The organism is Rhodococcus sp. NPDC047139 (assembly GCF_040643435.1).
Lineage (GTDB): Bacteria > Actinomycetota > Actinomycetes > Mycobacteriales > Mycobacteriaceae > Rhodococcus.
Genome location: NZ_JBEYUH010000008.1, coordinates 1 through 218361, shown reverse-complemented (window position 1 = coordinate 218361; position 218361 = coordinate 1). Strand labels below are relative to the sequence as shown.

Here is a 218361-nt window from a genome sequence, read left to right as displayed (position 1 = left end):
GCCAGATGGTTACCGAACCGGTCGCAGTCCTCCGCAAACGACATGATCGTCGCAACCTCTCGTTGAGAGTGTTGCGACGATCATGTGAACCCGCCCTCACGGGCGCCGGGGTCCTGTCGTATCCGTAGCGCTGTGCGAGCAGGGCCGCAGTGGAGTCGGTAGTACCGTGAGACCGCTACGGCTCTCCGTGTGAGCAGCCACACCACCCGACATCCGCGGAAAGGCTCAGCCACGTGACCATCGCCGTGACCGGCTCCATCGCCACCGACCACCTCATGCGCTTCCCCGGCAGATTCGCCGACCAGCTGCTCGCCGATCAGCTCGCACACATCTCCCTCAGTTTCCTCGTGGACGATCTCGTCGTCCGACGTGGCGGAGTGGGGGGAAACATCGCGTTCGCCATGGGTGTCCTCGGGGGAGCGCCGGTGCTCGTCGGAGCGGTCGGCGCCGACTTCACCGAGTACCGCACGTGGCTCGAGGACCACGGGGTCGACTGTTCGTCCGTCCACGTGTCGCACAGCGCGCATACCGCCCGGTTCGTCTGCACCACCGATCTGGACATGGCGCAGATCGCTTCCTTCTATCCCGGCGCGATGTCGGAAGCACGGGAGATCTCCCTCGCCGAGGTCGTCCGGAAACACGAGGTCGACCTCGTGCTGGTCGGCGCCAACGACCCCGACGCGATGATCCGCCACACCGCCGAGTGCCGGCGGCTGGGTATCCCGTTCGTGGCCGACCCCTCCCAGCAGCTCGCCCGGCTGGACGGCAAGCAGGCAGAAGAGCTCATCGACGGTGCCGAGTACCTGTTCACCAACGAGTACGAGTGGGGTCTGCTGCAGCAGAAGACCGGCCTGACCGAGGACGAGATCGGGGCGAAGGTCGGCATGCGCATCACGACCCTGGGCGGCAACGGCGCGAAGATCGTCGACTCCGAGGGCAACTGGGTACAGGTCGGTGTCGTGCCCGAACGCGCGAAGGTCGATCCGACGGGTGTCGGCGACGCCTTCCGCGCCGGTTTCCTCCTGGGTCACCGCTCGGGTCTGAGCATCGAACGCGCCGCGCAGCTCGGCTCTCTCGTCGCCGTGCATGTCCTCGAGACCACCGGCACGCAGGAGTGGACCTTCGACCGGACCGACGCGCTCAAGCGTCTGTCGGACGCTTACGGAGCCACCGCAGCCGAGGAGATCGCCGCCGTTCTCTGACCGCATCCGGTCCGTGACACACAACGGCCGCGAGCTCGTCCACATGGATGCTCGCGGCCGTTCGTGCCGTTGGCCGCGGAATCAGATCTCGACGGGGTAGGCCGGCTCCTGGATCTGCGGCACGATCCGCTGCTCGACGAAGATGCCGTGCCAGATCATGAACACCAGCAGCGTCCACAACCGGCGGCTGTGGTCGATCGGACCGGACCGGTGGTCGTCGAGCATCTTCGCGACCGCGGCCTTGTCCAGAAGGTGATCGGTCTGGGATTGCGCGATCACCTCGTGAGCCCAGTCGAACAACTCTGTACCGGCGAGCCAGTGCCGCAGCGGCACGGGGAAGCCGAGCTTCGCCCGGTGCAGCACGTGCGGCGGGACGATTCCCTCGAGTGCCTGCCGCAGTGCGTACTTGGTGGTGTTCTTGGTGATCTTCTGATCCAAGGGCACCTGGGAGGCCACCCGGAAGACCTCGGAATCGAGGAAGGGCACCCGCAGTTCGAGGGAGTTGGCCATCGTCATCTTGTCGGCCTTGACCAGGATGTCGCCGCGCAGCCAGGTGAACAGATCCAGATGCTGCATGCGCGCGACCGGATCCCAGCCGGCCGACTGCGCGTAGATCGGCGCCGTGACGTCCTGGTGGGTCCACTCGGGCCGGAACTCACGCAGCACCGAGCGCAACTGTGCGTCGTTGAAGCTGCGGGCGTTGCCGTAGTAGCGCTGCTCGAGCGTCATCGAACCGCGGTGGAGCAGGCTCTTGCCTCGGGTGCCCTCCGGAATGCGCTCCGACAGCTTCCCTGCGGCTCGTCGCAGAGCGGGCGGAAGGAACTCGAAAGAACGCAGCGAGAGCGGCTCGCGATAGATGGTGTAGCCACCGAACAACTCGTCTGCGCCCTCACCGGAGAGCACGACCTTGACGTGCTTGCGGGCCTCTCGCGCGATGAACCACAGCGGCACGAGCGCGGGGTCGGCCACCGGGTCGTCGAGATACCAGACGATCTCCGGGATCGCCGCGGCGAACTCGCTGGGGGAGACCACCCGCACGATGTGCCGGGCACCGATCGCCGCAGCCGACTCGGCTGCGACGTCGACCTCCGAGTAACCCTCCCGCTCGAAACCTGCGGTGAAGGTGATGAGCTTCGGATTGTGCTGCATCGCGAGTGCCGCGATGGCGGTGGAGTCGATGCCGCCCGAGAGGAACGAGCCGACGGTCACGTCGGCACGCATGTGTTTGGCGACCGAGTCCTCGAGAGCTTCCGCGATCTCGCGATAGCGATCCTGCTCGCGGCCGGCCGCGAAGGGCCGGACCGGGAAGGTTGGGTGGAAGTACCGCGTGATCTCGGGCTCGGCACCCGGGGTGAGACGTGCGTAGCAACCCGACTCCAGGCGGCGGATCTGCCGGTGCAGTGTCTCCGGTTCGGGAACGTACTGCAGCACGGTGTAGTGCTCGACCGCACGAGGATCGAGCTCGGTGCCGATACCGATGAGATCGGCGAGTTCGAGCAGGCTCTTCTTCTCGCTGCCGAAAGCCGTCCCCCCGGTGCCCGTCGCGAGGAACAACGGCTTGATGCCGAACGGGTCGCGGGCGACGAACAGTTCGCGAGTGTGGGTGTCCCAGATCGCGAAGGCGAACATGCCGCGCAGTCGCTGGACCGCGCGCACCCCCCAGTGGTGATAGGCAGCGACGATCGCCTCGCTGTCACCCTCGGTGGCGAAGGAGGTGCCGAACGTCTCGGTGAGCTCCTTACGCAGTTCGAGATAGTTGTAGATCTCCCCGTTGAAGGTCAGCGCGTAGCGGTCCGGCTGCTCCGGAGGGCCCCAGCGCAGCGGCTGGTGCGAGTGCGCGATGTCGATGATCGACAACCGATTGAATCCGAAGACGAGGTCGGCGTCGTGCCAGGTGCCGTGCTCGTCGGGCCCGCGATGGCGCAGGCAGTGCATCGCGGAGTCCACCTTCGCGACGGCGTCGTCGCTGGTGCCGTCAGTGGTCAGAAACCCGAGCAATCCGCACACGCGTGGGGTACCTCATTCCGGTCGAGGGTGTCGCGAACGAACCCCGATGGGTGCCGGCGCGGGACACCGCACCGCGCCCGGCACCGGGAACTACCACTCGGGGTCCGGCGTTGGTTCTACCGAAGTATGCCGCAGACGGTCGAGGCGGGCAGGCGCGCCCGTGCTGTGGACGGCGTACGCGTCCGATTCGCGAAAACGGGACGTCACGGCGGGGGTCTTCGGGTCGAAACGCCCACTCCGCCACTTTCTTCGTGCCCCGGCGGTGGATAGTGGCCGGGTTTGGTCTACGCTGCGTAGTAATTGGGCCGGCCCTCCGGGTGTGCCCTAGTGGAATTGCGGCGATCAGGAAGGCGTGAACGTGGCGCAAGGTCGGATCCTTCGGCGGTTCGGGCTCGCAGCATCACTCGGCATTGCAGCCTTGGTGCTGACCGGGTGCTCGAGCGAAGAAATCCTTCGTTTCGGCTGGCCGGAGGGCATCACTCCTCAGGCCGAGCGTATGCGTGAACTGTGGACGTGGTCGGCTGTCGCCGCCCTCGTCATGGGAATTCTCGTGTGGGGACTCACCTTCTGGGTGGTCATTGCTTACCGGCGCCGGAAGGACGACCCCGAGTTCCCTCGTCAGACGGCCTACAACGTGCCGCTCGAGCTGGCCTACACCGCGGCGCCCTTCGTCGCCGTGTGTGTCCTCTTCTACTTCACGGTCGTGGTCCAGAACTACGTCCTGGAGAAGGAAGACAACCCGAACGTCGTGGTCGACGTGACGGCATTCCAGTGGAACTGGAAGTTCGGCTACCGGACGATCGATCTTCAGGACGGCAGCGAGCCGTACAACGGCATCGACGAGGTCGCCCAGGATTCGGTCGCACTGCAGCCGTTCGATCCGGCGGCTGCCCACGGCGAGGATCACGAGGCCCCGGGCCCGATCCACGGCAAGCCGACCGAAGACCTGTCCTACCTGCGCTACGACAAGATCGAGACGCTCGGCACCAGCGAAGAGATCCCGGTGCTCGTGCTTCCCACCGGTAAGCGCATCGAGTTCTACCTCGCTTCGTCCGACGTCATCCACTCCTTCTGGGTGCCGGAGTTCCTGTTCAAGCGCGACGTGAACCCGAACCCGGTCGAGAACAACGCCGACCCCGTCTTCCAGATCTCCGAGATCGAACGCGAAGGCTCCTTCGTCGGCCGGTGCGCCGAGATGTGCGGCACCTACCACGCGATGATGAACTTCGAGGTCCGCGCCGTCAGCCCGGAGGACTTCGCCCGGTACATCGAGCTCCGTAAGCCGGTCGAGGACGGCGGCGAGGGCCTGTCGAACGCTCGCGCGCTCGAAGCCATCGGCCAGAGCCCGATCGCAACCTCGACGACTCCGTTCAAGACCGACCGCACCGACCGGTCGGCGACCGTCGCCGCAGGCGAGTGACGGCCACCTCCTCCGACAAGGACAAGTGCTGATATGAAGATCGAAGCCAAGCTCTTCGAGGTCGTGACGGTGTTCTTCGTGCTCGTCGCCATCGTGTACGGCACGTTCACCGGACTTTCGGAAAGGGGCATCGAGTGGGCGGGCCTGACGGCCATCGTCCTCTCGGCCGGCCTGACGCTCATCGTCGGAACGTACTTCCGTTTCGTCGCCCGGCGTCTCGACACCCGCCCCGAGGACTACGAGGACGCGGAGATCAGCGACGGCGCAGGCGACCTCGGGTTCTTCAGTGCCGGTAGCTACTGGCCCATCCTGCTCGCCGGTGCGGCTGCCTTCGCCGCCATCTCGCTCGCCTTCTTCCAGCCGTGGTTGATCGTTGTCGCGGTTGCGCTGATCATCGCCGCAGCCGCAGGACTGGTGTTCGAGTACCACATCGGACCCGAGAAGCACTGATCCGACTCTCTCGACGCCAAGGGGCGCCGCACCTTCGGGTGCGGCGCCCCTTGCGTTCTCTCCGGCTCAGGATCCGGCTCGGCGAGTGCCGAGGACGGCGTCCGCGGTCGCCGCGACCGTCCGATCGGGATCGCCGGTCAGCGCGAACAGAGCATCCTCGGCCGCTGCCCCGGGAATCTCCGCGAGAGCCTGCGTGAGACGCAGACGTACGGGGACCGCAGCGGCCTCGTCGAGCACCCGCTGCACGGATCGGACGATGTCGGCGGGTCGAATCGACCGGTCGGCGAGCCGTCCCAGCACCTCGGCGGCCTCGACGTCCGAGCGGCCCTCGACGATCATCTCCAGGAGGACCGGGGCGGCCTCTCCCACACCCCGCGATCCGAGTGCCAGAGCCGAGGTGGTCCGTACGTGCGGGTCGTCGTCGTCCAGTGTCTCGGTCAGAAGTGCGGAGGACTCGGGGAGGTGCAACTCCGCGAGCGCGGCGATCGCCCGTCGCCGTACCGGCGCCTCCGTCGAACGCAGCCCGACGGCCAGTTCCGGCAGCGCTGCCTCCGGGGCCCGTGCGAGCGACCATCGCAGAGCGCCCGCCACGTTGGGATCGTCTTCCGCAAGAACAGCCCGGGCCAGCGCCACGACCGGCAGCGTCGCGGCCTCGTCCTGGGACAGGATCGCCTGCTGGCGACGGGAACCGGAGTCGGATTCGAACGCGCGGAGCAGTGCGACGAGGCGCAGCACGTCGTCCCACCCGCCCGGAGAAGCGGAGCCGACGCCTTCGAGCCGGGCGAGCAACTCGGTCTCGGTGGCGATCCGCTCGCGCGTGTTCCGGATCAGTTGCTGTACCAGCTCTGCCGGGGCGAAGCCCGGTTCCTCCAGTGCGCGTCCGACCTCGGTCAGTGACAGCCCGAGACTCCGGAGACTTTCCACGTGAAAGAGCCGCCGGAGATCGTCGACGTTGTACTCGCGGTAGCCACCGGACGTTCTCCCCGTCGGCGTGACCAGTCCGAGGCGGTCGTAATGACGCAGCATGCGCGTGCTGATACCGGACCGCTGTGCGACCTCACCGATCAGCACCGTCTCACCCCCGCTTCCCGTCCGTGCCCGTGACAGCGACGCGTGTCGCGGTCTCCAGCGAGAGCGCGAATGCGCTGTCGGGATCGACGCGGATCCGCTCGGTGGCCCGGGCATGAGCGCGGACGCGAGGGTCGGGGTCGGCGAGCGCCGCTTCCAGTACCGGAACGGCCGCATCGTCGAGCGCCGCGAGAGCGCGAGCGAGGCTGAGCTGCAGGTCGTGGTCGCCGCGGCCCAGTTCGGCGCCGAGAGCGGCAGCGAGACGCCTTTCCGAGCCTGCTGGGACGAGTGCGACTGCGGCTCGCCACGCGCTGCGGGCAACCTCGTCGTGCTGGTCGTGAACCATGCCCGACACCGCCGGCCAGGCACGCGGGTCGCCGATCTTGGACAACGTGTGCAGGGCCTGGCTGCGAGCCTGCCGGTTGCCGGAGTCGAGTTCTGCGAGCAGCAGCGGAACGGTCAGCTGTGCAGGAAGGCGGCACAGCGACCAGGTCAGCATGTCGCGGACGAAGAAGTCCGGTTCCAACGCGCACCGGTCGACGAGGGTCCGCGCGAACCCGGGGTCGGCTGCGGTGCCGATCTCGAGCGCCGCACGCAGGCGGACGGTCGAGTCGGGGGCGGCCAGGGCGTCGGCCGGGCCGCGGTCCGGTGATTCACGGTGTGTGTTCATGGAAGACACCTCCTTCACCGGCCCATTCGAGCGCTTGTCACAGTGTCAAGGTCAAGTGGCACTTCGACGGTATCCGGTGGGGGAGGGGAGAGTCCGGGAACGACGACCGGGGCCCCGGACCGTGAAGGTCCGGGGCCCCGTCAGGAGACGATGCCGCGTATCAGTGCGACTTGTCGGGCAGCTGTGCTGCGCCGTCGCCGTCGCCGTGGACGCGCTCCTGGTACTCACGGAGCGTGTTCCGCAGCTCGAGCTCTGCTTCGTGGTGCGCGGCCTCGAGAGCAGCCGACTCGTCGGCCGGGTCGGGGCTCCACCAGCTACCGGCGCCCGGCTTGCCCGCGCTGCCGAGACGGTTCATGCGCTTCGGGATCGCCGCACCCTGGTATTCGAGCGGAATCGGGTGGCCATGGTCGTCCACCGGGCCGAGCGGCTGGTGGATCTCGATGTACTCACCGGTCGGCAGGCGACGGACGATGCCCGTCTCGATGCCGTGCTCGAGCACCTGACGGTCGCTGCGCTGCAGACCCAGGCAGAACCGGTACGCGATGTAGTACGCGAGCGGAGGCAGCACCACCAGACCGATACGGCCCATCCACGTCGTCGCGTTGATGGAGATGTCGAACTTGAACGCGATGATGTCGTTGACGCACATGATCGTGGCGACGAGGTAGAACGCCAGGGCCATGAAGCCGAGTCCGGTGCGGACGGGAACGTCGCGCGGACGCTGCAGCAGGTTGTGGTGCGCATCGTCCTTCGTGAACTTCTTCTCGATCCACGGGTAGATCGTGAGGATGACGAACACCAGGCCCATGATCAGCGCGATCCAGAACGGCTGCGGGATCGTGTACCGGTCGAACAGGTACAGCTCCCAGGCCGGCCAGATACGGGCCAGACCGTCCGTCCACATCATGTAGATGTCCGGCTGCGAACCGGCGGAGACCTGTGACGGGTTGTACGGACCGATGTTCCAGACCGGGTTGATCTGCAACAGTCCGGACATCAGAGCCAGCACTGCGAAGGTCATCGCGAAGAACGCGCCCGACTTGACGGCGAAGACCGGGAGGATGCGCACACCCACGACGTTCTGTTCCGTACGGCCGGGGCCGGGGAACTGCGTGTGCTTCTGGTACCAGACCAGCGCGAGGTGCGCGGCGATCAGGGCCAGGATGATGCCGGGGACGAGCAGCACGTGCAGCACGTAGAAGCGCGGGATGATCAGCTCGCCGGGGAAGTCCCCGCCGAAGATCGCCCAGTGCATCCAGGTGCCGATGACCGGGATACTCAGCGTGATGCCCGAGAAGGCCGCGCGAAGACCCGTGCCCGAGAGCAGGTCGTCGGGGAGCGAGTAGCCGAAGAAGCCTTCGAACATCGCGAGGATGAGTAGCAGCGAGCCGATCACCCAGTTCGCCTCACGCGGGCGCCGGAATGCGCCGGTGAAGAACACGCGGAGCAGGTGCACCACGATCGAGGCGGCGAACATCAGTGCTGCCCAGTGGTGGATCTGTCGCACGAACAGACCACCGCGGACCTCGAACGAGATGTTCAGTGTCGTCTCGTAGGCGCGGGACATACCGACGCCGCGGAGCGGCTGGTACACGCCGTCGTAGGTGACGTGGGCCAGCGACGGATCGAAGAAGAGGGTGAGGTAGACACCCGAGATCAACAGGATGATGAAGCTGTAGAGCGCGATCTCACCCAGCAGGAACGACCAGTGGGTGGGGAACACCTTGTTGATCTGGCGACGGATGCCCGCGGACAGGTGGTAGCGAGAATCGAGATTCTCGCCGATCTGTGCGGTGCGGGACGGGGTTGCAGTACTCACGGGCGACGCTCCCAGAATGCCGGGCCGAGTGCCTCGATGAAGTCACCGTTGGCGACCAGGAAGCCCTCTTCGTTCACTGTAATCGGAAGCTGCGGCAGTGCGCGAGCAGCGGGACCGAAAATCGGCTTGCCGTACTCCAGTGCATCGAACTGCGACTGGTGGCACGGGCACAGGATGCGGTGCGTCTGCTGCTCGTAGAGCGAGGTGGGGCAGCCGAGGTGCGTGCAGATCTTCGAGTATGCGAAGTAGTCGCCGTAGTTGAAGCTCTCCTGGCCCTTGCGCTTGACGACGCGCTCGGCGTCCTCGGTGCGCAGACGGATCAGCATGACCGCATTACGGATGCCGCGAAGGCTCTGCAGCAGCGCGTGGTCGTCGCCACGATCGGACTCGCGGAACGGGAAGACCGTCTCCATGCCGCCGGCATCGAGATCCTCCGGACGCACCAGGACGATGTCCTGAGGGCGTCCGGTGTCGCGGCGCAGGTAGATCGTTTCGCCCGGGTAGCGCGGCGTCCAGCCCGACGTCCACAGCGACGACTCGTCACCCTGTGCCCACGGGTTCTTGATCAGACCGCCGAGCGGCATGATCAGACCCAGGCCGAGAGCGCCGCCGCCGAAGATGGCGGTCCGCTTGATCAGCTTGCGGCGGGGGAGCGTCGACGTCTCGAGCGAGTCGGCGAGCTCGGCGGCGATCGTCTTCTTGTCGACCTCGGACGATCCGCCGTCGTGCCGATCCTGGATCGACACCTCTTCGGGGATGAACTTCTTCGTGAACTGCACCGCACCGATGCCGATACCGAGGATGGACAGACCGAGGGTCAGGCCCAGCATCGGGGTGTAGAGGCTGTACCAGTTGTAGTTCGGGTCGCCGATGCCCTGGTACTCCCACGGCCAGAACAGGAAGATCGCGATGAACGCGAGACCCGAGACGCCTGCGAGGGCGAACCAGAAGGCGACATTGCGCTCGGCCCGCTTCTCGGCGCGGGTGCCCTCGACGGGCCACCGATCCTTGCGGAACGCGACGTCGACACCGTCGAGGTTCGTGCCGAGCGTGACCAGATCGTCCCGGCTCATCCGGTCGAGGTCTTCGACCGTGTGCTTGTTCGGCGTTTCGTCGCCATTCATGACCTTGCTCCGATCCACAGCGCAGCGCCGACGACGGCGACAATGCCGACGACCCACATGGTCGGCCCCTCGGCACCGGGACCGAAGCCGCCGAGCCCGTATCCACCCGGGTTCTTCGTCTCACTGACGGACTTGATGTACGCGATGATGTCCTGCTTCTCCTCGACCGTCAGCTGGCGATCGGAGAACTTCGGCATGTTCTGGGGGCCGGTGAGCATCGCGGTGTAGATCTGCTGCTCGTTGGCAGGATCCAGGTTCGGTGCGAACTTGCCGGACGACAGCGCTCCGCCGCGTCCGGTGAAGTTGTGGCACGACGCGCAGTTCTGGCGGAACAGTTCCGAACCGCGGCCGATGTCGTTGCCGCGCAGCGAGGACTGGGAGATCTCGCCGTTCTCGTCGCGGATGACCGTCGGGCCTCCGCCGTTCGCCTGGATGTACGCGCCGAGCGCATCGGTCTGGGCGGCGTCGAACTTCGGGTCCTTGCGCAGCGCCTGGGCCTCGTTGCGCATCATCGGCATGCGGCCCGAGGAGACCTGGAAGTAGACGGCGGCCTCGCCGACGCCGATCAGGCTGGGGCCGCGGTCCTGGACACCCTGCAGGTTGACACCGTGGCAGGTCACGCAGGAGGTCTCGTAGAGCTGCTGGCCCTCGCGGATCAGGGCGCTCTGGTCGTCCTGCGCGGTGGCGACCTGCGGAGAAGGCGTCAGTGCGGAGGCGATGAAGCCGGCACTGAGGAGACCGAGCGCGAGGACCAACGCTCCGGTGACACGCCGGCGCATCTTGCGCTGGCGGCGGGACTTCGCAGCGTCGGCTGCAGAGGATCGACCGGGCATGTCACCCTCGGAGAGAGGTGGGGATGAACTCATCTGTATCCCTTTTTTATGTCGGGACGGACTGGACGTCAGGGGGCTGCCTGGGCGTTCAGCTGGCTAACGGATGAAATAAATCGTGGCAAACAGCGCGATCCAAACGATGTCGACGAAGTGCCAGTAATACGAAACGACGATGGCTGCAGTGGCCTGCGCAGGGGTGAACTTGCTGACCCGTGTGCGGAACAGCAGGAACACGAACGCGACGAGACCGCCGATGACGTGCAGGCCGTGGAAGCCGGTGGTCATGTAGAACACTGAGCCGTACACGCTGCCCGAGATGGTCGTGCCGTCCTTCACCAGGGTGATGTACTCGTAGCCCTGGCCGAGCACGAAGAAGGTGCCCATCGCGAGGGTGATGATGTACCACCGCCGCAGGCCGAAGACGTCGCCGCGTTCGGCAGCGAACACGCCCAGCTGGCAGGTGAAGGAGGAAGCGATCAGCACCGCGGTGATCGGTACCGCCAGCCACAGGTTCAAGTGGGTGGGCGGCGGCGGCCACATGCCCTCCGGGGCCTGTGCCCGTGCCACGAAGTACATGGCAAAGAGCCCTGCGAAAAACATGAGCTCGCTGGACAACCACACGATTGTGCCGACGCTGACCAGATTGGGCCGGTTCAACGAGTGCACGCGCTGTGTGATTGCAGATCCTGAAGTCCCTACTGCGCTCGTCACGCTGGCTAGTATGACCCGTCGTAGTACGTCTTGGGCAATCGGGGCCGAAATCGGCGCGTCCGTGGTGGTCTCGGACTTGGATTTCACCAGGTGGCGTCTGCGGAAGGGCACTCGGGAAGGTGCTCGCGAGAGTGCGCCGCGAGGCATTTCGGGGCCCCGCGGACCCCATGCGATCGTGGTGTCATGAGTACCGGAAAAGGTCTTCGAGGGTGGCTGCGTTCTCTGGGGCGCCGGCGCAGCGAACCGCTCGACGTGAACCGGGCCGATCTGGTCGTGGTGGTCTCGTCCTTCGACGATGCGGAGGCATGTTCCACGGCGCTCGAACGAGCGGCCGAATCCACGCCCTCGTGGCAGGCCGGCGAGGAGGCGGTTCTCCGGCACCACCTGACCCTGCCGGCGGATGCGGTGGACCGGGCCACCGAACTTGCCGGGCAGGACGGCTACGTCGCCGCCGGACCCGCCGGACGCCTCCCGTCGGCTACCGCCGATCACGTCTCCCTGATCCTGCAGCGCGTGCAGATCCTCGACGCGCTGCACTGCGCGCAGGAGAAGTCGCGGATGGCCTCGCTCGCCCAGCGGCTCGGGGGTACGGCGCTGGGATGGGACGCCCTGCAACCGCCGAGTTCCGCTGGCTAAGCTGACCGGTCGGAGGGCACGCCGGTGCCCGGTGAGGAGCGACATGCGGCGAGGGCGGGTGCGATGAACGCGACGCGAAACGCGGACGAGGTGACGCAGAACTGGCCCTCCGTGCTGGGAGTGCTCACGTCCGGGCAGGATCTGTCCGCTTCCGAGGCACGGTGGGCGATGGCGGAGATCTTTTCCGACAACGCCACGCCTGCCCAGATCGCAGCATTCGGTGTCGCACTGAAGATGAAAGGTGAAACTCCCGACGAAGTGCGGGCGCTCGCCGACACGATGCTCGACTACGCCCGTCTGGTGCCGGTCGACGGAGACGTCGTCGACATCGTGGGCACCGGGGGCGACCGGGCGAACACCGTCAACATCTCCACCATGGCTTCGCTCGTCGTGGCCGCTGCGGGTATTCGCGTCGTCAAGCACGGCAACCGTGCCGCCTCGTCGAAAAGCGGAGGCGCCGACGTGCTCGAGGCTCTGGGAGTGCACATCGCTCTCGGACCCGACGAGGTGGCACGTTCGGTTTCCGAGGCGGGAATCGGGTTCTGCTTCGCGCCTGTCTACCACCCGGCCCTGCGCTTCGCGGCCGCCCCGCGCAAACAGATCGGCATCCCGACGGTCTTCAACGTTCTCGGCCCGCTCACGAACCCGGCCCGCCCGAGTGCCGGTCTGATCGGATGTGCCTTCGAACCTCTCGTCGCCACCGTGGCCGGTGTGGTCGCGCAACGCGGCAACTCCGCTCTCGTCGTACGCGGGGACGACGGACTCGACGAACTGACCACCTCGACGACGTCGACGGTCCACATCGTGCGTCACGGTGAAGTGCGGGTCGTGACCCTCGATCCGCGCGACCTCGGTATCGACCGGGTTCCGCTCGAAGCGCTGCGTGGCGGCGACGCCGACGAGAACGCGACGATCGCGCGGGCGGTTCTGGCAGGCGAGAAGGGTCCGGTGCGCGACGCCGTCCTGCTGAACGCGGCCGGGGCGATTGCAGCGTTCCGTGGCGTCGACGGTGTTCTCGAGGACGCACTCGTGGCAGGTCTCGAGACAGCGGCGCAGGCGATCGACAGTGGCGGCGCTGCGGCGGTCCTCGCACGATGGGCGGAGGTCACCACGCGACTCGGTTCCGCGTCCGCAGAATAGATAAGGACACGGGAGACCACTACGGGCCCGCACTGCACAGTGCGGGCCCGTAGTGCGCGGTGCGCAGTACCGTCAGTTCCCGATCGAGAAGCCGGCTTCGACGTCCGCACTCGAGTACGACTGGAACGCGATGTGGGTGACGGTCTTCGTCACGCCTTCGATCTTGTTGATCCCCCGGGTGACGACGTCCGCGATCTTCTCGTGGTCGCGGACCCGGACCACCGCGACAAGATCGACGTCTCCGGCGCAGGAGTACACCGTGTCGACGCCGTCGAGGTCGGCCACCGCCTGTGCGGTCTCAGGGATAAGGTGCGCCTCGGCATCGATCAGGACGATCGCGTTGATCATGGGGTCTCCTTCAACCTTCCTCGGGGATTGCATCAGCCTATGCGGTGGGTCGCGTCCGCGGAGAGGAGCCTGTTGACGGCACGGGCGTCGCGCGCGAGTTCGGCCCACGCGCTCCATCGCCCCGCACCCCGCGCCGGTTCGCACCAGCCGTGGCTCGCACGGACGATACGGACACCCTCGTCGTCCAGCCACCGGGCGACGAGCCCGATCTCCTCCGGGGATGCTCCGCGGAGCGGACCCGGTGACGGGCGCACCGTCTCCGCAGCGGCGACGATCGCCTCCACGACCGGCATCGGACGCACACCGCGTGGCGCAGTCCCGGCGGAGGCGAGCCGGCCGGCGCGGATCACGGCGAAGTCCCACCCGCCTTCGGCTCGTGGGCGCGCGGCGACGAGTTCGTCCACGGCCGCCAGCGCTGCGAGGCGTTGTGTGCGTCGTAGGGCGACCAGCGCAGCCGCGAGCCGGTCGCGCAGGCGGGCGGCGTTCTCGAACAGCTGGTCGCGCACCAGTGCGGCAAGGCGATCGTGCACCGCGTCGACGGCGTCGTGGGCGGTCCCGCGGACGACCGCGCACACGCGCTCGACCTGTGCCGCGTACGCGGAGGCGTCCTGGATGCCGAAGGGTGCCGCCGCACAGCCTCCGACGGCCGTGGGGAGGCAGCGGTCGCCGTGGTGGGCCGTACGGCCGATCTTGCGTGTACACGTCCGCAGCCCGCACATCTCCGCAAGAAGCGCCGCGACGTCGGCGGCGTCGGCGCGCACCGAGAACGGGCCGATCGCGTCGGGGCGGGGAGTGCGGCTCACGGCGAGACGTGGGAACGGCTCGTCGGTGAGGACGATCCACCAGCCGCGCATCGGATATTTCGACCTGCGGTTGTAGGGAGGTGTGTGGGCCGCGATCAGCCGGAGTTCACGCACGCCCGCCTCGAGTCCGTGGGCGCACTCGACGTGGTCGATGCGGGTGGTGAGGGCGACCATCTCACGTAGCCGCGGTCGCGTCTCGGAGCCGGTGAAATAGGTCCGGACGCGTCGGTGCAGATCGACGGCGGTGCCGACGTAGAGCACCTCGTCGGAGGGACCCCGAAACATGTACACGCCGGGTTTGCGGGGAAGGTGCGCTGCGAGTGCGCGTTTGGCACGTTGTTCGGCGGTGACCACCGGGAGGTAGTCGCGTAGCTCGGTGAGGCTGTGTACGCCTTGATTGCCGACTCGCTCGATGAGGGCGTGCAGGACGTCCACCGTGGCACGCGCATCGTCGAGGGCGCGGTGGGTAGGCGTGGTCGAGACGCGGAACAGTTCCGCGAGTGCGGCGAGCTTGACCGACGGTGCCTCGTCCCGTCCGAGTACGCGACGGGCGAGTTTGACGGTGCACAGCACCTGGAAACGTGGCCACGCCAGTTCGCACCGTGCGGCGGCGGCCTTGAGGAATCCGACGTCGAAACCCGCGTTGTGCGCGACGAGCACTGCCCCGGAGGCGAACTCGAGGAAGGCGGGTAGCACCTCCTCTATCTTCGGCGCGGCGTAGACCATCGCGGTGGTGATTCCGGTGAGCTGAACGATGTACGGGGGGATGGGGCGGCCCGGATCGACGAGAGTTGCGAACTCGCCGAGCACCTCACCACCGCGGATCTTCACCGCGCCGATCTCGGTGATGGCGTCCTCGGCTGCTCTTCCACCCGTGGTCTCGAGGTCGACGACGACGAAGGTGGTGTCGCGAAGGGGAGTGTCGAGCTCGTCGAAACCGAGTTGTACGCCGAGGGCGGAGGGTAGCGGCGAGGTCATGCGGCAGAGCCTAGAAAGCTGCACCGACAGCCCTTTCGGCGGCTCCGAACGGTCGGTGGAGAGGAGGATCACACCCCGTTTTTCAGGTCGCGCCGAGGGGTACCGGGGGTGCGAAAACAGACCGATCGGCCTCCGGTGCGCAATCGGGCGAACCGGATCGTTCCGTTCCGAACGGCATCACAGGACGCTACCGCTCTCACCTGGGGACTTCGTGCCGAATACGGGCGAATCGGGCGGCGTCCGCTGCCGTGGCCACCGCGCCGGCGTGCTGATGGGACCGCCCTGTTACCGCGCCGTTATCGGACTGTTGCACAGGCGGGAATCCAGCTGGGCGAATCGGCCCGAACGGGCGAACTGGGCCCTCGACCGGTCGACTTCATCGATGCCGTTTCGTAATCTTTTTGTGACCAAGCGGAGAGTTTTCCGGTCCACTCCCGGGCTGGAGCCGCGCGGTTACCGCCTAATCATTCCTTTCCGACTTCGGGGAGGGTGAGCCGGGGACCCACGTAGTTCTTGGGGTGAATCCCCTCCGCCCGTCGTGGCGAGGGGTAGGGCTGATCTTCCGGCCCGAACCCGTCAGCTAACTCGGTCGGCGGGTGAACGGAAGAAACGGAGAACATCCCCTCGTGGTCTCGAACAACAGCAAGCGCACCGCCCGCCGCGCCCTCGTCGCCGGTGCCATTGCTCTCGGAGCAGTCACCCTCTCGGCCGGCCCGGCGATGGCCGAGCCGATCAACATCCCGGGTGTCGGAACCTTCGACCTTCCTGCCGGTGTGACCGTGCCCCCGGAGGTCGCCCAGCTTCTCCCGCCGGCCCCCGAGAACGTCCCCACGACTCCGGTCGCTTCCTTCGCTGCTCCTTACAGTTCCGTCGGGCAGCGCGCTGCCGACGCCGCGCAGTCGAAGATCGGCGCTCCCTACGTCTACGGTGCCGCCGGACCGAACTCCTTCGACTGCTCCGGCCTCGTCCAGTGGGCCTTCAAGCAGGCCGGGCTCGACGTGCCGCGGACCAGCTACGAGCAGGCGTCCGCCGGTACTCCGGTCGACATCAATGCTCTGGCGCCCGGTGACGTCGTTTCCTTCTACGGTGGCAGCCATACCGGCATCTACATCGGTGGTGGCAACATCGTGCACGCGTCGACCTCGAGCCAGCCGGTCAAGATTGCGCCGCTGAACTCGATGCCCGTCGACGGCGCCCGTCGCTTCTGATCCGACCGCGCATCTGCGGTGAGGGTGGGTCCGGCACATGCCGGACCCACCCTTTCCGCCTTCTTTGAGCACAAACGGCGTCATTGCGCAGGGATACCCGCGAGTAGACACAAACCTATGCGGTTCCGTAACCTGATCGAGACCTTCGGGAAAGGATGCGAGCCCACGTGGTTTCCGACAGGACGAAGCAACTCGTTCGAATGCGGGCCGAGCGACATATCGGCCGACCGGCCGCGGTCGTCGTACTCGTGCTGATGATTCTCGGTTTCACCGTTTCGCCTGTCACGGCGCAACCGCCGGGGGACACTCCCACCGCTCGTCTCGAACATCTCGCCGACCTCTCGCGCCGGAGCGAGCAGGCAACCGAGGCGCTGCACAACGCGGGCGTGGATCTCGAAGCGAAGATCGCAGCCCGGCACGACGCAGAAGCACGCGCCGCCCAAGCCGACGAGGCTCTCCGTGTCGCGCGCGCGGACATCGCCCGCTTCAAGCCGACCGTCGACAAGCTCGCCCTGGCCAATTACCGCGGTGCGCGCACGAACCGGCTCTTCGCGGTCATGGTGAGCGACTCGCCCCAGCAGATGCTCGACCAGATGGTGCTGCTCGACGTCCTCGGCGCGCAGACCTCCCGCGAGGTCGAAGGTTTCCGGGCGGCCACCGCCGCTGCGGCCGAAGCGGCCGTGGCCGCGCAGCACGCCGCCGAGGAGGCACGTGCCGCCTCCGAACGGGCCCAGGTCCTCCGCGACGAACTCCAGCAGCGACAGGCCGAGCTCGAACAGCAGATCGAGGGCGTGCTCGATGCCTTCGAGGCACTGAGCGACGAGGAGAAGGCCGAACTCGCCGGCACCCCCTTCCCGCCGGGCCTCGACGCCGAGAAGATCATGCAGCACCTCGTTCCCGGCAGCAACGGCGCCGCGGTTCGTGCCGCGATGTCCCGCATCGGATCGCCGTACGTCTGGGGGGCGACCGGACCCGGCCAGTTCGACTGTTCGGGACTCATGGTGTGGGCCTACAAGCAGGTCGGTAAGACCCTGCCGCGTTCGAGCCAGGCCCAGGCACAAGGGGGAATTCCGGTCTCCCGCGCAAATCTGCAGCCGGGCGATCTCGTGATCTTCTACGACGACGCCTCCCACGTCGGCATGTACGTGGGCGACGGCAACATGGTGCACGCCTCGACCTTCGGCGTACCCGTGAAGGTCCAGTCGATCGACCGCTTTCCCTTCCACAGCGCTCGGCGGTACTGATCGGGCATTCCGGGACCGCCGCTGCCGAGGTCGCGCCGAGAGGACCCGGCGCGTCGACCTAGACTGACGCGGTGCCCGCGCGTTCGTCTTCCTCCGCCGGTACCCGTCGATGGGAGCGGCTCGGCCTCGCGGGGCTGGTGCTCGCCCTCGCCACGGCAGGGTTTCTGCTGGTCGTCGATCCGGCGGGGACCGGCGGCGTCGATACACAGGTACGCGCCGACCTGCAGATGGTGTTGGACGAGTGGGCCGACGCAGTCCGGACCGGAGACTCGGAGGCCCTCGGGACGCTGATCGACGATTCGTCGCCGGCGCTCCTCGAGGCCGAACGACAGCGGCTTGCCGCGCTCTCCTCGGTTCCCCTCGCCGATTTCGGTTACGAACTCGTACCCGAACCTGCGCTTCCGCTGTCCGGCGAGGCCGTCACTCGGTTCGGTGCCGACGAGGTACGGGCTCACCGGGTGCTCCTCAGGTACGCGGTCGACGGCATCGACGACGTTCCTACCCGCCGGCCGGTGACGATACTGTTCGTCCACCGCCCGCAGGGGTGGCGGATCGCCGACGATGCGCCGGTCCTCGCGGGTGCGGAAAGTGTGACCTGGCGAGGTCCGTGGGACCACGGACCGCTCCACGTCGCCGCGGTGCAGACCGAGGGCGGGCGGTCACTCGTGATCGGGCACCCGGACAACGCAACGTTCGTGGACCGGACGGCACGCGAGTTGCCCTCCGCCGTCGAGTCCGTCGACGAACTGTGGGGCGGCGACTGGCCGCGGCGTGCTCTGATCCTCGTGACCTCGACGCGAGAGGAGTTCACGCACCTCGTGGGCCCGCGACACGACGGCGACGACATCGCGGCAGTTGCAGTCTCCGACGATGTGGACCACGAACGCCGGATCGCCACCGGGCGTCGCATCGTCTTCAATCCGGCAGCAAGCGACCGGCTCGACGACACGACCCTGGCCGTGGTGCTCGCGCACGAGATGGTGCACGTCGCCGCGCGCGCCGACACCGTCGACGGTTCTCCCATGTGGATGCTCGAGGGTTTCGCAGACTACGTCGGTCATCGCACCGCCGCAGGCGATCCCGAGACCAGGGGAAGGACGGACGTGTGGCGGGTCGCGCCGACGCTGTCCGGGCAGGTCGCCTCGGCGGGAGCGCCGGACTCGCTACCGGCGGACGACGACTTCACCGGTGAGCGGTCTGCGCTCGCCTACGAGACGGCCTGGTCGATCGCCGCGTTCACTGCGGACGAGTTCGGGCACGACCGGCTCGTCGCGCTCTACCGTGCACTCGCCACGGGTCCCGTCCCGAGCGCCCGGCTCGACGCGGTGCTCACCGAGTTCCTCGGCGTCGATACCGCCGGTTTCGTGGACCGATGGGGAAGATGGCTGGACGAGCGCGTCCGCGACACCCGTTGACCGACCGCGGTCTCGCAGCTTCTACGGTGGACGCATGGCGCGGACCCTCCTGGTGACCAACGACTTTCCTCCCCGTCCCGGGGGCATCCAGTCCTATCTGCAAGCATTCGCGAATCAGCTGCCCGCCGACGACCTGCTCGTCTACGCGCCGCGCTGGCGTGGCGACAGCCACGTGAAGTTCGACGCACGGGCACCCTACGAGGTCGTTCGCCATCCCACGACGTTGATGCTTCCGACCCCGGACGTGGCGCGACGAGCTGCCCGGCTGCTCGTCGAACACGACTGCGACACCGTCTGGTTCGGGGCCGCCGCCCCCTTGGCGCTGCTGGCGCCGGTGATGCGCCGCGCCGGAGCACAGCGCATCGTGGCCAGCACGCACGGCCACGAGGTCGGGTGGTCGATGCTGCCCGGCGGACGGCAGGCATTGAGGCAGATCGGCGACCACACCGACACCGTCACCTACGTCAGTCGCTACACCCGCGGTCGGTTCGCCTCCGCGTTCGGCCCCGAGGCCGGCCTCGAACACCTGCCGTCCGGCGTCGACCCCGAGGTCTTCCGCCCGGATGCCGGAGCGCGTGCCGAATTACGTGCGCGCTACGGGCTCGGCGACCGCCCCACCGTGTTGTGCCTGTCGCGCCTCGTGCCGCGCAAGGGTCAGGACGTGCTCATCCGCGCGCTGCCGGAGATCCGGCAGCGCATCGACGGGGCCGTACTCGTCGTGGTCGGCGGCGGACCTTACGAGGCGCGACTGCGGGAGCTGGCGCGCCGGACCGGCGTGGAGCAGCACGTCGTGTTCACCGGTACGGTGCCGGCTGCCGAACTCGCCGCGCACCACACCATCGCCGACGTGTTCGCGATGCCGTGCCGCACCCGTGGCGGCGGTCTCGACGTCGAGGGACTCGGCATCGTCTACCTCGAAGCGTCCGCCACCGGCGTGCCGGTGGTGGCCGGACGCTCGGGGGGTGCCCCGGAAACGGTGCAGGACGGCCGGACGGGGTTCGTCGTCGACGGCAGGTCGGTGACAGCTGTTGCCACCGCGGTGTCCGGTGTCCTGGCCGATCCGGATCGTGCCGCCGCGATGGGCGCCGCAGGCCGGGAATGGGTTTCCGACGCCTGGCGGTGGGACGTTCTGGGTGCGAGATTGCGTGGCTATCTCGACGCCGCAACGCCGCCGACGGGGAGCATGGCGCCGTCGGCGGGGTGACCGGACAGCGCCGGCAGACGATATGTGAAGCTGTCCTGCGTGAGCAGCATCCAGGTGGCCGATCAGACCTTCGTAGCCGCGCCCCCCGAGCGCATCGCCGACGAGATCGCGGCGCCCGACAGGTGGCGTGCATGGTGGCCGGATCTCGCACTGACCGTGCGTGAGGACCGTGCAGAGAAGGGCATCCGGTGGACGGTGTCCGGCCCGCTCGAGGGAACGATGGAAGTGTGGATCGAGCCGGTCCTGGACGGCGGGGTGATCCACTACTTCCTGCACTGCGAACCGGTGGGTGTCGCGCCCGAGCGGGTCGCCGGTCTCGACCTCGCCGGAATGAACCGGACGCGGCGTGTCCAGGGAAAAGCGATGACCTTCGAGGTCAAGCAGCGTCTCGAGGCCGGTCGTCCGGCCGGTGAGCCACCACGTCCCTGACAGCCGACTCCCGATACCGTTGTTCCTGCGGTGTGTGATAGACCGTCGGAACGGGACGCACCGGGTGCACGCGAGGGACCGAGAAAGGGAGCCTTCACCACATGGCCGAGAAGACGAAGAGGTCGATCACCATCGACGCGCCGGCCGAGCGTGTCATGGCGGTCATCGCAGATTTCGATGCCTACCCCACGTGGGTGTCGGCGGCGAAGACCGTGGAGGTCGTGGAACTCCGCTCCGATGGACGGGCCGAGCGTGTGCGCTTCGTCCTCGACGCGGGCATCGTCAAGGACACCTACGTCCTGCGGTACAAGTGGGCACCCGACAACCGCGCGGTGAGCTGGGAACTCGAGAGCGGCGAGATCCAGAAGGCCCAGTCCGGCTCGTACATGCTGACCGAGACTCCGGACGGCGGCACGGTCGTCGACTACCAGCTGACGGTCGATCTCACGATCCCGATGATCGGACTGTTCAAGCGCAAGGCGGAGAAGGTCATCACCGACACCGCCCTCAAGGAACTCAAGAAGCAGGTCGAGGGCTGAACGGCAGCAACGACCCGGCCGCCGTGCGATGGTTCCTCGGCAAGGGCGGTGCCGGGAAGACCACGCTGGCTGCGGCCGATGCGCTCAGGACCGCCCGCGCCGGAGAATCCGTGCTCGTCGTATCCATCGACCAGGCACATTCCCTCGGCGACGTTCTCGACCTGCCCCCGGCCCGGAACCGGGCCACGGCCGGTGAGTCCGGTATCGGAACCGTCGAGGAGAACCTCGACATGGTGGAGATCGACTCGCTGCAGTTGCTGCGTTCGCGTTATGCCGTACTCGCATCGATGGCGGCGCTTGCCGGGGCACACGACCACGCCGACAGGTTCGACCTGCCGGAGCCCGACGAACTCACCGGACTGCCGGGAGTCCAGGAACTCCTGGTGCTCTCGGAGGTAGCGCGGCTCGCGGGCACCGGCCGGTGGACCCGCATCATCGTCGATGCCCCGGCTTCGGCCGACGCGTTGCGCACCCTCACCGCGCCCCGCACGGTGGCGGACTATCTCGCACGGATCTGGCCGCAGCACAGCCGGGTCGCAGCAGCGACGGGGCCGGATCCCCGGACACACGTGCTCGTCGCCCTGTTCGACCGGTTGCAGTCCGGCATCGTCGAGGTGCGCGACCTGCTCGACGACCGCCGTCGCAGCGCGGCTGTGCTCGTGGCGACCCCGGACCGCGCCGGTCGCGCCGAGCTCCGCAGAGTGCGGTCGTGGCTCGCCCTCGCGGGCATCGGTGTCGAAGCGGTCGTGATCAACGGGGTCGTCCCTGCGGTGAGTGGCACGGGTGCGGCAGCCCGGCTGCTCGCGGACCAGCGCGCCGCGCAGCAGGCGATCGTCGACGACATCGAATCGAGCGTTACCGACGTCCCCGTGATCGTGTGCGAGCGACGCGCTGCCGAACCGGTAGGGTTGGCAGCTCTGGGGGAGATCGCCGAGGACCTCCACCGGGACGAACCCCTTCCCTCTGGGAGCGGCGATGATCCGGTCCGGGTGCAGCACGAGTCGGGAGCAGGAGTGGACGCGGTGTACGCGATGCGCATGTACCTACCACTCGACGATGCTGCGTCGCTGACGCTCGGCAGGATCGGTGACGATCTGCTCGTCGGCGCCGACGGTATGCGGCGCCGGGTGCGCCTCGCTTCGGGGCTGCGCCGATGCACCGTTTCGGCGGCAGAGTTCGACGGAACCGACCTGGTGGTGCGATTCGTGCCGGATCCGGCGGTGTGGCCGCAGTGAGGGATGATCACGACGCTCTGCTGTCCGAGCTGCTTCTGCTCGCCGACGTGGTGCTCGACCGGGTGGAAGACGCGGTCCAGCAATTCGTCGCTGCGCCCGGCGGTGCCGCGGCGCACTCTTCCGGTGAGAACGAATCCGATCGCGGCGGGGCTGTGGCCGCGAACGGCTGCGCGTGGTGTCCACTCTGTGCCGCAGCTGCGCTGGTGCGTGGTGAGAACCACGAACTGATCACCCGGTTGGCGACGAAGCTGGCTGCGCTGATCGCGCTCCTGCGCGAGTTCCTCTCGCAGTATCTGCCCTCCGCCCGGGACGGCGGCGACCCGCCGGAGCCGTCGCCGGACCCGCCTGCCCGTCAGCGCCCGGCCTTCGTGCCGATCTCCGTCGACGTCCGCACATGACCCTGGGCCACGGGTACGACGCGATGCTCACGGTCGGCATCGATGTCGGTGGCACGAGTATCCGCGCAGCGGCCGTCGACCGGAACGGGTCGGTCGTCGACAGCGTCCGCACGCAGACACCCTCGTCCGCCGTCGCCCTCGAGAACGCCCTGCACCGGCTCGTCGATCACCTCCGGGAACGCAACGAGGTCGCGGCGGTGGGGTTGGCGGTGGCGGGTTTTCTCACCGAGGATCGCACCACTGTCCGGTTCGCGCCTCATCTGCCCTGGTCGGAGGCATCTGTTGCGGAGACGATGACCTCGCGCCTGGGTCTGCAGGTCGTTCTCGAACACGATGCCGATGCGGCGGCCTGGGCCGAGTACCGATTCGGCGCAGCTTCGGGCAGCAGGGTCGCGGTGATGGTGGCACTGGGCACCGGGATCGGCGCCGCTCTGCTTCTCGACGGCCGCATCTATCGGGGTGCGTACGGCGTCGCGCCCGAACTGGGCCACCTGCAAGTCGTGCCCGATGGGCGGCCCTGCGCGTGCGGGAAGCGTGGTTGCTGGGAAAGATACTGCAGCGGAACAGGTCTGGTGGATACGACCGTCGAGATGCTCGCGGCTGCGCCCGGTCGATCCGTTCTCGCCGGTGAGATCGCCTCGGACCCGGGATCGCTGACGGGTCGGCGGATCGCGGGCGCGGCCCACGACGGCGATCCCGTCGCGCTCGCGGCCTTCGAGGACTTCGCTCGGAGGCTAGGGCTGGGCCTCGCGCTCGTCGCCGACGTCTACGACCCAGAACTGGTCGTCATCGGGGGAGGGGTTTCCGGCTCGGCGCCGCTGTTCCTCGACGCAGCGCGCGAGCACTACGCGGCAATGACCACCGGCACCGGGCATCGGCCCCTCGCCCGTGTGCGGGTGGCGCAACTCGGTGATGCTGCCGGACTGGTCGGTGCCGCGGACCTGGCACGCGCTACTGTGCTCGGCACACACTGATCCGAGGGGCGTGAGATTATCGTCACGTCGACATCGAAATCGTGGGGTCGGGCACGGTCGGGATGTGCACGCGACAGGTGCGTCGTCGTAGAGTCGATCGGCGGACGGTGCGCACCGACCCGCACGGGGGGATGATGGGACTTCGGGAAGGATGCCATGTGGTACTGGCTGTTCAAATACGTCCTTCTGGGGCCGTTGCTGTGGCTCATGGGCCGTCCGAAGTTCGAAGGCGGGGAGAACATCCCGACGCACGGACCGGCAATCCTGGCGAGTAACCACCGCGCCGTTCTCGACTCGTTCTATCTTCCGCTGCTCGTGCGCAGGCGGATCACCTTCCTTGCCAAGAGCGAGTACTTCACGGGCACGGGACCCAAGGGCGCCTTCCAGCGCTGGTTCTTCTCGTCGGTGGGGCAGGTGCCCATCGATCGGACCGGTGCCGACGCCGCGCAGGACGCGCTCAACGCCGGTGTCCGGGTGCTGGGTCAGGGCAAGTTGCTGGGGATCTATCCCGAGGGCACACGCTCACCGGACGGACGGCTCTACAAGGGTAAGACCGGCCTGGCGCGACTGGCGCTCGAAACCGGCGTGCCCGTCATCCCCGTCGCCATGATCGGAACCGATCGGATGAATCCGATCGGCTCGAAGATGTGGCGACCGGCCAAGATCACCGTGCGCATCGGCAAGCCCATCGACTTCTCCCGGTTCGAAGGCATGGGCGGTAACAGGTTCGTCGAGCGGACCGTCACGGACGAGGTCATGTACTCACTGATGCAGCTGTCAGGACAGGAGTACGTGGACATCTACGCCGCCACTCTGAAGAACAACGCGGACGCGGCCGAGGATCCCGCCGCGCCCGCACCGCACGGCAGCGTCACCCCGCCGTCCGGAGACGACACCGTCCCACCCCAGGACGGGCCCGTCGCGGACCGTCTGCCCGACACCCGCGCAGGGTGAGCAGGTGCGCTACTTCTACGACTGCGAGTTCATCGAGGACGGTCGCACCATCGAGCTGGTCTCGATCGGTGTGGCCTGTGAGGACGGCCGCGAGTTCTACGCTGTGTCGACGGAGTTCGACGCCTCGCGAGCCGGCGCCTGGGTGCGCCGAAACGTGCTGCCGAAGCTTCCGCCTCCGGCGCACCCGGCATGGCGGTCGCGCTCGAGGATTCGCGACGACCTGCTGAAGTTCTTCGTGCCGCGTCCGGGCATCCGGCCCGAACTGTGGGCGTGGATCGGAGCGTACGACCACGTCGTGCTCGCGCAGTTGTGGGGGACCATGCCCGAGTTTCCGGACGTCCTGCCCCGATACACGCGTGAGCTGCGCCAGTACTGGGAGGATGCGGGCAGCCCTCAGTTGCCGCCTGTTCCGGACGACAATCACGACGCCCTCGCCGACGCCCGGCACAATCTCGCGAAGTTCGAAGCGATCGAGGCCGCTCGCCGCTCACGGTGAGGCACGTTACGGGGTGCTTCGGCCCATTCGGTGGCGACGCCATATCCTGGATATGTGAACTGGACCGTCGATGTGCCGATCGAACGCTTGCCCGAACTTCCTCCGTTGCCCGAGGAGCTGCGTGCCGACCTCGACGCGGCGCTCGCGAAGCCGGCGCTGCAGCAGCCCAGCTGGCCCGAGGAGCAGGCCGCGGCGATGCGCACAGTGCTCGAGAGCGTGCCCCCCATCACCGTGCCCCGCGAGGTCGAGGAGCTGCAGAATCAACTCGCAGCGGTCGCGCGCGGCGAAGCCTTCCTGCTCCAGGGCGGCGACTGTGCAGAGACGTTCGCCGACAACACCGAACCGCACATCAAGGGCAACATCCGCACGTTGCTGCAGATGGCGGTGGTGCTGACCTACGGCGCGTCGACGCCGGTCGTGAAGGTCGCCCGCATCGCGGGTCAGTACGCCAAGCCGCGCTCGTCGGACACCGACGCGCTGGGACTGCCGTCCTACCGCGGCGACATGGTGAACTCCCTGGTCGCCGATCCCACGGTGCGCGCGCACGATCCGTCCCGCCTCGTGCGCGCCTACGCGAACGCGAGCGCCGCGATGAACCTCGTGCGTGCCATCACCGCCGCGGGTGAAGCCGACCTGCACCGTGTCCACGACTGGAACCGGGCCTTCGTCGCTGCCTCGCCGGCCGGTGCGCGCTACGAGGCGCTGGCCTCCGAGATCGATCGTGGTCTGCGGTTCATGGATGCGTGCGGCGTCGTGGACCCGAATCTGCGCACGGCGACGATCTACGCGAGCCACGAGGCCCTTGTCCTCGATTACGAGCGCGCGATGCTGCGCCTCGACAATTCCGGGGACGAACCCCGCCTGTACGACCTGTCGGCCCACTTCCTGTGGATCGGCGATCGCACCCGCCAGCTCGACGGCGCGCACATCGCGTTCGCCGAGCTGCTGTCCAACCCCATCGGCCTGAAGATCGGTCCGTCGACCACCCCCGAGATGGCAGTCGAGTACGTCGAGCGCCTCGATCCGACCAACCGGCCCGGGCGCTTGACCTTGATCTCCCGCATGGGACACGCGAAGGTGCGCGACCTGCTTCCGGGCATCATCGAGCGGGTCGAGGCCTCGGGGCACAAGGTGATCTGGCAGTGCGATCCGATGCACGGCAACACCCACGAGGCCTCCACCGGTTACAAGACCCGTCACTTCGACAGGGTCGTCGATGAGGTGCAGGGCTTCTTCGAGGTGCACCGTGCGCTGGGCACCCATCCGGGTGGTATCCACGTCGAGCTGACCGGTGAGAACGTCACGGAGTGCCTCGGTGGGGCCCAGGACATCTCCGATCTCGACCTGCACGGTCGGTACGAGACCGCATGCGATCCGCGACTGAACACGCAGCAGTCGATCGAACTCGCCTTCCTCGTCGCGGAGATGCTGCGCGGATAGCCGGCCACGAGGAAGCGAACACGACCTGGGCAGTGCCGCCGGGGCACTGCCGCCAGGGCATCGGGTGGTCAGGGCAGTGCGGTCACGGTGACCGTGCTGCCCTGTTCCGCTCTCCGGCCTCCGCCGGGATTCTGGCCGATCACCACGGACCGGTCGGAGTCGGCGACCTGGCGCACCTCGACGTCGAAACCGAGCCGGGTGAGTTCTTCGCGTGCGGACGCCACCGAGCGCCCCAGCATCGACGGCACCTTCACCGCGTTCGATACCAGCAGGGTGACGGTCCCACCGGCATTGACGGTCGTGCCTTCGGCGGGCTCGGTGCCCGACACCCGGCCACCGTCGACCTCGGCGTCGAAGACCTCACGGACCTCGCCGACCGTCAGCCCGGCCTCGTCGAGGATGCGACGCGCCTCGTCGACTGTGCTTCCGGCGAGGTCGGGCAGTGTCACCGGGGGCGATCCCTTGCTCATCACGAGTTTCACCTCGGAGCCGACGGGCAGAACGGTGCCCGGGGCGGGATCGAGTGCCGCGACGCCTCCCTCGGGCACTGTGGTGCTGAATGCGGTGCCTCCTTCGACGGGTTCGAAAGTGCGCCGCCGCAGTTCGTCCTCGACGACCGATCTCTCTCCGGCGCCGGGGATGGACGGGACGGTGGGTGGGCCCAGGGACACGAGCAGCGCGACGGTGCCGCCGTCGGGCACACGTGAGCCTGCGGAAGGGTCGGTGCCCAGGACGGTGTCCACAGGGACGTCGTCGGAGTACTCGCCTCGTATCTCGCTGGACAACCCCGCCGTCTCGATCGCGGAGACCGCCGCCGCCCGGTCGAGTCCCAGCACCGTCGGGACGTCGGTGAGCCGGCCGGCGCCGAGCCACCAGCCTGCGATACCCAAGAAGAGCGCGACCACGATGATCGCGGCGATCCAGGCCGCCGTGGATCGGCGATACCGCCGACGGTCGGCGGCGTAGTCGTGCCGGGGTGCGACCGGTTCGGTATCCGGGCGTGGATGGCTTCGGGTTGCGACCCGCGTCGGGTGGGGATGCGCGACGGGAGCATTCGGGCCGTGGGCGCCCGGGACGGCGGTCTGCACCGTGGTCGGTGCATGGGTGTTCGCAGCCCCGCCGTGGATCACTGCGGTCGGAGGCACGGGGTCGTGGCCGGTCGACGACGAGTCGGGCGTGTGGGACGGGACCACCGGCTCCGGGCCCGCCGGCGTGGCCCGCACGGCGGAGCGTCTCGGCGCCGGCACCCGGTAGCGGGGCAGATCGAGGGTGTCGCAGATTTCGCCGAGTGCGTCCGCCATTACCTGGGCGTCTGCATAGCGCTCGGCCGGTTCGCGCTCGGTGGCCCGGCGAACGAAGGCGTCCAACTCCGGCGGAACCCCGTCGATGGCCGCGCTCGGGTCCGGTACATCCTTCTCGACCCGCTGGTACGCCACCGACAGCGAGGTGTCGCCGGTGAACGGCGGGTGCCCGGTGAGCATCTCGTACATGAGCACACCGGCCGAGTAGACGTCACTGCGCGCGTCCGCACTTCCGACAGTGACCTGCTCGGGCGACAGATAGGCCGCCGTACCGAGAATCACGCTGCGCGAGGTGGTGGTTGCGGCCGCCACCGCCCGGACCAACCCGAAATCGGCGATCTTCACCTCGCCGTTCTCCGAGATGAGAATGTTCTCGGGTTTGACGTCGCGGTGCACCAGACCGGCCCGGTGGGCCACTGCCAGCGCTCCGAGGACCGGGGCGGCCACCGCGGCTGCGGCGTGCGGAGGCATGGGGCCACGTTCGCGCAGCAGCTCGCGCAAGGTTCCACCCTCGACGAGTTCCATCACGAGGAAGACGTGATCCCCGTCCTGCCCCTGGTCGTACACCGCGACCAGCCCGGGATGGGTCAGTCGCGCAACGGAGCGCGCCTCGAACTCGAACCGCGCCAGAAACTGGGGATCGGCCGCGAATTGCGGGTCCATGATCTTCACGGCGACCGGACGGTCGAGGCGCATGTCGGTACCGCGGAAGACGGTGGACATGCCGCCTCGCGCGATCTGTGATTCGATGCGATAACGCCGGTCGAGAACGACGCCGACCAGTCGGTCGCCTCCAGCGGTCACCCGGTCTACCCCCGTGTCTGGTGCGTGGATCATGGGACGTCGCTACCCGGGCCGTGGCGGTATCGACGTGACGAAAGTCCGACTTCGCAACCGCGAACCGTTTCGTCCCCGTCGATCGTAGCCAGATCCGGTGGACGGTAGCCGCGTAGCTACCCCTGCGGTCGCAGCGATAACGTAGTGGAGTGAGTGCAATTCCTTACTGCGACGACGTCCTCGACAGCTCCGTCCCCGTGGTGCAGCTCGTCGATGTGGCGAAGAGCCTCGGCGTCGCGATCACCCGCGTGCACCAGATGCTTCGCGACAGGCAACTGCTGGCCTTCAAGCGCAACCGGGTGCCCGTGGTACCGGAGGCCTTCCTCGACGAGGAGGGAGACATTCTCAAAGGTATCCCCGGTCTGATCGCGGTCCTGCACGACGGTGGCTACGAGGACGACGAGATCCTGCAATGGCTGTTCCACGAGGACGATTCGCTGCCGGGTGGCTCTCCGGTCGCCGCGATGCGGACGCATTCCGCGCGCGAGGTGATGCGGCGAGCGCAGGCACTCGCCTTCTGAGCGTGCGGCGGCGATGGGCCGCCCCTCGTCCGGCCGACCGGGTCAGTGTCGACGAACCGACCCGGTGACGTATTCGGTGAGCATCACCGCGGCCCGCGTCCGGCGCGGCACCGTTGCACGACGGTCGAGGACCCGGAACCCGCTGCGCTCGACCTCCTGGAGGATTCGTCCGTACAGGATGAACGCCGTGCGGATGCCGGGACGGATCCGCGCCGGCAGCAGATGCAGGCCCGGTTCGGCCTTGCGGTACTCGGCCCGGGTCAGCGCGATCGCGTGGGCAAGGGCCCGCCGGACCCTCGGATCCACCACACCTGTGCGCCTGCCCTCCTGCAGCAGATCGAGGTCGACACCGAAGGCCGACCACAGCTCGAGCGGAATGTAGACGCGTCCCCGCTCGAGGTCTTCTCCCACGTCACGAATGAAATTGGTGAGCTGGAACGCCTCACCGAGCGCGGCGGCGGCCGGCGCGGCGGCGGGATCGTCGACGCCGAAGACCGGTAGCAGCTCGAGTCCGATCACCGCGGCGGAGCCGTACATGTACTCGCGCAGTTCCTCCATACTCCGGTAGTGGGGCCGGAACTCGGGCGTGCCCGGCACGTCCATGCGCATGGAACGGATGAACGCGTCGAAGTAGCCGACGGGGATGCGGTACTGCTCGATGGTGTCGGCGAGCGCTGCGGCCACCAGGCCCGTGGCATCGGGCGGACCCGGGTCGCCCGCGAGCGCGGCGCGCAGCCGGGCGTGGGCTTCCTCGACGCCGCGGATCGCGGCGTCGGGGTCGCCGACGGCGGTGACATCGACGATGTCGTCGACGTGCCTGGCGTAGCCGTAGAGCGCGTGAACGGCGCTCCGCCGCTCTGCAGGCAACAATCGCGTGGCGAGATTGTAGGTGCGCCCGTGCTCGGCGGTGAGCTCGGCGCAGTAGGCGTACGCGTCGGCCAGATCTTCAGTCACGGTCGTGCTGCACGACGCCGGCGGATGATGCCGGTCGAGGCCGCAGGCGCAGGCGCAGGGGGTCGTAGGTGACGAGTGCGCGCGCCGCGACGACCGACACGACGACGGCGAGCGCGACATGCGCGATGTTGTACATGCCGATGGAGCCGTCGGGATTGAAGATCAACATCAGCCAGGTCGACAGTGCCACGAGCACCATGAGCACCCGGGGCGACATCGCGAAGGCCGCCGCCACAGCGAGCGGCCAGGAGTAATACCAGGCCAAGGCGGCGGGCGACAGCAGGGTTACGGCGGTCAGTGCGACGACGATGCCGAAGATCGCATCGCGCTCGGTGCGACGGAACCGCCACCAAGCCCACACGAGGATCACCACCAGCGCGATCGCGCACAGCATGCGGGTGATGTCGAGAACCGAGCCGAGGCGCCACGGGGTGATCCACGTGACGGCATGCGCCATCATCGTCGGAAGCGACAACCAGTTGATGATCTTCGATGACCCCGACAGGGCGGTGAGCCAGCCGATACCGACGCCCGCGAGGAGGGAGGCGCCGCCGAAGACCGCGGCGAAGACGAGCAGTCCGAGACCGCACGCCTTGAGGAACAGGCGCACCGGGGCTGCCGGTTCGCGGCCTTCGGCCCGCGCACGATCGCGCTCGTGGACCATCCAGACCCAGACGAGGAAAGGCAATGCCAGACCTGCGGTGGCCTTGATCGCGGCGCCGAGCGAGACCAGCGCAATACCCCCGAGGTGGCGGCCTTCGAGCACCAGCACGATGCCGCCGATCATGAGACCGACCATCAACAGTTCGTTGTGCACGCCCCCGACGAGATGGATGAGCACGAGCGGGTTCAGTACCGCGAGCCACAGCGCGATCGCGGGGTTTCCGCCCATGCGGCGCGCCAGCTTCGGCACGCCCCATGCCATGAGCACGAGGCCCGGCAGCATGGTCAGTCGCCACAGCCACGTCCCCGTCACCACGTTGTCGTCGGTGATCGAGGTGATTCCCGCACCGAGGAGCAGGTGAACAGGGCCGTAGGGGGTGGTGGTGGTCGTCCAGACGTTGCTGACGTTGTCGAGCAGGACGCCGGGATTGGCCACCGGGCCCACCGCGTACGGGTCGAAGCCGTCCCGTAACAGGGCGCCTTGTGCGAGATAGGAGTACGCGTCGCGGCTGAACATCGGGGTGGCGACCAGCAGGGGAGCGGTCCATGCGGGCAGTACCGTCCACAGATCGCGCACCGTCACCAGTCCGGCGAGGGTCGCGCGACCGACGCGCACCCATGCGCCGATCATGAGAAGGACCCCGACCCACAGAATGATGGTCGAGAGCAGCTGGCCGTGACCGAAGCGCAGCCACGACAGGTAGATGTCCTCGAGGAGGGGATCGACCCGGCGGACGCTGCCCGCACCGAAGCTACCGAAGGTCATGAACACCGCGCCGCAGGCGCCGAGGAGTGCGGCGTTGCCGGCCGGGCTCCTCAGGAAGCCCGGTTTCGAAAGCTCACGCGACGGTTCGTCCCTCACCTCCGGCGCGGACGAGTTCTGAGACTCGGCGTCGGGCGAGGCAGGGGACGACATCGGTACGGTTCCTCCCCCGGTGGACGTGTGATGCGCGGCGCGCATGCTGGCGAACGCAGACAGTTTAGTCGAGACGTGGCCAGGTCTGCGCCCGACGTGCCCGCTTACCCGTGAACACCGAGTCGTTCGGCGGCGAGTCGCCCGGACAACAGGACGGTGGGTACCCCGACTCCGGGCACCGTCGCCGAACCCGCGAGCACCACTCCGGGAACGGCCGGATCGAGGTTGCGTCGCCTGAACGGTCCGGTCTGGCGGAAGACGTGAGCACTCGAGAACGGGCTTCCGGCCTGCATGCCACGAGCGTGCCAGGTGGCGGGCGTGTCGATGTGGTCGACGCGGAACTCGTCCATGATCCCGGCGTATCCGCGGCGTTCGAGAACATCGAGCAGTTCTGTGCGATACGGCTGCGTGAGCTCCGGCCACGCGAACGGTGCGCTGTCGAGATTCGGGCACGGAGCCAGCACCGACAACGGTTCGTGCTCGGTGCCCTCACGGGTGAACCGCAGAGCGGGATCGGACAGTGCCGGTCGCGTGATCAGCAGCGAAGGATCGGACATCAAACGGCCGCGCCCACGCCGGCGGGTGATCTCGACGAAGATGCGGTCCCACTCGCCACCGAAGTCGATCACGTGGTGGTGTTGTGCCGACCACCTCCGGGAGACCTCGGTGGGAATCGAACCGTGCAGCACGACGGCAGAGGGCGCGGCGAGTGGGCGCCGGGAACGGCGGCGCGGCAGCAATGCGTCGACCACCGGAGTGTCGGGAGTCAGGACCACCGCATCGCACGGGAAATGCTGCCCGTCGCCGGTACGGACACCGTCGACCCCGCCGCCCGAGATGTCGACGGCGGTCACCTCGCGCCCGAGTTCGAGCCGGCCACCGGCCCCGACGAATGCCGAAGCCATCGCACGTGCGACCGAGCGCATGCCGCCGTCCACGGCGTAGACCCCCAGTGAGGTGTCCATGTGGGCGATGGCCCCGTAGACCGCGAGTGCTCGCGCCGGAGCGACACCGGCATACAGGGCCTGGAAGGTGAAGACACGCCGTAGGCGAGGATCGGTGATCCTACGGTTCACCTGCGCGCCGAGCCTGCCGAACCCGCCGAGGCGGAGCAGCCGCACGAGATCGTGCAGCGCTGCGCGAGAGGAGACGAGATCGAGCGGTGAGTCGAAACTCGCGTTCATGAAGCGGTCGAACTCGGCCTCGAAGATGTCGGCGAGCCACGCGCGCAATCTCTGATAGCGGCGCGCTTCCGCCGGGCCGCAGAGCCGTGAGATCTCGGTGACCATGGCGTCGGGATCGGAATACACGTCGACGGTGGACCCGTCGGCGAACCGTGCGTGGTAGGCGGGGGAGAGCGGCCGGATACGGAGTTCGGGGTCGACGGAGTGCCGATCGGCGCCCACCGCGGCGAGCGCGTCGTCGATCAACTCCGGCATCGTCAGGACGGTGGCTCCGTTGTCCGTCTCGTAGCCCGGGCCGTGATAGGTGCCGACACGACCACCGACGTCGCGGGCCTGTTCGAGGATCGTCACGTCCTTCCCCGCACCGCGCAGATGCAGGGCTGCCGAGAGACCGGCGAGCCCCGCCCCGACCACGACGATCCGGTGGGCGCCGTGAATCGTGCGGACGGCTCTCACGCCACCCGGCGAGTCGCCGCGACTGCCGATTCACGCAGGAGGGTCTTGCCCTCCTCGGTGGCGCCGGACGAGTCGAGAGCCTCGAACGCACTGTCGGTGAGAGTCGTGATGCGCTCCTCGATCCGAGTGACGGCACCGAGATCGATCAGCAGGGAACGCAGGCGCTCGACCTGGGCGTCTGTCAGATCGGTACCGATCGAGCTGCGCAGCAGTTGCGCCGCGGCCGGATCGGTGGCGTCGGCGGTCTCGAGTGCCAGCGCGTACAGGACCGTCCGCTTGCCGGAACGCAGGTCGTCGCCCGAGGGTTTGCCGGTGATCTCCGGGTCGCCGAACACTCCCAGCAGATCGTCGCGCAACTGGAATGCCAGACCGATGTCCGTGCCGAAGCGGCGATAGGCGGTGATCAGGTCGTCGTCGGCACCGGCGAGAACCGCGCCGAGGTGCAACGGACGTTCGATCGTGTACGCAGCGGTCTTGAATCGGTTGACACGCATCGCGGCCTCCACCGACTCGTCTGCGGCCACCTCGTTGGCGATATCGAGATACTGCCCGCCGAGCACCTCGGTGCGCATCGCCGCCCAGACCGGAGCGACGCGCGCGACGGTCGCCGGTGCGAGCCCGGCCCAGTGCAGCATGTCGTCGGCCCACACCAGTGCGAGGTCGCCGAGCAGGATCGCGACCGACTCACCGAACTGTTCCGGCCGGCCGCGCCAGGTGGCCGTCCGGTGTTGTTCGGCGAACTCCACATGCACGGTGGGAAATCCGCGGCGGGTGGTGGAGGCGTCGATGATGTCGTCGTGCACCAGCGCAGCGGCCTGAACGAGTTCGAGGGCGGAGCAGGCCCGGATCACAGCGTCCGCGTCGGGCCCGGCCGGGTCGCCGCCCGCGCCGAGCCAGCCCGTCCAGGCGAATCTCGGGCGGACCCGCTTGCCGCCTCGCAGAACGAAGGCCTCGAGCGTGTCGACTGCTTCCCTGTAACCACCACCGACCGAGTCCACCAGGACGGAGCGTGAGGCGAAGAACTGCCGCAGGGCGCCTTCCACACGGATGGGAAGCTGCTCGGCAAGAGAGTGATCGGCGCCGGTAGACAGGGCAAGACCTCCTGATCGGTGGATGGCGCGCCGCGGAGAGATGCATGGAGTCGAGGCGCCGCACCAGCCTATCCGCAAGCACGAGGCGTCGCCGGTAGCGGCTGTCGGCGGGGCGCCGCCTATGCTGGACCGGTGACAAGCGACTTCGTCAGGGCAACCGAGGACGGCGGGATTTCTCGGACCCCGTCGATCGTGGACCGTCTCGGGTCCGCGCGTTCGGGCCGCATCCCCTTCTCCGTCGAGTTCTCCCCGCCTCGCGATGCCGAGGCCGAGGGCCGGCTGTGGCGCGCCGTACGGACCTTCGAGCGACTGGGCCCGGCTTTCGTTTCCATGACCTACGGCGCCGGGGGATCCACCCGCGACCGCACGGTCCGGGTGACCGGCCGTCTGGCAGAGGAGACCACTCTGCTTCCGGTCGCGCACCTGACCGCCGTCGGGCACAGCATCGACGAGTTGCGTGCAATGGTCGGGGCCTACGCCGATCGCGGGATCACCAACATCCTCGCCCTGCGCGGCGACCCGCCGGGCAATCCGCTCGGTGAATGGGAGAAGCATCCGGAAGGTCTCGAGCACGCCGACGAACTCGTGCGGCTGGTGCGCGAGCTCGGCGACTTCCACGTGGGCGTCGCGTCCTTCCCCGAAGGACATCACCGGTCCCCGGATCTCGACCACGACACGCGCTATCTGGTGCAGAAGCTGCGCGCGGGCGCCGAGTATTCGATCACTCAGATGTTCTTCGACGTCGAGCACTATCTGCGGTTGCGCGACCGGGTCGTGGCCTGCGATGCCGAGCAGGGACTCAAGCCGATCATCCCCGAGATCATGCCCATCACGTCGTTGCGCTCGGCGCGGCGCAGTCTCGAGCTGTCGGGTTCGCAGCTGCCGGCCGCGCTCGAGGAACGTCTGCGGCGTGCGGCCGGGGACGGTCCCGAGGAGGACCGTGCCGCAGTGCGCGAAGTGGGGATCGAGGTTGCCACCGAGATGTGCGAGCGCCTGATCTCCGAGGGTGCACCCTGCCTGCACTTCATCACGCTCAACTTCGCTCGCGCGACCAGCGAGGTGCTCACCCGTCTCGGCTACGAACTGGAAGCCCGCGCGGCGCAGCCGGCCTGATCCGTCCTGTCCCGCTTCGGGTCAGGGCAGGACTCGGGCCTTCCAGAGCGCACGCCCGCTCCGTCGTGCCCGGAAGGACGACGCCGTGAGCGCCCCGAAAGCGAGGATCGACGCCGGATGCGCAGCGGCTTCGAGCACGTCGCCGGTGAGCTGGGAGGGACGGGCCCGGCCGCGGCGGCCTCCTCGCTCGGTGGTTCGCGCGAGGATCCGCGAGAGCATTGCGGCAGCGGCGCCGGCCATTCCCCACCGCCGCGTCCGCCCGTCTCCGAGCACGGCGGCGATCGGGGGCACGAGATAGGACAGGGCGGACAGCCCGACCACTGCGGCCGCCCCGGTGGGAGAGCCGAAGGCCGACCACAACCATCGGGTGTACCCGCCCACCAGGGGCCGAGGTCCGTCGTACATGCGGCACGACGCCATCCGGCCGGCGGCAGCGGCAGTCGTTCTCAGTCCGGCGTGGCGCAACGCCCGGGCGAGATCCAGATCCTCCGTGGGACTCGCTGCGACTGTGGCGTGCCCCCCGACTGCTGTGTAGGAATGCGCATCGAAGACGAGAAACTGCCCGCAGGCGACCGCCATCGACGGCCGGCGGGTGCGGTGCGACAAAGCGACGGGCAGCAGAGCGAACCACGACCAGAACAACAGCGGTTGCACGAGCCGTTCGAGAACGGATCCGGTCTGCTGGTAGGGGAACGGTGAGACGAGCGCGGCATCCTGGCGACGCAACAGAGCGACGGCGGCGGCGAGCGCGTCGGGAGCCAGACGGACGTCGGCGTCCACGAAGACCACACTGCCGGTATCGACCGCCGAACCCGCCCGTGCGACTGCTGCGGCGCACGCAGCCGCTTTACCCGTCCAGCCCGGGGGAGGCGGTTCCGTCGAGCGCACCACGGTGAAGCGCTCGTCGGTGCCCGCGGTCGCGGCGGCGAGATCCGCGGTGCCGTCGGACGAGTCGTCGTCGAAGATCACCACGCGCAGCCTGCGCAGTCCTCGCTGGGCCCGGAGATCGGAGACGATCGAAGCGATACGAGGGGCCTCGTCACGGGCGGGAACGACCACGGTGACCGGTTCGTCGACGATCGGGCCGGACACGAGCCGGGGGAGTGCGAACCTGTTCGCGAGGGCCACCGCCGCACCGTAGAAGGCCACGGCCGTGCCGGCCGCGACGAGCCGCGACCACGACGTCGGGGTGAGGGCGGTGGCCGCGGACGGCTCTCGCGGACGACCGGGATTCAGGACGGCGTCCCCTCCGTCACCGAGCGCCGCGGCGCCTCCGGATCACGGGTGAACCAGGCAGCACCCGCGATGATGAGCGTGACACCGAAGGCAGCTCCGGCCATGATCCCGGCCCAGCCTGCGAAGCCGCGGGTGTTGGGGTCCGCATAGCGCACCTCTGCCCGAACGGTGCTGACCTCACCGGCCGGAAGTTTCCAGGTCACGATCGAATCCGACTCACGGGTGCCGTTGGTGGTGGCCACGCGGGCCGGGAACGCGATCGTGAGCTGCACGTCCGTGCCCTGTGTCGGCGCGGACTCGAGATCCACGCGGCCGTTCAGTGCCACCAGGTCTCCCGAACGCTGGAGATTGAGCTGGAACATTCCCGCGCTCTGGTCCGACATCGTGGCGAGCTGCTGCACGTCGCCGAAGGTGAGATCGTTGAAGAACACCTGGCTCCCGACGTAACCGTCCTGGGCGTATTCCTCGACCCGGATCTTTTCGGCCAGCGCCGAGGGAACAGTGAGCTCGGGCCCCGGATCGTTCTCGTCGGCAGGGATGATCGCGGCGACGATCTGGCCCGACACGCGGTCGTCGGAGGAGATCCCCATCGTCGCCTGCACTCGCAGGCAGCCGGTGAGGAGCGGAACGGCCAGGAGCAGGAGCCCCACGACCGCAACGACACGACGGCGGACGGAAACGATGGACGGCTGCACGGAGAACATCGTGCCAGGCGCGGTCGTCCTCATCGTCTCTTCGGGTCGGTCGCGGCGAGTCGTGTCTCGTCGTCGCCGGCACCGGAGCCGTTCCCCTCGCGCGAACGGACGAGCGAGACCAGCAGCGGCACGCCGAGGACTCCCATGACGAGAAAGCCGTAGACCGCCGAATACCGGAACTCGGGGCCGTCGAGGAAGACGCTGTGTGCCAGCGCCGAGCCCAGCCACGTCCACAGGAACAGCGCCACGGGAACCCCGTCGCTGCGGGCGGCGCCCGAGTCGTTCGAACGCGAGTCGGCGAGCACGAGAACGGTTGCCATGATCGCGGCGACGAGGAGCCAGCCCGCGTAGTTGGTGAGCGGAATGTGTTCGATCCCCGGCAGGCCGCCGGCATTGCACCACGACCAGTGGCCGTCCGCGACCATCTGGGGATCCAGGTAGAGATCCCATCCCAGCATGCCGACCATCACTGCCGCGACCCGGCCGGGGCCGTTGCGCACGAGGCGGGTGGCCACACACCAGACGGGATACAGTCCCGCCGACCAGGCCAGTGGCACGACCAGCGGCACGTCGAGGAGGGCCGGTCCGAGCCGGTCGGTGACGTAGCTGTAGCAGCCGTAGGGATATCCGGTCATGGTGCCGACCACCTCGGACAGATATCCGATGCCGGCGGAAGCCACGAACAGCGTCGCAGCGAAGGTGGGACCGCGGTTCAGTGCGGCATGAACGAGACAGGCGGTGGTGAGCAGCGTGACCACCGCGACGGTCGCGGCGTCCCGGGCGTCCCCCTGGGTGAGCGGATAGACGATCTGGGCGAGAACGGCGCCGACGGCCGGGACCACGACAAGGATCGTCCGCCATCGGGCGGGCCCGGCAGGTGCCGGGACGTAGGTGCCGGTCATCTCGACATCCAGCTTTTCACTCTGTCCAGGATGCCGCCTTTCGCGTCCGCGAGGGCAACCCGGGCGGCGTTACGCCCGCTTGCTCCGGAGACACCTCCACCGGGATGCGTCGATGCACCGGTGAGATAGAGGCCGGGCGCATCCGGTACCCGGTAGCCGGACAATTCCGGAAGCGGTCGCCACAGGAACATCTGGTCCAGCGACATCTCCACGTGCATGACATTGCCGCCGAGCAGTCCGAGTTCACTCTCGATGTTCGCGGGGGTCTGCACGTGACAGTGACGGATGGTCGAGGTGAATCCCGGAGAGCGCGTCTCCATCTCTGCGAGGATGCGCTCGGTCTCCGCTTCGGCGATGTCGTCCCAGCGTCGGCCGCCTCTCAAGTGGTACGGATGCCATTGGGACCACAGCGTGACCTGATGTTCGCCGGGAGGAGCGATCGTCGGGTCGAGCGCCGAGAAGCTCATCGAGAGGACGGCGGGCCGTGGAGGCAGGTCGCCCGCCATCGCGGCACCGTGCGCGGCGCGCAGGTGCGCACGGTCGTCGACCAGCAGTTGCAGACCGGTGGTCGTCAGCTCCGGCTCGTCGCAGCCCCGATAGCGAGGTAGTTCGTCGGTGCCGATTCGCAGGACCATGCCGATGCCCGGACCGACCCGCATGCTGCGACGCCAGCGCTCGAGCCGGTCGTGGTCGTATCCGCCGCGGTCGAGCAGATCGAGTGTGGTGAGGATGTGACATCCCGCGACGACCGTGCGGGCTCGCACCGAACGTCCCGCCGCGGTGCGCACGGTCCAGACGTCTCCGGTACGTCGGATCTCGGTGACGGCATCGCCGCAGGTCACTTCTCCACCGTCGGAACGCAACCGCGACAGCAGGGCCTGGGTGAGTGCGCCGCTTCCACCGATCGCCCGTCCCGGCGGCAGGCTGTGCATGAGAGCTGCGAAACCCACCATGGGGGCGGTTCCGGGCTCGGACATCGGTGGGCCGGACTGTGCGCCGAACCAGGCCAGCGCCGCCTTGAGCGGTTCGTCGTCGAAGTATTCGTCGAGCAGGCTGTCGCCGGTGGTGAGGAAGTTCCGGGACAGGACACTGCCGCCGTCCCGGGCGTCGAGACCCCAGAAGGCGGACAACAGGTGGCGACCGGTGGGGGGTTTGGTGAACGAGTTCATCACCGCCGCGCTCCGGGGACCCCAGTCCTGCACGAAACGGCGGTAGGCCTCGGCCTCCCGGCTGCCGCAGGCAGCTTCGACGGAGGCGCAGGTCCGGTCGAGGTCGCGGTGGAACACGATGCCCGGACGATCGGTGCCCGCCGGCGGCGGCGCGTACGCCCACGGGTCGCAGTCGAGATACCGCAGGCCGTGTGCGGCGAGATCGAGCTCCTCGACGATCCCCGAATGGCGGATCATGATGTGTGCGGAAGAACCGCGATCGACGGCGTATCCGGGAAAGCGCTCGACGGTGGAGACGGCTCCGCCCGGCACGGTGTCGCGTTCGAGCACCTCCACCGACCATCCGTCACGGGCCAGATAGCAGGCCGAGACCAGTGCGTTGTGGCCGGAGCCGACCACAACGACGTCGAGCGTGGGATTCATGGCGCACCACTTCCGTCTGCGTCGTCGACCGCATGGGGGTTGTAGGGAAGGATGTCCGGCTCCAGCGGCAGTCTCCTGCCGAGGACCGCGAACGGGCGTGCATCTCCGGTGAAGACGAAGCGACGGACGACGTCCTGGAAACCGAAACGGCGGTAGAGCCGCCACGCTCGATTGTCCTCACCCGGAACCTCCGGTGTCGACAGCAGTACCGCCGCCTCGGTGCGGTCGCGCAGCAGTGCGTGCAGGAGCAGCTCGCCGACGCCTCGTCCCTGCACGTCGGGATGCACGTGCAGTTCGGTGAGCTCGAAATAGTCGGCGAGGATCCGGTCGATCGCCTCGCGGGATCTGCCCGAGTGACGCATGCCCACACGAACCTGCTGGTTCCACCACTGCCGGCTGTCTCCGCGGTAGCCGTACGCGACCCCGACGATCCTGTCGGGGGCATCGGGCAGGGTTGCGGCGAACGCCTGCCAGCCCGACCGGGCGGAATGCTCGGACCACATCGGTGCGCGGTGGTACTCGGTGCCGCGCGGATACCGCATCGCGGCGACGTAGACGGACAGCAGTTCGGGCAGGTGCGCGCGGAAGTCGGCAGGAGACAGTTCGGTGAGGATCGCGGGGCCGGGGCGAGGATCGGTGCTCATGCGTGACTCGTTCGGGTGACTCGCGATGTGTCGGAGGTTTTCGGGTCTCGCTGATCGTTCGGGATGGCGTAGCCGCTTTCTCTTGACGGGTTGTCGGTGGGTCCAGCTATATTGAATACGTCGAACGCATGTTCGACATCGGTGATCCGGGGATGTTCGAGGGAAGCGAACACCCCCGGATCACCTGGGGTCTCCCGCTCGGCGCCCGTGTCGGGACTCGCTCCGAGGACTGTGATTTCCCTTCCTCGGCGTTTCGGCGGGAATGCCAGCGGATACCGCTCGTATCGAGAGTGGTGCTACCACGCTGAGGAGGTGCGTGAGTATGGCCAACGGTCACGTCGCGAGTCGAGGACCGCGCCGAACGTCCCCGCCGCTCGGGCCGTCCGCATGTGTGGACCGCCCCACCTCGGCCCGTGCGGCGACGCTGTTGCGCAAAGCCGACGACCTCCTCTCGGGCGCTGCGGGAGCCGACAGTCCGGGCGAACAGTTCCGTCTCGCCTACCTCGCTGCGCTGCGTGGCGCGGGCGCGGTGGTCGCTGCGGCGGAGGTGCGCTCCGGAACCGGGCCGGCGCGCCGTCCTGTCACACGCAACGCATGGGCACTCATGGCGCGCGCCGACGAGTCCTTCGTCGCCTGGGCCGACTACTTCGCCGACCGTTCCGCAACTCGTGCTGCGATCGAAGCGGGAGCAGTGCGGGCCGTGGAGGCGGACGAGTCCGGCTCGTTCTACGACGAGGTGGGGCACTTTCTGCACGACGTGGAGGGCTGTCTCGCTGCGGACGCAGAGCCGGAGGTCGGTGTCGGTGGGTGACTTTCGCCCTGTTACGAGGACTTTCGTAGGGGCGGGAGACGAACTCGCATGGGCAGTTTGTGGTCCGCGGCGACTTCTGCTCGTATTATTGGTTCAGGCGGCCGTACGGACGGCCCCCCGCCGGATTCGCCCCACGGATCCGGTGGCCACCGTTTAGTGCCGGGGGAGGTACCGTGCCACTCTCCGAGCACGAGCAGCGCATGCTCGATCAAATCGAGAGCGCGCTCTATGCTGAGGATCCCAAGTTCGCCTCGACCGTACGTGGCAGTCGGTTGGGGATGGCGTCGAATCGGCGGCGGCTGCAAGCCGGCGCCTTGTTCGTGTTGGGCCTGACATTGCTGATCGCCGGAGTTGCCCTCCCTCTGAAACCGGGCGGCTTTCCGATCATCAGTCTTCTCGGGTTCCTCGTGATGTTCGCCGCCGGTGTTCTGCTGCTCCTCGGCGGCCGTCGGTCGTCGGCTTCCGGGGCGGCGGGTGGTAGTTCCGGTTCCGGCAAGGCCGGCCGATCTTCCCGGGGCGGGAAGAAGTCCTCGGGTGGTGGCTTCACCAACCGTATGGAAGAACGGTTCCGGAGGCGTTTCGAGCAGGACTGACCTCCTTCGAGCTATCAGCTGTATCGACGACGGCGCGACCCGGATGGGCCGCGCCGTCGTCGTGTTCGGGCGGGGTCGAGGCCCGGCCGTCTCGTATCCAGTGGCGTATCGATATTCCCGTGCACTCGACCGACCCACCGCCGTTCCTGTATCCCCACCGCGCCCCACCTCGGTCCGTCTTCGGAGCATTTCGCCTGGTCGCCCGTGCCCCGAGGCCGCCCTCGGGGTCGCAGGCGACCCGGTCCGGTGAACTGCCGGCGGGCGGGCCCTCCGTGCGCGGAGGTATGTCCCTATTCGCTGCCGCGTGCCCTGAGCAGGGACTGTGACCACAACACGCGTGACGGGGCGGCGGTAATCCGTTTCCGGTGGGGCAAAGTGGGGTAATGTGGGGGCACGGCGGGACGAGGTGTCCTGTCGCGCAAAGCATCCGTCCGACAACGGGGAGGCGCCGAGTGTTCCTCGGTACCTACACCCCGAAGTTGGACGACAAGGGCCGGCTCACCTTGCCGGCGAAGTACCGAGACGAGCTGGCGGGAGGGTTGATGATCACGAAGGGGCAGGACCACAGCCTCACCGTGTTCCCTCGCGACGAGTTCGCCGCTCTGGCCGAACGCGCCGCGAGCGCCTCACGCAGCAACCCGCAGGCCCGAGCGTTTCTGCGCAGCCTCGCCTCGGGAACAGAGGAGCAACGACCCGACTCGCAAGGCCGGATCACCCTCTCGGCGGCCCACCGCCGGTATGCCGGACTCACCAAGGACTGCGTGGTGATCGGTTCGGTCAGATACCTGGAGATCTGGGACGCGACGGCGTGGGAGACCTACCTCGCCGAACACGAAGAAGATTTTTCGGAAGCGAGAGACGAAGCACTACACGACATTTTGTAACCACGGCCCAGGCTGCGCGGCGAGTGCCGCGAGGCCTCTGCCCGATATTCCGGCCCTGACGCACTTCCCCAGCGCCAGGTACGGACCGAAGGGCCCTGACGCACTTCCCCGGCGTCAGGTCTCTTCGGCTCGGACAGAGACCTCGAGGCATTCGCCGTCTTCCGTATCCGCAGCCGCGACGGACACCGACACGAAGTGGCAGGCAGGCACGAAACGACAGCACCGTCCACCCCGACGAGTACCCCCACAGACCGTAAGCGGCGCGAGCAGGATTCCGGAGGACACATGGTGGACGGCGAGGACGAATCGGCCGACGGCACAGAAGAGAACGCCGACACCGATGCAGCGTCCCCGGCAGAGTTCGGCCATGTGCCGGTCATGCTCGATCGGGCCGTCGAGCTCCTCGGACCGGCGATCGAGCGCGTCGGACCGGACGGAGAAGGTGCGGTCTACGTCGACGCGACCCTCGGCCTCGGTGGGCATTCCGAACACTTCCTGACGATCTACCCCCGGCTGAGGCTCGTCGGCCTCGACCGGGACCCCGACGCCCTTGCGATCGCGCGTGAGCGCCTGGCTCGCTTTTCGGACCGGACGGACTTCGTCCACACCCGTTACGACGGGATCGCGGAAGCCCTCGAGAGCGTAGGACTCGACCGGTACGGATCGGTCCACGCGGCCCTGTTCGACCTGGGTGTGTCCTCGATGCAGCTCGACGAGGCGGAGCGCGGCTTCGCCTACTCCAAGGACGCTCCGCTCGACATGCGGATGGATCCCACCACCGGTATCACCGCGGCGGACGTGCTCAACACCTACAGTCACGGCGATCTCGCTCGCATCCTCAGCACCTACGGCGAGGAGCGGTTCGCCGGCAAGATCGCCTCCGAGATCGTGCGGACCAGGGCGAAGACCCCGTTCCGCACGAGCGGGGAACTGGTGGAGCTGCTCTACCGCACGATCCCGGCGGCAACCCGGCGGACCGGCGGGCATCCGGCCAAGCGCACTTTCCAGGCGTTGCGTGTCGAGGTCAATGCGGAACTGGATTCGTTGCGGAACGCGATCCCCGACGCACTCGACGCACTCGCCGTGGGCGGCCGGATCGTTTTCATGTCCTACCAGTCGCTCGAGGACAAGGTCGTCAAACAGGAACTGACTCCCCGCGCGAAGTCCCGCAGCCCCGAAGGACTTCCGGTCGAACTGCCCGGAATGGGCCCCGAACTGCGCATCCTCACACGTGGTGCGGAACGTGCGAACGAAAACGAGATCGAGGCCAACCCACGTTCGGCGCCCGTTCGCCTGCGTGCTGCAGAACGAATCGCCAGGAGGTAACCGATGACCGTACAGGTGGCACCCCCGCAGCGCCGGCACTCGGGACGATCGACCGCGGCGCAGCGTGCCTACCAGCGGCGTTCACGGCGTGCGGCGCAGCTCGGCGTCGAACCGATCGAGACCCGGGGGCGCACGACGGGCGCCGGTCGTGTTCGCACCCGGATCCCGTTCGTCGCCACGATCATCGCCCTGTTGGGTGTGGGTATGGTCGTGACGCTCCTGTTGACCACGCGCGCGACCGAGGATTCCTACCAGCTGAGCGCCGCACGAGCTCAGAACGAAGAACTAGCCCAGAAGCGAGCGGTCCTGCAGCGCGACGTGGCAGCAGCGGAGTCGGCTCCTGCGCTCGCGGTCGCTGCAGCGGAGCTCGGCATGATCCCCGCCGGGCAGGTCGCGCGCATCGTGGTGGCCCCGGACGGTTCGGTTCAGGTGGTGGGCGATCCGGCTCCTGCCGAGGGACTCCCGCCCGCTCCGCTCGATCCCCCCGCCCGCGAGAACGCCCGCGTCCAGACTCCGCTCGCCGGCAGTGCCGGCGCGGAGACCCCGCGTCCTCTCGGTGATGCCGGAGAAGATCCTCGTCCGCGCTCCGGGGCTGGAGATGCCCGGCGAGCAGCCCCGCCCGCCGAAAGCGGGCCGGTCGAGCAGGAAGCTGTACCCGCGCCCGGTGCGCAGGCTTCCGTCGGCGCCACGCCGGACGCCGTGGATGCCGCACCTGCTCCTCCCGTAGCGGGACAATCGGTACCCGTGAGCGAACTGCCGCAACCCGAAGCACCTGTCCAGGCTGTGCCGACGGATCCCGAGGGCGGGCCTCGGTGACCAACCGCTCCACCTCCCGACGTGCACCGCAGCGACGACCCGCCCCTGCGCCGCGCGGCGGGCGGGTACGGATGCCCGCAGCCCGTGGCCGCGACAGGACGGGTTTCGCATTCCGCAACAAGTGGGGCCGGCTCGGAATGTTCGGTGCGCTGGGCGTAGCGGTCGCGCAGTTGCTGTCGATCCAGCTCGTGCAGGCACCGACGCTCTCCGCCGAGGCGGCGAGCCAGCGCACCACCCGCCTCGTCGAGCCCGCGACCCGCGGCACCATCGCCGACCGCAACGGTGAGGCGCTTGCCTACACCATGGAGGCGAAGGCACTGACCTTCCAGCCCGTCCGGGTGCGCAAGGAACTCGAGGAGGAGCGCGCGAAGGATCCCTCCCGGCCGGAGGTTTCGGAATATCTCGAGGGCGTGGCCGCAGCGGTCCACGACGCGCTCGGTTCCGCTGCGCCCGAGGAAGACGTCCTCGAGATGCTCGAGAGCGACCAGACCTTCGTCTACCTCGCTCGGGGGGTCGACCCGGGAGTCGCGTCGAAGATCGTCGAGGAGTACGACAAGGTCGGAACCGAACGGCAGGACATCCGCTTGTATCCGGGTGGGTCTCTCGCTGCGAACATCGTCGGCGCGACCGGCTGGGACGGACACGGTCTGATCGGACTCGAGGCGTCGATGGATTCCGTGCTCGCGGGCACCGACGGCTCGTCCACCTACGACCGAGGTTCCGACGGTGCCGTGATCCCCGGCAGCTGGCGCGACCGCCGACCGGCTGTCGACGGGTCCTCCGTCGAGCTCACGATCGACAGCGACCTGCAGTATCACGTGCAGCAGGAGGTGCAGCGGGCGAAGGATCTGTCCGGGGCGAAGAACGCCTCGGCGGTGGTACTCGACGCGCGAACCGGGGAAGTGCTCGCCATGTCGAACGACAGCACGTTCGACCCGTCGATCGGCGTCGCGAACAACCCTCCCGACGCGGAACAGGGCAACCTCGCGGTCAGTTCGCCTTTCGAACCCGGATCCGTGAACAAGATCATCACGGCGGCCGGGGCGATCGAGGACGGTCTCACCACGCCCGATGAGGTTCTGCAGGTGCCCGGCACCATCACGATGTCCGGCGCGACCGTCAAGGACGCCTGGGACCACGGGGTCGTGCCGTACACCACCACGGGAGTGTTCGGGAAGTCCTCGAACGTGGGGACACTCATGCTCGCCGAGCGGATGGGTGAGGATCGTTTCGCCGAGATGCTGCGGTTGTTCGGACTCGGACAACGCACAGACGTCGGACTGCCGGGCGAATCCGCCGGTCTGCTGCCCAGCCGTGAGCAGTGGTCGGGGGGCACCTTCGCGAACCTGCCCATCGGGCAGGGCCTGTCGATGACCCTGCTGCAGATGACCGCCATCTACCAGGCGATAGCGAACGACGGGGAGCGTGTACCGCCACGGATCGTCCGCGCGACCATCGGACCGGACGGCACCCGAACCGAGACGCCCCGGCCGGATCCGGTGCGCGTGGTGAGCCCCCAGACCGCCGCAACCGTTCGCGACATGTTCCGCTCGGTCGTCCAGGCGGACACCGGCAATCAGCAGGGCACCGGGACGGGCGCCGCGATCGAGGGCTATCGCATCTCGGGCAAGACCGGGACCGCCCAGCAGATCGACCCGAACTGCAAGTGCTATTCGAACTCCGATTACTGGATCACCTTCGCCGGCATCGCCCCCTCCGACGATCCGCGTTACGTCGTCGGCATCATGCTCGACGCCCCGACCCGTAGTTCCGACGGCAGCGGCGGCCAGTCGGCGGCACCGCTGTTCCGCGACATCGCATCGTGGTTGCTCCAGCGTGACGGCGTGCCGTTGTCGACCGAGCCGGAGAGCAAGTTGATCCTTCAGGTCGACTGACGAGGCGACCGTGCGGTCTCGGTAGGCTGACACGTCGGTAACGTGTCACGGCGGTCGCGTCGCGACCGGACTCGGGGGAGCCGACCCGGGATACCCGTCGGAGTGCCTGCAGCAGGAGCTGCAGCCAAGCGAGAGGAAACTGGTGCCTGTGCCATCGACTCCGGATCCGTCTCCTCCGGTGGAGGGGTGGAGACCCGAGAACCCACCGATGACGCAGCTCTCGGTCCTCGCCGACGCCATCGGGGCGCAAGTCGAGATCGTGAACCCCGGGACCGGGCCGACCGACCGAGTCGCGGTCACCGGGATCGACCTGCGCGCACAGGGCATTCGTCCGGGCGACGTCTTCGCGGCACTACCCGGCGCGCACACCCACGGCGCCACCTTCGCCTCGACCGCCCTCGAACGCGGAGCGGTCGCCGTGCTGACCGATGCGGCAGGACGGGATCTCGTCGCTCGGACGGCGTCGCAGCCGATCCCGGTGCTCGTCCATCCCGATCCGCGCGCCGTACTGGGAGCGGCGTCGGCAACGGTCTACGGACACCCCTCGCGCAGCATGCAGGTCATCGGGATCACCGGCACGTCCGGAAAGACGACGACCTCCTATCTCGTCGAGGCGGGGCTCGTCGCAGCGGGACGCGTCGTCGGCCTCGTCGGCACCGTGGAGACCCGGATCCGGGGGATCCGCCTGCCGAGCAGCCTCACGACGCCCGAGGCGCCGCAACTGCACGCACTGTTCGCCGTCATGCGCGAACGCGGGGTCGACACCGTCGTGATGGAGGTTTCGAGTCACGCACTCGCCCTCGGTCGTGTCGACGCCACCGAGTTCGCGGTCGGTGCGTTCACCAATCTGTCCCAGGATCACCTGGATTTCCACAAGGACCTCGACGACTATTTCGGCGCGAAGGCCCGGCTGTTCGCCGAGGATTCGCCGGTCCGCGCCCGGCGCGCCGTCGTGTGCATCGACGACGATTGGGGACGTCGCATGGCCGACCTCGCGCGCGCCGGCCGCGACGACGCCGTACGGACGGTCGCCACGAAGGCCGACGGCGCCGACTGGGCCGTCACCGACGACGTCCTCGACGGGACCGCTGTACAGGAATTCACCCTGACCGGCCCGGACGGGACCGCACGTCGTGCCACGGTCGGTCTGCCGGGACGCTACAACGTCACCAACGCCGCCCTCGCCGTTGCGATCTGTGCCGAGGTGGGCGCCGACGTCGACGCCGCGATCCGCGGCATCGCCGACGTCGCGGTGCCCGGCCGCGTCGAGCGCGTCGATCGCGGGCAGGATTTCCTGGCCGTTGTCGACTACGCACACAAGCCGGCCGCGCTCGACGCGGTCATCTCGACCCTGCGCGGTGCGACCGACGGCCGTATCGCCGTCGTCGTGGGGGCCGGGGGCGACCGCGACCGGACGAAACGCCCGGTCATGGGCGAGGTTGCAGCCCGCGGCGCCGAGCTCGTCGTCGTGACCGACGACAATCCACGAACCGAGAACCCCGCTGCGATCCGCGCGGCCGTGCTCGACGGTGCCTACTCCGTGCCGGTGGCCGAGCGCGGTGAGATCCTCGAGATCGGGGATCGTGCGGCAGCGATCGACGCCGCAGTGGCATGGGCGCGTCCCGGCGACGTCGTACTCGTCGCCGGTAAGGGCCACGAGACGGGGCAGGAGATCGAGGGAGTCAAGCATCCCTTCGACGACCGCGAGGTCCTCGGCGCAGCACTCGACAAGTACCGGACCGCAGGACCCGACGGTCATCCGCCTGCTGCGGACGGTTCGTATCACGGAGGCAATGCATGATCCCGATGACACTGGCTCGGATCGCGGAGGTCGTCGGGGGCACCCTGCACGACGTCGACGATCCGTCGGCCGAGGTGACCGGGTCCGTCGAGTTCGACTCGCGGCGGATCGGTCCAGGAGGCCTGTTCCTGGCGCTGCCCGGTGCGCGCTCGGACGGGCACGACCATGCCGCGGCCGCAGTGGCAGCCGGGGCGGTAGTGGTCCTCGCCGCACGACCGGTGGGTGTGCCCGCGATCGTGGCACCGCCGATCGCGACCACGGAGACCAACGCCCTCGCGCTCGAACACGACAGCAACGGATCCGGCGCCGCCGTCCTCGCGGCGCTCGCGAAGCTGGCCCGGCATGTGGTGGACACGCTGACCGAGGCAGGACTCACGGTCGTCGGCGTCACCGGTTCGGCCGGCAAGACCTCGACGAAGGACATGATCGCGGCCGTGCTCGCGCCGCTGGGGGAGGTCGTCGCCCCACCCGGGTCGTTCAACAACGAACTCGGCCATCCCTGGACGGCGCTTCGCGCCACCGAGTCCACCCGCTTCCTCGTTCTCGAGAAGTCGGCCCGCGGACCCGGGCACATCGCTGCCCTGGCCGCCATCGCCCCGCCCCGCATAGGCGTCGTGCTCAACGTCGGGACCGCACACATCGGCGAATTCGGTTCGCAGGAGGTCATTGCGCGCACCAAGGGCGAACTCGTCGAGGCCCTTCCGAGCGCTGCCGACGGCGGAGTGGCAATTCTCAACGCCGACGACATCCTCGTCTCTGCGATGGCCTCGCGCACCACGGCGCGGGTCGTCTATGTCGGAACCGGGCCGCAGGCGGCCTACAGCGCCGAGGACCTCCGGCTCGACGACCGGGCGCGGGCGTCCTTCACTGCCGTCGTCCGGGCGGATGGCCGTGAGCAGCGCGTACCCGTACGGCTCGCCGTGCACGGCGAGCACCAGGTCGGCAACGCCCTCTCGGCGATCGCGGTGGCGGTCGAATGCGGTGCGACGGTCGAGCAGGCAGCCGATGCACTTGCAACGGCAGGTCCCGTCTCGGCACACCGCATGGCGGTGCAGACTCGCTCGGACGGTGTGACCGTCATCGACGACGCCTACAACGCGAACCCCGATTCGATGCGCGCCGCAGTGAAGGCGCTGGTGACGATGGCGCGGTCGGGGCCGGTTCCGCGACGGACCTTCGCGGTACTCGGTGAGATGGCCGAACTCGGGGACGACACTGTCGTCGCCCACGACGCCATCGGGCGACTCGCGGTTCGCCTCGACGTCACCCGCATCATCGCCGTCGGCGCGACGCGTCCGGTCCGGGGGTTGTTCCAGGGCGCCGTGATGGAAGGATCCTGGGGTGAGGAAGCGAGTCATGTGCCCGATGCCGACGCCGCGATCGCGTTGCTGCGAGAGGAACTGGAACCGGGTGACATCGTGCTCGTGAAGGCGTCGCAGGCCGTGAGGCTGTGGACCGTTGCCGAAGCCGTCCTCGCGGACGACCCCGCCGGCACCGGAGAAGACGACGCTGCTGTGAGGACGGAGGATGCCCGGTGAGACAGATCCTGTTCGCGGCGGGTATCGCGCTCGTAGTGTCGATCCTGCTCACTCCTGTTCTGATCAAGATGTTCTCCCGGCAGGGCTTCGGGCAGGAGATCCGGGTCGAGGGTCCGCAGAGTCACCAGTCGAAGCGTGGCACTCCCACCATGGGCGGCGTCGCGATCCTCGCGGGCCTGTGGGCGGGTTATTGGGGTTCGCACCTCATCGGGATGGGCTACGACGCGCAGGGACCGACCGCCTCGGGCCTGCTCGTGCTGGGGCTGACGACGGCACTCGGCGGTGTCGGCTTCCTCGACGACTTCATCAAGATCCGCAAACAGCGCAATCTCGGGCTGAACAAGACGGCCAAGCTGGTGGGCCAGCTCGTCGCCGCGGTGGCCTTCGGCATTCTTGCGCTGCAGTTCCGCAATTCCGACGGCCTGAGCCCCGCCAGTACCGATCTGTCCTACGTGCGCGACATCGCCACGGTGTCGATGGGCTCGGTCGTGTTCATCCTCTTCGTGTACCTGCTGGTCAGTGCTTGGTCCAACGCGGTGAACCTCACCGACGGACTCGACGGACTCGCGGCCGGTTCGATGGCATTGGTGCTCGGCGCATACGTCATCATCACGTTCTGGCAGTACCGCAACGCCTGCGTCGTGGAACCGACCGCGGGTTGCTACGACGTCCGCGACCCGCTCGATCTGGCCCTGCTGTGTGCCGCCGGGGCTGCCGCTTGCATCGGCTTCCTGTGGTGGAACGCTGCGCCCGCCAAGATCTTCATGGGTGACACCGGATCGCTCGCCCTCGGCGGCATGCTCGCCGGCCTGTCCGTCACGACCCGCACCGAACTGCTCATGGTCGTCATCGGTGCGCTCTTCGTCGCGGAGGCGGCGTCGGTGGTCATCCAGGTGGCGGTGTTCCGGTCCACTCGCAGGCGCGTGTTCAGGATGGCACCCTTCCACCACCACTTCGAACTCGGCGGATGGGCCGAGACCACGGTGATCATCCGCTTCTGGCTCCTCGCTGCCATTGCGTCGGCGATCGGCCTCGCCCTGTTCTACAGCGAGTACCTCTCGGCGATCGGGGACTGACACATGACCGACGAACTCGAACGGCTCAGGGGGCGGGCGGTGCTCGTCGCCGGGGCGGGTGTGTCGGGCCGAGCGACGATCGAGCCGCTCACCGAACTCGGTGCCCGCGTCACCGTCACCGACCGCGACGAGCGTGCTCTGGCCGAGTGCGCGGCGCTCGGCGCACGGACGGTGAAACTCGATGCTCTCGTCGACGACACCGCCGCGCTGCGCGAGTTCGCTCTGGTGGTCACGAGTCCCGGTTTTCCGCCCGGCGCCCCCCTGCTATCGCGGGCAGCCGGTGCCGCGGTGCCGATCTGGGGCGACATCGAGCTGTCCTGGCGGATCGACCGCGCCGAGATCTACGGTCCGGCCCGGAGGTGGCTGGTGGTGACCGGAACGAACGGCAAGACCACCACGACCATGATGCTGCACGCGATTCTCGAAGCCGCAGGCCGCAACAGTGTCGCGTGCGGAAATATCGGACTTCCCGTGCTCGACGCCCTGCGCCGCGACGATCCCCGCGCCGACGTCCTTGCGGTCGAGTTGTCGTCCTTCCAGCTGCACTGGGCGCCCTCGGTACACCCCGATGCGGGCGTCGTCCTCAACATCGCCGAGGATCATCTCGACTGGCACGGCGGCATCGAGAACTACATCGAAGCCAAGCTCGGCGCCCTCACCGGCGCCGTCGGGGTTCTCGGCCTCGACGATCCGATCGCGGGCGGTCTCCGCGACCGTTCTCGAGCGGTGCTCACCGTGGGATTCACGCTGGGCTTCCCCCAGGAGGGTGAGCTCGGGATCAGCAACGAACTGCTCGTCGACCGGGCGTTCGCGGATTCGGCAGTGCTCGCTCGTGTCGACGATGTCAACCCGCCGGGGCCCGCGGGCCTCTCCGACGCACTCGCGGCCGCTGCCCTCGCGCGCGCCGTCGATGTACCGGCATCGGCCGTCCACGACGGACTGCGGCGGCACCGGGTCGGTCCACACCGCGCCTCCCCGGCCGGGCACGTCGACGGCGTCGAATACATCGATGATTCGAAGGCGACCAATCCGCACGCGGCTCGTAGTTCGCTGCTGGCCCGCGAGCGTGTGGTGTGGATCGCCGGTGGCCTGCTCAAGGGTGCACGGGTGGACGAACTGGTCGCCGACGTCGCACCGCGCCTGTCCGGGGCAGTGCTGCTGGGCCGGGACGCCGGTGAAATCGCCCGGGCACTGACGCGACACGCCCCGCAGGTCCCGGTCGTCGTGGTGGACACGGGTGACGATGAAGCGATGACCGACGCGACGAGCGAAACCGAGACCGTTTCGGTGAAGAGGGTCGCGGCCCCGGGCCCCGACGGCCCCGCCGCGATGCGTCTGGCGGTCCGAGAAGCGGCGGCTCTCGCCTCGACGGGGGAGACAGTGCTGCTCGCCCCTGCCGCGGCGTCGCTCGACATGTTCGCCGACTACGCGGAACGCGGCCGCAGTTTCGCGTCCGCGGTCGAGGAACTCCGCGGGGGCGGGACGCAACCGTGACCTCTCGGGCAGGGGCAGGCTCCGACGATCCGGTAGCAGGAATGCGCAGCCGGTTCGGAGCGTGGATGGCGCGGCCGCTCGCGTCGTTCCACCTCGTGGTGACGATCGCCGTGCTGCTCACCGTGCTCGGACTGGTCATGGTCCTGTCCTCGTCGAGCGTCGGTGCTGTGGCCACGGACGGATCGGCGTACGGACTGTTCACCTCTCAGGTGATCTTCGCCGCCCTCGGCATGGTGATCTTCTACATCGCACTGCAGATCCCCATCCGGTTGCTCCGCCGATTCGCCTTCCCGGCGTTCGCGTTCTCGGTCGTGCTGCTCGTGCTGGTGCTCATACCGGGTATCGGCACGGTGTCCCAAGGTACTCGGGGCTGGTTCGTCATCGCCGGTGTGTCGCTCCAGCCGGCAGAGATCGCCAAGATCACCCTCGCGGTGTGGGGTGCTCACCTGCTGGCCTCCCGCCGTGGCGAGAACTCGACCCTGAGGGACATGCTCGTCCCGCTCGTGCCGGCGGCCGTACTCGTGACGGGTCTGATCGTGCTGCAGCCGGACCTCGGCACCACCGTCTCGATCGTCATCATCGTGCTCGCCCTGCTGTGGTTTGCGGGCCTGCCGCTCAAGGTATTCGGCGGGATCGTCGGCACGGCCGTCGGACTCGCGGTGATCCTGGCCCTGACTGCCGGTTACCGCTCGGAGCGCGTGCGAGCCTTCTTCAATCCCGGAGACGATCCACAGGGTGCCGGTTATCAGGCGCGACAGGCGAAGTTCTCCCTCGCGGACGGTGGACTGTGGGGCCGCGGGCTCGGCCAGAGCCGGGCCAAGTGGAACTACCTGCCCAACGCCCACAACGACTTCATCTTCGCCATCATCGGTGAGGAACTCGGATTCCTCGGCGGGGCCGCGGTCATCGGCCTGTTCGGTCTGTTCGCCTATGTGGGGTTGCGGATCGCGATGCGCTCGGTCGATCCCTTCCTGCGACTGTTCACCGCGACGGCGACGACCTGGATCATCGGGCAGGCGCTCATCAACATCGGCTATGTCGTGGGATTGCTGCCCGTGACCGGCCTGCAGCTGCCGCTCGTGTCGGCCGGTGGTACCTCGACGGCGACCACCTTGCTCATGTTCGGTCTGATAGCCAACGCAGCGAGACACGAGCCCGAGGCCATCGCCGCGTTGCACGCGGGTCACGACGGCCGGTTCGCGCGAATGCTGCGATTGCGCAAGCCGGAGCCCTACCGGGCCGGCCGAACCGACGCACGTACGGTCGCTGCACGGCGACCACGAGCGCGTGCCGCAGCGCCGGAGCGGGCCGGTCGTGCTGCACCGGGCGGCGGGGCGCGGAAACGACAGCCCCCGGCACCGCACGAACGGCAGCGTGGCGCGGCACAAGAACGCCGCGCGTCCGCTGGGCGGACACAACCACGGGACGGAACGGGCCGTGCAGGGCGCGCGCAACCCGCGCGGGACGCCGGCCGCGGCCGGCAACAGTCGAACCGCACGACACGCGGAGCGAACAGACGAGGCGGAGAGCGAGGGAATCGCAGGTGAGTGGGGAAAGGCCGGCACTGTCGGTGGTGGTGGCCGGAGGCGGTACGGCCGGGCATATCGAGCCGGCGCTCGCGGTGGCGGATGCCGTGCGCGCACTCGTACCAGATGCGCGGATCACGGCGCTCGGTACCGAGCGCGGACTCGAGACGACCCTGGTACCGCGCCGCGGTTACCCCCTGGAACTCGTCCCGCCCGTGCCGCTGCCCCGCAAACCGACGCTCGACCTGCTGAAGCTCCCAGGGCGGGTCGTGGCGTCGGTGCGTCGCACCCGCGAGATCCTCGACCGGGTCGACGCCGATGTCGTCGTCGGTTTCGGCGGGTACGTGGCGCTGCCCGCCTACCTCGCGGCCGGGGCCGGTCCGCTGCGTCGTCGGCGCCGTATTCCGGTCGTCGTCCACGAGGCCAATGCGAGTGCTGGCATCGCCAACAAGGTCGGTGCGCTCCGGGCAGAGCGTGTACTGGCCGCGGTCCCGGGTTCGGGGATCGTGCGACGCGGCGACGCGCAGATCGTGGGGATTCCGGTCCGGTCGTCGATCACCGGACTCGACCGCGGCGCGCTGCGTGCGGAAGCGCGGCGTCATTTCGGTCTACCCGACGACGTCCCGGTCCTGCTCGTGTTCGGAGGCTCGCAGGGCGCACGTTCGCTGAACGAGGCCGTGTCCGGCGCGTCCGCCGCACTCGCGGAGGCCGGTATCGCCGTGCTGCACGCACACGGTCCGAAGAACACCGTCGACATCCCCGCCCATCCCGGACATGCCCGTGCACCGTACGTCACGGTGCCCTATCTCGAACGCATGGATCTCGCATATTCCGCCGCCGACGCCGTCGTGTGCCGCTCGGGCGCCATGACGGTCGCCGAGGTGTCCGCAGTGGGTCTGCCCGCCGTGTACGTACCCCTCCCGCATGGGAACGGCGAACAGGAACTCAATGCCCGCCCGGTCGTCGAGGCGGGCGGTGGAAGGATCGTCGCCGACGGCGATCTGAATTCGGACTATGTCGCGACAGAAGTGGTGTCGATGCTCCGGGACGAGCAGCGACTCGTGGAGATGGGCCGCCGCGCCGCGGCCGCCGGTCACCGTAGTGCGGCGGACGAGCTGGCGAGGACAGTGCTCGAGGTTGCCGGAGTGGAACCGAACAGGAGTGAACGATGAGTGCGCAGTTGCCCGCCGAACTCGAGCGGGTGCACATGGTCGGTATCGGCGGCGCCGGGATGTCGGGCATCGCCCGGATCCTGCTGGCGCGTGGGGGACAGGTATCGGGTTCCGACGCGAAGGAAAGTCGCGGTGTGCTCGCGCTGCGGGCACGCGGCGCCCAGGTCCGTATCGGGCACTCCGCCGAGGCCCTCGACCTGCTCGACGGTGGCCCCACGGCACTGGTCACGACGTTCGCGGCCATCCCGCAGGACAATCCCGAACTCGTCGCCGCACGTGAGCGGGGTATCCCGATCCTGTTGCGTCCCACGGTCCTCGCCTCCCTCATGCGCGGACACCGCACCTTCCTCGTCTCGGGCACACACGGCAAGACCTCGACGACGTCGATGCTCGTCGTCGCGTTGCAGCACTGCGGTTTCGATCCGTCCTTCGCGGTCGGTGGTGAACTCAACGAATCCGGCACCAACGCGCATCACGGCAGTGGCGACGTCTTCGTCGCCGAAGCCGACGAGAGCGACGGTTCGCTGCTGCAGTACGACCCGAACACCGTCATCGTCACCAACATCGAGGCCGACCACCTGGACTTCTTCGGTACACCTGAGGCGTACACGGCGGTCTTCGACGAGTTCATCGCCCGGATCGCCCCCGGCGGTCTGCTCGTCGTGTGCCTCGACGATCCCGGATCGGCGGCCCTCGCCGAACGGGTCGTCGCACTCGGCCGAGACGATCTGCGGGTCCAGGGCTACGGCACGGCCGACATCATCGGCACCGAGGACGAGTACAGGGGCGTGCCCGTCGGAGTGCGACTGCTGGGCTGGGAGGCCAAGGATGTCGGCGGTGTCGCGGAACTCCATCTCACAGGCGAGGATTCGCCGCGCACGGTCCGACTGTCCGTCCCCGGCCGTCACATGGCGCTGAACGCGCTCGCCGCGCTGCTCGCTGCGCTCGAGGCCGGAGCGCAGGTGGACGAGGCGCTGGAGGGGCTGGCCGGGTTCGGCGGCGTACACCGGCGTTTCCAGTACACCGGTCGCGAATACGGCGTGCGGGTGTTCGACGACTACGCCCACCACCCGACCGAAGTCCGCGCGGTGCTCGCGGCCGCGGCGGAACTCGTGGCGGGAGAACCGCTGCGCTACACCGAGACCGGCACCGAACGGCCGCGGGTGATCGTCGTGTTCCAGCCGCACCTCTATTCGCGCACCGAAGCGTTCGCCGGCGAGTTCGGATCGGCACTCGATCTCGCGGACGAGGTGGTGGTGCTCGACGTGTACGGCGCCCGGGAGGAACCGATCCCCGGAGTCAGTGGTGCGCTCGTCGCCCGCGCGGTGAGCAAACCGGTGCACTACCAGCCGAATCTGTCCGCCGTGCCCCGCCAGGTCGCGGGCCTGACAAGGCCGGGGGATGTCGTGATCACGATGGGTGCCGGTGACGTCACCATGCTGGGCAGGCAGATTCTCGACGCGCTGCACAGCAAGCCGGGCCGGTTCCGGCCGGCCGGTTCCACCCCGGACGCGGGTGGTCCCCACGCGCCGGGCGGCGCCGGACCGGAGCCGACGAAACGGTGACGCCTGCCTCCGTCTCGTCACGCGCACGCCGTGAACGACCACCACGCGAGTGTCGCGAGCGAAACACCGCCCGCCGCCCGCGCGGTCGGTCGGTACGCGTGCGCACCGTGCTTCTCGGGGCGGGGGTGGTCGCCGTGCTCCTCGGGGCGATCGCGGTGGCGTGGTTCTCACCGTTGCTGTCCGTGCGTGCGATCGAGGTGACGGGAGTCGAGGTCCTCACCCACGACGAGGTGGTGGAGGCTCTCCGGGTCGCCGAGGGCACGCCGCTGCTGCAGGTCGACACGGCGGCAGCGGCCCGGAGGGTCGCGACGATGCCGCGCGCGGAATCGGTCCGGGTGCAGCGGGTATATCCGTCCACCGTCCGTGTGACGGTCAGCGAGCGGGAGGCCGTGGTCTTCTTCGAGGCGCCGGACGGCACCCACTCGGTCGACAGGGAAGGGGTGGACTTCGCGGTGGAGCCCCCGCCGATGTTCACTCCGCGGCTCGTGACCCCGTCGCCGGGTACGGCGGATCCCGCTACCCGAGCGGCCGTGGAGGTACTCGAAAAGTTGCCACCCGATCTGCGTGTCCAGGTCGAATCGATCGAAGCGCCGTCGGAGTCCGACATCTCTCTGGTACTCACCGACGGGCGCACCGTGGTGTGGGGTGGAGTCGATCGTTCCGAGCGTAAGGCGGCGGTGATCGGCCCCCTCCTGACGCAGCCGGGGCAGCGATTCGACGTCGCGAGTCCCGACCTGCCGACGGTCAGGTGAGGGATCGATGAAATTCGTCCGGCGTGTCCGGCGCGTCTGCTGGCTATTCCCGGCACCAGTGCCATAGCGTTTCGGACAGCCGCGCTACTTGACATAACCTTCAAGCTATGGTTGAGGGTTTGCCGAGAGTCGGCGCTGTGAGGAGCGTCCGCTGTCGACAGGCAGACGTGACCGACATCCAGCTGCACCCGGATCCAGTACCACCCGGAAACATGCACCACCCGGAACTTCAGGAAGGCGAGAGCACATGACGCCCCCGCACAACTACCTCGCCGTAATCAAGGTCGTCGGTATCGGCGGTGGCGGCGTGAACGCGGTCAATCGCATGATCGAGCAGGGACTCAAGGGAGTCGAGTTCATTGCCGTCAACACCGACGCGCAGGCACTGCTCATGTCGGACGCCGACGTCAAGCTCGATGTCGGCCGCGAACTGACCCGCGGACTCGGCGCCGGCGCAGACCCGGAGGTCGGCCGCAAGGCTGCCGAAGACCACAAGGACGAGATCGAAGAGGTGCTCAAGGGTGCCGACATGGTCTTCGTGACGGCCGGCGAGGGCGGTGGAACCGGTACCGGCGGTGCGCCTGTCGTGGCGAGCATCGCCCGCAAGCTCGGTGCGCTCACGGTCGGCGTCGTGACCCGTCCGTTCTCGTTCGAGGGCAAGCGCCGCGGCAGCCAGGCCGACACCGGCATCCAGACGCTGCGTGAATCCTGCGACACGCTCATCGTCATCCCGAACGACCGGTTGCTGCAGCTCGGCGATGCCGCCGTCAGTCTCATGGATGCCTTCCGTTCCGCCGACGAGGTGCTCCTCAACGGTGTCCAGGGCATCACCGACCTCATCACCACGCCGGGACTCATCAACGTCGACTTCGCCGACGTCAAGGGCGTGATGTCGGGCGCCGGTTCGGCCCTGATGGGTATCGGCTCGTCGCGAGGTGAGGGTCGCGCCATCAAGGCTGCCGAGGCGGCGATCAACTCGCCGCTGCTCGAGGCGTCGATGGAGGGTGCGCGTGGTGTGCTGCTCTCCATCGCAGGCGGATCGGATCTCGGCCTGTTCGAGATCAACGAGGCCGCTTCGCTCGTGCAGGAGGCTGCGCACATCGACGCGAACATCATCTTCGGCACGGTCATCGACGATTCGCTCGGTGACGAGGTGCGGGTGACCGTCATTGCCGCCGGCTTCGACGGCGGGACCCCCGCCCGCCGTCCCGTCGAGACCGGACAGCAGCAGGGCCAGTCGCAGCAGCCCCAGCAGCAACAGGCCCCTCGTCCGGGTGCGATCGGGGTGGCCCGCGCCGGCGAACTCGGTCGTCCCGAGCGGGAAACCGGTGAGTCGAATCCGGTACGGGAGTCGGCACCCACTGCCGGTGGTCAGCCGCCCTCCGGTGGCAACGCGCCCCGCGAGGTGGACATCGACGACGACGGTGACGACGACGTCGACGTGCCGATCTTCATGCGCCGTTGACGGCTTTGCCTGCTGTGCTGCGCGCCCGCCGGGTCGTGACCACGCGATCCGGTGGCGTGTCCGCACCTCCGTACGACAGCTTCAACCTCGCCGATCACGTCGGTGATGATCCGGCTGCGGTCGCGGCCAATCGTCGCCGGCTCGCCTCGGCGGTCGGCCTGCCCCTCGAGCGATTCGTCTGGATGGAGCAGATCCACAGCCGCAACGTGACGGTGGTGGACGGGCCGGTGGACGGGCCCGTGTCCGCTACCGACGCACTCGTCACCCGCCAGGTCGGGCTCGCGCTGGCGACCCTCAGCGCCGACTGTGTGTCGATTCTGTTGTCCGACGAGACCGCCGGCGTGATCGCTGCCGTGCACGCCGGCCGGGTGGGTGCGCGTATCGGGATCCTCCCACGGGTTCTCGACGCCATGGCAGATCTCGGTGCCCGTCCCGATCGCATCGGGGCCCTGCTCGGTCCGGCGGCGAGCGGTCGCCACTACGAGGTGCCTGCGGCCATGAGATCCGATGTCGAGGCCCATCTTCCGGGTAGCGCGACTCGCACGGTACGCGGCACACCCGGTCTCGATCTCCGCGCGGGACTACGCAGGCAGCTCGCAGATCACGGTGTGACGGCTGTGGCGGAGGATCCGCGGTGCACGATCGAGGACACTTCTCTGTTCAGCCATCGGCGCTCTGCGCCCACCGGAAGGTTTGCCTCCGTGATCTGGCTCGAGGAGACAGACCGGGTGGCCGGCGGTGCGGGGGAGGGGACGGCGTGAGCGACGCGGCCACCGCGGACCGGCGGCAAGAGCTCGCCGATCGTCTTGCAGCCGTACAGAATCGGTTGGTTTCCGCGGCCCGTGCGGCGGGGCGTTCTCCGTCGGACGTGGCGTTGCTGACCGTCACCAAGTACTTTCCCGCATCGGATGTCGTGCTGCTCCACGAGCTGGGGTGTGAGCGGTTCGGCGAATCCCGCGAACAGGAGGCGAGCGCGAAGATCGCGCAATTCCGGGAGAGTGTGTCCGAGCCGGTCGAATGGCACATGATCGGTCGGGTCCAGCGCAACAAGACCCGGGCGATCGCCCGCTGGGCGCACACGGTGCATTCGGTCGACAGTGTCCGGCTCGTGCAGGCCTTCGAGAAGGGCGTGACGGCGGCACTCGACGAGGGGCTACGGACCACCCCGCTGCGTGCTCTGCTGCAGGTCAGTCTCGACGGTGACCGTGACCGGGGTGGGGTGGTCGCCGAGGATCTTCCTGCCCTCGCGGCGGCGGTCGCGGAATCGGGCGTACTCGAACTCGGCGGTCTGATGGGTGTTCCGCCACTGGGATGGGAACCCGATCGGGCGTTCGAGGAGTTGCACGAGCTCCATGTACGTCTGCTGCAGGATCATCCGGCGGCGGCCGAACTGTCGGCGGGGATGTCCGGCGATCTCGAGCAGGCGGTTCGGTGGGGTTCGACGTGCGTGCGTGTCGGAACGGCGGTCTTGGGGTATCGACCATTAGCCTGAATGACATCCGCCGCGCGAGGGAAAGGCGATCGATGAGCACACTCCACAAGTTCAAGGCGTACTTCGGGATGGTGCCGCTCGAGGATTACGAGGACGAGTACCTCGACGATCCGTCGAGTGGCCGACGCGACCGCGATCGGGACTACGGCGACGCACCCTACGGCGGCTACGCACCGTCGCATCGGGACGACTATGCGCCGTCGCATCGCGAGGAGCCGGTTCGTGACTTCGACCGCGACGACTTCGACCGTTACGATCCGGCGCCCCGCCCCCCGCGGGTCGAGCCCATCACCGCCCGCGCTCCCCGTCAGGCTCCTGCTCCGGTCCGTGCTGCCGGGCGTGCATCCTTGGCTGCGGAGGGCCGGCTCGAGCGCACCGAACCGCGGCGCGGCGCGCTGTTCGACGAGGGAGGTCCGTTGTCCAAGATCACCACGCTGCGTCCACGCGACTACAGCGAGGCGCGGACGATCGGTGAGCGTTTCCGCGACGGGACGCCGGTCATCATGGACCTCGTCGAGATGAGCAATGCCGACGCCAAGCGACTGGTGGACTTCGCGGCGGGGCTCGCATTCGCGCTGCGCGGCTCGTTCGACAAGGTGGCCACCAAGGTCTTCCTGCTTTCTCCCGCCGATATCGATGTCTCTGCGGAGGAGCGTCGGCGCATCGCCGAGACCGGCTTCTACAACCAGCAGTAGACGAGCGCGATGCGCGGGTGAGCGAGCCCTCCCCGACGCCTCGCGGTTCTACCCTCGTCGCCGCCCCTCGAGTGTTCCGACACGCCCGGCCATGATGCAGATCACTGCAGGCCGGGCGTTTCGGTTTTGATCGACCCGTCTTTGTCGGGCATTGTGGGAAGGTGGCCGTTTTCGAGGTGCTGTGGTTCCTGCTGTTCATCTTCTGGCTTCTGCTGATCGGGCGGATCATCGTCGAGTTCATCAGAACCTTCGCGCGGGAGTGGAAGCCGTCGGGCTTCGTCGTCGTCGTACTCGAAGCGATCTTCACGGTCACGGACCCGCCTGTGAAGCTGCTGCGAAGGCTGATTCCGCCGCTCAATCTGGGTGGGGTCCGACTCGATCTGTCCATCATGGTCTTGCTGTTCATCGTGTATTTCCTCATGGCCTTCCTGCCCAGGGGCGGCGCAGCATGACGGTTCCATCCGGCGTCGTGTCCGACCGTCCCGAAGCTGCCGTGTGCCACAATGGAGTGCCATATACAGTGGGTTTTGGTACGCGTAACGCACTGTCGATAACACAGAACGCCTGCTTGACCGCTTACTCGACGCGTGAAGGGATCCTTCCATGCCGCTGACACCAGCTGATGTGCACAATGTCGCGTTCAGCAAGCCTCCGATCGGGAAGCGTGGGTACAACGAGGACGAGGTCGACGCCTTCCTCGATCTCGTCGAGCAGGAGCTGACGAACCTCATCGAGGAGAACGCCGATCTGCGTCAGCGGGTGGCAGAACTCGACCAGGAACTCTCCGAGGCCAAGAAGGCGCCGCGTAGCGCGGCCGCATCCGCACCGGCCACTCCGTCCAAACCGGAACCGGCGCGAGTCGTCGAGGCCCCGAAGCCGGAACCGGCGCCGACGCCGGCACCCGCACCGGTCGCCGCCGCACCGTCGAGCGGTGACGCGAGCATGCAGGCCGCGAAGGTTCTCGGGCTCGCCCAGGAGATGGCCGACCGACTCACCGGGGACGCCAAGGCCGAGGCCGAGGAGCTCGTGCGGAACGCGCGGACCAATTCCGAGCAGCTGGTCTCCGATGCCCGCACGCGCAGTGAGGCGATGGTTGCCGATGCGCGGCAGAAGGCCGACGCCATGCTGGCCGATGCGCGCACCCGTTCCGAGACCCAGCTGCGGCAGGCCAAGGAGAAGTCCGACGCCTTGCAGGCGGACGCCGAGAAGAAGCACACCGAGATCATGGCGACGATCAACCAGCAGCGTTCCGTGCTGGAGGGTCGCATCGAACAGCTCAAGACGTTCGAGCGTGAGTACCGGGTGCGTCTGAAGTCCTACCTCGAATCGCAGCTCGAAGAGCTCGAGCAGCGCGGTTCTGCTGTTCCGGTGGACGGTGGCCAGGAGGCGTTCAACCAGTCCAACTCGTCGTCCTTCGGATCGTCGTCCTTTGCGAAGGGCAACAGCTGATCGATAGTCCCCGACCTGGTGCTGTACCTCGGTAGAGGAGGAGCGTCGTGCTCGTCGTCACGCTGGTACTCGCAGCCGTCGGTTTCGGTCTTCTCGTGATCGCGTTGATGACCGGTTCGGTGGTCTGGGCCTGGGGTTGTATCGCGGTGTGCGTCGTCGGGGCCGTGATCTTGCTGGCGAGCGCACTCGGCGGACGAAGCGCAACCGAGGGCGAGTGGGCCGATCCGGGTTCTGTCGAGCGGGCCCGAGGGGCGGGTGGCCGCGCACCGCGACGACGTCCCGGCGGCCGGAATTCCTCGGATCGCTGAGACGTCCTACAATTGGCACCATCGAGTGTGAAACTCGATCCCCGTTCGCGCGGGGCGGCGTCGATCCGGCCATCACCGGGGAGCCTCCGGAAGAACGGTGACCATCGCGTCGCTCACTAGAACCGGACGGGTGGGCCCGTCACAGCCCCTACGAGTGGCCGTCCCCACTGGGGACGCGCAAGCGGGGTGGTACCGCGGTAGCCGTGCACGCGCACGGAGATCGTCCCCGTGCCGAGACATATCCAGGCACGGAGGAGCCACGCTGTGACCGAGAACCACGCTGCACCGGATCCCACCGCAGCAACGACCGGCAGTGCTGCCGGATATCCCCGCGTCGACTACGGCCTGCCGCGTGACTCGGGTGTCGACTTCCCGGCGCTCGAAGAGCGCGTCCTCGCGCACTGGGCTGCAGACGGCACCTTCGAGGCTTCCCTGCGTAACCGCGACGGGGCCGACGATTTTGTCTTCTACGACGGCCCGCCCTTCGCGAACGGTCTGCCGCACTACGGCCACCTGCTCACCGGTTATGTCAAGGACGTCGTGCCGCGCTTCCAGACGATGCGCGGTAAGAAGGTCGACCGCCGGTTCGGCTGGGACTGCCACGGTCTGCCGGCCGAGCTCGAAGCCGAGAAGCAGCTCGGCATCACCGACAAGTCGCAGATCGACTCGATGGGCCTGGCCGAATTCAACGCCTACTGCAAGCAGTCGGTGCTGCGCTACACCGGTGAGTGGCGCGATTACGTCACCCGCCAGGCGCGGTGGGTGGACTTCGACAACGATTACAAGACCCTGGACCTCGACTTCATGGAGTCGGTCATGTGGGCCTTCAAGTCGCTGTACGACAAGGGCCTGATCTACCAGGGCTTCCGCGTGCTTCCCTACAGCTGGTACGAGCAGACGCCGCTGTCGAACCAGGAGACCCGCCTCGACGACGCCTACAAGATGCGTCAGGACCCGGCCGTCACCGTCGACATGGTGCTGCGCGCGCCGGGTTCCGAACTCGACGGTGCCAATGCCTTGATCTGGACCACCACACCGTGGACCCTGCCGTCGAACCTCGCGATCGCGGTGCACCCGGACATCGACTACGTCGCGGTGCGTGGCGCCGAGGGCAAGACCTACGTGCTCGCGCAGGATCGGCTCGGCCATTACGCCCGTGAACTCGGCGAAGAGCCGGAAGTGATCGGCCGCTATCGCGGTAGCGATCTCGTCGGCCTCGCCTACGAGCCGCCCTTCGATTTCTTCGTGGGCCGGGAGAATGCGCACCAGGTCATCGCCGCCGACTACGTCACCACCGAGTCCGGTACCGGAATCGTCCACCTCGCACCGGCTTTCGGTGAAGAGGACATGGAGTACTGCCAGCGCAACGGCATCGAGCTCGTGCAGCCGCTCGACCCGGCCGGCAAATTCACCTCGATGGTCCCGCCGTACGAGGGCCTGCAGGTCTTCGACGCCAACCCGGTGATCATCAAGGATCTCAAGGCAGCTGGAAAGCTGTTGCGACACGAGACCATCGAGCACTCCTACCCGCACTCGTGGCGGTCGGGCCAGCCGCTGATCTACATGGCGGTGCCGTCGTGGTTCGTCGCCGTCACGCGTTTCCGCGACCGCATGGTCGAGCTGAACCAGCAGATCACGTGGGTGCCCGAGCACATCCGGGACGGTCAGTTCGGCAAGTGGCTCGAAGGTGCCCGCGACTGGAACATCAGCCGTAACCGATACTGGGGCAGCCCGATTCCCGTGTGGGTATCGGACGATCCGGAATACCCCCGCGTCGATGTCTACGGCTCGCTCGACGAACTCGAACGCGACTTCGGAGTACGTCCGACCGATCTGCACCGGCCCATGATCGACGAACTCACCCGGCCGAACCCCGACGACCCGACCGGCAGGTCGACCATGCGCCGCGTCCCGGAGGTGCTCGACTGCTGGTTCGAGTCCGGGTCGATGCCGTTCGCCCAGGTGCACTACCCGTTCGAGAATCGCGACTGGTTCGACACCCACTATCCGGGCGACTTCATCGTCGAGTACAACGGCCAGACACGCGGATGGTTCTACACCCTGCACGTCCTCGCGACCGCGCTGTTCGACCGGCCCGCCTTCAAATGCGTTGCCGCGCATGGCATCGTCCTCGGCGACGACGGTCTGAAGATGAGCAAGTCCAAGGGCAACTATCCCGACGTGAACGAGGTGTTCGCCCGCGACGGTTCCGACGCCATGCGGTGGTTCCTCATGTCCTCGCCGATCCTGCGCGGCGGCAACCTCGTCGTCACCGAGCAGGGCATCCGTGAGGGTGTGCGACAGGCACTGCTGCCGTTGTGGAACGCATGGAGCTTCCTGCAGCTGTACGCGGTGAAACCGGGCACCGGGCGCACCGATTCGTCGAACGTGCTCGACCGGTACATCCTCGCCAAGCTCGCCGAAACCCGCGACGTCATCACCGACGCACTCGAGACCGTCGACATCGCCGGTGCGTGCGACGAACTGCGCACCTTCTGCGATGCGCTGACCAATTGGTACGTCCGTCGCTCGCGGAACCGGTTCTGGGACGAGGACACCGACGCGATCGACACACTCCACACGGTGCTCGAGGTCGTCACGCGCTTGGCTGCGCCGTTGCTGCCGATGGCCTCCGAGGTGATCTGGCGGGGCCTGACCGGTGGCCGGTCCGTGCATCTGGCGGACTGGCCCGCGGCCGACGACCTGCCGTCCGATCCCGCGCTCGTCGCGGCGATGGACGAGGTGCGTGGGGTGTGCTCGACCGTATTGTCGCTGCGTAAGGCGCAGAAGCTGCGTGTGCGGCTTCCGCTTCCGGAGGTCACCGTCGCGACCCCCGGATCGTCCCATCTCGAGCCCTTCGTCGACCTCATCAAGGACGAGGTCAACGTCAAGCAGGTGGTCACGACCGACGACGTCGAAGCGCACGGCCGCTTCGAGGTCGTCGTCAACGCCCGCGCTGCCGGACCGCGTCTCGGCAAGGACGTGCAGAAGGTCATCAAGGCCGTCAAGGCGGGGGACTGGAGCCAGTCGGAGGACGGAACGGTCACTGCGGCCGGTGTCACCCTGCTCCCCGAGGAGTACACGAGCCGCCTCGTCGCGGCCGAGCCGGAGTCCACGGCTGCGCTGCCGGGCGGCAACGGTCTCGTGGTCCTCGACACGACCGTCACCGAGGAACTCGAGGCCGAGGGCTGGGCCAAGGACCGCATCCGCGAGTTCCAGGACGCTCGCCGCAACCTCGGTCTCGAGGTCTCCGACCGGATCTCGGTGCACTTCGAGGTTCCGGCCGATCGGGCAGAGTGGGCGGCACGCCACCGCGATCTGATCGCGGGCGAGATCCTCGCCACGACCTTCGAACTCGGTACGGCCGACGGCGATGCCATCGAGCTGGGCGAGGGGACTCGGGCGTCGATCGTCAAGGTGTGAGCCGTGTGCGCCGGTCCTGGGTGATATGTGTGGATGCGGCGCACTAGTCTCGGTGCGTGCCCACTTCCGTGAATCGGCGCTGGGTGTTGCACCTGGATCTCGACGCGTTCTTCGCGTCCGCCGAGCAGTTGACCCGGCCGACCCTGCGGGGTCGGCCGGTGCTCGTCGGTGGCCTCGGGGCCCGCGGCGTGGTCGCCGGTGCGAGCTACGAGGCCCGCGTGTACGGCGCGCGCTCGGCGATGCCGATGAGCCGGGCGCGTCGCCTCGTCGGCCCCGCCGCGGTCGTTCTTCCCCCGCGGGGAGTTCTCTACCGCGAACTGAGCGGGCTCGTGTTCGACACCCTGCGCGCCCGGATTCCGGTCCTCGAGACGCTGTCCCTCGACGAGGCGTTCGCCGAACCTCCCGAACTGGCCGGGGCAGGGACCGGGGACGTCGAACGGTTCTGTGCGGAGCTGCGCGAACACGTCCGGGAGAGAACGGGTCTCGTGGCATCCATCGGCGCCGGGTCGGGTAAACAGATCGCGAAGATCGGATCCGGGCTCGCGAAACCGGACGGGCTGCTCGTCGTGCCACCCGAGGGCGAACTCCCGTTGCTGCATGCTCTCCCGGTGCGCAAGCTGTGGGGAATCGGCCCGGTTGCCGAAGATCGGCTGCGGCGACTCGGTATCGAGACGATCGGAGATCTCGCGGCCCTGCCGGTGGCCGAGGCGGCATCGATCCTCGGCGGAACCGTCGGACCGGGCCTGCATCGGCTCGCCAACGGGTTCGACGACCGGCCGGTCGCCGAGCGTGCCGAAGCGAAACAGGTCAGCGCCGAGACCACCTTTCCGACCGATATCGTCGCGATGGCCGGGCTGAGACGCGCGATCGCCGCGTCCGCATCCGCAGCACACTCACGACTGCGCAAGGACGGGCGGGCCGCCCGCACGGTGGTGCTCAAACTGCGTAAGGCGGACATGTCCGTGCTCACCAGGTCGTCGACCCTGCCGTACGCCACCGAGGACGTGCAGGTGCTCACCACGGCGGCCCAGCGTCTCGCGCTCGATCCCCTCGAGATCGGTCCCGTGCGGCTCGTCGGCGTGGGGTATGCAGGCCTGTCGGCGATTGCGCAGGACACCCTGTTCCCCGAACTCGACCGGACACCGACGGACGACGCCACGCACACCGCTCACGACGACGAGGAGCAGGTCGCGGCAACCGGGCCGGCCACCAGGTGGATGCCGGGCACCGACGTCGCTCATCCCGAGTTCGGGCACGGCTGGGTACAGGGCGCCGGGCACGGCGTGGTCACCGTCCGGTTCGAGACCAGGAGCACCGGGCCCGGTGCGGTCCGTAACCTTGACGAGGACGATCCCGATCTGACAGTTGCGGACCCGCTCGCCAGCCTGAACTGAAACAGGTTCCCGGCGCCCTCATGGTCTTCTTACCGTCGCCGGGTACTCTTGCGGGCGATCCGCTGCCGGATGACCGAACACGGCGCACGCGTCGTGCACGACCGAACGAGAAGGACGAGAAGTTGAAGCTTCGCAAGATGACCGTCGCCACTGTGGCGCTCGCCGCCGCCCTCACGATGTCCGCCTGCAGCTCGGACGACGGCGGTAGCTCGGCAGAGGCGGCCTCGAACACCAGCACCACCACGACCGCCGCGGCTCCGGCCGTCGACTACCCGCCGGTGCCTTCGCCCGAGGAACTCAACGCCGATCTCGCGCGCGCTTTCGATCTGAACGTCCCGGCAGCCGAGAAGACAGATCTGGTCCAGGGTGCCGAGGAGGATCCGGAGTTGATCAACAAGGTCGCTCAGGCTGCCAACGACGCCGGTGTCCAGGTGAACGTCGTCGACGTGACCGACAACGAGAACGGCACCATCACCGCCGGCGTCGAGATGGCGCTCGCGGGCAGCGAGCAGCCGTCGTTCGGCACCGTCGACTTCGTTGCCGAGGACGACACCTGGAAGGTGTCCAAGGACTACGCGTGCTCCATCGTGATCAACATGGCGCAGCTGCAGTCACCGGCCTGCGCGTGATGTAATTCTCGTCCGAACGAACGACGGCCGGCGCGGATCTCCGCGCCGGCCGTCGATCGTTCGGCTGTTATTGCTCCGGAGTACTCCAGCCCACCCGGTCGACCTGCGACTGCGACAGCCGCGTCCCGCCGTCCGGCTCGACATAGCTCTGATCGCCCTGCACCGTCAGTTCGCCGTCGACGGGCAGGGGGAGCGACGTGTCGATCGTCATCGTCCCCTCACCGGCCATCGTGTACTGCTCGATATCGAGACGGCCCTGTCCGTTCGGTAGTACCCAGGTGGATTCGCGCGGCGTCTGCTCGACTTTCACATCGACCGTCATGCGCTGGTCCTCGCGCTCGACGAGGGTTGCGGTCCCCACCTGGTCGAGGGTGATCCCGGCGCTCATCACCTGCTGCCGGATCTCCCATACCGCACCGACGCCGATGGCCTCCTCGGGGAACGAGACGATGCGATAGACGGCCTGGTAGAAGGCCTGTTCGACGGCCGAACGCGCGATGTTCGCCGCGTCGGGTGCAGGTTCGAGGCGAAGAGCGCTGATCGCGCCGGTCGGCCCGACCGTCAGTCCGGCGCCGGAGCCTTCGACGTCGGACAGCGCGGACCGAAGTGTGGCGTCCGGCGAGTCCGCCGACCCGAGAGTGATGTCGACGACGGTGCTCGGGTTCTCGTCGGAGATCGCCCGCTCGACCGTGGCCGACAGCGGAAGAGTCAGCTCGGGTGTCGAGAAGTCCTGTCGAACGTCGTCACCGATCTGCTGGAAGACCTCGGACCGCGTGGTGAGGACGACGTCGTGCCGCACCCCTGCCTCAGGAGTGACCCGAACCACCGAGCGGGGTTCGGCCCCGGCGTCGAGCACCGTGGTGGTCACGGCGGACACCGGTAGCGTCACCTCCGTCGACGTCGCCGCGGTGACGGTGGGAGCGCCGTCGGAGGAGGCGCCGCAACCGGCGACGAGAGTGGAAAGGGACAGGGCAGCCGCGAGGGCATACGGCCCCGGGCGGGCGAATCTGGACAGCGCAGGCACGACACCCAGGGTAGCCACGACGGGAGGGGGAACCGCCGCGGTCGTCGGAGTAGGGGATGATGGAGCGGTGACGAACGAAGCTTCCCGACCCGACCGCGACGCGGATCCCCCGGCTTCCGGCCGTGCCGACGAGCCGACGCCGCCTCCTGCGGTAGCGGGCGGCAAGCGCATGCTCCGGCCTCTGCTGCTCGTGGCGTTCGTCATCTACGTCGCAGACCTGGTGACGAAGGTGCTCGCCGTTCACTACATCGACCCGGCCGACCCGATCTCGATCATCGGTGACACGGTCACGCTGACACTCGTGCGGAATCCGGGCGCCGCCTTCTCCATGGCCACGGGTATGACCTGGCTGCTCACCCTGGTCGCCGTCGCCGTCGTCATCGGCGTGGTGAGGATCGGCCGGACGCTGAAGTCGGGATGGTGGGCGCTCGGCCTCGCCCTGGTGCTCGGGGGAGCACTCGGCAACCTCACCGACCGGATCTTCCGCTCGCCGGGACCGCTGCAGGGCCACGTCGTCGACTTCGTGTCGGTCGGATGGTGGCCGGTGTTCAACGTCGCCGACTCGGCCATCGTGTGCGGAGCGATCCTGCTCGTGGCGCTGACGGTCTTCGGCGTCGAACCGGACGGCGGCACGGCGAAGGCCGGGGGCCGGACAGCAGAGGCGTCGGGCGATACGAGAAAGGAAACACGCCAGTGAGGGAAACCCGCGCGATGCCCGTACCCGACGGGCTCGACGGGATGCGCGTCGATGCAGGCCTTGCACGCCTGCTCGGTCTGTCTCGGACCGTGGTGGCCACGCTCACCGAGGAGGGCGCCATCGTGGTCGACGGCGCAGTCGTCGGCAAGTCCGACCGGCTGTCCGCCGGCTCCTGGCTCGAGGTGGAACTACCCGAGCCGCCGCGTCCCCTGACCATCGAGGCCCAGCCCGTCGAGGGTATGGAGATCCTCTACGCCGACGACGACATCGTCGCCGTGGACAAGCCGGTCGGTGTCGCCGCTCACGCGAGCGTCGGCTGGACCGGCCCGACGGTGATCGGGGGTCTGGCCGCGGCCGGTTACCGCATCTCCACGTCCGGCGCCCACGAGCGGCAGGGCATCGTGCACAGGCTCGACGTGGGCACCTCCGGGGTCATGGTGGTCGCGACGTCGGAACGTGCCTACACCGTGCTCAAGCGCGCATTCAAGGAGCGCACCGTCGACAAGCGCTACCACGCGCTCGTCCAGGGGCATCCGGACCCGAGCAGCGGCACCATCGATGCACCGATCGGCCGGCACCGCAGCAGCGACTGGAAGTTCACGGTCACCGCCGACGGCAAACCCAGCGTCACGCATTACGACACCATCGAGGCGTTCCAGGCCGCGAGCCTGCTCGACATCCACCTCGAAACCGGTCGTACCCACCAGATTCGCGTGCATTTCTCGGCGCTGCGGCATCCTTGCTGCGGCGACCTCACCTACGGCGCCGACCCGCGCCTCGCTGCGCGACTCGGTCTCGAACGGCAGTGGCTGCATGCCTGCACCCTCGGGTTCTCGCACCCCACGCGTGGCCACTGGGTCGAGATCACCAGCAAGTACCCGCCGGATCTGGAGCACGCTCTCGACGTGCTGCGCAACGCCTGACCGATGCGCCGTGTCGTCCTGCCCTGGGCGGCGATCGTGATACTCGCGGTCGCCGTGCTCGTCGCCGGGTGGCTCACCCCGCCGCAACCGGCTTCGGTGGGCAGTGACACCCTCGGTCCCGACAACGGGGAAGTGGTCGCCGACTATCTTGCGCGTGCCGCCGCGGGCCTGGACGCGGCCGAGGCCGAACCCGGAGATCTCGAGCACTGGGGCCTGGCGTCCTTCGCTGTCCCCGTCGGCATCGACGAGGTCCTCGCACTCGCCGATGAGGTGCGGGTAGGGCAAATACTGTTCCGTGTGCCGATCGAGCGTGTCCAGACGCCTCTGGTGCCCGTCGCGGTACCTCAGAACCATGAGGCGCTGCGCCGTGCCCCGTCGGTCGCCGCAAGCAGGCTGAGCATGATGCAGTTCGGGACGGAACGCGCCGCGCGGGTCGCCGCAGTCTCGGCGAAGCGGCTCGCTGCCGGGTGTGAGTGTGTCGTGGGAGTGGTCGTCCGTGGCACCCCCACGCAGTTGCGGTCGGTCGCCGACGATCCGACGGTGCGCGCCGTGGAAATCCTGCCCGCCGATGCGGTCGCAGGACGCTTCTCGGTGACTCCTCTGCTCCCCACCCATGTCGACAGGGTCGTTCCCGGACCGGATGACGGAGAGCCGTGATGTTTTGCGACGACATCCGGAACACCACGTCGTAGGGTGAGCCGGTGAGCGAGGCGGCAAACCGGACAATCGTGCGTGCGGGAGTGTTGTGCGGGCTCGGTGCCTACGGGATCTGGGGTCTGTTCCCCGCCTTCTTCGGGTTGCTCGAACCCGCCGGCGCACCCGAGATCCTTGCGCATCGTGTGCTCTGGACCTTGGTGCTCATGCTGATCGTGCTGGGGCTGATGGGGCGTCTGGGAACTCTGCGCGGACTGTCCGCCCGCACGTGGGGCCTGATCGCCGCGGCATCCACAGCGATCGCCGTCAACTGGGGTGTCTACATCTACGCTGTGACCTCCGGCCAGGTGGTCGAGGCCGCGCTCGGATATTTCGTCAACCCGCTCGTCAGCGTCCTCTTCGGAGTGCTGTTCTTCCGGGAACGACTGCGGCCTGCACAGATCGGTGCCCTGGTGCTGGCCGCATGTGCGGTGGTGGTGATCACCCTGGATTACGGCAGGCCGCCGTTCGTCGCCCTGATCCTTGCACTGTCGTTCGCGACCTACGGAGTGGTCAAGAAAGTCGTGCCGCTCGATCCGCGGACCTCCCTCGCGGGAGAGGGCGTCGTCGCCGCGCCGTTCGCGCTCGGATACGTGATCTTCCTCGCCGTGACGGGCACGAGCACCTTTCTCGGGCACGGCGCGGGCCACACGCTGCTGCTGGTCTCCGCGGGCCTTGTGACGGCCGTCCCGCTGTTGCTCTTCGGCGCTGCCGCGCAGCGGATCCCACTCGCGACACTGGGCATGCTGCAGTACCTCACCCCGAGTCTGCAGATGGCGTGGGGTGTGTGGGTGCTCGGTGAGGACATGCCCGCCTCGCGGTGGGCCGGTTTCGCACTGATCTGGGTCGCCCTCGCGGTCTACAGCACGGATTCACTCATGCGGGCCCGCCGTCAGCGTGCCGTGGTCACCGAGGAAGCTCCCGCGGCTTAGACTCGTCTCTGCCCACAGACATCCCGGGAGAGGCACGCGTGGCTGACTCGTTCGTTCATCTGCACACCCACACCGAGTACTCCATGCTCGACGGGGCCGCCAAGGTCGGTCCGTTGTTCAAGGAGGCCGAACGGCTGGGGATGACGGCCGTCGGCATGACCGACCACGGAAACATGTACGGCGCCAGCGAGTTCTACAACGTCGCCAAGAAGTTCGGTATCAAGCCGATCATCGGCATCGAGGCGTATGTGGCACCCGAGTCCCGGTTCTCCACCAAGCGTGTGCAGTGGGGCGATCCGAGCCAGAAATCCGACGACGTCTCGGGCTCGGGTGCTTACACCCACATGACGATGGTCGCGGAGAACTCGACGGGTCTGCGGAACCTGTTCAAACTGTCCTCGCTCGCATCGATCGAAGGCCAGCTCGGCAAGTGGGCTCGCATGGACGAAGAGCTGATCGCCCAGCATCACGAAGGCATCATCGCTACCACCGGCTGCCCGTCGGGTGAGATCCAGACACGCCTGCGGCTCGGACACGACCGCGAGGCGCTCGAAGCCGCCGCGAAGTGGCAGGAGATCTGGGGCAAGGACAACTTCTTCCTCGAACTGATGGACCACGGCCTGTCGATCGAGCGCCGCGTCCGCGAAGGCCTGCTCGAGATCGGGCGCAAGCTCGACATCCCGCCGCTGGTGACCAACGACTGCCACTACGTCACCAAGGATGCGGCCGAGAACCACGAGGCCCTGCTGTGCATCCAGACCGGCAAGACGCTCTCCGATCCCACCCGCTTCAAGTTCGACGGCGACGGCTACTACCTCAAGTCCGCGCAGGAGATGCGCGAGCTGTGGGATCGCGAAGTGCCCGACGCGTGTGACAACACCCTCCTCATCGCCGAGCGGGTGCAGCCCTACGACGAGGTGTGGGAACACCGCGACCGGATGCCGGTCTTCCCGGTGCCGGAAGGGGAGACGCAGGCGAGCTGGCTGCACAAGGAGGTCATGCGCGGCCTCGACCGGCGGTTCCCGAACGGCGTGCCCGAGGAATACCTCCGCCGCGCAGAGTACGAGATCGACGTCATCTGCAAGATGGGTTTTCCGGCGTACTTCCTCGTCGTCGGCGACCTGATCACCCACGCCCGTGAGGTCGGCATCCGCGTCGGCCCGGGCCGTGGTTCGGCGGCGGGCTCGCTCGTCGCGTACGCGATGGGTATCACCAACATCGATCCCATTCCGCACGGACTGCTCTTCGAGCGGTTCCTCAATCCCGAACGCGTGTCGATGCCCGATATCGATATCGACTTCGACGATCGCCGCCGCGGCGAGATGGTGCGCTACGCCACCGAGAGGTGGGGTAGCGACAAGGTCGCTCAGGTCATCACCTTCGGCACCATCAAGACCAAGGCCGCGATCAAGGACTCCGCGCGAGTGCAGTTCGGCCAGCCCGGATTCGCGATCGCCGACCAGATCACGAAGGCGCTGCCCCCGCCGATCATGGCGAAGGACATCCCGGTCTCGGGTATCACCGATCCGAGCCACGAGCGGTACAAGGAGGCCGCCGAGGTTCGCCAGCTGATCGAGTCGAATCCGGACATCAAGAAGATCTACGACACGGCACTCGGCCTCGAAGGCCTGATCCGCAATGCGGGTGTCCACGCATGCGCGGTGATCATGTCGTCCGAGCCGCTGATGGATGCGATCCCGCTGTGGAAGCGCGCGCAGGACGGCGCGATCATCACCGGCTGGGATTACCCCTCGTGCGAGGCCATCGGCCTGCTGAAGATGGACTTCCTCGGTCTGCGCAACCTCACGGTGATCGGCGACGCGATCGAGAACATCAAGGTCAACCGCGGGATCGACCTCGATCTCGACACGCTTCCGCTCGAGGATCCGGCGACCTACGAGCTGCTCGCGCGCGGCGACACGCTGGGTGTGTTCCAGCTCGACGGCAGTGCGATGCGCGATCTTCTGCGCCGTATGCAGCCCACCGGCTTCGAGGACATCGTGGCCGTGCTCGCGCTGTATCGCCCCGGCCCGATGGGCATGAACGCGCACAACGACTACGCCGACCGGAAGAACGGGCGGCAAGAGGTCAAGCCGATCCACCCCGAGCTCGAGGAACCGCTGAAGGACATCCTCGCCGATACCTACGGCCTGATCGTCTACCAGGAGCAGATCATGCAGATCGCTCAGAAGGTGGCCGGTTACTCACTCGGGCAGGCAGACCTGCTGCGTCGCGCCATGGGTAAGAAGAAGAAGGAGATCCTCGACGAGGCCTACGACGGCTTCGCGGAGGGGATGAAGACCAACGGGTTCTCGCAGGCGGCGATCACCGCGCTCTGGGACACGGTGCTCCCGTTCGCCGGCTATGCGTTCAACAAGTCGCATGCCGCCGGCTACGGTCTGGTGTCGTTCTGGACCGCCTACCTCAAGGCGAACTACCCGGCCGAATACATGGCGGGTCTGCTCACGTCCGTCGGCGACGACAAGGACAAGGCCGCCGTCTACCTGTCCGACTGCCGGAAGATGGGCATCACGGTTCTGCCCCCGGACGTCAACGAGTCGCACACCAACTTCATGTCCGTGGGCGAGGACATCCGGTTCGGTCTCGGCGCGGTCCGCAACGTCGGGACGAACGTGGTCTCCTCGATCATCAAGGCGCGCGAGGAGAAGGGGCGTTACGCCGACTTCTCCGACTACCTCAACAAGATCGACACGATCGCGTGCTCGAAGAAGGTCACCGAATCGCTCATCAAGGCCGGTGCATTCGATTCGCTCGGGCATCCGCGCAAGGGCTTGATGCTCGTCCACGCCGACGCGATCGACGCCGTGATGAGTACGAAGAAGGCGGAGGCGATCGGTCAGTTCGACCTGTTCGGCGGAGCCGATGCAGACGAGTCGGTCGCTGCTGTGTTCAATGTCCGTATCCCCGAAGAGGAATGGGACACGAAACACCGACTGGCCCTGGAACGGGAGATGCTCGGCCTCTACGTCTCCGGGCACCCGCTCAACGGCGTCGAACACGTTCTGGCGTCCCAGGCCGACACCCAGATCCCGGCGATCCTCGAAGGCGGCCTCAAGGACGGAACCCAGGTGACCGTCGGTGGCATCCTCGCGTCGGTGAACCGCCGCATCAACAAGAACGGTCTGGCCTGGGCCTCCGCACAGCTCGAGGACCTCACCGGCGGCATCGAGGTGCTGTTCTTCCCGCAGTCCTATGCCGTCTACGGGATGGATGTCGTGGAGGACTCGGTGGTGCTCGTCAAGGCCCGGGTGTCGATCCGCGACGACCGGATCTCGCTGATCGCGAACGATCTCGTCGTCCCGGACCTGTCGCAGATCGGTGTCGCGAAGCCGGTGTCGGTGTCGATGCCCACCCGGTTGTGCACCCCGGACAAGGTCGGTGCGCTCAAGAACGTCCTCACGCGGCATCCGGGTTCGTCGGACGTCCACGTCCGGCTCATCACCGGCAGCAAGGTGACCGTCCTCAAACTCGACGACAGCCTGCGGGTCGAGCCGTCGTCCGCACTCATGGGTGATCTGAAAGCGTTGCTCGGACCGGGCTGCCTCGCCACCTAGGGCGCAGCCGGGGCCGCAGGGCGCCGGGGACTACGCCCCGCGGCGCCGATAGTGGATCCGGCGGACCCACCAGACGAGTGTCGTGGCTGCGGCGGCGCCGAGTACGGCGGTCTGTGCCGTGCCGGTGACCACGAACAGTGCGAGCAACGCGAGGATGCCGGTGAGCAGTGCCTCGAGCTTGTACAGCGGCCATGCGGTGCCGGCGATGTCGATGTGGCCCTCGCGCACGACCTCGCGGGACGGCGAGTCGAGTGTCGTCATCGCTCCTCCTGCGGGTCCGGAAAGTCTTCCTCAGGCTACTCGCACTCGAGAATTCGGGTCAACGAACTTTCGGGTGTACGTGTGCCGTATCACCGCGACCGTGTTCACTGGACGCATGCCTCTTACCGGAGAATACGAACCCAGTCCGTCGACGTGGGCGGCCGATCAGGTCGCGACGTACGAGTCCTCGGGCGGAACCGAAGGCACCACGCTCGGCGGCAGGCCTGTGGTGATCCTGACGACGCGCGGCGCCAAGACGGGAAAGCTGCGGAAGACCCCGTTGATGAGGGTCGAACACGACGGCACCTACGCGGTCGTCGCCTCTCTCGGGGGCGCGCCGAAGAACCCGGTCTGGTACTACAACGTCGTCGCAGACCCGCACGTCGAGCTGCGCGACGGCACCGAGGTCTACGACATGGTCGCCCGCGAAGTGCACGGCGACGAGAAGGCCCTGTGGTGGGAACGCGCGGTGGAGGCCTATCCGGATTACGCCGACTACCAGACCAAGACCGAGCGCTCGATCCCGGTGTTCGTCCTCGAACGGACATAGACCGATGGCCGGGCGCACCGTTGCGGACCAGCTGGTCGCTCAGCTCGTGGATGCCGGTGTCCGGCGGATCTACGGCATCGTGGGCGACAGCCTCAATCCGGTGGTCGACGCGGTGCGCCGGACCGGCGGCGCTGCCCGGGGCGGCATCGACTGGATCCACGTGCGCCATGAGGAGGCGGCCGCGTTCGCGGCGTCCGCCGACGCCCAGATCACCGGGGAACTGGCGGTATGCGCCGGCTCGTGCGGACCGGGAAATCTGCATCTGATCAACGGGCTCTACGACGCCCACCGGTCGGGAGCGCCCGTGCTGGCGATCGCGTCGCACATCCCGTCGACGCAGATCGGAACGGGCTACTTCCAGGAGACCCACCCCGATCGGTTGTTCATCGAGTGCTCGACCTACACCGAGCTGATCAGTGCGCCTGCCCAGGCACCACGTGTCACGCACAGCGCGATGGCCCACGCTCTGGCCTGTCCGGGGGTCGCGGTGGCCATCCTGCCCGGCGACATCGCGGCCCTGCCCTCGGAGGGCGCCGCACCGAGGCTCGTCCGCACCGGCGCGCCCACGCTCGTCCCCGATCCTGCCGATGTCCACGCCCTCGCCGAGGCCGTCAACGAAGCCGACAAGATCGCGATCTTCGCAGGGGAGGGGGTCCGGGGTGCGCGGGAGGAGTTGCTCACGCTCGCCGATACGGTGGCGGCGCCCGTCGGGCACAGCTTGCGGGGCAAGGAATGGATCCAATACGAGAACCCGTTCGACGTGGGAATGACGGGTCTACTCGGATACGGTGCCGCGCACGACGGTATGCACGGCGCGGACCTGCTGCTCCTCATCGGCACGGACTTTCCGTACGACCAGTTCCTCCCGGACGTACGCACCGCCCAGATCGACGTGGATGCCGCGCGGCTGGGCCGGCGCACCGAACTCGCCCTCGCGGTGCACGGAGACGCCGCGGCGACGTTGCGTGCTCTGCAACCGCTGATCCACCGCAAGACCGATCGCGGGTTTCTGGAACACACTCTCGAACGGCACCGGAATCTCATGCAGAAGGTCGTCGGGGCCTACACCACACCGGTCGGACAGCGGAAACCGATCCATCCCGAATTCGTGGCCTCGATTCTCGACGATGTCGCCGCCGACGACGCGGTGTTCACATCCGACACCGGGATGTGCAACGTGTGGTCTGCCCGCTACCTGAATCCGAACGGGCGGCGACGATTCCTGACCTCGGCGTTGCACGGATCGATGGCCAACGCGCTGCCGCACGCGATCGGCGCGCAGACGGCCGCGCCCGACCGTCAGGTCGTGTCCGTCAGCGGCGACGGCGGACTGGCGATGCTCCTCGGGGAACTCGTCACCGTCGTCATGCACCGGCTGCCCATCAAGATCGTGCTCTTCGACAACTCGACGCTCGGCATGGTCAAACTCGAAATGCTGGTGGACGGTCTCGCGGATTTCGGTGTCGACGTACCGCCCGTGGACTACGCGCGAGTGGCGGACGCGCTCGGCTTCTTCTCGCGTCGCGTCGAGGATCCCGCAGACGTGGAGCACGCATTGCGGGAGGTCTTCTCCCGGCCGGGACCCGCACTTGTGGACGTCGTCACCGATCCGCGGGCGCTGTCGCTGCCACCGGCGATCACGGGCGAACAGGTCAAGGGCTTCGCGCTGGCGATGTCGAAGGTCGTGATGAACGGGGGAATGGGCGAGGCCGTGCAGATGGCGAAATCGAACCTTCGGAACGTGCCGAGACCGTCGCAGTTCGGCTCCTGAACCCGGGAGGACCACCACCGTCGACGGCGCGATCCGGGTCCGCGTTGTCGGTGCCGAGCGGGAAGTGGCAGCATTGACCGGTGACCTCCACCGCGCGAGCTGCTGAACCGACCCACGAGACCACCGTGCCCAGCGCGGCTGACATCGATGCGGCAGCCGAGCGAATTTCGGAGGCGGTCGCACCGACGCCGCTCGAACTCAGCCCCCGCCTGTCCGCTCTCGTCGGTGCGAACGTCTACCTCAAGCGTGAGGATCTCACCCGGGTGCGTTCGTTCAAGCTGCGCGGGGCGTACAACGCCATGGCGCAACTCGACGCGGCAGAGCGCGCTGCGGGCGTGGTCACGGCCAGTGCCGGCAATCACGCTCAGGGCGTGGCCTACGCGTGTCGCGTCATGGGCATCCAGGGACGCATCTACGTGCCCACCCGCACCCCGAAGCAGAAGCGCGACCGGATCCGTGTCCACGGCGGCGACAGTGTCGAACTCATCGGCGTCGGCGACACCTTCGACGCCGCGGCCGCGGCCGCGGCGGCCGACGCCGCGCGCACCGGTGCGACGATGATCCCGCCCTTCGACGACGCACGTACGGCTGCCGGGCAGGGCACGATCGCGCGGGAGATCCTCGGGCAACTCGATGGCGATCTCGATGTACTTCTCGTCCCCGTCGGAGGTGGCGGTCTCCTCGCCGGTCTCGCCGCCTACCTGCGGGAGCGGTCGCCGCATACGTCGATCGTCGGGGTGGAACCGGCGGGCGCGGCGTCGATGACGGCCGCGCTGGTCGCCGGCGGGCCCGTGACCTTGCCGGAAGTGGAACCCTTCGTCGACGGGGCCGCCGTCAAGCGGATCGGCGATATCCCGTATGCCGTCGTATCCGCACTCGGCCCGGAGGTGGTGTCCCACTCGAGTCTGCCGCTGGTGGCCACGCTGCGCCGGGAAGGACTCGGCCGAGCGCACTTCGGGATGACCCAGATCGACGAAGGTGCACTGTGCACCACGATGCTCGATCTCTACCAGAACGAAGGCATCATCGCCGAGCCCGCAGGCGCGCTGTCCGTCGCTGCCCTCGAGTCCGTTTCGGTGGACCCGGGAGCGAACGTGGTGTGCCTGGTGTCGGGCGGCAACAACGACGTCTCGCGCTACGGGGAGATCATCGAGCGGTCGCTCGTCCACCGCGGACTCAAACACTACTTCCTCGTGGACTTCCCCCAGGAGCCCGGCGCGCTGCGCCGGTTCCTGGACGAAGTTCTGGGGCCGGACGACGACATCACCCTGTTCGAGTACGTCAAGCGCAACAACCGGGAAACCGGCGCTGCGCTCGTCGGTATCGAACTGGGTGCGGCGGAAGACCTTTCCGCTCTGCTCAATCGGATGGATGCATCGCCGATCGACGCGCAGCGACTCGAGCCGGGTTCGCCGGCCTACCGCTATCTGACCTAGCCCACACCCTGCACGTCCTGACCGTGCGCCGGCGCGGATTCCAGGACGACGAACGAGTGGCCTGGGACGAGCACTGCGGACTCGGTGCGGTTGACCACAGGTTCGTCCCACCAGACCAGCGGTTTCCCGCCCGCGGGCACTGTGACGGGGTCGGGTCCGAGATTGCAGGCGATACGCAGCGAACCGCGGTACACGACGATCCATCTCTCGTCCTCGTCGTAGGTCACGTGTACGTGTTCCAGCCACGGGTCGGTGAGCTCGGGCCGGGTACGGCGCAACGAGATCAGCTCGCGGTAGCACGCGAGGAGCCGGGCATGCTCACTCCTGTCGCGCTCCTCCCAGCACAGTTTCGACCCGAGAAAGGTCTCCGGATCCTGCGGGTCGGGGACGTCGCCGGCGTCCCAGCCGTGCTCGGCGAACTCGCGCCGCCGGCCTTCCACCACGGCAGCTGCGAGTTCCGGTTCGGGGTGCGACGTGAAGTACCGGAAGGGTGTGCTTGCGCCCCATTCCTCGCCCATGAACAGCATCGGGGTGTAGGGCGAGGTGAGCACGAGCACCGCCTTCAGTGCCAGCTGCCCGGGTTCGAGATAGGCGCCCGGCCGGTCGCCGAGTGCCCGGTTGCCGACCTGGTCGTGCGTGCACGTGTAGGCGACGAGCGCGCTCGCCGGCGTCCGCCGGATGTCGAGCGGACGCCCGTGGACACGGCCCCGGAAGGTCGAGTAGGTGCCGGCGTGGAAGAAGCCGTGACCGAGGGTGTATGCGAGGCAGTCGAGGGAGCCGAAATCGCCGTAATAGCCCTGACGCTCACCGGATACCGCCGCGTGGATCGCGTGGTGGACGTCGTCGGCCCACTGTGCCTGCAGTCCGTAGCCGCCACCGGAACGGGGTGTGATCAGTCGTGGATCGTTCAGGTCCGACTCGGCGATCAACGACAGTGGACGGCCCAGATGAGCGGAGAGCCCGAATGTTTCGATGGCCAGTTGCTCGAGGATGTGCATCGCGGTGTGGTCGGCGAGCGCATGGACGGCATCCAATCGTAGTGCGTCGACGTGGAAGTCCCGGAACCAGCGCAACGCGTTGTCGAGGATGTAGCGGCGCACTTCGCCGGAGTCGGGACCGTCGAGATTGATGTTGTCGCCCCAGATGCCCGGCGCAGCAGCGAGATAGGGGCCGAACCGGCCCAGATAGTTCCCCGACGGGCCGAGATGATTGTAGACGACGTCGAGTACGACACCGAGTCCGCGCGCATGGGCCGCGTCGACGAAACGCTGCAAGGCATCGGGCCCGCCGTAGGGCTCGTGAACCGCATACCAGAGCACGCCGTCGTAGCCCCACCCGTGTACACCGTTGAACGCGTTGAGCGGCATGAGTTCCACGAACTCGACGCCCAGATCCACAAGCTCGTCGAGTCGCTCCGTCGCGGAATCGAGGGTGCCTTCGGGTGTGAAGGTACCGACGTGCATCTCGTAGACGATGCTGCCCGCCAGCTGCCGACCGGTCCAGCCGTGGTCGGTCCACTTCGACTCGTCGAGCACATGGAGCCGGGACGGTTCGTGGACTCCGTCGGGCTGACGCGGCGAACGTGGGTCGGGGAGCACGACGTCGACGTCGTCGTCGAGCACGAAGCCGTACCGGGCATCGGGCGCGACATCGACGGTGGCGCGCCACCAGCCGTGGTCGTCGCGTTGCATCTCGTGGAGCGTCCCGTCGGCGAACAAACGGACGGATGTCGGGATCGGAGCCCAGACCTCGAAGGTGTGCACCCGACCAGCATGCCGTGTCGCCCCTTCCGGCGCAGGACATGCCGGCGGCGAACGCCGCGGTCGAGGTGAGCAGTTTTGCTGCAGCCGTAATGCACTCGATACTGGGGGAGTGAATCCGAATCCCGACCGCGCCCGCCGACGGTACAGCTCACCGCTGAGGGAAGAGGCGGCACGCCGTACCCGCGAGACGATCCGGGACGCCGCTGCGCGACGGTTCGTTCGCGATGGCTATGTCAGCACCACGATCAAGCACATTGCCGACGAGGCGGGCGTCGCCGTACGCACGGTGTTCACCGCCTTTCCCGGCGGCAAGGCGGAGATCTTCCGCGAGGCGCTCGACCACGCGGTAGCGGGTGGGGGTGACCCGGGCGCTGCCGCTACGGGCGACCGGGAACCGGTAGAGGGCGAGGATTCGGTCTCGCACGTCGATCTCGTCGTCGAGCAGGTGGTGCGATACGGCACCGAAATGCTCGAACGGGCGGGCGGACTACTCATGACCTCCGTGGAATCATCCGGTGCGGATCCGGACATGCGTCGGTTCGCCGCCGACGATGCGAGGGCAACTGCGGAGAACGCTCGCACCCTCGCCGAAGGATTCGAGCAGGCCGGCTGGCTGCGTGAGGACGTCACCGTCGAACACGCGGCCGACGTTCTGTTCACCCTCAGTTCTCCGCAGGTGCACGCCCTGCTCAGGCGCGACTGCGGGTGGGACGCCGAACGGTACCGGCAATGGCTCTCGGGAACACTGCGGGCGACGTTGCTGCGACGGACCGCGCCGTAACCGGGTCCGCTCGGTCGTCTCAGTCGTCGCCGCGGTCGTCGAGATAGAGCCAGTGGCCGTTCTCGCGCAGGAATCGGCTGTGCTCGCGCATTGATCCGGCTACACCCCCTGCTGTCCAGTGCGCGCGGAATTCCACCGTGCCGGTCGTGTGGAGGAAACCACCTCCGGTGGTGCGCAGCACTTCGAGCCCGGTCCAGCGCTGATCCGGGTCGAACTCGATCGAGCGGGGACGGGTGGACGGATGCCAGCTGCGCAGCAGGTGCTCTGCGTCGCCCACGACGAAAGCGGTGTATCGCGAGCGCATCAGCCGCTCGGCGGTCGGTGCGCTCCGGCCGGCCAGCAGCGGACCGCAGCACTCGGCGAGGGGGAGACCGCGACCGCACGGGCACGGGGAGTCCGGGTGGGCAACGGCACGGCGGTCGGCTCTGCTCATGGACAGAAGTGTCTCCCGAGGAGGTCTCTCGACCGATTTCGGGCCCCCGCCCGTCAGAATCGATCCTGCCGCACCGACGAGCACGGCACTTTCGGGGCGGCCGTCCGTAGAGCGCCCCGGATCACGGCCGAGCGGCCGGATCGCGAATGATGTTCTCGGACCGCGCGCTCCGGAGCGCGCCATGATGCACAATTCCGAACATGAACGCGCAGCGCTACGTCGGGGTCGTGGGTCCGGGTGAAGCCACGCCCGAACAGCGACGCATCGCGCGTCAGGTGGGGGGTCTCCTCGCCGGGCGGCGGGCTGTCGTGGTCACCGGTGGTCTGGGTGGAGTGATGGCAGCTGCCTGCCGCGGCGCTGTCGAAGCGGGAGGGACCACCCTCGGGCTGCTCCCCGGAGAGGATCGAGCCGAAGGAAACCCCTATCTGACCGTTGCCGTTCCCACCGGTCTCGGCGAGATGCGCAACGCCTTGCTGGTGCGCAGCAGCGATGCCCTGATCACCGTGGGTGGAAGCTGGGGAACGATGAGCGAGATCGCGCTCGCGGTACGAATCGGTGTGCCGGTCATGGCGATCGGAGGGTGGCGGATGCCGGCTGCGGGGGTGCTCGAGGTCGAGTCCGCCGCCGAAGCGGTGGAATGCCTGCACGCGCTGTTGTGGCGCAAGGATCCGGTGTGATGCGGATACGGGAACGAGACACTGCCCGCCGCTGCGGATCGGCGGGCAGTGTCTCGTCGGGGCCGTCGTTCGAGCTCTGGGGACGCTCTACCTACGAGTTGGCGAGCTCGTAACGGCGGCGGTACTCCTCCTTGGAGGTCTCGCTGATGTCCACATCGGTCGCACGGGCACGGAGGGCGCCGACGGTGGCCTGCTCACGCGGGATGTGCTTGAAGGGATCCCAGTCGAAGAAGCGGGCCGCGTTGGCGAAGGTGATCTTGTCGATCTCCTCGTCGCTGCACTCGCACGCTTCCAGTTCCTCCATCAGGATCTCCGGCGAGTTCGGCCAGGTGGAGTCGGAGTGCGGGTAGTCGCACTCCCAGGCGATGGTGTCGACACCGAGACGATGGCGGTTGTTCAGTCCGCTCGGTTCGGTGATGTAGCAGGCGAGGAAATTCTTGCGCCACACGTCGGTCGGGGTCATTCCCTCGGGGAGGAAGCTCGTACCGGTCCAGGATTGATTGACGATGTGCCGATCGAGCCGGTCGAGCCAGGGTGCGACCCAGCCGACGCCCCCCTCGCTCATCGCGATCTTCAGGTCGGGGAACTTCTTGAAGGCGCCACTGAGCATCATGTCGGTCGCCGCGATGGTCGAGATGAGCGGGGTGAGGATCATCATGTCGTCGATGTTGAAGCCCGCAGGACGCTTGACCAGGTTGATACCGCCACCGATATGGAGTGACAGCACGATGTTGTGCTCGACGCAGGCTTTGAAGATCGGATCCCAGTAGCCGGACTTGAAGTCGGGGTAGCCCTCACCGACGCCGTACGGCGTTTCGGGGATGCTGATCGACCGGCAGCCCATCGCGGCGATGCGCTCGATCTCTTTCACCGACTCGTCGACGTCGTAGAACGGGATGATGCCGATGGGGATGAACCGGCCGGGATGAGCGTCGGGGACCTCACCGACGACCCAGTCGTTGAACGCCTTCAGTGCTGCGAGGGACAGCTTCTTGTCGGGCAGGCTCGCCAGGTGGGTGCCGGCGAAACCGGGGAAGGTCGCGAAGAGCGTCGCGGCGAGGGTGCCGTTGGCGTCCATGTCGCGGACGCGCAGATCCATGTCGTATACGCCGGGGCGCATCTCGGCGTAGCCGGTGGGATCCATGCCCCACTCGTTCTTGGGCCAGGAGACGACGGCGTTGAGGCCGGAGCTGCCGACCACGGTGCCCTGGAACTGCCAGGCTTGCACGTTGGGGTTGCGTGGGTGGGTGGTGAGTGTGGGGGCCTGGTCCATCAGGCTCTTGGGGAAGTGCTTCTCGAAGATGTCCGCAGGTTCGACCACGTGGTCGTCGATGCTGATCATCACCATGTCTTCGGTCTTCATCCGAATCCTCTCCCTGGGCTGCGCAAAAGGTGCTGCCGGCGTCGCCGCTCGCGATGAGAACTAGATTTCCGTATTCGAGAACATAAATCAAGAAGTGCAGCTCCCGGGCTCGGATCTGCCTCTTCGATTCTGCGGATCGGACGCTCCTGCCGCTCATCCTCCTGTGAAAAGTAAGTGATTCTCCCACGATCACGGCAGGCTGTGCGGAGTCTTCGTCAAGAACAGCATTCTTGATTCTGGTAATCACGATGTCAACTTCGGTATGGAGGCAGGATCTTCTCCATAGCCGAAGTGCTCCCCGAAGGGCGAGAAGACAAGAATGCTTGACATAAAATGACAAGTGAAGTTTACTTTCGCGGTGACCGGTTCATTGAGGAGCAACAGGGTTCGGGAGTTCCGTAAGAAGGCGGGACTGACCCAGGCCGCGCTCGGCGACGCGGTCGGCGTCAGCAGGCAGAGCATCGTATCCACGGAGAAGGGCGACTACGCGCCCAGTGTGTACCTCGCATTGCGTCTCGCAATCCGACTGGGCACGACCGTCGAGGAGTTGTTTCCGCTCACCACGAAGGAGTCCTCATGACAGCGTTCCTCAAGGCCGCGCGTTTCATCGGCGACCTCGACGACGATTTCTACCGCGACGAGCGGCAACGTGACGTCTGGAACGAGGCGTCGGCGGTCGGATTCCAGGTGTTCTCGTGGGCTGCGCTGCTGGGAGCCGGGATCCTTCCGTGGGTCGCCGGTCGTCCGGGAGCATGGACCGCCCTCGGAATCCTTGTCGTCTGGTTCCTGGCCTCGATGACCACCACGATCTATGCGCGTCTGCAAGACGTCGATGTGTACGAGACGTCGACGCTCCGGCGGCCCCGTGCACTCGCCGCCTTCGCGCTGTATCTGGCCGGCATCGCGGGCATCTTCGTCTACCTGCGTTTCGGCGGCGAGACCTTCGACAACGATCCGGCAACCTGGGCCGGCCGGATCACCGGTGCGGTCGTGGGACTGGCGATCGTCGGTGGGTTGTTCGCCCTGTACCGGCGGCGCACCCGCCGGCGCCTGGCCGACGAGGATGCTCGCGACGCCCTCGAGCCCTGAGCCGACGGGGCCCTGCGCGGGTTACACCGGGTCGGGGTCCCGCACGAGGGCGGCGACGGGCAGTTCCTTCAACAGATCGGCGACGCCGACCCGACCCGAGAACGAGCGTCCCGACAGCAGTTCGGACCACTGGCCGTCCGGAAGGTCGAGCACGGTCCCGTCCCAGCCCGATCGTGCCAGTGACACCGTATGACGCGAAGCGCATGCGATGACGTCGAGTTCGTTCGATGTCGGGCCGCGCCCGAACGCCACCAGATGGCGGGCGGCGGGACCGGACGCGAGCAATGGCACATAGGCACCGCCGACGAAGCTGTCCGGACGCGTGCGACGGAGCTGCAAGGCGGTCCGCACGACCCGGAATTTGGTGGGTGCCGAGTCGATCTCGTCGAGCAGGCGGCGGCGCGTCGCGAAATCGACCCTCCGGCGATTGTCCGGATCGACGAGGGAGTCGTCCCACAACTCGGTGCCCTGATAGACGTCGGGCACGCCGGGGCCGAGAAGCTGGAGCAGCTTCTGGCCGCACGATACCGCCGCCGTGTGCGGCTCCGTCTCGGCGACGAATGCGGTGAGTTCACCCCCGACAGGTCCGTCGCACACCCTGTCCAGCCATCCTGTCACGGCGGCCTCGAAGTCCTCGTCCACTTCGGTCCAGGTGGATCGAGTTCCGTTTTCCCGCAGTGCTTTCCGTGCGTACTCGTGAATCCGCTCACGCAGTTCGGCAGTCACCACGCCATCGCGGGGCCAGACCCCGAACAGTGTCTGCCAGAGGAACAGGCCGATGGCCGGGTCGGGAGCGGGAGCGCGGTCGTTCCACGACTCGAGCCGGCGGGCCCACTCCTCGGCGACCTGTGAGAGCACCCCGATCCGTGCCCGCACATCCTCGCTGCGCTTCGTGTCGTGCGTCGACAGGGTGGTCATCGCCCGCGGCCAGTGCTGTGCCCGATGGGTCCAGGCGAGATGGAACTCGGCCGGGGTGATGGAGAGGCGACCGGGCTGCCCACCCACCTCCTGCAGCGAGATCAGCCGTGCCGCCCGGTAGAACAGGCAGTCCTCGACCGCCTTGGCGGTCGCGGCCCCGCAGACCTGCCCGAAGCGGGTCGCGGACTCCCCGCCGAAAGCCATCGCCCGCGCGAAGACCGCGAGCGCGGAGTCGAGCGAGGGGTGCGTCCGTGCAAGGTCTCCGACGATGCGAGGCAGCAGAGTCGTCAACGGCGCGTAATCCGCGCGGTAGACGGGAAGGTGGGCGGCGACGGCGACCACGGCGTCGTGCAAGGATTTGTCAGTGCACTCGTGGTCGCCGGTGTCGCGGCGGATCGCCCGCACGAGTCTGCGCACCTCCGGTGCGAGCCCGTTCTCGAGCACCGATCTCTTGAGATCGTGTTCGCGTGCGCGCAGCCACGCCGCATCGCCCTCGTTGCCGGTGAACTTCCGGGACAAGGCGTTCAACCACGGCTCGCCGGCGGGGTCGACGAACACCGCGGACAGCTCACCGAGCGCGTCGTAGCCGGTGGTGCCGTCCACCGGCAAAGTCGCGTCCAACGGCTCGGCGTCGCCGAGGATCTTCTCGATCACGAGCCATCGCCCAGGCCCGACGAGTTCGCGCAGCCGCGCCAGATAGCCGGCCGGATCCGCGAGGCCGTCCGGATGGTCCACACGGATCCCGTCCACCAGATCGTCGGCCATCCACGAGGAGATCTGCTCGTGCGTCGCCGTGAAGATGTCCGGATCCTCGACACGCACCGCGGCAAGATCGTCGACGGTGAAGAATCGGCGGTACCCGATCAACCCGGAATCCCATGCCACGAGCCGGTACGCCTGCCGAGCGTGAACCTCTTCGCCCGTGCCCCCGTCCGTTCCAGGGGCGACGGGGAATCTCTTGTCGTAGTAGGCGAGCATCGGTTCGTCACCGGAGCGATCGACGGTCAGCTCGCGGACGTCGTCCTCGGCGCCGAGGACCGGCAGGGCGATCCGGCCGTCGGCGCCGTTGTCCGCCGCGAGGTCGAGATCGAAGAACCGCGCGTACCGCGACGCCGGCCCGTGCTTCAATACGTCCCACCACCAGGCGTTCTGGCGCGGATCGTGCACTCCGACGTGATTGGGGACGATGTCGACGACGAGTCCCATTCCTCGCTCGCGTGCCTCTCGCGACAACTTCTCGAATCCGTCGCGCCCGCCGAGCGACTCGGAAACCGTGCCGGGATCGACCACGTCGTAACCGTGGGTGGACCCGACGGTCGCGGTCAGGACGGGGGAGAGATAGACGTGCGAGACGCCCAGCCCCTCGAGATAGTCGAGCAGGTCGATCGCGTCGGCGAAGGTGAACTCGTCGCCGCGCATCTGGAGTCGGTAGGTGGACTGCACCGGCGCTGGATTCCCCGCGTCGCCGCCGGTCACACCTTCCGCTTCCACATCGACTGTCGTCACCGGGTTCTCCGGAGCACGAGCACCGATCGGCCCTCCACTCGTACAGCCTTGCCTGCGACGATGATCTCCTCCCGCAACCCGTCCGGGACGTCGGTGTCGAGTGCGACCGTCCACTCGTCGGCGTGCGGGCCGTCGGGGGTGACGAAATCGATGGGTTCGTGATGGGCGTTGAAACACATCACGAACGAATCGTCGACGACGCGTTGCCCGCGCTGATCGGGTTCGGGGATCCCCTCGCCGTTGAGGAAGACCGCGAGCGACTTACCGAAGCCGCTGTCCCAGTCCTCCGGCGTCATCTCGTCGCCGCTCGGCGTCCGCCACGCGATGTCGCGGGACTGATCGCCGCTGCGGATCGGGCGACCTTCGAAGAACCGGCGACGCCGGAAGACCGGGTGTTCGGCGCGCAACGCGATCACGTTGCGCGTGAACGCGAGCAGGTCGGAGTTCGACTCGGCGAGCGACCAATCCATCCACGACAGTTCGTTGTCCTGGCAGTAGACGTTGTTGTTGCCCTGCTGGGTGCGGCCGAATTCGTCGCCGTGGGCGAGCATCGGGGTGCCCTGCGACAGGATCAGAGTTGCGAGCATGTTGCGCTGCTGGCGCGCGCGTAGCGAGAGGATCTCCGGATCGTCCGTCGGACCTTCGACACCACAGTTCCACGACCGGTTGTGCGACTCGCCGTCACGATTGTCCTCGCCGTTGGCAGCGTTGTGTTTCTCGTTGTAGGACACCAGGTCCGCGAGAGTGAAGCCGTCGTGGGCGGTGACGAAGTTGATCGACGCACCCGGGCGACGGCCGGTGTCCTCGTAGAGATCCGACGAGCCGGTCAGCCGCGAGGCGAACTCACCGAGCGTCGACGGTTCGCCCCGCCAGTAGTCGCGGACCGTGTCCCGGTACTTGCCGTTCCACTCCGTCCACTGCGCAGGGAAGTTCCCGACCTGGTAACCGCCCTCACCGACATCCCACGGCTCGGCGATGAGCTTGACCTGCGAGACGACCGGATCCTGCTGGACGAGATCGAAGAACGCCGACAACCGGTCGACGTCGTGCAGTTCGCGCGCCAGGGTCGAGGCGAGATCGAACCGGAAACCGTCGACGTGCATCTCGGTCACCCAGTACCGCAGCGAATCCATGATCAACTGCAGGGTGTGCGGGTGGCGGGCGTTGAGGCTGTTGCCCGTTCCCGTGTAGTCCATGTAGTAGGCCTTGTCGTCGTCGACGAGGCGGTAGTAGGCGGCGTTGTCGATACCACGGAAGCTGATCGTGGGACCGAGATGGTTTCCTTCGGCGGTGTGGTTGTAGACGACGTCGAGAATCACCTCGATGCCCGCTTCGTGGAAGGCCCGCACCATCGCCTTGAACTCGGCGACGACCGCGCTCGGCTTGTTCGACGACGAGTAGTCGGCGTGCGGTGCGAAGAACCCGAAGGTGTTGTATCCCCAGTAGTTCCGCAGACCCTGGTCGAGCAGCACCTGGTCGTGCATGAACTGGTGCACCGGCATCAGTTCGATCGCGGTGACGCCGAGAGCGAGAAGATGATCGATGATCGCCGGATGCGCGAGACCGGCATAGGTGCCCCGCATGTGCTCGGGAACGTCCGGATGCGTCGCGGTCATGCCCTTGACGTGAGCCTCGTAGATGACGGTCTCGTTGTAGGGACGACGGGGATGGCGGTCCATCGCCCAATCGAAGAACGGATTGATCACCACGGTCGTCATGGTGTGCCCGAGAGAGTCCAGGCCGGGCAGATCAGCCGCGACCCCCGGGCTCCGGCCGGTCGCGATCGCTTCGGGTTCGATGTCTTCGGCGTCGCCCGGATCAAACTGCTCCGGTGCGTCGTCCGTGCCGGTGCCCGAATCGGCCTCACTGCCGGGCAGCGGATAGGAGAACAGCGACGGATCGCCATCGAACGAACCGTCGAAGGCCTTCCCGTACGGATCGAGGAGAAGCTTGCTCGGATCGCACCGGTGCCCGTTCTCCGGGTCGAACGGGCCGTGCACGCGATAGCCGTAGCGCTGGCCGGGCGCGACCGTGGGGAGATAGGCGTGCCAGACGTAGCCGTCCACCTCTTCGAGCGGAATGCGCGTCTCCGTCCCGTCGCGTGAGATGAGGCAGAGTTCGACCTTTTCGGCGATCTCGGAGAACAGCGCGAAGTTGGTCCCCGCCCCGTCGTAGGTCGCACCGAGGGGATACGCCGATCCCGGCCACACTTCCAGAATTTCGGGCAGGTCCTCGGTGGTGCTCGCTTCGGTGGGCTCCATGACCGCCCACAGTAGCCCTCCTGCGGTAGGTGCACTCGGGGTGTGAGGGTCACCACCATTCGGTGGCGGCGCCGAGCTGCCTGCCGAGTTCGGGCGTCAACGTCCGCACGTATGTCGTGGTGAGGTGGTTGTCGTCGCGATAGATGAGGACGTTGCCTTCGACGACCCGGCACAGAGCGGGTCGGCAGAACTTGTCGGACAGATCGAGCAGCGAGACGTTGGGCAGGTGCGCGGACGCGGCGACGGCCGGGTCGACCGGGTCCAGCGCTTGCGCACGCGGTACTCCGCACGACTCTGCGGTGCCGCCACCGGCGAGACAGTCGGCGGCTCGATACGCGACTTCGTCCCGGATCAACCACGGATTGTCGCGGATCGCGACCACCGGGATGCCGTAGTCGGCGAGAGTTTCCCACAGATCGATGTACCAGAACGGCGTGAAGTCGCCCGGCCCTTCCCCTTGATCCTTGGTGCGCGTCGACGTGGTGAACAGGTAGTCGGGTGGATCTGCGCGCAGTTCCGCGAGCACGGCGGTCGACCACGTGTCGCATTCGACGGTCGGAGACTCCTCCACGAGCGGCGCGAGGGGGTCCGACAGCGGGCAACCGACCTTGAGATAGGTATCGAGCCGGAAACCGTGCTCGACACCGAGGGCGTCGAGCGCGGCGAGCCAGTGTTCCGAATGGGACCCCCCTGCGAGCACCATTCGCCGCGTCGCGAGCGGATCGCCGTAGGTACAGGTCAGCGGCGTGCGATTGGTGTGTTGCGCGATGCAGTTGTCGAGCGTGGCAGGGGGCAGATCGCGATGGGCGACCAGCAGCGGCGGTTGTACCGGTTGCGGCTCGGCGGACACGGCGGGATCGAACACCGCAGCGCCCGGATACAGCGCCGACGGTAGCGCCGAGGTCAGTTCGAGTGTCTGCGCGGAGCGGTCGACGCGGAAGTGCCAGATGTTGGCCACCCCGATCAACGAGACCGCGACGACCGTCACGAGCCCCACCAGTGCGGTCCGGGCGGGGCGGCGGGGCTCGGTTCGGCGGATGGGCTCTTCGAACCAGCGGGTCGAGGCCTCCGCGATGAGCAGCGACAGGCCGATGACGCCGAGGCCGCCCAGCAAGCCGGCCGAGGGATGTCCCCTCACGATCAGGTAGCCGATGAGGATCGGCCAGTGCCACAGATACAACGAGTACGCAATCGCACCGAGCCGCACCATGGGTGCGGACGACAACAGCCGTGCCGTAGGGGTGTCGTGTTCCGCAGCATCGGATCCCGCTCCGGCCACCACGAGCGCCATCGCCGCACCGACCGGGACGAGCGCCCACGGGCCGGGGAACAGGGCGTTGCCGTCGAGGACGAAGCCGCACGCGAGCAGCACGCCGAGAGCGAGCACACCGAGCACGATCCGCAGCGCCCGCGGAAGCCGCAGCCAGGGCAGCAAGCACACCAGTAGTCCGCCGAGGGTGAGTTCCCAGGCGCGGGCGGCGCTGTCGTAGTACATCCACGACTGTGCACGGTCGGCGCAGACCGCATAGGTCAGCGACGCCGCGGTCAGTACCGCGAGCAGCACGGTGAGGGGGGTGCGTACCGGCACCGACTTCCGGCGCAGCAGCCATGCGAAGCCGAACACGACGACGATGGCGGCGAGATAGAACTGGCCCTGCACCGCGATCGACCACAGATGCTGCAGCGGGCTGACCATAGGATCTGCGGCGAGATAGTCGCTCGCGGTACGAGCGAGATGCCAATTCTGCAGGAACAGCAGTGACGCGCCGGTCTGCTCCGCCACCCGGAACCATTGCGTGGACGGAAGCAACACGACCGCTGCCGCACTGACGGTGGTGAGCACGAGGACGAGCGGGGGCAGCAGTCGTCTGCCGACCCGGCGCAGTACGGGGCGGGGGTCGAGTGCCGCCGGGGATTCGGCGGTCCGCAGGAGTGAGCCGACGAAGAAGAACCCCGACAGAGCCAGAAAGACGTCGACCCCACCCGAGACACGACCGAACCACACATGGAAGACCACCACCAGCGCGATAGCGAGACCGCGCAGGCCGTCGAGATCGGCGCGACGTGCGGGGCGGCTACCCGCTGTCCGAGCGGCACGCTCGAGTTCTCGTCCCGAGGTGTGGACGGACATGTAACGGATACCCCCGGTGTCATGCGTGGTCGGCTGCACTGTCGCCCGGCACGAACGAGCGCAGCGGGCGATTACCGTGAGAACCTTTCACGGCAACTTTGGCAGACTACGCGGCTGCGATGGGCGACGGCCAGGCACCTACAGTCGTGGCGTGGGTAACTCTTCCATGTCGGCCGAGCGGATCCGCACCCTCGACAGTCGACATCTCTGGCATCCTTACAGCGCCTTTCCGGTGACCACCGAACCGTTGGTGGTCGACCGCGCCCAGGGTGTCCGGATCGTCCTGGCCGACGGCCGCGAGTTGATCGACGGCATGAGTTCGTGGTGGGCCGCAGTGCACGGTTATCGGCATCCCGTGCTCGACGCAGCCGTCCGTGAGCAACTCGACCGGATGAGCCATGTGATGTTCGGCGGCCTCACCCACGAGCCTGCCGCGCGGCTCGGGGAACTGCTCGTCGAGATCACCCCCGAGGGGTTGGACACGGTATTCCTCGCCGACTCGGGATCGGTGTCGGTCGAGGTGGCCGTCAAGATGGCGGTGCAGTATCAACGCGCGGTCGGTAGACCCCGACGGCGGCGCCTGCTCACCTGGCGCGGCGGATATCACGGCGACACCTTCGCCCCGATGAGCGTGTGCGACCCGGAGGGCGGCATGCATGCCCTGTGGACCGACATCCTCACGCGGCAGGTCTTCGCACCCGCCCCGCCGGCCCATTTCGATTCCGGTTATGTCGCACTGTTCGAGTCGGTGCTGGTCGAGCATTCCGACGAGATCGCTGCGGTCATCGTCGAGCCGGTCGTACAGGGCGCCGGCGGGATGCGCTTCCACGATCCGCGGTATCTGCGGGAGTTGCGGAGGATGTGCGACGAGCACGGGCTGGTGTTGATCTTCGACGAGATCGCTACCGGCTTCGGCCGCACCGGAGAATTGTTCGCGGCGGGGCATGCACAGGTGAGCCCGGACGTGATGTGCGTGGGCAAGGCACTCACCGGCGGCTACATGACCCTCGCCGCGACGCTGTGCACAAGGGCCGTTGCCGAGACGATCAGCGCGGGCGAGGGCGGCGGCGTGATGCATGGACCGACCTTCATGGGCAATCCGCTCGCGTGCGCCGTCGCGATCGCGGCCGTCGAACTGCTGCTCTCCCGCGACTGGCGGGCCGAGGTAGCGGCAGTGAACGCGGGTCTGAGGGAGGGGCTCGCACCGGCTCGCGACCTCCCGGGTGTGGTGGACGTGCGGGTGCTCGGCGGGATCGGGGTGGTCGAACTCTCCGCCCCGGTGGACATGCGTGCGGCGACCGATGCTGCGGTCGCCGCCGGGGTGTGGCTGCGACCGTTCCGCAATCTCGTCTACACCATGCCTCCCTATGTCTCCTCGGCGGCCGACATCGCCGCGATCACGTCGGGGATGATCGCCGCGGCGGCGGCGAAGGGCGGCTGAGGGCGGACGGCTTCGGTAGACCGCGCACAGAACTGCGTTAGCGACTTGAACACCGTTCAAGTATGGTGACCGCTCATGAGTGCACATCCCGTACTGGAGTGGCTCGACGACACCGCACGGACCCGGCGCGCAGCGGGACTGCACCGGGAGCCCGTCGTGCGGACCGCCGGTTCCTCCGTCGTCGATCTTGCGTCCAACGACTATCTCGGTCTCGGCCGGCATCCCGAGGTTCTTGCAGGGGCGACCGCGGCCCTGCGCCGCTGGGGAGCCGGTGCCACCGGATCGCGACTGGTCACGGGCACCACTGCCGAACACGAACTTCTCGAGCGTGAACTGGCCGACTTCGTCGGAGCCGACAGCGGTCTGGTGTTCTCGAGTGGATACGCCGCGAATCTCGGTGCCGTCACCGCGCTGACCGGCGAGGGCACGCTGATCGTCTCCGACGCCGGCGGTCATGCTTCCCTCGTCGATGCGTGCAGGCTGTCCCGGGCGAGAATCGTGGTGACCCCGCACAACGACGTCGAAGCGGTGGCGCATTCCCTGGCGACACGCACCGAGGATCGGGCGCTCGTGCTCACCGACTCGGTGTTCAGTACCGACGGAGACCTTGCCCCATTACGCGAACTGCATCGCGTCTGCCGGATGCACGGCGCGATCCTGCTCGTCGACGAGGCCCACGGCGTGGGAGTCCGCGGCGCAGGGGGGCGTGGACTTGTCCACGAAGTGGGCCTCGCCGGTGAAGCCGATGTGGTCCTCACCGCCACATTGTCGAAATCTCTTGCAGCCCAAGGCGGAATAGTCCTGGCCGACCGGCGTGTGCGTGAACATCTCGTGGACACCGCCCGTACGTTCATCTTCGACACCGGCCTCGCGCCCGCTTCGGTCGGGGCGGCGCGCGGTGCACTGAAGGTCCTACGTGCCGAGCCCGGCCGTGCAGCCGCCGTGCTCGAACAGGCCGCGCACCTGGCCGACGTCACGGGCGTCGACGCCCCACCGTCCGCCGTGGTCTCGGTAGTCCTCGGCGACCCGCACGTCGCCGTCGAAGCCGCCCGGCAGTGCCGCGAACGCGGCGTGCACGTCGGATGCTTCCGGCCACCCTCGGTACCGGCCGGCACTTCACGGTTGCGTCTGACCGCGCGAGCCGGCCTGACCGACGCCGAACGCACTCTCGTCGACGAGGTGCTCACCGATGTCCTGACGGTGGCGCGAACATGAGCGTGCTCGTCGTCACCGGCACGTCGACCGATGTCGGGAAGACCGTCGCGACGGCCGCGCTGGCCGTGAACGCCGTGGCAGCGGGGCTGCGGGTGGTGGTCTGCAAACCAGTCCAGACCGGCGTGGCCGACAGCGAACCGGGCGACCTGCAGGAGATCCGCCGGCTCGCCGGGGACTGCGTCCGCCTCGTCGAACTGGCCCGGTATCCGGAACCGCTCGCCCCCGACACCGCCGCACGCCGCAGTGGTCGGAGGCCGCTCGACCTCGACGAGGTCGTCGGCGCCGTCCGGCGCGCGGACGGTGAATACGACCTCACCCTGATCGAAGGTGCGGGCGGTCTGCTCGTCCGGCTCGGTGCCGGCGGATTCACCCTCGTCGATGTCGCCGCCGCGCTCGGTGCCCCCGCGCTGATCGTCGCAGCCGCAGGTTTGGGCACGCTCAACCACACCGCGCTCACCGTGGCCGCGCTCCGCTCGGCAGAAGTCGCCTGCCCCGGAGTGATCATCGGATCGTGGCCTGCTGCACCGGGTGTCGCGGAGCGGTGCAACTTGGACGACCTCCCGGAAGTCACAGGAGTCCCTGTGCTGGGCAGGATCCCGGCCGGAAGTGGTGCCCTCGATGCCGAGGATTTCGCCGCCCGTGCCCCCGAGTGGCTGCAGGTGCCACTCCGGACGAAACGGCATGCGGGTGGTGTTTCGGTTGTACTGTGATGGGTGACACACGCAACTGGCCTGTCCCATCGTGTCGGCCCATGCGACATGCCGACCGCTCGGCCCGGAGGTACGGATGTCCACCAGCGAATTGCAGGAACTTCACCGCACCGTCGCGCAGCTGCGCCAGTGCGTCGGATCGCTACGGTCGCGTTACGGAGACGCGACCGCCGTCCGGAGGCTGTCCAACGACCTCGAACGCCTCGATATCGACATACACGACTTCGTCGAACGACCGCCGCGCGAGATCGTCGACACATCCGGTGAGCGCATCCCGGTGCCCGACACGCCGTACGACGACTCGTTGTTCCGTGGAACGGATACGGACGACGAGGGTCTCGGCGGGCTGCACGGATCGCGGTGAGTACCTCAGAGTCGACGTCGGCGGCACGCAGCGAGCCGGCCGCCGCCGGTGTCCCCTCCGGCAGACGCGCGCAAATCACGGTACGAACACTCCGGACCGACCGCTGGTGGCAGACACCTGCACTCACCGTCGTCGGTCTCGGCGTGTTCGTGGTCTACGCGACGATCCGCTCGTTCGTACGTAGCGCCTACTACGTCGAGGACTACCACTATCTGACGCCGTTCTACTCCCCGTGTGTGAGCGCATCCTGCGTGGAGGGTGCCCGTCACTTCGGAACGTGGGTCGGCGAACTCCCCATGTGGATTCCGCTCGCGTTCCTGTCGTTGCCGTTCCTTCTCGGATTCCGGCTGACCTGCTACTACTACCGCAAGGCCTATTACCGTTCGTTCTGGTTGTCCCCACCGGCGTGCGCGGTTGCCGAACCCCACGCGCGTTACAGCGGTGAGACGAGGCTGCCGCTGATCCTGCAGAACTCGCACCGTTACTTCTTCTATGCCGGTTTCGTGGTGTCGCTGATCAACACCTACGACGTGATCCTGTCCTTCCGCAGTCCGGGCGGATTCGGCATCGGGCTCGGCAACGTGATCCTGCTGATCAATGTGATCCTGCTCTGGGGGTACACGCTGTCGTGCCACTCCTGCCGGCACGTGACCGGTGGCAGACTCAAGCACTTCTCGAAACATCCCGTGCGGTACAGGATCTGGACCTTCGTCTCGCGGCTCAACACCAGGCACATGCAGTTCGCCTGGATCACGCTGGGCACCCTGATCCTCACGGACTTCTACATCATGCTCGTGGCGAGCGACACCATCTCGGATCTGCGGTTCATCGGCTGACGGACGATCCGTAGCGCGAGACCCGGATACGGGGAGATCGGACGAGCAGGAGCACCGGCAGAGCAGGGCACCGGAGGAGGGGGAAGCACTGATGGTGGATGTCGAACGGCATCAGGTCGACGTCGTCGTGATCGGGGCGGGGGGCGCCGGGCTCCGCGCGGTCATCGAGGCGCGGCAACGGGGATTCTCCGTCGCCGTGGTGTGCAAATCGCTGTTCGGCAAGGCTCACACCGTGATGGCGGAAGGAGGGTGCGCCGCCGCGATGGGCAACGCGAATCCGCGCGACTCCTGGCAGGTGCACTTCCAGGACACGATGCGCGGCGGCAAGTTCCTCAACAACTGGCGGATGGCCGAACTGCACGCGCGTGAAGCCCCGGACCGGGTGTGGGAACTGGAAACCTACGGAGCACTGTTCGACCGCACCCCCGACGGACGGATCAGCCAGCGCAATTTCGGTGGTCACACCTACCCGCGACTCGCCCATGTCGGCGATCGCACCGGCCTCGAGCTGATCCGCACGATGCAGCAGAAGATCGTCTCGCTGCAGCAGGAGGACTACGCCGAACACGGAGACTACGAGGCGCGGGTCCGCGTCTTCGCCGAATGCACGATCACCGAGCTGCTGAAAGACGCTGAAGGGCGCATCGCCGGGGCATTCGGGTACTGGCGCGAAACCGGACGGTTCGTGCTGTTCGAGGCGCCGGCGGTCGTCATCGCGACCGGCGGTATCGGCAAGTCGTGGAAGGTGACCTCGAACTCGTGGGAGTACACCGGCGACGGCCACGCCCTCGCGCTGCGCGCCGGTGCCGCCCTGATCAACATGGAATTCGTCCAGTTCCACCCGACCGGGATGATCTGGCCACCCAGTGTGAAGGGCATCCTTGTCACCGAAGGCGTGCGCGGCGACGGCGGAGTGCTGAAGAACTCCGAGGGCGAGCGGTTCATGTTCTCCTACATCCCCCCGGTGTTCAAAGGCCAGTACGCCGAGACCGAGGACGAGGCCGACCGCTGGTACGAAGACCAGGAGAACAATCGCCGGACTCCGGATCTGCTTCCGCGCGACGAGGTCGCCCGCGCCATCAACTCGGAAGTCAAGGAAGGCCGGGGCACTCCGCACGGCGGAGTGTTCCTCGACATCGCGTCGCGCATGCCGGCCACCGAGATCATGCGCCGTCTGCCGTCGATGCATCACCAGTTCAAAGAACTCGCCGACGTCGACATCACCGCCGAAGCCATGGAGGTCGGACCGACCTGTCATTACGTGATGGGGGGTATCGAAGTCGACCCCGACACAGGTGCCGCCTCGGTGCCGGGGCTTTTCGCAGCCGGAGAGTGCTCCGGCGGTATGCACGGATCCAACCGACTCGGCGGCAACTCACTGTCGGACCTGCTGGTCTTCGGCCGGCGCGCGGGGCTCGGCGCAGCCGACTACATCCAGGGCCTCACCACGCGACCGGCTATCGCCGCCGAGGACATCGACGCCGCCGCACGTTCCGCGCTCGCTCCCTTCGATCCGGCCGACCCCGAGCACGCCGAGAATCCGTACACCTTGCACACCGATCTGCAACAGGTCATGCAGGATCTTGTCGGCATCATCCGTCGTGCCGAAGAGGTCGAACGCGCACTCGCCGAACTGGACGCGCTGCGAACCCGGATACGGAACGTCGCGGTGGAAGGGCACCGGCAGTTCAACCCGGGTTGGCATCTCGCACTGGACCTGCGGAACATGCTGCTGGTGTGCGAGTGCGTCGCACGGGCAGCCCTGCAGCGCAACGAAAGCCGTGGAGGGCACACCCGAGACGATTACCCGTCGATGGATCCCGAGTGGCGTCGCACCCTGCTCACGTGTCGCCTCGACGGCGGCGACCCCTTCGTTCCGGACGTCACGGTGACTGCCGAGCGGCAGGAGCCGATGCGCCCCGACCTGCTGGAACTGTTCGACATCGACGAGCTCGGCAAGTACTACACCGACGAAGAACTCGCAGACCATCCCGGACGGAGGGGTTGAGGTGGGATACCAGGCGGCGTTCAGGATCTGGCGGGGCGATGCCGAGGGAGGGGAGCTACGCGACTACACCGTCGAGGTCAACGAGGGGGAGGTCGTCCTCGACATCCTGCACCGCCTGCAGGCGACACAGGCACCGGATCTCGCGGTCCGGTGGAACTGCAAGGCGGGCAAGTGCGGATCCTGTTCGGCCGAGGTCGACGGTCGCCCACGTCTGACCTGCATGACCCGCATGTCGCTGTTCGAGCCCGACGCGACGGTGACGGTGACACCGATGCGAACCTTCCCGATCATCCGCGACCTCGTCACCGACGTCTCGTTCAACTACCTGAAGGCCCGCGAGATCCCCGCGTTCGCGCCGCCTCCGGACCTCGCGCCGGGGGAGTACCGGATGCAGCAGTCCGACGTGCAGCGCTCCCAGGAATTCCGCAAGTGCATCGAGTGCTTCCTGTGTCAGAACGTCTGCCATGTGGTGCGCGACCACGAGGAGAACAAGACGGCGTTCGCCGGCCCCCGCTATCTGATGCGCATCGCAGAACTCGAGATGCATCCGCTCGATGCGGCCGATCGCCGCGACGCCGCGCAGGACGAGCACGGCCTCGGCATGTGCAACATCACGAAGTGCTGCAGCGAGGTATGCCCCGAGAACATCCACATCACAGACAACGCGTTGATCCCGATGAAGGAGCGCGTCGCCGGACGCCGCTACGACCCGATCGTCTGGCTCGGTAACAAGCTGTTCCGACGCTGAAGCCGGGTCGACGACGCCACCGCACGCGGTCGCGTGGAATCCGCTCCGAAGCCCCGCAGGACCTGCGTAGCAGGTGCACGATGGTGTCGTGACCACAGCAGAAGAGGTCCGCCCTCGTCGGGCGCCGCTGGTGCTGGCTTCCCTGATCCTCGTCGCCGCAGTGGCGAACCTGAACCTGGCAGTCGCGAACGTGGCGTTACCCGAGATCGGAAAGGCGTTCGATGCCGGGCAGACCGAACTGAACCTGATCGCCGTCGGCTATTCCGTCGGGCTTGCGGCCTCGGTGCTCTACCTCGGTGCAGTCGGCGATCGCTACGGCCGCAAGCGGATGCTCCTGTTCGGCATGGCGCTGTCGGTTCCCGTCTCGGCGCTCGCAGGTTTCGCCCCCGGTACGGAAGTGTTGTTCGCGGCGCGGGTGCTCGGGGGCGTGTCCGCAGGTCTCGCCTTTCCGACGACCCTGGCGCTGATCACCGCGCTGTGGTCGGGGGCGGCGCGAACCCGCGCGATAGCGCTGTGGTCGGCGATCGGAGGCGGGCTGACCTCACTCGGACCGCTCGTCGCCGGCGCTCTGCTGGAAGGCTTCTTCTGGGGATCGGTATTCCTGATGACGATCCCGCTGGCACTGCTCGCACTCGCGCTGACCTGGGTGTTCGTGCCGAGTCACGTCAACGAGTCGACCGAACCGGTCGATCATCTCGGCGGGATCGTCTCGGTGGTGCTCGTCGGCTCGCTCGTGCTGGGCATCAACTTCGTGCCCGTCGAGGGGATGGCGACCGTCGCGGTGTCCGCCCTGGTGATCGCCCTCGCCTCCTCGATCGCCTTCGTGATCCGCCAGCGGCGCGCACATAATCCGCTGTTCGACCTGCACGTCGCCCGGCGCCGTGTGTTCTGGGTCGCCGCCGTCGCCGGCATCATCGTGTTCGGGACCTTGATGGGAACGATGTACATCAGTCAGCAGTACCTGCAGAACGTGCTCGGGTATTCGACGCTCGAATCCGGCTCCGCTGCGCTCCCCGCCGCTTTCGTGATGGTGCTGGTAGCGCCGCAATCGGCGAAGCTCGTCGAGTCGCGTGGCTCCCGATTCACGCTGCTGTCGGGATATACGGCGATCGTGGCGGGACTCGTCGTCGCATTGACACTGTGGGACGAGGACGCGCACTACTGGGTGGTCGCCCTGGGATTCATGTGCCTGGGCGCGGGAGTGGGGCTGGCCGGAACCCCGGCCTCCCATTCACTGACCGATTCGGTGCCGGTTGCACGTGCCGGGATGGCCTCCGGTACAGCCGATCTGCAGCGCGATCTCGGTGGCGCGATCGTGCAGTCGATTCTCGGCGCGCTGCTCACGGCCGGATATTCGGCCTCGCTCGCCGCTGCCGTCGCGGCGAGCCCGCAGGCCGGATCCGTCGACGAGCAGACTCAGGCCTCACTGGAGAAATCGTTCGCCGGCGCCGCCAGGATCGCGGAACAATATCCCCAATACGCACAACAGATCATCGCGGCCGCACGCGCAGCCTTCCTCGACGGCGACTCGCGTGCGTACGCGGCGGCGATCGTGATCGTGCTGATCGGCGCCGCACTGGTCGCCTTCGCGTTCCCCTCCCACACCCGAGAGACCGAACTGCTCGCCCGGTACGCTCGCGAGGACGGCGACGACGCCGTGGATTCGCTCCGGTGACCGGGCGGCGTGACCTTCACTCACGACTGCGCCCACCGTCCGACGTCACCTCGCTCGAGCGCGACGGCGAGCAGCTCCGGAAAGCGGTCCGGCGTGCACGCGAAGGCCGGCGCTCCGAGTGCGGCGAGCGCAGCCGCGTTCTCCCGGTCGAAGGAGGGCGCACCGTCGTCGGACAGTGCGAGCAACACCACGACCTGCACACCGGACGCGAGCATCTCCCGCACCCGCGCGAGCATCTCGTTGCGGACGCCGCCCTCGTAAAGATCGGAGATCAGTACGAACAGTGAATCGGCGGGGCGCGTGATCAGCGACCTGCTGTACGCGATCGCCCGGTTGATGTCGGTGCCACCGCCGAGTTGGGTGCCGAACAGCACGTCCACCGGATCGGCGAGCTTGTCGGTCAGATCCACCACGGAGGTATCGAAGACGACCAGCGAGGTCCGTAACGCGCGCATCGACGCGAGCACTGCTGCGAACACCGACGCGTACACCACGCTCGACGCCATCGAGCCGGACTGATCCACCGCGAGCACCACATCGCGTTTCACCGCCTGGGAGCGACGCCCGTAGCCCACCAGCTTCTCGGGCACCACCGTGCGATGTTCGGGCAGATACCGGGAGAGATTCGCGCGGATCGTGCGCTCCCAGTCGATGTCGCGCGGCTTCGGGTTGGTCGTCCGCGACGAGCGATCGAGCGCACCCGTGACCGCTGTACGGGTGTGCTGCGCGATGCGTTCCTCGACCTCGCGGACCACCCTCTCGACCACCGTTCGCGCCGTGGCCCTGGTGGTTTCGGGCATGACGTGGTTCAGGCTCAGCAGGGTGCCCACGAGGTGGACATCCGGTTCGACCGCCTCGAGCATCTCGGGTTCGAGGAGCAGTCGGGTCAACCCCAGCCGTTCCACCGCGTCACGCTGCATCACCTGGACCACGGAGGTGGGAAAGTACGTCCGGATGTCGCCCAGCCAGCGCGCTATCCGTGGCGCGGACCCGCCGAGACCTGCGGTGCGCGGCCCGGTGCCGTCGCCGGGAACTGTGTCGTAGAGGGCGCCGAGTGCGGCATCCATCGCGCTGTCCTCGGCGGAGGTGAGCGTACCCGTGGAGTCCTCCGCAGCCTCGCCCAGTGCGAGGCGCCACCGCCGTAAACGTTCGAGATCCCCGGATTCCGTTGTCATACCGACACTCCCAGAATCGTTGCGGTGGCCTGGAGGGCGATGCGGCCGCGTTCTACGGCCGGGGGCGCGGCCGTGCGCCGGCTCCGCTCACCCCGGACCGTCTGTCCGAGCAGACGCCGCTCACCGAAGGTGAAGGCTCCGAAGGTTCGGCGGAGTACGGGCAGGACGTCGACGAAGTCTTCGTCGGTCAGGTCGGCGATCCACCCGTCCACGAGGTCGAACAGAGCGCTGTCGTGCACCAGCAGCAGCCCACCGCCGCCGAGGAAACCATCGATCCAACGTGCTTTCGCCACTGTGGACGACCCCACCGACAACGCCCGCGCGACCCGCAGCGCGGCATCGTGCTCATCGAGCCGGCCGGCATCGCGGAGCAGTCGCGTGATGCGTCCACCGAGCAGTCCGTCGACGTCGTCGCGGTCGCCCATCGACGCCAGCGTCTCGAGCCACCGCTCGGTCGCGCTCGTGTCCTCCCGCACGGCGAGCGCCAGATGCACCTCGTCGACGGCGACGCGCAGCGCATCGGCGGCATCGTGATCGAGACCCGTGACCGCAGCCGGAAGACCTGCACAGGTGCGCGCGAGCAGGGCATCGGCGACGTGCTCCAGGGAGGACAGATCGGTGCCGCGCACGTCGCCGTAGCGGACGGTGCGGACCAGCGTCGGAAGGGCGTTCATCAGGTGCAGCACATCGTGATCGAGGGCCGCCGCCGCGTCGATCGCCGTCACCAGATGCGGGATGGCGGCCCGGAGGTCGGCGAGCAGTGCCTGCTCGAGCAGTGAGGTGAGGTCGGCGAGCGCGATCCCGGGCCGTGCGGCGCGGTCCGTCACCGTGGCACCTGCCGCGGATTCGACGGTCGTGCCCCAGCGGGACGCCTCGACGATCGCCACCGACAACTCGGGATCCCATTTCAGCGTCCACGTCTCCCGGAACGTTCCGGTCGAACGCACCACGCTCTCCGCGGGCGTGCCCCAGTCGATGCCGAGCAGCATCAGACGGTGCAGCAGTCGCGACCGGGCTACGTCGATCTCCCTGCGCAGATCCAGGTCGAGACTCTTGGTCTCGGCGGACCGTTTGAGACGTAAGGATTTCGTCTGCTTCTGCAGGTCGGTGTCGAGTGGGACGGTCGGAGTCGCGTCGGAAACCGAACCCAGCGCTTCTCCGACGACGAGCCGGCGCGTGACGAGATCGAGCAGGACATCGCTTCCGTCGCACAGCACCGATCGGGTCGCCTCGACGACCTCGTCGAGTCCGGCGACCGCACGACCGCGCAGCGCGGCGAGCGTGTCGGCCAGGCGGACCGCCTCGATGACATGGGCACTCGAGACCGGCAGATCCTCGTCACGCAGAACGCGGGCCACGCGGGTGAACCAGCGTGCGGTCGTGTCGGACGGCCGGGTGAACAGATGGTGGTACCAGCCGGGCGAGGTGATGCCGGCGCCGTAGCCGGACGACAGCGACAATCGCGAGTGACTCCACGGCACCCAGGTGAGATTGGTCTTCACCTTCGGTAACCCCTTGAGCAGGCGTGCGTCGGGAGCAGCAGGTCCGAGCCGGCCGGACAGGGCGGGCGCGTGCATGGCCCCGCACACCACGGCGATCGCGCGGGCGCCCGCCTTGACGGTCGCGCGCAGCACCTGCCGCATGTGTGCCTCGCGCCGGGCGGTGTGATCGTCGATCTCGATGTCCTCGCGCAGCACCCGCATCATGTCCGTGATCTCGTCGAAGGCGTGCGCGGGACGGTGCTCGAACACCGCGTCCCACCACTGTTCGAAATCGTCGTATCCACCGGCCCGGGCGAGCATGCCCAACAAGTCGTCGGTCGTACGGTCACCGACCTCCCGATCGGACGCCAGCGACGTCGCCGCCGGAAGATCGCAGAAGCGCACGTCCGCATCGTGCAGATACGCCCAGCGCAGTGCCTGCCATTCCGGGGAGAAGGCGGCGAACGGCCAGAACGCAGCGCGTGCCGGCTCGTCGCGAGCGTAGGCGAGCAGCGCGACAGGGGGCACCATGTCGTCGGCTGCGGCGAGGGCGAGTACCGGATCGGCGTCGGACGGACCCTCGATCAGTACGGTGTCCGGTTCGAACTCCGTGAGCGCCTGTACGAGCGCGCGCGCCGAACCCGGACCGTGGTGCCGGATCCCGAAGACGCGGATCTCGGCGCCGGCACGCGCGGGGCTGTGGAGCGCGTCGGTCACCCGGCGATCTCCCGGCATGCCCGGTAGAAGTCGGCCCAGTCGCTCCGCTCGCGCACGACGGCCTCGAGGTACTCGTTCCAGACCACACGATCGGACACCGGGTCCTTGACCACCGAGCCCAGAATGCCGGCCGCCACGTCGGAGGGGCGCAGCGTGCCGTCCCCGAAGTGCGCGGACAGGGCCAACCCGCCCGTCACCACCGAGATCGCCTCGGCGGTGGACAGGGTGCCCGAGGGGGACTTGAGCTTGGTGCGTCCGTCGGCCGTGACACCGCTGCGCAGTTCCCGGAAGACCGTGACGACGCGGCGGATCTCATCCGCGGCCGCGGGCACCGCCGGGAGTTCGAGCGCGGCACCGAGTTGTTCGACACGGCGAGTGACGATCGCGACCTCGTCGTCCTCGTCGGCGGGCAGCGGCAGTACCACGGTGTTGAACCGTCGGCGCAGCGCGGACGACAGGTCGTTGACGCCGCGGTCGCGGTCGTTCGCGGTGGCGATGACGTTGAAGCCCTTCGCCGCCTGCACCTCGATACCGAGTTCGGGGACCGGAAGGGTCTTCTCGGACAGGATGGTGATCAGCGCATCCTGCACGTCGGCGGGGATGCGGGTGAGTTCCTCGATACGTGCGACGGCACCCTCGCGCATCGCCGTCATGATCGGAGAAGCGACCAGTGCGTCGGGACTCGGCCCCTCCGCGAGCAGCCGCGCATAGTTCCAGCCGTATCGCACGGAGTCCTCGGTCGTGCCCGCTGTTCCCTGTACGAGCCGGGTCGACGAACCACTGATCGCAGCCGCGAGATGTTCGGAGACCCACGTCTTCGCGGTGCCGGGAACGCCGAGCAGAAGCAGGGCGCGGTCGGTCGCCAGGGTCGCGACGGCCACTTCGATCAATCGTCGTGGTCCGACGTACTTCGGGGTGATGACGGTGCCGTCGGACAGTTCACCGCCGAGCAGGTAGGTCACCACCGCCCGCGGTGACAGCTTCCACGAGGGCGGGCGCGGCCGGTCGTCGACGTACGCGAGTGCGGCGAGTTCGTGTGCGTACTGCTGCTCGGCGTGCGGGCGCAGCAGGTCGGTGCCGGAAACGGCGGTGTCGGAAACGGCAGGGGTCGACTCGTCGGTCAACTCAGCTCCTCGTGGATCGTCTTGCGAAGGGTCAGGGTGTCGGCTGCGCTCGCGAACAGGTGCAGACGGCCGAGATCGTCGGTTCGGTTCGCGGCGTCGGCCAGCAGGTCGGCGAGATCGAAGGGAGCCCGATGGGCGAGCAGTACCAGGATGTCGCGGACGACGCGAGTGGTCGTCACCGTCGTGTACAGCGCGGTCAGTACCTTCTCGGCGACATCGCGCGGCCACGGCGCCGGAAGAGCGGCGAGCAGACCGTCATCGAGAATCGTAGGCAACGAAGCCTCGCGTAGATGCGCGAGGAGGACATCGAGGGGCAGAACCCGTGCGAGATCTGCGTCGACGACGCCGTCACGTCGCAGCAACGCCGCGGCCCACTCGCCGTTGCGCTGCCGGACGGCCGCCCGTCCCCAGGCGCCGCTCAATGCGGTGCGGATCGCGTCGTCGACGTCGAGTTCCGGGAGTGTCGTGGTTCCGGCGTGGTCACGCCACACCGACAGCGGGGCAGCGGAAACGGCCTCGGCCACGAGTTCTTCGGCTCGGCGGTTCGGTCCGGAGACCAGGCCGTCCCGGCGTGCGCTCTCGTCCGGCCGGGAAGGGGCTGCGAGGGTGACAGCGGACCCGTCGACGAGCACCCACTGCCGCACACGCTCGGCCATGCGGTGTGCGAATGCGGAGCCCTCGAGGCGCGGGAGAAGTTCGAGCGCCACGGCGCGAACTTTGCGGCTGCGGTCGTCGAGGGCGTGTTCGAGCAGGTCCTCGTCGTGCGTGCCCAGGCCGTTCGCGAGCAGTGCGAGCAGTTCTGCGCGCTGAGCGGCGGTCTGCGAACTCCATGCCTCCGCGAGTTTCGTCGTCGCGGCCGCAGGGTCGTGCGTGCGGAGTGCCTCGAACCATCGCCGTCTCCGTGCGGGCGGGCCGTGGCGCCACGGCGTCTCGTCGGACGGATCCGGAGGCAACAGTTCTGCCCACTCCGGATGAGCGGCCGCCACCCATCGTCCCCGTGTTCCGGCCAGGGCGACGAGTCGATCGCGGTGGGTCGTGTCGGTGCTCGCCGCGACCAGCAGGTCGATCACGATGTCGTGTGACGCCCGGAAGCGCGCCGCCACGTCGAACCACTCGTCGAGCAGCGGGGAGCGCACGGCCAACAGTGCGCGGAGGCGGTCGCCGGCGACCGCCGGCAGTGCGGGGCGGGCGTCGTCCGGGGCGGGGTCGGGTAGATCGCGGACGACGGGAACGGTAGCCGCGGTGAGAAACGTCGATTCCAGTGCGGCGGCGCCGAGCAGGGCGGTTGCCGGATCTCCGGTCAGTTGCGCCGCGCCCTCGGCGGTGTGCAGGGAGCCGAAACCCGGCGCCGACCGCGCCGTGCCGAGAAGACCTGCAGTGGTGAGTGATTCGGGAAGAAGTCCGGTCACCAGGTCATCACCTGTCCTTTGGTGAACAATGAGACCGGAGCGAGAGCGGCGCCGTCCCAGTCGCCGCAGACCGTCACCGGATGTCCACCTGCGACAGCATGCAGACGCCGGCGGCTGTCGTCGTCACCGGAGAGGGGGACGGCCCGTCCGGACCGGTCGACGACGTACCAGCCGTCCTCGGTGTGGGCGGGGGTGACCCCTTCGAGCAGTACCGGCCAGGTGCGCAACCACGGATCGGCCCCGCGCACGCGCGCGTACTCGTGCAACGCTGAGTCGAGACCGGACGCCGGGAGCGTCGTGAAGGGCTCCGCGTCTCCGTACTGCCGGCCGAGTACGGCGCGCAGGGGAGCGGAGCCGGGATAGAAGTGCAGGTCGGCATCGACGAGTGAGCCCGGAGGTGGTGGCGACGTCGCGAAACGTGCTGTGCCGTGCGAGAAGTCGAGAAGGATCGCCCACCGGCCGCTGGTGCGTCCACGCAACCAGATCTTGCGGGTGAACATCCGGCTCTCCTCGGTGGTGCGCATCGCGAGAACCTGCCAGCGGTCGCGCACGGCGGGTTCGGCGCGGACTTCCTCGGTACGGATGCCGAACCCGAGGTGGGTCTGCAGCGATCGCACGAGCGTCTCGGGCAGCTCGTCACGCCGCCGGTATGCGACGACCATCAGGTGCAGCCGCGCGTACTCGGTGAGCAATCGGTCGGGCCAGTCCGTTTCGTTGTTCACCACGGATGCCAGCGCACGCAGCGCGGATGCCGCCCCCGGCGCCTGGGCATCGACCATGCGGGCGGCGATCTCCTCGTAGGTGTCGTAACTGTGGTCCACCGCGCCGAGACCGTGCCGGATTCGGTCGGTCATCCACCGGCCGAGGTCGTCCAGTCCGGCCGCGACGCGTTCCGCGCGCCGCTGGGCGGTCGCCGGGGCGGGTGTTTCCACCGGTTCGGGGGCCTGTGCACTCGGCGTTGTGGCTGCGGCGCGGGCGGCGAGCCAGTCGGTGACGAAATCGGGTGCCTCCCCGGCGGTCAGAGCTCCCTCCGACCACTGCACGAGCAGCGACAGGGCGTGCTTGCACGGGACCTTCCGGCTCGGGCACGAGCACGTGTAGGCGGGAGCGCTCGGGTCGATCGCCGTGCGGTAGGTCGTCGTGTCGCGACCGCGGCACCGGCCCCACAGCGCTGTGCTGTCGTGACCGGTATCGACCCATGCGGCAGCCACGCCGCGCGCCGCCGTCATCGAGGACGGATCGGGGGCGACGGCGTCGATCTGCTGGAGGCTCCAGGGGGCGGTCACGAGCGTCGAAGGTAGGGGAGAGGTCCGACAGACACCGGGCGATCAGGACGTGGCACGGGTTTCCAGACGTGCGCGGATACCGTCGACGAGCAGGCGCAGGCCGAACTCGAAGCGCACGGCGGGGTCGCCGTCGAGAAGGTCGTCGTCGGTCTCGGCCGGCTGCTCGGTGGCGACGCCGGGGGTGAGGGCAGCGCGCGTGAGTGCACCGAGTTCCGCCAGCTGCGTCCGGGACTGCTCGTCGACGGTGTGCCCGAGGACGTAATGGAGAAGTGCGTATCCGGTGAGTTCGGCGTAGGCCCGTGGCAGGCCGGCGCGTTCTGCGGTGGTGACGAAGGCGTCGCGTGCCCGTGAGGTGGTGAGCCGGGACGCGTAGCTCGAAGCGACGAGTTCTGCGCCGTCGCGGTGGGCAAGCAGTGCAGCGCGGAAACGGTGTGCGAGCTCGGCGATCGCCTCGTCCCATGTCTCGCTCGTGGGCGGTTCGTCGACACCGTCGAGGATGCGGTCGGCCATGGCGCCGAGCAGGGTCTGCTTGTTGGGGAAGTGCCAGTACAGTGCGCCGGGCTGGACGCCGAGCGACGACGCGAGCTTGCGCATCGTCAGATCACCGAGTCCGTATTCGTCGAGGATCGCCATGGCGCCGTCGAGGACGTCGCCGCGTCGCAACTGCACTGCTTCTCTGCTCCTGCATCTTCCGCTGTGCGGCGGTAGTGCTCCGCCGGGGAATCCGAACCGACGGATTCGTGCCTTTGACAGTATCGGACGGTTCGCCCTAACCTGAACGACGTTCAATTGAACGATGTTCAAGTTCTCGCCACGGCAGGAGACGGCAGTGACCCAGGCGCCCACACGTACCGATATCCTCGACGTCGCTCGCGACCAGGTGCTTCGTCGTGGAACCGGCTTCGATCGCGAGCAGACCCTCGAGGTGCTGCAACTGCCCGACGATCGCATCGACGATCTGCTGGCGGTCGCGCACGATGTGCGTATGGCGTGGTGCGGCCCGGAAGTCGAGGTCGAAGGCATCATCAGTCTCAAGACCGGGGGTTGCCCCGAGGACTGCCATTTCTGCTCCCAGTCGGGTGTGTTCGCCTCCCCGGTGCGCGCCGCACGGCTCGACGTCCGTTCGCTCGTCGAGGCCGCGAAGCAGACGGCGAAGACCGGAGCCACCGAGTTCTGCATCGTGGCCGCGGTGCGCGGGCCCGACGAACGGCTTCTCGCGCAGGTCGCCGCCGGTATCGAAGCGATCCGCAACGAGGTCGACATCCGGATCGCGTGCTCGCTCGGGATGCTCACCCAGGAACAGGTCGACCGCCTCGTCGCGATGGGTGTGCACCGCTACAACCACAATCTCGAGACCGCCCGGTCGTACTTCCCGAATGTCGTCACAACGCACACCTGGGAGGAGCGCTTCGAGACCCTGCGCATGGTGCGGGAGGCAGGTATGGAGGTGTGCTGTGGCGGCATCCTCGGCATGGGTGAAAGTGTCGAGCAGCGTGCGGAATTCGCGGCGGAACTCGCCGCTCTCGAACCCGACGAGGTGCCGCTGAACTTCCTGAACCCCCGCCCCGGCACTCCCTTCGGGGACCTCGAGGTGCTGCCCGCGACCGAAGCACTCAAGGCCGTCGCGGCGTTCCGGCTGGCACTGCCGCGCACGATCCTGCGCTACGCAGGTGGCCGCGAGATCACCCTCGGCGATCTCGGAGCACAGAAGGGAATCCTCGGCGGCATCAATGCCGTCATCGTCGGCAACTATCTCACGACGCTCGGTCGGCCCGCCGAGGCGGATCTCGACCTGATCGGCGAGTTGAAGATGCCGATCAAGGCCCTCGGCGAGACGATCTGATGTTCGATCCCTTCACCGGAGAGACGCTCGTCGAAGGCGCGCTCCGTGCCCCCTCTGCCGCAGTGCGGCTCGGGCTCGAACCGCCCCGCTTCTGCACGCAGTGCGGTCGGCGGATGATCGTGCAGGTCGCGCCGGACGGATGGTGGGCGCGGTGTTCACGCCACGGGACGATCGACTCGCTGATGAACGAACAGCGATGAACTGCAGGATCTTTCACGCTTCGCCTTGTGGCTCGACGGGATAGGTCACGACGCCGCCGCGTCCCACTGTGGGTGTTGCACCCCACCGCCCCAGCTCGTGGCGGCGCGGTTCTGCCCTGTTGATCAGATGAACGACCGTCCATCCGCGTGCGGTGAGCGTGTTCGCGATCAGCAATCGGTGGCAGCGCCAGGGCATCGGTTCCCCGCACATGATCGCGACCCGCTGTTCCATGGCGATGCCCGTGAGCTGCGCGAGGCCGGACTCGAACTCCTCGGTGAGGGTGTAGTCGGCGTAGTTCTTGAAACTCGCGTTCTGCCAGCCCGCATTGACGGCCGGATCGACGTCCTCGAGTCTCGGTCGCCTGCCGCCGAGTTCCGGCAGGTGCAGGTAGCCGATTCCGGCCGTGTCGAGCCAGGAGGGCATCGCGGACTCGCCGAACCAGGGACTGCGGCGCGAGCCCGGCACCTTGCGCACATCGACGAGCAACTCGATGTCCGCCGAGGTGAGGGTGTCGAGCACGACGGACTGCGGACACGTCCAGTGGCCGATGGTCCACAATTCGTGCGAGCCTGCGCTCATGGTTCCGGACTACCCGCCGGCCGGCCGCGGCGAACCTCGAGCCCTCGGGCCGCCACGACGACCGGGCGATCCGGACTACGGCGGTGCATTCCCGTCGTACGGTGACCACACGTCGTTTCCGGCAGCCGCGGTCGAGGGGGAGAAAGCATGAGCGTCGAGGGGGTTCTCACCGCCTATTTCGAGGCGTACAACAGCGAAGAGCCGGACCGGCTCGCAGAACTGCTCGACAAGGATGTGGTGCTGCATTCGGCTGCCGGGACCGAGCAGGGTCTGTCGACCTATCTCGACGCATATCGGAGCAGGGCGGCCGTCTTCGTCGATCGCATGATCCCGGATCGGATCGAGGTGAATGGGGACATGGCGACGGTGACGATCCTCAACACCCTCACTGCCCGGGTGGACGTCCCGGACTTCATGGGGGCGCCTGTGGGGAAGGGCAGACAGTGACGCAGAAGAAGCGGGGCCGCTACCGGGTCGGAAACGGGCGGGTCTGCGAGATCCGCATCGACGTGCTCTGATCCCACGCGAGTGGGCTGCGGACCCGGCAGAGTTCCCCGCACTAGACCGGTGGACGTAGGGCGGCGAACTCGTCGGTTACCCGCAGTCGGGATTCGGTGAACCGGTAGAGCGCAGGCGGCCGCCCACCGGCTTTGCCGGAGGGTGCCGTGTTGCCGGTGCGGGTGAGCACGTTCCGGCGTGCGAGCACCCGCTGGAGGTTGGTCGCATCCACCTCGTATCCCAATGCTGCGCAGTAGATGTCACGAAGTGTCGACATCGAGAACTCGGCCGGGGCCAGGCCGAACGCGATGTTCGTGTACGACAGTTTCGCGGCCAGGCGGGCGTGAGCATTCGCGACCATTACGCCGTGGTCGAAAGACATCTCGGGGAGGTTCGACACGGGATGCCATGCCGTGTCGGGGGGCAGTTGCGGGTCCGAGGTGAGTGGAATCAGTCCGAGATAGGTCGATGCGATCGTGCGAGGACCCGGTACCCGCGCCGGATCGGAGAAGACGGACAACTGCTCGAGATGTGCGACCTCGCGGACGTCGACCTTCTCCGCCAGTTGCCGTCGCGCCGACGTCGTGAGGTCTTCGTCGTTGCGTAATTGCCCGCCGGGGAGCGACCACGTGCCGACCTGCGGGTCGAGGGCTCGCTGCCACAGCAACACTCCCAATTCGGGCTCCTCGCGAGGGGTTCCGGAACTGTCCGCGAAGTGGCGAACCTGGAACACAGCGATGAGCACTTCGTGACGGGTGTTACCATGTGTCATGTTTTCGATCCTAAGTCGAAAACCTCGCACACGGAAATCTCGGCACAGCCCGCCGGGATGACACCCCTCGAAGGAGCAAGGCCATGACCACGACCGAGTGGGCGGGAGCCGCCACCATCGTCGACGGCCCCGGCGGTTACACAGGCGTCGAGGCGACGCCGGAGTGGGCCGAAGAGGTCCGTCGCCTGGCCCGTGAGCGCAACGCCACGCTGCTCGCACACAACTACCAGCTTCCCGCGATCCAGGACGTCGCCGACCACGTCGGCGACTCGCTCGCACTCTCGCGCATCGCCGCCGAGGCAGAGGAGGGCACCATCGTCTTCTGTGGCGTCCACTTCATGGCCGAGACCGCGAAGATCCTCAGCCCGAACAAGACCGTGCTCATCCCGGACGAACGCGCCGGCTGCTCTCTCGCCGACTCGATCACCGCCGACCAGCTGCGCGAGTGGAAGGCCGACCACCCCGACGCGGTCGTCGTCTCCTACGTCAACACCACCGCCGAGGTCAAAGGCCTGACCGACATCTGCTGCACGTCGTCCAACGCCGTCGACGTGGTCGCCTCCATCGACCCCGGCCGTGAGGTGCTGTTCCTTCCCGACCAGTTCCTCGGTGCCCACGTCAAACGCGTCACCGGTCGCGAGAACATGCACATCTGGGCCGGGGAGTGCCACGTGCACGCCGGCATCAACGGCGACGAACTCGCCGCCCAGGCCAAGGCGCACCCCGACGCCGACCTGTTCGTCCACCCCGAATGCGGCTGCGCGACCTCGGCGCTCTATCTCGCAGGCGAAGGATTCGTGCCCGACGACAAGGTCAAGATCCTGTCCACCGGCGGCATGATCGACGCTGCCCGGGAGACCGGTGCGAAGCAGGTCCTCGTCGCGACCGAGGTCGGCATGCTCCACCAGCTCCGTAAGGCCGCGCCCGGCATCGACTTCCAGGCGGTCAACGACCGTGCGTCCTGCCCCTACATGAAGATGATCACCCCTGCGGCCCTGCTGCGTTGTCTTCAGGAAGGACGCGACGAGGTCCACGTCGACGCGGCGGTGGCCGAGCGTGCCCGGCTGTCGGTGCAGCGCATGATCGCCATCGGCAATCCGGGCAGCGGAGAGTGACTACGTCCGCCGCTGTCGCGCGGGCGACCTCCGTCGCTGTCGCGTGGGAGGACCACGCCGACGTGGTGGTGGTCGGGGGTGGGGTCGCCGGCCTCACGGCGGCGCGCGCCGCGTCCCGTCGCGGTGCGCGAGTGCTCACCGTCAGTAAGGGCGGACCGACCGACACGGCCACGCAGTACGCGCAGGGTGGTATCGCCGTGGTCGCGCCGGTCGGTGACAGTGTCGATGCCCACGTGGCCGACACTCTCGCGGCGGGCGGAGGATTGTGCGACCGGGAGGCTGTGCGCTCGATCGTCTCCGCCGGACCCGACGCGGTGACCGCCCTGCGTGATCTCGGTGCGGTCTTCGACACCGGGGGAGACGGTGACGTCGCCCGGACCCGCGAGGGCGGGCACAGCACCCGCCGCATCATCCATGCCGGTGGTGATGCGACCGGTGCCGAAGTGCAGCGCGCACTGGGAGCAGCCGGCCTGCCCGTGCTGTTCGGTGCTGCTGCCGCACGGGTCCTCACGGATGCATACGGAGTCACGGGACTGCTGGTCCTCGACTCCCGCGGGTTCGGGATAGTCCACACTCCGGCAGTACTGCTCGCGACCGGTGGTCTCGGCCAGCTCTACGCGTGCAGTACGAATCCGCCCGGTGCCACGGCCGACGGCATCGCGCTCGCGCTGGCCGCCGGCGCCGGGGTTGCGGACCTCGAGTTCGTCCAGTTCCACCCGACAGTGCTGTTCGCCGAGGGCGGCACCGGGCGGCGACCGCTCGTCAGCGAAGCGGTACGGGGAGAAGGAGCGCGACTGCTCGACTCCCGCGGCCGGTCGATCACCGAGGGAGTACACCCGCTCGGCGACCTGGCGCCCCGTGACGTCGTCTCGCGGGCTGTCGCCGAGCGACTGAGCGAACTCGACGAGAACCACGTCTACCTCGATGCGCGGCACCTCGCCGGGTTCGCTGCCCGGTTCCCGACCATCACGGCGATGTGTGCCGAGGCGGGCCTCGATCCGGTTCGGGATCTGCTTCCCGTCGCTCCGGCAGCGCATTACTCGTGCGGGGGTGTCGTCACCGACGTGCACGGTCGCACCCGCGTTCCCGGGCTCTATGCGGCCGGTGAGGTGGCGCGCACCGGGCTGCACGGCGCGAACCGGCTCGCCTCCAACAGCCTGCTCGAAGGACTCGTGCTCGGCGAACGTGCCGGAACGGCCGCCGCGCTCGAACGCGCCGGGATTCGGGCCGAATCCACCGACATCCCCTCCGTCGGACCTGCCGTCTGCGACCGCGCCAGAGTGCAACGGCTCATGACGCGGCATGCACTGGTCGTACGAGACGCCGACGGGCTGGACACTGCTGCAACCGAACTCGTCGAGGCGAGTACCACGGGCGCGTGCCTCGACGCGGAACGTCTCGAGGACGCCGCTCTCACCGTCACCGCGCGGGCCCTGCTGCTCGCCGCGCAACGACGCACCGAGTCGCGCGGATGTCACACCCGCAGCGACCATCGGGACCCCGACCCCGCACAGGCACGCAGCCTCGAACTACGCCTCGATGACGACGGCGAATTGTCTTTCACCACACCGGAACTGACAGGAGTCAACTGAGATGACCACCGTGCTGCCCGACGGGCTCGACCTCGCCGAGACCCGCGAGCTGGTCCGGAAGGCACTCGACGAGGACCTGCGTTACGGGCCGGACGTCACCACCGAGGCCACCGTGCCCGCCGACGCCGTCGCCACCGCCTCGGTGGTCGCGCGGCAGGCCGGCACCCTCGCCGGTCTCGACGTCGGTCTGCTCGTCCTCGACGACGTCATGGGGGCCGATCATTACCGCGTGCTCGACCGGCGGACCGACGGGGAGCGGGTGCTGCCCGGGGATCCGGTCCTGACCGTCGAGGCGCCGACCCGTGGTCTGCTCACCGCCGAGCGCACGATGCTCAACCTCCTGTGTCACCTGTCGGGCATCGCCACGGCCACCTCGCACTGGGTCGATGCGGTGGCGGGCACGGAGGCGAAGATCCGCGACAGCCGCAAGACCCTGCCGGGAATGCGCGCGCTGCAGAAGTATGCGGTGCGGATGGGCGGCGGCGTCAACCATCGCATGGGACTCGGCGACGAAGCGCTGATCAAGGACAACCACGTCGCGGCGGCAGGCTCGGTGGTCGCCGCACTGCGCGCAGTCCGGGAACACGCCCCCGACATCGCGTGCGAGGTGGAGGTCGACACCCTGGAGCAGTTCGACGAGGTGCTCGCCGAGAACGTCGAGTTGATCCTGCTCGACAACTTCCCGTTGTGGCAGACGCAGATCGCGGTGCAGCGCCGCAACACCCACGCGCCGCAGACCCGGCTCGAATCCTCCGGCGGGCTGTCCCTCGACGTGGCGGCCGACTACGCCCGCACCGGTGTCGACTACCTCGCGGTGGGTGCGCTCACCCATTCGGTGACGGTGCTGGACTTCGGCCTCGACATGTAATGCGTCAACGGTGTGCCATCGCGCGGATCAGCGGGGCTGCCGGCAAGGACGCGAACATGGCCGTCTCCTCCCGCACCGAGGTGTCCTCATCCAGGAATCGCAGGACCGGAGCTGCGGAGTTCCGGTCGAACAGCCGCGCGAACATGTCCTCGAGAAATGCCGGACGTTCGACGAGCACCCGCAGCAACGCGCGATCGTAACGACCGAACCGGGAGGCGGGTTTCGGTAGATCACAGGGATGGCCGTGCCGGGCGAACGAGCGGACGATGGCCTCGCAGTCCCGCTGGATCCGTTCGTAGGCGTAGCCGCTCGACGCCTTGAGCAAGCCCGCGGCCGCACCGATCCGCACGACCTGGCCCTCCACTCGGTTCGGGGGATGCGCGACGAGGGGCAGCCGGCCGTGTTCGGCGAATTCCGCATCGAACGATCCGGTGCCGAGGCCGAGGACATCGGTGAGATAGGTGGCTATCGCGCCGTGATGCTTCGCATCGTCGATCGGCGGACGGGACGCAGAGGTGAAGCAGGTGTGCTCGACGAGGGCGTGCTGCGCGTCGGTGGGGAGCACGTAGAGGAACGACGCGACCTGCTGGTCGGTTCGGAAGTCGAACAGCACGGGCGCGTGCGGGTCGAAGACCGGGCGCCGCGACCGGACGCGGAACCCGAGGAAGTCCAGGGCTGCGTCGGCGCCGACGGTCGCCGGTGCCGGGCCCCGCGCGTCGAAGACCCACTCGGGCCGCAACTCGCGCCCGTCGTCGAGGAGCACGCGCGCACCGCCGGAGGTGCAAAGGTCTGTGACGCGCCCTGTCACAGAGCCGATGTCGGCGACGGAATCGGTGTGTCGGCGCACTTCGGCGAGCAGACGCGCGCCGTGGACCACGCGGTAGACGTAATCGTCGAGGGGCAGTTCCCGGCCCCGGCCTTTCGCATGGATGCGGATGCGTCCGAACGATTCGGTGGCGGCAGGATCGAGCAGGGACGATCTCCGGGTCCACGATGCCCAGGCTGCCCGAGTGATGTCGTGGCGCCCGTCGTCGACCACCACCACCGGACCGGGCCGGGCGTCGGTCGTGGCGAGATGGGCGGCCAGCGACAGTCCGCTCAGGCCGGCTCCGAGGACGACGATTCCTCCCTGCACGGTCGTGTCCCATGGGCGAAGAACCACGGCACCTCCCGGTCGAATGCGGTGGTGTCCGGCACGAGTGTCGTCGCCGCTCTGGATACCGGAACACGAGTCGGACGAGACGGTACCCGCGCTCGTGTCATCTGCGGTACAACTGACAACATCGACATACCGGAGTCGGTCACGAAGGGTGGGGGGCCTGCTCCGGTCGGGGGAGAGGAAGTAGGACACGATGCGGTTACCGATGCCACCGACCGACTCGATGTTCCTGCTCGGGGAGTCGCGCGACCATCCGATGCACGTCGGCGGCCTTCTGCTGCTCCAGCCGCCGGACGGGCAGGACGCCGGCGACCTGCGGTCGATGTTCGCCGAGGCGCTCGCCCGCGACGAACCGGCCGGACCGCTGTGGCGCAGGCGGCCCACCCGCTCGCTGTTCACCCTCGGCCAATGGGCGTGGGAGGACGATCCGCGCTTCTCGATCGACTATCACGTCCGGTTCAATGCGCTGCCGTCTCCCGGCACGATGGATGATCTGTGGGAACTTGTTTCCCGCCTGCATGCCTCGCTGCTCGACCGCACGCGCCCGCTGTGGGAGATGCATCTGATCGAAGGTCTGGCCGACGGTCGCTATGCCTTGTACGTCAAGATCCACCACGCGGTCGCCGATGGAGTGGGCGCGATGCGTCTGCTGCGCCGGGCACTCAGCACCGATCCGGAACGCACAGGCATGCCTGCCCCGTGGGCGGCACCCGAGGTGCAGTCCACGACGCGTTCGGCGATGGGCACAGCGATCGGCTTCCCCGGCGCGGTAGTCCGTGCCGCGACCGGCGCGGTGAACGACGCCGTCCACGTGGTCTCCGAGGCGGCGGCGCTGGTACCGGCCGTGATCGGCACCGTCGACCGCGCTCTGCACAATCGCGGCGGCTCCCTGTCCCTGAGTGCTCCGAACACCATTCTCAATCGTCAGATCTCCGGATCGCGCCGGTTCGCGGCCAGGTCCTGGCCGCTCGAACGACTCCGCATGGTGGCGAAGGCGGCCGACGCGACGCTCAACGACGTCGTCCTCGAATTGTCCGGCGGCGCACTGAGGGCATTTCTCGCCGAACACGAAGCACTGCCGGACGATTCGCTGGTCGCGATGGTCCCGGTGTCGCTGCGTCAGGGCAAGGCGCCGGCGGGCAACGAGATCGGCGTCCTGATGTGCACACTCGGCACGCAGTGCGATGATCCGGTGGAACGCCTTGCGCGCGTGCGTGGTTCGATGATCGAGGGCAAGCACGCGATGAACTCGATGTCGAGAATCGGTCGTCTCGCGACCAGTGCGGTGGGTATCGCACCCCTCGCGGTGGGAGTGCTCACCGGCAACCGGGCGTTGCCACGACCACCGTTCAACGTGATCGTCTCGAATGTACCGGGACCCGACACGCCGCTGTACTGGAACGGCGCACGCGTCGATGCGGTATATCCGTTGTCGGTGCCCGTCGACGGGCAGGCGCTGAACATCACCTGCACGAGTACCGACGACGAGATCGCCTTCGGGTTGACGGCGTGCGGCCGCACCGTGCCGGATCTCACCCGGTTGCTCGATCACTTCGACGACGAACTCGGGGCCCTGGAGTCCGCTCTCGGAGTCCGAGTGGAGGTCGACGACGATATGAGCAGGGGGAGCGGGGGAAGTGCTGCCGGACGCGGCTGACACGTTCCTCCGAACGGCACACGGCCGTCTGCACGCCGCCGGGAATCGTCGCGTCGCATCGTCGGATGAGTCGACGCCGGTGGTAGTCGGGACCGACACGCCCGTCGATCGTCTCGATTGGTTACGCTGAGCGCCCGTGACCGACTTCGACAGCCAGGTGGTGGCGGCCGTGACCGCCCACATGAACGACGATCACGCAGCCGACAGCCTGCTCATCGTGCGCGCTTTCGCCGAGCCCGGTGCGACCGAGGCGCGGATGACCGGCGTCGACGGTGAGGCGGGGGAGTGGGTCGTCGTCGGCGGCGATCGCGATTACACCGTGCGGATCCCGTGGCTCGAACCGGTCACCGACCGCGCCGGGCTTCGTACGGCAGTCGTCGATCTCTACAAGGCCGCGTGCATCCGGCTCGGAGTCGACGCCTCCTCCTGATCGCGCCTGCACCGTCACTTCTGTGCTGCCACGCGACGGGCGTGCGGCGTCCACACCTCGGTGAGGGCACGGCGGCCGATGAACAGCCCGATGTGCCCGGCATCGGCGACGGTGGTGGTAATCCTCTCCGGCGGGGTCGATACGTACTCTGCCAGCGCGGTGACCTGCCGGGGAGTCGCGAGCAGGTCCGCGGATCCGGCGATCAGGTGCACCGGACAGTCGACAGAGGCCGGATCCACGACGCGTCCTTCGGCCGTCAGCGTTCCGGCGACGAGTTCGTTGCCGACGAACAGATGGCGCAGGATCCACTCGCGGAAGGCTGCGGGCATCTCCTGCTTCCACGCGAACCAGTGCCGTTCGGCTTCCCAGCGCGCGACCTCGTCGGGATCGTCGATCCGGCCGAGCAGCGTCATCGCGCGCTCGATCTCGCCGATCGGGTCGGTGGTCTGCAATCCCACGGCTCGCGCTGCGCCGTACCAGAATTCGATCGCGGATGCTGCCGCTGCCTGTGGTACGTGCGCCAGCATCGACAGCGCGGGCTGATCGACGTGGAAGTCGATGGGTGCCCCAGCCACGGTCAACGAGTGCACGGTCTCGGGGTGCAGTGCCGCGTAGACGGTGCCGAGCCACCCGCCCTGGCTGTCGCCGATCAGGTTCACCCTGCCGCCGAGATGAGCGACGGCGTCGGCCACTACGGCCAGGTGCTCGTCGATCGAACAGTCGTCCGTTGTGGTGGTCGCCGGCGCCCAGTCGAGGCAGTGCAGACGGGTGAGACCGCCGGCTCTGAGCGCTTCGATCTGGCTGCGGTCGGCGGAATGGTCGACGATGCACGAGTGGGTGCCGGCCTGTGGCGGCAGTAGCAGAGTGGGAATCTCGTCTCGGACTGCGTCGGGTGTGCCGCAGTCGCGGAGATTGCCGAGGGGCCATCGGCGCACCACCGGCCAGTTCGTGCTCCAGCGCGGAAGCGTGACCGAGGTCAGGGCCCAGCTGTACCGGTTCGCGTCGGAGACCACGGTGCACGGTGTGGCGCCGCGTCGTACGAGGCCGACGAGATAAGCGCTCCAACCGGCGATCGCCGCGGTCCCGAGACGAATCGGGGCCGCGGCGATCCTGGCAGGTGTCAGTGACTGCATGCACTGCACCGGAGAACGTCCGCCGTGGCGGTGTTCGAGTTCGACAACTGCATCGAGGGAGTCGTCGATTACTTGAGGAGGTCGCGAGCGGTGCTCGTGACGGTGGTGGTGAGCTCGCGCGCGAAGGAGACCTGAGCCTTGGTGAGGTCGGCGACCCACTCGACGGGGGTGGCCTCGGCGACCTTCTCCTGCAGATCCAGGATGCTCGAGACGGCCTTCTCGTAGGTATCGACGCCGAGGTTCCCACTCTGCTTCGCGGCATCGATGAATTTCGCGTTGAACTCCTGGAAGCGCTCGGTGGCCTCGTCGACGGTCTTGGTGAATTCGGTGGCGGCCTTGTCCGCGACTGCGGCGGCCGTCGATGTCAGCTTCTCGGCCGACTGCTGGGCCGTTGCGGTGGCCTCGGTGGCGGCCTTCGTGGCGGCTTCGGTCGCCTTGGCGTTCGCGGCGGTGGTCTTGGTCGGTGCGGTCATGATGTGAACCTTCCGTGGGCGCTCGTGACGGGAGCGGAACTTCCCTTGTGGGGGTGCGCTCGGATCGGCGCTGTTAGCAGGTTAGCAAGATGATAGCTAACACGCAATATCACTCGAAGACATAGGTTCCCGGCGCATCGCACAGGGGCGGATGCTGCGCGCTGCCCATTGCCGGCGGCGCGACAAGTTCACCGGCACGCTTCGTCGACCATGCGGTCCAGTCCTCCCACCACGAGCCGGGCGTGCGGGTGGCCTCCTCGGCCCAGGCATTCGGGTCCTCGGGCAGTGCCGCGAGTTCGTCCGCGTCGGGTGCTCCGACGGCGTCGTACCAGGCCTTCGGGTTCGGGGGATTGACTGCGCCGGCGACATGACCACCGCTGGTCAGCACGTAGCGAACCGACCCGCCGAGCAGCCCTGTGGCCTTGTACGACGCGGTCCACGGCACGATGTGATCGTTGATTGCCCCGACCACATAGGTATCGCAGGTGATATCCGACAGGTCGAGGACCTCGCCGTCGAGCTCGTAGAGCCCGCGCGCGAGTTCGTTACGCCCGTAGAGGGACCGCAGATAGTGCGAGTGCATCTTCGCCGGCATGCGCGTGCTGTCCTCGTTCCACGCCAGGATGTCGAAGGCTGCCGGCTTTTCGCCCTTCATCCACCGCGACACCCAATAGTTGAAGATCAGGTCACGTGCCCGGATCATGTCGAAACTTCCCGCCATCTCGTCACCCGAGAGGAAGCCCTGCCTGCTCATCCGGAACTCGACCCGGTCGAGCGTCGCCGGGTCGGTGAGCAGTGCCAGTTCGCCGACTTCGCTGTAGTCGAGGAGCGTGTTGAGCATCGTGAACGCGCTGATGCGCTTGTCGCCGATCTTGCCCATCCGGGCCGCGGCCATCGCCGCCATCGCACCGCCGAGGCAGATCGTGAGCAACTCGATGCGCGACGTCCCGGTGATCTCTTCGACGATGTCGAGCGCTGCCGCGATCCCCTGCAGGTAGTAGTCGTCCATCGTGATCTCGTGCATCGACTCGCCCGGATTGCGGTACGAGATCGCGAACACCGTGCGTTCGTGCTGCACTGCCCACTCGATGAGGCTGCGCTGCGGCGCGAGATCGAGGATGTAGTACTTGTTGATCCACGGTGGCGCGGCCAGGATGGGGATCTCGTGCACCTCGCCGGTCTGCGGCGCGTACTGGATGACCTCGATCAGATCGTTGCGGTAGACGACCTTGCCGGGGGTCGCGGCCATGTTCTCGCCGAGAGTGAAGGCCTCCCGGTCGACTTTGAGCGGCAAGCCCTTCCGGTGCACGAGATCCTCGAGCGCGTATTTCGCGCCGCGGAACAGGCTGGCTCCGCCGGTGTCGAGTGCGCGGACGAGCACACCTGGGTTGATGAGGAAGTTCGAGGGTGCGAGCGCGTCGAACATCAGGTTCGCGAACTGGCGTGCCTTGCCGTCCTGGACCGGATCGCCTGCACCGGCGTCGGCGAGATCCTCGACGTATTCGCGGGTGGCGAGATAACTCTGCAGCAGTGAGAAGTAGGCAGGATTCTCTTTCCACGCGGCGTCGGAGAACCGCCGATCCTTCGGATCCAGGGTGACCGGGGCATGGGGGTCGCGGGCACTCCACACGCGCGTCGCAGCGGCCGGGATGTTCGCGAGGCGATAGGTGTACTCCGTGGTCGCATCCGCCACCGCGCGCGGATTCTTCACCGCGCGACCGGCGACGGAGGCGACGGCCGGACCCCAGCCGATGGGGTCGAGCGAGGAGGTGATCTTCTTCTGCAGATGGTTGAGCACCGTGCAACTCCAGAACGGGGATGAATGGTCCAGAGCCGAGGTTGACAGCGGCAGGAAGAGTGCGCACCTTACTTCCAGGTACGTGCTACCTGCATGTTCGTGGTGAGTGAGCGGAAATGCGGCTGACCTGCCAACCCCGCGTGACGTCCAGGCCCACCGACACCGGATGTGAAAATGCTCACTCGGCGTCCGGTTCGCGTCCTCCGCCACGTCGCCGCCGCGCGAGGGTCACCTCACGGAATGCCTCGTACATCTCCTCGAGCGAGCGTCGCTGTGCGTTCGTGAGGTCGGGATCCTCGCGGATGGCGCGCAGTACTGGAGACTCGTCCCCGTTGCCGGCCTGGGCGTGCGCCGCGAGAGTGTCTGCGGACAGTTGCAGTTGCTCGGCGATCGCCTGCAGCACACGCTCGCTCGGTGCCCGCAGATTCCGTTCGATCTGCGACAGGTACGGATTCGAGATGCCCACCATCGCCGCGAGCTGACGCATGGGAAGTTCTGCGAGCTCACGCTGACGGCGGATCAATTCACCCAGCGTGCCGGGGTGCGACTCGTCCTCGTCCATGGCGACAGCATAAGGGTCCCGAACGGCCCCGGAAGGCGCCCGAGGCGGGCGCGGATGTGAGTCCTCGTGCGGGATGCGGGATAGTAGAGAGTGATCCCTGTTCTACGAGAGAGGACACCTCATGCTTGCCCGCACCGACCTGCGCGGTCGTACTCCCACCACTGCGGAGCTGAGGGGCGCGCTGCCCCGCGGCGGAGTGGACGTGGATGCGGTGCTCCATCAGGTCCGTCCCGTCGTCGACGACGTCCGCGACCGCGGCGCCGAGGCCGCACTCGACTACTGCGAGAAGTTCGACGGGGTTCGCCCCGCCTCGGTGCGCGTACCCGCGGCCGAACTCGAACGCGCCCTCGCCGAACTCGACCCTGCCGTCCGCGCAGCGCTCGAAGAGGCCGTCGAACGCACCCGCGTCGTCCACGCGGCGCAGCGGCGCAGCGACGTCACCACCGAGGTCGTTCCCGGCGGCACCGTTACCGAACGGTGGGTGCCGGTCGAGCGGGTCGGCCTCTACGTGCCCGGCGGCAATGCCGTCTATCCGTCGTCGGTCGTGATGAACGTCGTCCCGGCGCAGGCTGCCGGCGTCGAATCGCTCGTCGTAGCGTCGCCGCCGCAGAAGAACTTCGGCGGCCTGCCGCATCCGACCATTCTCGCCGCGGCAGCGTTGCTCGGCGTCGACGAGGTGTGGGCTGTCGGCGGTGCGCAGGGTGTCGCGCTGCTGTCCTACGGCGGTACCGACACCGACGGTGGCGAACTCGCCCCCGTCGACATGATCACCGGACCCGGCAACATCTACGTCACCGCCGCCAAGCGGCTGTGCCGCGCCGTCGTCGGCATCGACGCCGAGGCCGGTCCCACCGAGATCGCGATCCTCGCCGACCACACCGCCGATCCGGTGCACGTCGCCGCCGATCTGGTCAGCCAGGCCGAACACGACGTCATGGCCGCCTCGGTGCTCGTCACCACCAGCACCGAGCTCGCCGACGCAGTCGACACCGCGCTGGCCGCGCAACTCGAGCTCACCAAGCACCGCGAAAGGGTGGCCACCGCGCTGTCCGGCAGCCAGTCCGGCATCGTCCTCGTCGACGACATCGAACAGGGTCTGAAGGTCGTCAATGCCTACGCCGCCGAGCATCTCGAGATCCAGACCGAGAACGCCTCCGAGGTCGCCGCACGCGTCCGCTCCGCCGGCGCGATCTTCGTCGGCCCGTGGGCGCCGGTCTCCCTCGGTGACTACTGCGCCGGCTCGAATCACGTGCTGCCCACCGCAGGCTGCGCGAGGCACTCCTCCGGGTTGAGCGTGCAGACCTTTCTGCGGGGCATCCATGTCGTCGAGTACACCGAAGCGGCGCTGAAGGATGTCTCCGGCCACGTCATCACCCTGGCGAACGCCGAGGATCTGCCCGCCCACGGTGAGGCCGTGCGACTGCGATTCGAGGCACTGAAGTGAGCGAACCGACCGTTCCGGGAGTCCGCATCGGCCTCGGCGACCTCCCGCTGCGTGAGAACCTGCGCGGCAAGTCCCCCTACGGGGCACCGCAGCTGACGGTGCCGGTGCAACTCAACACGAACGAGAACCCGCACCCGCCGACTCGCGCGCTCGTCGACGACGTCGCCGAGGCGGTGCGCGAAGCCGCAACGCAGTTGCACCGCTATCCCGACCGCGACGCCGTCGAACTGCGCGCCGATCTCGCGGCCTATCTCACGCGGCAGACCGGCGTCGCAGTTGGCGTCGAAAACGTGTGGGCCGCAAACGGTTCCAACGAGATTCTGCAGCAGATCCTGCAGGCCTTCGGAGGTCCCGGGCGCAGTGCGATGGGGTTCGTGCCGTCCTACTCGATGCACCCGATCCTCACCGACGGCACCCAGACTGATTGGCTGGCCACCTACCGGCGCGACGACTTCACGCTCGACGTCGACGCGGCCGTGGCAGCCATCCACGACCAGCGTCCCGACGTCGTCTTCGTCACGAGCCCCAACAACCCGACGGGTCACAGCATCCCGCTCGGCGAGTTGCGGGTGATCCTCGATGCCGCGCCCGGCATCGTGATCGTCGACGAGGCGTACGCCGAATTCTCCTCGGCGCCGAGCGCACTGGCCCTCATCGACGAGTACCCGGCGAAGATCATCGTTTCGCGCACCATGAGCAAGGCGTTCGCCTTCGCCGGTGGTCGCCTCGGCTATCTCGCCGCCGCTCCCGCGGTGATCGATGCGTTGCTGCTCGTGCGTCTGCCCTACCACCTGTCGGTCATCACTCAGGCCGCCGCGCGCGCAGCCTTGAGACACGCCGACGAAACCCTGGCATCGGTTGCGGAACTGGCGGCCCAGCGCGACCGCGTCGCAGCGGAACTCGCGCGCCTCGGCTACGACGTGATCCCCTCCGACGCCAACTTCATCCTGTTCGGCCGCTTCGCCGACGCCGCCGCCACGTGGCAGCGGTATCTCGACGAAGGGGTGCTCATCCGAGATGTCGGTATCCCCGGCTTCCTGCGCACCACGGTCGGCCTGGCCCACGAGAACGACGAGTTGCTGCGAGTGAGCGAAAAACTCGCGGCCACGGAAATCGAGGAAACCCGATGAGCGACCGCATCGCGAAGGTCGAGCGCACCACCAAGGAATCGAGCATCTCCGTCGAGCTGAATCTCGACGGCACGGGCCGCACCGAGATCTCCACGGGGATCCCGTTCTACGACCACATGCTCACCGCACTCGGCCAGCACGGTTCGTTCGACCTCACCGTTCGGGCGCAGGGCGACGTCGAGATCGACGCCCACCACACCGTCGAGGACACCGCGATCGTGCTCGGTCAGGCCTTCGGTCAGGCGCTCGGCGACAAGCGCGGCATTCGCCGCTTCGGCGACTGCTTCATCCCGATGGACGAGACCCTTGCGCACGCCTCTGTCGACGTCTCCGGCCGTCCCTACTGCGTGTTCACCGGCGAACCCGACTACATGGTGCACTCGGTGATCGGTGGGTACCCCGGCGTGCCGTACTCGACGGTGATCAACCGGCACGTCTTCGAGTCGTTCGCCTTCCACGCCCGCATCGCACTGCACGTTCGGGTGCTCTACGGCCGCGACCCGCATCACATCACCGAAGCCGAGTTCAAGGCGGTTGCCCGCGCGCTTCGTGAGGCGGTCGAACCCGATCCCCGCGTCACCGGCATCCCGTCGACGAAGGGCAGCCTCTGACCGATGGATGTCGTCATCACCTATCTGTGTTTCATCGTCGCCGGTTTCGCCGCAGGCGGAACCTGGTCGATGTGGAAGGCACGCAACACGTTGTTCGCGGGTGTCCTGCTGGCGCTGACCGTGCTGGCGGCCGTTGCGGGCATCGTCCGGCTGCTCTGACGTGGCGGAACGATCAGGACTGTTCGCTGTTCGCGGGCTGATCCCGGCGTGGTCGACGTCGGCGGCTGCATTCGGCGGATTCTCGCTGTTGCTGCCGGTCGTACCGTGGGCGATTGCCGAAGCGGGTGGCAGCGACACGCTCGCCGGGGCGGTGACGGCGGTGTTCATGCTAACCACCGTCCTCACGCAACTCGCGATGCCGCGGTTGCTGCGCGCGTTCGGTCATCGCGCGACGCTCGCGGCGGGCTGCCTGTTTCTCGGCCCGCCCTCGCTGCTGTTCCTCGTGTCGATGGAGCCGGTGGCAGTGCTCGGGATCTCCGCACTCCGCGGAATCGGATTCGGCATGATCACCGTGGCGTCGGCCGCGCTCGTCGGAGAGCTGGCGCCGCCGCGGCTGCTCGGTCGCGCCACCGGGATGCTGGGTATCTCGATTGCGGCGTCGCAGACCGTCGGACTTCCCGCCGGGCTGGCGATCGCCGAGAGGTTCTCCACCACACCGGTGTTCGTCCTGGGTGCAATCGTGTCGTCCGCCGGATTGCTCGCGGCGATACGTCTGCCTCGTCTGACCGTGAAGCAGACACGTAAAGCACCACGCGTGCCGCTGGTCGTGCTCTTGTTTCCTCTGGTGGCGGTCGGAGCCGGTGCGATCGCCTACGGCGGTCTCACTTCGCTGTTGCGCATCGCGGTGTCCGGATTGCCGGTGGCTGCCGCATTGGCCGTGCTCAGTGCGTCGTCGCTGGTCGGTCGGTACGCGGCCGGTTCGGTGGCCGACCGGACCGGCGCCGGAAGGTTGCTGCCCGTCGGGCTCGGCCTCGCCGCGCTGGCGATGGTCCCGTTCGCGCTCGTCGCCGACGGCAGAGGGGGAGCGATCGCGCTCATCGTCGCGGCGACGGCTTTCGGTCTCGGGTTCGGCGTGGTCCAGAACGAAGCGTTGCTCGTCGCGTTCCGCCGGGCAGGGGCGGGTAACACCGGGTCGGCAAGTGCCGCTTGGAATATCGGTTTCGACGCCGGTACCGGTGCGGGTTCGTTCGCACTCGGTGCGGTCGCGGCATCAGCGGGCTATCCGGCTGCCTTCGCTGTGGCCGCGGTTCTGGTGCCGACCCTGCCGCTGCTCGCCCGACTCGCCGGGCCCTCGGAGCGTTCCGGCCTGACCACATAGAATCGTCGTCATGAGCGCAACCACGGTCGCCGTCCTCGACTACGGCTCGGGCAATCTGCATTCCGCAACCCGGGCGATCGCCCGTACCGGCGTCCAGGTGGAGGTCACCGCGGACCCGAAGATCGCGCTCGCCGCCGACGGACTCGTCGTCCCCGGTGTCGGTGCGTTCGACGCCTGCATGAAGGGCCTGCGCAGCGTCGGTGGTGAGAAGATCATCGGCACCCGCCTGGCCGGTGGCCGACCGGTGCTCGGTATCTGCGTCGGCATGCAGATTCTGTTCGAGCGAGGCGTCGAGCACGGCATCGAGACCGAGGGCTGCGGAGAATGGCCCGGCACCGTCGAACGCCTCGACGCCCCGGTCTTGCCGCACATGGGGTGGAACACCGTCGACGCTCCCGCCGATTCGGTGCTCTTCGCCGGAATGGACGACGACACCCGCTTCTACTTCGTCCACTCCTACGCTGCGCGCAAGTGGGAACTGGACGCCCCCGAACGCCTCGCACCGCCGAAGGTGACCTGGGCCGAACACGGCAGCAGGTTCGTCGCCGCAGTGGAGAACGGCCCGCTCTCGGCCACCCAGTTCCACCCGGAGAAGTCCGGCGACGCCGGCGCACAACTGCTGCAGAACTGGGTTCGTTCGTTGTGACAGGCCCGCGGCGTGGCCGGCCGGGTGGAGACTTCTCCTTCGGCCGCCACGCCCTGAAGTCCGTCGGCGCGGCAACAGCTGTGCTGGTGGCGACTGCGATCGTCGTCTTCGCGGTGCGTCCCACGCCGCTCGTCGGCTTGATCATCGCCCTGCTCGGAATCGTGGCGGCGGTGGGTGCGATGGGCTTCGTGTCGAGGCGGTCGGTTCGTCGTGCTTTCGGTCCCGACGACGACGACCGACAGCGGTGATCATCATGCGTCCGATTGCGGTTGGCGCCTGTTGCAGGGATGCAACCTCGATCGGGCGGGCAGACCTCGGTTGTGACCCATAAGGCATCAAACGGACAAACAGGTTACCTGTAGTTCGATCGAGGAGGCCGTCTACCTCGCCGACCGGGTGCTGCTGATGTCGGCCCGGCCCGGCCGGATCCGCGCGGACTTCGAGATCGACCTGCCGCGCCCGCGCCTGCCGGAGATCAAGCGCACTCCCGAGTTCCATCGCCTGTGCGACGAGATCTCGGACGCGCTGTTCTCGTCCGACGACCGGCGCGCCCCGGCGCTGCACTGATGTCGGCGCTGTACCGAATCACCTCGCAATCGCCCCGGAGGTGACAGCGTCATCCGCCGCTGTGCGTAGACGATCGGCGAACACCGCGCAGGCCCGGGCGATCTCCGGTTCCGCACGCATGCGGACGTCGGCATCGAGAAGGGCCGCCGCGAGGACCAGCCAGTGCCATGAATCGACTGCCAGGTGGACCTCGGTCCGGCCGTTCCTCTGCGAACGGATCTCGGCATCCTGATATTTCAGTGCGTCGGCCACCTGCGCGGCCGGGGCGTCCACATCCAGTTCCACTCGTGTCCTGCCCTGTCGGAGTCCTTGCCGCAGATATTCGGTAGCCGATTCGGCCGGGAGGGGACGGAGGGCGAATCGGTGTCCGGTGCGCAACAGATCCTGCACGCGGTCGAGGCGGAACACCCGCCAATCCCCGCGCTCGACGTCCCATCCGAGGAGGTACCACCGCAGCAGATGATGCACTTGCCGGTGCGGTTCGACTCGCCGAGAGCTCGACGCGCCCCGAGCATCGATGTACTCGAAGGTGAGCACCTCGCACCGTGCGATCGCTTCCGCCACGGTGCCGAGCAGGTCCGCGGACACGCTCGGAGCCTGCAGCGCGGACGTCTCCACGGCCCCGCGAACGGCCGTCACCCTGGGACGAAGTCTGGCGGGCAAGAACTGATCGAGCTTGCCGTAGGCACGCATGGCGGCGTCGTCCAGTCCACCTTCGGCCGGGCCGGTGGCTGCGAGAGTGGCAAGACCCAGCAACACCGCGACGGCCTCGTCGTCGTCGAGTACCAGCGGGGGCATCGTGCGTCCCGACGTCAGACGGTAGAAACCACCGGGCCCGGACCGGGTCTCGACGGGATATCCGTAGCCGCGCAGACGGTCGACGTCGCGACGGAGCGTCCGGCGGCTCACCTGCAGCCGCCGGGCCAGTTCGTCCCCACCGAGCGCGCGACCTGTCTGTAGGAGCGACAACAACGCGAGCATCCGTTCGGTGACGTCGGACATGACTGCCATTCTCCCTCGGATTGCGGCCGAGATCCGGCCGCAACAGCTCGTAGCGTCGCAGTCATGGCGACCGACACGAGCGCGCGCGGACGGCACATCACGATCCGGGGCGCCCGAACTCACAACCTGGCCGGAATCGATCTGAGCATTCCGCGGAACCGACTCGTGGTGATCGTCGGGCTGTCCGGTTCCGGCAAGTCGTCGCTGGTCTTCGACACGATCGCTGCGGAGGCCGGTTACCAGTTGAACGAGACGTACCCGCCGTTCACCCGGAACCGGCTGCCGAAATGGACGCGGCCCGATGTCGACCACATCGGCGGCCTCACGCCCGTGATCGTCGTCGACCAGCGCAGGCTGGGGGGCAATGCGCGCTCGACGGTCGGCACCATCACCGACACCTGGACGTATCTGAGGCTGCTGTATTCCCGGGTGGGTACACCCGTCCTCGGGGAATCGAACCGATTCTCGTTCAACGACCCCAACGGGATGTGCCCGACCTGCGCCGGGCTCGGCGAGATCGTCGTCAGTGCCGTCGAGCGGTTCCTCGACCTCGACAGATCCCTCGCCGAGGGGGCGATCCTGGTACCCGGATTCGGCAGCGGTGGGTACTGGTACGAGCAGTACGCCGACATCGGCTCCTTCGACGCGAACACACCGCTGCGCGCGTGGAGACCCGCCGAACGGGAGGCGCTTCTCTACGGCGGCGATGCCGCTGCGGCGCTGGGGCACAAGCCGCCGGACGGTTACGAAGGCGTCGTCGAGAGGTTCGAGCGGATCCACCTGCACACCTCCGACAATCTCTCCGAACGCAAACAGGACGTCATCCGGCGGTTCACCCGCGCCGAGACGTGCCCGGACTGCGGCGGGGAACGGCTGAACGCAGCCGCGCGAGCGGTCACCCTTCGCGGCCACACGATCGGGGAGCTGTCCCGCCTGGAGATCACCGAACTGCTCGAGGTGGTGCGCGCCGTCGACGACGAGCGTGCGACACCCGTGGTGGCTGCACTGACGGCCCTGCTCGAGGCGATGGTGACGATCGGGCTCGGCTATCTCGCGCTCGCCCGGGCGACCACCACGCTCTCGGGCGGCGAGTCGCAACGGATCAAGATGGTCCGGCACCTCGGTTCGAGCCTGACGGAGATGACCTATGTCGTCGACGAGCCGACGGTCGGTCTGCATCCGGCCGACGTGGAATCGATGATCGGACTCCTCGAACTGCTTCGCGACAGCGGCAACAGCGTCCTCGTCGTCGAACACGATCCCGCGGTGATGGCCCACGCCGACCAGGTGATCGAGATCGGTCCCGGCGCGGGCTCATCCGGTGGCCGCCTGGCCTTCCAGGGCACCTTCGACCGGTTGCACGGAGCCGACACCGCCACCGGCCGATCGCTGCGGGGGGGACAACGGACATCGTCGCGCCGCACGTGCCGCGACCGGCCGGCTCACCATCAGCGATGCGTGCCGCAACAACCTCCGCAACCTGACGGTGCGGATCCCCACCGGTGTGCTCACCGTGTTCACCGGTGTCGCCGGGTCGGGAAAGTCCAGTCTCGCAGCCGAACTCGTCGACCAGCACGACGCCACGGTGATCGACCAGCGGCCGGTGAGCACGAACCGCCGCTCCTCGCCGATCACCTATACCGGCATCGCCCCGGCCCTTCGGCGGATGTTCGCCGAACACAACGGTGTGCCGGCGAGCCTGTTCAGCGCGAACTCGGCGGGCGCGTGCCCGGCCTGCAAGGGGGCCGGTGTCGTGTACGTCGACCTCGCCTTCATGGACGGGCACGAGGTCGTCTGCGACACCTGCCACGGCCGCCGATTCACGGCGGAGGTTCTCGGCCACACCGTGAACGGCCTGTCGATCGCGGACGTCGACGACCTCACGGTCGGTCGTGCCCTCGAGGCGCTGCCGCATCCGGAGATCATCCGCGGGCTGAGCGCACTCTCCGGTGTGGGTCTCGACTACCTCCGCCTCGGCCAGTCGCTCGGCACGCTCTCGGGAGGCGAGTGTCAACGGGTCAAGATCGCGAAGGAACTCGGGCGGGTGAACACGCCGACTCTCTACGTGCTGGACGAGCCGGCCACCGGCCTGCACGCCGAGGATGTCGGCACCCTCCTGCAGGTCTTCGACGATCTCGTCGACCGGCGCCACACGGTCGTCGTCATCGAGCATCACCTGGACGTGATCCGGCACGCCGACCACATCGTCGATCTCGGGCCCGGGCCGGGGCGACACGGTGGAACGGTCCTGTACGAGGGACCCGTCGACGACTACACGGGTCGGCCGACCCCCACCTCCCTGGCCCTCGACGCGGCGCGGTCGACATGACCGACGGCGCATTCCCCGGCACCCCGGGGATGCGTTTAACGGCGTCACCGGTGCAGGCACTAATGTGTACGCAGTGAGCCTGGTCCTTTTGCCCGCAGTCGACGTCGTCAATGGTGAAGCAGTTCGCCTCGTTCAGGGAGAGGCGGGCAGCGAGACCGGCTACGGTTCGCCCCGCGACGCCGCCCTCGAATGGCAGAATGCCGGCGCCGAGTGGGTGCACATGGTCGACCTCGACGCGGCGTTCGGCCGCGGCGACAATCGTGCTCTCCTCGCCGACGTCGTCGGCGAACTCGACGTGAACGTCGAACTGTCGGGCGGCATCCGCGACGACGAAACACTTGCCGCGGCCCTCGCCACCGGCTGTGCCCGCGTGAACCTCGGCACCGCGGCGATCGAGAATCCCGAATGGTGCTCACGCGTCATCGGCGAGTTCGGCGACCGGATCGCAGTGGGACTCGACGTCAAACTCCTCGACGGGCAGTGGCGACTGCGCGGCCGCGGCTGGGTCTCCGACGGTGGCGACCTGTGGGAGGTGCTCGAGCGACTCGAACGCGACGGCTGCTCGCGTTACGTCGTCACCGACGTCACCAAGGACGGCACGCTCACCGGGCCGAACCTCGACCTGCTCCGAGAGGTGTGCGCTGCGACCGATGCCCCGGTCGTCGCATCCGGCGGTGTCTCGACCGTCGACGACCTGCGTGCCATCGCGACCCTCGTCGACGAGGGCGTGGAAGGCGCAATCGTCGGCAAGGCGCTGTACGCGGGCCGATTCACGCTGACCGAGGCGCTCGCCGCCGTCTCACGCTGACGATGACCGATTCCGCCGACCTGAACCGGCTGCTCGCCGTCGCGAGCGGCGTACTCGACGAGGTCGCGGATCGTTTCGTCGCCGGGCACGGGGCACCGCGTACCGTCGACAAGGGGCCGAACGACTTCGCGACCGATCTCGATCTCGAACTCGAACGGCGGATCTCGGATGCCCTCGCCGAGCGCACCGGCATCGCGGTGCACGGCGAGGAGTTCGGGGGCCCGTCTGCGGACCAGGGCACCGTGTGGTTGCTCGACCCGATCGACGGCACGATCAACTACTCCGCCGGGCTGCCCATGGCAGGAATTCTGCTCGCCCTCGTCGAGAACGGTGAACCGATCCTCGGCCTCACCTGGCTGCCGTTGACCAATCAGCGCTTCGCCGGCACCGCCGAGGGGCCGCTGCTCGTGAACGGTGAGCCCGCCGAGCCGCTGCGACAGGCGCGACTCGAGGACGTCATGATCGCGGTCGGAAGCTTCGACATCGACAGTCGCGGGCGCGTTCCCGGCACTCGTCGCCTCGCGGTGATCACCGAACTGAGCCGACGGGTCGCCCGGCTGCGCATGCACGGCTCGACCGGGGCCGACCTCGCGTTCACCGCGGCAGGTGCGATCGGTGGTGCCGTCGTCTTCGGCCATCACCCCTGGGACAATGCAGCCGGTGTCGCGCTCGTGCATGCCGCCGGGGGTATCGCCACCGACTTCGCGGGCGCGCCGTGGCGGATCGGCTCCGGATCGGTGGTCGCCGCAGCACCCGGGGTGCACGGCGAGATACTGGAGATTGTGAAGTCGGCGACGGAACAGTCCGTCGCCGAGCAGTTGGGTTCCGAAGGAGATCGAACATGACGCTGGCCGTTCGGGTCATCCCGTGCCTCGACGTCGACGCAGGGCGGGTGGTCAAGGGGGTCAACTTCGAGAACCTGCGCGATGCCGGTGATCCGGTCGAACTTGCCGCGCTCTACAACGAGCAGGGCGCCGACGAACTGACCTTCCTCGACGTCACCGCGTCGAGCGGCGACCGCGGCACCATGCTCGACGTCGTCACGCGGACCGCCGAACAGGTGTTCATCCCACTCACCGTCGGAGGGGGCGTGCGCACGGTCGAGGATGTCGACCGTCTGCTGCGCGCCGGCGCCGACAAGGTCTCGGTCAACACCGCGGCCATCGCGCGTCCCGAGGTTCTACGCGAGATGTCCGAGCGGTTCGGCTCCCAGTGCATCGTGTTGTCGGTCGACGCGCGCACCGTCCCCGCCGGCCAGGAACCGACACCGAGCGGCTGGGAGGTCACCACCCACGGTGGTCGTCGCGGCACCGGAATCGACGCTGTCGAGTGGGCTCGTCGCGGCGAGGAACTCGGAGTCGGGGAGATCCTGCTCAACTCGATGGACGCCGACGGCACCAAGAACGGCTTCGACCTGAAGATGATCGAGGCCGCGCGCGAGGCCGTGCACGTGCCTGTTATCGCGTCCGGTGGTGCCGGGGCCGTCGACCATTTCGCCCCGGCGATCCATGCTGGTGCCGATGCGGTACTCGCTGCGAGTGTCTTCCACTTCCGCGAACTGACCATCGGAGAGGTCAAGGACGCGATGCGCGCCGAGGGGATCACGGTCCGATGAGCAACATCCTCGACCCCGAGATCGCGGCGCGTCTCAAGCGCAACGACGACGGACTCTTCGCCGCGGTGGTCCAGGAGAAGTCCACCGGCGACGTGCTCATGATGGCGTGGATGGACGACGAGGCACTGGCCCGCACCCTTGCGACCCGCAAGGCCACCTACTACTCGCGGTCACGACAGCAGTACTGGGTCAAGGGAGAGACCTCCGGGCACACGCAGTACGTGCACGAGGTGCGGTTGGACTGCGACGGGGACACCGTGTTGCTCGTCGTCGACCAGGTCGGTGCAGCCTGCCATACCGGCACGCACACCTGCTTCGACACCGACGTACTGCTGGAGGCGGAGTCGGTCTGACGATCCGGCACCGACAGACGTGAGATCGCCCCGCACCACGGTGCGGGGCGATCGATCATTGTGGCAGTTGGAAATTGCCGAACAGCACCGTCGCGAGACCGAGCGCCACGACGATGTTGACCACCGTCGCCGACCCGAACACCGCCACCGGGCGCCACCCGGCGTCGCGTAGTCCCTTTGCGGAGAACTCCAGGCCGATCGCGACGAAGGCGAAGATCAGGAACCACGTCCGCAGATCGTTGATGACGGCGATGTCGGCCTTGCCGTCGTCGACGAATTTCACCCACAGTGTGCCGATCACCGACGCCGCGACGAAACCGAGCACGAACTTCGGGAAGCGTTCCCAGAACTCGCCGGCACTCGGCCGGGCCGAACCGGGGCGACGCTCCACCTTCAGCGCGAAGTATGCCGTCAGTCCCACCGCCACGAATCCGATGAGTGCGTTCTGTGTGGTCTTGACGATGGTGGCGATCTGCAGGGCGTCGTCGCCGAGGATTGCGCCCGACGCCGCGACCGCAGCGGTCGTGTCGATGTTGCCGCCGATCCAGGCGCCGGCGACGACATCGGAAAGACCGAAGACTCCGGCGAGCCAGGGCAGCAGGAAGATCGACGGCAGCGCGAATACGACCACCAGCGACGCGGCGTACGCGAGTTGTTCCCGCTTGGCCTGCACCGCGCCGGCCGCAGCGATCGCGGCACTGACCCCGCAGATCGATACTGCGGCGGACAGCAATGCCCGCAGCTTCTCGTCCAGTCCGAGTTTCCCGCCGAACCACCAGCTGAACGAGAACACGGCGGTGATGAGCAGCAGGCCTTGCAGGATTGCAGGGCCAGCGGCCGTCACGAGCACGGTCAGGTTGATGGATGCGCCGAGCAGTACCAGGCCGGTCTTGATGAAGAACTCGGTGCGGAAACCGCCCGAAAGCTTGTCGCGCAGGCCGGTGCGGGTGAGGACGAGGTTTCCGAGGAGACCGAGGACGATCGCGTAGACGGGGAACTCGATTGCTCCGCCGACGCGCTCGAGCGGTCCGCCCTCGGCCCATTCCGGGACGTTCTGTTCGAGGAACCGGGTGAGTGCACCCAGCACGATGACGACGGCGACTCCCGCCGCCGCCAGTGCGGGAGCCGAGGGGCGCCGATCCTTCTCCGCCGGGTCCGCTTGCCGGCCCCGACCATCTGCGAGAGGTTCGCTGTCGGTCTCGACCGGCTTCGGCCCGTCGGCGCCTCGGGTCGTCACGGGACCAGCCCCGCAGGAATCACGCCGAGCAGTACGGCGGCGATGAGAAGCAGGCCTGCTGCAACCGCGGCCCAGTCCTCGGTGAGCAGTGTGGTGCGCGCGGCATCCACTTGCTGAGGTTCGTCTGTCATGAAGGCAGCCAACCAATGCGGTCACGAAACGTCACGAATTACGTGCGGGCCGAACAGAACCAGTGACTATCCGGCCGAGATGTGCTGTACGGAGACCCGAGTGCGCCGACGGACGTGCCTGTACCTGCACCGGACCGCCTCAGCGGTTCAGGCCGATCAGGCGGGCACGGCTCCGTCGTCGAAATCGGGCACGACCAGGTGGGAGGGGGCACGGCTCTTGTGAGCGCGTCCAGGTTCGCAATGTCGCCGTAATCTGCCAGGAACTCCGATGTAGTGAGCGCCCCTTACGTTTGCGCGGTCACGTTCGTTCCGATCGGACGTGTCGTCGGTGCGGAGTCTGGAGATTCGATGAACGTTGTGAGGCATTCAGGATTCCAAATAGGAATCGCTGCCATCGCGGGACTGGTATTCGGGTTGATCGTCGGGGAGTGGGCGGCGAATCTGCAGTTCCTCGGCGACATGTTCATCCGATTGATCCAGATGTCCATCGTTCCGTTGGTGATGGCCTCGGTCATCGCGGCAACCGCATCGATGAGCGGCGCAGGGACCGGCAAGATCGCGTTCCGGACCTTCAAGTGGATGATCGGTTTCTCCGTGGTCGCAGCGGTTCTGGCCTGGGTGCTCAGTGCGATCGTCCGCCCGGGTGACGGCATGGTCTTCGACGGCGAGCTGGATTCGTCACTCGAGAAGTCCGCGGACCAGGCCCTGGGTTGGCAGGACACCGTCTTGAACTTCGTCTCGAAGAACATCTTCGACGCGATGTCGACGGCGACCATGGTCCCCATCATCGTTTTCTCTCTGCTGTTCGGTATCGCGCTGCGCCAGCACATCACGAAGACCGGCGACGATCGCGTCCTGACATTCGTCGATCAGGTCCAGCAGATCGTGCTGACGATGATCAGGCTGGTCATGTACGTCGCCCCGATCGGTGTCTTCTGCCTGCTGGCCTCATTGGCCGGTGAGGTCGGGTTCTCGGTCGTGACGACCGGCCTCTCGTACCTCGGAACCACACTCCTCGGCGTGCTCATTCTGTTTGTGCTCTTCGTCGTCGTGGTGAGCGTGCGGACCCGGTTGAGCCCGTGGAAGCTGCCGTCCAAGCTCGCCGAGCAGACGGCGATCGCGGTCACCACGACCAGTTCGGCGGTCACTTTCCCGACGGTCCTGAAGAACACGGTCGAGAAGGTCGGGGTCAGCCAGAAGATCGCGAATTTCACGCTGTCGGTCGGGCTGACGATGGGCTCCTATGGTGCCGTCCTCAACTACATGATCGTCGTGATGTTCCTTGCCCAGGCCGGCGATATCGACCTGAGCGTCGGGCAGATCGTTCTCGGCATGGGATTGGCGATCCTTCTCAACATGGGCACCATCACCGTGCCCGGCGGCTTCCCGGTGGTGGCGATGTTCCTGGCGACCTCGCTCGGTCTGCCGTTCGAGGCGGTCGGCCTGCTGATCGCTGTCGACTGGTTCACCGGTATCTTCCGGACGTTCCTCAACGTCAACGGTGACACGTTCGTCGCGATGCTGGTCGCCAACGCCGACGACGAGATCGATCGCGACGTCTACGACGGGCGCAAGACGGTCACGGCCGAACCCCTCGACATCGAGGAGTTCGACGACATGCTGGCGCGCGCCGACCGATCGGACTGAACCGTGCGAGTGTCTTTGCCGGGAGGCGGACGTCAGCTCAGCGGTACGCCGCCGACACCCCAGTTCTCACCCGGCACCTCGGTGATCGTCACCCACACCTTGTCAGGGTTCTTGCCTGAGGCTTCGGCGTAGGCCGAGGTCACTGCCGCGATCACGGCGCGTTTCTGCTCGGCCGACAGGCCCGGGGTCTGGCTGATCTGAATCAAAGGCACAGGGAGGACTGTGCCATATGCGGGTGAGATCGGGGCTGACCGGTCGGCTACCCGGTTGTTCCTGAGCGGGATGCCGTGGCAGACCTTTCAGATTCTGTGAGAATAGTGTTCTCTGTTATGAGAGGAGAATATCCGTCTAGCCGATGTGGATAGGGGCGCGCATGTTGCTGGATCCGAGCCCGGATCAAGAGTTCTTCCGGGACACGACCTCCCGGTTTCTCTCCGATCGGGTGCCCGTGGCCGAGATTCGTCGGCTCCGTCATGATCCTGTGGGCTTCCGCGCGGAATACTGGCGTAGCGGTGCCGAGCTGGGCTGGACCAGCCTGCTGGCCGGGGAGGAAGCCGGGGGCGGCTCGATCGGTGAGCACGGCCTGGTCGACCTGACCTTGGTCGCCTACGAGTTCGGAGCCCACGCGGCGCCGGGTCCGCTGGTGCCGACCAACGTCGTCGCCGACGTACTGAGCCGGTACACCGATGCGCACGGGGACACTCTCGGTGACCTCGTCGAAGGAAGTGCCACCGCCGCATGGTGTTTCGAGGAACCACGCCCGGGCAGCCGGGGAGCCACCGACCCGGTCGAGATTCGCGTGGAGGGGGAGCACGTCGTCCTGCGCGGAACCAAGCGTCCCGTCGAAGCGGCCGCTTCGGCCGACTTTCTGCTCGTCGTCGGGCGCACCGGTGACGGGCTCTCGCAGGTCCTTGTGCCGAGCGGGACGCCAGGGGTACGGATCGTGCCCCTGAAGTCCGTCGATGTCACCCGCCGCTACGCCGCCGTCGACTTCGACGACGTGCGGGTGCCCATCACGGCGCTCGTCGGTGTGGCGGGTGGTGCCGCTGCCGATGTGGAGCGCGCGTTGCAGGTGGGGGCCGTGCTGGCCTGCGCCGAATCGGTCGGCGCCTTGCAGGCGGCATTCGACCTCACCGTGGCGTGGGCGTTCGATCGGTACTCGTTCGGGCGTCCGCTTGCGTCGTACCAGGAACTCAAGCACCGCTTCGCGGACATGAAGATGTGGCTCGAAGCAAGTCACGCAATCAGCGACAGCGCCGCGGAAGCCGTAGCCACGCAAGCGGATGATGCTCCCGAGCTGGTCTCCGCTGCGAAGGCGTATGTCGGGCACTACGGCGGGGAACTGTTCCAGGACTGCATACAGATCCACGGCGGCATCGGCATCACCTTCGAGCACGACCTGCATCTGTTCGCACGGCGCGGCGCCGCCAACCGGTCGAACTACGGCACTCCGGCCGAGCACCGTGCCCGCATCGCCGACATCGTCGAATATCAGGAGGCCAACCGATGACCGTCGAGAGTTCGCCGACCAGCCCGGACACGGAATCGCTGGACGACTTCCGGGCGCGTGCCCGCACGTGGATTCGCGCCAACCTCGAGCGATCCCGTCCGTCCTCTCTGGTGGGCGTGATCCGCAACGAGAACTCCGACGAGGAAGAACTCGCCGCGGTCCAGCACGAACGCGACCTCCAGCGCGCGCTCTTCGACGCCGGACTCGCAGGGATCTGCATTCCGCGTGAGTACGGCGGGCAGGGACTCACGCGTCCGTACCAGCAGGTCCTCAACGAAGAGCTGAGCGGATACGAGTACCCGTCGCGACTGCAGGTACCCACATTCGTCCCGTGCGCCGCGGTCCTTCTCGAATTCGGCACCGAAGAGCAGAAGCAACGGCACATTCCCGCGATCCTCAAAGGCGAGGAACTGTGGATGCAGATGCTGTCCGAGCCGAGCGGAGGATCGGACGTGGCGGGGGCGGTGACCACTGCGGTCCGCGATGGCGACGACTGGATTCTCAACGGGTCGAAGATCTGGACGACCGGCGCATGGTGGTCGGACTGGGCTCTGTGCCTGGTCCGTACCAACTGGGATGTGCCGAAGAATCGGGGGCTCACCGTCTTCATGGTGCCGCTGAAGCAGCCGTCGATCGAGGTGCACCGGATCGAAATGCTCAGCGGCTCCAGCGAATTCTGTCAGGAGTATCTGACCGACGTGCGTGTGCCCGACAGTGATCGCGTCGGTGAGGTCGATGACGGCTGGACAGTGGGAACGCGGTGGATGTTCCACGAGCGGATGTATCTGAATTCGCCCTACACGACCATCCCGGCAGGCTCGGTCCGCGGTGGATCGCGCATTTCCGAACTGTTCGACGTCGCCCGCGACGCCGGCCGGCTCGGCGATCCGGTCGCCCGGGACCTGCTCGGTGAGGCGCGGGCGCTCGAACTGGCCAAGCAGGCGCTGAGCCGGCGCGTCGGTCAGGGGATGGCGGCCCGGACGATTTCCGATCAGTCCGCGAGTATCGCCCGGTTGATGTCCGGGGTGGTCGAAAGTCGGCTCGTCACCATCGGTTACGAGTTCACCGGCGCGGACGGCGCTGCATGGGACACCGACGACGGAGCAGTCGCCGAACGCGGGGTCGACTATCTGATGCGTCAGGTCTGGTGTATCGCCGGTGGTACCACGGAGATGGCCCGCAACGCGATCAGTGAACGGGTGCTCGGCATGCCCCGGGAGCGCAGTCACGATCCCAACCTTCCGTTCCGGGACGTGCCGAAGGGTCGCTCCGCGGGGTAGCCGCCGCGGGGTCAGGCCTTGCCGGTTCCGGAGGCGATCCCCTTGTCGATCTGGTCGACGAGCACCGACCCGATGCGCGCGAGATCGCGCACCCGGTGCTCGTCGAGTCCGTCGAACACGAGACGCTGCACGGTCTCCACGTGTGCGGGCGCGGAGTCGACGACCTTCGCGTGCCCGGCGTCGGTGAGCACGGCGTAGGAGCCGCGGCTGCCGAGGATCGGCTCGCGGCTGACCCATCCGCGTCGTGCGAGCCGGGTGACCACGTGGGACAGGCGGGAGAGCGACGCGTTGGCCTCGGCGGCGAGAGTGCTCAACCGGAGGCGGCGCTCGGGTGCCTCCGAGAGCACGGCGAGCACGAAGTACTCGAAATGTGTCATGTCCGCGTCGCGCTGCATCTGCGTGTCGAGCGCGGCAGGCAACCGGGTGATCACGGCGACCAGGACGCGCCACGCCTCCTGCTGGTTCGCGTCGAGCCACCGCGGGTTCTCGCTGTTCATCTGGGGGAGTCCTCGTTTCCGTCGTCGTGTATCCAGCCTGTCGGAGCGGGCGGCAGCGGGTGCATCCGGGGGGTGATTCGACGGGCACTCCAGACACACGCGATAATAGTTGAAGCTTCAACTTTAGGAGTGTCATGAGCGACATGCCCGCCCTCTTCCTCAGCCACGGCGCGCCGCCCCTGGTCGACAGCGAACTGTGGGTGAACCAACTCCGCAGGTGGGCCACCGACCTGCCTCGCCCGGCCTCGATCCTCGTGGTCTCGGCGCACTGGGAATCGGCCCCCCTCACGATCGGGTCCACCACCACGGGGACACCGCTCGTCTACGACTTCGGCGGCTTTCCGCGACGCTTCTACGAGGTCACCTACACCAGTCCGGGAGCGCCGGATCTCGCCCGGCAGGTCGCGGCACTGATGCCCGACGACGAACCCGTGGTGCAGCAACCGCACCGGGGACTCGACCACGGCGCCTACGTGCCTCTGACCGTCATGTATCCGGACGCCGACATTCCCGTACTGCAGATCTCCCTGCCGACCCTCGATCCGGAGCGCCTGCTGCACCTCGGCGCCCGGCTGCGGCCGCTGCGCGAGCAGGGCGTACTCATCGTCGGCTCCGGATTCACCACGCACGGCCTGCCCTTCCTGCGCGACCCGCGGCCCGAGGCCGTCGCGCCGGGCTGGTCGTCGGAATTCGACCACTGGACCGCCGAGCAACTCGCACGCGGTGACGTCGACGCGCTGCTCGACTTCCGGCACCGCGCACCGGGTATGCCCTACGCACATCCGACCGTCGAACATTTCGCTCCGCTGTTCGTCACCCTCGGTGCCTCGGGGACGCCGGGCCGAGGCATCGACCAGGTCGTCGACGGATTCTGGATGGGCCTGGCCAAGCGTTCGTTCCAGGTGGCCTGACCGCGGGTGCATCGCCACATGCGCACCCTGGGATGATGGGGCGCATGTCCGGCGAGCCCACCACCATTCCCGCAGCCACTACCGACCCCTCCGGTGGCCGGTCCGATTCGACGACCACCCGCGAACAGTTCCGCCAGCTGGCCGCCGAGCACCGTGTGGTCCCGGTGACCCGCAAGGTGCTCGCCGACGCGGAGACTCCGCTGTCGGCCTACCGCAAGCTCGCGGCCGACCGGCCCGGGACCTTCCTGCTCGAGTCGGCGGAGAACGGCCGGTCGTGGTCGCGGTGGTCGTTCATCGGTGCGGGAAGCCCGGCGGCGCTCACTGTCGTCGACGGCGACGCGGCCTGGTACGGGCACGTCCCTGCCGGCACACCGACGGGCGGCAACCCCATCGACGTCCTGCGCGAGACCTTGCAGTTGCTCCACACCGATCGCATCCACGGCTTGCCGCCCCTCACCAGCGGCATGGTGGGCTATCTCGGCTACGACATCGTCCGCTGTCTCGAGAAGCTCCCGACGCTCGCCGACGACGACCTGCAGATCCCCGAGATGGTGATGCTGCTGGCCACCGATCTCGCGGCCGTCGACCACCACGAGGGCATGATCTGGCTCATCGCCAACGCCGTGAACTGGGACGGTTCCGACGAGCGCGTCGACGAGGCCTACGACGACGCCGTCGCCCGTCTCGACCGGATGACCGAGGCTCTCGCCGCGCCCGCGCCGGCCACTGTCGCGACCTTCTCGCGACCCGAGCCCGAGTACCGGCGTCAGCGCACCACCGAGTCGTTCTGCACGGATGTGCGCAAGCTGATCGGGGACATCGAAGCCGGTGAGGCATTCCAGGTGGTGCTGTCGCAGCGTTTCGAGATCGACTGTGCCGCAGCGCCCATCGACGTCTACCGGATGCTCCGTGCGTCCAATCCCAGTCCCTATATGTTCCTGCTCCACATCCCCGGTCCGGACGGCGAGACCGCCTTCTCGATCGTCGGATCGAGTCCCGAGGCGCTGGTAACGGTTTCGGACGGGGTGGCCACCACCCACCCGATCGCCGGAACCCGCTGGCGCGGCGCGGACGAGGAGGAGGACCTTCTGCTCGAGAAGGACCTCGTCCACGACGAGAAGGAGAACGCCGAACATCTCATGCTCGTGGACCTCGGACGCAACGATCTCGGCCGAGTGTGTACGCCCGGCACCGTCGAGGTGCACGACTACCGGCACATCGAGCGGTACAGCCACGTGATGCACCTCGTCTCCACGGTCACCGGCCGTCTGGCGGAGGGCAAACACGCCCTCGACGCGGTCACGGCATGTTTCCCCGCCGGGACCCTGTCGGGCGCTCCGAAAGTGCGGGCGATGGAGCTGATCGAGGAACTCGAACCCACCCGCCGCGGCATCTACGGGGGCATCGTCGGCTATCTCGACTTCGCGGGCGACGCCGACACTGCCATCGCCATCCGTTCCGCCCTCGTCAAGGACGGTGTCGCCTACGTCCAGGCCGGTGCGGGGATCGTCGCCGATTCCGATCCGGAGGCCGAGGACACCGAGGCCCGCAACAAGGCCATGTCCGCCCTCGCCGCGGTCGCCGCCGCGTCGACACTCGCCACCTACGGAGGTGAGCTCCGGTGACCGAGGACACGCACAGAGCAGGTGAGGGGGCCGGTCGCCGGCGTCGGCCGACCGTGACCGCTGCCCTGCTGCTCGCGCTCGGCGCGGCCTTGCTGTGGGCATCGAGCCGCATGACATGGGTCACGGCGGTGTCGTCCGACGGTCTCGGGATCGACCGTGTCGACGACCTCGAGGGGGGCCGTTGGGCGGCGGCGCTGACCCCGCTCGCGCTCGTGCTGCTCGCTGCGGTGGCCGCGGTGTTCGCCGTGCGCGGACTTGCGTTGCGTCTCGTGGCGCTCGTGGTGGCGGCCGTCGCCGTGGCGGCTGCGATTCCGGCGGTGCGGTTGCTGACGGGTGGAGCCGATCCGGAGGACGCGGCCGGTGTGGCCGAACTGCCGGACCGGGCGAGCGTGACCGCCGTCGAGGTGTCTCCGCTGCCGGCGATCCTTGTGCTCGGTGGCGTCGTCGCCGTGCTCGCGGCTGCGGTGGTCCTCTGGCGCACCCCTCGTGAACAGGCCGGATTGTCGTCGAAATACGACGCCCCCGCAGCACGCCGGGAGGCGGCGACCCGGCGTGCGGAGAACGACGAACCCCTTTCCGAACGCGGGATGTGGGATGCGCTGGATGCGGGGGAGGACCCCACCGACGACGCCGGCGAGGATGATTCCGACACCCGGCGGTGAGCGCTGTAAACCAGTTCACTACTCTTCTAGACAAATCCGATGAGCTTAATCACATCGGGATTGAGCAGGGTGGGAAAGGACTCGAGCCACGATGACAGTTCTCGATTCGATTCTCGAAGGAGTACGAGCCGACGTCGCCGCCCGTGAGGCGGCCCTCGATCTCGCCTCCGTCAAGGCTGCCGCTGCGAGTGCGCCCCCACCGATCGACGCCAAGGCCGCATTGCGCGAGCCGGGCATCGCGGTTATCGCCGAGGTCAAGCGTGCCAGTCCGTCGAAGGGTGCGCTCGCCGAGATCGCCGACCCTGCCGAACTTGCCGCCGCCTACGAGTCCGGAGGGGCTCGTGCGATCAGCGTGCTCACCGAGGAACGTCGTTTCCACGGCAGCCTCGCCGACCTGGACGCAGTCCGGAGGGCCGTCCGTATCCCGGTGCTGCGCAAGGATTTCATCGTCGGCCCCTACCAGATCCACGAGGCGCGCGCACACGGAGCCGACCTCGTACTCCTCATCGTTGCCGCACTCGAGCAGACGGTGCTGACGGCCTTGATCGACCGTGTGGAGTCGTTGGGCATGACGGCGCTGGTCGAGGCCCACACGGAGGAGGAAGCCGACCGCGCACTCGAGGCCGGGGCGACCGTGATCGGCATCAATGCCCGCAACCTCAAGACTCTCGAAGTCGACAAGACCACGTTCTCCCGCATTGCACCGGGCCTGCCCAGCAACGTGCTCAAGATCGCCGAGTCCGGCGTGCGGGGCCCGGCCGACCTGCTCGCGTACGCGGGGGCAGGTGCCGATGCTGTGCTCGTCGGTGAAGGTCTGGTGACCAGTGGGGATCCGCGTCAGGCGGTCGCCGAACTGGTGACGGTGGGTACGCACCCGTCGTGCCCCAAGCCTGCTCGCTGATCGTCCGGTACGGCCGGACCCGGCCGTGATGCATCCCCCCGGGTGCGGCAGACTGGACTGGTGACTGCAGACGATTCCGTACTTTCCGCCAAGGGCCGCGGTCTTCCCGCGATGAGCGAGGCCCTTGTCACTCCCACTGCCCACGAACCCGACGTGCGCGGCCATTTCGGAGTCTTCGGCGGTCGCTACGTGCCCGAGGCGTTGATGGCGGTGATCGAGGAGGTCACCGCGGCGTACGAGAAGGAACGTGTAGACCCCGGTTTCCTGGCCGAACTCGACCGTCTGCAGCGTGATTACACGGGGCGGCCGTCGCCCGTCTACGAGGCCACGCGGCTGAGCGAACACGCCGGTGGTGCGCGGATCCTCCTCAAGCGTGAGGATCTCAACCACACCGGCTCACACAAGATCAACAACGTGCTGGGGCAGGTGCTGCTCGCCAAGCGGATGGGCAAGACACGTGTGATCGCCGAGACCGGCGCCGGCCAGCACGGTGTCGCCACCGCCACCGCGTGTGCCCTGTTCGGCCTCGAATGCCGCGTCTACATGGGTGAGGTCGATACCGAACGGCAGGCACTGAACGTCGCCCGCATGCGCCTGCTGGGCGCCGAGGTGGTTGCCGCGAAGACGGGGTCGCGCACCCTCAAGGACGCGATCAACGAGGCGATGCGCGACTGGGTCACCAACGCCGACACCACCTACTACTGCTTCGGTACCGCCGCGGGTCCTCACCCCTTCCCCGCGATGGTCCGCGACTTCCAGCGCATCATCGGACTCGAGGCACGTTCCCAGGTCCGCGCCCTGACCGGCCGCCTGCCCGACGCGGTCGTCGCGTGCGTCGGCGGTGGTTCCAACGCGATCGGCATCTTCCATCCGTTCATCGACGACCCGTCCGTCAAGCTCGTCGGCTGCGAGGCCGGAGGAGACGGCGTCGAGACCGGACGACACGCCGCCACCATCGGTGGGGGTACCCACGGCGCGCTGCACGGCGCATTCTCCTATCTGCTGCAGAACGAGGACGGTCAGACCATCGAATCGCATTCGATCTCAGCCGGTCTCGACTATCCAGGTGTCGGCCCCGAACATGCGTGGCTCGCCGACACCGGCCGTGCCGAGTACCGCGCCGTCACCGACAGCGAGGCGATGGACGCCTTCGCCCTGCTGTGCCGTACCGAGGGGATCATTCCCGCGATCGAGTCCGCGCACGCGGTCGCCGGTGCCGTGAAGCTCGGCCCCGAACTCGGCGAGGGCGCCATCGTCCTCGTCAGCCTCTCCGGTCGTGGAGACAAGGACGTCGATACCGCTGCGAAGTGGTTCGGTTACCTGCCGACCGACGAGTCCGCCGACAAGACCGGTACCGAAGGAGAAGCCCAGTGAGCGCCCCGCACGAACGCCTGACGCAGATCTTCGCGACCTGCCGCGCGGAGAACCGCGCCGCCCTGGTGGGTTATCTGCCGGTCGGCTATCCGACCGTCGAGCGCTCCATCGAGGCGATGAAAACCCTCGTCGAGGGCGGGTGCGATCTCGTCGAGGTCGGAATTCCCTACAGTGATCCCGTGATGGACGGCACGACCATCCAGAACGCCGCGTTCGAGGCGATCGCCAACGGCGTCCGGGTGCGCGACGTGTTCTCCGCCGTCGAAGCGATCACCGCTGCGGGTGGTGCCGCGGTCGTGATGACCTACTGGAATCTGGTGCTCAAGTACGGTGTCGACAACTTCGCGCGCGACCTCGCGGCCGCCGGTGGGCTCGGCATCATCACACCTGACCTGATCCCCGATGAGGCGGACGAGTGGAACGCCGCTGCGGAGCAGTACGGTCTCGGCAAGATCTTCCTGGTCGCGCCGTCGTCGACCAACGAACGGCTCGCGACCACACTCGACCAGTGCCGCGGCTTCGTGTACGCCACCTCCACGATGGGTGTCACCGGCGCACGGGAGTCGGTCGACAACCGGGCACCGGAGATCGTCGCCCGGGTCCGCACGCACTCCGACATTCCGGTGGGAGTCGGACTCGGCGTGCGCAACGGGGCGCAGGCCGCGGAGATCGCGGGCTATGCCGACGGCGTGATCGTCGGATCGGCGCTGGTCTCCGCCCTCGCCGAAGGTCGCGACGCGCTGCTCTCCTTGACGCAGGATCTCGCGAAGGGCGTTCGCTCGGCTAACGTGCACTCGTGACATCGACTGCGTCTGTTCTGGCATATCTGCCGAGTCCACCCCAGGGAGTCTGGTACGTGGGGCCCTTCGCCCTCCGTGCCTACGCCCTGTGCATCATCGTCGGTATCGTCGTTGCGATCTGGTGGGGCGACCGCCGCTGGGTCGCGCGGGGCGGGCAACCGGGCACCGTCCTCGATATCGCCGTGTGGGCGGTGCCGTTCGGTCTGATCGGCGGGCGGCTCTACCACGTCGCCACCGACTGGCAGAAGTACTTCGGTGAGGGAACGAACCCTGTCGACGCGCTGAAGATCTGGGAGGGTGGCCTCGGCATCTGGGGTGCCGTCGCATTCGGTGCGGTGGGCGCGTGGATCGGTTGCCGTCGGAGGGGAATCCCGCTGCCTGCCTTCGGAGACGCGCTGGCCCCGGCGATCCTGCTGGCGCAGGCCATCGGCCGGCTCGGGAACTGGTTCAACCAGGAACTCTACGGCCGGGAGACAACGGTCGCGTGGGGTCTCGAGATCTACGAACGGCGCAATGACGCAGGCCAGGTCGCGCCCGGACTGGTCGACGGCGTCTCCACCGGCGAGGTCGCCTTCGTGGTGCACCCGACCTTCCTCTACGAGTTGCTGTGGAATCTCGGTGTGGTGCTGCTTCTGGTTCTGGTCGATCGGAAGTTCACCATCGGCCACGGGCGGCTGTTCGCGCTCTACGTCGCCGGATACTGTGCGGGCCGGTTCTGGATCGAGCTCATGCGCACGGACGCGGCCACCGAGATCGGCGGTATCCGGATCAACTCCTTCACCTCGGGCATCGTGTTCGTCCTCGCGGTCGCGTACTTCGTCCTCGCACGCAAGGGCCGTGAGGATCCCGCGACGTTGAATCCGGCGGGTGCTGCGGAGACGGCCCCCACCTCCGAGGAGGGGGCGGTCGAGGTCACCGATTCGTCGCCCTCCGCCGGTAGAGTCGACGATGCGACGTCCGGAGAGAACAAGGGGGATCACTCGTGACCACACAGGACCCGGGAGCCTCGGGAGCGCGCGATTCGGAGCCTTCCAAGCCGGACCTGACCAAACGGACCGATCCGGCATCCGGGAAGGACGCCCCGCGCCGATCGTCCGAAAACGACCACACGCCGCCCCCTGATCTCGGACGTGCATTCGACTACGACGCCACTGCGCAGGCCTCGCTGTCCGCGCAACCACCCACCGTCGAGTCCCTCGGCGGCGCCACCGGCACCCCCGGACCCGGATGGGACACCTATTCCGGCGTCGGCAACGGACCGGGATGGGGGAACACGCCCAGTTACCCGCCGCCCGCCGAGCACCAATCGGATTATCCGCCCCCGGGTGACTATCCCTACGGCCGGCACCCGGACCGGCACGGCAGCGGCACCGGACCGGTCTACGGGGCGCCGGATCCGCACTATCCCATCGGGCCCGCACAGTCGAACGACTCACCGGCCGGCCGGTCCGCGGCGAACCCACCGCAGGGGTCACAACCGGACCCGCGCTCCTACCGGCAGTTTCCGCCCCCCGCTGCCTACGGGACTCCGCAGCAGGCCGGGCAGGGATACGGACCACCACCCGCCTACGGTTACACCGACCCGTCGAATCCCTACGGACGCGACCTCACGGCGCCGTACGGTCGCGATCCGTACACCGGCGAACCTTATTCGGACAGAAGCAAGGTCACCGCAGGGGTGCTGGGGATCCTTCTCGGTGGTTTCGGTGCGGGACGCTTCTATCTCGATCAGCCGGGTGTGGCGGTCGCGCAGATCGCCGTCACATGGCTCACCTGTGGCATCGGTGGCATCTGGCCGTTGATCGACGGCATCCTCATGCTCACCGGCAAGGTGACCGACAAGCACGGTCGTCCACTCCGCCCATGACGCAGCCCCCCGGCGACACGCGCCGGGGGTGCTGAGATGGAGGGGCCGGGTGGTGAGGACTAGGCTCGAACCGTGACCCGACGCACCAAGATCGTTTGTACTATGGGGCCGGCCACCGCCGACCCCGACGTCCTGCGGAATCTCGTCGACGCCGGAATGGACGTCGCCCGCCTGAACTTCAGCCACGGCGAACACGCCGACCACGAGGGCCACTACAACCGTGTCCGCGCGGCATCGGAGGCATCCGGGCACGCCGTCGGCATCCTCGCCGATCTGCAAGGACCGAAGATCCGGCTCGGACGCTTCGCCGAGGACCGCACCGTATGGGAGCACGGCGAAGTCGTCCGCATCACCGTCGACGACGTCGTAGGCAGCCATGATCGCGTCTCGACCACCTACAAGGAACTCGCACAGGACGCCGTCCCCGGCGACCGTCTGCTCGTCGACGACGGCAAGGTCGGGCTGGTCGTCGAGGAGGTCGACGGCAACGACGTCGTGTGCCGGGTCATCGAGGGCGGACCGGTCAGCAACAACAAGGGTGTGTCCCTGCCGGGGATGAACGTGTCCGTTCCGGCCATGTCGGAGAAGGACATCGAAGATCTCGAGTTCGCGCTGCGGCTCGGGGTCGACTTCATCGCACTGTCGTTCGTGCGCTCCCCGGCAGACGTCGAGCTCGTCCACGACGTGATGGACCGCGTCGGCCGACGTGTGCCGGTCATTGCCAAACTCGAGAAGCCCGAGGCCGTCGAGAACCTCGAGGCCGTGGTCCTCGCCTTCGACGCGGTCATGGTGGCGCGCGGCGACCTCGGGGTCGAGCTGCCGCTCGAGGAAGTGCCACTGGTGCAGAAGCGGGCCATCCAGATCGCGCGCGAGAACGCCAAACCCGTCATCGTCGCAACGCAGATGCTCGAGTCGATGATCGAGAATTCCCGCCCCACTCGCGCCGAGGCCTCCGATGTGGCGAACGCGGTGCTCGACGGCACCGATGCCGTAATGCTCTCGGGCGAGACCTCCGTCGGGAAGTTCCCCGTCGACACCGTCCGGACGATGGCGCGCATCATCGCCGCAGTCGAATCCGATTCGACGGATGTGCCTGCGCTGACACACGTTCCGCGTACCAAGCGGGGTGTCATCTCGTATGCCGCCCGAGACATCGGTGAGCGACTCGACGCGAAGGCGCTCGTCGCCTTCACTCAGACCGGCGATACCGTGCGTCGCCTCGCGCGCCTGCACACGCCGTTGCCGCTGCTCGCCTTCACACCGGTCCCGCACATCCGCAATCAGCTGGCACTCACCTGGGGGACCGAGACCTTCTCGGTCGAACCGGTCGACACCACCGATCAGATGGTCGAACAGGTCGACGCGTCGCTGCTCTCGCTCGGGCGGTACCAGCGCGGCGATCTCGTCGTGATCGTCGCCGGAGCGCCTCCGGGACGCTCGGGCTCGACCAACCTCATCCACGTGCACCGGCTGGGCGAGAAAGACACCCGGTGACGCGTTCGGACACGACGGATCTGGACGTTCTCCTCGGCCTGCTCGATCTGGAGCAGACCGAGGAGAACGTCTTCCGAGGCGAGCACCCCGCTCAGGTCGGGAGCCGGACATTCGGTGGCCAGCTCGTCGCTCAAGCGCTCGTCGCGGCGGGGCGCACCGTGGGTGATCGTCCCGTGCACGCGGTCAACGCCCACTTCATCCGCGGCGGTGATGTCAAACGACCGATCGATTACCACGTCGTCACCCACCGGGACGGTCGTGATTTCGCGAACCGGATGGTCACCGCATGCCAGGACGGGCAGGAACTGTTCGTGATGCTCGCCGCCTTCCAGCGGTGGGGCAAAGGACTCGAGCACTCGGTGACCGTGCCCGAAGTTCCGCTGCCCGAAGCACTTCCACCGATCGGAGAACGCCTGCGCGGCTTCGAGGAGCAGTTGCCGCATTTCGTGGGAGCTCTCAAGCCGATCGACATGCGGTATGCGAACGATCCGGCCTGGGTGCTCCGGGGTACGGGGGAGAGGCTCGGTCACAACCGCGTCTGGATGCGAGCGGACGGATCGTTGCCCGCCTCCGATCCGCTGCTTCATGTCGCGACGCTGGCCTACGCCTCGGACACCACCGTGCTCGATTCGATCCTCACCACGCACGGCCTGTCCTGGGGACTCGATCGGATCGTCGCCGCGACGGTCAATCATTCGATCTGGTTCCACCGTCCACTGCGCTTCGATGAGTGGCATCTGTATGCCACCGAGTCGCCGGTGGCGGCCGGTTCGCGCGGGATGGCGACGGGCCGCTATTTCACCATCGAGGGTGAACTCGTCGCCACGGTGGTCCAGGAAGGGCTCATCCGTCATTTCCCACCGCGTCGCCCGGCGGTGAGCTGACCGCAGGTCGTGCGCCGCGCGCTTCGTCCGGTGCCGGGCAACGTTCCGCCAGCCGATCGAGGGCGGCGGACAGGGCGCGCATCCCTTCCACGACGGCTCCGAGTTCTTCGAGGCCGGTCTCCTCGCGAAGCCCTCGCGCGGCGACGGCATGTGCCGGAGCGATGGCGCGGATCGCCTCGCGACCGGCCGACGTCATCGCGACGAGCTTGGCGCGCCGGTGCGCGGGGTTGGGGCGGTACTCCGCGAGGCCTCTGGCGACCAGAAGGTCGGCGACGCGCTGCACGCTCTGCCGCGTGATGCCCATCTCCCGTGCGATGGCGGAGACCGGCAGGGGATCGGGCGAGAGTGCGCCGAGAACCTGCCACCAGGTGGCGGTCAGCCCGACCGGGCGAGCCAGTGTCTCGGCGAGGGCGAGGAACTGCCCGTTGAGGCGGAAGGCGGTCACTGCTGCCGCACTGAGCAGTTCGACCTCGGTGTCGTTCTTCTCCGTCACGACCCGGATGCCATGAGGTCGTGGTAACCGCGCGGATCGTGGTCGCCGTACAGGGCGTACCAGGCGGCCAGGGTGCGCGGTTCGTAGAGGTCGAGTCGTTCGAAGATCGCACGGGCGAAGTCCACCGGGGCGATTCCGGTGGCGGTGATCAAATCGCCGTCCGTGACTGCGGGCTCGTCCCGATACAGGTGGCTGCCCCCGTATCCGACGGCTTGCAGGAATTCGGCGGCATTGCTCGTGTGTGACCGATCGTCGAGCATTCCCGCAGCGGCGAGCGCGCCGGTGGCGCCGCACGCTGCGGCTACGGGGACACCGGAATCGAGGAACTGCCGGGCTTTGTCGACGAAGGGGGCGAAGGCCTCCGTGGGCCAGATGTCGTTGCCGGCGAGGATCAGCATCGCGCTGTCGCCCGGATCCACCTCCTCGAGGTGCGTGTCCGGCACGATCCGGAGTCCGCCCATCGTCGTGACCGGCTCCGGTCCGGCTCCGACCGTGCGGACGCGGTACCGCCCGGGTCGCCGCTGCCATTCGGGGTTCGAGATGGCGGTGGTGACGTATCCGATCTCCCAGTCCGCCAGGCTGTCGTATACGGCGACGTGAACTGTTTCAGTCATGACAATATGCTGTCAAAATGACAGGATAATGTCAATCAACTGTCGTGGAGTGGTGTGGGTGATTTGCCCGCTGGTCGCAGAGGCGATTAGCCTCGATCGGGACCACCTTGCGGTGGCACTGTCGTCGAAGGCCGCGTCCGGCCTCATCGGAGGAGAACATGGGCAACACCCCCACGCAGACTGTGAGCACACGCGCTCGTCGCGCCGTGGCTCCTGCGTGTTGTCGTTGCCGCTGATCGTCCCCGCCCAGGGGTGACACACCCCCGTGCTTCCCAGGTTCCCCGGAACCCGCCGAGACCCGAGAGTCCGGCGCAGGCCGGTCCTCGGAGTATGTGCATCCGATGTGGTTTCGAAAGGCTCATCATGTCCGATTCGGCGGCATTGCCCGTCATCGATCTCTCCGACCTCGACAGTGACCGGACATCCCGCAATGCGATGCTGGATCGGCTGCGAGCGGCCACCCACGAGATCGGCTTCTTCCATCTCGCCGGTCACGGCATCGACCCCGCGCTCGCCGACGAACTCGTCGCGGCGGCGCGTGAGTTCTTCGCCCTTCCCGAGGCGGACAAACTCGCGATCGAGAACGTCCGCTCGCCCCACTTCCGTGGTTACACCCGCGTCGGAGGTGAACGTACTCAGGGTTATGTCGACTGGCGTGAGCAGCTCGACATCGGCCCGGAACGTGCCGCGGTCGCCGCGGTCGACCCGGAGCGCCCCTGGGAGGTGCTGCACGGCCCCAACCTGTGGCCCGAGCAGGTTCCGCGGCTGCGGGAACTGTCGCTGCGCTGGATCGACGAGGCCGGCGTCGTCGGGCGACGGTTGCTCGGCGCCTGGGCCGAAGCACTCGGGGCCCTGGCCGATCATTTCGACGAGGCATTCGCCGATCCCGACCCGCTGTTGAAGATCGCGCGCTATCCCGGACACGATCGCTCGGTCACCGACCAGGGGGTCGGCAGTCACAAGGACGTCGGAGCACTGACGCTGCTGTACCCCGAGCCGGGCAGCGCCGGATTTCAGGTCGACGTCGGCGGACGATGGATCGAGATCGAACCGCTCCCAGGACATTTCATCGTCAACATCGGCGAACTTCTCGAAGTGGCCACCGGGGGTTTTCTCCGGGCGACGGTTCACCGGGTACTGCCCCCACCCGCGGGCACGGACCGGGTGTCGTTGCCGTTCTTCCTCAATCCTGGTCTCGACCAGGCGCTACCGCCGGTGGATCTCCCCGCGGCACTCGCGGCTGCCTCGCGCGGCGTCGGCCCCGACGAGCACGGCGGAAGGCTGTACTCCGTCTACGGTCTCAACGCTCTCAAATCCCGCCTGCGGGCCCACCCGAACGTCGCGGAGCGTCATCACGAGGACCTTCTTCGTCGCTTCACCTCGAACCGGTGATCGCTCTCTCTGTCCCATATCCCGAACGGAAGGTATTCATCCCGATGTCACTGCGTCGTATCGCTGTCGCGTCAGCCGCGCTCACCCTCGCTGCGGGTCTCGCGGCCTGCTCGTCGTCCGAAGGGGACGGCACCACCCTCCGGATCTCGGCGTCGTCCACCCCGCACGTCGAAATCCTCGATCAGATCGTGAGTACCGGGGCACTGGGCGACTACGAACTCGACATCGTTGAGATCACCGGAGAGGTCGATCCCAACGAACTGCTCGAAGCCGGCGACGTCGACGCGAACTTCTTCCAGCACGAGCCGTACCTGACGGACTGGCAGAAGCAGAAGGGTATCGACGACCTCGTCGCGGTCGCCGACGTGCATCTCGAGCCCATCGGTCTCTACTCCAACAAGATCGACTCGCTCGACGAATTGAAGGACGGCGACACCGTCGCGGTCCCGCGGGACACCACCAATTACGCCCGAGCGCTGTACCTGCTCGAATCGGCGGGACTGCTCGAGATGGACGTGCCCTTCGAGGAAGCCGACCTGTCGGTGGTCACCGAATCGAACATCGCCGCGAATCCGAAGAATCTCGAGCTCGTTCCGATCGAGCGTCCCCAGCTCGCCCGTCAGCTCGACGACGCGCAGATCACCGCTGCCGTGATCAACTCGAACTACGCGCTCGAGGCCGGTCTGAATCCGTCCGAGGACGCCATCCTCACCGAAGCGGTCGAGGAGAATCCGTTCTCCAACCTGCTCGTCGTGCGTGCGGAGAACGAGAACGACCCGGCCGTCACCGCTCTGGCCGATGCTCTCGAGTCGCCGGAGACGGCTGCGTGGATCGAGGGGAACTACAACGGCGCGGTCCTGCCGGTCCACACGGCGAACTGATGATCGTCGTCGAGAATCTCGTCAAGACCTTCCCCGGAGCCGGTCGCTCCGGGGAGGTCGCGGCACTGCGAGGGGTGTCGCTGCAGATCCCCGATGGGGAGATCTACGGTGTCGTGGGTCCGTCCGGATCGGGCAAGTCCACGTTGCTGCGCTGCCTGAACCTGCTCGAGCAGCCCACCTCGGGACGGATCCTGCTGGGCAAGGACGATCTGTCGACCTTGTCCGGCGCGCAGCTGCGCGCAGCGCGCCGCCGGATCGGCACCGTCTTCCAGCAGTTCAATCTGCTGCATTCGCGCACCGTGCTCCGAAACGTGGAGTTCCCTCTCGAGGTCGCCGGTGTCGGCAAGGAACAGCGCCGTCGGCGCGCTCTCGAACTTCTCGAACTCGTCGGCCTGTCCGGCAAGGGGGAGAGCTTTCCCACGCAGCTGTCCGGCGGTCAGCAGCAACGCGTGGGTATCGCCCGTGCCCTCGCCGCCGAGCCGGAGGTGTTGCTGTGTGACGAAGCCACGAGTGCTCTCGACCCGGACACCACCGAGCAGGTCCTCGATCTCGTCGCCGAGGTGAACCGGCGACTGGGTGTGACGGTCGTCGTGATCACCCACGAGCTGGGAGTGCTGCGCCGGATCTGCACGTCGGCCGCGCGTCTCGAGGCCGGCCAGGTCGTCGAGACCGGTCGGATCGTCGATCTGGTGGCCGATCCGCAGTCCGCGCTCGGTGCTGCGCTCGTGCCCGTCGGTAACGATCCGTCGGTAGGACCGAGCACCGACACCGCGCTGGTGACCGCCATCGGCGAGGCCGCCCACGGGCCGTGGCTCGCGGACATGATCCGTGCGCTCGACGCGGACGTCGCCGTGGTCGGCGGCAGGGTCGAGCAGGTCGGCAACGTGACCGTGGGCCGGATGAGATTGCGGTTCACGGCGGGAACCGACCGGGCCCGCATCGAAGGGTTCGTGTCGGAACGCCCGTACCTGAGTCTGACGTGGGGGACGGAAGCGGAACTCGAGGGGCTCAGCGAATGAGAGGGCAGGTGCGATGAACAAGCTGCAGTGGTACGACGCCTTCCCCGAGGTGTGGGAAGCGACCCTCGAGACGCTCTACATGGTGGCGGTGTCGTTCGTGCTCACCGTCGTCGGTGGCGTGCTGGTCGGAATCGTGTTGCAGTTGACGTCCCCCACCGGGCTGTGGCCCCACCGGACGATCAACACCGTTCTCGGTGTGATCGTCAATCTGTTCCGGTCGCTGCCCTTCCTGATTCTGCTCATCGCCCTGATCGGGTTCACCCGGTTCGTGGTGGGCACGGCGATCGGACCGACCGCGGCGATCGTGCCGCTCACCATCGGCGCCATCCCGTTCTTCGGGCGCATCGTCGAATCCGCGCTGCGGGAGGTCCCCCGCGGAAGAGTGGAGGCGGCGCAGGCGATGGGTGCCACGAACGTCCAGATCGTCCGGAAGGTGCTGCTGCCGGAAGCGTTGTCGCCGCTGGTCGCAGGCGCGACCCTCACGCTCGTGTTGCTGGTCGGCTATTCGGCCATGGCCGGTGTCATCGGCGGTGGTGGCCTCGGTGACTTCGCAATCGTCTACGGCTACCAGCGTTTCAACACGCCGGTGCTGCTCGTCGCGGTGGTCGTGCTCATCGTGATGGTGCAGATCATGCAGTCGATCGGCGATCTGATCATCCGGAGGATGGCGCATCGGCGGTGAACCCGCTGTGAGGTGCGCCCAACCTCCTGGATTCGTCCCCGTTACCGGCCGTTTTCCTGCGACGCATCGGTTTAGTGACCGCCCACAATAAGATCACGAGACAGATGTCACAGTTGATAGTATTCTGTTATAGAAGCCGCTCACGGCCGAGTGGAACAGGGGACAAGCGCAATCAGCCCCTCCGGGGGTTCGCTCATCACCGGCGATTCGTCGAACCGGGTGATGGGTCGAGTGTGGGGGCACGGGATGCGCTTTCCGGGGAGGAACGGAGAGACTCATGGCCGCATTGCAGCAAGACACCTTCGACATCGCGCCACCGTCCAGTCGGCGCATACTCGCGATCATCGCACTCACGGGAATGCTCACCATCGGTTTCCTGGCCGCGGTGTTCACGGCGTCCTATCTGATCGGCGGCACGTTTGCCGTGCTGACCGGCGCATGCATCGTGCTCGCCCACCTGATGATCGCGCCCGCCGGGATCATCCACGACGACCTGGCGGAGTATTCGTTCACACCTCCGGTTGCGCCGATCGCACGGCCGGAAGTGCGCAGACGATGGAACATTCTCGAGAGCCGATTCTGATTCGACGACGTCGCGCACTTCACGGGCCCGTCGTTCCGGGCGGTGAAATCGGCACGGACGCCGCGACCCGCGAGTTCCGCAGCCGAACCGGTGTGCTGAGTTAGCATCTTGCGCGTGACCGACTCGCTGCGCATCCTCGTCTACAGCGACGATGCGACCGTGCGGCAACAGGTTCGTGATGCCCTCGGTACTCGCCTGCATCCGGACCTGCCCCCGATCGAGTATCTCGAGGTCGCGACAGGACCGGTCGTCGTCGAACGCCTGCACAGCGGCGGCATCGACCTTGCCGTCCTCGACGGTGAAGCCGCACCCACGGGTGGAATGGGGCTCGCGAAACAACTCGAGGACGAACTGGATCGGTGTCCGCCGATCGTCGTCCTGATCGCCCGGGCCGACGACGAATGGCTCGCCCGATGGTCGGGCGCCGAGGTGGCGATGCGCCATCCCGTCGACCCGATCCGGCTCGGCCGGCAGGTCCTCACTCTGCTCACCGGACGCTCCCGACCCGCCTGATACTTCCGCCACCCTCACCACTCGCGACCCGCATGCGGGCCGGAAAATCTACCGCCGTTCCGGTCCCCGGGCGGGCCGACACGCCGCCTCGAAACGAGCGTGTGAAATCGCGACAAGTCCGACGCGAACACCACTAGTGTGTGCCGTAACTCACAACCGGGTCGGTGCAGGTCCGCGAGACCGCAGGACGTGGGAAGTGGGTTCGCAGGCGACGAACGGCCCCCGTGGCCGGATTCGCACGAGGAACCGGAGGTGGCATGAACGCTTTCGTACCGATCCTGGTACTCGGCGGTATCGCGCTTGCCTTCGCGATCTTCTCCGTCGCGGTGGCGAGTGTCGTGGGCCCGAGCGGATACAACCGCACCAAACTCGACGCCTACGAATGCGGCATCGATCCGACCCCCCAGCCGGTGTCGGGTGGGCGCTTCCCCGTGAAGTACTACCTCACCGCGATGCTGTTCATCATCTTCGACATCGAGATCGTCTTTCTCTACCCGTGGGCGGTCCACTTCGACGCGCTCGGCGCCTTCGGTCTCGCAGCGATGGCGTTGTTCATGTTCAACGTCTTCGTCGCCTACGCCTACGAGTGGAGAAGAGGAGGCCTGACATGGGATTGATCACCCGGTTGTCCGACCACCGGACATCCTGTGCGCGAACGGGTTACCCGGCCACGCGCTCGGCGGGAAGCCGCCTCGTCCGATCCGGGGGGAGGTGACCGACGATGGGCATCGAGGAGAAGGTTCCGAGCGGTTTTCTGCTCGGTACCGTCGAAACTCTCGCGGGCTTCGCTCGCAAGGGATCGCTGTGGCCCGCGTCCTTCGGGCTGGCCTGCTGCGCGATCGAGATGATGGCCACCGCGGGTGGCCGCTACGACATCGCACGATTCGGCATGGAGGCTTTCCGGGCCTCCCCGCGCCAGGCCGATGTGATGATCGTCGCCGGTCGCGTGAGTCAGAAGATGGCGCCGGCGCTGCGCCGTGTCTACGACCAGATGGTCGAGCCGAAGTGGGTGCTCGCAATGGGTGTGTGCGCCTCGTCCGGGGGAATGTTCAACAACTATGCGGTGGTGCAGGGTGTCGACCACGTAGTTCCCGTCGACATCTATCTCCCCGGCTGTCCGCCCCGGCCTGAGATGCTGCTCCACGCCATCCTCACCTTGCACGAGAAGATCGCGCAGATGCCCCTGGGCGTCAACCGGGACGAAGCGGTCCGCGCCGCGGAAGAAGCCGCCCTGGCACAGCGCCCGCTCATCGAACTGACGGTGCCACCGCGATGACCGACCTCGAACGCACAGAGTCCGGTGGCAACGACCGCACCGACGAGGTGATCGCCTTGCGTCGCGGCATGTTCGGGGTACGCGGGTCCGGTGACACCAGCGGCTACGGACGTCTCGTCAGCCGGGTGTCGCTTCCCGGCAGCACCGAGCGGCCTTACGGCGGCTACCTCGACGAACTCGTCGACACCCTCGAGAGTGTCCTCGACGAGCGCTCCGGCGGGGTCGACGCGGGATACGCCGACGCAGTCGAGAAGATCGTCGTGCACCGCCGGCAGATGACCGTCTTCGTCCGGCGCGAGCACCTGCCACTGGTGGCACGCACGCTCCGCGACCACCCGAGCCTTCGATTCGAGTTGTGCCTGGGAGTCGGCGGAGTGCACTACCCGCAGGAAACGGGACGCGAACTGCACGCCGTGTATCCCCTCGTCTCGATCACGCACAACCGCAGGCTGCGCCTCGAGGTCGCGATCCCCGACAGCGACCCGCACGTACCGTCGCTCTACCGGATCTATCCGACGAACGACTGGCACGAACGCGAAGCCTACGACTTCTTCGGGATCGTCTTCGACGGCCACCCGGCGCTCACCCGCATAGAGATGCCGGACGACTGGCGCGGGCATCCTCAACGCAAGGATTACCCTCTCGGCGGAATCCCGGTGGAGTACAAGGGCGCCCGGATCCCGCCCCCCGACGAACGGAGGGCCTACACGTGACGAGAGAACCTTCCGGCCCCGATGTGGCGTCCGTCGACGTCACGCTCACCGAATCCGACGAGACGACCGTCTTCGACGCCCTGGGCCACGACTGGGACGAGATCACCGCGGCCGTACGCGACAGTGGTGAGGACCGCATCGTCGTGAACATGGGACCGCAGCACCCGTCCACACACGGCGTCCTGCGGTTGATCCTCGAGATCGAAGGCGAGACCGTCACCGAGGCGCGATGCGGGATCGGTTATCTCCACACCGGTATCGAGAAGAACCTCGAGTACCGGAACTGGACGCAGGGCGTCACCTTCGTCACCCGCATGGACTATCTGGCTCCCTTCCACAACGAGGCGGCCTACTGCCTCGGTGTCGAAAAACTGCTCGGCATCGAGGATCTGGTTCCGGAGCGAGCCCAGGTGGTGCGGGTGATGCTCATGGAACTCAACCGTATCTCCTCACATCTGGTGGCCCTGGCGACCGGTGGCATGGAACTCGGCGCCACGACCCCGATGCTCTTCGGTTTCCGCGAACGCGAACTGATCCTCGACGTCTTCGAGACGATCACCGGACTGAGGATGAACCACTCCTACATCCGGCCGGGCGGACTCGCCCAGGACCTGCCGGACGAGGCCGCCCCGATGATCCGTCATCTTCTGGCACTGCTGCCGGGCCGGCTCTCCGATCTCGAAGCACTGTTCACCGACAATCCCATCTTCATCTCGCGTACCCGCGACATCGGCTGCCTCGACCTCACGGGGTGCATGGCACTCGGCGTCACCGGGCCGATACTGCGCTCGACCGGACTGCCTTACGACCTGCGGCGCGCCGAACCCTACTGCGGGTACGAGACCTACGAGTTCGACGTCGTGACCGCCGACGGATCGGATTGCTATGCGCGCTATCTCGTCCGGATCGGGGAGATGCGGCAGTCGCTGAGAATCGTCGAGCAATGCCTGGACCGGCTGCGTCCCGGGCCGGTCATGGTGCAGGACGGCAAGATCGCCTGGCCGTCGAAACTCGAACTCGGACCGGACGGACTCGGTAACTCACCCGAGCACATCCGCCGCATCATGGGCGAGTCGATGGAGGGCCTGATCCACCACTTCAAGCTCGTGACCGAAGGTATCCGGGTACCCGCGGGGCAGGTCTACGTCGGTGTCGAATCACCACGAGGCGAACTCGGCGTCCACATGGTCAGCGACGGAGGCACACGTCCGTACCGCGTGCACTACCGCGACCCGTCCTTCACGAATCTGCAGGCGGTCGCAGCGATGTGCGAAGGCGGCATGGTCTCCGATGTCATCGCCGCCGTGGCCAGCATCGACCCGGTGATGGGGGGAGTGGATCGATGAGCACCGAATTCGTCCGGACACCGGGCGCCGAGACCGCCGGGACAGCGGGTACCGACGAGACCACCGCCGCCGTGCCGATGACCGAACCGGCCGCACGCGAACCGGTCTTCGTGCCGCTCGGACCGCGACCCGACGAGGACACCTATCTCGCACCGCCCGGCGCGCCACGCCGGTATACCGGCGACGTTCGCGCCCGTCTCGACAGCGACGCCGACCGAATCGTCGCACGCTATCCGCACCCGCGGTCCGCGTTGCTGCCCTTGCTGCACCTCGTACAGGCCGAGGACGGTTACATCACACCGGCGGGAATCGACTTCTGCGCGCAGCGACTCGGGCTGACCGGTGCCGAGGTCGCGGCCGTGTCGACCTTCTACACCATGTACCGCCGCTCCCCGACGGGCCGCCATCACGTGGGGGTGTGCACGAACGCGCTGTGCGCGATCATGGGCGGCGACGAGATCTTCGCCGCGTTGTGCAGCCGCCTCGGTGTCGGACACGACGAGACCACCGCCGACGGTGCGATCACCCTCGAGCACATCGAATGCAACGCGGCCTGCGACTACGCCCCGGTGATGACCGTCGACTGGGAACTGTTCGACAACCGTACGGTCGACTCGGCGCTCGAGGTCGTCGACGAACTGTGTGCCGGTGAAAGACCCACCCCGACGCGCGGAGCCCCGCTGCGCACCTTCCGCGACACCTCCCGTCTGCTCGCCGGTTTTCCCGACGACAGGCCCGGCGCGCTTGCCGCCGCAGGTACCGCCGGCCCGGCCTCCCTCGCGGGTCTGGAGGTTGCGCGCGAACTCGGCATGCGGGTACAGGAACCCCGAGACGACTCCGCAACGACCGAACCGGCCGTCTCCGGCCTCGCACCCGTTCTCACTCGCTACTGGGACGAACAGCAAGCGTGGACGCTCGAGGCATATCGCGCCCACGGCGGCTACGAAGCATTGCCGCTCGCGCTCGGCACCGACCCCGACGCCGTGATCCGTGCCGTCAAGGACTCGGGACTGCGCGGCCGCGGAGGCGCCGGGTTCTCCACCGGCACGAAATGGTCGTTCATCCCGCAAGGCGACGACAAACCGCACTATCTCGTCGTCAATGCCGACGAATCCGAACCCGGTACTTGCAAGGACATCCCGTTCATGCTGGCCACTCCGCACGCACTCGTCGAAGGGGTCATCATCGCGGCGTATGCGATCCGTGCCCGGCACGCCTTCATCTATCTCCGTGGCGAGGCCGTGCCGGTCCTGCGGCGTCTGCACGCCGCGGTCGCCGAGGCCTACGACACCGGCTATCTCGGTCGCGACATCCTCGGTTCCGGTTACGACCTCGAACTCGTCGTCCACGCGGGTGCCGGGGCCTACATCTGCGGTGAGGAGACCGCACTGCTCGACTCCCTCGAAGGCCGCCGTGGTCAACCGCGCCTGCGCCCGCCCTTTCCTGCGGTGGCGGGCCTCTACGCGTGCCCCACTGTGGTCAACAATGTCGAATCCATCGCGAACGTCCCGCTCATCGTCCGCAACGGCGTGGACTGGTACCGCTCGATGGGCACCGAGAAATCACCGGGCTTCGCGCTGTTCTCCCTCTCCGGACATGTGACGAGGCCCGGCCAGTACGAGGCCCCGCTCGGCATCACCCTGCGACAGTTGCTCGGCTACGCAGGCGGCGTGCGCGCCGGACATCGGCTCAAGTTCTGGACCCCGGGGGGCTCGTCGACACCGATATTCACCGACGAGCATCTCGACATCCCACTCGATTACGAGAATGTCGCCGCTGCAGGTTCGATGCTCGGCACCCGCGCATTGCAGATCTTCGACGACACCACCTGCGTCGTCCGTACCGTGCTGCGCTGGACCGAGTTCTACGCGCACGAATCGTGCGGCAAGTGCACCCCCTGCCGCGAAGGCACCTGGTGGCTGGTGCAGATTCTCGAGCGACTCGAGCAGGGGCGGGGTACCGATGCCGACCTCGAGAAACTTCTCGACATCTCCGACAACATCCTCGGACGGGCGTTCTGCGCGCTCGGCGACGGTGCGACCAGCCCGATCACCTCGTCGCTGAAGTACTTCCGCGACGAGTATCTCGCGCACTTCGAACATGGTGGGTGCCCGTTCGACGCGCACCTGTCGGCGCTCGCCGCCGACACGAACGCCGAAGGAGATGAACGATGACCGCCGTCTCCGGTGCCGGGGCGGAGCGATCGGACACCACCGACCTGGTGAACATCACCATCGACGACACCGAGATCGCCGTCCCCAAAGGCACACTCGTGATCCGCGCCGCGGAACTCGTGGGCGTCCAGATCCCCCGATTCTGCGATCATCCCCTGCTCGAACCGGTGGGGGCGTGCCGACAGTGCCTCGTGGAGGTCGAAGGCCAGCGCAAACCGCTCGCCTCGTGCACCTCCGTGGTGACCGACGGAATGGTCGTGCGTACCCAGTTCACCTCACCGGTGGCGGACAAGGCCCAGCGCGGCGTGATGGAACTGCTCCTCATCAACCATCCGCTCGACTGTCCGGTGTGCGACAAGGGCGGGGAGTGCCCGCTGCAGAACCAGGCCATGTCGAACGGCCGGGCCGAGACCCGCTTCGAGGACACCAAACGTACATATCCGAAACCCATAGCGATCTCCGCGCAGGTGCTTCTCGATCGCGAACGATGCGTGCTGTGCGCCCGATGCACACGCTTCGCCGACCAGGTCGCAGGGGACCGATTCGTCGACATGCTCGACCGCGGTGCCCTTCAACAGGTCGGCATCTACACCGAGGAACCGTTCGAGTCGTATTTCTCCGGCAACACCGTCCAGATCTGCCCGGTCGGTGCACTCACGGGTGCCGCCTACCGTTTCCGCGCCCGCCCGTTCGATCTCATCTCCACCCCGAGTGTGTGCGAGCACTGCGCGAGTGGTTGTGCCCAGCGGACGGATCACCGCCGCGGAGCCGTGCTGCGCCGTCTCGCCGGGGACGACCCGGAGGTCAACGAGGAATGGAACTGCGACAAGGGTCGCTGGGCCTTCACTTACGCCACCGCGGACGACCGCCTGACAACCCCGCTCGTCCGCGACGACACCGGAACGCTCGTCGCCGCCTCCTGGACCGAGGCACTCGGCGTCGCCGCCAGGGGACTGTCTGCGGCGCACGGCAGATCCGCGGTCCTGACCGGAGGCCGGGTCACTGTCGAGGACGCCTACGCGTACGCGAAGTTCGCGCGAGCCGTGCTCGGCACCAACGACATCGACTTCCGCAGCCGAGCACTGTCGGACGAGGAGACGGCGTTCCTCGCCGCGAAGGTCGCCGGCCGTCGCCTCGAGGTCACCTACGGCCACCTGGACCGTGCTCCGGCAGTGCTGCTCGTCGGATTCGAACCCGAGGAGGAATCACCGATCGTCTTCCTGCGGCTGCGCAAGGCGGTTCGACGTAAGGGGCTGCAGGTGTTCGCTGTCGCACCCTTCGCCTCCCGCGGGCTGCTCAAGTTGTCGGGGCGGGTCACTCAGTGCGTACCGGGTGACGAGGCGCGTGCACTCGACACGATTCGCACAGGATCGGCCGTCGACGCAGCCGCGGCGCTCCGGCGGCCCGGAGCGGTCGTCCTCGTGGGGGAGCGGGCCGCAGGTTCGCCCGGCGCGCTGTCCGCGGCGGTTGCCCTGGCCGAGGAGAGCGGGGCCCACCTGGCCTGGATACCGCGCCGCGCCGGGGATCGCGGCGGTCTCGAAGCCGGCGCATTCCCCACCGTGTTGCCCGGCGGTCGCCCGCTCGCCGACCCGCAGGCACGTAGCGACATCGAATCGGCATGGGGTCTTGCGCCCGACTCGCTTCCGGCGACCCCGGGCCGTGACACGGCCGGGATCCTCGCCGCTGCCGCCGAGGGTGACGTGGGCGCGTTGCTCGTCGCAGGTGTCGATCCCGCCGACCTGCCCGACCCGGACGGCATCTGCGCCGGCCTCGATGCCGCGGAGTTCGTCGTGAGTCTCGAAGTGCGTCGTAGCGCGGTGACCGACCGTGCCGACGTGGTCTTTCCCGTGGCTCCCGTGGCCGAGAAGTCCGGCACCTTCCTCGACTGGGAGGGTCGGGAGCGCGCCTTCCCGGTCGCGCTCCGCGATACCGGAGCACTTCCCGACCATCGGGTGCTGGCCGCGATCGCCGAGGCGATGGAGTTCGACGTCGCCCTCGACGATCCCGAGATCCTGCGCCGCGAACTCACAGACCTGGGGACGTGGACGGGCGCCACCCCGGCGATGCCCGGAACAGCACCGCAGACTCGGCGGCGTCCCGTCCTCGGGGAAGCGGTCCTCGCCACCTGGCGGATGCTCATCGATGCGGGACGGCTGCAGGACGACGAGCCCCACCTCGCCGGGACGGCCCGCGCACCCGTCGCTCGCCTGTCCGCGGCGACGGCCGCCGAGATCGGCGCCGCCGAACATGACTCGCTCACCGTCTCCACCGAACGCGGGTCGATCACCCTCCCGTTGGTGTTCGACGATCTACCCGACCGGGTCGTCTGGCTGCCGACCGCGTCGCCGGGATCGATGGTTCACATCGATCTCGGGGTCACCGCCGGTGACGTGGTGCGGATCCGGGGCGGTGCGACGGCGAGCGCAGCACCAGCGGAGGGAGATCCGCAGTGACCGTTACCGCCCAGCAAACAGTGGACCTGTCGATGTTCGGCGTCGACCCGTGGTGGCTCGTCCTCACGAAAGCGCTGGCGATCTTCGCATTCCTCGTCCTGACGACCCTCGTGCTCATCCTCGCCGAACGCAAGGTCATGGCCTGGATGCAGATGCGGGTCGGCCCCGATCGTGTGGGACCGAAAGGACTGCTGCAGACCGTCGCGGACGGCCTGAAACTCGCCCTCAAGGAAGGCATCATCCCGGCGGGGGTGGACAAGCCGATCTATCTGCTCGCCCCGATCATCGCGACGGCGCCGGCGTTCATGGCGTTCGCCGTCATTCCGTTCGGGCCCGAGGTGTCGATCTTCGGTACGCGAACGCCGTTGCAGCTCACGGATCTTCCCGTCGCGGTCCTGTACGTCCTGGCGGTCACTTCGGTAGGCGTCTACGGCATCGTCCTCGCCGGCTGGGCCTCCGGATCGACCTACCCGCTGCTCGGCGGACTCCGTTCGACCGCCCAGGTCATCTCGTACGAGATCGCCATGGGACTCGCATTCGCGGCGGTCTTCCTCCAGGCGGGCACGATGTCGACCTCGGGCATCGTCGCCGCGCAGGGCGGGTTGTGGTTCGTCGTGCTGCTGCTCCCGTCGTTCCTGGTGTACTCGGTGTCGATGGTCGGGGAGACCAATCGCGCCCCCTTCGACCTGCCCGAAGCCGAGGGGGAGCTGGTGGGCGGCTTCCACACCGAGTACTCCTCGCTGCGGTTCGCGATGTTCATGCTCGCCGAGTACGTCAACATGGTCACCGTTTCCGCACTCGCGACCACCCTGTTCCTCGGCGGCTGGCACGCACCGTGGCCGCTGACTATGTGGAGCGGCGCGAACTCCGGTTGGTGGCCGCTGCTGTGGTTCGTCGTCAAGGTGTGGATCGTGCTGTTCGTCTTCGTGTGGTTGCGCAGCACACTGCCGAGATTGCGGTACGACCAGTTCATGGCGCTGGGCTGGAAACTGCTCATCCCGGTGTCGGTCGTGTGGGTGATGGTCGTGGCAGTGCTGCGTCTCCTGGCCGACGACGATGTCCTCCCCGGTACCGCGAGCATCATCGTCGCGGGCCTGCTGTCGACTGCGCTGTTGTTCGGCTACCTCACTGTGCGCGGACGTCGAACCCGCCGCGACGCCACAGCGGTCGAGCGGCCCGGACCCGACGAGGAGTTCGACGCCATGGCCGGTGGGTTCCCCGTGCCACCCATACCTGCTCGATCGACCACCCGGTCGAGTCCGCCCGCCTCGGCGGGCCGTTTCCCAGGAGGATCGTGATGGTCGAATTCCGCGGCCCACTGGCCGGTTTCGGTGTGACGCTCACGACGATGTTCAAGAAGGCCAACACCGAGGGCTATCCGGAGGAGAAGAAGCCCACCGCGCCCCGCTATCACGGACGGCACCAGCTGAACAGATATCCCGACGGACTCGAGAAGTGCATCGGTTGTGAACTGTGCGCGTGGGCGTGCCCGGCCGACGCCATTCACGTCGAAGGGGCCGACAACACCGAAGAGGAGCGGTACTCACCCGGCGAACGGTACGGCCGCGTCTACCAGATCAACTATCTGCGATGCATCGGCTGCGGACTGTGCATCGAGGCGTGCCCGACCCGTGCCCTGACCATGACCAACGAGTACGAGATGGCCGACGACAACCGCACCGACATGATCTACGAGAAGGATCGGTTGCTGGCCCCGCCGGCTCCCGGGATGCAACTGCCGCCGCACCCGATGGCCCCCGGCGCCACCGACGAGGACTACTACCGGGGCACCATCCCTCTCCCGGAGCAGGCATCGGTGACCGACGGGAAGGAACGCCCGTGACCACCGCTCTGCTCGCAGCCGAACTCACAACCACCTCCACCGGGGAAGCCGTGCAGTTCTGGATCCTCGGCGCGGTCGCGGTGCTCGGGGCCCTCGGCGTGGTCGTCGCCCCGAAAGCCGTGTACTCGGCGTTGTTCCTGGCCATGACGATGATCGTGCTCGCCGTCTTCTACATCGCGCAGGACGCACTGTTCCTCGGTGTCGTGCAGGTCGTGGTCTACACCGGGGCGGTCATGATGCTGTTCCTGTTCGTGTTGATGCTCGTCGGTATCGACTCGTCCGACTCCCTGGTCGAAACCATCAAAGGCCAGCGCGTCCTCGCGATCGTCGTGGCGATCGGGTTCGCGGTGATGCTCATCGGCGGCATCGGGAATACCGCGACCTCCGGTTTCGCCGGACTCGATGCGGCCAACGCCGGGGGCAATGTCGAAGGTCTCGCCGTGCTGCTCTTCATCGACTACGTCTGGGCGTTCGAGCTCACCGGGGCGTTGCTCATCACCGCCACCGTGGGGGCGATGGTGCTCGCACACCGCGAACGGTTGCAACCCCGGCAGACCCAACGAGAACTCGCCGAACGCCGGTTCCGCGAAGGGGAACGGGTCACACCGCTGCCCGCCGCGGGTGTCTACGCCCGCCACAATGCCGCCGACGTGCCGGCCCTGCTGCCCGACGGATCGTTCGCCGACCTGTCGGTCGGTGAACTCCTCGGCCGCATCGGCCGCGACTGGAATCACACCGATCTCGACCTGCGGCGACCCAGGGACGAGCAGGGGAGGGACCGGCGATGAACCCCGAGAACTACCTCTATCTGTCCGCACTGCTGTTCACCATCGGAGCAGTGGGAGTTCTCCTCCGGCGCAACGCCATCGTCGTGTTCATGTGCGTGGAACTGATGCTCAACGCCGCCAACCTGGCCTTCGTCACGTTCGCGCGGATGCACGGCAACCTTCACGGTCAGGTGTTCGCCTTCTTCACGATGGTCGTCGCGGCCGCCGAGGTGGTCGTCGGTCTGGCCATCATCGTGACCATCTTCCGGACGAGGCGATCCGCCTCGGTCGACAACGCCGACCTGCTCAAGTACTGACGACCCCGACGAGGACGGTGAGTGTGAGAGCCCACTACGAGCCGAGAGGACACGCGGCATGACTTCGTTCCTGAACTCGGCGCTGTGGACGATACCGGCACTGCCCCTCGCAGGGGCGTTCGTGCTCCTGCTCCTCGGTCGGCGTAGTGACGGATGGGGCCACCTGCTCGGATGTGCCACGGCGATAACGTCCTTCGTCGTCGGTGCAGTGATGTTCGTCGGGATGATCGGACTCGACGCGAGCGAGCGCCTCGCACAGCAGACGTTGTTCACCTGGGTTCCGGTCGGGAACTTGCAGGTCGATCTCGGGCTTCGGCTCGATGCGCTCTCGATCTGCTTCGTGTTGCTCATCACCGGCGTGGGTTCGCTGATCCACGTCTATTCGGTCGGGTACATGGCACACGATCTGGAACGCCGCAAATTCTTCGCCTACCTCAACCTCTTCCTCGCGGCGATGCTGCTGCTCGTCCTCGCCGACAATTTCCTCGTCCTGTATCTCGGATGGGAGGGGGTCGGTCTCGCCTCATACCTGCTCATCGGTTTCTGGCAGTACAAACCGGCCGCCGCGACCGCCGCGAAGAAGGCTTTCGTCGTCAACCGCGTCGGTGACATGGGATTGCTCGTCGCCCTCATGATCACCTTCGCCACCTTCGGCAGCCTGGATTACGACGTGGTGTTCGGCGCGATTCCCGGCGCCGACCGAGCTGTGGTGACGGCGATCGGTCTGTGCCTGCTCCTCGCCGCGTGCGCGAAATCCGCACAGTTGCCCCTGCAGTCGTGGCTGGGCGACGCCATGGAAGGCCCCACACCGGTCTCGGCGCTCATCCACGCCGCGACCATGGTCACCGCCGGTGTCTACCTCGTGGTGCGAGCGAACGCGATCTTCGACGCGGCACCCGCGGCGAGGCTTGCGGTGGTGATCGTCGGTGCGGCAACGCTGCTGTACGGGGCGGTCATCGGCTGCGCGAAGGACGACATCAAGAAGGCGCTCGCAGCATCGACGATGAGCCAGATCGGATACATGGTGCTCGCTGCCGGGCTCGGTCCGGCGGGCTACGCCTTCGCGATCCTGCACCTGCTTACTCACGGCTTCTTCAAGGCAGGGCTGTTCCTGGGCGCCGGTTCGGTGATGCACGCGATGAACGACGAGACCGACATGCGCCGTTTCGGCGGGTTGCGTACCGTCATGCCGATCACTTTCGTCACCTTCGGCCTCGGCTATCTCGCGATCATCGGGATTCCGCCGTTCTCAGGCTTCTTCTCGAAGGACAAGATCATCGAGGTGGCGTTCGCCGCGGGCGGGATCGAAGGCATCGCGCTGGGTGTGGTGGCGTTGCTCGGTGCCGGGCTGACCGCCTTCTACATGACCCGCGTGATGATCCTGACGTTCTTCGGCGACCGGCGATGGGCACCGGATACCACCCCCCACGAATCGTCGGCGGCGATGACCTGGCCGATGATCGCATTGGCCGTGGGCTCGGTGGGTGCCGGCGGGTTGCTGGTGCTCGGTGGCGCGCTGCAGCACTGGCTCGAACCCGTTGTCGGTTACGACCACCACGAAGGTGGTCTGCCGGTCTGGCTCGTCAGCACCCTCACCGTTGCGGTCGCGCTCGCCGGTGTCGCTGTGGCGTATCGGCAGTACGCGCGCGAACCGGTCCCCGAGACGCCACCCGAGGTGGTCTCGGCACTGACCGTCGCGGCGCGGCGCGACCTCTACGGCGACGCGGTGAACGAAGCGGTGTTCATGCGTCCCGGGTCCGAGATGGTGCGCGCGCTGGGCAGCGTCGAATCCGAGGGGATCGACGGATCGGTCACCGGCGCGGCCGCCGGGATCGGCGCGCTCTCGCGCCGGCTGCGCCGCCTGCAGACCGGCTTCGTCCGCTCGTACGCGCTGTACATGTTCGCCGGCGCGACAGCCGTGCTCGGCGCGCTCGTCCTGGTGACACTGTGATGGGGGTGTACTGGTGACCACCGTTCCCTGGCTCACGATCCTGTGGGTCCTACCACTGGCCGGAGCCGGCGTCGTCGCGGCTCTGCCCGCACGCAAGGGCGGCGCCGCCCGCGCGACCGCCCTGGCGTTGTCGGTCGCAGTACTGGTCGTCGGGGTGATGGTCGCCGCCGGATTCGATTCCGCAGGAGAACGTTTCCAGTTCGTCGAGTCGCACGAATGGATTCCCTCGTTCGGGGCCGGCTACCGACTGGGCGTCGACGGGATCGCCCTGGTACTGGTTCTGCTGACTGCAGCACTCGTTCCGTTGCTCCTGGCCGCCGGTTGGCACGACCACCGGGCCGCCGACGAGGAAGCCGGCACAGGTCGCTCGGCACACACCTATGCGGCGCTGATCCTGCTCGTCGAATCGATGGTGCTCGTCTCGTTCGTCTCCCTCGACATTCTGCTGTTCTACATCTTCTTCGAAGCGATGCTCGTCCCGATGTACTTCCTCATCGGCGGATTCGGCTCGCCGGGTACGGCCCGCGCGGATCGAGCGCGCGCTGCGGTGAAGTTCCTGTTGTACAACCTGCTCGGCGGGCTCGTGATGCTCGCCGCGCTGATCGGCCTGTACGTGGTCACCGCGCGGTCCGGGCTGGGGGAGTCGCCGGGAGTGGGCACCTTCGACATCCGGGTCGTCACCGCCGCTGCGACATCCGGCGAGCTCGACGCGACCCCGGCAGTGCTCGGTGCGCTGTGCCTCGGTTTTCTGATCGCGTTCGCGGTGAAAGCTCCACTGTGGCCGCTGCACGGGTGGCTGCCCGACGCGGCCGTTCGGACCACACCTGTAGCCGCGGTTCTCATGATGGCCGTGGTGGACAAGGTCGGGACCTTCGGAATGCTGCGTTACTGCCTGCAGCTCTTCCCCGACGCCTCGGTGACCTTCGCGCCGGTCGTGGTGACCCTCGCCGTCATCGGCATCGTCTACGGCGCCATGCTCGCCATCGGGCAGACCGACGTGATGCGGCTGATCGCGTACACCTCGATCTCACACTTCGGATTCATCGTCCTCGGCATCTTCGCACTGACCACACAGGGTCAGGCGGGCTCGACGCTGTACATGGTGAACCACGGAATCTCCACGGCCGCATTGTTCCTCATCGCCGGGTTCCTCGTTTCCCGGCACGGCAACCGCACGATCGCGGCATACGGCGGTGTGCAGAAGATCGCCCCGGTTCTCGCGGGGACCTTCCTCGTCGCGGGGCTGGCCACCCTCTCTCTTCCCGGACTCGCACCCTTCGTGAGCGAGTTCCTCGTCTTCGTCGGCACCTACCCCCGCTACGAAGTCGCTGCCGTGGTCGCGACACTCGCGCTGGTCCTGTCGGCGCTGTACGTGCTGTGGCTCTATCAGCGAATGATGGGTGGGCCGGTGCGTCTTCCCGGTGACGACGGTGTCGCCGAGCGTGACGCCCGGGTGCCCGACCTGGTGCCGAGGGAGATCGCAGTCGTGGCGCCGCTGATCGCATTGCTGCTCGTCCTCGGGATATACCCGAAACCGGCGCTCGACGTCATCACCCCTGCGGTCGACGACACCCTCGTCTCGATCGACATCTCGCAGCCCGAACCGGTGGTTCCCCCGGAGCGTTCCGTCGCCGAGAACGGCTCCACTGCAGGCGATCCCGAAGAAGGTGAAACGGAATGAACCCGTCCGAGGACATCGCCCTTCTTGCCGCCTCCCTTCCTGCCCCGCCGATCGACTACGGTCTGATCGCGCCGATCCTGATCGTGTTCGCCGCGGCAGTCGTCGGAGTACTCGTCGAATCCTTCGTGCCGGCCACCGCGCGGTATCCAGGCCACGTGATCCTGACGACGGTCGCGCTCGTCGCGGCGTTCGTCGCCGTCATCATGCTCGCCGGAACCCGTGCGACCACCCTGTCGGGTTCGGTCGTGATCGACGGGCCGGCCCTGTTTCTTCAGGGATCGGTCCTGATCGTGGCTCTGCTGTCGGTCGCACTGGTTGCGGAACGAAGTATCGAGCGGACTCGTGCAGAAGCTGTTTCGCCCGCCGCGGTGGGCGCGCACCTCGATGCGTTCGCACCCCAGGCATCGGCCGTCCCCGGTACTGCAGCAGAAAGACAGGCGCTCGCGGCGGGTGGCGCACGGACCGAGGTCTTCCCACTCCTGCTCTTCGCGGTCGGTGGGATGCTCGTCTTCCCGGCCTCGAACGACTTGCTGACGATGTTCGTTGCGCTCGAAGTGTTGTCGCTGCCCCTGTATCTGCTGTGCGGGCTCGCGCGGCGCCGCCGGTTGCTCTCCCAGGAATCGGCTCTCAAGTACTTCCTGCTGGGGGCCTTCTCGTCGGCGTTCTTCCTGTACGGGGTGGCCATGCTGTACGGCTACGCGGGGACCGTTCGGCTCAGCGGTATCGCCGAGGCCTTCGACGCAGGGACAGGCAGCGAGACCACGGCGCTCGTCGGAGTGGGTCTGTTGTCGGTGGGGCTGCTGTTCAAGGTCGGTGCCGTGCCCTTCCACTCGTGGACACCCGACGTCTATCAAGGGGCTCCCACTCCGGTCACGGCGTTCATGGCGTCCGCGACGAAGATCGCCGCCTTCGGTGCACTGCTGCGTGTGCTCTACGTCGCGGTACCCGGTATGGCCGAGCAGTGGCGTCCGATCATGTGGGCCGTGGCCATCGCGACGATGGTCGTCGGCGCAGTGCTGGCGGTGACGCAGAACGACATCAAACGCATGCTCGCGTACTCGGCGATCAGTCATACCGGATTCATCCTCACCGGCGTCGTGGCGGGCACCCCTTCGGGTGTGTCGTCCACCCTGTTCTATCTGCTCGTCTACGGCATCGGGACCGTCGGTGTGTTCGCCGTCGTGACCGTGGTCCGCGACCCCGACGGCGAGGCGTGGGAGCTGTCGCGGTGGGCCGGCGTCGGCCGACGCTCACCGATTCTCGGTGGAGCCTTCGCACTGTTTCTGCTGTCGATGGCCGGTATCCCGCTCACGAGCGGATTCATCGCGAAGTTCGACGTGTTCGACGCGGCGATCTCGGGGGGTGCGGCCCCGCTCGTGATCGTCGGTGTGCTCGTCAGCGCGGTCGCTGCGTACTTCTACGTGCGTGTGATCGTGCTGATGTTCTTCACCGAACCGACGTCCGACGCACCGCGCCTTGCCACCTCGACCGTAGCCACGAACGCGGCCATCACGTTCGCGGCCGTGGCGACGGTGCTGCTCGGCATCATGCCGCAACCGGTCCTCGATCTTGCCGAGCGAGCGGCAGCGTTCGCGTTCTGACTCGGCGACCGTCGGAGCGTTCACGAGGGTATGGACGCGGCCGATCGTCGCCCCTCGGGCGGACCCGTATCGTTGAAGTATCGATTGTGACGACACGGTGGAGGAGTGCTCGATGGGAATGTTCGGCAAGGTCATGAAGAGCGCTGCAGCCGCCAAGGCGATCCAAGTCGTCCGACGCGAGGCGGCCAAGCCGGAGAATCAGCGCAAGGCCAAGGAAATGCTCACCAAGCTGAAGCAGCAGCGTCGCGGCTCGCACTGATTTCGAGATCGGAACGGTGATCGCGGTCGTCGCCGCGCGAGATGCGACCGCGTCACCGGAACGGGGAGAAGGTCAACCGTGCTGCGGTTCTTCCTCGTCGGTTTTCTCGGCCTGATCCTGGTGATGGTCGGTGTTGTCGCGGCGGTCGGAGGCTGGGGCTGGTGGGTCCTGGTTGTCCTCCTGGCTTTCCTGCTCGGAGTAGGGATCTACGATCTGGTCCAGCGACGGCATTCGGTGCTGCGCAACTATCCGGTACTCGGCCACATGCGGTATCTGCTCGAGAGTGTGCGTCCGGAGTTGCAGCAGTACTTCGTCGAACGGAACTTCGACGGGCGTCCGTTCGACAGGGACGTGCGTACTGTCGTCTACGAGCGCGCAAAGGGCATCCACGGAGAGTTGTCGTTCGGAACCGAGCGTGACGTCTACGAGATCGGCTACGAGTATCTGGTGCATTCGACAGCGCCGGTACCCGAACCCGACGCCCCACCCCGCGTGATCATCGGAGGCCCCGAGTGCACCCGGCCGTACTCGATGTCGCTGCTGAAGGTCTCGTCGATGAGTTTCGGCGCACTGTCCGCCAACGCGATCCGCGCCTGGAATTCCGATCCACCGCCTACCTGGGCAGCAAATCGGCATGCGGCGTCACCGGATTCGTTCCGCCCCGGGCCGGTCGCGACAGGTCGGTGAACGGGCTTACGGTTCGTCGCCCGGTCCTCGCGATCGCTGCTGCTTCACAAGCGTGAACTGCTGGACGTCGATGAGGCGACGCCGGAAATTCTCGGCACAGCCGGTGAGATATTTGATGTACCGCTGGTAGACCTCTTCGGACGCCATTCGCACGGCGTCGTCATGACGGGATTCGAGGGCACGCGTCCACATGTCGAGGGTACGGGCGTAGTGCGGTTGCAGAGACTCGATGTTCTGCACCCAGAAGTTGTGACGTTGTGCGCCGGTGATGACCAGATCCCGTTCGGGGAGCTGCCCTCCGGGGAAGATCTCTCTCAGGATGAAGCGCAGGAACAGTGCGTCCTCGCGATAGACCGGCACCTTCATGGTCTCGAGTTGGTCGCGGGAATGGCCGACGATGGTGTGCAGCAGCATTCGGCCGTCGTCGGGCAGAATGTTCGAGGTGCGGTCGAAGAAGGTGTCGTATCGCTGACGGCGGAAATGCTCGAAGGCTCCGATGCTCACGATCCGGTCCACGGGTTCGTCGAAGTCCTCCCACCCCTGCAAGCGGACCTCGGCACTACGGCCACCGGACGACATCTGTGACAGCAGGCCCGAGACGTGCTCGTACTGGTTGCGGCTCAACGTCAAACCGATGACGTCGACGTCGTATCGTTCCGCCGCCCGCAGCATCGTCGAACCCCATCCGCAGCCGATGTCCAGCAGCGTCATTCCGGGTCGGAGGTCGCACTTCCGGAGGGCGAGGTCGACTTTCGCGAGCTGGGCTTCCTCGAGGGTCATGTCGTCGCGTTCGAAGAAGGCACAACTGTACGTGCGGGTGGGATCGAGGAACAGTTCGAAGAATTCGTCGGACAGGTCGTAGTGGGATTGGACCTTCTCATAGAAGGGGGTGAGCTTCTGCATTCGGACCTACTCTCCGTAAGCAGTGGTACGAGAGTCCTGGTGTCGGCGCCGGATGCGTCCGCCGAAGAGTGCACCGTGACCTTTCAATAGTGATCCGGCACAGTCCCGGCCACAGCAGAACGGCGAATTGCGGCACAGATGTCCGGTTCCCGATCACAGGGCGCGCTGTTCGACGCTGCGTGGACTCAACCGGCACAGGCGGACGTTCCTCCGCCGACGGAGCTGATGTCGAGGGCGCGTCCGAGGGCGATGATGTCGGCGGTGCTGGGGCACGTGATGTTCAGGGCCTGACCGTCTACGGGCACGGACAGCGGATACGCCGCATCGACGCGAGTGCCGTGCCAGTACAAAGGATCCGGTGATCCCGGCACGTTCGAGACGATCACGTTGAAGGGTGGCCGGGGAAGACCGCGATTGTGGGTGAGATCCGCCTCGCCCACGCAGTGCTCGATGCACGGTTCCTGCGAGGGCAGGCACGAAGCCGGTCGCCTCGGCCGACACAGTCCGCGCTGCGTGCATCGCGGCGTCCGGAAGATCGAGCGTGGGTGGGGTCGAGTGTGGGCCATCCGGAGCATCCAACGGTGCCCACGGCGCCTGCATCCCGTTCGTTCGGGGTGTGCCGAGTGTGAACGTCCGATTTGCCACCAAGACGAGGATTACTGCCCGAATTGCTCCATCGCGGAAGTGGATGGCGGTAATGCTTATCCGTCGTCCCCGCGACTGCGACGACGCCACTGCACAGCTGCTGTGACCAAGCGGATCCCGAGCGCCAGCAGAACCAGATTTGCGACGATCTGCGCAGACACGACGGCCCGTGCGGTCCCGGTCGCAGCGGTGATGTCCCCGAATCCCACCGTGGAGAACACGGTCAGGCAGAAGTAGAGGGCGTCGACGCGGGACAACGGTTCGGTGAAGCTGTCCGGCCGTGCCACGGACATGCTGAGATAGAGGGCTGCGAATACCACGAGATACAGGGCCACGGTCGTGGTGAGTGCCTCGACCGCCTGGAGCGCCGGATACTCCGAGGCGAGGATCCGGCGGATCTGCCACCAGCCGACCAGCAGGACCGCTGTACAGCCCCCCACGAGGGTCAGAATCTCGGAAATGCTGCGGACATGCTCGAAAGGAACCACGAAATAAGCACCGACCAGTACGAAGGCGGTGAACGTCGGGCGCACGACCGCGCTCAGGATCAACCGTCTCCGTTCCCGCGGGTCGGGTACTCGCGGGGAATCGCCCATGATGATTCCTGTTCCGGAATGCGGACTTTCACCCCACGGTATTCGATATCGTCGAAACGACGAGGGGAAGATCGAGTATCCGATCCGGCCCGGAAAGGTCGACGCGGGGCGGCAAAGCGTGGGGAGTCATCGATGGCCGAACACAACCTGTGGGTCCGACCGATCGACGCGGTAGGCGCCGAGGACGCACCAACGGTCGGAGGTAAGTCCGCCAATCTCGGAGAAATGACCCGCGCAGGCTTTCCGGTACCCGCTGCGTTCGCCGTCACCACCCATGCCTATCTCGACGCGATGGAGGCCGCCGGGGTACGAGCAGAACTTGCCGCCGAAGCGGTGCCGGCGCCCGACATCGACGACGCCACGCTCATCCGCACGTCCGCCGCGCTCGCGGCTCTGGTGACCGATTCACCCGTCCCCGACGAGATGCGGGCGGCCATCGTCTCCGCCTACCGGAGTCTCGGGCCGGACGTACCGGTCGCGGTACGTTCCTCCGCACCGGCCGAAGATGCCTCGGATACCTCGTTCGCAGGGATCCACGAGTCCTACACGAATATCATCGGCGCCGACGCGGTGGTCCGTGCGGTTCAGCAATGCTGGGCGTCCCTGTGGTCCGAACGCGCCCGTACCTACCGAGGTCTGCGAGGGGTGACCGACGAACCGTCCATCGCCGTGGTCGTCCAGGTGATGGTGAAGTCGGAGTCGTCCGGTGTTGCATTCACCGCCGACCCCCGCACCGGTGAGCTCGACCGTATCGTGGTCGAGGCGGCGCTCGGGCTGGGCGAGGTCGTCGTCGGCGGACAGGTCGAACCCGACACCTACGTCGTCGCCAAGGACAGCTTCGAGGTGCTCGATGTGCATCTCGGTCATCAGGAGTTCCGGATCGCCTCGACGCACACCGGGGACAGTCGCGTCGCCGTCGATCCGGCCGGCGCCACCCGGGTGCTCGACGACGATCAGCTCGGGCGGGTCGCGCGCCTGGCCGCGGGAGTCGAGGAGCATTACGGGCGGCCTCAGGATCTCGAGTTCGCGTTCGAGAACAACGAGCTGTGGATCGTGCAGACCCGCCCGATCACGACCCTCGAACAGTCGTCGTCCGCGGGCTCGTCCGACGACAGCGAAGCGCAACCTTTGCTGATCGGCCTCGGTGCCGGCCCCGGAACGGCGACCGGCCGCGTGCGGATACTGCACGAACTCACCGACGGGAAGCGTCTGACCGACGGCGAGATCATCGTGGCGCCCATGACACGGCCGGACTGGCTGCCGATCCTGCGGCGCGCCGGCGGCATCGTCACCGACGGAGGTGGCATCACCTGTCACGCGGCCATCGTCGGACGTGAGCTCGGTAAGCCCGTGGTGGTCGGCGCACGTACCGCCACTACCGACCTGCGTGACGGACAGGTGATCACCGTGGACGGCAACGCCGGGGTGGTGTTCGACGGAGCAGTCCACACCGACGAGCGTCCGTCCACGACGGTATCCGCGCCGATGGCGTCGGTGACAGAGGCTGCCGCCGTCACGGCGACGGCGGTGTACGTCAACCTCGCGACCCCCGACGCAGCCGATGCCGTCGCCGCTTCGGATGTCGACGGTGTCGGTCTGCTGCGTGCCGAGTTCATGATCACCGAGGCACTCGCCGGCGAGCATCCCTCCCACATGATCGCCCAGGGACGTCGTGGGGAGTACGTGGAGAAGATGGCAGGAGGCGTCGCGAAGATCGCGGCGGCATTCGCGCCACGTCCGGTGGTGTATCGCGCAATCGATCTGCGCAGCAACGAGTTCGCCGACCTCGAAGGAGGCGAGGTCGAACCCCACGAAGAGAACCCGATGATCGGTTACCGCGGGTGCTTCCGATACGTGCGGGATCCGGAGCTGTTCTCGCTGGATCTCGATGTGCTGCATCACGTTCGCAGCACACACCCCAACGTGCACCTGATGATTCCGTTCGTGCGCACCCGCTGGGAGCTGCGAGAATGCCTCGAGCAGCTCGACCGGCATCCTCTCGGTTCCGACCAGCGTATGCTGCGCTGGATCATGGCCGAGGTTCCCTCGGTCGTCTACTGGCTACCGGAGTACGCGAAGCTCGGCATCCACGGCGTCTCCATCGGGAGCAACGACCTCACGCAGTTGATGCTCGGTGTGGACCGGGACTCGGAGATGTGCAAGGACCTGTTCGACACGCTCGACCCGGCCGTACTCGACGCGATCGACCATATCGTGGAGAAGGCCTCTGCTGCCGGACTGACGACCTCCCTGTGTGGGCACGCGGTGTCGACGAGTACCGACCTCGCGGAACATCTCGTGCGGCGCGGTATCACCTCGGTGTCGGTCACGCCGGACGCAGCGGCGCAGACGAGGCGGACCGTGGCGCGAGCGGAACAGCGGATTCTCCTCGAACACGCTCGCCGTGGCGAGGGGTAACGTCGAGGTCCGCTATCTTGCGGGGCGGGTGACCGGGCGGCGATAGGTCAGCTCCCACCTCTCGGATCCGTGATCGACCTGCTTCCATCCGTCGCTCTCGATCTGCCGCTCCAGCTCGGCGAGACTTTCTCCCAGTCCCGGAGCCCATTTCTCGCGTGGGGGGTCCGTTCCCCATCCACGAGGTACCGGGAAGGTTGGGCCGCTATAACGTGGCTCCCCGTCCACGACCCCGACGAACCGCATGTAGGCGTTGCCCGACTGTGACGACAGTGTCGCGAGAAGCGCAGCCCACCAGTGGCGGGCGCCGACCTCCTCCAGTTCCACCTGCAAGGTCTCCGTGTCGTCGGACATGCGGATCCCCCTTCCTCTCCGCTCGGTGACGCGACAACCGAGATTCGGCGGTGACCTTCTTCCCGAGAGGATTACACCGGTGACGCCTGAGCTGGGTGGGTATGACCGAACCGTGCTTGCTTCCGATCCCGGCGCCACCATCGGAACAACTCGTCGCTTCCCCACACGATGACCGGCATCGGGACCAGCAGGGCCAGTAACCACAGGTCCGGCACCTCGGTGCCGAAGACGATCTGCAATGGGGGGAGGGTCACGACCGCCGCCGCGAATACGACCTCGAAGGCGATGCCCCACAGCAGCATTCGATTCGTCGTGAATCCTATCTGTGCGAGTGAGCTGCGGCTGGTCCGAGAGGCCATCGCGGTGCCGATCTGGCAGGCCACGATGCTGAGAAAGGTCATCGTCGTCGCCTCCCTCCACGTATCGTGCAATGCTCCGGTGCTGGTGTCGGCCCCGAAGGTCCATCCACCGTCGACCAGGGTGAGCAAGAACAGGCCCATCACCAGGACAGCGGAGACGCCACCAAGCAGACCCCATGACCGTGCGAGCATCGGGCCGTCGATCACCGACTGTGTGCGTGGTCGAGGGGGACGTTGCATGAGGTCCGGTTCGGCTTTCTCCCGTCCGAGCGCCAGGGCCGGAAGTGTCTCGGTGCCGAGGTCGATGGCGAGGATCTGCATGATGGTCAGCGGCAGGGGGATCCCGCCGCTGGTGAGGGCATAGGCGAGGAAGGGCACGACCTCGGGTGTGGCGTGCGCGAATATGTAGACGATGAATTTGCGGACGTTGTCGTAGACGCGCCGTCCGGCTTGGACGGCGCCGACGATCGTGGCGAAATTGTCGTCGACGAGCACCATGACGGCAGCTTCCCGCGCGACGTCCGTGCCGGAGCGGCCCATCGCCACTCCGATGTCGGCCTGTCGCAGGGCCGGCGCGTCGTTGGCGCCGTCTCCGGTCATGGCGACGATATGACCCGATTCCTGAAGGGCATCGGTGACGCGCAGTTTCGTCTCCGGTGAACTGCGTGCGAAGACGATCTCGTCATCACCTGCGAGGGCAGCGTCGAGTTCGCCGTCGGACATCGCGTCCGCCTCGTCTCCGCCGATCACGCGCAGACCACCTTTTCCGATGTGCACGCTCTCGGCGATTCCGCGGGCAGTGAGCGCATGGTCGCCGGTGACGACGATCAGGCGAATTCCAGCCGAATGGCATCGGTCCACGGCTTCGGGTACCTCGGGGCGAGGTGGATCGATCATGGCCGTTACACCGAGGAGCGTCGAACCTTTCTCGGCCTCCTCTCGGGACAGGTTCTCGGGAACTTCGGAAGGGGTGAGAGGACGTTCGGCGATCGCCAGCAGGCGCCGCCCGCGACGTGCCCAGTCGGCGATGAGGGCCTCGATCGTCCTGCGTTCCTCGTCCGTCAACGGTCTGGTGCCGGTGGTGGTGGCGACGTGAGTGCAGCGGGCGAGTACCACCTCGGGTGCGCCTTTGGTGTGTACGACGGTCGCTGTGCCGACGCGGTCCACCGTCGACATCCGTCGCAGGTTCGGATCGAAATGGAACTGTGCCAGCCTGTCGTCCTTGTTGCGGCGCGGTTCGACGCCCAGACGCTCGGCGGCCTGGAGGAGAGCGATCTCGGTGGGATCACCCACACCGGGGCTCTCGGCGAGTTCCCCCTCGGGTCGCGGCGATTCCGCCAGTTCGGAGTTGTTGCACCACACCGCCGCCGCGATGAGTCGCTGCAGGACGGAGCTCGCTGTGGGAAGTGGCCGGGTGGGATCGAAATCGGCGACTCCATCGCTTGTCCACGCCTGCGTGACGGTCATCCGGTTCACGGTGAGGGTGCCGGTCTTGTCGGTGCAGATGACATTCGTCGATCCGAGAGTCTCGACTGCCGAGATCCGCTTGACCAGGGCTCCTTGCCGCGCCAGCAGGCGTACCCCCACGGCGAGCGCCAGGGTGATCGTGGGGAGCAGGCCCTCGGGTACGTTGGCGACGATCAGTCCGATCGCGAAGTTCAGCGACTCGGTGAGCGACAGTCCGGTCAGCAGGGTGCCGAGCGGAATGAACGCGGCGCCGATGCCCACGGCGACGATGGCGATCAGCCGGGCGGCACGCTTGACCTGTTTCTCCAATGGGCTTTCCTGATGCCCACCCCCTTGGGACAGCGCGGCGATCCGGCCGAGTTCGGTCTTCATGCCGGTGGCGAACACCACCGCCGTTGCTTCGCCGGTGACACAGTTGGTGCCGCTGAACACGACGTCTTGCGCATGGATCAGAGGGACACGACTGTCGCCGCTGTCGGCGGTCACCCGCACGGGCACGGATTCTCCGGTGAGCGCCGACGCGTCGATCTCTGCCTCCCCGTCGAGCAGGCGTGCATCGGCGGAGATCCGGTCCCCCTCGGAGACCACGATGACGTCACCGGGCACGAGTTCCCGGGCGTCGACCTCCGTCTCGGTCTCGTCGCGCAGCACTCGGGCCCGTTGGGGCAGATAAGCGGCGAGTGCTTCGACCGCTTGGTCTGCGTGGCGTTCCTGCACGAATGCAAAGGCGGCGTTGAGGACGATGACCACGACGATTGCGATGGCCAGAGGAATGGAATCCGACAATGCTGCCAGCACGGCGGCCACCCACAGCAGCAGCGCCAGCGGATGGAGGAGTTGCCGGGTCAGGGCCCGCAGCCATCCTTCGCTCCTGCGGCGTACCAGTTCGTTGTGGCCGTGCAGGCCGATGCGCCGCTCCGCCTCGCGTGTGGACAGGCCGGTACGGGACGATCGCAGGTCCCGTAAGAGGCGGTCGAGTGCTTCGAGTGGATCGACGGGCGGATCGTGCTGGTTCTCGCCTGTCGTTGCGGCTGTCATGGCCTCTCCCTCTTCGGCGCCGCACTGTCGCGTGGCCGTGGACAGACAGGGAAGATTCGGGAACAGGGTCCTGAAGGAAGTGTCCCCCACAACGGTTGCCTGGGGTGTCGAACTGCCCACCGACACGTCCTGGGGATCGGTGATCGATACCCACCTGTCTACCGGTACTCCGGCACGGTAGGTGGTTCCACATACGTCTCGTCGTTCGAGCAGACCGAAGCGCACGATCGTGTACTCGTGGACAGGTGTCCTAGAGTCGGGTCCGCGGGTCCGAAGGACAATGCCCGCCTACTGTGGGTCCAGTGACGTCGAACCGATGCGCAACCGCCGGCGCCGCGATGTTCATGTGCGAACACGTGAGCATCCGTCCATGAGGTGGTCCGACATCCGACAGGAATGTCGATCAGCGGGGAGAGGATGTACTCGATGGGAACTACTCCGCCACACATCGTCTGTGCTGACCTGGTGATTCGTCCCTTGGAGCGGAAGGATGAGGATCGCGTTCGCGCATTGCACGAGCACCTCACCAGGCGCGACACCTATATGCGCTTCTTCACGCTCGTCCCCCGGCACCTCGACGATCTCGTGGAGATGCTCTGTCGTCAGGACGACCGGCACGTCAGTCTGGGTGCCTTCGACGACGGAACGCTCGTCGGGGTCGCGAACTACACCGTCGTCGAGGCGGATTCGGGTGATGCCACGGCGGAATGCGCCGTTGCTGTCGGTCATCCCTTCCAACACCACGGAGTCGGTACCACGTTGCTGCAGCGCCTGGTGGGTATCGCCTGGCGACGTGGCATCCGGCATCTCACGGCGTTCGTGCTGACCGAGAACACCACCATGTTCCGGGTGCTCGAGGATCTGGGTTGGTCGTGGGACGAACACGCCTCGGGGCCCGTCGTGGAGGTGCGGATCGACCTTGCGGATCCGAGTGGGGAGCAAGATCTCCGAAACTTGATCGTCGGCGCAGTCCGCTGATTCGGAGTACCGAATGCGTCACTTGCACAGAGGAAAGCGAGTAGCCTGTCCACCGTGTCGTCCGCAGTGGCGGTGAGTCGGCTCGTCAAGACGTTCGGGTCCACCCGTGCGCTCGACGAGCTCGATCTCGAGGTCCGGCCCGGGGAAGTGCACGGTTTTCTGGGACCCAACGGCGCTGGAAAGTCCACGACCATCCGCGTACTTCTCGGGTTGCTCCGCGCCGACTCGGGGGAGATATCACTCCTCGGTGGCGATCCCTGGCGTGAGGCCGTGTCGCTGCACCGGCGGCTCGCCTATGTGCCGGGCGACGTCAATCTCTGGCCCAATCTCACCGGCGGTGAGGCGATCGACCTGCTGGCGGGCCTTCGCGGAGGCCTGGACGAGAGACGGCGTGCCGATCTTCTCGAGCGATTCGAACTGGATCCGACGAAGAAGGTGCGGACGTATTCGCGGGGAAACCGGCAGAAGGTCGCCATCGTGGCAGCCCTGGCCTCGGACGTGGAACTGTTCCTGTTCGACGAGCCCACCTCCGGCCTCGACCCCCTCAAGGAGGAGGTCTTTCGCGACTGTGTGCGCGATGTGGTTGCTCGAGGCTGCTCGGTGCTGCTGTCGAGTCACATCCTGGCGGAAGTGGAAGCGCTGTGCGACAGGGTCACCATCATCCGTCGCGGTCGTACCGTCGAGTCGGGCACGCTCACCGAACTGCGCCATCTGACCCGCACCTCGGTGACCGCCGATACCGTTCGCCCTGCGGTGGGTCTGGAAACCCTCGAGGGAGTTCACGATCTGGACGTGCACGGATCCCACGTGCGTTTCGAAGTCGACACCAAGCACCTCGAGCGAGTCCTGCGAGAACTCCTCACGTTCGGCCTGACTTCGCTGACGAGTGCTCCGCCCACGCTCGAAGAATTGTTCCTGCGGCACTACGGGGACGATCTGCCGGGTGAGCACCACCACGCACCCGGTACGTCCACCGTTCCTCGATGAGAGTCGGATCTACTGTGATTGGCTCGTTCGTCGGTACCGGAGACCTGATCCGACTTGCCGTGCGCCGTGACCGAGTGCAACTGCCGGTGTGGCTGGCGGCGATCACGGTGGTCTACGCGGTGTCGGTCTCGAGCATCGAGGGGTTGTATCCGACCCAGAACGACCTGCATGTGCTTGCGGTGAGCTCCGCGGTCTCGCCCGTGGTGCTCGCCACCAACGGCTTGGTCTCGGGGGACACCCTCGGTGCGGTCGTCACCGCCCAGACACTGTTGTTCGTGGCGCTTGCCGCCGGGCTGATGAGCACGCTGGCGGTGGTGCGGCATACGCGGCAGAACGAGGAGACCGGCCGCGCGGAACTCGTGGGCGCGAACGTCGTCGGTCGTCGTGCGATGCTCACGGCCGGGTTGGCTGTTGCCGTAGGCGCGAATCTGGTGTTGGTGGTCCTGCTGGCGGTCGTGTCCGTCGCTTACGGTCTGCCTCCCGCCGGATCTCTGGCACTCGGTCTCGCGGCCGGCGCAGCAGGCATCTCCTTCGCGGCTGTCGCAGCCGTGACCGCCCAGATCGCAGAAGGTGCCCGCGCGGCGAACGGGCTGGCCGGTGCCGCCCTGGGCGCAGCATTTCTGCTGCGGGCGATCGGTGACAGCGCCGGCACGGTCGATCCGTCCGGTGTCCGCGTCACAAGCATGTGGTTGTCGTGGTTGTCACCGATCGGGTGGGCTCAGCAGATCCGTCCCTTCGACGTGAACGCGTGGTGGGTTCTGCAGCTGTTCGCATTGTTCGTGATCGTGATGATCGCAGTCGCGTACGGCTTGACGGAGCGTCGGGATTTCGGTGCCGGGTTGGTGCAGCCGCGTCCGGGTCCTGCCCGTGCGGCGGATCGGTTGCCGACCGCGTTCGGTCTCGCGTGGCGACTGCAGCGAACGACGCTGCTGTGGTGGGCGGTCGGTCTCGTGATCCTGGCTGCCACGTACGGCAGCGTGGCCGATGAAATGGACAACTTCCTCGACGAGGGCGGCGGAGTCGCCGACCTCGTCGAGCAGCTCGGGGGCGGGGCAGAGGCGCTGACCGACGGTTACTTCGCCATGACCTTCCTCATGATGGCATTGTTCACGAGTGGATATGCGGTGCAGTCTGTTCTGCGGTTGCACAGTGAGGAGACCTCCGGACGAGTCGAGTCGGTATTGACCACCGGGCTGGGACGGGTGCCCTGGGTGCTCGCCCATTTCGCAGTCGTGCTGATCGGGGTGCTGATCCTGCAGTTCCTCGTCGGTCTCGTGGTGGCAGTGACATATGGCGCGGCGATCGACGATCTCACCGGGCCGCTGGCCGATCTGCTTCCCGCAGCGCTGGTGTACGTGCCGGCGATCTCGTTCGTCGCGGCCGCGGCCGTGTTGTGCGTGGGGGTGATACCGGGGCACGGCGCCGCCGTCGCGTGGGGGCTCTTTGCGGTCTGGGTGCTAATCGGGCAACTCGGGGTGGTGCTCGATCTTCCACAATTCGTGCTCGACCTGTCGCCCTTCACTCACGTGCCCTCGATGCCGGCGGAGCGGTTCCTCGTCATGCCACTCGCTGTGCTGTCGGCTCTCGCCGTGGTGACCGCTGCGGCGGGGGTGTCCGCGATGCGCCGTCGCGACCTCGTCCTCCGATGACAAACGCGAACCGCTCTCGACCCGGCACAGTGGACTCACAGAACCGAGTCCCTTTCCGGGCACGGCCGTCGGGTCTACCGTCGATTCTGTAGACCCAACGGACGAGCCGACTTGTCAGGTCGTCAGCGGACTCCTCACCGGATGACCATCCGGAGAGACCGGTTCAGGGACACTCCTCATCTGCAAGTTCGGCAGCGAGAGGGAAAACCATGGTTGCCACGATGCCGGCGGTGACAGAGCATCGGCCCGCCCTCGAACGACTACGCGAGGCCGAGCACCTCGTGGTGGAATTGCCCGGCGTAGGGCGCCTCAGCCTCCCGCCACCCGAGCAACTCGCCTACCTGGCAGGCATCGGCGCCTTGGTGGCGCTGGAACTGCTCGAGTGGCCGGTGGCGGTTGCCATCACTACGGGTCATCTCCTGGCCGAGGTGCACCATCATCGCATTCTCCAGGGGATCGGCGAAGCGCTGGAGGAGGCCTGACCTCGGCAAGTGCGTCGGTCGCAGAACGCAGAACGGTGCGGCCACGTCAGTGACCACACCGTTCGACCAGGATTCCGAGATGACTGTTACGCGCCCTGGCGGACCGGCGTGCGACGGCCCATCGCGGCGAGAGCAGCACCGAGCACCGCGGTCACGGCAAGCCCGGTCAGTGCCGCGAGGAATTCGGTGCCGCTGAGCGTGCCGTAGTCGGCGAGGCCGGGAAGACCGGCGAAGGCGGCGTCACCGACCGGCAACGAGTAGGCGCCGACGATGTGCTCGAGACCGTCCGGGCTGCCGGATGCGACGAGAGCCAGCGCACAGGCACTGACCACGCCCAGGCCACCGATCGCCGCGAGCCCCCGCCGGACGGCAACGGGGGTCACGGAGGATCGCGCGTCCCACGCCGCGATCCCGGGTGCGAACGCCATCACGACGCTCAGCACAGCGGCGGTGATGAGAGCTTCACCGAGGCCGATGGCCAGGTGGACCGCGGTCAGATCGCCGATGAATGCTGCTGCGGCGCCGGTACCGGCGGTCGCCGAGTATGCGGCGCCGAGAATCGCGGCACTCACCGGCACGGACAGACCGGCGCCGACGGCAGCGGTGGTCCGCGTCAGCTTCCCGAGGCCGAGCCGCTCGGCACCGGTGCGGACTGTGGCAGTGACGAGGACGGGCAGTACCGCCAGCAGCAGCACGTTCACACCGAGGGCGTTGACCCCGCCGTCCCCGAACAGCAATGCCTGTACACCGACCACGGCGGTCATCGCGAGAAGCGCGAGTCGGGGCCCGATGAGCGCGGTCGCGAGCGCGCCGCCGATGAGGTGGCCGCTGACGCCACTGGCGATGGGGTAGTTGACCATCTGGGCGCCGAAGATCATCGCTGCGGTCGTGCCGCCCAGAAGGGTGTCTCGGGTGGTGATGCGCGGGCGTCCGGCGGTGGCGGCGAGCACGACCGCACCGGTGGCGATCGCCGCAGCGGGCGCGGTGGCGCTCATGGGGAGGAAATGGTCAGGGACGTGCATGGGTGAGACTCCCTTCGAGGGTGGACGGATGAACGTGTGTGGAGCGCCAGGATCGCCAGGTCGACTCGAGCGGCGAGGAGTGGGCGGCGGCGCCGAGGAACCGCAGCAGGCTGCCGGGCCCTTCGAGCTGGACCACGCCGTCGCCCTCGGCGCGTCGCCCATAGGTCGCGATGACGTCGTGCACCCGAGCGGAGCCGAGGATCCCGGGTTCGGGGAACGCGCCGTGCGCGTACAACTCCTCGACGAAGAGCGGACGACGATCGACGGTGACCGATGTCCGGCTGCGGATCGCACCCCCGGTTTCTCCGTGGCGTCCGAGGACGAGGGTCTCCCGCATGCTCGCGGCGGCATCGGAGGCGAGTTCGATCCGGGTGTCGCGGTGCACACGGGCGCCGGTGGCGATCACGAACGGGAAGGTGTCCCAGACGAGGGCGCCGCCCTCGGCAACCGTGATCCGCACGTCCCACCGGGACAGCCGGTTGTCGGCGTCGTAGGCGACGGTGCCGCCGATGTCCTGCAATTCGAGCGTGCACCCCGCGTCGACGTGCACATCGACCGTCACCGAATCACCACCGAGCAACAATGCGCCCGCGGCGACAAGGGCGACCCGCGCTCGGTCCGGCCCGACCTCGACTGTGCGGGGGACGAGCATGCCCGGCCGCAGGGTCAGTCGCGCTCGGATCGGTGCGTGATCGATGCGGATCGTGGTGCGGGACATGATCAGTCGTGCGTGTGTGCGGCGTGGCCGTGGCCGTGGCCGTGCCCATGGCCGTGACCGTGGTCGTCGTCCTCGTCGGCGTGGAAGTGCGGAGCCATCGGACCGGGATCGACAGGGGTGTGCGAGCCGGCGCGGTGAGCTGTCAGCATCTCGCGCACCCAGTCGCCGAGCGCCTGCACGGATGCGGCGTCGGTCCGCGACAGCGCCAGCACCGGTCCACCCTCGCGGGCCTTTTCGGCATCGGCGACCATCTGCGGCACGTCGACACCCACGTAGGGAGAGAGATCGGTCTTGTTCACCACGAGCAGGTCGGCGCGGCTGATGCCGGGACCGCCCTTGCGGGCGACGTCGCCACCGCCGGCGACATCGAGAACGAAGATCTGTGCGTCGACGAGCGCGGGGGAGAAGGTCGCGGTCAGGTTGTCGCCGCCGCTCTCCACCAACACGACATCGAGCGGCGCGAAGTCGCGTTCGAGATCCTCGACGGCCAGCAGGTTCATGGTCACGTCGTCGCGGATCGCGGTGTGCGGGCATGCCCCGGTCTCCACCGCGCGGATGCGCTCGGGGTCGAGCACACCGGCCGAACGGAGGAAGCGGGCATCCTCGTCGGTGTAGATGTCGTTGGTGATCACGCCGAGCTGCAGTTCGGACGCGAGGGTGCGGCAGATGGTCGCGATCAGCGAGCTCTTGCCCGTGCCGACGGGACCGGCGACGCCGAGACGGAGCGAACGGGTGGTGGTGTGTTCAGGCACGGAACAGCCTTTCTGGAGCGGATGCATGGGCTTCGGCCCACAGTTCGGTCTGGGGACCACCGGTTGCCAGGATGTCCGCCGGATCGGTGAGGGCGGACAGCTCGGCGATGAGCGGTTCCAGATGGGCGCAGGCCTCGAGCGCCCATCTCGAACCGGTGGCCGGGTCTGTGGGGTGCAGTTTGAGGAAAGCCGCGACGATCGCCTGCGCCTCCTCGTACAGCACCAGTCGTGCGGTATCGATCGCCGGGATGCGCGCGAGCGCCGCGATGGCCCCGACGACCAGTCCCCGCGACGGTCGCGGGGTCCGGGCACCGAGATCGTCGAGAACGGGCGAGGGCCACAGGTTCCGGGCCAGCCGCAGATAGCCGCGGGCCAGCAGCCGGGACGCGTCGCGCTGGGCCGGGCCCGGTGTGCGCGCCGCCCAGTGGTCGTCGATCTCGTCGATCCGTAGCGCCAGGATGGCTCCGGCATCGGAGACCACCGCGTGCCGGGCCACCACGGCGACACCGGCCTCGACCGCCGCCGAGGTGCGCAACCGCGCGACGAGGAAGCGACGCACCTCGGTCGGCGACATCCCACCCTGGAGCGCGGGTTCGAGCCCGCCCGAGTTGACGTTCCCGCCGACCGGCGCGCGTCCGTCCGCGAGGAGGAGCAGCACCGTGGTGGGAGAGAGAGTGTCGGGCAGCATCAGAACATCGAATACAGCTGCGCGAGCGGCAGTTCGGTGGCCGGAGCCGGAACGACCCGCTCGCCGTCGATGTCGATGTCGAAGGTGTCGGCGCGGATCTCGATGCGCGGCAACACGTCGTTCTGCTTCATGTCGGCCTTGCCGATGTGCCGGGTCGGCCGCAACGGCAGCAGCGTGCGACGCAACCCGAGCCGGTCTTCCAGGCCGTCGTCGAGGGCGGCGGGGGAGACGAACGACACCGACGTGTGCGGAGCGAGCACATCGCCGAAAGCGGGTCGCTGCAGCACGGGCTGCGGAGTCGGGATCGACGCGTTGGGGTCGCCGAGCGCGGCCCAGGCGATCGATCCGCCCTTGATGACCAGCGACGGCCGGATGCCGAAGAACTTCGGATCCCACAGCACGAGGTCGGCGAGCTTGCCCACCTCGATCGAACCGAGTTCGTGGTCGACGCCGTGCGCGATCGCGGGGTTGATCGTGTACTTCGCGACGTAGCGACGGGCCCGTTCGTTGTCGGCGGGCATGCCGCCGTCGAGGCTGCCGCGCCGGTTCTTCATCACGTGCGCGACCTGCCAGGTGCGGGTGATGACCTCACCGATGCGTCCCATCGCCTGGGCGTCGGACGAGGTGATCGACAGGGCGCCCATGTCGTGCAGGATGTCCTCGGCCGCGATGGTGGTGGCCCGGATCCGGGACTCGGCGAACGCAAGGTCCTCCGGCACGGCCGGGTTGAGGTGGTGGCAGACCATCAGCATGTCGAGGTGCTCGTCGACGGTGTTGACCGTGTGCGGCAATGTCGGGTTGGTCGAGCCCGGGATGATGTGCGGCAATCCGGCGATGCTCAGGATGTCCGGGGCGTGTCCACCACCGGCACCTTCGACGTGGAAGGCGTGGATCGAGCGACCACCGATCGCGGCGAGCGTGCTCTCCACGAAGCCTGCCTCGTTGAGCGAGTCCGAGTGCAGCGCGACCTGCAGTCCGTGCTCGTCGGCCGCGCGCAACGCCGCATCGATGGCGGCCGGCGTGGATCCCCAGTCCTCGTGCACCTTGTACCCGGCGGCACCGGCGAGGGCCTGCTCGCGCAACCCCTCGGCGGAGACGGTGTTGCCCTTACCGAGCAACAGCACGTTCACCGGCAGCATGTCGAGCGCGCGATGCATCTGCATCAGATGCCACGGACCCGGTGTGACGGTGGTGGCCTTCGAGCCTTCGGACGGACCGGTCCCGCCTCCGGCAATCGTGGTGATGCCGGTGGCGAGTGCCTCGACGATCTGCGACGGCGACAGCAGGTGCACGTGCGAGTCGAAGGCGCCCGCGGTGAGGATGCGACCTTCACCGGAGATGACGTCGGTGGACGGGCCGATCTGCAGCTTCGGGTGCACGCCGTCGGCGATGTCGGGGTTGCCGGCGCGACCGAGGGCGACGATGCGGCCGTCGCGGATTCCGACGTCGGCGCGTACGATGCCAGACCAGTCCAGCACGATCACGTTCGTGATGACGGTGTCGGGAGCACCCTCGGCCCGGGTCGTCACGCCTTGGGCCATCGATTCGCGGATGGACTTGCCGCCACCGAAGACGGCTTCCTCACCGCCGAAAGTGAGATCTTCCTCGATCTGGATCCACAGGTCGGTGTCGCCCAGGCGTAGCTGGTCGCCGACCGTCGGTCCGTACAGTGCCGCGTACTCGGCGCGTGTGATCTCCACGTTCTCAGTCCTCCTGCTTCCGCACCTGGATGCCGGGGACGACGCGTCGCCCGCGCAGGGCGACGGCGCCGAGCTCGCGGCTGCTGCCGGGTTCGAAGCGCTGCGAGGTCCCCGACGGGATGTCCAGGCGGAAGCCCTGCGCGCGTTCGCGGTCGAACTCGAGGGCCGCATTCGCGTCCGGAAGGTGGATGTGTGAGCCGATCTGGATGGGGCGATCACCGGTGTTGAGGAAGACGAGGGTGATGCGCTCGTCGTCGGAGCGGTCCGCGTTGAGGGTGAGGGAGCCCTCGGCGACGCGAATCGCTCCGGGTCCCGAAATCGATCCGGATGCCATGTCGGAGCTCCCTTTCAGGAAATCGGGTGGTGGATCGTGACCAGCTTGCGTCCGTCCGGGAAAGTGGCCTCGACCTGCACGTCGGTCAGCATCTCGGCGACGCCGTCCATGACCTCGTCGCGGGCGAGGACCTCGCGGCCCTTCATCATGAGGTCGGCGACGTCGGCGCCTTCGCGTGCTCGTTCGATCACCCAGGTGGACAACAGGGCAACGGCTTCGGGGTAGTTCAGTCGGACGCCGCGGTCCCGCCGGTCGCGTGCCACCATGCCGGCGACGGCCAGAAGGAGTTTCTCGGTGTCGGCGGGAGTCAGCTGCATACGTCGTTCTTTCGTGCGAGTCGGCGGTCGTGCAATCGATGCCGATCATGCGCGGCTCTTGTTTCGCGGACGTTACCCCTGCGTATCGCGGAGAAATCCGGACGCGTCGGCCTCAGAAGCGCTGCCGCACTGCGAGATCCCCGAAACGGTCGGAGTAGGGGGTGTCGTTGTCGACAGTGCCGAACCACTGGCCGATCCTGTGCTCGGCATTGGTTCAGGTATCCGTCAGGCCGTGCGAATCGAGGTGGTTTCGTACACCGTGAACGAAGTCGCTTCCGACCCCCGACACGTCGTTCGACATGGCGGGGAGCGGCGGGCATGTAATTCGACATGAACACACTCCGGGTGGGGTGAGCGACCGGCGATGCGGATCCGCCAGAAGTCGCCGTCGCGCACGCTCTCGGCGATCGTGTAATCACCGCGCCCGGCCGGACCGAAGCGCCGGAGGACGGCGGTGACCGCGGCCTGTTGAGGCGGGAACAGATCGGTGTACCCGCGCAGATGATCGGGGTGGACTCGCCCCGAGAAGTATTCCTCGACGGTCGCGACGGATGATTCGGCATCGAGGCCGCCGTAATAGACTCCGTCGGGCACGATGACGACGTTGGCTGCGAACCTGTCTCCGCCTACGTGGGTGCATTCCCAGACCTGCTCCGGCCGCCGCTCCGCCAGGGCACGCGCCACCGGCCGTCCGCGTACGGCGCAGCAGGGGTCGTGCCGGCCGTGGGTGCAGACCAGAAGGACAGGTGGACCGCCGCGGGCTCCCGAAAGGCCGAGGGCGGTGGCGATCTGCGCCAGATCCTCGTCACGACTCCACATGCCCCACTGCTGACGGAAGGCGCCCGAATTCTCGTGGCGCAGCACTGCCCAGCGGTCGGGGCCGTCGTGCCGCCGGGCTCCTGGGCGTTTGACCAGCAGTATTCGCGCACGTGCCGCCTTCGCGGCGGACAAGACGAGTCTCTTGGTCGCAGCCTGGAGATGGAGGCCTTCGAATCCGTCGATCGGCCATCTGCCTCGGTACTCGATGAGAACCCAGACGAAGCCGCGTGGTGCCGTGCCTGCCATCGGGTCACCGCGCGTTCGGGCGTCGTCCGAGCAGAAGAAGCGTTCGGCAGTCGGCACGGCGTTCCCTCAGGGTTCCACGGGGATGAGGATCCCCGCGCGTAGCAGGCGTTCGACCAGATCCATCCCGAGCGTCTCGGCGAGATGAGGTTCGCCGTCGAGTAGATGTATGACGCACGGCAGGTCACCGTCCGGCACGGCGAACCGGCCCACACGCGAGTGCAGGTACGAATCTTCCAGTCGCGCTTGCAGGCCGCCGCGAAGTCGCACGACCGTCTCGGGCTGCAGGTCGCGGATGGCGGCGAGTTGGGCGAGTGGCCCCAGCGGCGCCGGACGTCCCTGTTCTCGGCGGCTCCGGTGGAGCAGCGAAGTGGGGTCGGACCGAGCCAAGGCGGCAATGAGATGCTCTCGGACAGAGTCGATTTCGTCTCCGTTTGTGTCGAAGCCCAACGGCAGCGCACGGCGCATCTCGGGTTCGTCACCCAGCGCGGTGAGTGCGGCCCGGGTCAGGTGCTCTGCCAGCGCATAGCGTGTCCAGCTGTGGATACCGACTGTGAGATGGATGGAGATCTCACCCTGTGCCTCGGCGGCGTGTAGCCAGCCGCGCGGCAGGTAGAGACAATCGCCGGGTTCGAGCACGGTGTCGATGTATGCCGGCCTCGTCGCGGCCTCGGCGATGGCGGAGCGATGATCGGTCCAGGGCTGATGGCGCAGCGGATCCGGGTGGACGGGCTCGTGGATCACCCACCGCTTGGTTCCCTCGATCTGCACGATGAAGACATCGTGGACGTCGTAGTGGTCGTCGAATCCTCGGCTCCGAGGTGGAGTGACGTATGCATTGACCTGGACGGGATGTCCGAGCTCGGTGCTCAACTCGGTACCGAACTTCGAGACCGGTTCCCACGTGCGGTGCAGAGCTTGAAGGACGAAGGTCGCCCCGTCGGCGAAGTTGCGCCACAGCATCGTGTCGTCGAGCTGGTCGGCGATGGTGGCGCCCACGCCGGCTGGGGAGGTGAATGCCGAGTCGGGCAGCGTCACCCCGTCCTTGACCACACGAAGAAATGGTGTGCGGAGTCCCCGTCGCGAGATCAGCTCGTCGATCGCCTCGAATGAACACAGGTCGGAGAAATCGCAGACGCCACGAGTGAGTAATGGTGTGCGGCCCCAGACCTCGCATGCAAATCTTTCACGGCCGATATCGATCAGGCGCGCTTCCAGAACTCCGACGCCTGCCTCGGTGCCGGTTTCCTCGGCGCCCGTGCGAGGGGTACTCACACCTAGGTGCCTCCGTCGGCACCGCCGTCAGCGCCTCCGTCGGCACCGCCGTCTGCGCCTCCGTCCGCACCGCCATCTGCGCCTCCGTCCGCACCGCCGTCAGCGCCTCCGTCGGCACCGCCATCTGCGCCCCCGTCCGCACCGCCATCTGCACCGCCATCTGCACCGCCATCGTGAACACCCGGCACACCGGCGGCGCCGCCGTCCGCCGGACCCTCGTCGTCGTGCGGGTCCTGCTGTGAATCGGTCATGCTTCCTCCCAAAATCGAAAGGTCGGAGCACCGGTGTCGGAGAGGCGTCGAACCCCATACCGGTCCGCTCTTCGCGTGTGGTTCAGCTTATCCGGGCGAATCAGCCGACACGTGGTATCCGACATCATCGAAAGACACCGCAGTTGTGACCTGTGGGAGCGATCCCGGACGAGGGCGGCTCAACCCACCCTCACCGTGCATCCCGGCCTCAGTTCGGCGATCCGGCCCCCGCACTCGATCTCGATCGCTCGGACAGCCTGCACGTCTTCGTTCAGGGTAGGTCGCACACTGCCCCGCAGAAGATGAAACGCACACCGCAGGTGTGTCTGCGGCACGACTGTTCGGAACAGGCCCCCGAAGGCCCTGACATAAGGGAGGTCGAGGAACACACTGAAGACTCGAAGGATGCCTGCCGCGCTACCGTCGAAAGGCTCTGCCATGGCTGTCCTGGTCGCCTACGCCACCGCCGGAGGATCGACGCGTGGCGTCGCCGAACGAATCGCGACGGGGCTCGAGGGCTGCGGCACGGTGGAACTTCGGAACTCGACCGAGGTCGATTCGCTGAGGAGGTACGAGGCGTTGATCATCGGCAGTGCGATCCACAACGGGCAATGGTTGCCCGCGGCGGCCGAGACGGTCGAGCGGTTGCGTGCGGAACTCGAGGGACGCACGGTGTGGGCATTCTCTGTCTCCTCGGTCGGGGCGACGAGCACGACTCTCTCGCCCCGGCTGGCGAGATATCTGCGTCGGGCTACTCCGGAACCGAAGGCGGTGCAGGATCTGCGTTCCGTGGCGGATGTGTGTGATCACCGATTCTTCGCAGGTGCGATCACCCCCGGCGACTGGCCGGGATTCGGCCGCATCGTCTTCCGGCTGATGGGGGGACATTACGGCGATGCGCGCGACTGGGACGACATCGACGAGTGGACGGGACGTATCCGGACCCAGCTCGTCGAGAATCCGATGTGATCAGGAGTGTTCCGGTCGGGCCGGACGACGGGGCGGGGTCCTGTTCTGCGATCTCGCGTGCTCCTCAGGGTGGACCCGAGATCGTTCGCTCGCCGGGACACCGGATGCGCTGTCGGTCAGAGGGAACGTCGCGTCGATCGACGTCCGCGTGGCCGCGCCACGATGTCGTCGAACGCATCGATCAGCCCGGCCGGATACCAGCGAGGATCCGTCTCGGCTGCGGTGGCGACGAGCAGCACCTGCCGTTCGCTCGCCTCGGATGCGATCGCCGCGAGCCGTTTCCCGCCTTCGACGCCGAGTGCCGCGACCGTCGCAGCCAGGTCGGCAACGAGAAGCACACGTCGTCGTCCGGCGAGCGGTGTGTCGAGTCCGGTCACCGCGCAGGCGATCTGTTCGGCCGTGGCGGCCCAGCTGCACGAACTCGACGGAATCGCGGCGGGTTCCCCGAGCCAGTGATGCCGACGGTGCGGATCGACGACGACGAGTTCGTGGGTGTCACAGGTCAGTACCGTCATGGCGATCAGATCGAGCGACACACTCGGCGACGAGCGGCGCTCGTCGCGCTGGATCAGAAGGTTGCGTCCGGCCGTGAGATCCCATGACACGGGCGTGCCGTCGCTGTCGCGTCCGAAGGGGATCGTGGTCCTGCACCGGGTCGTCCGCACGGCGCGTTCGCTCTGCGGGCGAGGGGATCGCAGCGGGACCGAGTGAGAGCACGTCCGGCGGACAGGCGGAGTGACGGGCATCGACATGGTGGATCCGTTTCGTATCGCTGGTCCGGAAGGGGTCTTCGGACGCGAGAACTGTAGGACACGGGACCGACAGAAACGACCGGCAGTACCGTTCGCGCGCGGTAAGGACACCGGAGAACTACAGTCGGGAACATGCGTCCCCTTGCTACAGTCCTCGCCACAGTGGCCCTCACCGCGCTCGGTGGCCATATCGCGACCGCCGCTCCCGCTCCGGTCGTCGACGGCAACGGGGCGATCGCCGCTCCGTCGAGTACTCAGATCTCCTTCGCACACACACCCACCGGAGTGCGGGCAGGAACCGCGAACGAGCACGAATCGCGCGCCGGTGTCTCCATCGTGAAGCTCTACCTCGCGGAATACGTCTTCACCCACGGCGATCCGGCCGATCACGCCGACGCGAGCGAGATGATCCGTGCTTCGAACGATGCCATCGCCGACCGCCTGCACGCGAAATACCCGCAGGCGATCTCGTCGACGGCAACCGAGTTCGGACTCACCGACACCTACGTACCGGGCTATTGGGGGGTCGGCACCACCTCGACGCACGACATGGTCACCTATCTCGAGACCAAGAAGCGCACCGATCCTGCTTCGCCGGTGCTCGCCGCGATGGCGTCGGCCTACGGCACTGCGGCCGACGGATATCCGCAGAACTACGGCACGGCGTTGCTCGCCGGGGTGATCGGCACGAAATGGGGATGGAGCAACGATCGTTCGTTTCACGCCTCCGCATCGTTCGGGCCCGATTTCTCGGTTGCGGCGTCGACCTACGGCTCCGCGGCGCAGCTCACCGAGCATGTCCTCGGTGCCTTCACGGAGGGCACGCCGCCCGGGCCGGAATCCGGTCTTCGCCTGCAGGACTGCGCTCCGCTCGCCTGGCTCGCCGGCGATCCGCTGCTCGGGGCACCCGCGCAGCTTCTCCTCGACGGCCTGCCGCCCGCTGTCACGGACGTGATCTGCAGCTGACCCCACGGCCGGCCGCCGAGAGGCGGGTCAGACGCGGCGCATCACCGACACGACCGTGCCCAGTACCACCGCCTCGTCACCGTCGAGAACGGGATAGGCGGCGTTGCGGGGTTCGAGATGGATGTGGCCGCCTCGGCGCCGGAAGACCTTCACCGTGGCCTCGCCGTCGATCATCGCCGCGACGATCTGACCGGAGTGGGCTTCGTGCTGCCGGCGAACGACCACGACGTCACCGTCGCAGATCGCCGCGTCGATCATTGAGTCGCCCCGCACTCGCAGCGCGAACACCGTACCGGAGCCGACCAGATCGCGGGGGAGGGTGAGAACGTCGTCGGTGTGTTCCTCGGCGAGAATCGGTGCACCTGCCGCGATGTCGCCGACGACCGGCACGGTCACCGTATCGTCGGAAGATCGCTGTCCGCCGGAACCGTCGAGGAACGGCCGCACGTCGAGTTGGCGGGTCACAGCGGAACCCCGTCGGAGGAAACCCTTGTCCTCGAGAGCCTTCAAGTGCTTCGAGACCGTCGACGTCGACCGTAGACCCACCGACTCGGCGATCCGGCGGGTGCTCGGCGCCGATCCGTGAGCGACGATCCAGTCCCGGATCGCGACCAGGATCTGCTGTTGGCGCATCGGGAGGGCGGAGGCGTCGAGGCCACCGAAGAGGTCGGAATCGTCGTAACCGGTCATCGACGAATGGTATCGGCGGCCCGAAGGCGGCCGCGGCAGTGGTGCCCCCGGTGAGACTCGAACTCACACTGGACGGGTTTTGAATCCGTTTCCTCTGCCAATTGGGATACGGGGGCGTTGCGGACACCACTGTAGAGGATCAGGTGAAGCGGACGAACACCGGTACCCTTTGAACGTTCGACCCCCGCAACGGGGACCCATCAGTACCGAGGGGAAGGCCCGACAATGACCTCCGCGCCGCACGACAGCACACCAACTCCGCGTCGGGTCGTCGTAGCGGAAGACGAGGCCCTGATCAGGCTCGATCTGGTGGAGATGCTGCGAGAAGAGGGCTACGAAGTCGTCGGTGAGGCCGGGGACGGGCAGCGTGCCGTGGAGCTCGCCGAAGAACTCCGGCCCGATCTGGTGATCATGGATGTCAAGATGCCGCGCCGCGACGGCATCGACGCGGCCTCGGAAATCGCGCAGCGCCGCATCGCCCCTGTGGTGATTCTCACAGCCTTCAGCCAGCGTGAACTCGTCGAGCGCGCCCGGGACGCCGGCGCGATGGCGTATCTCGTCAAGCCCTTCTCGAAGACCGACCTCGTGCCCGCCATCGAGGTCGCGGTCAGCCGCTTCTCGGAACTCCGCGAACTCGAACGCGAGGTGCACGGTCTCAATGAGCGTTTCGAGACCCGCAAACTCGTCGACCGGGCGAAGGGGTTGCTCATGGAGAAGCACGCGATGACCGAGCCGGAGGCATTCCGGTGGATCCAGCGGGCCGCGATGGACCGCCGCACCACGATGAGGCAGGTCGCCGTCGTCGTTCTAGAGACCCTCGGGGGAAACGCCGACGGGTAGTTGCCCGAAGCGGTTTCGCGTGGGCGTAACACTCTGCCGCGTTACCACGACGTCAAATCTCCGCCCTGCAGATAACGGTCGTATCACAAGGATTTCCGTCCGTATCGCTGGGTCCTCTCGGCCGCTATGTTTCGACCACATCCGGAAATCCGCCGGATGCGGAGTCAGGCGTTCGAAGGAGAGTTGAATGGCAAGACGGACTTTGGTCCGCGCCGTAGCGGTACTCGGTGCTGCGACGCTCGCCCTCGCCGGGTGTGGTTCGGACAGCGATGATTCGACGTCGGGCACGACGTCGGGTGACGACGCGTCGGCGTCTGCATCGACCGTCGTGACCGACTGCGAACCGGCACAGGCCACGGCTGGGACGACTCCGGTCACGGGGCCGCTGAAGATCGGCACGATCCTCCCGGAGACCGGAAGTCTCGCCTTCCTGGGGCCACCGGAGGTCGCCGCCGTCCGGCTCGCCGTCGACGAGATAAATGCCGCGGGCGGTGTTCTCGACCAGCCCGTCGAACTGTTCCCCGGTGATTCCGGCGACACGACGACCGACACCGCGAACACCACCGTCGACCGTCATCTCGCGAACGGCACACAGGTGATCATCGGTGCCGCCTCGTCGTCGGTCTCGCTCAAGGTGATCGACAAGATCGTCAGCGCCGGCGTGGTGCAGTTCTCGCCGGCGAACACCTCCGACCAGTTCGTCTGCTATCCCGACCGCGGACTGTACTTCCGCACGGCGCCCACCGACGTGCTGCAGGCGCAGGCACTTGCGCAGCTGATCGCCGAGGACGGGGCGCAGCGAGTGTCGATCATGGCATTGAACGACCCCTACGGCACCGGCCTCGCCGACAACACGGTGAGCAACCTCGTCGATGCGGGTGTCCCGGAAGATCAGATCCAGAAGATCATCTACGACCCCAATGCGCAGTCGTTCAACGCAGAGGTCGACCAGGTGGCCAATTTCGCGCCGGACGCTGTGGCGCTCATCGGTTTCGAAGAGTCGGCGAAGATCATCACCCGCATGCACGAGGTCGGCATCGGTCCGTCCGACGGTATGGCGGTCTTCGGCGTCGACGGCAACATGGGTAACGCACTGGGCGAGAACATCGCCGACGGACTGCTCGAAGGCATGGCAGGGACAACTCCGCTGACCGACACCGGGGAGGAATTCCAGCAGCGCCTGCGCGGCGTCGATCCCGGACTGATCGACTTCAACTACGCAGGCGAGTCGTACGACGCCGTCGTCGTCTCGGCGCTGGCCGCCGTTCAGGCGGGGTCGACCGCGGGGGTGGACATCGCCGCGAACATCAACTCGGTGACCCGTGACGGGGAGAAGTGCACTACCTACCAGCAGTGTCTGGATCTGCTCCGATCCGGCGCGGACATCGACTACGACGGTGTGACCGGCGAACTCAGCTTCGTGGACGCGGGTGAGCCGGGCGTGGGCTCGTACGGCCGGCTGGTCTTCGGTCCCGACAACACGGTGACCACGGAGGACTACATCGTGGTGGGCGCGGAGTGATCCGAACGTCGTGAGCGAGGGGGTGACCGCCGACCGGCGGTCACCCCCTCGGCTTCTCGCGGCTGCCTGCCAGGGTGCCCAGATACAATTCCACGACCTTCGGGTCGCGCATGAGATTGGCGCCGGTGTCGGTGTAGGCGTTGCGGCCCTGGTCCAGAACATATCCGCGATCGCAGATCTGCAGGCAGCGACGCGCATTCTGCTCGACCATGATGATCGACACGCCCGCCGCGTTGATCTTCTTGCACCGGATGAAGACCTCGTCCTGGAACATGGGCGACAGGCCGGCGGACGGCTCGTCGAGCAGCAGCACCGACGGCTCCATCATCAGAGCCCGCCCCATGGCCACCATCTGACGTTCCCCGCCCGACAGGGCCCCGGCCTTGACCTTCCGGCGTTCGGCGAGCAACGGGAACAGGGACGCCACCCTCTCGAAATTCTTTTCGAAGTCCTTGGGGCGCAGATATATTCCCATCTCGAGGTTCTCCTCGATGGTCAGTGAGGGAAACACGTTCCGGGTCTGCGGTACGTAACCGAGTCCCTTGCGCACGAGGGTGTGCGCCGGCGCCGAGGTGATCGGATCCCCGTCCAGCGTGACGATGCCGCTGCGCACCGGGATGAGCCCGAACAATGCCTTCAGCAGGGTCGACTTGCCGGCCCCGTTCGGGCCGATGATGCCCACGATCTCACCGTCGCGCAGATAGAAGTTGCAGCCACGCAGGATGTCGACACCGGGGAAGTAACCGGCCACGAGGTCGTCCGCGCGCAGCAGTGCGTCGGTGGCGAGACGGGCGTGTTCCTCCGGGCTCGCGGCGCGCTCGGCCGGTGTGGTGCCAGGTGTGGGAGAGATGTTGTCGTTCACGGCTTCTCCAGGGGTTTCGCCGGCGGGTCCGTCGATGCGACATCGGGGTCGGACAAGTCGCCGCCGGTTTCGAGGGTCTTGGCTTCGGCATCGGCGAGAGCATCGGCCAGTTCGGCGGTCGCGCCGACGGGGTTGCCGTCCTCGTCGAACTCCAGCGCCTGGTCGTGATGACTGCCCAGATAGGCGTCGACCACGGCCGGGTCGGAGGACAGTGCGTCCGGAGGTGCCTCCGCGATCACCGAGCCCTGCGCCATCACGACCACCCAGTCGGAGATGTCGCGGATCACGTCCATGTCGTGTTCGACGAACACCACGGTCGTGCCGTCGTCGCGCAGTGCCTTGATGTGTCCGAGCAGGGTCTGCGTGAGCGCCGGATTCACCCCGGCCATCGGCTCGTCGAGCATCACGACCGTCGGCTCGGTCATCAGTGCACGCGCCATCTCGAGCAGTTTGCGTTGCCCACCGGACAGTGAGCCGGCGAAGTCGTCGGCCTTCGCTGCCAGGCCGAACCTTTCGAGCAATTCCTGTGCGCGCGCCGTGATCTGCCGTTCCTGCCCGCGCCACGTCCAGGGCAGGAGTGCGCCCGCCATGCGCTCACCGGTCTGGTGACGGGCGCCGAGGCGGACGTTGTCGAGGACCGTCATCTTCGACAGTGCCTTTGTGAGCTGGAAGGTGCGCACGATCCCGTGGCGCGCCACCTGGTGGGGGTGGAGCCGGCCGAGCGGGACACCGTCCATCGTCCATGTGCCCGTGTCGGGCCGGTCGAAGCCGGTGAGCAGATTGAACAGGGTGGTCTTGCCCGCACCGTTCGGGCCGATCAGTCCCGTGATGCAGGACCGCTGGATCTCGAGATGGCCGACGTCGACCGCCTTGAGTCCGCCGAAGGTGCGGCACAGGCCGTCGACGACAAGGATCGGATCGGGTTTGGCGGAGCCGGGCGTGTGGGCGACGTCGGCGAACAACGCCGCGCGTTCGTCCGCGGTGAAGCCGGTCCGGGGCTGCCCGGATGCGGGTGGATCGGATGGGGTCGTGTCAGGCATCGAGTTGCACCTTCCGCTTGCTTCCCAGGATGCCTTGCGGCCGGAATATCATCAGCACCGCGATGAGGATGCCCAGCAGTACGAACCTCATCGCTCCGACCTGCTGTTCGGTGAGCGGAAGCAGCGGGTCCGGCCCGGCGATCGCCTGCCGCAGGAAGGCATCGGGAAGGGTGAGCAGGAACCAGAACAGCATCGCTCCGAGCACCGGTCCGAAGACCGTTCCCGCGCCGCCGAGGATGAGGGCGCCGAAAGCGAAGAAGGTCTGGGCGGTCGAGTAGAAGTCGGGATTGATCGACTTGGTCTGCAGCGCATTGAAGATGCCACCGAGGCCGCCGATCATGCCGCCCAGCACCAGGGCCTGCATCTTGTAGACGAAGACGTTCTTGCCGAGCGCCCGGGCCGCGTCCTCGTCCTCGCGTACGGCCTCGAGGACCCGCCCCCAGGGGCTGTGCGACAGGAGATAGACGAGGCCGCACAGCAGCAGGACGAGCGTCCAGCCGACCACCATCGCCCACAGGTCGTCGCCGTAGAACCGCATCCCCAGCAGGTTGTACTGGCGGCTCGAATCGAACGGGCTCAGAGAGGTGAACGGGTCGGCGAATCCCCACAGGCCGCGCGTGGATCCGGTCACCGAGTCGGACGCGGTGGAGCGGAAGACCAGACGCAGGATCTCCGCCGCCGCGATCGTTGCGATCGCGAGATAGTCGGCGCGCAACCTCAGAGTGGGAATGCCGAGGACGAGCGCGAGCAGACCCGCCAGTGCGAGTCCGACGAGGACACCTACCCACAACGGCTGGTCGTAGGTGACGGTCATGATGCCCACGCCGTAGCCGCCGAGCAATGCGAACCCGATCTGCCCGAAATTCAGCAGACCGGCGTAACCGAAGTGCAGGTTGAGGCCGATCGCGAGCAGCGCGTAGAAGATCGCTGATGGCCCGATGAGCTGGGCAAAGGAAATTTGTAGTACTGCAACGAGATCCATGGATCACCCGATCCTTGTCCGACTGCCGAGGATGCCCTGGGGGCGGATGACCAGGATGACGATGAGCACGAGCAGACCGCCGATGTACTTCAGGTCGGGATTGATCACCAGAGTGGACAACTGCACGAGCAGACCCACCACGACGCATCCGACCAGCGCACCGTAGGCGGTGCCGAGGCCGCCGAGGATGATGCCGGCGAACATCAGCAGGAGCAGCTTGAATCCCATCTCCCACTGCACGCGCCCGCCGAGTTCGGAGAGTCCGAACAGAACCCCGCCGAGCGCTGCGAGCCCACCACCGAGGCCCCACACGAACCGGACCACACGCTCGACGTCGATGCCCGACGACGCCGCGAGATCCCGGTTGTCGGCCACCGCCCGCATCGCCTTGCCGATCCTGGTGCGCTGCAGCAGAAATGCGACCCCGACCAGCACCACGAGGCTGATCACGATGCATGCGAGGTTGACCGGAGTGATCGCGATCGGTCCCCAGACGAGCTGTCTCTGGGCCTGGTAATCGTCGAACGGCTGGGTTCGGTCGGAGAAGAAGGCCAGGATGAGATAGCGCAGCGAGATCGCCAATCCGATCGACACCACCAACTGCGCGATGAGGCCGGTTCGGCGACGCCGGAGCGGAGCCCAGATCAACGAGTTGTTGAGCAAACCGATGATCACGCCGACCACTACCGCCAGGATCGTGGCCGGGATCAGCTGGATGCCGACGGTGACGTTGAAGATCCACGCCGCGACCGCGCCCAGGGTCACCAACTCGCCGTGAGCGAAGTTTGTCAGGCCGGTGGTGCCGAAGATGAGACTCAGCCCCACCCCGGCGATAGCGATGACCAGCCCGAATCGCAAACCGTCGATCAGCGTTCGGATCAACGTCTCGCCCCAGGACACCGTCGAACCCGATCGTGCCTCCCCGAACGAGAAGATCACCGTGTTCGCCCGGCCCGCCGTCACCTCGCGTGTCACGGAAGTCTGGACGGTCACCTCGTCGGGAAGGCTCTCGGCGTCCACCTCGAAGATGTAGGTTCCGGGCGGCAGGGTCAACTCCCAGCGTCCGTCATCGGCGGATTCGGTTTCCGCAACCACCTCACCGGTACTCGTCGTGGCGCGGACGCCTACCCCCTCCAGGCGCTCACCGGCATTGTTGAGGGTTCCGCGGACCGTCGTGCCCTCCGCCGTCTCCTCGCCCCCGGGGGACGCGGGCGCGGTGGTCGTGGGCGGGTCGGGAGGATCCTGTGCAGAAGAGAATCCGGCGCCGAGGAAGAAGAACAGGGCACTCGCGAGGGTGACGAGTACGGCTCCGACCGTTCGGCGAAATGTCGATCTCGGTGGTCGCTGACGTCCCGAAGTTGGGGCCACACAGGTCCTTCCGGCTGGTGCGCTGTGCTCGAGCGCAGCATTGCGCCCGGGCATCACCCGAACCGCGATGATGCCGGGCCTCGGTCTCGTGACAGGGGACTCTAGCGGCTGAAACGGGACTTCAGGGAAAAACTTGATCACCCGGACGTTTCGGTCTCATTTCCCCAGGGAACGACCACATCACCATCCCGGAGAGTTGCAGGTCGGACGGTCCGGCCGACGCTGTCGTCGCCGGTCCCTAGACTGGCACGCGTGACCCGTGCATCCACTTCTACGACGTCCACTGCGGCCGCCGACGACCGCCCGACCCTATTGCTCCTCGACGGCCACTCCCTCGCCTTCCGCGCGTTCTACGCGCTGCCGGCCGAGAATTTCAAGACCCACAGCGGGCAGACCACGAACGCGGTCTACGGGTTCACCTCCATGCTCATCAATCTGTTGCGCGACGAGCAGCCCACGCATGTCGCCGCCGCATTCGACGTCAGCCGCAAGACCTTCCGCGCCGAACTGTTCGCCGCGTACAAGGCTCAGCGCAGTGCCGCACCCGACGACTTCAAGGGCCAGATCGACATCACCAAGGATGTGCTCGGTGCGATGGGCATCCCGGTCATGGCCATCGAGGGCTACGAAGCCGACGACATCATCGCGACCCTCGCCACCCAGGCGCACGCCCAAGGCTTCAAGGTGCTCGTGGTGACGGGCGACCGCGATGCGCTGCAACTGGTCAACGGCGACATCACGGTGCTGTATCCGCGGCGCGGGGTGTCCGACCTCACCCGGTTCACCCCCGAAGCAGTGGAGGAGAAGTACGGGCTCACTCCCGAGCAGTATCCGGACTTCGCGGCGCTGCGCGGCGACCCGAGCGACAACCTGCCGGGAATCCCCGGCGTCGGGGAGAAGACCGCCGCGAAATGGATTCGCGAGTACGGAAGTCTCGGCGAGCTCGTCGACCGCGTCGACGAGGTGCGCGGAAAGACCGGCGACGCCCTGCGGGAGAATCTGTCCAACGTGCTGCTCAATCGCCAGCTCACCGAGATGGTGCGCGACGTGGCCGTGCCCTACACCCCCGAACAGCTCGCCCTGGCCCCGTGGGACCGCGACCGGATCCATCGGTTGTTCGACGACCTCGAGTTCAAGGTGCTGCGCGACCGGCTGTTCGAAACCCTCTCCTCGGCAGAGCCCGAGGCAGAGGAGGGCTTCGAGGTTCGCGGCGGCATCGTCGAGCCGGGCGCGCTCGGCGACTGGCTGGCCGAGCACGCCCCTGCGGGTCGACGCCACGGCCTCGCCGTCGTGGGCACCGGCACCCCCTACGGGGGCGATGCGAGCGCGATCGCCGTGGCCGGCGCCGACGGGGAAGGCGCCTATGTGAGCACCGTGGCGCTCACCCCCGAGGACGAGAATGCCCTCGCCGCGTGGCTGGCGGACCCTGCGGTGGAGAAGGCCGTGCACGAGGCCAAGCCCGCCATCCACGCGCTGCGTGGACGCGGCTGGTCGCTGGCCGGTATCACCAGCGACACTGCACTCGCGGCCTATCTGGTGCGGCCGGGGCAGCGCTCGTTCAAGCTCGACGATCTGTCGCTGCGCTACCTCAAGCGTGAACTGAGGGTGGAAGATACCGGAGCGCAACAATTGTCGCTGCTCGACGATGAGGATGCGGCAGACGCGCAGGCGGCCGAGAACCAGATTCTCGCGGCGCGTGCCGTCGTCGACCTCGCCGCTGCCCTCGACACCGAACTCGAGGAGATCGAATCCGTCCGGTTGCTCACCGAGATGGAACTTCCCTTGCTCGAGGTGCTCGCCGAACTCGAGGCGACCGGAATCGCCGTGGACGCCGCACATCTGTACGACCTGCAGTCGGAGTTCGCCGCCGAGGTCGCTGCCGTGGCGAACGCCGCCTACGAGGTCATCGGTAAGCAGATCAACCTCGGTTCGCCGAAGCAGCTCCAGGTGGTGCTCTTCGACGAACTCGAGATGCCGAAGACGAAGAAGACCAAGACCGGCTACACCACCGACGCGGACGCACTGCAGAGCCTGTTCGACAAGACCGCGCACCCGTTCCTCGAGCATCTCCTCGCGCATCGCGAATCGACGAGAATGAAGACGACCGTGGACGGACTGATCAAGTCGATCGCCGACGACGGCCGCATCCACACCACCTTCAACCAGACCATCGCGGCCACGGGACGACTGTCGTCGACCGAGCCGAATCTGCAGAACATCCCCGTGCGTACCGAGGCCGGTCGCCGAATCCGCGACGGCTTCGTCGTAGGTGACGGCTTCGACGTGCTGCTCACGGCCGACTACAGCCAGATCGAGATGCGCATCATGGCCCACCTGTCGGGCGACGAGGGACTCATCGAGGCCTTCCGCACCGGCGAGGATCTGCACACCTTCGTCGCGTCGCGGGCCTTCGGTCTGCCGCTCGAGGAGGTCACCCCCGAACTGCGCCGGCGGGTCAAGGCGATGTCCTACGGGCTCGCCTACGGATTGAGCGCGTACGGTCTGGCGCAGCAGCTGAAGATCTCCACCGACGAGGCCCGCGAACAGATGGAGGCCTATTTCACCCGGTTCGGTGGGGTGCGCGACTATCTGTACAACGTGGTCGAGGAGGCCCGCAAGGTCGGATACACCTCGACGCTGTACGGGCGACGGCGGTACCTGCCCGATCTCAACAGCGACAATCGGCAGCGCCGGGAGATCGCCGAGCGCGCGGCGCTGAACGCTCCCATCCAGGGCACGGCCGCCGACATCATCAAGGTCGCGATGATCGACGTGCGCAACGCCCTGGGTGAGGCGGGGCTGCGCTCGCGGATGCTGTTGCAGGTGCACGACGAACTCGTTCTCGAGGTGGTCTCCGAAGAACGCGAGCAGGTCGAGGCACTCGTGCGCGAGAAGATGGATTCGGTGATCGAACTGTCGGTGCCGCTCGAGGTGTCGGTCGGCTACGGCCGCAGCTGGGACGCCGCCGCACACTGAGCCCGGGTGCACACGACGGCGCCCGCCCCGGTGCAGGGGCGGGCGCCGTCGGTGAGAGCAGGTCAGCCCTGTTCTGCGCGAGCCTCGGCGATCTGCTTGCGCACGTCGTCCATGTCGAGGTTCTTGACCTGCGTCACGAGATCCTCGAGCGCTGCGGGCGGGAGCGCGCCCGCCTGGTTGTAGACGAGGATGCCCTCGCGGAACGCCATGATGGTGGGAATCGAGCGGATGTTCGCCGCCGCCGCGATGGCCTGCTCGGCTTCGGTGTCGACCTTCGCGTGCACGACGTCGGGGTGCTTGTTCGACGATGCCTCGAAGGTGGGAGCGAACTGTTTGCAGGGGCCGCACCAATCGGCCCAGAAATCCACGAGCACGATGTCGTTGCTCGTGACGACCTCGTCGAAGGTCTGCTGGGTGAGAGTCGTGGTTGCCACGGAAATCCTTTCGGTCGGGCGTGTCGACGGATCCAACATCCGGCCGCCGTCGTTTCTTCCCGTTACGTCTTCCTTCCGCCACGCTACGTGACGGCACATCTTCGGGGGAGGCATCGAGAGCGCCGAACGGAGGGATGCGTCACACGCCCACCGGTGCGCCGGGACGGCGGAAGGTGCGGCGGTAGGCCTGCGGGGTGGTCTGCCGCAGGCGCAGGAAATGCTGACGCAGCACGGCAGCGGCGCCGAAACCGACACGATCGGCCACCACGTCGACGGGCAGGTCCGTCTCCTCGAGCAGTCGCTGGGCGGCCAGCACACGCTGGTCGCGGAGCCAGCGGGCGGGTGTGACCCCGACCTCCGCCACGAAGCGGCGCGCGAACGTGCGCGGCGACATGTGTGCCTTCTGGGCGAGCGCGGCCACCGGAAGTTCCTGATCGAGATGCGCACTCATCCAGTCGAGCAGGGGCGCGAGCGACTCGTCCTCGCATTCCGGCAGCGGCATCGCGACGTACTGCGCCTGTCCGCCGTCGCGGTGCGGCGGTACGACCATGCGCCGGGCGATCGTGTTCGCCACGTGGGATCCCTGCGCGGTGCGCACGATGTGCAGGCACAGGTCGATGGCGGCGGCGGTGCCTGCGGACGTGAGAACCGGGTGGTCGTCGACGTAGAGCACGTCCCGGTCGACCTGCGCCCTCGGGTACATCCGGGAGAGGCGTTCCGCATGCCTCCAGTGGGTCGTGCAGCGCCGCCCGTCGAGCAGTCCTGCGGCCCCGAGCACGAACGCCCCGGTGCACATGCTCGCCACGCGCGTGCCGCGGTCGACCGCCGCGCGAAGTTTCGCGAAGAACGGTTCGAGGCGCTCGTCGTCGAGGCCCGGGGCCCCGCCGTCCACGGCCGGCAGCAGGATCAGGTCGGCGTCGTCGAGGGCATCGAGGGCGTGGGGCGCGTCGATGGTGAATCCGAACCGGGTCCGCACAGGTTCTGCCGTTGTTGCGACGAGGCGGAAGTCGTAGGTGGGCAGGCCGTCGTCGGACCGGTCGAAACCGAACACCTCGCATGCCACACCGAGTTCGAACGTCTCCACGCAGGGAAGGAGGGGGACGGCCACCTTCTCGAGCCTGCCGGTGGTTGCCGTTGTTCCGGACACGGAACCAGTGTGACAGCTCGATGGCAGAAAAACGATGCTTTCCGACAATTCTGCCACTGTCGGGCGCGCTCGCGAGGCAGCAGGCTCGAAGCATGATCCTGCTGGTCTTCGTGCTCCTGGTGACCTTCCTTCTCCTCGACGTGCTCGCGCTCACCGGACGCACGCCCGACACTCATCGGGAAGTGACGCAGTTCGGCGACTTCCGCTTCTGAGCTCGGCCGCCCACCGCTCAGGTGAGCAACCACTCCCGCTTCGCCTCGCCGTCCCAGCGCCGCACCCCCGCGCTCGACCCGGCCAGTTGCCGTTCGGGAGTCTGAGCCGCGATCACGGCCGCCCCGACCCGCGCTGCCGGCACCCGCCGCGCGAGGGTGACGTGCGGTGTCCACTCACCCGGCCGGATGTGCTCCGGGACACCGGAGCACCCCGCGAGCACCTCGAAGATCCGCGCGTGCAGCTCGAGCAGTTCGATCGACGGCACGACCGTGCGGGCCAGCGTTGCGTACCGTCCACCGAAGACCACTACACCCCCCAGTCGCAGGCTGAGCCGTCGTACCGTGATCGCCGCCCGTGTCGCGTCCTCGAGTTCGGGCGGCAGTATCCGGGCGACGAACAGCGTCACGTGCGGTCTGTTGGATTCGGACCGGACGCGCCCTTGACTGTGGTGGATACCTGCGTCGAGCAGGCGGGCCCACTCGTCCCGCACCGCCGCATCGAGTGGGGCGTCGAGGAGGAGTTCCACCGATTGGACCACGGTAGGCAATGATGATCGGGTGACCGACGCCACCGCAACACCTCGGAGCCACCGCATCGGTCTTCTCGAAGGAGACGGCATAGGTCCCGAGATCGTTCCGGCCACCCGCACTGTCGTCGATGCGGCGGTCGCAACAGCCGGGGGAGCGGCGATCGACTGGGTACCGCTGCCCGTGGGCGCCACCGCGATCCACACCCACGGCAGCCCGCTGCCGCAGGTGACCCTGGACGCCCTCGCCGGCCTCGACGCGTGGATCCTCGGTCCTCACGACAGTGCCTCGTACCCGCCGGAGTTCCGCGGACAGCTCACCCCCGGCGGACGGATCCGCAAGCACTTCGACCTGTACGCGAACATCCGTCCGGCCTGCGCGTTGCCGGGAGCACCGGCCCTCTCGCCGAAGATGGATCTCGTCGTCGTCCGCGAGAACACCGAAGGCTTCTACGCCGACCGCAACATGGCCGTCGGCAGCGGCGAATTCATGCCCACGCCCGATTTGGCGCTCGCGATCGGAGTCATCACCCGTGCCGCCTGCGAACGCATCGCCCACACCGCTTTCGACCTTGCCTCGCGGCGCCGCAAACACGTCACCATCGTCCACAAGGCGAACGTGCTCGCTCTCACGACGGGTCTGTTCCGCGACGTGTGCCGAGAGGTAGGGCGTCTCTATCCGGGGGTCACCGTCGACGACCAGCACGTCGATGCGATGGCCGCACTGCTCGTGCGTCGAGGCGACGAGTTCGATGTCATCGTGACGGAGAACATGTTCGGCGACATCCTGTCGGATCTCGCCGCCGAACTGTCCGGCTCGCTCGGCACCGCCGCATCGATCAACGCCTCGCGCACCAAGGCCATGGCGCAGGCCGCGCACGGCGCCGCACCGGACATCGCGGGGCAGGGGCGCGCCGATCCCATCGCGCTGATGCTTTCCGCGGCAATGCTTCTCGACCGCCTCGGCGCTCGTGTCGACATCGGCTTCTCCGCAGCCGCCCGCCGCATCGAGGACGCCGTCCGCACCACGGTCGCGGCGGGCATCGCCACCGCCGACCTCGGTGGCACGGCGTCGACGGCGGAGTTCACAACCGGGGTGGTCGCACGCCTCGGGGGCTGAACGCAAGTTGCATTCGCCCCCACCCCCGGTTGGATACTGTGCGACTGTGAATCGAGCAGTGCACACCCGCCGAGCGTCCGGTCGCGGTCGTGTCCGGACGTCGGCCGTGCTGGCGGGAGGGGCGGTCGTGCTCGCCCTCACGGCCGGGTGCGTGGTCAACACGGAGTCGACGATCCCACCGGGCGAGCGCATCCGGGCGGAGAAGGTCGACGCAGTCGCAGATCAGGTGCCCCCCGACATCGCCGACGGCGGAACCCTCGAGGTCGGGGTGAACGTCCCGTATGCCCCCAACGAGTTCAAGGACGACGACGGAACCATCGTCGGCTTCGGCGTCGAACTCGTCCAGGCCCTCGGTGACGTCCTCGGGCTGACGGCGGTCTTCGACGAATCGGACTTCGACCGGATCATCCCCGCGGTCCAGGCCGGAACCTTCGAGATGGGATCGTCGTCCTTCACCGACACGAAGGAACGAGAGGAATCCGTCGACTTCGTCACCTATTACAGCGCCGGTGTGCAGTGGGCGCAGCGCACCGGCGAGCCCGTCGACCCCGACAACGCGTGCGGCCTGCGAGTCGCGGTGCAGACCACGACCATCGAGGACATCGAGGAGGTCCCGGCCAAGAGCGAGGAGTGCGTCGCTCGCGGGCTCCCGCCCATCGACAAGGTCAAGTACGACAGCCAGGACGAGGCCGCGAACGCTCTGATTCTCGGCCGGGTGGACGCGCTGTCCGCAGACTCTCCGGTCACGGCCTACGTCATCTCCCGCAGCGAAGGACGCCTCGAACCGGCGGGTGAGATCTTCGACGCCGCGCCCTACGGATTCGTCGTCGCCAAGGGTTCGCCGTTCGCTCCCGTGCTGCAGCAGGCGATGCAGTACCTGATCGATTCCGGTGCCTACGGCGAGATCGCCGCCCGCTGGGGCATGGAGGACGGCACGATCACCAGGTCGCAGATCAACGGCGCGACGAGCTGAGAGAGGGAACCATGAGCGAGTCCACGTCCGCGAGATCCGCGGAACCGCGACCGGACGAACCGGAACCGATACGTGCAGTACCCCTGCGGCATCCGGGACGATGGATCGCCGGCGCGATCATCCTGATCGCCCTCGGGCTGTTCGCATGGGGCGCGGCGACCAACGAGGCCTACCGCTGGGACATCTACGTCCAGTACCTGTTCGACCGTCGCATCACCGCCGCCGCCTGGAAGACCGTGCAACTGACGGTCCTCGCAATGGTCATCGCCGTGGCGCTGGGCGTGGTGCTGGCCGTGATGCGACTGTCCCCGAATCCGGTGCTGCGCTCGGTCGCCTGGCTCTATCTGTGGATCTTCCGCGGCACCCCCGTATACGTGCAGCTCGTGCTGTGGGGATTGTTCCCGTCGATCTACAAGCAGATCGACCTCGGGATCCCGTTCGTCCACCAGTTCGTCCACATCGACGTGCAGGGCCTGAACGCGGCGTTCCTGTTCGCCGTCATCGGCCTGGCGCTCAACGAGGCGGCGTACATGGCGGAGATCGTGCGGGCCGGCATCACGTCCGTGCCCGAAGGGCAGGTCGAGGCGTCCACCGCACTCGGGATGTCGTGGTCGCAGACGATCCGCCGCACCGTGCTCCCGCAGGCGATGCGGGTGATCATCCCGCCCACCGGCAACGAGCTCATCAGCATGCTCAAGACGACCTCGCTCGTCGCTGCGGTGCCCTACAGCCTCGAACTGTACGGACGGGCGCGCGACATCTCGGGGGCGAACTTCCAGCCGATCCCGCTGCTTCTCGTCGCGGCCACCTGGTACCTCGCGATCACCAGCATCCTCATGATCGGCCAGTACTACCTCGAACGGTACTACTCGAAGGGGTTGAGCCGGCAGCTCACCGCACGTCAGCTGCAGGCACTCGCCGACGCACAGAACGCACCGGTCACCGAGGCCGGCAAACCGACGCCGAAGCCCGGCGCACCCGGGGAGGAACATCTATGACGTCCGTCGACACGCCGATGGTGCGGGCCGATCGGGTCTGCAAGAGCTTCGGTGCAGTCAAGGTGCTCAAGGGCATCTCGCTCGAGGTCGGGCGAGGCCAGGTCACGTGCCTGATCGGCCCGTCCGGATCGGGCAAGTCGACCTTCCTCAGATGCATCAACCACCTCGAACGCGTCGATGCCGGTCGCCTGTACGTCGACGGCGAGCTCGTCGGCTACGCCGAGCGCGGATCGAAACTCTACGAACTCCATCCGCGGGTCGCCGCGCGGCAACGGCGCGACATCGGCATGGTGTTCCAGCATTTCAATCTGTTCCCGCACCGCAGCGTGCTGGAGAACGTCGTCGAGGCACCGATCCTCGTGAAGAAGGTCGACCGTGACGTCGCCATCGAGAAGGCGCGGGATCTGCTGGCACGGGTGGGACTGGCCGACAAGGTCGACGCTTATCCCGCCCAGCTCTCGGGTGGACAGCAGCAGCGCGTGGCGATCGCCCGCGCGCTCGCCATGGACCCCAAGCTCATGCTGTTCGACGAGCCCACCTCCGCCCTCGACCCCGAACTCGTCGGTGAGGTGCTCGCGGTGATGCGCGATCTCGCCGAGGGAGGCATGACGATGGTCGTGGTCACCCACGAGATGGGATTCGCGCGGGAAGTCGCCGACCAGCTGGTGTTCATGGACGACGGCGTGGTCGTCGAGTCCGGTGATCCCCGCACGGTGCTCGCCGACCCGAAGGAGAGCCGCACCCGGGAGTTCCTGTCCCGGTTGCTGTGATGCCCGGCTCAGCCGGGTTTACGGCTGCAGAAGATGGCGGTGCCGGGGAAGATGGAGCCGCGCAGCGGGCTCCACTGCCCCCACTCGCGGTCCAGATGCTCGGGCCATTCGGGCTCGACGATGTCGTAGACCTCGAGACCTGCGGCGACGAGCTCGCGCACCCGATCTCCCACGGTGCGGTGATGCTCGGCGTAGGTCGCGCGACCCGTCGGGTCGACCTCGACGTAAGGGGTCCGGTCGAAGTAGGGGAACATCGCGATCAGGCCCTGCTCACCCGGGTCGTCGGGGAAGATCCACCGCATCGGGTGGTTCACCGAGAATACCCATCGTCCGCCGGGCCGCAGCACCCGTGCGACTTCGCGCATGACACGGGCGGAGTCGGCGGCGAAGGGCACCGCGCCGAACGCCGAACACACGATGTCGAAGCTCGCGTCGGCGAACGGCAAATTCTCGGCGCCGGCCTGCACGAGCGGGACGATCGGCCCGGAGGTGGACATCGCGGCCAGACCGCGTCGCAGCATCCCGGCCGAGATGTCCAGTCCGATCACTCGGGCCCCCTGTCCCGCCAGCCAGCGCGCGCAGGGGGCGGAACCACACCCGAGTTCGAGGACGTCGCGCCCGGCGACCGGGCCGAGCAGTTCCACGTCTGCCTCGTGCAGACCTTCGGGGCACCACACGAACTCCCCGTCGGCGGAGTCCACGCCGAGGAATTCGCCGTGGGTGCGGTGGTAGTCCTCGGTGTCGGCGTCCCACCACACCCGGTTGGCGTGCTCGCTCTCACGGGAGCCGAGCCGGGTCCGGGTCGCCCGGGTCTCGCCGAGGATCGCTTCCGCGACGGCATGCCGGCCGGTGTCGTCGTCGGTTCCCGTCGGCTCGTCGGAGGGGTCTGAAACAGGGATGTTCTCGGAGCCGGGCATGTGCTCGAGACTAGTGGGTCGGGGTGGACACAACGACATCGGTTTGCCCGGCTCCCCCCCGGGCGCGTAGCCTGGTGATCGCGAGTGTCCGCAGTTCGGCCCGAGGTCGATCGACGTAGCTCGCCGTGATTCGCGCATCGCCTTGTCGCAGTGAGTGATTCACGTGCCCGACCGCATTTGACCAACCGACTATCAACCCGTCCGGAGCAACTCAACACATGGCCTCCACCACCGTCACCTCGCCGCAGGTAGCCGTCAACGACATCGGCTCCGCCGAGGATTTCCTCGCCGCCATCGACGCCACGATCAAGTACTTCAACGATGGCGACATCGTCGAAGGCACCATCGTCAAGGTCGATCGCGATGAGGTGCTGCTCGACATCGGTTACAAGACCGAAGGCGTCATCCCGTCCCGCGAGCTCTCCATCAAGCACGATGTCGACCCCAACGAGGTCGTGTCGGTGGGCGATGAGGTCGAGGCTCTTGTTCTCACCAAGGAGGACAAGGAAGGCCGTCTGATCCTGTCCAAGAAGCGTGCGCAGTACGAGCGCGCCTGGGGCACGATCGAGGAGCTCAAGGAGAAGGACGAGGCCGTCAAGGGCACCGTCATCGAGGTCGTCAAGGGCGGCCTGATCCTCGACATCGGCCTGCGCGGCTTCCTGCCCGCCTCGCTCGTCGAGATGCGTCGCGTCCGCGACCTCCAGCCGTACGTCGGCAAGGAGATCGAGGCCAAGATCATCGAGCTCGACAAGAACCGCAACAACGTGGTCCTGTCGCGCCGCGCATGGCTCGAGCAGACCCAGTCCGAGGTCCGCAGCGAGTTCCTGCACCAGCTCCAGAAGGGCCAGGTCCGCAAGGGCGTCGTGTCCTCCATCGTCAACTTCGGCGCGTTCGTCGATCTCGGCGGTGTCGACGGCCTCGTGCACGTCTCCGAGCTGTCCTGGAAGCACATCGACCACCCGTCCGAGGTCGTCGAGGTGGGCACCGAGGTCACCGTCGAGGTTCTCGACGTCGATCTCGATCGCGAGCGCGTGTCGCTGTCGCTCAAGGCCACCCAGGAAGATCCCTGGCGTCAGTTCGCCCGGACCCACGCGATCGGCCAGATCGTGCCGGGCAAGGTCACCAAGCTCGTTCCGTTCGGTGCGTTCGTGCGCGTCGAAGAGGGCATCGAGGGCCTCGTCCACATCTCCGAGCTGGCCGAGCGCCACGTCGAGGTCCCGGACCAGGTCGTTGCGGTTGGCGACGACGCGATGGTCAAGGTCATCGACATCGACCTCGAGCGTCGTCGTATCTCGCTGTCGCTGAAGCAGGCGAACGAGGACTACACCGCCGAGTTCGACCCGTCGAAGTACGGCATGGCCGACAGCTACGACGAGCAGGGCAACTACATCTTCCCCGAGGGCTTCGACCCCGAGACCAACGAATGGCTCGAGGGCTACGAGAAGCAGCGCGAGGAGTGGGAGTCCCGCTACGCGGAGGCCGAGCGTCGCCACAAGATGCACACCGCTCAGATCGAGAAGATGGCTGCCGACGAGGCCGCCGAGGCTGCAGCCGGCACGTCCGGTGGCAACTACTCGTCCGAGTCGGGTGCCGAGGCTGCACCGGAGACCGGCGGCGGATCGCTCGCGAGCGACGCCCAGCTCGCCGCTCTGCGCGAGAAGCTGTCGGGCAACGCCTGATAGATATCGTTCCCACGGACGGCCCCGCACCACACGGCGGGTTCACATGATCGTCGCAACACTCTCAACGAGAGGTTGCGACGATCATGTCGTTTGCGGAGGACTGCGACCGGTTCGGTAACCATCTGGC

The 218361-nt window shown here is 67.5% G+C and carries 203 protein-coding genes, 1 tRNA gene, 2 pseudogenes and 1 riboswitch; of the genes and pseudogenes, 133 read left to right on the top strand and 73 right to left on the bottom strand.

What is annotated here, in order from left to right; translation table 11 throughout:
• The first annotated feature begins 233 nt into the window (after positions 1 to 233).
• Entirely contained in the window at positions 234 to 1202 is a 969-nt protein-coding gene (locus tag ABZ789_RS13260; protein ID WP_358424285.1) for a carbohydrate kinase family protein, read from the top strand.
• Positions 1203 to 1283: 81 nt separating this feature from the next.
• Here ABZ789_RS13260 and asnB read toward each other — a convergent pair whose 3' ends face one another.
• Positions 1284 to 3209 carry an asparagine synthase (glutamine-hydrolyzing) gene (gene asnB / locus ABZ789_RS13255; RefSeq protein ID WP_358424283.1) on the bottom strand — a complete coding sequence of 642 codons (1926 nt, stop codon included), beginning with the start codon at positions 3207 to 3209 and terminating at the stop codon, positions 1284 to 1286.
• A gap of 352 nt (positions 3210 to 3561) precedes the next feature.
• Here asnB and ABZ789_RS13250 point away from each other — a divergent pair, with 352 nt between their 5' ends.
• Both ABZ789_RS13250 and ABZ789_RS13245 read left to right on the top strand, forming a co-directional pair.
• Positions 3562 to 4629 (top strand): cytochrome c oxidase subunit II, encoded by a 1068-nt coding sequence (locus tag ABZ789_RS13250; protein WP_358424281.1) that lies wholly within the window; start codon positions 3562 to 3564, stop codon positions 4627 to 4629.
• Between the two features lie 33 nt (positions 4630 to 4662).
• A complete protein-coding gene (locus ABZ789_RS13245; protein ID WP_358424279.1) occupies positions 4663 to 5079 on the top strand; it encodes a cytochrome c oxidase subunit 4 in 417 nt (138 codons plus the stop codon).
• A gap of 66 nt (positions 5080 to 5145) precedes the next feature.
• Here the strand turns inward: ABZ789_RS13245 and ABZ789_RS13240 are convergent, their stop codons facing one another.
• The 6 genes from ABZ789_RS13240 to ABZ789_RS13215 form a co-directional block, all read right to left on the bottom strand.
• Entirely contained in the window at positions 5146 to 6150 is a 1005-nt protein-coding gene (locus tag ABZ789_RS13240) for a HEAT repeat domain-containing protein (RefSeq protein ID WP_358424277.1), read from the bottom strand.
• Between the two features lie 4 nt (positions 6151 to 6154).
• Entirely contained in the window at positions 6155 to 6817 is a 663-nt protein-coding gene (locus ABZ789_RS13235) for a HEAT repeat domain-containing protein (protein WP_358424275.1), read from the bottom strand.
• A gap of 160 nt (positions 6818 to 6977) precedes the next feature.
• Positions 6978 to 8636, bottom strand: coding sequence for a cytochrome bc complex cytochrome b subunit (locus tag ABZ789_RS13230; protein WP_358424273.1), 1659 nt, complete (start codon positions 8634 to 8636; stop codon positions 6978 to 6980).
• Complete coding sequence (locus ABZ789_RS13225; RefSeq protein WP_358424271.1) at positions 8633 to 9760, bottom strand: ubiquinol-cytochrome c reductase iron-sulfur subunit; 1128 nt, start codon at positions 9758 to 9760, stop codon at positions 8633 to 8635. The genes ABZ789_RS13230 and ABZ789_RS13225 overlap by 4 nt, the downstream gene beginning before the upstream one ends.
• On the bottom strand, positions 9757 to 10626 hold the full coding sequence (locus ABZ789_RS13220) for a cytochrome c (RefSeq protein ID WP_358424269.1): 870 nt from the start codon (positions 10624 to 10626) through the stop codon (positions 9757 to 9759). The genes ABZ789_RS13225 and ABZ789_RS13220 overlap by 4 nt, the downstream gene beginning before the upstream one ends.
• A gap of 63 nt (positions 10627 to 10689) precedes the next feature.
• Positions 10690 to 11304, bottom strand: a complete 615-nt coding sequence (locus tag ABZ789_RS13215) for a heme-copper oxidase subunit III (protein ID WP_358424267.1) — start codon at positions 11302 to 11304, stop codon at positions 10690 to 10692.
• Positions 11305 to 11487: 183 nt separating this feature from the next.
• Between ABZ789_RS13215 and ABZ789_RS13210 the strand changes: the two genes are divergently transcribed.
• Both ABZ789_RS13210 and trpD read left to right on the top strand, forming a co-directional pair.
• The gene (locus ABZ789_RS13210) at positions 11488 to 11940 is read left to right on the top strand and encodes a hypothetical protein (protein ID WP_358424266.1); all 453 of its coding nucleotides are present in this window, start codon (positions 11488 to 11490) and stop codon (positions 11938 to 11940) included.
• A 63-nt stretch (positions 11941 to 12003) separates the two neighbouring features.
• Complete coding sequence (gene trpD, locus ABZ789_RS13205) at positions 12004 to 13080, top strand: anthranilate phosphoribosyltransferase (RefSeq protein ID WP_358424265.1); 1077 nt, start codon at positions 12004 to 12006, stop codon at positions 13078 to 13080.
• Between the two features lie 72 nt (positions 13081 to 13152).
• On the opposite strand, the gene ABZ789_RS13200 is transcribed toward trpD, so the two are convergent.
• Both ABZ789_RS13200 and ABZ789_RS13195 read right to left on the bottom strand, forming a co-directional pair.
• The gene (locus tag ABZ789_RS13200) at positions 13153 to 13428 is read right to left on the bottom strand and encodes an Lrp/AsnC ligand binding domain-containing protein (RefSeq protein WP_358424263.1); all 276 of its coding nucleotides are present in this window, start codon (positions 13426 to 13428) and stop codon (positions 13153 to 13155) included.
• 32 nt (positions 13429 to 13460) lie between these two features.
• Positions 13461 to 15209 carry a DEDD exonuclease domain-containing protein gene (locus ABZ789_RS13195; RefSeq protein ID WP_358424261.1) on the bottom strand — a complete coding sequence of 583 codons (1749 nt, stop codon included), beginning with the start codon at positions 15207 to 15209 and terminating at the stop codon, positions 13461 to 13463.
• A gap of 447 nt (positions 15210 to 15656) precedes the next feature.
• Positions 15657 to 15820, top strand: a riboswitch (cyclic di-AMP (ydaO/yuaA leader).
• Positions 15821 to 15835: 15 nt separating this feature from the next.
• On the opposite strand from ABZ789_RS13195, the gene ABZ789_RS13190 reads away from it, so the two are divergent.
• The 12 genes from ABZ789_RS13190 (at position 15836) to ABZ789_RS13135 (ending at position 26745) form a co-directional block, all read left to right on the top strand.
• Positions 15836 to 16417, top strand: a complete 582-nt coding sequence (locus tag ABZ789_RS13190) for an NlpC/P60 family protein (protein ID WP_358424259.1) — start codon at positions 15836 to 15838, stop codon at positions 16415 to 16417.
• 200 nt (positions 16418 to 16617) lie between these two features.
• Positions 16618 to 17661, top strand: coding sequence for a C40 family peptidase (locus ABZ789_RS13185; protein ID WP_358424317.1), 1044 nt, complete (start codon positions 16618 to 16620; stop codon positions 17659 to 17661).
• A gap of 71 nt (positions 17662 to 17732) precedes the next feature.
• Positions 17733 to 19076, top strand: coding sequence for a hypothetical protein (locus ABZ789_RS13180; protein ID WP_358424257.1), 1344 nt, complete (start codon positions 17733 to 17735; stop codon positions 19074 to 19076).
• A gap of 34 nt (positions 19077 to 19110) precedes the next feature.
• Positions 19111 to 20280: a glycosyltransferase family 4 protein gene (locus tag ABZ789_RS13175; RefSeq protein WP_358424255.1), complete on the top strand. Its 1170-nt coding sequence runs from the start codon at positions 19111 to 19113 to the stop codon at positions 20278 to 20280.
• A gap of 39 nt (positions 20281 to 20319) precedes the next feature.
• Positions 20320 to 20709, top strand: a complete 390-nt coding sequence (locus ABZ789_RS13170) for a polyketide cyclase / dehydrase and lipid transport (RefSeq protein ID WP_358424253.1) — start codon at positions 20320 to 20322, stop codon at positions 20707 to 20709.
• A gap of 101 nt (positions 20710 to 20810) precedes the next feature.
• A complete protein-coding gene (locus tag ABZ789_RS13165) occupies positions 20811 to 21248 on the top strand; it encodes an SRPBCC family protein (protein WP_358424251.1) in 438 nt (145 codons plus the stop codon).
• A gap of 23 nt (positions 21249 to 21271) precedes the next feature.
• Entirely contained in the window at positions 21272 to 22483 is a 1212-nt protein-coding gene (locus ABZ789_RS13160; RefSeq protein ID WP_358424249.1) for an ArsA-related P-loop ATPase, read from the top strand.
• Positions 22480 to 22881: a hypothetical protein gene (locus tag ABZ789_RS13155; RefSeq protein WP_358424247.1), complete on the top strand. Its 402-nt coding sequence runs from the start codon at positions 22480 to 22482 to the stop codon at positions 22879 to 22881. Before ABZ789_RS13160 ends, ABZ789_RS13155 begins: the two co-directional genes overlap by 4 nt.
• On the top strand, positions 22878 to 23855 hold the full coding sequence (locus tag ABZ789_RS13150; RefSeq protein ID WP_358424245.1) for an ROK family protein: 978 nt from the start codon (positions 22878 to 22880) through the stop codon (positions 23853 to 23855). Before ABZ789_RS13155 ends, ABZ789_RS13150 begins: the two co-directional genes overlap by 4 nt.
• A gap of 156 nt (positions 23856 to 24011) precedes the next feature.
• Complete coding sequence (locus ABZ789_RS13145) at positions 24012 to 24809, top strand: lysophospholipid acyltransferase family protein (protein ID WP_358424243.1); 798 nt, start codon at positions 24012 to 24014, stop codon at positions 24807 to 24809.
• Between the two features lie 4 nt (positions 24810 to 24813).
• Complete coding sequence (locus tag ABZ789_RS13140; RefSeq protein ID WP_358424241.1) at positions 24814 to 25305, top strand: polyadenylate-specific 3'-exoribonuclease AS; 492 nt, start codon at positions 24814 to 24816, stop codon at positions 25303 to 25305.
• A gap of 54 nt (positions 25306 to 25359) precedes the next feature.
• Positions 25360 to 26745, top strand: a complete 1386-nt coding sequence (locus ABZ789_RS13135; protein ID WP_358424239.1) for a class II 3-deoxy-7-phosphoheptulonate synthase — start codon at positions 25360 to 25362, stop codon at positions 26743 to 26745.
• Positions 26746 to 26813: 68 nt separating this feature from the next.
• On the opposite strand, the gene pknB is transcribed toward ABZ789_RS13135, so the two are convergent.
• Entirely contained in the window at positions 26814 to 28850 is a 2037-nt protein-coding gene (gene pknB / locus ABZ789_RS13130) for a Stk1 family PASTA domain-containing Ser/Thr kinase (RefSeq protein WP_358424315.1), read from the bottom strand.
• Between the two features lie 182 nt (positions 28851 to 29032).
• Between pknB and ABZ789_RS13125 the strand changes: the two genes are divergently transcribed.
• On the top strand, positions 29033 to 29404 hold the full coding sequence (locus ABZ789_RS13125) for an Rv2175c family DNA-binding protein (protein ID WP_358424237.1): 372 nt from the start codon (positions 29033 to 29035) through the stop codon (positions 29402 to 29404).
• Positions 29405 to 29446: 42 nt separating this feature from the next.
• Here the strand turns inward: ABZ789_RS13125 and ABZ789_RS13120 are convergent, their stop codons facing one another.
• The 4 genes from ABZ789_RS13120 to ABZ789_RS13105 all read right to left on the bottom strand — a co-directional run bounded on the left by ABZ789_RS13120 (position 29447) and on the right by ABZ789_RS13105 (position 34620).
• A complete protein-coding gene (locus ABZ789_RS13120; RefSeq protein ID WP_358424235.1) occupies positions 29447 to 30358 on the bottom strand; it encodes a phytoene/squalene synthase family protein in 912 nt (303 codons plus the stop codon).
• Positions 30351 to 31937, bottom strand: a complete 1587-nt coding sequence (locus ABZ789_RS13115) for an alpha-(1->6)-mannopyranosyltransferase A (RefSeq protein ID WP_358424233.1) — start codon at positions 31935 to 31937, stop codon at positions 30351 to 30353. The genes ABZ789_RS13120 and ABZ789_RS13115 overlap by 8 nt, the downstream gene beginning before the upstream one ends.
• A 104-nt stretch (positions 31938 to 32041) precedes the next feature.
• Positions 32042 to 33577, bottom strand: coding sequence for a phytoene desaturase family protein (gene crtI, locus ABZ789_RS13110; protein WP_358424231.1), 1536 nt, complete (start codon positions 33575 to 33577; stop codon positions 32042 to 32044).
• A complete protein-coding gene (locus ABZ789_RS13105; RefSeq protein ID WP_358424229.1) occupies positions 33574 to 34620 on the bottom strand; it encodes a polyprenyl synthetase family protein in 1047 nt (348 codons plus the stop codon). The genes crtI and ABZ789_RS13105 overlap by 4 nt, the downstream gene beginning before the upstream one ends.
• Before the next feature lie 219 nt (positions 34621 to 34839).
• On the opposite strand from ABZ789_RS13105, the gene metF reads away from it, so the two are divergent.
• Entirely contained in the window at positions 34840 to 35781 is a 942-nt protein-coding gene (metF, locus tag ABZ789_RS13100) for a methylenetetrahydrofolate reductase [NAD(P)H] (protein ID WP_358424313.1), read from the top strand.
• A 21-nt stretch (positions 35782 to 35802) separates the two neighbouring features.
• On the opposite strand, the gene ABZ789_RS13095 is transcribed toward metF, so the two are convergent.
• The 5 genes from ABZ789_RS13095 to ABZ789_RS13075 all read right to left on the bottom strand — a co-directional run bounded on the left by ABZ789_RS13095 (position 35803) and on the right by ABZ789_RS13075 (position 40850).
• The gene (locus ABZ789_RS13095; RefSeq protein ID WP_358424227.1) at positions 35803 to 36909 is read right to left on the bottom strand and encodes a glycosyltransferase; all 1107 of its coding nucleotides are present in this window, start codon (positions 36907 to 36909) and stop codon (positions 35803 to 35805) included.
• Positions 36910 to 37013: 104 nt separating this feature from the next.
• Positions 37014 to 37721, bottom strand: a complete 708-nt coding sequence (locus ABZ789_RS13090; RefSeq protein WP_358424311.1) for a DUF3153 domain-containing protein — start codon at positions 37719 to 37721, stop codon at positions 37014 to 37016.
• A gap of 20 nt (positions 37722 to 37741) precedes the next feature.
• A complete protein-coding gene (locus ABZ789_RS13085; protein WP_358424225.1) occupies positions 37742 to 38614 on the bottom strand; it encodes a carotenoid biosynthesis protein in 873 nt (290 codons plus the stop codon).
• Positions 38611 to 40206 carry an NAD(P)/FAD-dependent oxidoreductase gene (locus tag ABZ789_RS13080; RefSeq protein WP_358424223.1) on the bottom strand — a complete coding sequence of 532 codons (1596 nt, stop codon included), beginning with the start codon at positions 40204 to 40206 and terminating at the stop codon, positions 38611 to 38613. The genes ABZ789_RS13085 and ABZ789_RS13080 overlap by 4 nt, the downstream gene beginning before the upstream one ends.
• On the bottom strand, positions 40203 to 40850 hold the full coding sequence (locus ABZ789_RS13075) for an N-acetyltransferase (RefSeq protein ID WP_358424221.1): 648 nt from the start codon (positions 40848 to 40850) through the stop codon (positions 40203 to 40205). Before ABZ789_RS13075 ends, ABZ789_RS13080 begins: the two co-directional genes overlap by 4 nt.
• A 322-nt stretch (positions 40851 to 41172) precedes the next feature.
• On the opposite strand from ABZ789_RS13075, the gene ABZ789_RS13070 reads away from it, so the two are divergent.
• The 24 genes from ABZ789_RS13070 to ABZ789_RS12955 all read left to right on the top strand — a co-directional run bounded on the left by ABZ789_RS13070 (position 41173) and on the right by ABZ789_RS12955 (position 68954).
• On the top strand, positions 41173 to 41661 hold the full coding sequence (locus ABZ789_RS13070; RefSeq protein WP_358424309.1) for an SAV_6107 family HEPN domain-containing protein: 489 nt from the start codon (positions 41173 to 41175) through the stop codon (positions 41659 to 41661).
• 173 nt (positions 41662 to 41834) lie between these two features.
• Positions 41835 to 42254, top strand: coding sequence for a DUF3040 domain-containing protein (locus ABZ789_RS13065; protein WP_358424219.1), 420 nt, complete (start codon positions 41835 to 41837; stop codon positions 42252 to 42254).
• Positions 42255 to 42706: 452 nt separating this feature from the next.
• The gene (mraZ, locus tag ABZ789_RS13060; protein WP_358424217.1) at positions 42707 to 43138 is read left to right on the top strand and encodes a division/cell wall cluster transcriptional repressor MraZ; all 432 of its coding nucleotides are present in this window, start codon (positions 42707 to 42709) and stop codon (positions 43136 to 43138) included.
• Between the two features lie 285 nt (positions 43139 to 43423).
• On the top strand, positions 43424 to 44464 hold the full coding sequence (gene rsmH, locus ABZ789_RS13055; RefSeq protein ID WP_358424215.1) for a 16S rRNA (cytosine(1402)-N(4))-methyltransferase RsmH: 1041 nt from the start codon (positions 43424 to 43426) through the stop codon (positions 44462 to 44464).
• A 3-nt stretch (positions 44465 to 44467) separates the two neighbouring features.
• A complete protein-coding gene (locus ABZ789_RS13050; protein WP_358424213.1) occupies positions 44468 to 45280 on the top strand; it encodes a hypothetical protein in 813 nt (270 codons plus the stop codon).
• 71 nt (positions 45281 to 45351) lie between these two features.
• Positions 45352 to 47175 (top strand): penicillin-binding protein 2, encoded by a 1824-nt coding sequence (locus ABZ789_RS13045; protein ID WP_358424307.1) that lies wholly within the window; start codon positions 45352 to 45354, stop codon positions 47173 to 47175.
• A gap of 208 nt (positions 47176 to 47383) precedes the next feature.
• Entirely contained in the window at positions 47384 to 48976 is a 1593-nt protein-coding gene (locus ABZ789_RS13040) for a UDP-N-acetylmuramoyl-L-alanyl-D-glutamate--2,6-diaminopimelate ligase (RefSeq protein ID WP_358424211.1), read from the top strand.
• The gene (gene murF / locus ABZ789_RS13035) at positions 48973 to 50514 is read left to right on the top strand and encodes a UDP-N-acetylmuramoyl-tripeptide--D-alanyl-D-alanine ligase (RefSeq protein ID WP_358424209.1); all 1542 of its coding nucleotides are present in this window, start codon (positions 48973 to 48975) and stop codon (positions 50512 to 50514) included. Before ABZ789_RS13040 ends, murF begins: the two co-directional genes overlap by 4 nt.
• Complete coding sequence (gene mraY / locus ABZ789_RS13030; RefSeq protein WP_358424207.1) at positions 50511 to 51590, top strand: phospho-N-acetylmuramoyl-pentapeptide-transferase; 1080 nt, start codon at positions 50511 to 50513, stop codon at positions 51588 to 51590. The genes murF and mraY overlap by 4 nt, the downstream gene beginning before the upstream one ends.
• Positions 51591 to 51593: 3 nt before the next feature.
• Positions 51594 to 53084: a UDP-N-acetylmuramoyl-L-alanine--D-glutamate ligase gene (gene murD / locus ABZ789_RS13025; protein WP_358424205.1), complete on the top strand. Its 1491-nt coding sequence runs from the start codon at positions 51594 to 51596 to the stop codon at positions 53082 to 53084.
• 41 nt (positions 53085 to 53125) lie between these two features.
• Complete coding sequence (gene ftsW / locus ABZ789_RS13020; protein ID WP_358424305.1) at positions 53126 to 54631, top strand: putative lipid II flippase FtsW; 1506 nt, start codon at positions 53126 to 53128, stop codon at positions 54629 to 54631.
• Complete coding sequence (gene murG / locus ABZ789_RS13015) at positions 54628 to 55782, top strand: undecaprenyldiphospho-muramoylpentapeptide beta-N-acetylglucosaminyltransferase (protein WP_358424203.1); 1155 nt, start codon at positions 54628 to 54630, stop codon at positions 55780 to 55782. Before ftsW ends, murG begins: the two co-directional genes overlap by 4 nt.
• The gene (murC, locus tag ABZ789_RS13010; RefSeq protein WP_358424201.1) at positions 55779 to 57347 is read left to right on the top strand and encodes a UDP-N-acetylmuramate--L-alanine ligase; all 1569 of its coding nucleotides are present in this window, start codon (positions 55779 to 55781) and stop codon (positions 57345 to 57347) included. Before murG ends, murC begins: the two co-directional genes overlap by 4 nt.
• A gap of 98 nt (positions 57348 to 57445) precedes the next feature.
• A complete protein-coding gene (locus ABZ789_RS13005; protein ID WP_358424199.1) occupies positions 57446 to 58099 on the top strand; it encodes an FtsQ-type POTRA domain-containing protein in 654 nt (217 codons plus the stop codon).
• Between the two features lie 247 nt (positions 58100 to 58346).
• A complete protein-coding gene (ftsZ, locus tag ABZ789_RS13000) occupies positions 58347 to 59564 on the top strand; it encodes a cell division protein FtsZ (RefSeq protein WP_358424197.1) in 1218 nt (405 codons plus the stop codon).
• The gene (pgeF, locus tag ABZ789_RS12995) at positions 59561 to 60325 is read left to right on the top strand and encodes a peptidoglycan editing factor PgeF (RefSeq protein ID WP_358424195.1); all 765 of its coding nucleotides are present in this window, start codon (positions 59561 to 59563) and stop codon (positions 60323 to 60325) included. Before ftsZ ends, pgeF begins: the two co-directional genes overlap by 4 nt.
• Positions 60322 to 61056 carry a YggS family pyridoxal phosphate-dependent enzyme gene (locus tag ABZ789_RS12990; protein WP_358424193.1) on the top strand — a complete coding sequence of 245 codons (735 nt, stop codon included), beginning with the start codon at positions 60322 to 60324 and terminating at the stop codon, positions 61054 to 61056. Before pgeF ends, ABZ789_RS12990 begins: the two co-directional genes overlap by 4 nt.
• Before the next feature lie 32 nt (positions 61057 to 61088).
• Entirely contained in the window at positions 61089 to 61751 is a 663-nt protein-coding gene (locus tag ABZ789_RS12985) for a cell division protein SepF (protein WP_358424191.1), read from the top strand.
• 161 nt (positions 61752 to 61912) lie between these two features.
• Positions 61913 to 62203: a YggT family protein gene (locus ABZ789_RS12980; protein ID WP_006554132.1), complete on the top strand. Its 291-nt coding sequence runs from the start codon at positions 61913 to 61915 to the stop codon at positions 62201 to 62203.
• A 151-nt stretch (positions 62204 to 62354) separates the two neighbouring features.
• Positions 62355 to 63200, top strand: a complete 846-nt coding sequence (locus ABZ789_RS12975; protein ID WP_358424189.1) for a DivIVA domain-containing protein — start codon at positions 62355 to 62357, stop codon at positions 63198 to 63200.
• A gap of 47 nt (positions 63201 to 63247) precedes the next feature.
• Positions 63248 to 63508: a hypothetical protein gene (locus ABZ789_RS12970; protein ID WP_358424187.1), complete on the top strand. Its 261-nt coding sequence runs from the start codon at positions 63248 to 63250 to the stop codon at positions 63506 to 63508.
• Between the two features lie 264 nt (positions 63509 to 63772).
• Positions 63773 to 66931: an isoleucine--tRNA ligase gene (gene ileS / locus ABZ789_RS12965; RefSeq protein ID WP_358424185.1), complete on the top strand. Its 3159-nt coding sequence runs from the start codon at positions 63773 to 63775 to the stop codon at positions 66929 to 66931.
• Between the two features lie 83 nt (positions 66932 to 67014).
• On the top strand, positions 67015 to 68325 hold the full coding sequence (locus ABZ789_RS12960) for a DNA polymerase IV (RefSeq protein ID WP_358424303.1): 1311 nt from the start codon (positions 67015 to 67017) through the stop codon (positions 68323 to 68325).
• A gap of 122 nt (positions 68326 to 68447) precedes the next feature.
• Positions 68448 to 68954: a hypothetical protein gene (locus ABZ789_RS12955; protein ID WP_358424183.1), complete on the top strand. Its 507-nt coding sequence runs from the start codon at positions 68448 to 68450 to the stop codon at positions 68952 to 68954.
• A 67-nt stretch (positions 68955 to 69021) separates the two neighbouring features.
• Here ABZ789_RS12955 and ABZ789_RS12950 read toward each other — a convergent pair whose 3' ends face one another.
• Positions 69022 to 69978 (bottom strand): hypothetical protein, encoded by a 957-nt coding sequence (locus tag ABZ789_RS12950; RefSeq protein WP_358424181.1) that lies wholly within the window; start codon positions 69976 to 69978, stop codon positions 69022 to 69024.
• A 67-nt stretch (positions 69979 to 70045) separates the two neighbouring features.
• Here ABZ789_RS12950 and lspA point away from each other — a divergent pair, with 67 nt between their 5' ends.
• The 5 genes from lspA to dnaE are packed head-to-tail and all read left to right on the top strand — an operon-like array spanning position 70046 to position 76798.
• Positions 70046 to 70675, top strand: a complete 630-nt coding sequence (gene lspA, locus ABZ789_RS12945; RefSeq protein ID WP_358424179.1) for a signal peptidase II — start codon at positions 70046 to 70048, stop codon at positions 70673 to 70675.
• A gap of 14 nt (positions 70676 to 70689) precedes the next feature.
• Complete coding sequence (locus ABZ789_RS12940; protein WP_358424301.1) at positions 70690 to 71598, top strand: RluA family pseudouridine synthase; 909 nt, start codon at positions 70690 to 70692, stop codon at positions 71596 to 71598.
• 3 nt (positions 71599 to 71601) lie between these two features.
• Positions 71602 to 72255 (top strand): hypothetical protein, encoded by a 654-nt coding sequence (locus ABZ789_RS12935; protein ID WP_358424177.1) that lies wholly within the window; start codon positions 71602 to 71604, stop codon positions 72253 to 72255.
• Positions 72256 to 72299: 44 nt separating this feature from the next.
• The gene (gene rarD / locus ABZ789_RS12930) at positions 72300 to 73223 is read left to right on the top strand and encodes an EamA family transporter RarD (RefSeq protein WP_358424175.1); all 924 of its coding nucleotides are present in this window, start codon (positions 72300 to 72302) and stop codon (positions 73221 to 73223) included.
• A 38-nt stretch (positions 73224 to 73261) separates the two neighbouring features.
• Complete coding sequence (dnaE, locus tag ABZ789_RS12925) at positions 73262 to 76798, top strand: DNA polymerase III subunit alpha (RefSeq protein ID WP_358424173.1); 3537 nt, start codon at positions 73262 to 73264, stop codon at positions 76796 to 76798.
• A gap of 30 nt (positions 76799 to 76828) precedes the next feature.
• On the opposite strand, the gene ABZ789_RS12920 is transcribed toward dnaE, so the two are convergent.
• Positions 76829 to 77059, bottom strand: a complete 231-nt coding sequence (locus ABZ789_RS12920) for a hypothetical protein (protein ID WP_358424171.1) — start codon at positions 77057 to 77059, stop codon at positions 76829 to 76831.
• A 115-nt stretch (positions 77060 to 77174) separates the two neighbouring features.
• Between ABZ789_RS12920 and ABZ789_RS12915 the strand changes: the two genes are divergently transcribed.
• The 3 genes from ABZ789_RS12915 (at position 77175) to ilvA (ending at position 80816) form a co-directional block, all read left to right on the top strand.
• Entirely contained in the window at positions 77175 to 77609 is a 435-nt protein-coding gene (locus tag ABZ789_RS12915) for a nitroreductase family deazaflavin-dependent oxidoreductase (protein WP_358424169.1), read from the top strand.
• A 4-nt stretch (positions 77610 to 77613) separates the two neighbouring features.
• Positions 77614 to 79380, top strand: a complete 1767-nt coding sequence (locus ABZ789_RS12910; protein WP_358424167.1) for a pyruvate dehydrogenase — start codon at positions 77614 to 77616, stop codon at positions 79378 to 79380.
• An 80-nt stretch (positions 79381 to 79460) separates the two neighbouring features.
• Positions 79461 to 80816, top strand: a complete 1356-nt coding sequence (ilvA, locus tag ABZ789_RS12905) for a threonine ammonia-lyase IlvA (RefSeq protein ID WP_358424165.1) — start codon at positions 79461 to 79463, stop codon at positions 80814 to 80816.
• Here the strand turns inward: ilvA and treZ are convergent.
• Entirely contained in the window at positions 80813 to 82579 is a 1767-nt protein-coding gene (treZ, locus tag ABZ789_RS12900) for a malto-oligosyltrehalose trehalohydrolase (protein ID WP_358424163.1), read from the bottom strand. The two genes, ilvA and treZ, sit on opposite strands and share 4 nt — an antisense overlap.
• A gap of 109 nt (positions 82580 to 82688) precedes the next feature.
• On the opposite strand from treZ, the gene ABZ789_RS12895 reads away from it, so the two are divergent.
• A complete protein-coding gene (locus ABZ789_RS12895; protein WP_358424161.1) occupies positions 82689 to 83360 on the top strand; it encodes a helix-turn-helix domain-containing protein in 672 nt (223 codons plus the stop codon).
• Positions 83361 to 83379: 19 nt separating this feature from the next.
• On the opposite strand, the gene ABZ789_RS12890 is transcribed toward ABZ789_RS12895, so the two are convergent.
• Positions 83380 to 83793 (bottom strand): YchJ family metal-binding protein, encoded by a 414-nt coding sequence (locus ABZ789_RS12890; RefSeq protein WP_358424160.1) that lies wholly within the window; start codon positions 83791 to 83793, stop codon positions 83380 to 83382.
• A gap of 200 nt (positions 83794 to 83993) precedes the next feature.
• On the opposite strand from ABZ789_RS12890, the gene ABZ789_RS12885 reads away from it, so the two are divergent.
• Positions 83994 to 84470: a TIGR00725 family protein gene (locus tag ABZ789_RS12885; protein ID WP_358424159.1), complete on the top strand. Its 477-nt coding sequence runs from the start codon at positions 83994 to 83996 to the stop codon at positions 84468 to 84470.
• A 91-nt stretch (positions 84471 to 84561) separates the two neighbouring features.
• On the opposite strand, the gene ABZ789_RS12880 is transcribed toward ABZ789_RS12885, so the two are convergent.
• The gene (locus ABZ789_RS12880; protein WP_358424157.1) at positions 84562 to 85833 is read right to left on the bottom strand and encodes an amidohydrolase family protein; all 1272 of its coding nucleotides are present in this window, start codon (positions 85831 to 85833) and stop codon (positions 84562 to 84564) included.
• Positions 85834 to 86191: 358 nt separating this feature from the next.
• Here ABZ789_RS12880 and ABZ789_RS12875 point away from each other — a divergent pair, with 358 nt between their 5' ends.
• Positions 86192 to 86413, top strand: a complete 222-nt coding sequence (locus ABZ789_RS12875; RefSeq protein WP_358424155.1) for a helix-turn-helix transcriptional regulator — start codon at positions 86192 to 86194, stop codon at positions 86411 to 86413.
• Positions 86410 to 86922: a DUF2029 domain-containing protein gene (locus ABZ789_RS12870; RefSeq protein ID WP_358424153.1), complete on the top strand. Its 513-nt coding sequence runs from the start codon at positions 86410 to 86412 to the stop codon at positions 86920 to 86922. Before ABZ789_RS12875 ends, ABZ789_RS12870 begins: the two co-directional genes overlap by 4 nt.
• A 21-nt stretch (positions 86923 to 86943) precedes the next feature.
• Here ABZ789_RS12870 and treY read toward each other — a convergent pair whose 3' ends face one another.
• Genes treY through ABZ789_RS12855 form a run of 3 tightly spaced genes read right to left on the bottom strand, consistent with a single transcriptional unit; the run spans position 86944 to position 93738 of the window.
• Positions 86944 to 89346 (bottom strand): malto-oligosyltrehalose synthase, encoded by a 2403-nt coding sequence (gene treY / locus ABZ789_RS12865; protein WP_358424151.1) that lies wholly within the window; start codon positions 89344 to 89346, stop codon positions 86944 to 86946.
• Positions 89343 to 91607: a glycogen debranching protein GlgX gene (gene glgX, locus ABZ789_RS12860; RefSeq protein WP_358424149.1), complete on the bottom strand. Its 2265-nt coding sequence runs from the start codon at positions 91605 to 91607 to the stop codon at positions 89343 to 89345. Before glgX ends, treY begins: the two co-directional genes overlap by 4 nt.
• 49 nt (positions 91608 to 91656) lie before the next feature.
• Positions 91657 to 93738, bottom strand: coding sequence for an acyltransferase family protein (locus tag ABZ789_RS12855; protein ID WP_358424147.1), 2082 nt, complete (start codon positions 93736 to 93738; stop codon positions 91657 to 91659).
• Between the two features lie 151 nt (positions 93739 to 93889).
• On the opposite strand from ABZ789_RS12855, the gene ABZ789_RS12850 reads away from it, so the two are divergent.
• The 8 genes from ABZ789_RS12850 to ABZ789_RS12815 all read left to right on the top strand — a co-directional run bounded on the left by ABZ789_RS12850 (position 93890) and on the right by ABZ789_RS12815 (position 102735).
• Positions 93890 to 95179: an adenosylmethionine--8-amino-7-oxononanoate transaminase gene (locus tag ABZ789_RS12850; protein WP_358424145.1), complete on the top strand. Its 1290-nt coding sequence runs from the start codon at positions 93890 to 93892 to the stop codon at positions 95177 to 95179.
• A 75-nt stretch (positions 95180 to 95254) separates the two neighbouring features.
• Positions 95255 to 96394: an 8-amino-7-oxononanoate synthase gene (locus tag ABZ789_RS12845; RefSeq protein WP_358424143.1), complete on the top strand. Its 1140-nt coding sequence runs from the start codon at positions 95255 to 95257 to the stop codon at positions 96392 to 96394.
• Positions 96391 to 97104: a dethiobiotin synthase gene (gene bioD, locus ABZ789_RS12840; protein ID WP_358424141.1), complete on the top strand. Its 714-nt coding sequence runs from the start codon at positions 96391 to 96393 to the stop codon at positions 97102 to 97104. The genes ABZ789_RS12845 and bioD overlap by 4 nt, the downstream gene beginning before the upstream one ends.
• Before the next feature lie 76 nt (positions 97105 to 97180).
• Positions 97181 to 97468, top strand: coding sequence for a hypothetical protein (locus ABZ789_RS12835; RefSeq protein ID WP_358424139.1), 288 nt, complete (start codon positions 97181 to 97183; stop codon positions 97466 to 97468).
• Positions 97465 to 98304: a hypothetical protein gene (locus tag ABZ789_RS12830; RefSeq protein ID WP_358424137.1), complete on the top strand. Its 840-nt coding sequence runs from the start codon at positions 97465 to 97467 to the stop codon at positions 98302 to 98304. The genes ABZ789_RS12835 and ABZ789_RS12830 overlap by 4 nt, the downstream gene beginning before the upstream one ends.
• A gap of 91 nt (positions 98305 to 98395) precedes the next feature.
• Positions 98396 to 100312: a fumarate reductase/succinate dehydrogenase flavoprotein subunit gene (locus ABZ789_RS12825; RefSeq protein ID WP_358424135.1), complete on the top strand. Its 1917-nt coding sequence runs from the start codon at positions 98396 to 98398 to the stop codon at positions 100310 to 100312.
• 1 nt (position 100313) lies between these two features.
• Positions 100314 to 101060: a succinate dehydrogenase/fumarate reductase iron-sulfur subunit gene (locus ABZ789_RS12820; RefSeq protein ID WP_358424133.1), complete on the top strand. Its 747-nt coding sequence runs from the start codon at positions 100314 to 100316 to the stop codon at positions 101058 to 101060.
• Positions 101061 to 101148: 88 nt separating this feature from the next.
• Positions 101149 to 102735: an MFS transporter gene (locus ABZ789_RS12815; protein ID WP_358424131.1), complete on the top strand. Its 1587-nt coding sequence runs from the start codon at positions 101149 to 101151 to the stop codon at positions 102733 to 102735.
• 20 nt (positions 102736 to 102755) lie between these two features.
• On the opposite strand, the gene ABZ789_RS12810 is transcribed toward ABZ789_RS12815, so the two are convergent.
• The 6 genes from ABZ789_RS12810 to ABZ789_RS12785 are packed head-to-tail and all read right to left on the bottom strand — an operon-like array spanning position 102756 to position 110596.
• Positions 102756 to 103910, bottom strand: coding sequence for a VWA domain-containing protein (locus ABZ789_RS12810; RefSeq protein ID WP_358424129.1), 1155 nt, complete (start codon positions 103908 to 103910; stop codon positions 102756 to 102758).
• Positions 103907 to 106126, bottom strand: coding sequence for a DUF5682 family protein (locus ABZ789_RS12805; RefSeq protein ID WP_358424127.1), 2220 nt, complete (start codon positions 106124 to 106126; stop codon positions 103907 to 103909). Before ABZ789_RS12805 ends, ABZ789_RS12810 begins: the two co-directional genes overlap by 4 nt.
• A complete protein-coding gene (locus ABZ789_RS12800; protein WP_358424125.1) occupies positions 106105 to 107232 on the bottom strand; it encodes an AAA family ATPase in 1128 nt (375 codons plus the stop codon). The genes ABZ789_RS12805 and ABZ789_RS12800 overlap by 22 nt, the downstream gene beginning before the upstream one ends.
• Positions 107229 to 108641: a DUF5691 domain-containing protein gene (locus ABZ789_RS12795; RefSeq protein WP_358424123.1), complete on the bottom strand. Its 1413-nt coding sequence runs from the start codon at positions 108639 to 108641 to the stop codon at positions 107229 to 107231. Before ABZ789_RS12795 ends, ABZ789_RS12800 begins: the two co-directional genes overlap by 4 nt.
• On the bottom strand, positions 108638 to 109927 hold the full coding sequence (locus tag ABZ789_RS12790) for an SWIM zinc finger family protein (RefSeq protein ID WP_358424121.1): 1290 nt from the start codon (positions 109925 to 109927) through the stop codon (positions 108638 to 108640). The genes ABZ789_RS12795 and ABZ789_RS12790 overlap by 4 nt, the downstream gene beginning before the upstream one ends.
• Before the next feature lie 42 nt (positions 109928 to 109969).
• On the bottom strand, positions 109970 to 110596 hold the full coding sequence (locus tag ABZ789_RS12785) for a TetR/AcrR family transcriptional regulator C-terminal domain-containing protein (protein ID WP_358424119.1): 627 nt from the start codon (positions 110594 to 110596) through the stop codon (positions 109970 to 109972).
• 160 nt (positions 110597 to 110756) lie between these two features.
• Between ABZ789_RS12785 and bioB the strand changes: the two genes are divergently transcribed.
• On the top strand, positions 110757 to 111770 hold the full coding sequence (gene bioB, locus ABZ789_RS12780) for a biotin synthase BioB (RefSeq protein ID WP_358424117.1): 1014 nt from the start codon (positions 110757 to 110759) through the stop codon (positions 111768 to 111770).
• On the top strand, positions 111770 to 111970 hold the full coding sequence (locus tag ABZ789_RS12775) for a hypothetical protein (RefSeq protein WP_358424115.1): 201 nt from the start codon (positions 111770 to 111772) through the stop codon (positions 111968 to 111970). The genes bioB and ABZ789_RS12775 overlap by 1 nt, the downstream gene beginning before the upstream one ends.
• 13 nt (positions 111971 to 111983) lie before the next feature.
• Here the strand turns inward: ABZ789_RS12775 and ABZ789_RS12770 are convergent, their stop codons facing one another.
• The gene (locus ABZ789_RS12770) at positions 111984 to 112550 is read right to left on the bottom strand and encodes a DUF488 domain-containing protein (RefSeq protein WP_358424113.1); all 567 of its coding nucleotides are present in this window, start codon (positions 112548 to 112550) and stop codon (positions 111984 to 111986) included.
• A 147-nt stretch (positions 112551 to 112697) separates the two neighbouring features.
• Here ABZ789_RS12770 and ABZ789_RS12765 point away from each other — a divergent pair, with 147 nt between their 5' ends.
• Positions 112698 to 112997, top strand: a complete 300-nt coding sequence (locus ABZ789_RS12765) for a nuclear transport factor 2 family protein (protein WP_358424111.1) — start codon at positions 112698 to 112700, stop codon at positions 112995 to 112997.
• A 112-nt stretch (positions 112998 to 113109) separates the two neighbouring features.
• Here ABZ789_RS12765 and ABZ789_RS12760 read toward each other — a convergent pair whose 3' ends face one another.
• The gene (locus ABZ789_RS12760; protein WP_358424109.1) at positions 113110 to 113820 is read right to left on the bottom strand and encodes an NUDIX domain-containing protein; all 711 of its coding nucleotides are present in this window, start codon (positions 113818 to 113820) and stop codon (positions 113110 to 113112) included.
• 83 nt (positions 113821 to 113903) lie between these two features.
• Between ABZ789_RS12760 and nadA the strand changes: the two genes are divergently transcribed.
• From nadA to nadC, 3 genes are read left to right on the top strand one after another with little or no spacing between them, the layout of a single operon-like run.
• Positions 113904 to 114935, top strand: a complete 1032-nt coding sequence (nadA, locus tag ABZ789_RS12755; protein WP_358424107.1) for a quinolinate synthase NadA — start codon at positions 113904 to 113906, stop codon at positions 114933 to 114935.
• Entirely contained in the window at positions 114932 to 116527 is a 1596-nt protein-coding gene (locus ABZ789_RS12750) for an L-aspartate oxidase (RefSeq protein WP_358424105.1), read from the top strand. The genes nadA and ABZ789_RS12750 overlap by 4 nt, the downstream gene beginning before the upstream one ends.
• 1 nt (position 116528) lies before the next feature.
• Positions 116529 to 117395 carry a carboxylating nicotinate-nucleotide diphosphorylase gene (gene nadC, locus ABZ789_RS12745; protein WP_358424103.1) on the top strand — a complete coding sequence of 289 codons (867 nt, stop codon included), beginning with the start codon at positions 116529 to 116531 and terminating at the stop codon, positions 117393 to 117395.
• A 4-nt stretch (positions 117396 to 117399) separates the two neighbouring features.
• Here nadC and ABZ789_RS12740 read toward each other — a convergent pair whose 3' ends face one another.
• Complete coding sequence (locus ABZ789_RS12740; protein WP_358424101.1) at positions 117400 to 118557, bottom strand: lycopene cyclase family protein; 1158 nt, start codon at positions 118555 to 118557, stop codon at positions 117400 to 117402.
• A gap of 202 nt (positions 118558 to 118759) precedes the next feature.
• Between ABZ789_RS12740 and ABZ789_RS12735 the strand changes: the two genes are divergently transcribed.
• Together ABZ789_RS12735 and ABZ789_RS12730 are read left to right on the top strand one after the other, a co-directional pair.
• Entirely contained in the window at positions 118760 to 120211 is a 1452-nt protein-coding gene (locus tag ABZ789_RS12735) for a wax ester/triacylglycerol synthase family O-acyltransferase (RefSeq protein WP_358424099.1), read from the top strand.
• A 136-nt stretch (positions 120212 to 120347) separates the two neighbouring features.
• The gene (locus tag ABZ789_RS12730) at positions 120348 to 120641 is read left to right on the top strand and encodes a DUF2470 domain-containing protein (RefSeq protein WP_358424097.1); all 294 of its coding nucleotides are present in this window, start codon (positions 120348 to 120350) and stop codon (positions 120639 to 120641) included.
• Positions 120642 to 120655: 14 nt separating this feature from the next.
• Here ABZ789_RS12730 and ABZ789_RS12725 read toward each other — a convergent pair whose 3' ends face one another.
• The 4 genes from ABZ789_RS12725 to ABZ789_RS12710 all read right to left on the bottom strand — a co-directional run bounded on the left by ABZ789_RS12725 (position 120656) and on the right by ABZ789_RS12710 (position 124607).
• On the bottom strand, positions 120656 to 121774 hold the full coding sequence (locus tag ABZ789_RS12725) for an alpha/beta fold hydrolase (RefSeq protein ID WP_358424096.1): 1119 nt from the start codon (positions 121772 to 121774) through the stop codon (positions 120656 to 120658).
• A gap of 68 nt (positions 121775 to 121842) precedes the next feature.
• Positions 121843 to 122247, bottom strand: coding sequence for a hypothetical protein (locus ABZ789_RS12720; protein WP_358424094.1), 405 nt, complete (start codon positions 122245 to 122247; stop codon positions 121843 to 121845).
• Between the two features lie 109 nt (positions 122248 to 122356).
• Positions 122357 to 124045 (bottom strand): alpha/beta fold hydrolase, encoded by a 1689-nt coding sequence (locus tag ABZ789_RS12715; protein WP_358424092.1) that lies wholly within the window; start codon positions 124043 to 124045, stop codon positions 122357 to 122359.
• A 178-nt stretch (positions 124046 to 124223) separates the two neighbouring features.
• Positions 124224 to 124607: a helix-turn-helix transcriptional regulator gene (locus tag ABZ789_RS12710; RefSeq protein ID WP_358424090.1), complete on the bottom strand. Its 384-nt coding sequence runs from the start codon at positions 124605 to 124607 to the stop codon at positions 124224 to 124226.
• Positions 124608 to 124728: 121 nt separating this feature from the next.
• Here ABZ789_RS12710 and hisD point away from each other — a divergent pair, with 121 nt between their 5' ends.
• The 8 genes from hisD (at position 124729) to ABZ789_RS12670 (ending at position 130323) form a co-directional block, all read left to right on the top strand.
• The gene (hisD, locus tag ABZ789_RS12705; protein WP_358424088.1) at positions 124729 to 126051 is read left to right on the top strand and encodes a histidinol dehydrogenase; all 1323 of its coding nucleotides are present in this window, start codon (positions 124729 to 124731) and stop codon (positions 126049 to 126051) included.
• Positions 126048 to 127181 carry a histidinol-phosphate transaminase gene (locus tag ABZ789_RS12700; protein ID WP_358424086.1) on the top strand — a complete coding sequence of 378 codons (1134 nt, stop codon included), beginning with the start codon at positions 126048 to 126050 and terminating at the stop codon, positions 127179 to 127181. The genes hisD and ABZ789_RS12700 overlap by 4 nt, the downstream gene beginning before the upstream one ends.
• Positions 127178 to 127792, top strand: coding sequence for an imidazoleglycerol-phosphate dehydratase HisB (gene hisB / locus ABZ789_RS12695; RefSeq protein WP_358424084.1), 615 nt, complete (start codon positions 127178 to 127180; stop codon positions 127790 to 127792). The genes ABZ789_RS12700 and hisB overlap by 4 nt, the downstream gene beginning before the upstream one ends.
• A 3-nt stretch (positions 127793 to 127795) precedes the next feature.
• The gene (locus ABZ789_RS12690; RefSeq protein WP_358424082.1) at positions 127796 to 127951 is read left to right on the top strand and encodes a hypothetical protein; all 156 of its coding nucleotides are present in this window, start codon (positions 127796 to 127798) and stop codon (positions 127949 to 127951) included.
• Between the two features lies 1 nt (position 127952).
• A complete protein-coding gene (locus tag ABZ789_RS12685; RefSeq protein ID WP_358424080.1) occupies positions 127953 to 129110 on the top strand; it encodes an MFS transporter in 1158 nt (385 codons plus the stop codon).
• 10 nt (positions 129111 to 129120) lie between these two features.
• Complete coding sequence (hisH, locus tag ABZ789_RS12680; protein ID WP_358424078.1) at positions 129121 to 129756, top strand: imidazole glycerol phosphate synthase subunit HisH; 636 nt, start codon at positions 129121 to 129123, stop codon at positions 129754 to 129756.
• Positions 129753 to 130004 (top strand): hypothetical protein, encoded by a 252-nt coding sequence (locus ABZ789_RS12675; protein WP_358424076.1) that lies wholly within the window; start codon positions 129753 to 129755, stop codon positions 130002 to 130004. Before hisH ends, ABZ789_RS12675 begins: the two co-directional genes overlap by 4 nt.
• Positions 130005 to 130161: 157 nt before the next feature.
• Positions 130162 to 130323, top strand: a complete 162-nt coding sequence (locus tag ABZ789_RS12670) for a hypothetical protein (RefSeq protein ID WP_358424075.1) — start codon at positions 130162 to 130164, stop codon at positions 130321 to 130323.
• A gap of 18 nt (positions 130324 to 130341) precedes the next feature.
• Here ABZ789_RS12670 and ABZ789_RS12665 read toward each other — a convergent pair whose 3' ends face one another.
• Positions 130342 to 132603, bottom strand: coding sequence for a YafY family protein (locus tag ABZ789_RS12665; RefSeq protein WP_358424073.1), 2262 nt, complete (start codon positions 132601 to 132603; stop codon positions 130342 to 130344).
• A 208-nt stretch (positions 132604 to 132811) separates the two neighbouring features.
• Between ABZ789_RS12665 and ABZ789_RS12660 the strand changes: the two genes are divergently transcribed.
• The 5 genes from ABZ789_RS12660 (at position 132812) to hisI (ending at position 136430) form a co-directional block, all read left to right on the top strand.
• Positions 132812 to 133654 carry an ATP-binding cassette domain-containing protein gene (locus ABZ789_RS12660; RefSeq protein ID WP_358424071.1) on the top strand — a complete coding sequence of 281 codons (843 nt, stop codon included), beginning with the start codon at positions 132812 to 132814 and terminating at the stop codon, positions 133652 to 133654.
• Positions 133655 to 133727: 73 nt separating this feature from the next.
• Entirely contained in the window at positions 133728 to 134462 is a 735-nt protein-coding gene (priA, locus tag ABZ789_RS12655) for a bifunctional 1-(5-phosphoribosyl)-5-((5-phosphoribosylamino)methylideneamino)imidazole-4-carboxamide isomerase/phosphoribosylanthranilate isomerase PriA (protein WP_358424069.1), read from the top strand.
• Positions 134463 to 134464: 2 nt separating this feature from the next.
• Positions 134465 to 135307: an inositol monophosphatase family protein gene (locus ABZ789_RS12650; RefSeq protein WP_358424067.1), complete on the top strand. Its 843-nt coding sequence runs from the start codon at positions 134465 to 134467 to the stop codon at positions 135305 to 135307.
• The gene (gene hisF, locus ABZ789_RS12645; RefSeq protein WP_358424065.1) at positions 135304 to 136077 is read left to right on the top strand and encodes an imidazole glycerol phosphate synthase subunit HisF; all 774 of its coding nucleotides are present in this window, start codon (positions 135304 to 135306) and stop codon (positions 136075 to 136077) included. Before ABZ789_RS12650 ends, hisF begins: the two co-directional genes overlap by 4 nt.
• Positions 136074 to 136430, top strand: a complete 357-nt coding sequence (hisI, locus tag ABZ789_RS12640; RefSeq protein WP_358424063.1) for a phosphoribosyl-AMP cyclohydrolase — start codon at positions 136074 to 136076, stop codon at positions 136428 to 136430. Before hisF ends, hisI begins: the two co-directional genes overlap by 4 nt.
• Positions 136431 to 136485: 55 nt before the next feature.
• Here hisI and ABZ789_RS12635 read toward each other — a convergent pair whose 3' ends face one another.
• The gene (locus ABZ789_RS12635; protein ID WP_358424299.1) at positions 136486 to 137547 is read right to left on the bottom strand and encodes a putative sulfate exporter family transporter; all 1062 of its coding nucleotides are present in this window, start codon (positions 137545 to 137547) and stop codon (positions 136486 to 136488) included.
• Positions 137548 to 137663: 116 nt separating this feature from the next.
• Positions 137664 to 137798: a hypothetical protein gene (locus tag ABZ789_RS12630; RefSeq protein ID WP_358424061.1), complete on the bottom strand. Its 135-nt coding sequence runs from the start codon at positions 137796 to 137798 to the stop codon at positions 137664 to 137666.
• A gap of 348 nt (positions 137799 to 138146) precedes the next feature.
• On the opposite strand from ABZ789_RS12630, the gene ABZ789_RS12625 reads away from it, so the two are divergent.
• The gene (locus ABZ789_RS12625) at positions 138147 to 139445 is read left to right on the top strand and encodes a dicarboxylate/amino acid:cation symporter (RefSeq protein WP_358424060.1); all 1299 of its coding nucleotides are present in this window, start codon (positions 138147 to 138149) and stop codon (positions 139443 to 139445) included.
• 32 nt (positions 139446 to 139477) lie between these two features.
• On the opposite strand, the gene ABZ789_RS12620 is transcribed toward ABZ789_RS12625, so the two are convergent.
• Positions 139478 to 139657: a 2-hydroxymuconate tautomerase family protein gene (locus ABZ789_RS12620; RefSeq protein WP_358424058.1), complete on the bottom strand. Its 180-nt coding sequence runs from the start codon at positions 139655 to 139657 to the stop codon at positions 139478 to 139480.
• Positions 139658 to 139818: 161 nt separating this feature from the next.
• Between ABZ789_RS12620 and ABZ789_RS12615 the strand changes: the two genes are divergently transcribed.
• Both ABZ789_RS12615 and ABZ789_RS12610 read left to right on the top strand, forming a co-directional pair.
• Entirely contained in the window at positions 139819 to 140955 is a 1137-nt protein-coding gene (locus ABZ789_RS12615; RefSeq protein ID WP_358424057.1) for an acyl-CoA dehydrogenase family protein, read from the top strand.
• Positions 140952 to 142235 carry an acyl-CoA dehydrogenase family protein gene (locus tag ABZ789_RS12610; protein WP_358424056.1) on the top strand — a complete coding sequence of 428 codons (1284 nt, stop codon included), beginning with the start codon at positions 140952 to 140954 and terminating at the stop codon, positions 142233 to 142235. Before ABZ789_RS12615 ends, ABZ789_RS12610 begins: the two co-directional genes overlap by 4 nt.
• 11 nt (positions 142236 to 142246) lie before the next feature.
• Here ABZ789_RS12610 and ABZ789_RS12605 read toward each other — a convergent pair whose 3' ends face one another.
• The gene (locus ABZ789_RS12605; RefSeq protein WP_358424054.1) at positions 142247 to 142732 is read right to left on the bottom strand and encodes a MarR family transcriptional regulator; all 486 of its coding nucleotides are present in this window, start codon (positions 142730 to 142732) and stop codon (positions 142247 to 142249) included.
• A 143-nt stretch (positions 142733 to 142875) separates the two neighbouring features.
• Between ABZ789_RS12605 and ABZ789_RS12600 the strand changes: the two genes are divergently transcribed.
• The 10 genes from ABZ789_RS12600 (at position 142876) to ABZ789_RS12555 (ending at position 153250) form a co-directional block, all read left to right on the top strand.
• Positions 142876 to 143643, top strand: a complete 768-nt coding sequence (locus ABZ789_RS12600; protein WP_358424297.1) for a class III extradiol ring-cleavage dioxygenase — start codon at positions 142876 to 142878, stop codon at positions 143641 to 143643.
• Positions 143644 to 143687: 44 nt separating this feature from the next.
• The gene (locus ABZ789_RS12595) at positions 143688 to 145268 is read left to right on the top strand and encodes an anthranilate synthase component I (protein WP_358424052.1); all 1581 of its coding nucleotides are present in this window, start codon (positions 143688 to 143690) and stop codon (positions 145266 to 145268) included.
• Complete coding sequence (locus ABZ789_RS12590) at positions 145265 to 145930, top strand: TIGR02234 family membrane protein (RefSeq protein ID WP_358424050.1); 666 nt, start codon at positions 145265 to 145267, stop codon at positions 145928 to 145930. The genes ABZ789_RS12595 and ABZ789_RS12590 overlap by 4 nt, the downstream gene beginning before the upstream one ends.
• Before the next feature lie 91 nt (positions 145931 to 146021).
• On the top strand, positions 146022 to 146831 hold the full coding sequence (gene trpC / locus ABZ789_RS12585; RefSeq protein ID WP_358424049.1) for an indole-3-glycerol phosphate synthase TrpC: 810 nt from the start codon (positions 146022 to 146024) through the stop codon (positions 146829 to 146831).
• A gap of 111 nt (positions 146832 to 146942) precedes the next feature.
• Positions 146943 to 148205, top strand: a complete 1263-nt coding sequence (trpB, locus tag ABZ789_RS12580; RefSeq protein WP_358424295.1) for a tryptophan synthase subunit beta — start codon at positions 146943 to 146945, stop codon at positions 148203 to 148205.
• A complete protein-coding gene (gene trpA / locus ABZ789_RS12575; protein WP_358424047.1) occupies positions 148202 to 149005 on the top strand; it encodes a tryptophan synthase subunit alpha in 804 nt (267 codons plus the stop codon). The genes trpB and trpA overlap by 4 nt, the downstream gene beginning before the upstream one ends.
• Positions 149002 to 149991, top strand: coding sequence for a prolipoprotein diacylglyceryl transferase (gene lgt / locus ABZ789_RS12570; RefSeq protein WP_358424045.1), 990 nt, complete (start codon positions 149002 to 149004; stop codon positions 149989 to 149991). The genes trpA and lgt overlap by 4 nt, the downstream gene beginning before the upstream one ends.
• Complete coding sequence (locus tag ABZ789_RS12565; RefSeq protein WP_358424043.1) at positions 149988 to 150872, top strand: NINE protein; 885 nt, start codon at positions 149988 to 149990, stop codon at positions 150870 to 150872. The genes lgt and ABZ789_RS12565 overlap by 4 nt, the downstream gene beginning before the upstream one ends.
• Positions 150873 to 150944: 72 nt before the next feature.
• A complete protein-coding gene (pyk, locus tag ABZ789_RS12560; protein ID WP_358424042.1) occupies positions 150945 to 152366 on the top strand; it encodes a pyruvate kinase in 1422 nt (473 codons plus the stop codon).
• A complete protein-coding gene (locus ABZ789_RS12555) occupies positions 152363 to 153250 on the top strand; it encodes an acyl-CoA thioesterase II (RefSeq protein ID WP_358424040.1) in 888 nt (295 codons plus the stop codon). Before pyk ends, ABZ789_RS12555 begins: the two co-directional genes overlap by 4 nt.
• Here the strand turns inward: ABZ789_RS12555 and ABZ789_RS12550 are convergent.
• Complete coding sequence (locus ABZ789_RS12550) at positions 153210 to 153743, bottom strand: MarR family transcriptional regulator (RefSeq protein WP_358424038.1); 534 nt, start codon at positions 153741 to 153743, stop codon at positions 153210 to 153212. The two genes, ABZ789_RS12555 and ABZ789_RS12550, sit on opposite strands and share 41 nt — an antisense overlap.
• Entirely contained in the window at positions 153740 to 154357 is a 618-nt protein-coding gene (locus ABZ789_RS12545) for a DJ-1/PfpI family protein (RefSeq protein WP_358424036.1), read from the bottom strand. The genes ABZ789_RS12550 and ABZ789_RS12545 overlap by 4 nt, the downstream gene beginning before the upstream one ends.
• Before the next feature lie 363 nt (positions 154358 to 154720).
• Here ABZ789_RS12545 and ABZ789_RS12540 point away from each other — a divergent pair, with 363 nt between their 5' ends.
• The 21 genes and pseudogenes from ABZ789_RS12540 to ABZ789_RS12440 form a co-directional block, all read left to right on the top strand.
• On the top strand, positions 154721 to 155749 hold the full coding sequence (locus ABZ789_RS12540) for a 2-oxoglutarate and iron-dependent oxygenase domain-containing protein (RefSeq protein ID WP_358424034.1): 1029 nt from the start codon (positions 154721 to 154723) through the stop codon (positions 155747 to 155749).
• A gap of 44 nt (positions 155750 to 155793) precedes the next feature.
• Complete coding sequence (locus ABZ789_RS12535) at positions 155794 to 156630, top strand: MetQ/NlpA family ABC transporter substrate-binding protein (RefSeq protein ID WP_358424032.1); 837 nt, start codon at positions 155794 to 155796, stop codon at positions 156628 to 156630.
• A complete protein-coding gene (locus ABZ789_RS12530) occupies positions 156630 to 157649 on the top strand; it encodes a methionine ABC transporter ATP-binding protein (protein ID WP_358424030.1) in 1020 nt (339 codons plus the stop codon). The genes ABZ789_RS12535 and ABZ789_RS12530 overlap by 1 nt, the downstream gene beginning before the upstream one ends.
• A gap of 13 nt (positions 157650 to 157662) precedes the next feature.
• The gene (locus ABZ789_RS12525; RefSeq protein ID WP_358424028.1) at positions 157663 to 158331 is read left to right on the top strand and encodes a methionine ABC transporter permease; all 669 of its coding nucleotides are present in this window, start codon (positions 157663 to 157665) and stop codon (positions 158329 to 158331) included.
• A 277-nt stretch (positions 158332 to 158608) separates the two neighbouring features.
• Positions 158609 to 158914, top strand: coding sequence for a hypothetical protein (locus tag ABZ789_RS12520; RefSeq protein WP_358424026.1), 306 nt, complete (start codon positions 158609 to 158611; stop codon positions 158912 to 158914).
• 108 nt (positions 158915 to 159022) lie between these two features.
• Positions 159023 to 159427, top strand: a complete 405-nt coding sequence (locus ABZ789_RS12515) for a hypothetical protein (RefSeq protein WP_358424024.1) — start codon at positions 159023 to 159025, stop codon at positions 159425 to 159427.
• A 257-nt stretch (positions 159428 to 159684) separates the two neighbouring features.
• On the top strand, positions 159685 to 160044 hold the full coding sequence (locus ABZ789_RS12510; RefSeq protein ID WP_358424022.1) for an NADH-quinone oxidoreductase subunit A: 360 nt from the start codon (positions 159685 to 159687) through the stop codon (positions 160042 to 160044).
• A gap of 104 nt (positions 160045 to 160148) precedes the next feature.
• Positions 160149 to 160703, top strand: a complete 555-nt coding sequence (locus tag ABZ789_RS12505; protein ID WP_358424020.1) for an NADH-quinone oxidoreductase subunit B family protein — start codon at positions 160149 to 160151, stop codon at positions 160701 to 160703.
• A complete protein-coding gene (locus ABZ789_RS12500; protein WP_358424018.1) occupies positions 160700 to 161416 on the top strand; it encodes an NADH-quinone oxidoreductase subunit C in 717 nt (238 codons plus the stop codon). Before ABZ789_RS12505 ends, ABZ789_RS12500 begins: the two co-directional genes overlap by 4 nt.
• Before the next feature lie 80 nt (positions 161417 to 161496).
• Positions 161497 to 162762, top strand: a complete 1266-nt coding sequence (locus ABZ789_RS12495) for an NADH-quinone oxidoreductase subunit D (protein ID WP_358424293.1) — start codon at positions 161497 to 161499, stop codon at positions 162760 to 162762.
• Positions 162759 to 164936: an NADH-quinone oxidoreductase subunit NuoF gene (gene nuoF, locus ABZ789_RS12490; RefSeq protein WP_358424016.1), complete on the top strand. Its 2178-nt coding sequence runs from the start codon at positions 162759 to 162761 to the stop codon at positions 164934 to 164936. Before ABZ789_RS12495 ends, nuoF begins: the two co-directional genes overlap by 4 nt.
• Complete coding sequence (locus ABZ789_RS12485) at positions 164933 to 167389, top strand: NADH-quinone oxidoreductase subunit G (RefSeq protein WP_358424014.1); 2457 nt, start codon at positions 164933 to 164935, stop codon at positions 167387 to 167389. The genes nuoF and ABZ789_RS12485 overlap by 4 nt, the downstream gene beginning before the upstream one ends.
• 32 nt (positions 167390 to 167421) lie before the next feature.
• A complete protein-coding gene (gene nuoH / locus ABZ789_RS12480) occupies positions 167422 to 168687 on the top strand; it encodes an NADH-quinone oxidoreductase subunit NuoH (protein WP_358424291.1) in 1266 nt (421 codons plus the stop codon).
• Positions 168687 to 169232 (top strand): NADH-quinone oxidoreductase subunit NuoI, encoded by a 546-nt coding sequence (gene nuoI / locus ABZ789_RS12475; protein ID WP_358424289.1) that lies wholly within the window; start codon positions 168687 to 168689, stop codon positions 169230 to 169232. Before nuoH ends, nuoI begins: the two co-directional genes overlap by 1 nt.
• Positions 169229 to 170020: an NADH-quinone oxidoreductase subunit J gene (locus tag ABZ789_RS12470; protein ID WP_358424012.1), complete on the top strand. Its 792-nt coding sequence runs from the start codon at positions 169229 to 169231 to the stop codon at positions 170018 to 170020. Before nuoI ends, ABZ789_RS12470 begins: the two co-directional genes overlap by 4 nt.
• Entirely contained in the window at positions 170017 to 170316 is a 300-nt protein-coding gene (gene nuoK / locus ABZ789_RS12465) for an NADH-quinone oxidoreductase subunit NuoK (RefSeq protein WP_006554035.1), read from the top strand. The genes ABZ789_RS12470 and nuoK overlap by 4 nt, the downstream gene beginning before the upstream one ends.
• 58 nt (positions 170317 to 170374) lie before the next feature.
• A complete protein-coding gene (gene nuoL, locus ABZ789_RS12460) occupies positions 170375 to 172267 on the top strand; it encodes an NADH-quinone oxidoreductase subunit L (protein WP_358424009.1) in 1893 nt (630 codons plus the stop codon).
• 13 nt (positions 172268 to 172280) lie between these two features.
• The gene (locus ABZ789_RS12455) at positions 172281 to 173948 is read left to right on the top strand and encodes an NADH-quinone oxidoreductase subunit M (protein WP_358424007.1); all 1668 of its coding nucleotides are present in this window, start codon (positions 172281 to 172283) and stop codon (positions 173946 to 173948) included.
• Positions 173945 to 175549 carry an NADH-quinone oxidoreductase subunit NuoN gene (gene nuoN / locus ABZ789_RS12450; RefSeq protein ID WP_358424005.1) on the top strand — a complete coding sequence of 535 codons (1605 nt, stop codon included), beginning with the start codon at positions 173945 to 173947 and terminating at the stop codon, positions 175547 to 175549. Before ABZ789_RS12455 ends, nuoN begins: the two co-directional genes overlap by 4 nt.
• 112 nt (positions 175550 to 175661) lie before the next feature.
• Positions 175662 to 175808: a hypothetical protein gene (locus tag ABZ789_RS12445; RefSeq protein WP_358424003.1), complete on the top strand. Its 147-nt coding sequence runs from the start codon at positions 175662 to 175664 to the stop codon at positions 175806 to 175808.
• A gap of 78 nt (positions 175809 to 175886) precedes the next feature.
• Positions 175887 to 176408 (top strand): annotated as a pseudogene (locus ABZ789_RS12440) (FMN-binding glutamate synthase family protein); the annotation flags it as partial.
• 93 nt (positions 176409 to 176501) lie between these two features.
• Here ABZ789_RS12440 and ABZ789_RS12435 read toward each other — a convergent pair.
• The 3 genes and pseudogenes from ABZ789_RS12435 to ABZ789_RS12425 form a co-directional block, all read right to left on the bottom strand.
• Positions 176502 to 177398 carry a cyclopropane mycolic acid synthase family methyltransferase gene (locus ABZ789_RS12435; RefSeq protein ID WP_358424001.1) on the bottom strand — a complete coding sequence of 299 codons (897 nt, stop codon included), beginning with the start codon at positions 177396 to 177398 and terminating at the stop codon, positions 176502 to 176504.
• 239 nt (positions 177399 to 177637) lie between these two features.
• Positions 177638 to 177799 (bottom strand): annotated as a pseudogene (locus tag ABZ789_RS12430) (WS/DGAT domain-containing protein); the annotation flags it as partial.
• Between the two features lie 300 nt (positions 177800 to 178099).
• Positions 178100 to 178639, bottom strand: coding sequence for an ion channel (locus ABZ789_RS12425; protein WP_358423999.1), 540 nt, complete (start codon positions 178637 to 178639; stop codon positions 178100 to 178102).
• Between the two features lie 132 nt (positions 178640 to 178771).
• Here ABZ789_RS12425 and ppsA point away from each other — a divergent pair, with 132 nt between their 5' ends.
• Complete coding sequence (gene ppsA / locus ABZ789_RS12420) at positions 178772 to 181057, top strand: phosphoenolpyruvate synthase (protein WP_358423997.1); 2286 nt, start codon at positions 178772 to 178774, stop codon at positions 181055 to 181057.
• A gap of 12 nt (positions 181058 to 181069) precedes the next feature.
• On the opposite strand, the gene ABZ789_RS12415 is transcribed toward ppsA, so the two are convergent.
• Together ABZ789_RS12415 and ABZ789_RS12410 are read right to left on the bottom strand one after the other, a co-directional pair.
• The gene (locus tag ABZ789_RS12415; protein WP_358423995.1) at positions 181070 to 181408 is read right to left on the bottom strand and encodes a hypothetical protein; all 339 of its coding nucleotides are present in this window, start codon (positions 181406 to 181408) and stop codon (positions 181070 to 181072) included.
• 71 nt (positions 181409 to 181479) lie between these two features.
• Entirely contained in the window at positions 181480 to 184272 is a 2793-nt protein-coding gene (locus ABZ789_RS12410) for a cation-transporting P-type ATPase (RefSeq protein ID WP_358423993.1), read from the bottom strand.
• Between the two features lie 465 nt (positions 184273 to 184737).
• Here ABZ789_RS12410 and ABZ789_RS12405 point away from each other — a divergent pair, with 465 nt between their 5' ends.
• The 4 genes from ABZ789_RS12405 to ABZ789_RS12390 all read left to right on the top strand — a co-directional run bounded on the left by ABZ789_RS12405 (position 184738) and on the right by ABZ789_RS12390 (position 188368).
• Complete coding sequence (locus ABZ789_RS12405; protein ID WP_358423991.1) at positions 184738 to 185250, top strand: GNAT family N-acetyltransferase; 513 nt, start codon at positions 184738 to 184740, stop codon at positions 185248 to 185250.
• A gap of 54 nt (positions 185251 to 185304) precedes the next feature.
• Positions 185305 to 186237 carry an ABC transporter ATP-binding protein gene (locus tag ABZ789_RS12400; RefSeq protein ID WP_358423989.1) on the top strand — a complete coding sequence of 311 codons (933 nt, stop codon included), beginning with the start codon at positions 185305 to 185307 and terminating at the stop codon, positions 186235 to 186237.
• 14 nt (positions 186238 to 186251) lie between these two features.
• A complete protein-coding gene (locus tag ABZ789_RS12395; RefSeq protein ID WP_358423987.1) occupies positions 186252 to 187886 on the top strand; it encodes an anibiotic ABC transporter in 1635 nt (544 codons plus the stop codon).
• Positions 187887 to 188107: 221 nt separating this feature from the next.
• Positions 188108 to 188368, top strand: coding sequence for a hypothetical protein (locus tag ABZ789_RS12390; protein WP_358423985.1), 261 nt, complete (start codon positions 188108 to 188110; stop codon positions 188366 to 188368).
• An 86-nt stretch (positions 188369 to 188454) separates the two neighbouring features.
• Here the strand turns inward: ABZ789_RS12390 and ABZ789_RS12385 are convergent, their stop codons facing one another.
• The 10 genes from ABZ789_RS12385 to ABZ789_RS12340 all read right to left on the bottom strand — a co-directional run bounded on the left by ABZ789_RS12385 (position 188455) and on the right by ABZ789_RS12340 (position 196487).
• Positions 188455 to 189390: an energy-coupling factor ABC transporter permease gene (locus ABZ789_RS12385; RefSeq protein ID WP_358423983.1), complete on the bottom strand. Its 936-nt coding sequence runs from the start codon at positions 189388 to 189390 to the stop codon at positions 188455 to 188457.
• Positions 189377 to 190108: an urease accessory protein UreD gene (locus ABZ789_RS12380; protein ID WP_358423981.1), complete on the bottom strand. Its 732-nt coding sequence runs from the start codon at positions 190106 to 190108 to the stop codon at positions 189377 to 189379. Before ABZ789_RS12380 ends, ABZ789_RS12385 begins: the two co-directional genes overlap by 14 nt.
• A 2-nt stretch (positions 190109 to 190110) precedes the next feature.
• Positions 190111 to 190887 carry an urease accessory protein UreG gene (ureG, locus tag ABZ789_RS12375; protein ID WP_358423979.1) on the bottom strand — a complete coding sequence of 259 codons (777 nt, stop codon included), beginning with the start codon at positions 190885 to 190887 and terminating at the stop codon, positions 190111 to 190113.
• Entirely contained in the window at positions 190853 to 191548 is a 696-nt protein-coding gene (locus ABZ789_RS12370; protein WP_358423977.1) for an urease accessory UreF family protein, read from the bottom strand. Before ABZ789_RS12370 ends, ureG begins: the two co-directional genes overlap by 35 nt.
• Positions 191548 to 193248 (bottom strand): urease subunit alpha, encoded by a 1701-nt coding sequence (locus tag ABZ789_RS12365; RefSeq protein ID WP_358423975.1) that lies wholly within the window; start codon positions 193246 to 193248, stop codon positions 191548 to 191550. Before ABZ789_RS12365 ends, ABZ789_RS12370 begins: the two co-directional genes overlap by 1 nt.
• Before the next feature lie 4 nt (positions 193249 to 193252).
• Positions 193253 to 193582, bottom strand: coding sequence for an urease subunit beta (gene ureB, locus ABZ789_RS12360; protein ID WP_358423973.1), 330 nt, complete (start codon positions 193580 to 193582; stop codon positions 193253 to 193255).
• A 14-nt stretch (positions 193583 to 193596) separates the two neighbouring features.
• On the bottom strand, positions 193597 to 193899 hold the full coding sequence (locus ABZ789_RS12355) for an urease subunit gamma (RefSeq protein ID WP_358423971.1): 303 nt from the start codon (positions 193897 to 193899) through the stop codon (positions 193597 to 193599).
• A 225-nt stretch (positions 193900 to 194124) separates the two neighbouring features.
• On the bottom strand, positions 194125 to 195021 hold the full coding sequence (locus ABZ789_RS12350; protein WP_358423969.1) for a sucrase ferredoxin: 897 nt from the start codon (positions 195019 to 195021) through the stop codon (positions 194125 to 194127).
• A 9-nt stretch (positions 195022 to 195030) separates the two neighbouring features.
• Positions 195031 to 196236, bottom strand: coding sequence for a cupin domain-containing protein (locus ABZ789_RS12345; protein ID WP_358423967.1), 1206 nt, complete (start codon positions 196234 to 196236; stop codon positions 195031 to 195033).
• A 2-nt stretch (positions 196237 to 196238) separates the two neighbouring features.
• Positions 196239 to 196487, bottom strand: coding sequence for a hypothetical protein (locus ABZ789_RS12340; protein WP_358423965.1), 249 nt, complete (start codon positions 196485 to 196487; stop codon positions 196239 to 196241).
• Positions 196488 to 196925: 438 nt separating this feature from the next.
• On the opposite strand from ABZ789_RS12340, the gene ABZ789_RS12335 reads away from it, so the two are divergent.
• Entirely contained in the window at positions 196926 to 197456 is a 531-nt protein-coding gene (locus tag ABZ789_RS12335; RefSeq protein WP_358423963.1) for a flavodoxin domain-containing protein, read from the top strand.
• 116 nt (positions 197457 to 197572) lie between these two features.
• Here the strand turns inward: ABZ789_RS12335 and ABZ789_RS12330 are convergent, their stop codons facing one another.
• Positions 197573 to 198061 carry a hypothetical protein gene (locus tag ABZ789_RS12330; protein WP_358423961.1) on the bottom strand — a complete coding sequence of 163 codons (489 nt, stop codon included), beginning with the start codon at positions 198059 to 198061 and terminating at the stop codon, positions 197573 to 197575.
• A gap of 279 nt (positions 198062 to 198340) precedes the next feature.
• Here ABZ789_RS12330 and ABZ789_RS12325 point away from each other — a divergent pair, with 279 nt between their 5' ends.
• Positions 198341 to 199174: a hypothetical protein gene (locus ABZ789_RS12325; protein ID WP_358423959.1), complete on the top strand. Its 834-nt coding sequence runs from the start codon at positions 198341 to 198343 to the stop codon at positions 199172 to 199174.
• 27 nt (positions 199175 to 199201) lie between these two features.
• Here ABZ789_RS12325 and lexA read toward each other — a convergent pair whose 3' ends face one another.
• Together lexA and ABZ789_RS12315 are read right to left on the bottom strand one after the other, a co-directional pair.
• Positions 199202 to 199864, bottom strand: a complete 663-nt coding sequence (gene lexA, locus ABZ789_RS12320) for a transcriptional repressor LexA (RefSeq protein ID WP_358423957.1) — start codon at positions 199862 to 199864, stop codon at positions 199202 to 199204.
• Positions 199865 to 199903: 39 nt separating this feature from the next.
• Positions 199904 to 199980 (bottom strand) — tRNA-Leu (locus tag ABZ789_RS12315).
• Positions 199981 to 200089: 109 nt separating this feature from the next.
• Here ABZ789_RS12315 and ABZ789_RS12310 point away from each other — a divergent pair.
• The gene (locus tag ABZ789_RS12310) at positions 200090 to 200704 is read left to right on the top strand and encodes a response regulator (protein ID WP_358423955.1); all 615 of its coding nucleotides are present in this window, start codon (positions 200090 to 200092) and stop codon (positions 200702 to 200704) included.
• Between the two features lie 187 nt (positions 200705 to 200891).
• Positions 200892 to 202226 carry an ABC transporter substrate-binding protein gene (locus ABZ789_RS12305; RefSeq protein ID WP_358423953.1) on the top strand — a complete coding sequence of 445 codons (1335 nt, stop codon included), beginning with the start codon at positions 200892 to 200894 and terminating at the stop codon, positions 202224 to 202226.
• Between the two features lie 40 nt (positions 202227 to 202266).
• Here ABZ789_RS12305 and ABZ789_RS12300 read toward each other — a convergent pair whose 3' ends face one another.
• From ABZ789_RS12300 to ABZ789_RS12285, 4 genes are read right to left on the bottom strand one after another with little or no spacing between them, the layout of a single operon-like run.
• Entirely contained in the window at positions 202267 to 203088 is an 822-nt protein-coding gene (locus ABZ789_RS12300) for an ABC transporter ATP-binding protein (RefSeq protein ID WP_358423952.1), read from the bottom strand.
• Positions 203085 to 204128 (bottom strand): ABC transporter ATP-binding protein, encoded by a 1044-nt coding sequence (locus tag ABZ789_RS12295; protein ID WP_358423950.1) that lies wholly within the window; start codon positions 204126 to 204128, stop codon positions 203085 to 203087. Before ABZ789_RS12295 ends, ABZ789_RS12300 begins: the two co-directional genes overlap by 4 nt.
• Positions 204121 to 205110 carry a branched-chain amino acid ABC transporter permease gene (locus tag ABZ789_RS12290; RefSeq protein WP_358423948.1) on the bottom strand — a complete coding sequence of 330 codons (990 nt, stop codon included), beginning with the start codon at positions 205108 to 205110 and terminating at the stop codon, positions 204121 to 204123. Before ABZ789_RS12290 ends, ABZ789_RS12295 begins: the two co-directional genes overlap by 8 nt.
• Positions 205111 to 205113: 3 nt before the next feature.
• Positions 205114 to 206478, bottom strand: a complete 1365-nt coding sequence (locus tag ABZ789_RS12285) for a branched-chain amino acid ABC transporter permease (RefSeq protein WP_358423946.1) — start codon at positions 206476 to 206478, stop codon at positions 205114 to 205116.
• Positions 206479 to 206730: 252 nt separating this feature from the next.
• Here ABZ789_RS12285 and polA point away from each other — a divergent pair, with 252 nt between their 5' ends.
• Complete coding sequence (polA, locus tag ABZ789_RS12280; protein WP_358423944.1) at positions 206731 to 209454, top strand: DNA polymerase I; 2724 nt, start codon at positions 206731 to 206733, stop codon at positions 209452 to 209454.
• A 62-nt stretch (positions 209455 to 209516) separates the two neighbouring features.
• On the opposite strand, the gene trxA is transcribed toward polA, so the two are convergent.
• From trxA to ABZ789_RS12265, 3 genes are all read right to left on the bottom strand, one after another.
• A complete protein-coding gene (gene trxA / locus ABZ789_RS12275; protein WP_358423942.1) occupies positions 209517 to 209888 on the bottom strand; it encodes a thioredoxin in 372 nt (123 codons plus the stop codon).
• A gap of 139 nt (positions 209889 to 210027) precedes the next feature.
• Positions 210028 to 211035, bottom strand: coding sequence for a helix-turn-helix domain-containing protein (locus ABZ789_RS12270; RefSeq protein WP_358423940.1), 1008 nt, complete (start codon positions 211033 to 211035; stop codon positions 210028 to 210030).
• 229 nt (positions 211036 to 211264) lie between these two features.
• A complete protein-coding gene (locus ABZ789_RS12265) occupies positions 211265 to 211786 on the bottom strand; it encodes a 2'-5' RNA ligase family protein (RefSeq protein ID WP_358423938.1) in 522 nt (173 codons plus the stop codon).
• Between the two features lie 19 nt (positions 211787 to 211805).
• Between ABZ789_RS12265 and ABZ789_RS12260 the strand changes: the two genes are divergently transcribed.
• From ABZ789_RS12260 to ABZ789_RS12245, 4 genes are all read left to right on the top strand, one after another.
• Positions 211806 to 212894: an isocitrate/isopropylmalate family dehydrogenase gene (locus tag ABZ789_RS12260; RefSeq protein WP_358423936.1), complete on the top strand. Its 1089-nt coding sequence runs from the start codon at positions 211806 to 211808 to the stop codon at positions 212892 to 212894.
• Positions 212895 to 213000: 106 nt separating this feature from the next.
• Complete coding sequence (locus ABZ789_RS12255; protein WP_358424287.1) at positions 213001 to 213867, top strand: ABC transporter substrate-binding protein; 867 nt, start codon at positions 213001 to 213003, stop codon at positions 213865 to 213867.
• 11 nt (positions 213868 to 213878) lie between these two features.
• A complete protein-coding gene (locus tag ABZ789_RS12250) occupies positions 213879 to 214865 on the top strand; it encodes an amino acid ABC transporter permease (protein ID WP_358423934.1) in 987 nt (328 codons plus the stop codon).
• Positions 214862 to 215635, top strand: a complete 774-nt coding sequence (locus ABZ789_RS12245) for an amino acid ABC transporter ATP-binding protein (RefSeq protein WP_358423932.1) — start codon at positions 214862 to 214864, stop codon at positions 215633 to 215635. The genes ABZ789_RS12250 and ABZ789_RS12245 overlap by 4 nt, the downstream gene beginning before the upstream one ends.
• A gap of 8 nt (positions 215636 to 215643) precedes the next feature.
• On the opposite strand, the gene ABZ789_RS12240 is transcribed toward ABZ789_RS12245, so the two are convergent.
• Positions 215644 to 216552 (bottom strand): class I SAM-dependent methyltransferase, encoded by a 909-nt coding sequence (locus tag ABZ789_RS12240; protein WP_358423930.1) that lies wholly within the window; start codon positions 216550 to 216552, stop codon positions 215644 to 215646.
• A 218-nt stretch (positions 216553 to 216770) separates the two neighbouring features.
• Here ABZ789_RS12240 and rpsA point away from each other — a divergent pair, with 218 nt between their 5' ends.
• On the top strand, positions 216771 to 218231 hold the full coding sequence (gene rpsA, locus ABZ789_RS12235; protein ID WP_358423928.1) for a 30S ribosomal protein S1: 1461 nt from the start codon (positions 216771 to 216773) through the stop codon (positions 218229 to 218231).
• The last annotated feature ends 130 nt before the right edge of the window (positions 218232 to 218361 follow it).

Excerpts from the sequence above, each read along its gene's own strand:
- ABZ789_RS13245 (WP_358424279.1), top strand. The coding sequence starts at position 4,663 with ATGAAGATCGAAGCCAAGCTCTTCGAGGTCGTGACGGTGTTCTTCGTG.
- ABZ789_RS13235 (WP_358424275.1), bottom strand. The coding sequence starts at position 6,817 with ATGAACACACACCGTGAATCACCGGACCGCGGCCCGGCCGACGCCCTG.
- ABZ789_RS13225 (WP_358424271.1), bottom strand. The coding sequence starts at position 9,760 with ATGAATGGCGACGAAACGCCGAACAAGCACACGGTCGAAGACCTCGAC.
- ABZ789_RS13220 (WP_358424269.1), bottom strand. The coding sequence starts at position 10,626 with ATGAGTTCATCCCCACCTCTCTCCGAGGGTGACATGCCCGGTCGATCC.
- ABZ789_RS13210 (WP_358424266.1), top strand. The coding sequence starts at position 11,488 with ATGAGTACCGGAAAAGGTCTTCGAGGGTGGCTGCGTTCTCTGGGGCGC.
- trpD (WP_358424265.1), top strand. The coding sequence starts at position 12,004 with ATGAACGCGACGCGAAACGCGGACGAGGTGACGCAGAACTGGCCCTCC.
- ABZ789_RS13200 (WP_358424263.1), bottom strand. The coding sequence starts at position 13,428 with ATGATCAACGCGATCGTCCTGATCGATGCCGAGGCGCACCTTATCCCT.
- ABZ789_RS13195 (WP_358424261.1), bottom strand. The coding sequence starts at position 15,209 with ATGACCTCGCCGCTACCCTCCGCCCTCGGCGTACAACTCGGTTTCGAC.
- ABZ789_RS13185 (WP_358424317.1), top strand. The coding sequence starts at position 16,618 with ATGCGGGCCGAGCGACATATCGGCCGACCGGCCGCGGTCGTCGTACTC.
- ABZ789_RS13175 (WP_358424255.1), top strand. The coding sequence starts at position 19,111 with ATGGCGCGGACCCTCCTGGTGACCAACGACTTTCCTCCCCGTCCCGGG.
- ABZ789_RS13165 (WP_358424251.1), top strand. The coding sequence starts at position 20,811 with ATGGCCGAGAAGACGAAGAGGTCGATCACCATCGACGCGCCGGCCGAG.
- ABZ789_RS13150 (WP_358424245.1), top strand. The coding sequence starts at position 22,878 with ATGACCCTGGGCCACGGGTACGACGCGATGCTCACGGTCGGCATCGAT.
- ABZ789_RS13145 (WP_358424243.1), top strand. The coding sequence starts at position 24,012 with ATGTGGTACTGGCTGTTCAAATACGTCCTTCTGGGGCCGTTGCTGTGG.
- ABZ789_RS13115 (WP_358424233.1), bottom strand. The coding sequence starts at position 31,937 with ATGTCGTCCCCTGCCTCGCCCGACGCCGAGTCTCAGAACTCGTCCGCG.
- ABZ789_RS13090 (WP_358424311.1), bottom strand. The coding sequence starts at position 37,721 with ATGTTCTCCGTGCAGCCGTCCATCGTTTCCGTCCGCCGTCGTGTCGTT.
- ABZ789_RS13085 (WP_358424225.1), bottom strand. The coding sequence starts at position 38,614 with ATGACCGGCACCTACGTCCCGGCACCTGCCGGGCCCGCCCGATGGCGG.
- ABZ789_RS13080 (WP_358424223.1), bottom strand. The coding sequence starts at position 40,206 with ATGAATCCCACGCTCGACGTCGTTGTGGTCGGCTCCGGCCACAACGCA.
- ABZ789_RS13075 (WP_358424221.1), bottom strand. The coding sequence starts at position 40,850 with ATGAGCACCGATCCTCGCCCCGGCCCCGCGATCCTCACCGAACTGTCT.
- ABZ789_RS13070 (WP_358424309.1), top strand. The coding sequence starts at position 41,173 with ATGGCCAACGGTCACGTCGCGAGTCGAGGACCGCGCCGAACGTCCCCG.
- rsmH (WP_358424215.1), top strand. The coding sequence starts at position 43,424 with ATGGTGGACGGCGAGGACGAATCGGCCGACGGCACAGAAGAGAACGCC.
- ABZ789_RS13050 (WP_358424213.1), top strand. The coding sequence starts at position 44,468 with ATGACCGTACAGGTGGCACCCCCGCAGCGCCGGCACTCGGGACGATCG.
- ABZ789_RS13045 (WP_358424307.1), top strand. The coding sequence starts at position 45,352 with ATGCCCGCAGCCCGTGGCCGCGACAGGACGGGTTTCGCATTCCGCAAC.
- ABZ789_RS13040 (WP_358424211.1), top strand. The coding sequence starts at position 47,384 with ATGACGCAGCTCTCGGTCCTCGCCGACGCCATCGGGGCGCAAGTCGAG.
- murF (WP_358424209.1), top strand. The coding sequence starts at position 48,973 with ATGATCCCGATGACACTGGCTCGGATCGCGGAGGTCGTCGGGGGCACC.
- murD (WP_358424205.1), top strand. The coding sequence starts at position 51,594 with ATGACCGACGAACTCGAACGGCTCAGGGGGCGGGCGGTGCTCGTCGCC.
- ftsW (WP_358424305.1), top strand. The coding sequence starts at position 53,126 with ATGCGCAGCCGGTTCGGAGCGTGGATGGCGCGGCCGCTCGCGTCGTTC.
- murC (WP_358424201.1), top strand. The coding sequence starts at position 55,779 with ATGAGTGCGCAGTTGCCCGCCGAACTCGAGCGGGTGCACATGGTCGGT.
- ftsZ (WP_358424197.1), top strand. The coding sequence starts at position 58,347 with ATGACGCCCCCGCACAACTACCTCGCCGTAATCAAGGTCGTCGGTATC.
- ABZ789_RS12985 (WP_358424191.1), top strand. The coding sequence starts at position 61,089 with ATGAGCACACTCCACAAGTTCAAGGCGTACTTCGGGATGGTGCCGCTC.
- ABZ789_RS12975 (WP_358424189.1), top strand. The coding sequence starts at position 62,355 with ATGCCGCTGACACCAGCTGATGTGCACAATGTCGCGTTCAGCAAGCCT.
- ABZ789_RS12940 (WP_358424301.1), top strand. The coding sequence starts at position 70,690 with ATGCCCGTACCCGACGGGCTCGACGGGATGCGCGTCGATGCAGGCCTT.
- ABZ789_RS12935 (WP_358424177.1), top strand. The coding sequence starts at position 71,602 with ATGCGCCGTGTCGTCCTGCCCTGGGCGGCGATCGTGATACTCGCGGTC.
- ABZ789_RS12920 (WP_358424171.1), bottom strand. The coding sequence starts at position 77,059 with ATGACGACACTCGACTCGCCGTCCCGCGAGGTCGTGCGCGAGGGCCAC.
- ABZ789_RS12915 (WP_358424169.1), top strand. The coding sequence starts at position 77,175 with ATGCCTCTTACCGGAGAATACGAACCCAGTCCGTCGACGTGGGCGGCC.
- ABZ789_RS12910 (WP_358424167.1), top strand. The coding sequence starts at position 77,614 with ATGGCCGGGCGCACCGTTGCGGACCAGCTGGTCGCTCAGCTCGTGGAT.
- ABZ789_RS12890 (WP_358424160.1), bottom strand. The coding sequence starts at position 83,793 with ATGAGCAGAGCCGACCGCCGTGCCGTTGCCCACCCGGACTCCCCGTGC.
- ABZ789_RS12885 (WP_358424159.1), top strand. The coding sequence starts at position 83,994 with ATGAACGCGCAGCGCTACGTCGGGGTCGTGGGTCCGGGTGAAGCCACG.
- ABZ789_RS12880 (WP_358424157.1), bottom strand. The coding sequence starts at position 85,833 with ATGAAGACCGAAGACATGGTGATGATCAGCATCGACGACCACGTGGTC.
- ABZ789_RS12870 (WP_358424153.1), top strand. The coding sequence starts at position 86,410 with ATGACAGCGTTCCTCAAGGCCGCGCGTTTCATCGGCGACCTCGACGAC.
- glgX (WP_358424149.1), bottom strand. The coding sequence starts at position 91,607 with ATGGAGCCCACCGAAGCGAGCACCACCGAGGACCTGCCCGAAATTCTG.
- ABZ789_RS12855 (WP_358424147.1), bottom strand. The coding sequence starts at position 93,738 with ATGTCCGTCCACACCTCGGGACGAGAACTCGAGCGTGCCGCTCGGACA.
- ABZ789_RS12845 (WP_358424143.1), top strand. The coding sequence starts at position 95,255 with ATGAGTGCACATCCCGTACTGGAGTGGCTCGACGACACCGCACGGACC.
- bioD (WP_358424141.1), top strand. The coding sequence starts at position 96,391 with ATGAGCGTGCTCGTCGTCACCGGCACGTCGACCGATGTCGGGAAGACC.
- ABZ789_RS12835 (WP_358424139.1), top strand. The coding sequence starts at position 97,181 with ATGTCCACCAGCGAATTGCAGGAACTTCACCGCACCGTCGCGCAGCTG.
- ABZ789_RS12825 (WP_358424135.1), top strand. The coding sequence starts at position 98,396 with ATGGTGGATGTCGAACGGCATCAGGTCGACGTCGTCGTGATCGGGGCG.
- ABZ789_RS12810 (WP_358424129.1), bottom strand. The coding sequence starts at position 103,910 with ATGACAACGGAATCCGGGGATCTCGAACGTTTACGGCGGTGGCGCCTC.
- ABZ789_RS12805 (WP_358424127.1), bottom strand. The coding sequence starts at position 106,126 with ATGCCGGGAGATCGCCGGGTGACCGACGCGCTCCACAGCCCCGCGCGT.
- ABZ789_RS12775 (WP_358424115.1), top strand. The coding sequence starts at position 111,770 with ATGTTCGATCCCTTCACCGGAGAGACGCTCGTCGAAGGCGCGCTCCGT.
- ABZ789_RS12770 (WP_358424113.1), bottom strand. The coding sequence starts at position 112,550 with ATGAGCGCAGGCTCGCACGAATTGTGGACCATCGGCCACTGGACGTGT.
- ABZ789_RS12765 (WP_358424111.1), top strand. The coding sequence starts at position 112,698 with ATGAGCGTCGAGGGGGTTCTCACCGCCTATTTCGAGGCGTACAACAGC.
- ABZ789_RS12760 (WP_358424109.1), bottom strand. The coding sequence starts at position 113,820 with ATGACACATGGTAACACCCGTCACGAAGTGCTCATCGCTGTGTTCCAG.
- nadA (WP_358424107.1), top strand. The coding sequence starts at position 113,904 with ATGACCACGACCGAGTGGGCGGGAGCCGCCACCATCGTCGACGGCCCC.
- nadC (WP_358424103.1), top strand. The coding sequence starts at position 116,529 with ATGACCACCGTGCTGCCCGACGGGCTCGACCTCGCCGAGACCCGCGAG.
- ABZ789_RS12735 (WP_358424099.1), top strand. The coding sequence starts at position 118,760 with ATGCCACCGACCGACTCGATGTTCCTGCTCGGGGAGTCGCGCGACCAT.
- ABZ789_RS12725 (WP_358424096.1), bottom strand. The coding sequence starts at position 121,774 with ATGCAGTCACTGACACCTGCCAGGATCGCCGCGGCCCCGATTCGTCTC.
- ABZ789_RS12720 (WP_358424094.1), bottom strand. The coding sequence starts at position 122,247 with ATGACCGCACCGACCAAGACCACCGCCGCGAACGCCAAGGCGACCGAA.
- ABZ789_RS12710 (WP_358424090.1), bottom strand. The coding sequence starts at position 124,607 with ATGGACGAGGACGAGTCGCACCCCGGCACGCTGGGTGAATTGATCCGC.
- hisD (WP_358424088.1), top strand. The coding sequence starts at position 124,729 with ATGCTTGCCCGCACCGACCTGCGCGGTCGTACTCCCACCACTGCGGAG.
- hisB (WP_358424084.1), top strand. The coding sequence starts at position 127,178 with ATGAGCGACCGCATCGCGAAGGTCGAGCGCACCACCAAGGAATCGAGC.
- ABZ789_RS12690 (WP_358424082.1), top strand. The coding sequence starts at position 127,796 with ATGGATGTCGTCATCACCTATCTGTGTTTCATCGTCGCCGGTTTCGCC.
- hisH (WP_358424078.1), top strand. The coding sequence starts at position 129,121 with ATGAGCGCAACCACGGTCGCCGTCCTCGACTACGGCTCGGGCAATCTG.
- ABZ789_RS12670 (WP_358424075.1), top strand. The coding sequence starts at position 130,162 with ATGTCGGCCCGGCCCGGCCGGATCCGCGCGGACTTCGAGATCGACCTG.
- ABZ789_RS12650 (WP_358424067.1), top strand. The coding sequence starts at position 134,465 with ATGACCGATTCCGCCGACCTGAACCGGCTGCTCGCCGTCGCGAGCGGC.
- hisF (WP_358424065.1), top strand. The coding sequence starts at position 135,304 with ATGACGCTGGCCGTTCGGGTCATCCCGTGCCTCGACGTCGACGCAGGG.
- hisI (WP_358424063.1), top strand. The coding sequence starts at position 136,074 with ATGAGCAACATCCTCGACCCCGAGATCGCGGCGCGTCTCAAGCGCAAC.
- ABZ789_RS12630 (WP_358424061.1), bottom strand. The coding sequence starts at position 137,798 with ATGACAGACGAACCTCAGCAAGTGGATGCCGCGCGCACCACACTGCTC.
- ABZ789_RS12625 (WP_358424060.1), top strand. The coding sequence starts at position 138,147 with ATGAACGTTGTGAGGCATTCAGGATTCCAAATAGGAATCGCTGCCATC.
- ABZ789_RS12615 (WP_358424057.1), top strand. The coding sequence starts at position 139,819 with ATGTTGCTGGATCCGAGCCCGGATCAAGAGTTCTTCCGGGACACGACC.
- ABZ789_RS12610 (WP_358424056.1), top strand. The coding sequence starts at position 140,952 with ATGACCGTCGAGAGTTCGCCGACCAGCCCGGACACGGAATCGCTGGAC.
- ABZ789_RS12605 (WP_358424054.1), bottom strand. The coding sequence starts at position 142,732 with ATGAACAGCGAGAACCCGCGGTGGCTCGACGCGAACCAGCAGGAGGCG.
- ABZ789_RS12600 (WP_358424297.1), top strand. The coding sequence starts at position 142,876 with ATGCCCGCCCTCTTCCTCAGCCACGGCGCGCCGCCCCTGGTCGACAGC.
- ABZ789_RS12595 (WP_358424052.1), top strand. The coding sequence starts at position 143,688 with ATGTCCGGCGAGCCCACCACCATTCCCGCAGCCACTACCGACCCCTCC.
- trpC (WP_358424049.1), top strand. The coding sequence starts at position 146,022 with ATGACAGTTCTCGATTCGATTCTCGAAGGAGTACGAGCCGACGTCGCC.
- trpB (WP_358424295.1), top strand. The coding sequence starts at position 146,943 with ATGAGCGAGGCCCTTGTCACTCCCACTGCCCACGAACCCGACGTGCGC.
- ABZ789_RS12545 (WP_358424036.1), bottom strand. The coding sequence starts at position 154,357 with ATGACTGAAACAGTTCACGTCGCCGTATACGACAGCCTGGCGGACTGG.
- ABZ789_RS12540 (WP_358424034.1), top strand. The coding sequence starts at position 154,721 with ATGTCCGATTCGGCGGCATTGCCCGTCATCGATCTCTCCGACCTCGAC.
- ABZ789_RS12535 (WP_358424032.1), top strand. The coding sequence starts at position 155,794 with ATGTCACTGCGTCGTATCGCTGTCGCGTCAGCCGCGCTCACCCTCGCT.
- ABZ789_RS12530 (WP_358424030.1), top strand. The coding sequence starts at position 156,630 with ATGATCGTCGTCGAGAATCTCGTCAAGACCTTCCCCGGAGCCGGTCGC.
- ABZ789_RS12525 (WP_358424028.1), top strand. The coding sequence starts at position 157,663 with ATGAACAAGCTGCAGTGGTACGACGCCTTCCCCGAGGTGTGGGAAGCG.
- ABZ789_RS12520 (WP_358424026.1), top strand. The coding sequence starts at position 158,609 with ATGGCCGCATTGCAGCAAGACACCTTCGACATCGCGCCACCGTCCAGT.
- ABZ789_RS12510 (WP_358424022.1), top strand. The coding sequence starts at position 159,685 with ATGAACGCTTTCGTACCGATCCTGGTACTCGGCGGTATCGCGCTTGCC.
- ABZ789_RS12505 (WP_358424020.1), top strand. The coding sequence starts at position 160,149 with ATGGGCATCGAGGAGAAGGTTCCGAGCGGTTTTCTGCTCGGTACCGTC.
- ABZ789_RS12500 (WP_358424018.1), top strand. The coding sequence starts at position 160,700 with ATGACCGACCTCGAACGCACAGAGTCCGGTGGCAACGACCGCACCGAC.
- nuoF (WP_358424016.1), top strand. The coding sequence starts at position 162,759 with ATGAGCACCGAATTCGTCCGGACACCGGGCGCCGAGACCGCCGGGACA.
- ABZ789_RS12485 (WP_358424014.1), top strand. The coding sequence starts at position 164,933 with ATGACCGCCGTCTCCGGTGCCGGGGCGGAGCGATCGGACACCACCGAC.
- nuoH (WP_358424291.1), top strand. The coding sequence starts at position 167,422 with ATGTTCGGCGTCGACCCGTGGTGGCTCGTCCTCACGAAAGCGCTGGCG.
- nuoI (WP_358424289.1), top strand. The coding sequence starts at position 168,687 with ATGGTCGAATTCCGCGGCCCACTGGCCGGTTTCGGTGTGACGCTCACG.
- nuoK (WP_006554035.1), top strand. The coding sequence starts at position 170,017 with ATGAACCCCGAGAACTACCTCTATCTGTCCGCACTGCTGTTCACCATC.
- nuoL (WP_358424009.1), top strand. The coding sequence starts at position 170,375 with ATGACTTCGTTCCTGAACTCGGCGCTGTGGACGATACCGGCACTGCCC.
- nuoN (WP_358424005.1), top strand. The coding sequence starts at position 173,945 with ATGAACCCGTCCGAGGACATCGCCCTTCTTGCCGCCTCCCTTCCTGCC.
- ABZ789_RS12445 (WP_358424003.1), top strand. The coding sequence starts at position 175,662 with ATGGGAATGTTCGGCAAGGTCATGAAGAGCGCTGCAGCCGCCAAGGCG.
- ABZ789_RS12435 (WP_358424001.1), bottom strand. The coding sequence starts at position 177,398 with ATGCAGAAGCTCACCCCCTTCTATGAGAAGGTCCAATCCCACTACGAC.
- ABZ789_RS12425 (WP_358423999.1), bottom strand. The coding sequence starts at position 178,639 with ATGGGCGATTCCCCGCGAGTACCCGACCCGCGGGAACGGAGACGGTTG.
- ppsA (WP_358423997.1), top strand. The coding sequence starts at position 178,772 with ATGGCCGAACACAACCTGTGGGTCCGACCGATCGACGCGGTAGGCGCC.
- ABZ789_RS12415 (WP_358423995.1), bottom strand. The coding sequence starts at position 181,408 with ATGTCCGACGACACGGAGACCTTGCAGGTGGAACTGGAGGAGGTCGGC.
- ABZ789_RS12410 (WP_358423993.1), bottom strand. The coding sequence starts at position 184,272 with ATGACAGCCGCAACGACAGGCGAGAACCAGCACGATCCGCCCGTCGAT.
- ABZ789_RS12390 (WP_358423985.1), top strand. The coding sequence starts at position 188,108 with ATGCCGGCGGTGACAGAGCATCGGCCCGCCCTCGAACGACTACGCGAG.
- ABZ789_RS12385 (WP_358423983.1), bottom strand. The coding sequence starts at position 189,390 with ATGCACGTCCCTGACCATTTCCTCCCCATGAGCGCCACCGCGCCCGCT.
- ABZ789_RS12380 (WP_358423981.1), bottom strand. The coding sequence starts at position 190,108 with ATGTCCCGCACCACGATCCGCATCGATCACGCACCGATCCGAGCGCGA.
- ureG (WP_358423979.1), bottom strand. The coding sequence starts at position 190,887 with ATGCATCCGCTCCAGAAAGGCTGTTCCGTGCCTGAACACACCACCACC.
- ABZ789_RS12370 (WP_358423977.1), bottom strand. The coding sequence starts at position 191,548 with ATGCTGCCCGACACTCTCTCTCCCACCACGGTGCTGCTCCTCCTCGCG.
- ureB (WP_358423973.1), bottom strand. The coding sequence starts at position 193,582 with ATGGCATCCGGATCGATTTCGGGACCCGGAGCGATTCGCGTCGCCGAG.
- ABZ789_RS12355 (WP_358423971.1), bottom strand. The coding sequence starts at position 193,899 with ATGCAGCTGACTCCCGCCGACACCGAGAAACTCCTTCTGGCCGTCGCC.
- ABZ789_RS12340 (WP_358423965.1), bottom strand. The coding sequence starts at position 196,487 with ATGACCGATTCACAGCAGGACCCGCACGACGACGAGGGTCCGGCGGAC.
- ABZ789_RS12335 (WP_358423963.1), top strand. The coding sequence starts at position 196,926 with ATGGCTGTCCTGGTCGCCTACGCCACCGCCGGAGGATCGACGCGTGGC.
- ABZ789_RS12325 (WP_358423959.1), top strand. The coding sequence starts at position 198,341 with ATGCGTCCCCTTGCTACAGTCCTCGCCACAGTGGCCCTCACCGCGCTC.
- lexA (WP_358423957.1), bottom strand. The coding sequence starts at position 199,864 with ATGACCGGTTACGACGATTCCGACCTCTTCGGTGGCCTCGACGCCTCC.
- ABZ789_RS12310 (WP_358423955.1), top strand. The coding sequence starts at position 200,090 with ATGACCTCCGCGCCGCACGACAGCACACCAACTCCGCGTCGGGTCGTC.
- ABZ789_RS12305 (WP_358423953.1), top strand. The coding sequence starts at position 200,892 with ATGGCAAGACGGACTTTGGTCCGCGCCGTAGCGGTACTCGGTGCTGCG.
- ABZ789_RS12295 (WP_358423950.1), bottom strand. The coding sequence starts at position 204,128 with ATGCCTGACACGACCCCATCCGATCCACCCGCATCCGGGCAGCCCCGG.
- ABZ789_RS12290 (WP_358423948.1), bottom strand. The coding sequence starts at position 205,110 with ATGGATCTCGTTGCAGTACTACAAATTTCCTTTGCCCAGCTCATCGGG.
- ABZ789_RS12250 (WP_358423934.1), top strand. The coding sequence starts at position 213,879 with ATGAGCGAGTCCACGTCCGCGAGATCCGCGGAACCGCGACCGGACGAA.
- ABZ789_RS12245 (WP_358423932.1), top strand. The coding sequence starts at position 214,862 with ATGACGTCCGTCGACACGCCGATGGTGCGGGCCGATCGGGTCTGCAAG.
- ABZ789_RS12240 (WP_358423930.1), bottom strand. The coding sequence starts at position 216,552 with ATGCCCGGCTCCGAGAACATCCCTGTTTCAGACCCCTCCGACGAGCCG.
- rpsA (WP_358423928.1), top strand. The coding sequence starts at position 216,771 with ATGGCCTCCACCACCGTCACCTCGCCGCAGGTAGCCGTCAACGACATC.